This window comes from Micromonospora luteifusca (assembly GCF_016907275.1).
GTDB classification, from domain to species: Bacteria; Actinomycetota; Actinomycetes; order Mycobacteriales; family Micromonosporaceae; genus Micromonospora; species Micromonospora luteifusca.
Map to the genome: position 1 here is coordinate 1266222 of NZ_JAFBBP010000001.1, position 230686 is coordinate 1496907.

202 protein-coding genes and 3 pseudogenes (1 of these 205 running past the window's edge) are annotated in these 230686 nt (G+C 72.3%); 81 read left to right on the forward strand and 124 right to left on the reverse strand.

The genetic code is table 11. The features are described 5' to 3' along the window. Window positions 1-62, forward strand: the 3' portion of a protein-coding gene (locus JOD64_RS05280) for an NAD-dependent epimerase/dehydratase family protein (RefSeq protein ID WP_204941181.1). It extends 589 nt beyond the left edge of the window; the window shows 62 of its 651 coding nt (coding positions 590-651); the start codon falls outside the window, past its left edge; its stop codon occupies window positions 60-62. A gap of 11 nt (window positions 63-73) precedes the next feature. Here the strand turns inward: JOD64_RS05280 and JOD64_RS05285 are convergent, their stop codons facing one another. Next, window positions 74-1252 carry a trans-sulfuration enzyme family protein gene (locus JOD64_RS05285; protein WP_204941182.1) on the reverse strand — a complete coding sequence of 393 codons (1179 nt, stop codon included), beginning with the start codon at window positions 1250-1252 and terminating at the stop codon, window positions 74-76. An 83-nt stretch (window positions 1253-1335) separates the two neighbouring features. Between JOD64_RS05285 and JOD64_RS05290 the strand changes: the two genes are divergently transcribed. Together JOD64_RS05290 and JOD64_RS05295 are read left to right on the forward strand one after the other, a co-directional pair. Then, window positions 1336-1815, forward strand: a complete 480-nt coding sequence (locus JOD64_RS05290) for an Lrp/AsnC family transcriptional regulator (RefSeq protein ID WP_204941184.1) — start codon at window positions 1336-1338, stop codon at window positions 1813-1815. A 77-nt stretch (window positions 1816-1892) separates the two neighbouring features. Further along, the gene (locus JOD64_RS05295; RefSeq protein WP_307813244.1) at window positions 1893-2903 is read left to right on the forward strand and encodes an LLM class flavin-dependent oxidoreductase; all 1011 of its coding nucleotides are present in this window, start codon (window positions 1893-1895) and stop codon (window positions 2901-2903) included. A 200-nt stretch (window positions 2904-3103) separates the two neighbouring features. On the opposite strand, the gene JOD64_RS05300 is transcribed toward JOD64_RS05295, so the two are convergent. After that, a complete protein-coding gene (locus JOD64_RS05300; protein WP_204941186.1) occupies window positions 3104-5365 on the reverse strand; it encodes a rhamnogalacturonan lyase family protein in 2262 nt (753 codons plus the stop codon). 286 nt (window positions 5366-5651) lie between these two features. Here JOD64_RS05300 and JOD64_RS05305 point away from each other — a divergent pair, with 286 nt between their 5' ends. After that, a complete protein-coding gene (locus tag JOD64_RS05305; protein WP_307813245.1) occupies window positions 5652-7091 on the forward strand; it encodes a pyridoxal-dependent decarboxylase in 1440 nt (479 codons plus the stop codon). A gap of 219 nt (window positions 7092-7310) precedes the next feature. On the opposite strand, the gene JOD64_RS05310 is transcribed toward JOD64_RS05305, so the two are convergent. Next, window positions 7311-8300: a sulfite exporter TauE/SafE family protein gene (locus JOD64_RS05310; protein ID WP_307813246.1), complete on the reverse strand. Its 990-nt coding sequence runs from the start codon at window positions 8298-8300 to the stop codon at window positions 7311-7313. A gap of 201 nt (window positions 8301-8501) precedes the next feature. After that, entirely contained in the window at window positions 8502-8966 is a 465-nt protein-coding gene (locus tag JOD64_RS05315; RefSeq protein WP_204941187.1) for an RrF2 family transcriptional regulator, read from the reverse strand. A 257-nt stretch (window positions 8967-9223) separates the two neighbouring features. Between JOD64_RS05315 and JOD64_RS05320 the strand changes: the two genes are divergently transcribed. Further along, window positions 9224-9892, forward strand: coding sequence for a YceI family protein (locus JOD64_RS05320; protein WP_204941189.1), 669 nt, complete (start codon window positions 9224-9226; stop codon window positions 9890-9892). Between the two features lie 66 nt (window positions 9893-9958). On the opposite strand, the gene JOD64_RS05325 is transcribed toward JOD64_RS05320, so the two are convergent. The 4 genes from JOD64_RS05325 to JOD64_RS05340 form a co-directional block, all read right to left on the reverse strand. Then, a complete protein-coding gene (locus JOD64_RS05325) occupies window positions 9959-10843 on the reverse strand; it encodes an acyl-CoA thioesterase (RefSeq protein ID WP_204941191.1) in 885 nt (294 codons plus the stop codon). Further along, window positions 10840-12288, reverse strand: a complete 1449-nt coding sequence (gene pyk, locus JOD64_RS05330) for a pyruvate kinase (RefSeq protein ID WP_204941192.1) — start codon at window positions 12286-12288, stop codon at window positions 10840-10842. Before pyk ends, JOD64_RS05325 begins: the two co-directional genes overlap by 4 nt. Before the next feature lie 199 nt (window positions 12289-12487). Continuing rightward, window positions 12488-13870 carry an FAD-binding oxidoreductase gene (locus JOD64_RS05335; RefSeq protein WP_204941194.1) on the reverse strand — a complete coding sequence of 461 codons (1383 nt, stop codon included), beginning with the start codon at window positions 13868-13870 and terminating at the stop codon, window positions 12488-12490. Window positions 13871-14003: 133 nt separating this feature from the next. Beyond that, entirely contained in the window at window positions 14004-14369 is a 366-nt protein-coding gene (locus tag JOD64_RS05340; RefSeq protein WP_204941195.1) for a YciI family protein, read from the reverse strand. 174 nt (window positions 14370-14543) lie between these two features. Between JOD64_RS05340 and JOD64_RS05345 the strand changes: the two genes are divergently transcribed. Next, the gene (locus tag JOD64_RS05345; RefSeq protein WP_204941197.1) at window positions 14544-15416 is read left to right on the forward strand and encodes an aldo/keto reductase; all 873 of its coding nucleotides are present in this window, start codon (window positions 14544-14546) and stop codon (window positions 15414-15416) included. A 173-nt stretch (window positions 15417-15589) separates the two neighbouring features. Here JOD64_RS05345 and JOD64_RS05350 read toward each other — a convergent pair whose 3' ends face one another. After that, entirely contained in the window at window positions 15590-16375 is a 786-nt protein-coding gene (locus JOD64_RS05350; RefSeq protein ID WP_204941199.1) for an esterase/lipase family protein, read from the reverse strand. Window positions 16376-16579: 204 nt separating this feature from the next. Between JOD64_RS05350 and JOD64_RS33730 the strand changes: the two genes are divergently transcribed. After that, window positions 16580-17932 (forward strand): pentapeptide repeat-containing protein, encoded by a 1353-nt coding sequence (locus tag JOD64_RS33730; protein WP_204941200.1) that lies wholly within the window; start codon window positions 16580-16582, stop codon window positions 17930-17932. 4 nt (window positions 17933-17936) lie between these two features. Here the strand turns inward: JOD64_RS33730 and JOD64_RS05360 are convergent, their stop codons facing one another. After that, window positions 17937-18518 carry a TetR/AcrR family transcriptional regulator gene (locus JOD64_RS05360; protein WP_204945916.1) on the reverse strand — a complete coding sequence of 194 codons (582 nt, stop codon included), beginning with the start codon at window positions 18516-18518 and terminating at the stop codon, window positions 17937-17939. Between the two features lie 219 nt (window positions 18519-18737). Here JOD64_RS05360 and JOD64_RS05365 point away from each other — a divergent pair, with 219 nt between their 5' ends. Both JOD64_RS05365 and JOD64_RS05370 read left to right on the forward strand, forming a co-directional pair. Further along, window positions 18738-20204: an MFS transporter gene (locus tag JOD64_RS05365; protein ID WP_204941202.1), complete on the forward strand. Its 1467-nt coding sequence runs from the start codon at window positions 18738-18740 to the stop codon at window positions 20202-20204. A gap of 109 nt (window positions 20205-20313) precedes the next feature. Further along, complete coding sequence (locus JOD64_RS05370; protein ID WP_204941204.1) at window positions 20314-21300, forward strand: SEC-C domain-containing protein; 987 nt, start codon at window positions 20314-20316, stop codon at window positions 21298-21300. Between the two features lie 8 nt (window positions 21301-21308). Here JOD64_RS05370 and JOD64_RS05375 read toward each other — a convergent pair whose 3' ends face one another. Then, complete coding sequence (locus tag JOD64_RS05375; protein WP_204941205.1) at window positions 21309-21575, reverse strand: helix-turn-helix domain-containing protein; 267 nt, start codon at window positions 21573-21575, stop codon at window positions 21309-21311. A gap of 104 nt (window positions 21576-21679) precedes the next feature. Here JOD64_RS05375 and map point away from each other — a divergent pair, with 104 nt between their 5' ends. After that, entirely contained in the window at window positions 21680-22498 is an 819-nt protein-coding gene (map, locus tag JOD64_RS05380; RefSeq protein ID WP_204941207.1) for a type I methionyl aminopeptidase, read from the forward strand. Window positions 22499-22788: 290 nt separating this feature from the next. After that, window positions 22789-23196 carry a hypothetical protein gene (locus JOD64_RS05385; RefSeq protein WP_204941208.1) on the forward strand — a complete coding sequence of 136 codons (408 nt, stop codon included), beginning with the start codon at window positions 22789-22791 and terminating at the stop codon, window positions 23194-23196. Between the two features lie 121 nt (window positions 23197-23317). On the opposite strand, the gene JOD64_RS05390 is transcribed toward JOD64_RS05385, so the two are convergent. Then, a complete protein-coding gene (locus tag JOD64_RS05390; protein WP_204941210.1) occupies window positions 23318-23581 on the reverse strand; it encodes a DUF6244 family protein in 264 nt (87 codons plus the stop codon). A 271-nt stretch (window positions 23582-23852) separates the two neighbouring features. On the opposite strand from JOD64_RS05390, the gene JOD64_RS05395 reads away from it, so the two are divergent. Then, window positions 23853-26954 (forward strand): S8 family peptidase, encoded by a 3102-nt coding sequence (locus JOD64_RS05395; protein ID WP_307813906.1) that lies wholly within the window; start codon window positions 23853-23855, stop codon window positions 26952-26954. Between the two features lie 106 nt (window positions 26955-27060). On the opposite strand, the gene JOD64_RS05400 is transcribed toward JOD64_RS05395, so the two are convergent. Continuing rightward, on the reverse strand, window positions 27061-27711 hold the full coding sequence (locus tag JOD64_RS05400) for a hypothetical protein (protein WP_204941213.1): 651 nt from the start codon (window positions 27709-27711) through the stop codon (window positions 27061-27063). 289 nt (window positions 27712-28000) lie between these two features. On the opposite strand from JOD64_RS05400, the gene JOD64_RS05405 reads away from it, so the two are divergent. Continuing rightward, window positions 28001-28549, forward strand: coding sequence for a hypothetical protein (locus JOD64_RS05405; RefSeq protein WP_204941214.1), 549 nt, complete (start codon window positions 28001-28003; stop codon window positions 28547-28549). A gap of 52 nt (window positions 28550-28601) precedes the next feature. Here JOD64_RS05405 and JOD64_RS32845 read toward each other — a convergent pair whose 3' ends face one another. Both JOD64_RS32845 and JOD64_RS05415 read right to left on the reverse strand, forming a co-directional pair. After that, window positions 28602-29501, reverse strand: coding sequence for a hypothetical protein (locus tag JOD64_RS32845; protein WP_307813249.1), 900 nt, complete (start codon window positions 29499-29501; stop codon window positions 28602-28604). Next, the gene (locus tag JOD64_RS05415; RefSeq protein WP_204941216.1) at window positions 29498-32029 is read right to left on the reverse strand and encodes an FtsK/SpoIIIE domain-containing protein; all 2532 of its coding nucleotides are present in this window, start codon (window positions 32027-32029) and stop codon (window positions 29498-29500) included. The genes JOD64_RS32845 and JOD64_RS05415 overlap by 4 nt, the downstream gene beginning before the upstream one ends. A gap of 190 nt (window positions 32030-32219) precedes the next feature. Between JOD64_RS05415 and JOD64_RS05420 the strand changes: the two genes are divergently transcribed. Further along, entirely contained in the window at window positions 32220-33752 is a 1533-nt protein-coding gene (locus tag JOD64_RS05420) for a M1 family metallopeptidase (protein WP_204941218.1), read from the forward strand. Window positions 33753-33996: 244 nt separating this feature from the next. Here JOD64_RS05420 and JOD64_RS05425 read toward each other — a convergent pair whose 3' ends face one another. The 4 genes from JOD64_RS05425 to gltB all read right to left on the reverse strand — a co-directional run bounded on the left by JOD64_RS05425 (window position 33997) and on the right by gltB (window position 42392). Further along, window positions 33997-34512 carry a hypothetical protein gene (locus JOD64_RS05425; protein ID WP_204941220.1) on the reverse strand — a complete coding sequence of 172 codons (516 nt, stop codon included), beginning with the start codon at window positions 34510-34512 and terminating at the stop codon, window positions 33997-33999. Window positions 34513-34581: 69 nt separating this feature from the next. After that, window positions 34582-36015: an MFS transporter gene (locus JOD64_RS05430; RefSeq protein ID WP_239559421.1), complete on the reverse strand. Its 1434-nt coding sequence runs from the start codon at window positions 36013-36015 to the stop codon at window positions 34582-34584. Window positions 36016-36166: 151 nt separating this feature from the next. Next, complete coding sequence (locus JOD64_RS05435) at window positions 36167-37714, reverse strand: glutamate synthase subunit beta (RefSeq protein WP_204941221.1); 1548 nt, start codon at window positions 37712-37714, stop codon at window positions 36167-36169. Beyond that, window positions 37707-42392, reverse strand: coding sequence for a glutamate synthase large subunit (gltB, locus tag JOD64_RS05440; protein WP_204945919.1), 4686 nt, complete (start codon window positions 42390-42392; stop codon window positions 37707-37709). The genes JOD64_RS05435 and gltB overlap by 8 nt, the downstream gene beginning before the upstream one ends. Window positions 42393-42557: 165 nt before the next feature. On the opposite strand from gltB, the gene JOD64_RS05445 reads away from it, so the two are divergent. Beyond that, window positions 42558-43403 (forward strand): GNAT family N-acetyltransferase, encoded by an 846-nt coding sequence (locus JOD64_RS05445; protein ID WP_307813251.1) that lies wholly within the window; start codon window positions 42558-42560, stop codon window positions 43401-43403. A gap of 18 nt (window positions 43404-43421) precedes the next feature. On the opposite strand, the gene JOD64_RS05450 is transcribed toward JOD64_RS05445, so the two are convergent. Then, entirely contained in the window at window positions 43422-44609 is a 1188-nt protein-coding gene (locus JOD64_RS05450) for an FAD-dependent oxidoreductase (RefSeq protein WP_204941223.1), read from the reverse strand. Between the two features lie 15 nt (window positions 44610-44624). After that, a complete protein-coding gene (gene lgt, locus JOD64_RS05455; RefSeq protein WP_204941225.1) occupies window positions 44625-45809 on the reverse strand; it encodes a prolipoprotein diacylglyceryl transferase in 1185 nt (394 codons plus the stop codon). Window positions 45810-45911: 102 nt separating this feature from the next. Here lgt and JOD64_RS33420 point away from each other — a divergent pair, with 102 nt between their 5' ends. Beyond that, window positions 45912-46523 carry an NUDIX hydrolase gene (locus JOD64_RS33420; RefSeq protein WP_204941227.1) on the forward strand — a complete coding sequence of 204 codons (612 nt, stop codon included), beginning with the start codon at window positions 45912-45914 and terminating at the stop codon, window positions 46521-46523. Window positions 46524-46712: 189 nt separating this feature from the next. On the opposite strand, the gene trpA is transcribed toward JOD64_RS33420, so the two are convergent. Genes trpA through trpC form a run of 3 tightly spaced genes read right to left on the reverse strand, consistent with a single transcriptional unit; the run spans window position 46713 to window position 49598 of the window. Next, complete coding sequence (trpA, locus tag JOD64_RS05465; protein WP_204941228.1) at window positions 46713-47516, reverse strand: tryptophan synthase subunit alpha; 804 nt, start codon at window positions 47514-47516, stop codon at window positions 46713-46715. A gap of 1 nt (window position 47517) precedes the next feature. Continuing rightward, on the reverse strand, window positions 47518-48756 hold the full coding sequence (gene trpB / locus JOD64_RS05470; RefSeq protein WP_204941230.1) for a tryptophan synthase subunit beta: 1239 nt from the start codon (window positions 48754-48756) through the stop codon (window positions 47518-47520). Between the two features lie 38 nt (window positions 48757-48794). Continuing rightward, window positions 48795-49598: an indole-3-glycerol phosphate synthase TrpC gene (gene trpC / locus JOD64_RS05475; RefSeq protein ID WP_172862221.1), complete on the reverse strand. Its 804-nt coding sequence runs from the start codon at window positions 49596-49598 to the stop codon at window positions 48795-48797. A 487-nt stretch (window positions 49599-50085) separates the two neighbouring features. On the opposite strand from trpC, the gene JOD64_RS05480 reads away from it, so the two are divergent. After that, window positions 50086-50355 (forward strand): hypothetical protein, encoded by a 270-nt coding sequence (locus tag JOD64_RS05480; RefSeq protein ID WP_204941231.1) that lies wholly within the window; start codon window positions 50086-50088, stop codon window positions 50353-50355. 28 nt (window positions 50356-50383) lie between these two features. Here JOD64_RS05480 and JOD64_RS05485 read toward each other — a convergent pair whose 3' ends face one another. The 6 genes and pseudogenes from JOD64_RS05485 to JOD64_RS05505 form a co-directional block, all read right to left on the reverse strand. Then, a complete protein-coding gene (locus JOD64_RS05485) occupies window positions 50384-50968 on the reverse strand; it encodes a Trp biosynthesis-associated membrane protein (RefSeq protein WP_204941233.1) in 585 nt (194 codons plus the stop codon). A 55-nt stretch (window positions 50969-51023) separates the two neighbouring features. Beyond that, entirely contained in the window at window positions 51024-52577 is a 1554-nt protein-coding gene (locus JOD64_RS05490; protein WP_204941235.1) for an anthranilate synthase component I, read from the reverse strand. Further along, a complete protein-coding gene (gene hisI / locus JOD64_RS32860; RefSeq protein WP_307813908.1) occupies window positions 52574-53008 on the reverse strand; it encodes a phosphoribosyl-AMP cyclohydrolase in 435 nt (144 codons plus the stop codon). The genes JOD64_RS05490 and hisI overlap by 4 nt, the downstream gene beginning before the upstream one ends. Before the next feature lie 186 nt (window positions 53009-53194). Further along, window positions 53195-53875: pseudogene (locus tag JOD64_RS32865) on the reverse strand (nucleotidyltransferase domain-containing protein); the annotation flags it as partial. Between the two features lie 69 nt (window positions 53876-53944). Beyond that, the gene (locus tag JOD64_RS05500; RefSeq protein ID WP_204941238.1) at window positions 53945-54949 is read right to left on the reverse strand and encodes an aldo/keto reductase; all 1005 of its coding nucleotides are present in this window, start codon (window positions 54947-54949) and stop codon (window positions 53945-53947) included. Beyond that, on the reverse strand, window positions 54949-55335 hold the full coding sequence (locus JOD64_RS05505; RefSeq protein ID WP_204941240.1) for a MerR family transcriptional regulator: 387 nt from the start codon (window positions 55333-55335) through the stop codon (window positions 54949-54951). The genes JOD64_RS05500 and JOD64_RS05505 overlap by 1 nt, the downstream gene beginning before the upstream one ends. Before the next feature lie 111 nt (window positions 55336-55446). On the opposite strand from JOD64_RS05505, the gene JOD64_RS05510 reads away from it, so the two are divergent. Genes JOD64_RS05510 through JOD64_RS05520 form a run of 3 tightly spaced genes read left to right on the forward strand, consistent with a single transcriptional unit; the run spans window position 55447 to window position 57570 of the window. After that, window positions 55447-56190 carry an ABC transporter ATP-binding protein gene (locus JOD64_RS05510; RefSeq protein ID WP_204941242.1) on the forward strand — a complete coding sequence of 248 codons (744 nt, stop codon included), beginning with the start codon at window positions 55447-55449 and terminating at the stop codon, window positions 56188-56190. After that, window positions 56187-56942 carry an ABC transporter permease gene (locus JOD64_RS05515; protein WP_204941243.1) on the forward strand — a complete coding sequence of 252 codons (756 nt, stop codon included), beginning with the start codon at window positions 56187-56189 and terminating at the stop codon, window positions 56940-56942. Before JOD64_RS05510 ends, JOD64_RS05515 begins: the two co-directional genes overlap by 4 nt. A gap of 31 nt (window positions 56943-56973) precedes the next feature. After that, window positions 56974-57570 (forward strand): TetR/AcrR family transcriptional regulator, encoded by a 597-nt coding sequence (locus JOD64_RS05520; RefSeq protein WP_204941244.1) that lies wholly within the window; start codon window positions 56974-56976, stop codon window positions 57568-57570. Window positions 57571-57604: 34 nt separating this feature from the next. Here the strand turns inward: JOD64_RS05520 and JOD64_RS05525 are convergent, their stop codons facing one another. The 3 genes from JOD64_RS05525 to JOD64_RS05535 form a co-directional block, all read right to left on the reverse strand. Then, the gene (locus tag JOD64_RS05525; RefSeq protein ID WP_204941246.1) at window positions 57605-58354 is read right to left on the reverse strand and encodes a DUF2470 domain-containing protein; all 750 of its coding nucleotides are present in this window, start codon (window positions 58352-58354) and stop codon (window positions 57605-57607) included. Window positions 58355-58453: 99 nt separating this feature from the next. After that, on the reverse strand, window positions 58454-60238 hold the full coding sequence (locus JOD64_RS05530; RefSeq protein WP_307813252.1) for an ABC transporter ATP-binding protein: 1785 nt from the start codon (window positions 60236-60238) through the stop codon (window positions 58454-58456). Between the two features lie 127 nt (window positions 60239-60365). Next, complete coding sequence (locus JOD64_RS05535) at window positions 60366-62252, reverse strand: ABC transporter ATP-binding protein (protein ID WP_204941247.1); 1887 nt, start codon at window positions 62250-62252, stop codon at window positions 60366-60368. Window positions 62253-62425: 173 nt separating this feature from the next. Here JOD64_RS05535 and JOD64_RS05540 point away from each other — a divergent pair, with 173 nt between their 5' ends. The 3 genes from JOD64_RS05540 (at window position 62426) to JOD64_RS05550 (ending at window position 66090) form a co-directional block, all read left to right on the forward strand. Beyond that, entirely contained in the window at window positions 62426-63055 is a 630-nt protein-coding gene (locus JOD64_RS05540; protein ID WP_204941248.1) for a TIGR03085 family metal-binding protein, read from the forward strand. A gap of 197 nt (window positions 63056-63252) precedes the next feature. Further along, entirely contained in the window at window positions 63253-64125 is an 873-nt protein-coding gene (locus JOD64_RS05545; RefSeq protein WP_307813254.1) for a terpene synthase family protein, read from the forward strand. Window positions 64126-64263: 138 nt separating this feature from the next. Next, entirely contained in the window at window positions 64264-66090 is a 1827-nt protein-coding gene (locus JOD64_RS05550) for an AMP-dependent synthetase/ligase (RefSeq protein WP_204941250.1), read from the forward strand. A gap of 62 nt (window positions 66091-66152) precedes the next feature. Here the strand turns inward: JOD64_RS05550 and yczR are convergent, their stop codons facing one another. Then, window positions 66153-67610, reverse strand: coding sequence for a MocR-like transcription factor YczR (yczR, locus tag JOD64_RS05555; protein ID WP_204941251.1), 1458 nt, complete (start codon window positions 67608-67610; stop codon window positions 66153-66155). Between the two features lie 59 nt (window positions 67611-67669). On the opposite strand from yczR, the gene yczE reads away from it, so the two are divergent. Both yczE and JOD64_RS05565 read left to right on the forward strand, forming a co-directional pair. Next, window positions 67670-68347: a membrane protein YczE gene (gene yczE, locus JOD64_RS05560; protein ID WP_204941252.1), complete on the forward strand. Its 678-nt coding sequence runs from the start codon at window positions 67670-67672 to the stop codon at window positions 68345-68347. A 101-nt stretch (window positions 68348-68448) separates the two neighbouring features. Beyond that, on the forward strand, window positions 68449-68910 hold the full coding sequence (locus JOD64_RS05565; protein WP_204941253.1) for a hypothetical protein: 462 nt from the start codon (window positions 68449-68451) through the stop codon (window positions 68908-68910). A 5-nt stretch (window positions 68911-68915) separates the two neighbouring features. Here JOD64_RS05565 and hisF read toward each other — a convergent pair whose 3' ends face one another. The 12 genes from hisF to hisD all read right to left on the reverse strand — a co-directional run bounded on the left by hisF (window position 68916) and on the right by hisD (window position 77327). Next, window positions 68916-69683, reverse strand: a complete 768-nt coding sequence (hisF, locus tag JOD64_RS05570) for an imidazole glycerol phosphate synthase subunit HisF (RefSeq protein ID WP_110564057.1) — start codon at window positions 69681-69683, stop codon at window positions 68916-68918. 99 nt (window positions 69684-69782) lie between these two features. Further along, window positions 69783-70781 (reverse strand): NADP-dependent oxidoreductase, encoded by a 999-nt coding sequence (locus tag JOD64_RS05575; RefSeq protein WP_204941254.1) that lies wholly within the window; start codon window positions 70779-70781, stop codon window positions 69783-69785. Window positions 70782-70828: 47 nt separating this feature from the next. Next, on the reverse strand, window positions 70829-71260 hold the full coding sequence (locus tag JOD64_RS05580) for an organic hydroperoxide resistance protein (protein ID WP_239560043.1): 432 nt from the start codon (window positions 71258-71260) through the stop codon (window positions 70829-70831). A 5-nt stretch (window positions 71261-71265) separates the two neighbouring features. Continuing rightward, entirely contained in the window at window positions 71266-71712 is a 447-nt protein-coding gene (locus JOD64_RS05585) for a MarR family winged helix-turn-helix transcriptional regulator (RefSeq protein WP_204941256.1), read from the reverse strand. Window positions 71713-71795: 83 nt separating this feature from the next. After that, entirely contained in the window at window positions 71796-72185 is a 390-nt protein-coding gene (locus JOD64_RS05590; protein ID WP_204941257.1) for a Rid family hydrolase, read from the reverse strand. Beyond that, window positions 72182-72907, reverse strand: a complete 726-nt coding sequence (gene priA, locus JOD64_RS05595; protein ID WP_204941258.1) for a bifunctional 1-(5-phosphoribosyl)-5-((5-phosphoribosylamino)methylideneamino)imidazole-4-carboxamide isomerase/phosphoribosylanthranilate isomerase PriA — start codon at window positions 72905-72907, stop codon at window positions 72182-72184. Before priA ends, JOD64_RS05590 begins: the two co-directional genes overlap by 4 nt. A 14-nt stretch (window positions 72908-72921) precedes the next feature. Then, window positions 72922-73245: a hypothetical protein gene (locus JOD64_RS05600; protein WP_184177053.1), complete on the reverse strand. Its 324-nt coding sequence runs from the start codon at window positions 73243-73245 to the stop codon at window positions 72922-72924. 36 nt (window positions 73246-73281) lie between these two features. Beyond that, entirely contained in the window at window positions 73282-73914 is a 633-nt protein-coding gene (gene hisH / locus JOD64_RS05605; protein WP_204941259.1) for an imidazole glycerol phosphate synthase subunit HisH, read from the reverse strand. Between the two features lie 55 nt (window positions 73915-73969). Then, window positions 73970-74143, reverse strand: a complete 174-nt coding sequence (locus tag JOD64_RS05610; protein ID WP_204941260.1) for a CG2302 family histidine operon protein — start codon at window positions 74141-74143, stop codon at window positions 73970-73972. Window positions 74144-74261: 118 nt separating this feature from the next. Further along, window positions 74262-74873 (reverse strand): imidazoleglycerol-phosphate dehydratase HisB, encoded by a 612-nt coding sequence (gene hisB, locus JOD64_RS05615; RefSeq protein ID WP_204941261.1) that lies wholly within the window; start codon window positions 74871-74873, stop codon window positions 74262-74264. A 64-nt stretch (window positions 74874-74937) separates the two neighbouring features. Beyond that, a complete protein-coding gene (locus tag JOD64_RS05620) occupies window positions 74938-76008 on the reverse strand; it encodes a histidinol-phosphate transaminase (RefSeq protein WP_204941262.1) in 1071 nt (356 codons plus the stop codon). Further along, window positions 76005-77327 carry a histidinol dehydrogenase gene (hisD, locus tag JOD64_RS05625; RefSeq protein WP_204941263.1) on the reverse strand — a complete coding sequence of 441 codons (1323 nt, stop codon included), beginning with the start codon at window positions 77325-77327 and terminating at the stop codon, window positions 76005-76007. Before hisD ends, JOD64_RS05620 begins: the two co-directional genes overlap by 4 nt. A gap of 106 nt (window positions 77328-77433) precedes the next feature. Here hisD and JOD64_RS05630 point away from each other — a divergent pair, with 106 nt between their 5' ends. Next, window positions 77434-78138 carry an LON peptidase substrate-binding domain-containing protein gene (locus JOD64_RS05630; RefSeq protein ID WP_204941264.1) on the forward strand — a complete coding sequence of 235 codons (705 nt, stop codon included), beginning with the start codon at window positions 77434-77436 and terminating at the stop codon, window positions 78136-78138. Here the strand turns inward: JOD64_RS05630 and JOD64_RS05635 are convergent. From JOD64_RS05635 to mraZ, 25 genes and pseudogenes are all read right to left on the reverse strand, one after another. Then, the gene (locus JOD64_RS05635) at window positions 78053-78961 is read right to left on the reverse strand and encodes a DUF2567 domain-containing protein (protein ID WP_204941265.1); all 909 of its coding nucleotides are present in this window, start codon (window positions 78959-78961) and stop codon (window positions 78053-78055) included. The two genes, JOD64_RS05630 and JOD64_RS05635, sit on opposite strands and share 86 nt — an antisense overlap. A gap of 56 nt (window positions 78962-79017) precedes the next feature. After that, on the reverse strand, window positions 79018-80784 hold the full coding sequence (locus JOD64_RS05640; RefSeq protein ID WP_239559424.1) for a MinD/ParA family ATP-binding protein: 1767 nt from the start codon (window positions 80782-80784) through the stop codon (window positions 79018-79020). A 74-nt stretch (window positions 80785-80858) separates the two neighbouring features. Beyond that, on the reverse strand, window positions 80859-81887 hold the full coding sequence (locus JOD64_RS05645) for a hypothetical protein (RefSeq protein WP_204941266.1): 1029 nt from the start codon (window positions 81885-81887) through the stop codon (window positions 80859-80861). Between the two features lie 42 nt (window positions 81888-81929). Beyond that, window positions 81930-82874: an RluA family pseudouridine synthase gene (locus tag JOD64_RS05650; protein WP_204941267.1), complete on the reverse strand. Its 945-nt coding sequence runs from the start codon at window positions 82872-82874 to the stop codon at window positions 81930-81932. Next, on the reverse strand, window positions 82871-83485 hold the full coding sequence (lspA, locus tag JOD64_RS05655) for a signal peptidase II (RefSeq protein ID WP_204941268.1): 615 nt from the start codon (window positions 83483-83485) through the stop codon (window positions 82871-82873). The genes JOD64_RS05650 and lspA overlap by 4 nt, the downstream gene beginning before the upstream one ends. A gap of 64 nt (window positions 83486-83549) precedes the next feature. Next, window positions 83550-83969 (reverse strand): TraR/DksA family transcriptional regulator, encoded by a 420-nt coding sequence (locus tag JOD64_RS05660; RefSeq protein WP_184177075.1) that lies wholly within the window; start codon window positions 83967-83969, stop codon window positions 83550-83552. A 227-nt stretch (window positions 83970-84196) separates the two neighbouring features. Then, window positions 84197-85696 (reverse strand): potassium/proton antiporter, encoded by a 1500-nt coding sequence (locus JOD64_RS05665; RefSeq protein ID WP_204941269.1) that lies wholly within the window; start codon window positions 85694-85696, stop codon window positions 84197-84199. A 22-nt stretch (window positions 85697-85718) separates the two neighbouring features. Then, window positions 85719-86024, reverse strand: a complete 306-nt coding sequence (locus tag JOD64_RS05670; protein WP_204941270.1) for a DUF167 domain-containing protein — start codon at window positions 86022-86024, stop codon at window positions 85719-85721. Window positions 86025-86514: 490 nt separating this feature from the next. After that, a pseudogene (locus tag JOD64_RS33905) lies at window positions 86515-86880 on the reverse strand (hypothetical protein); the annotation flags it as partial. A gap of 80 nt (window positions 86881-86960) precedes the next feature. Beyond that, entirely contained in the window at window positions 86961-87764 is an 804-nt protein-coding gene (locus tag JOD64_RS05680) for a DivIVA domain-containing protein (protein ID WP_204941272.1), read from the reverse strand. Window positions 87765-87808: 44 nt separating this feature from the next. After that, entirely contained in the window at window positions 87809-88114 is a 306-nt protein-coding gene (locus JOD64_RS05685; RefSeq protein WP_030334503.1) for a YggT family protein, read from the reverse strand. A 30-nt stretch (window positions 88115-88144) separates the two neighbouring features. Continuing rightward, the gene (locus JOD64_RS05690; protein ID WP_204941273.1) at window positions 88145-88837 is read right to left on the reverse strand and encodes a cell division protein SepF; all 693 of its coding nucleotides are present in this window, start codon (window positions 88835-88837) and stop codon (window positions 88145-88147) included. A 190-nt stretch (window positions 88838-89027) separates the two neighbouring features. Continuing rightward, window positions 89028-89771, reverse strand: coding sequence for a YggS family pyridoxal phosphate-dependent enzyme (locus tag JOD64_RS05695; RefSeq protein WP_204941274.1), 744 nt, complete (start codon window positions 89769-89771; stop codon window positions 89028-89030). Window positions 89772-89780: 9 nt separating this feature from the next. Next, window positions 89781-90896, reverse strand: a complete 1116-nt coding sequence (gene ftsZ / locus JOD64_RS05700) for a cell division protein FtsZ (RefSeq protein WP_110564078.1) — start codon at window positions 90894-90896, stop codon at window positions 89781-89783. A gap of 245 nt (window positions 90897-91141) precedes the next feature. After that, window positions 91142-91960 (reverse strand): cell division protein FtsQ/DivIB, encoded by an 819-nt coding sequence (locus JOD64_RS05705; protein ID WP_204941275.1) that lies wholly within the window; start codon window positions 91958-91960, stop codon window positions 91142-91144. Further along, window positions 91957-93522, reverse strand: coding sequence for a UDP-N-acetylmuramate--L-alanine ligase (gene murC / locus JOD64_RS05710; RefSeq protein ID WP_204941276.1), 1566 nt, complete (start codon window positions 93520-93522; stop codon window positions 91957-91959). The genes JOD64_RS05705 and murC overlap by 4 nt, the downstream gene beginning before the upstream one ends. Next, window positions 93519-94625: an undecaprenyldiphospho-muramoylpentapeptide beta-N-acetylglucosaminyltransferase gene (murG, locus tag JOD64_RS05715; RefSeq protein ID WP_204941277.1), complete on the reverse strand. Its 1107-nt coding sequence runs from the start codon at window positions 94623-94625 to the stop codon at window positions 93519-93521. The genes murC and murG overlap by 4 nt, the downstream gene beginning before the upstream one ends. Further along, window positions 94625-96052, reverse strand: coding sequence for an FtsW/RodA/SpoVE family cell cycle protein (locus JOD64_RS05720; RefSeq protein ID WP_110564189.1), 1428 nt, complete (start codon window positions 96050-96052; stop codon window positions 94625-94627). Before JOD64_RS05720 ends, murG begins: the two co-directional genes overlap by 1 nt. 329 nt (window positions 96053-96381) lie before the next feature. Continuing rightward, on the reverse strand, window positions 96382-97506 hold the full coding sequence (gene mraY, locus JOD64_RS05725; protein ID WP_204941278.1) for a phospho-N-acetylmuramoyl-pentapeptide-transferase: 1125 nt from the start codon (window positions 97504-97506) through the stop codon (window positions 96382-96384). After that, on the reverse strand, window positions 97503-98900 hold the full coding sequence (locus JOD64_RS05730) for a UDP-N-acetylmuramoyl-tripeptide--D-alanyl-D-alanine ligase (protein WP_204941279.1): 1398 nt from the start codon (window positions 98898-98900) through the stop codon (window positions 97503-97505). Before JOD64_RS05730 ends, mraY begins: the two co-directional genes overlap by 4 nt. Beyond that, a complete protein-coding gene (locus JOD64_RS05735) occupies window positions 98897-100420 on the reverse strand; it encodes a UDP-N-acetylmuramoyl-L-alanyl-D-glutamate--2,6-diaminopimelate ligase (RefSeq protein ID WP_204941280.1) in 1524 nt (507 codons plus the stop codon). The genes JOD64_RS05730 and JOD64_RS05735 overlap by 4 nt, the downstream gene beginning before the upstream one ends. 91 nt (window positions 100421-100511) lie before the next feature. Next, on the reverse strand, window positions 100512-102719 hold the full coding sequence (locus JOD64_RS05740; RefSeq protein WP_204941281.1) for a peptidoglycan D,D-transpeptidase FtsI family protein: 2208 nt from the start codon (window positions 102717-102719) through the stop codon (window positions 100512-100514). A gap of 3 nt (window positions 102720-102722) precedes the next feature. Further along, window positions 102723-103331: a cell division protein FtsL gene (gene ftsL / locus JOD64_RS05745; protein ID WP_204941282.1), complete on the reverse strand. Its 609-nt coding sequence runs from the start codon at window positions 103329-103331 to the stop codon at window positions 102723-102725. Further along, a pseudogene (rsmH, locus tag JOD64_RS05750) lies at window positions 103321-104430 on the reverse strand (16S rRNA (cytosine(1402)-N(4))-methyltransferase RsmH). The gene ftsL and the pseudogene rsmH overlap by 11 nt, the downstream one beginning before the upstream one ends. A gap of 204 nt (window positions 104431-104634) precedes the next feature. Beyond that, window positions 104635-105066, reverse strand: a complete 432-nt coding sequence (mraZ, locus tag JOD64_RS05755) for a division/cell wall cluster transcriptional repressor MraZ (protein WP_124817664.1) — start codon at window positions 105064-105066, stop codon at window positions 104635-104637. A 356-nt stretch (window positions 105067-105422) separates the two neighbouring features. Between mraZ and JOD64_RS05760 the strand changes: the two genes are divergently transcribed. Genes JOD64_RS05760 through JOD64_RS05770 form a run of 3 tightly spaced genes read left to right on the forward strand, consistent with a single transcriptional unit; the run spans window position 105423 to window position 108059 of the window. Further along, the gene (locus tag JOD64_RS05760; RefSeq protein WP_204945923.1) at window positions 105423-106670 is read left to right on the forward strand and encodes a MurT ligase domain-containing protein; all 1248 of its coding nucleotides are present in this window, start codon (window positions 105423-105425) and stop codon (window positions 106668-106670) included. Then, entirely contained in the window at window positions 106660-107379 is a 720-nt protein-coding gene (locus JOD64_RS05765; protein ID WP_204941283.1) for a type 1 glutamine amidotransferase, read from the forward strand. Before JOD64_RS05760 ends, JOD64_RS05765 begins: the two co-directional genes overlap by 11 nt. After that, on the forward strand, window positions 107376-108059 hold the full coding sequence (locus JOD64_RS05770) for a TVP38/TMEM64 family protein (protein WP_204941284.1): 684 nt from the start codon (window positions 107376-107378) through the stop codon (window positions 108057-108059). Before JOD64_RS05765 ends, JOD64_RS05770 begins: the two co-directional genes overlap by 4 nt. A 250-nt stretch (window positions 108060-108309) precedes the next feature. On the opposite strand, the gene leuS is transcribed toward JOD64_RS05770, so the two are convergent. Continuing rightward, on the reverse strand, window positions 108310-111150 hold the full coding sequence (gene leuS / locus JOD64_RS05775; RefSeq protein WP_204941285.1) for a leucine--tRNA ligase: 2841 nt from the start codon (window positions 111148-111150) through the stop codon (window positions 108310-108312). A 402-nt stretch (window positions 111151-111552) separates the two neighbouring features. Here leuS and JOD64_RS05780 point away from each other — a divergent pair, with 402 nt between their 5' ends. From JOD64_RS05780 to JOD64_RS05790, 3 genes are read left to right on the forward strand one after another with little or no spacing between them, the layout of a single operon-like run. After that, window positions 111553-112605: an AAA family ATPase gene (locus JOD64_RS05780; RefSeq protein WP_204941286.1), complete on the forward strand. Its 1053-nt coding sequence runs from the start codon at window positions 111553-111555 to the stop codon at window positions 112603-112605. Window position 112606: 1 nt separating this feature from the next. Then, complete coding sequence (locus tag JOD64_RS05785) at window positions 112607-113905, forward strand: DUF58 domain-containing protein (RefSeq protein ID WP_204941287.1); 1299 nt, start codon at window positions 112607-112609, stop codon at window positions 113903-113905. 16 nt (window positions 113906-113921) lie between these two features. Then, window positions 113922-116396 carry a transglutaminase TgpA family protein gene (locus JOD64_RS05790; RefSeq protein WP_204941288.1) on the forward strand — a complete coding sequence of 825 codons (2475 nt, stop codon included), beginning with the start codon at window positions 113922-113924 and terminating at the stop codon, window positions 116394-116396. 792 nt (window positions 116397-117188) lie between these two features. Here JOD64_RS05790 and JOD64_RS05795 read toward each other — a convergent pair. The 12 genes from JOD64_RS05795 to JOD64_RS05850 form a co-directional block, all read right to left on the reverse strand. Next, window positions 117189-117587, reverse strand: a complete 399-nt coding sequence (locus JOD64_RS05795; RefSeq protein WP_110564093.1) for an SCO2097 family morphological protein — start codon at window positions 117585-117587, stop codon at window positions 117189-117191. Between the two features lie 118 nt (window positions 117588-117705). After that, on the reverse strand, window positions 117706-118965 hold the full coding sequence (locus JOD64_RS05800; RefSeq protein WP_204941289.1) for a DNA polymerase IV: 1260 nt from the start codon (window positions 118963-118965) through the stop codon (window positions 117706-117708). Window positions 118966-119027: 62 nt separating this feature from the next. Further along, on the reverse strand, window positions 119028-120194 hold the full coding sequence (locus JOD64_RS05805; RefSeq protein WP_204941290.1) for an alkaline phosphatase family protein: 1167 nt from the start codon (window positions 120192-120194) through the stop codon (window positions 119028-119030). Further along, window positions 120191-120958, reverse strand: coding sequence for a methyltransferase domain-containing protein (locus JOD64_RS05810; RefSeq protein WP_204941291.1), 768 nt, complete (start codon window positions 120956-120958; stop codon window positions 120191-120193). The genes JOD64_RS05805 and JOD64_RS05810 overlap by 4 nt, the downstream gene beginning before the upstream one ends. A gap of 4 nt (window positions 120959-120962) precedes the next feature. After that, complete coding sequence (locus tag JOD64_RS05815; protein ID WP_204941292.1) at window positions 120963-121886, reverse strand: carbohydrate ABC transporter permease; 924 nt, start codon at window positions 121884-121886, stop codon at window positions 120963-120965. Beyond that, window positions 121883-122059 (reverse strand): hypothetical protein, encoded by a 177-nt coding sequence (locus JOD64_RS05820; protein WP_204941293.1) that lies wholly within the window; start codon window positions 122057-122059, stop codon window positions 121883-121885. Before JOD64_RS05820 ends, JOD64_RS05815 begins: the two co-directional genes overlap by 4 nt. After that, complete coding sequence (locus JOD64_RS05825) at window positions 122056-123003, reverse strand: carbohydrate ABC transporter permease (RefSeq protein WP_204941294.1); 948 nt, start codon at window positions 123001-123003, stop codon at window positions 122056-122058. The genes JOD64_RS05820 and JOD64_RS05825 overlap by 4 nt, the downstream gene beginning before the upstream one ends. A 6-nt stretch (window positions 123004-123009) precedes the next feature. Beyond that, complete coding sequence (locus tag JOD64_RS05830; RefSeq protein WP_204941295.1) at window positions 123010-124362, reverse strand: extracellular solute-binding protein; 1353 nt, start codon at window positions 124360-124362, stop codon at window positions 123010-123012. 97 nt (window positions 124363-124459) lie between these two features. Beyond that, window positions 124460-127846, reverse strand: coding sequence for an error-prone DNA polymerase (locus JOD64_RS05835; protein WP_204941296.1), 3387 nt, complete (start codon window positions 127844-127846; stop codon window positions 124460-124462). A 150-nt stretch (window positions 127847-127996) separates the two neighbouring features. Next, window positions 127997-129610 carry a DNA polymerase Y family protein gene (locus JOD64_RS05840; protein WP_204941297.1) on the reverse strand — a complete coding sequence of 538 codons (1614 nt, stop codon included), beginning with the start codon at window positions 129608-129610 and terminating at the stop codon, window positions 127997-127999. Then, window positions 129607-130332 (reverse strand): DnaE2-dependent mutagenesis accessory factor ImuA', encoded by a 726-nt coding sequence (gene imuA' / locus JOD64_RS05845; protein WP_204941298.1) that lies wholly within the window; start codon window positions 130330-130332, stop codon window positions 129607-129609. Before imuA' ends, JOD64_RS05840 begins: the two co-directional genes overlap by 4 nt. Window positions 130333-130433: 101 nt before the next feature. Continuing rightward, window positions 130434-130883, reverse strand: a complete 450-nt coding sequence (locus JOD64_RS05850; protein ID WP_007463070.1) for an SAV_6107 family HEPN domain-containing protein — start codon at window positions 130881-130883, stop codon at window positions 130434-130436. 442 nt (window positions 130884-131325) lie between these two features. Here JOD64_RS05850 and JOD64_RS05855 point away from each other — a divergent pair, with 442 nt between their 5' ends. Genes JOD64_RS05855 through JOD64_RS05880 form a run of 6 tightly spaced genes read left to right on the forward strand, consistent with a single transcriptional unit; the run spans window position 131326 to window position 136633 of the window. Next, entirely contained in the window at window positions 131326-131814 is a 489-nt protein-coding gene (locus JOD64_RS05855; protein WP_110564102.1) for a YbaK/EbsC family protein, read from the forward strand. Beyond that, a complete protein-coding gene (locus JOD64_RS05860) occupies window positions 131811-132548 on the forward strand; it encodes a monooxygenase (protein WP_204941299.1) in 738 nt (245 codons plus the stop codon). The genes JOD64_RS05855 and JOD64_RS05860 overlap by 4 nt, the downstream gene beginning before the upstream one ends. Next, entirely contained in the window at window positions 132545-133096 is a 552-nt protein-coding gene (locus tag JOD64_RS05865; RefSeq protein WP_204941300.1) for a GNAT family N-acetyltransferase, read from the forward strand. The genes JOD64_RS05860 and JOD64_RS05865 overlap by 4 nt, the downstream gene beginning before the upstream one ends. Continuing rightward, window positions 133093-134010, forward strand: a complete 918-nt coding sequence (locus JOD64_RS05870) for a carotenoid biosynthesis protein (protein ID WP_204941301.1) — start codon at window positions 133093-133095, stop codon at window positions 134008-134010. Before JOD64_RS05865 ends, JOD64_RS05870 begins: the two co-directional genes overlap by 4 nt. Further along, window positions 134007-135134, forward strand: a complete 1128-nt coding sequence (locus tag JOD64_RS05875; RefSeq protein ID WP_204941302.1) for a glycosyltransferase family 2 protein — start codon at window positions 134007-134009, stop codon at window positions 135132-135134. The genes JOD64_RS05870 and JOD64_RS05875 overlap by 4 nt, the downstream gene beginning before the upstream one ends. Before the next feature lie 11 nt (window positions 135135-135145). Continuing rightward, window positions 135146-136633 carry a phytoene desaturase family protein gene (locus tag JOD64_RS05880; protein ID WP_204941303.1) on the forward strand — a complete coding sequence of 496 codons (1488 nt, stop codon included), beginning with the start codon at window positions 135146-135148 and terminating at the stop codon, window positions 136631-136633. A 40-nt stretch (window positions 136634-136673) separates the two neighbouring features. On the opposite strand, the gene JOD64_RS05885 is transcribed toward JOD64_RS05880, so the two are convergent. Both JOD64_RS05885 and metF read right to left on the reverse strand, forming a co-directional pair. After that, complete coding sequence (locus JOD64_RS05885; RefSeq protein ID WP_204941304.1) at window positions 136674-137363, reverse strand: CDP-alcohol phosphatidyltransferase family protein; 690 nt, start codon at window positions 137361-137363, stop codon at window positions 136674-136676. Window positions 137364-137410: 47 nt separating this feature from the next. After that, window positions 137411-138328 (reverse strand): methylenetetrahydrofolate reductase [NAD(P)H], encoded by a 918-nt coding sequence (gene metF, locus JOD64_RS05890; protein ID WP_204941305.1) that lies wholly within the window; start codon window positions 138326-138328, stop codon window positions 137411-137413. 250 nt (window positions 138329-138578) lie between these two features. Here metF and JOD64_RS05895 point away from each other — a divergent pair, with 250 nt between their 5' ends. After that, on the forward strand, window positions 138579-138968 hold the full coding sequence (locus JOD64_RS05895; protein ID WP_204941306.1) for a helix-turn-helix domain-containing protein: 390 nt from the start codon (window positions 138579-138581) through the stop codon (window positions 138966-138968). 9 nt (window positions 138969-138977) lie between these two features. Further along, window positions 138978-140060: a polyprenyl synthetase family protein gene (locus JOD64_RS05900; protein ID WP_204941307.1), complete on the forward strand. Its 1083-nt coding sequence runs from the start codon at window positions 138978-138980 to the stop codon at window positions 140058-140060. 167 nt (window positions 140061-140227) lie between these two features. Here JOD64_RS05900 and JOD64_RS05905 read toward each other — a convergent pair whose 3' ends face one another. Together JOD64_RS05905 and JOD64_RS05910 are read right to left on the reverse strand one after the other, a co-directional pair. Further along, entirely contained in the window at window positions 140228-140617 is a 390-nt protein-coding gene (locus JOD64_RS05905; RefSeq protein ID WP_307813257.1) for an Rv2175c family DNA-binding protein, read from the reverse strand. After that, window positions 140614-140763 carry a hypothetical protein gene (locus tag JOD64_RS05910; RefSeq protein WP_204941308.1) on the reverse strand — a complete coding sequence of 50 codons (150 nt, stop codon included), beginning with the start codon at window positions 140761-140763 and terminating at the stop codon, window positions 140614-140616. Before JOD64_RS05910 ends, JOD64_RS05905 begins: the two co-directional genes overlap by 4 nt. A 42-nt stretch (window positions 140764-140805) precedes the next feature. Between JOD64_RS05910 and pknB the strand changes: the two genes are divergently transcribed. Then, a complete protein-coding gene (gene pknB / locus JOD64_RS05915) occupies window positions 140806-142794 on the forward strand; it encodes a Stk1 family PASTA domain-containing Ser/Thr kinase (RefSeq protein WP_204941309.1) in 1989 nt (662 codons plus the stop codon). Next, the gene (locus JOD64_RS05920; protein WP_204941310.1) at window positions 142794-143666 is read left to right on the forward strand and encodes a deoxyribonuclease IV; all 873 of its coding nucleotides are present in this window, start codon (window positions 142794-142796) and stop codon (window positions 143664-143666) included. Before pknB ends, JOD64_RS05920 begins: the two co-directional genes overlap by 1 nt. 144 nt (window positions 143667-143810) lie before the next feature. Here JOD64_RS05920 and JOD64_RS05925 read toward each other — a convergent pair whose 3' ends face one another. The 4 genes from JOD64_RS05925 to JOD64_RS05940 all read right to left on the reverse strand — a co-directional run bounded on the left by JOD64_RS05925 (window position 143811) and on the right by JOD64_RS05940 (window position 148764). After that, window positions 143811-144851, reverse strand: coding sequence for a threonine aldolase family protein (locus JOD64_RS05925; protein WP_239559425.1), 1041 nt, complete (start codon window positions 144849-144851; stop codon window positions 143811-143813). Window positions 144852-144941: 90 nt separating this feature from the next. After that, entirely contained in the window at window positions 144942-146348 is a 1407-nt protein-coding gene (locus tag JOD64_RS05930; RefSeq protein ID WP_204941312.1) for a class II 3-deoxy-7-phosphoheptulonate synthase, read from the reverse strand. An 87-nt stretch (window positions 146349-146435) separates the two neighbouring features. Further along, complete coding sequence (locus JOD64_RS05935; RefSeq protein ID WP_204941313.1) at window positions 146436-146948, reverse strand: nuclear transport factor 2 family protein; 513 nt, start codon at window positions 146946-146948, stop codon at window positions 146436-146438. 181 nt (window positions 146949-147129) lie between these two features. Further along, window positions 147130-148764: a glycosyl hydrolase family 18 protein gene (locus JOD64_RS05940; RefSeq protein WP_204941314.1), complete on the reverse strand. Its 1635-nt coding sequence runs from the start codon at window positions 148762-148764 to the stop codon at window positions 147130-147132. Window positions 148765-148932: 168 nt separating this feature from the next. Between JOD64_RS05940 and JOD64_RS05945 the strand changes: the two genes are divergently transcribed. Both JOD64_RS05945 and JOD64_RS05950 read left to right on the forward strand, forming a co-directional pair. Next, entirely contained in the window at window positions 148933-149427 is a 495-nt protein-coding gene (locus tag JOD64_RS05945) for a glutathione peroxidase (protein WP_204941315.1), read from the forward strand. Window positions 149428-149725: 298 nt separating this feature from the next. After that, window positions 149726-150400 carry an NADPH-dependent F420 reductase gene (locus JOD64_RS05950; protein WP_204941316.1) on the forward strand — a complete coding sequence of 225 codons (675 nt, stop codon included), beginning with the start codon at window positions 149726-149728 and terminating at the stop codon, window positions 150398-150400. A gap of 28 nt (window positions 150401-150428) precedes the next feature. Here the strand turns inward: JOD64_RS05950 and JOD64_RS05955 are convergent, their stop codons facing one another. Beyond that, the gene (locus JOD64_RS05955; RefSeq protein ID WP_204941317.1) at window positions 150429-152030 is read right to left on the reverse strand and encodes a glycosyltransferase 87 family protein; all 1602 of its coding nucleotides are present in this window, start codon (window positions 152028-152030) and stop codon (window positions 150429-150431) included. A 137-nt stretch (window positions 152031-152167) separates the two neighbouring features. Here JOD64_RS05955 and JOD64_RS05960 point away from each other — a divergent pair, with 137 nt between their 5' ends. Then, a complete protein-coding gene (locus JOD64_RS05960) occupies window positions 152168-153037 on the forward strand; it encodes a DUF4397 domain-containing protein (protein WP_204941318.1) in 870 nt (289 codons plus the stop codon). Further along, entirely contained in the window at window positions 153007-153723 is a 717-nt protein-coding gene (locus JOD64_RS05965) for a class F sortase (RefSeq protein WP_307813258.1), read from the forward strand. The genes JOD64_RS05960 and JOD64_RS05965 overlap by 31 nt, the downstream gene beginning before the upstream one ends. A gap of 57 nt (window positions 153724-153780) precedes the next feature. Here JOD64_RS05965 and JOD64_RS05970 read toward each other — a convergent pair whose 3' ends face one another. From JOD64_RS05970 to JOD64_RS05990, 5 genes are all read right to left on the reverse strand, one after another. Continuing rightward, the gene (locus JOD64_RS05970) at window positions 153781-154131 is read right to left on the reverse strand and encodes a DUF2203 domain-containing protein (RefSeq protein WP_110564124.1); all 351 of its coding nucleotides are present in this window, start codon (window positions 154129-154131) and stop codon (window positions 153781-153783) included. 46 nt (window positions 154132-154177) lie between these two features. Further along, entirely contained in the window at window positions 154178-154996 is an 819-nt protein-coding gene (proC, locus tag JOD64_RS05975; protein WP_204941319.1) for a pyrroline-5-carboxylate reductase, read from the reverse strand. 72 nt (window positions 154997-155068) lie between these two features. Beyond that, the gene (locus JOD64_RS05980) at window positions 155069-156097 is read right to left on the reverse strand and encodes a 6-phosphofructokinase (protein ID WP_204945925.1); all 1029 of its coding nucleotides are present in this window, start codon (window positions 156095-156097) and stop codon (window positions 155069-155071) included. A 170-nt stretch (window positions 156098-156267) separates the two neighbouring features. Continuing rightward, on the reverse strand, window positions 156268-156771 hold the full coding sequence (locus tag JOD64_RS05985; RefSeq protein ID WP_204941320.1) for a pyridoxamine 5'-phosphate oxidase family protein: 504 nt from the start codon (window positions 156769-156771) through the stop codon (window positions 156268-156270). 89 nt (window positions 156772-156860) lie between these two features. Further along, window positions 156861-157364, reverse strand: coding sequence for a polyadenylate-specific 3'-exoribonuclease AS (locus tag JOD64_RS05990; RefSeq protein ID WP_110564193.1), 504 nt, complete (start codon window positions 157362-157364; stop codon window positions 156861-156863). Window positions 157365-157635: 271 nt separating this feature from the next. On the opposite strand from JOD64_RS05990, the gene JOD64_RS05995 reads away from it, so the two are divergent. Then, window positions 157636-158328 carry a Crp/Fnr family transcriptional regulator gene (locus JOD64_RS05995; protein ID WP_204941321.1) on the forward strand — a complete coding sequence of 231 codons (693 nt, stop codon included), beginning with the start codon at window positions 157636-157638 and terminating at the stop codon, window positions 158326-158328. A 195-nt stretch (window positions 158329-158523) separates the two neighbouring features. Here the strand turns inward: JOD64_RS05995 and JOD64_RS06000 are convergent, their stop codons facing one another. Next, window positions 158524-158781: a hypothetical protein gene (locus JOD64_RS06000; RefSeq protein WP_204941322.1), complete on the reverse strand. Its 258-nt coding sequence runs from the start codon at window positions 158779-158781 to the stop codon at window positions 158524-158526. A gap of 137 nt (window positions 158782-158918) precedes the next feature. Between JOD64_RS06000 and JOD64_RS06005 the strand changes: the two genes are divergently transcribed. From JOD64_RS06005 to JOD64_RS06015, 3 genes are all read left to right on the forward strand, one after another. Beyond that, on the forward strand, window positions 158919-162392 hold the full coding sequence (locus JOD64_RS06005; protein WP_204945926.1) for an ATP-binding protein: 3474 nt from the start codon (window positions 158919-158921) through the stop codon (window positions 162390-162392). Between the two features lie 289 nt (window positions 162393-162681). Next, complete coding sequence (locus JOD64_RS06010) at window positions 162682-163533, forward strand: DUF308 domain-containing protein (RefSeq protein WP_204941323.1); 852 nt, start codon at window positions 162682-162684, stop codon at window positions 163531-163533. A 158-nt stretch (window positions 163534-163691) separates the two neighbouring features. Further along, window positions 163692-165188 (forward strand): alpha,alpha-trehalose-phosphate synthase (UDP-forming), encoded by a 1497-nt coding sequence (locus JOD64_RS06015; protein WP_239559426.1) that lies wholly within the window; start codon window positions 163692-163694, stop codon window positions 165186-165188. 118 nt (window positions 165189-165306) lie between these two features. On the opposite strand, the gene JOD64_RS06020 is transcribed toward JOD64_RS06015, so the two are convergent. From JOD64_RS06020 to JOD64_RS06045, 6 genes are all read right to left on the reverse strand, one after another. Further along, window positions 165307-166101, reverse strand: coding sequence for an alpha/beta hydrolase (locus JOD64_RS06020; RefSeq protein WP_204945927.1), 795 nt, complete (start codon window positions 166099-166101; stop codon window positions 165307-165309). Between the two features lie 64 nt (window positions 166102-166165). After that, a complete protein-coding gene (locus JOD64_RS06025; protein WP_204941325.1) occupies window positions 166166-167572 on the reverse strand; it encodes a flavin-containing monooxygenase in 1407 nt (468 codons plus the stop codon). 113 nt (window positions 167573-167685) lie between these two features. Further along, the gene (locus JOD64_RS06030) at window positions 167686-168390 is read right to left on the reverse strand and encodes an endonuclease/exonuclease/phosphatase family protein (RefSeq protein ID WP_204941326.1); all 705 of its coding nucleotides are present in this window, start codon (window positions 168388-168390) and stop codon (window positions 167686-167688) included. 11 nt (window positions 168391-168401) lie between these two features. Then, window positions 168402-169349 carry an ROK family glucokinase gene (locus JOD64_RS06035; protein ID WP_204941327.1) on the reverse strand — a complete coding sequence of 316 codons (948 nt, stop codon included), beginning with the start codon at window positions 169347-169349 and terminating at the stop codon, window positions 168402-168404. A 76-nt stretch (window positions 169350-169425) separates the two neighbouring features. Next, window positions 169426-170130 carry a hypothetical protein gene (locus tag JOD64_RS06040; RefSeq protein ID WP_204941328.1) on the reverse strand — a complete coding sequence of 235 codons (705 nt, stop codon included), beginning with the start codon at window positions 170128-170130 and terminating at the stop codon, window positions 169426-169428. Window positions 170131-170161: 31 nt separating this feature from the next. After that, window positions 170162-170617: an SRPBCC family protein gene (locus JOD64_RS06045; RefSeq protein WP_204941329.1), complete on the reverse strand. Its 456-nt coding sequence runs from the start codon at window positions 170615-170617 to the stop codon at window positions 170162-170164. Between the two features lie 119 nt (window positions 170618-170736). Here JOD64_RS06045 and JOD64_RS06050 point away from each other — a divergent pair, with 119 nt between their 5' ends. From JOD64_RS06050 to JOD64_RS06080, 7 genes are all read left to right on the forward strand, one after another. Continuing rightward, window positions 170737-172551, forward strand: a complete 1815-nt coding sequence (locus JOD64_RS06050) for an AMP-dependent synthetase/ligase (RefSeq protein WP_204941330.1) — start codon at window positions 170737-170739, stop codon at window positions 172549-172551. A 14-nt stretch (window positions 172552-172565) separates the two neighbouring features. Next, a complete protein-coding gene (locus JOD64_RS06055; protein ID WP_204941331.1) occupies window positions 172566-174257 on the forward strand; it encodes a GAF domain-containing sensor histidine kinase in 1692 nt (563 codons plus the stop codon). A 7-nt stretch (window positions 174258-174264) separates the two neighbouring features. Next, on the forward strand, window positions 174265-174933 hold the full coding sequence (locus tag JOD64_RS06060) for a response regulator transcription factor (protein WP_007072219.1): 669 nt from the start codon (window positions 174265-174267) through the stop codon (window positions 174931-174933). A gap of 190 nt (window positions 174934-175123) precedes the next feature. Next, window positions 175124-175933 (forward strand): SAM-dependent methyltransferase, encoded by an 810-nt coding sequence (locus JOD64_RS06065; protein WP_204941332.1) that lies wholly within the window; start codon window positions 175124-175126, stop codon window positions 175931-175933. Between the two features lie 79 nt (window positions 175934-176012). After that, complete coding sequence (locus JOD64_RS06070; protein WP_239560097.1) at window positions 176013-177671, forward strand: putative bifunctional diguanylate cyclase/phosphodiesterase; 1659 nt, start codon at window positions 176013-176015, stop codon at window positions 177669-177671. Window positions 177672-177853: 182 nt separating this feature from the next. Then, window positions 177854-178435 (forward strand): TetR/AcrR family transcriptional regulator, encoded by a 582-nt coding sequence (locus JOD64_RS06075; RefSeq protein WP_204941334.1) that lies wholly within the window; start codon window positions 177854-177856, stop codon window positions 178433-178435. Window positions 178436-178457: 22 nt separating this feature from the next. Further along, window positions 178458-179126 (forward strand): lysophospholipid acyltransferase family protein, encoded by a 669-nt coding sequence (locus JOD64_RS06080; protein ID WP_204941335.1) that lies wholly within the window; start codon window positions 178458-178460, stop codon window positions 179124-179126. Between the two features lie 13 nt (window positions 179127-179139). Here JOD64_RS06080 and JOD64_RS06085 read toward each other — a convergent pair whose 3' ends face one another. From JOD64_RS06085 to JOD64_RS06100, 4 genes are all read right to left on the reverse strand, one after another. Then, complete coding sequence (locus JOD64_RS06085) at window positions 179140-180264, reverse strand: glycosyltransferase family 4 protein (protein WP_204941336.1); 1125 nt, start codon at window positions 180262-180264, stop codon at window positions 179140-179142. Then, complete coding sequence (locus JOD64_RS06090) at window positions 180261-181520, reverse strand: M48 family metallopeptidase (RefSeq protein ID WP_204941337.1); 1260 nt, start codon at window positions 181518-181520, stop codon at window positions 180261-180263. The genes JOD64_RS06085 and JOD64_RS06090 overlap by 4 nt, the downstream gene beginning before the upstream one ends. Window positions 181521-181712: 192 nt before the next feature. Beyond that, entirely contained in the window at window positions 181713-181931 is a 219-nt protein-coding gene (locus JOD64_RS06095) for a hypothetical protein (protein WP_204941338.1), read from the reverse strand. Between the two features lie 218 nt (window positions 181932-182149). Next, window positions 182150-183658 carry an NYN domain-containing protein gene (locus JOD64_RS06100; protein WP_204941339.1) on the reverse strand — a complete coding sequence of 503 codons (1509 nt, stop codon included), beginning with the start codon at window positions 183656-183658 and terminating at the stop codon, window positions 182150-182152. Window positions 183659-183785: 127 nt separating this feature from the next. Between JOD64_RS06100 and JOD64_RS06105 the strand changes: the two genes are divergently transcribed. The 5 genes from JOD64_RS06105 to JOD64_RS06125 all read left to right on the forward strand — a co-directional run bounded on the left by JOD64_RS06105 (window position 183786) and on the right by JOD64_RS06125 (window position 189277). Then, entirely contained in the window at window positions 183786-185540 is a 1755-nt protein-coding gene (locus tag JOD64_RS06105) for a DEDD exonuclease domain-containing protein (RefSeq protein ID WP_204941340.1), read from the forward strand. 128 nt (window positions 185541-185668) lie between these two features. After that, window positions 185669-187462 (forward strand): RelA/SpoT family protein, encoded by a 1794-nt coding sequence (locus JOD64_RS06110; RefSeq protein ID WP_204945928.1) that lies wholly within the window; start codon window positions 185669-185671, stop codon window positions 187460-187462. A gap of 53 nt (window positions 187463-187515) precedes the next feature. After that, the gene (locus tag JOD64_RS06115; protein WP_204941341.1) at window positions 187516-188058 is read left to right on the forward strand and encodes an NUDIX hydrolase; all 543 of its coding nucleotides are present in this window, start codon (window positions 187516-187518) and stop codon (window positions 188056-188058) included. Beyond that, window positions 188055-188993, forward strand: a complete 939-nt coding sequence (locus tag JOD64_RS06120) for a nucleotidyltransferase family protein (protein WP_204941342.1) — start codon at window positions 188055-188057, stop codon at window positions 188991-188993. The genes JOD64_RS06115 and JOD64_RS06120 overlap by 4 nt, the downstream gene beginning before the upstream one ends. After that, window positions 188990-189277, forward strand: a complete 288-nt coding sequence (locus tag JOD64_RS06125; RefSeq protein WP_110564145.1) for an Lrp/AsnC family transcriptional regulator — start codon at window positions 188990-188992, stop codon at window positions 189275-189277. The genes JOD64_RS06120 and JOD64_RS06125 overlap by 4 nt, the downstream gene beginning before the upstream one ends. A 61-nt stretch (window positions 189278-189338) precedes the next feature. On the opposite strand, the gene JOD64_RS06130 is transcribed toward JOD64_RS06125, so the two are convergent. The 5 genes from JOD64_RS06130 to ctaE all read right to left on the reverse strand — a co-directional run bounded on the left by JOD64_RS06130 (window position 189339) and on the right by ctaE (window position 194508). Then, window positions 189339-190028, reverse strand: coding sequence for a DUF4142 domain-containing protein (locus JOD64_RS06130; protein ID WP_204941343.1), 690 nt, complete (start codon window positions 190026-190028; stop codon window positions 189339-189341). Window positions 190029-190220: 192 nt separating this feature from the next. Continuing rightward, window positions 190221-191852, reverse strand: coding sequence for a cytochrome bc1 complex cytochrome b subunit (gene qcrB, locus JOD64_RS06135; RefSeq protein WP_204941344.1), 1632 nt, complete (start codon window positions 191850-191852; stop codon window positions 190221-190223). Further along, window positions 191849-192937, reverse strand: a complete 1089-nt coding sequence (gene qcrA / locus JOD64_RS06140; RefSeq protein ID WP_204941345.1) for a cytochrome bc1 complex Rieske iron-sulfur subunit — start codon at window positions 192935-192937, stop codon at window positions 191849-191851. Before qcrA ends, qcrB begins: the two co-directional genes overlap by 4 nt. A gap of 64 nt (window positions 192938-193001) precedes the next feature. Beyond that, window positions 193002-193838: a cytochrome bc1 complex diheme cytochrome c subunit gene (gene qcrC / locus JOD64_RS06145; protein WP_204941346.1), complete on the reverse strand. Its 837-nt coding sequence runs from the start codon at window positions 193836-193838 to the stop codon at window positions 193002-193004. Window positions 193839-193908: 70 nt separating this feature from the next. Next, window positions 193909-194508, reverse strand: coding sequence for an aa3-type cytochrome oxidase subunit III (gene ctaE, locus JOD64_RS06150; RefSeq protein ID WP_204941347.1), 600 nt, complete (start codon window positions 194506-194508; stop codon window positions 193909-193911). 108 nt (window positions 194509-194616) lie between these two features. Between ctaE and JOD64_RS06155 the strand changes: the two genes are divergently transcribed. The 4 genes from JOD64_RS06155 to JOD64_RS06170 all read left to right on the forward strand — a co-directional run bounded on the left by JOD64_RS06155 (window position 194617) and on the right by JOD64_RS06170 (window position 197921). Next, a complete protein-coding gene (locus JOD64_RS06155; protein WP_372434085.1) occupies window positions 194617-195537 on the forward strand; it encodes a cytochrome c oxidase assembly protein in 921 nt (306 codons plus the stop codon). 263 nt (window positions 195538-195800) lie between these two features. Beyond that, window positions 195801-196196 (forward strand): response regulator, encoded by a 396-nt coding sequence (locus JOD64_RS06160; protein WP_204941348.1) that lies wholly within the window; start codon window positions 195801-195803, stop codon window positions 196194-196196. Window positions 196197-196288: 92 nt separating this feature from the next. Further along, entirely contained in the window at window positions 196289-197335 is a 1047-nt protein-coding gene (trpD, locus tag JOD64_RS06165; protein ID WP_204941349.1) for an anthranilate phosphoribosyltransferase, read from the forward strand. Between the two features lie 379 nt (window positions 197336-197714). Next, window positions 197715-197921 (forward strand): hypothetical protein, encoded by a 207-nt coding sequence (locus JOD64_RS06170; protein ID WP_204941350.1) that lies wholly within the window; start codon window positions 197715-197717, stop codon window positions 197919-197921. Window positions 197922-198554: 633 nt separating this feature from the next. On the opposite strand, the gene JOD64_RS06175 is transcribed toward JOD64_RS06170, so the two are convergent. Next, a complete protein-coding gene (locus JOD64_RS06175; protein WP_204941351.1) occupies window positions 198555-198980 on the reverse strand; it encodes a cytochrome c oxidase subunit 4 in 426 nt (141 codons plus the stop codon). Between the two features lie 9 nt (window positions 198981-198989). Continuing rightward, the gene (gene ctaC, locus JOD64_RS06180; RefSeq protein WP_204941352.1) at window positions 198990-199961 is read right to left on the reverse strand and encodes an aa3-type cytochrome oxidase subunit II; all 972 of its coding nucleotides are present in this window, start codon (window positions 199959-199961) and stop codon (window positions 198990-198992) included. Between the two features lie 349 nt (window positions 199962-200310). On the opposite strand from ctaC, the gene JOD64_RS06185 reads away from it, so the two are divergent. Together JOD64_RS06185 and JOD64_RS06190 are read left to right on the forward strand one after the other, a co-directional pair. After that, window positions 200311-201462, forward strand: coding sequence for a cysteine desulfurase family protein (locus JOD64_RS06185; RefSeq protein ID WP_204941353.1), 1152 nt, complete (start codon window positions 200311-200313; stop codon window positions 201460-201462). Beyond that, entirely contained in the window at window positions 201459-201692 is a 234-nt protein-coding gene (locus JOD64_RS06190) for a sulfurtransferase TusA family protein (RefSeq protein WP_204941354.1), read from the forward strand. Before JOD64_RS06185 ends, JOD64_RS06190 begins: the two co-directional genes overlap by 4 nt. 112 nt (window positions 201693-201804) lie before the next feature. Here JOD64_RS06190 and JOD64_RS06195 read toward each other — a convergent pair whose 3' ends face one another. The 3 genes from JOD64_RS06195 to JOD64_RS06205 form a co-directional block, all read right to left on the reverse strand. Beyond that, a complete protein-coding gene (locus tag JOD64_RS06195) occupies window positions 201805-202785 on the reverse strand; it encodes a carbohydrate kinase family protein (protein ID WP_204941355.1) in 981 nt (326 codons plus the stop codon). Window positions 202786-202977: 192 nt separating this feature from the next. Further along, a complete protein-coding gene (gene erpA, locus JOD64_RS06200) occupies window positions 202978-203346 on the reverse strand; it encodes an iron-sulfur cluster insertion protein ErpA (protein ID WP_030337969.1) in 369 nt (122 codons plus the stop codon). 181 nt (window positions 203347-203527) lie between these two features. Then, window positions 203528-204667: a glycerate kinase family protein gene (locus JOD64_RS06205; RefSeq protein ID WP_204945930.1), complete on the reverse strand. Its 1140-nt coding sequence runs from the start codon at window positions 204665-204667 to the stop codon at window positions 203528-203530. Between the two features lie 68 nt (window positions 204668-204735). Between JOD64_RS06205 and nadA the strand changes: the two genes are divergently transcribed. The 6 genes from nadA to JOD64_RS06235 all read left to right on the forward strand — a co-directional run bounded on the left by nadA (window position 204736) and on the right by JOD64_RS06235 (window position 215589). Continuing rightward, window positions 204736-205935, forward strand: coding sequence for a quinolinate synthase NadA (gene nadA, locus JOD64_RS06210; protein WP_204941356.1), 1200 nt, complete (start codon window positions 204736-204738; stop codon window positions 205933-205935). 212 nt (window positions 205936-206147) lie between these two features. Beyond that, complete coding sequence (gene murA / locus JOD64_RS06215) at window positions 206148-207503, forward strand: UDP-N-acetylglucosamine 1-carboxyvinyltransferase (protein WP_030337972.1); 1356 nt, start codon at window positions 206148-206150, stop codon at window positions 207501-207503. Window positions 207504-207619: 116 nt separating this feature from the next. Further along, window positions 207620-208213, forward strand: coding sequence for a DUF3043 domain-containing protein (locus tag JOD64_RS06220; RefSeq protein ID WP_204941357.1), 594 nt, complete (start codon window positions 207620-207622; stop codon window positions 208211-208213). A gap of 240 nt (window positions 208214-208453) precedes the next feature. Next, window positions 208454-209014: a helix-turn-helix domain-containing protein gene (locus JOD64_RS06225; RefSeq protein WP_204941358.1), complete on the forward strand. Its 561-nt coding sequence runs from the start codon at window positions 208454-208456 to the stop codon at window positions 209012-209014. 384 nt (window positions 209015-209398) lie between these two features. Beyond that, complete coding sequence (locus JOD64_RS06230; RefSeq protein ID WP_239559431.1) at window positions 209399-214546, forward strand: WG repeat-containing protein; 5148 nt, start codon at window positions 209399-209401, stop codon at window positions 214544-214546. 44 nt (window positions 214547-214590) lie between these two features. Further along, window positions 214591-215589, forward strand: coding sequence for an aldo/keto reductase family protein (locus JOD64_RS06235; RefSeq protein WP_204941359.1), 999 nt, complete (start codon window positions 214591-214593; stop codon window positions 215587-215589). 104 nt (window positions 215590-215693) lie between these two features. Here JOD64_RS06235 and JOD64_RS06240 read toward each other — a convergent pair whose 3' ends face one another. Continuing rightward, a complete protein-coding gene (locus tag JOD64_RS06240) occupies window positions 215694-216491 on the reverse strand; it encodes a site-2 protease family protein (RefSeq protein ID WP_204941360.1) in 798 nt (265 codons plus the stop codon). Beyond that, on the reverse strand, window positions 216491-216691 hold the full coding sequence (locus tag JOD64_RS06245) for a hypothetical protein (RefSeq protein ID WP_204941361.1): 201 nt from the start codon (window positions 216689-216691) through the stop codon (window positions 216491-216493). Before JOD64_RS06245 ends, JOD64_RS06240 begins: the two co-directional genes overlap by 1 nt. Window positions 216692-216834: 143 nt before the next feature. Here JOD64_RS06245 and JOD64_RS06250 point away from each other — a divergent pair, with 143 nt between their 5' ends. From JOD64_RS06250 to JOD64_RS06265, 4 genes are all read left to right on the forward strand, one after another. Then, the gene (locus JOD64_RS06250) at window positions 216835-218652 is read left to right on the forward strand and encodes a serine/threonine-protein kinase (RefSeq protein WP_204941362.1); all 1818 of its coding nucleotides are present in this window, start codon (window positions 216835-216837) and stop codon (window positions 218650-218652) included. Between the two features lie 59 nt (window positions 218653-218711). Next, entirely contained in the window at window positions 218712-220625 is a 1914-nt protein-coding gene (locus tag JOD64_RS06255) for a bifunctional adenosylcobinamide kinase/adenosylcobinamide-phosphate guanylyltransferase (protein ID WP_204941363.1), read from the forward strand. Continuing rightward, window positions 220615-221388 (forward strand): adenosylcobinamide-GDP ribazoletransferase, encoded by a 774-nt coding sequence (locus tag JOD64_RS06260; RefSeq protein ID WP_204941364.1) that lies wholly within the window; start codon window positions 220615-220617, stop codon window positions 221386-221388. The genes JOD64_RS06255 and JOD64_RS06260 overlap by 11 nt, the downstream gene beginning before the upstream one ends. Before the next feature lie 72 nt (window positions 221389-221460). After that, the gene (locus JOD64_RS06265) at window positions 221461-222750 is read left to right on the forward strand and encodes a DUF2314 domain-containing protein (protein ID WP_204941365.1); all 1290 of its coding nucleotides are present in this window, start codon (window positions 221461-221463) and stop codon (window positions 222748-222750) included. 155 nt (window positions 222751-222905) lie between these two features. Here JOD64_RS06265 and gcvT read toward each other — a convergent pair whose 3' ends face one another. Further along, window positions 222906-224036, reverse strand: a complete 1131-nt coding sequence (gcvT, locus tag JOD64_RS06270) for a glycine cleavage system aminomethyltransferase GcvT (protein WP_204941366.1) — start codon at window positions 224034-224036, stop codon at window positions 222906-222908. Window positions 224037-224198: 162 nt separating this feature from the next. On the opposite strand from gcvT, the gene JOD64_RS06275 reads away from it, so the two are divergent. Then, window positions 224199-225773, forward strand: coding sequence for a leucyl aminopeptidase (locus JOD64_RS06275; protein ID WP_204941367.1), 1575 nt, complete (start codon window positions 224199-224201; stop codon window positions 225771-225773). A gap of 46 nt (window positions 225774-225819) precedes the next feature. On the opposite strand, the gene JOD64_RS06280 is transcribed toward JOD64_RS06275, so the two are convergent. Beyond that, the gene (locus JOD64_RS06280; protein WP_204941368.1) at window positions 225820-226149 is read right to left on the reverse strand and encodes a hypothetical protein; all 330 of its coding nucleotides are present in this window, start codon (window positions 226147-226149) and stop codon (window positions 225820-225822) included. Window positions 226150-226327: 178 nt separating this feature from the next. Between JOD64_RS06280 and lpdA the strand changes: the two genes are divergently transcribed. Both lpdA and sucB read left to right on the forward strand, forming a co-directional pair. After that, complete coding sequence (lpdA, locus tag JOD64_RS06285; RefSeq protein WP_204941369.1) at window positions 226328-227719, forward strand: dihydrolipoyl dehydrogenase; 1392 nt, start codon at window positions 226328-226330, stop codon at window positions 227717-227719. A 65-nt stretch (window positions 227720-227784) separates the two neighbouring features. Beyond that, entirely contained in the window at window positions 227785-229629 is a 1845-nt protein-coding gene (sucB, locus tag JOD64_RS06290) for a 2-oxoglutarate dehydrogenase, E2 component, dihydrolipoamide succinyltransferase (protein WP_204941370.1), read from the forward strand. Between the two features lie 121 nt (window positions 229630-229750). On the opposite strand, the gene JOD64_RS06295 is transcribed toward sucB, so the two are convergent. Then, complete coding sequence (locus JOD64_RS06295) at window positions 229751-230686, reverse strand: SDR family NAD(P)-dependent oxidoreductase (RefSeq protein WP_204941371.1); 936 nt, start codon at window positions 230684-230686, stop codon at window positions 229751-229753.

A 230686-nucleotide genomic window follows, 5' to 3' on the forward strand; every position in this document is an offset into this window, starting at 1 on the left:
TGCTGCGGGTGGCTCGCCAGGGTTCGCCCAGCCGGGTGCTGGGCAATCGCGAGCTGCGCTGACCGGCGTCCGGTCAGGTGAGCGTGTCGAGTGCGTGGGCGAGGTCGGCGCGCAGGTCTTCGGGGTCCTCCAGGCCGACCGAGAGTCGCAGCAGCCCGGCGGCCGGTTTCGCATCGCCGTCGACGGGTCGGTGGGTCAGCGAGGCGGGGTGCTGGATCAGGGTGTCGACGCCGCCGAGGGACACCGCGTGGGTGATGAGTTGGCAGGCGCCGGCGACGGCCGCCGCGGCGGGTGCGCCGCCGCGTACCTCGAAGGCGAGCAGGCTGCCGGGTCCGGCCATCTGGCGGCCGACCAGCGCCGCCGGGTCGTGCACCGAGGGGTGGTGCACCCGGTGTACGGCGGGGTGGTTGGCGAGCCAGCCGGCGAGCTTCTCGGCGGTGGCCTGCTGGGCGCGGACCCGCAGTGGCAATGTTTGCAGGCCGCGGTGCAGCAGGTAGCCGCCGAGCGGGTGCAGGATCGCGCCGGTGACCGCGCGGACCTGGCGTAGTCGCACGGCCCAGTCGGCGTCGCAGGCGACGACGCCGGCGAGCACGTCGCCGTGTCCGCCGATGCTCTTGGTGGCGCTGTGCAGGACGAGGGTGGCGCCATGCCGGGCGGGTTGTTGCAGTACGGGGGTGGCGACGGTGTTGTCGACCAGCAGCGGGATGTCGCCGGCTGCGGCGGCGAGGGCCGCGATGTCGACCAGGTCGAGGGTGGGGTTGGCAGGCGTCTCGACGATGACCAGTGCGGTGTCGGGGCGGATGGCGGCGGCGATCTCGTCGGGGTGCGCCCAGGTGACGGTGGTGCCGAGCAGGCCGGTGGCGAGGACGTGGTCGGTCCCACCGTAGAGCGGTCGGACGGCGACGACGTGCCGGCGGTCGTTGCGGGCGGCGGCGAGGAGGGTGGCGGTGAGGGCGGCCATTCCGCTGGCGAAGGCGACAGCCTGGGCGGTGCCTTCGAGTTCGGCGAGGGCGGTTTCGAAGCGGGCGACGGTGGGGTTCCAGAGCCGTTGGTAGACGGCCCCGCCCTCGGCGGGGAATGTGCCGCCGGTGGCGAGTTGCTCGTACGCGGCGCCGCCCTCGTCGACTGAGGGCAGTGGGTTGGTGGTGGACAGGTCGATGGGCGGTACGTGCACGCCGAGGGTGCGCAGGTCGTCGCGGCCGGCGTGTACGGCTCGGGTGTCCACCGATGTCATGCCGGTAGCGTCGAACATCTTCCGGCCAGCGGGCAATGGGTTGGCAGATGATTCTGCCGATGGGCCTGGTTTCGTTGAGGGATTCGGGCAAGGATGGCTGGATGCCCCCTGAGCCGAATGATGTGCGGCCGTTTCCGGCCCTGGACGAGGTGGACCGCGCAATCCTGACCGAGCTGGCCGCGGATGGCCGGCTGCCGAACAACGCTCTCGCCGAGCGGGTGGGCGTGGCACCGTCGACGTGCCTGACCCGTACCCGGGCGCTGCGGGAGCGTGGCGCGATCCGCGGTTTTCACGCGGAGGTGGATCCGGCCGCGCTGGGACTGCCGTTGCAGGCGTTGGTGTCGGTGCGGTTGACCGCGCACGAGCGGGCGGCGGTGGACGCGTTCCGGGCCCGGTCGGTGCGCCTGCCCGGGGTGGTCTCGGTGTTCCACGTGGCCGGTGCGGAGGATTACGTGCTGCACGTGCGGGCGGCGTCGGGCGACGCGTTGCGTGACTTCGTGCTGGATCATCTGGCGGTCGATCCGGTGGTGCAGCACACCCAGACCAGTCTGATCTTCGAGCAGGCTCGTGGGATGGGCTGAGCGGTGACAGGGGTGAATCAACCGACAGATGCCGGCCAAGCGGAACAAATCCGGTCGACAGCGGGTTGGCTGAGCGTGTGATCACCGTACCGTTGTCTGTTCTTGATCTTGCTCCGGTCGCCAAGGCCACCACTGTCGGCGCGGCCCTGGAAGCCACCACCGAGCTGGCCCGCCGCACCGAGGAGCTGGGCTACCACCGGTTCTGGGTGGCCGAGCACCACAACATGCCGGCGATCGCCAGCTCCGCCCCCGCGGTGCTGCTGGCGCACCTGGCGGCGAACACGTCGACCATCCGGCTCGGGTCGGGCGGGGTGATGCTGCCCAACCACGCGCCGCTGGTGGTGGCCGAGCAGTTCGGCACCCTGGAGGCGCTGCACCCTGGTCGGATCGACCTGGGCATCGGGCGGGCGCCGGGCACCGACCAGGTGACCGCGCTGGCGTTGCGGCGCACCATGGAGGGCCTGTCGGCGGAGGGTTTCCCCCGCGAGCTGGCGGACCTGATGAACTACTTCAGCGGGGAACGGCCGGGGCAGATCATCGCCACGCCGGGTCGCGGTGAGCAGCCCGCCGTGTGGCTGCTGGGTTCCAGCGGTTTCAGCGCCCAGCTCGCCGGTCTGCTCGGTCTGCCGTTCTCGTTCGCGCACCACTTCAGCTCGGCGAACACCCTGCCGGCGCTGGCCCTGTACCGGCAGAACTTCCGGCCGTCGCAGTGGTTGGACAAGCCGTACGCGATGGTGGCGGTCAACGCGGTGTGCGCGGACACCGACGAGCGCGCCGAGTGGTTGGCGGGGCCGAGCGCCCTGTCGTTCCTGAAGCTGCGTTCCGGCCGACCGGAGCCGCTGTCGACGCCCGACGAGGCGGCGGCGTACCCGTACTCCGAGATCGAGCGGGAGTTCGTGCTGCAGCGCCGCGACGGTCAGGCGATGGGTTCACCGGAGACGGTGCGCCGGCAGCTGACCGAGCTGGTGGAGCGCACCGGCGCGGACGAGCTGATGCTCACCACGCTCGTGTACGACGTGCAGGACCGGGTGCGGTCGTACGAGTTGATTGCCGAGCAGGTGGCGGGCGGTCTGCGCCAGCGGGCGTGAAACACGATCTTCACGTCAGCGTCACCCCGCCGACCCCGACGGAGCCTAATGTTGGTGCCGGTGGTGGTACGGCATTCCCGGTCGGGACGGGTTGGGAATGCCGCGGTGTGGCGCACCGGGCCGGAGCTGAGCGGATTCCGCGGCTGCGGCCCGGTGCCTGCCACCCTAGGCGACCCCGGTCGGGACCGCCAGGGGTCAGATCAACGTAGGTAGATGTTCGGAGTGGGCGGGTTGGCCATTCCGTCGCCGATGAAGAACCCCGGGTGTGGCGGCTGGTTGTAGGCGGTGTTCTGCCACGCGATCGCCACCCGATACTGCGGGTCGTGCATCAGGGTGTGGATCCGGGTGCTGGTCGGGGTGGGCGTGCTGTAGATGCGCAGGGCCCGACTGTCGGTGGTTCGCCAGATCACCTCCTCACGCCAGTCACCCAGGATGTCGCCCGAGAGCGCCGGCGTGGACTTGGTGCCGTTGTTCGACGCCACCGAACTGCCGGTGAGCAACCGGGTCTCGCCGCCGGTGCCGTACTTGTCGACTGCCGTGCCGTCGAGCAGCTCCCGCACCGGGTCGCCGTCCCACCAGGCGAGGAAGTTTGCCGACGACGGCTTGCGGCCGATGTTCTGCCCTCTGGTGTTGGCCAGCCCGGCGACCGCTGACGACCAGGACTCCGCACCCGGGCTGCCCGCCCAGATGTCCGCGGAGACACCCCGGCCGTTGTCGCCGGAAGCCGGCGTGGACCAGAGGATCTGACCGGTACGGGCGTCGGCGAACCAGGAGCTGGGCTTGCTGGCGTCCTCGTCGACCTTGAACACCTCCAGGCCGGCGCGACCCGGGTCGAGGTCCCCCACGTGCAGGGCGTCGCCGTGCCCGTTGCCCGTCGAGTAGAGCAGGCGGCCGTTGTCGTCGATGGTGGCGGCGCCGTAGACGATCTCCTGGCGGCCGTCACCGTCGACGTCGGCGACGGAGAGCTGGTGGTTGCCCTGACCGGCGGCGGCGCCGTTGCCGGAGGCGTTCGAGTCGAACGTCCAGCGCTTGGTCAGGGTGCCGTTGCGGAAGTCCCAGGCCGCGACCACCGCACGGGTGTAGTAGCCCCGGGCCATGATCAGCGAGGGGCGTTGCCCGTCGAGGTACGCGGTGCCGGCGAGGAACCGGTCCACCCGGTTGCCGTACGAGTCACCCCAGGACGACACGGTGCCGCGCGGCGGGTCGTAGTTGACGGTGGAGAGCACCGCGCCGGTCTGACCGTTGAACATGGTCAGGTACTCCGGGCCGGACAGCACATAGCCGCTGGAGTTGCGGTGGTCCGCCGACGACGAGCCGATGAGCTGACCGGTGCCGGAGCGGGTGCCGTCGGCGGTCTTCATGGCCACCTCGGCGCGACCGTCGCCGTCGTAGTCGTACACCTGGAACTGGGTGTAGTGGGCTCCGGCGCGGATGTTGCGGCCCAGGTCGATCCGCCACAGCCGACTGCCGGTCAGGGTGTACGCGTCGACGTAGACGTTCCCGGTGTAGCCGGACTGGGAGTTGTCCTTGGCGTTCGACGGGTCCCACTTGAGCACGATCTCGTAGCTGCCGTCGCCGTTGAGATCGCCGACGGAGGCGTCGCTGGCGCTGTAGGAGTAGCTCTCGCCGCTCGGGGTGCTCCCCCCGGCCGGCACCTGCAACGGCACGTCCAGGTAGCCCGCGCCGAACTGCAACGCCGGCGCCGACGCCGCCTGCTCGGCGCCGCCGACCACGGCCCGCACGGTGTACGCCGAGCCGGCCGCCGCCCCGCTGTCGAGGTAGCTGGTGGCGCCGGTGATCGGGCTGGCGTTGACCCTGGTGGAGCCCCGGTAGAGGTGGAACGCGACCCCGGAGGTTTCGGTGCCGAGGAGCCGCCAGGAGACCAGGTTGCCGTTGCCGGAACGGACGCTGATCAGCCCTCGGTCCAGGTTCTCCATCTGCTTCGCCCCCGACGGAGGAGGCGTGGTTGGCGGCGGGGTGGTGGTCGGTGGCGTGGTCGTCGGCGGGGTGGTCGTCGGTGGCGGGGTGGTCGGGCCGTCGGTGGACGGGGCGCCGGTGCAGGTGGTCCCGTTGAGCGCGAGGCTGGACGGCACCGGGTTGGTGCCGGTCCACGACCCGTTGAAGCCGAACGCGGCGGTGCCGTTGGTGGCGATCGTGGCGTTGTAGTCGACGTTGCGCGCCGTGACCTGGGCACCGGCCTGGGTGACAACGGCGTTCCACGCCTGGGTGACCTGCTGGCCCGCCGCGTACGACCAGGTGAGGGCCCACCCGTTGACCGGGTCGCCGAGGTTGGTGACGGTGACGTTGGCGCCGAAGCCGCCCTGCCACTGATTGGTGATCTGATAGTCGACCCGGCAGCCGACGGCGGCGGCCGAGGCGACGACCGTGCCGAGGGTGCCGGCCACGACGGCGGCGGCCGTCGTACCCGCGAGCAGGATCAGCCGATGTCTGGACGGGTGCATGGGACTGCCTCCGGGGATCCGCTGGTGATCGCCGCGGCCCACGCGCCCTGCCCGGGAAGCACAGTGGACTCGCCCCGCCACCACGGCGGCGGACGGCGATCTGATCGGGGGTGTACGCCCTGGAACTCACGGATCCGACTCACCGCGCATCGTAAGGCAAGCGTTTTCCAGGGCGCAACATCGATGGTCGTCATACTCAGCGGACGCCCGGTCTCGCCTCGGCCCGATCTGATGGTGGTGGCGCCTGGTCTTGCCTCGACGATCGATGCCTGATCAACTCGTTCGGGTGAGCGCCCCCCACATGGACCCTGCCGAGTTCCGTCGCGCCGGCCACGCCGTCGTCGACTGGATCGCCGACTACTGGACGACGCTCGAGCAACGACCGGTCGCCCCGGCCGACCCGCCGGGCACGGTGACCGCCGCCCTGCCCGCCGCGCCGCCCACCGCCGGAGGCGAACCCGTCGAGGCGGTCCTCGCCGACCTGGACTCGATCGTCCTACCCGGCCTGACCCACTGGCAGCACCCCGGCTTCTTCGGCTACTTCCCGGCCAACACCTCCGGCCCGAGCGTGCTCGGCGACCTGGTCAGCTCCGGGCTCGGCGTACAGGGCATGCTCTGGGCCACCAGCCCGGCCTGCACCGAACTGGAAACGGTGCTGATGGACTGGCTGGCCCAACTGATGGACCTGCCGCAGCGGTTCCACTCGACCGGCGCCGGCGGCGGGGTCATCCAGGACTCGGCGTCCTCGGCGACCCTGGTGGCCACCCTGGCCGCGCTGCACCGCGCCAGCGGGGGTCGCTGGCGCGACACCGGCATCGACCGGCGCTACCGCGCGTACACCTCCATCCACGGGCACTCCTCCATCGAGAAGGCCGCAAGGATCGCCGGGCTGGGTGCCGACGGGGTCCGGCCGATCCAGGTGGACCCGGACACCCAGGCACTGCTGCCGGACGCTCTACGCGCGGCGATCAAGGCCGACCTCGCCGCCGGGGACGTACCCGCCATCGTGGTGGCGACCATCGGCACCACCTCCACCACCGCCGTCGACCCGCTGCCGGAAATCGGGGCGATCTGCGCCGAGTACGGGATCTGGCTGCACGTCGACGCCGCGTACGCGGGCGCTGCCGCCGTCTGCCCCGAGCTGCGGTGGTCGCACGCCGGCCTGGAGTACGCCGACTCGTACTGCTTCGACCCCCACAAGTGGCTGCTCACCGGCTTCGACTGCGACGCGTTCTGGGTGGCCGACCGCGCCGAGCTGATCGAAGCGCTGACCGTACTGCCGGAATTCCTGCGCAACGCGGCCTCCGAGTCCGGTGCGGTGATCGACTACCGGGACTGGCAGGTGCCGCTGGGCCGGCGCTTCCGGGCCTTGAAGCTGTGGTTCGTGTTGCGCTGGTACGGCGCCGAAGGGCTGCGGGCACACATCCGCTCCGGGGTGGCGCTGGCCGGCCGGTTCGCCGAACGGGTCCGCGCCGACGACCGGTTCGAACTGGCGGCGGCACACCCCTTCTCGCTCGTCTGCTTCCGACTGCGCGCCGACGACGACGTCAACGCGGCACTGCTCGCCGGAGTGAACAGCACCGGGCGGGTGCACCTGACGCACACCCGGGTCGCCGGTCGTTACACGCTGCGACTGGCGGTTGGCTCGCCACAAACGACCGAGGTACACATCGACGAGGCCTGGGCACTGCTCGCCAACACGGCCAAAGACCTCCTCACCCCCTGACCTCCCCGCACCCCGCAGCCCGCACCCCGTCCGCGACCGCGACCGCGACCGCGACCGCGTCAAGATCCGAGCAACTTCTCCGAAGTTGCTGCCTCAGACCCGCCGGAGGCAGCAGTTTCCCTGAAGTTGCCCGGATCTTGGCGCCTCAGATGGACGCGGGCCGCCGAACGGCACGAGCGGACTCACCGGCAGGCGCGCGGGTTGGGGCCGGCGCGGGGGTCAGCGCGGGGTTGGCGTACCCGTTGCCGCCAGCTCGACCGGAGCCGCGACGGCGGGCGCCGCAGCGAGGTCGTCGGGACCGGCAAGGGAGGCAGAGGCCGAGGCGGAGGTGTTCGCGGCCTCGGCCCGGGCCCGGCGGGTACGACGCAGCGCCCGCACCGCGAGCACCAGCGCGGCCAGCCAGCCGGCGGCCAGCAGGGCGTACACGGTGGGTCGGGCCGGGCCGTCCAACTCGGCGGAGCGGATCAACGTGCGGGCGTTGGTCAGCACGATCACGCCGCCGACCGCCGCGCCGAGCAGTTGAGCGGGCACGATACGCACCAGCCAGGCGGCCAGCGGTGCGGCGATGATCCCGCCGACCAGTAGCGCGGCGACGGTGGGGAGCAGGAACCCCTCGGTGCCGAGCCCGATCAGGAAGCCGACGCTGGCCGCGCCGGCCACCACGAACTCGGCGGTGTCCACCGAGCCGATCACCTTGCGTGGCTCCAACCGGCCGGAGACCAGGAGCGCCGGAGTCGCCACCGGCCCCCACCCGCCGCCGCCGGTTGCGTCGACGAAGCCGGCGACCAGGCCCAGGGGTCCGAGGAAACGACCACGCAGCCGCCCACCGACCCGATCGGTACGCAGCGGTCGAGCGAAGCGGACCAGCAGGTACGCGCCGATCGTGAAGAGGATGCCGGCCATCCACGGCGCGGCCGACTCGGTGGAGATCGAGCTGAGCAGGGTGGCACCGGCGAAGGCGCCGATCGCGCCGGGCAGGGCGATGCGGGTCACCACCGCCCAGTCGACGTTGCCGAACCGCCAGTGCGCGACCCCGGCGGCGAGCGTGGTGCCGATCTCCGCCAGGTGCACCGAGGCCGAGGCGGCGGCCGGAGCGACCCCGGCGACCAGCAGCAGAGTGGACGAGGTCAGCCCGTACGCCATGCCGAGCGAACCGTCGATCAACTGCGCGGCGAGCCCGACCAGAGCGAGGATCAGCAGCTTGCGCACGAGCGCCCCCTGACTTTTCGATATCTCCTATCGACTTGGTCGACAATGCGCCACGGGACTGCCGGGGTCAAGCACCAGATCGGTGGATGGGACGCGCTCGTGCGGCACGCCGCAACAGAAGTCGCCGTCCGGCACGAACCACGCGAGACCGCGAAGCCACCGCGCAGCACTAACGACGCGAAGCCGCCGAGGGGCAGGCCGTCAGATCCAGGCGCGCGGGTCGGCGACCAGCTCGGTGACGCGCGGGGGCATGGTGCCCGCGGCCACGTCGGCGATGCTGACCAGGTCCAGGATCTCCCGCTCGCTCGCCCGCAACGCGATCCAGACTTCCTGGAGCGCGCGCGCCGGGCCGTGGTAGCCGAGCTGCTCCGGGCGCTGCCCGCGTACGTGGGCGAGCGGCCCGTCGATCACCCGGATCACCTCGGCGAGGGTGATCTCCTCGGCGGGGCGGGCCAACCAGTATCCGCCCTCCGGACCGCGCTGGGCGTGCACGATGCCGCCCCGGCGCAACTGGAGCAGGATGCTTTCCAGGAACTTCGGCGGGATTTCCTGGGCACGGGCGATCTGGTCGGCCGTGACCGGCCGGCCGCGCCCAGGACCACTGGCCGTCGCGGCAAGCTCAGCGGCCGCGCGGAGGGCGTAGTCGACCCGGGCGGAGAGGCGCATGCCGGCAAGGTTAGCCGCTGGTCAGTCGGCCGAGCGGCCGACCCTCGGTCGCCCGGGCACGCATCGATAAGAACTCGCGCCATTCGCGTCCGTTCCGGTCGCCGTCGAGGACCAGTGAAGTAGCTCATGAACCACCGTTTGGTGGGCGCAAAAATGCCAGCATGGAGCGTCCTTATGCTGGGCGAGGGTACGACTGTCAGACCGCTTGAGCGACGCCGGGCAGCATATTGATACACATCGGGGGGAAGGCAAACACGATGACCGATATCGCCACACGCACCTGGGATGGCATGACCATCCCGGTCGCCGGCACCTATCTTCTCGATCAGGCGCACAAGCGGATCGGTTTCCTGTCCCGGCACATGATGGTGAGCCCGGTGCGCGGCGAGTTCGCCGAGGCCACGGCACAGATCTTCGTGGCGGAGGACCCGCTGCTCTCCTCGGTGACGGCGACCATCGCGTCGGCGAGCATCACCACCGGCAGCGCCGACCGGGACACGCATCTGAAGAGTGCCGATTTCCTCGATGTGGAGCGTTACCCCACGCTCGAATATCGAAGCACCGGGATCAAGTGGCAGGGCAACGAGGACCCCATCTTCCAGTGGGCCCGTCTGCGCAGCCATCGGCTCGGTGGGCGAGGCCGGAGTCCCATTGTCCCGCCGCAGTCCGACGGCACACCCGGCCGATTCGTGCTCACCGGTGAGTTGACGGTGAAGGGAATCACGCGGGCTGTCGACCTTGAGGTGAATTTCGGTGGCGCTCGTACTGATCCGTACGGGCAGAACATCTTTGGATTCAGCGCGATGGCCGAAATCAACCGTGAGGACTACGGCCTGATCTGGAATGTCATGCTCGAGAGCGGCGGGGTGCTGGTCGGCAAGACGGTGCAGATCGAAATCGCCGGCGAGGCTATCTACCAGGCCTGACGGCGCTTCATCCCCGCCACGACGCTCCCGTTGCGGGTGCGCGCCTGGCGGGGATGATCGACCGTCTCAGGCGCCTACGCGACGCAGCAGACCTTCCTGGACGGCGCTGGCGATCTGCTGGCCGTCCGTGGTGAACATCCGGCCGGTGGCCAGCCCACGCGCACCGGACGCCGACGGGCTCAAGCAGTCGTAGAGGAACCACTCGTCGGCGCGGAACGGCCGGTGGAACCACAGGGCGTGGTCGAGGCTCGCGCCGACCAACCCGCCCGGCCCCCACACCTCCCCGTGCGCGGAGAGCACCGAGTCCAGCAGGGTGAGGTCCGACGCGTAGGTGAGCGCGCAGGCGTGCAGCAGTGGATCGTCCGGCAGTTTGCCGTCGATCCGCATCCAGACGCGCTGGTGCGGGTCGGCGGGTCGGTCGCCGGGGCGGACCCAGCCGGGCTCGCCGACGTAGCGCACGTCGATCGGGCGCGGGATCTGACCCCAGATGCCCAGCCGCTCCGGGTAACGGGAGAGCCGGTCGTTCATCGTCGGCACGTCCTGCGGCGGGGGTACGTCCAGTGGGGCCGGGGCCTGGTGGTCCAGACCCTCCTCGGCCCGCTGGAACGACGCCGACATGAAGAAGATCGGCTTACCGTGCTGGAGGGCGACGGAGCGGCGCACCGAGAAGGACCGGCCGTCGCGGATGTTCTCCACCTGGTATTCGATCGGCTCGACGGGGTCGCCGGGGCGGACGAAGTAACCGTGCAGCGAGTGCACGAACCGCTCCGGATCGACCGTGCGGCCGGCGGCGACCAGGGCCTGACCCGCTACCTGGCCGCCGTACACCCGTTGTGGGCCGACCGGGGGGCTCATCCCCCGGAAGGTCATTTCCCCGGTCGGGTCGAGGTCCAACACTTCCAGCAGCTGGTCCACCGCCGCCTGGCCGACCGCGACCCGACCGTCGCTCACTGCAGGGCCCGCGCCGACGCCGCGTCGACCAGCGAGCCGAGCTGGTGGACGCGCAGCGTGTTGGTCGAGCCGGGGGTGCCGGGCGGGCTGCCCGCCACGATCACCACGTAGTCACCGGGGTTGGCCCGGTTGAGGCCGAGCAGCGCCTGGTCGACCTGGCGGAACATGTCGTCGGTGTGCTGCACGAACGGCATCAGGAAGGTCTCCACGCCCCAGGTGAGGGCGAGCTGGTCGCGCACCTCGGGGACCGGCGTGAAGGCCAGCAGCGGCAGGTCGCAGTGCAGGCGGGACAGCCGTCGGACGGTGTCACCGGTCTGCGAGAAGGCGACGAGCGCCTTGGCGTTGATGGCCCGGGCGATCGACGAGGCGGCAACGGTGAGCGCGCCACCGTGGGTACGCGGGTCGTGCTGCAGCCGGGGCACCCCGATCGAGCCGGACTCGGTGGTCGTCACGATCTTGGCCATGGTGCTGACGGTCAGCACCGGGTACTTGCCGACGCTGGTCTCGCCGGAGAGCATCACCGCGTCCGCGCCGTCGAGCACCGCGTTGGCGACGTCGGAGGCCTCCGCCCGGGTGGGGCGGGAATTTTCGATCATGGAGTCGAGCATCTGGGTGGCCACGATGACCGGCTTGGCGTTCTCCCGGCACAACTGCACGGCGCGCTTCTGCACCAGGGGGACCTGGTCCAGCGGCATCTCGACGCCGAGGTCACCGCGGGCGACCATCACGCCGTCGAAGGCCAGCACGATGGCTTCGAGGTGCTCCACGGCCTCCGGCTTCTCGACCTTGGCCAGCACCGGCCGGAACACGTTCTCCTCGGCCATGATGCCGTGGACGAGCTTGATGTCCTCGGCCGAGCGGACGAAGGAGAGCGCGACCAGGTCGACGCCGAGGCCGAGGGAGAAGCGCAGGTCCTCGGCGTCCTTCTCCGACATGGCGGGCACGCTGACCGCCACGTTGGGCAGCGAGACGCCCTTGTTGTTGGAGACCGGGCCACCCTCGGTGACCAGGCAGCGGATGTCGTTGCCGGTGACGTCGGTGACCTCGACGGCGACCCGACCGTCGTCGATCAGCAGCCGGTCACCGGGCTTCACCTCCTGCGGCAGCTTGCGATAGGTGCAGGAGACCCGCTCCTTGGTGCCGAGAATGTCGTCACCGGTGATCACCACCGAGTCGCCGGTGCGCCACTCGTGGGGGCCGTCGGCGAACTTGCCGAGGCGGATCTTGGGGCCCTGCAGGTCGGCGAGGACCGCCACGGGCTTACCTGCCGCCTCGGACGCCTCCCGGACCAGTCGATAGACCGCCTCGTGATCGGCGTGGCTGCCGTGGCTGAAGTTGAGCCTCGCCACGTTCATGCCGGCTTCGACGAGACCCCGGATGCGCTCCGGGGACGAGGTGGCGGGACCAAGGGTGCAGACGATCTTCACACGGCGTGTCACGCCCATCAGGCTAGTCTCTCCTTCAGGTCGGACTCGGGGCCGACCCATTGCAGGCAGCGGAACATGTGTCCAACAACGCGCGGTGCGCGTCGGGCCGGCGGGCGGAACCGCACCGGGAACGTTGTGGCGACGGGCAACGGCGACCGCGCGCCGGGAATCGTACGCCTCCGTTGACGTGCGCTGTCGGGGTGCTCCCGACAGAGGCTCACCGTGGATGCCCCGACGAGGGCAGGGTGGGCACCGCGGTGAGCAGGTCACGCGGGTCGTAGTGGCGCTTCGCCCGGCGCAGCCGCGCCCAGTTCGTGCCGTAGGCGAGCCGGACCCGGTCGGTCTCCTCCGGGGCGAGCAGGTTGGGGTAACCACCGGGCAGGGCGTGCGGAGCGAGGGCCGCCGAGGGGCGCTCGGCCCACTCCCGGTGCGGCCCGGACTGGTCGCCGGGTGCCCAGACCGAGATGATCTCGGTCAGCAGGTGGTCGCGACGCAGGCCGAACGCCGTGTCGGCGAGCCGGACCCGGGTGGCCGCACCGTGGAAGTGGTGCAGGGCCAGCGCGGAGAACGGCGAGCTGACCTGCCGGGCCGCGTCGACGAGCACATCCACGGCACCGTCGGTCAGCGCGGGCAGCCAGCGGGTACGCAGCAGGTAGTGGTTGCCGTCGACCATTCCGCCGTCGAACATCCGCAGCGCGTCCGCGTACGGCATCGGGGCGATCTGGTCGACCAACGGGGTGCCCAGCGCGCGCAGCCGCTCCAGCCACGGCAACCCGACGTCCAGGTCCGGGCCGCTGTAGAACGGGCAGACGAAGACCACGGGCTCACCGGCCGGGCCGGGCAGGAAGCCGGCCATCACGGTCAGCTCGTCCGGGGCCTCTGCGATCAGCGCGCCGTAACCGCGCAGCACGGCCGGCGCCTCGGCCAGCGTGAACATGATCATGCCGGCCAGCACGGCGGGCAGCCGATGCGCACGGAAGCGCAGCTCGGTGACGATGCCGAGGTTTCCACCGCCGCCGCGGAGCGCCCAGTACAGCTCGGCGTCGTGGCGGGGGTCGGCGGTGACCCGACGGCCGCCGGCGAGGACCACCTCCGCGCCGAGCAGGTTGTCCAAGCTCAGACCGAACCGGCCACAGAGCGGGCCGTACCCGCCAGCGAGGGTGAGCCCGGCCATGCCCACGTCACCGACCACACCCGTGGGCACCACCAGGTCGTACGCGCGAGCGGCGGCGAGCAGCTCGGCCGCCGTGGCGCCGCCGCCGATGGTGACCGTGGCCGCGTCCGGGTCGACCCGGACCTCGCGCAGCCCGGTCAGGTCGAGCACCAGGCCCCCGTCGCGCAGCGCGCGGCCGGCCCAGTCGTGCCCGCCGGAACGCACCGAGAGGGCCAGGTGGCACCGGGCGGCGATGCGGACCGCGTCGGCCACCTCGTCGTCGTTCAGGCATTGGGCGACCAGTACGGGCGCGCGCCGCACCGCGCCGTTCCAGAGCCGGGTGGTGGTGACGAAACCGGGATCGCCCGGCTCGTGCAGCCGGTCGCCGAGCAGGGCGCGCAGCCGGGCGGCGGCCGTCGCGACATCACCGGTGGCGGCGGAGATCATGGCGACTCCTCGACCGGGGCCGACCCAAGGCTTCCGGGTGCGCCCCGGTGGCGGCCCTCGCTGGGCGCGACCGTAACACCGGCGCACCGCCGAGCGCCGTCGTCATCACGACAGCCACCGATGGAGCGGCAGGTCAGCTCTCGGTCTTGACCAGCGGAAACTCCAGGGACCCCGCCGGGCAGAGGAAGGTCAGCACATCCACCCGGTAGAGCCCGGCCTGCACCGCCGGGTCGGCCTCCAGCACGCTGCGGACGTCGTCGACGCTCCCGGTGCGGGCCAGCCCGAAGCCGATCGGCGGCTCCGGATTGCGGGCCGGTCCGTCGATCGACCCGGCGACCAGGACGATGCCGCTGCGCTGCAAGGCCTGCATGTGCTCGGCGTGCTCGGACTGCAACCGTTGGACGGTCTCGTCGGGCAGGACCCGTCCGGCCGCGCCGGGATAGATCACGATGCACTCGTACGTGTCGAGCGCGAAGTTGACCTGCGGCACTCCCGCCATGGGTGCTCCCTCCGCCGTCGCGCCGGCACGCGCCGGCCCCGGCCAGCGTCGCACGTACGCTCCGCCCATAGCGGGCGCTTGCGGGCAACTGGCCTTGGCGGGCAGGTGACGTGTCCACGCACACAGTCGGTCGACACGCGGTGTGACGGCCGAGTTCCGGGGGATGATCTACCCATGGCGACAAACATCAGTGAGCAGCCCGCGAAGGCGTCCGGCACGTACCGGATCGGCGGGAACGTCACCGTCAACCGTCTCGGTTACGGGGCGATGCAGATTACCGGCCCGGGTGTCTGGGGCGACCCGAAGGACCCGGCGGAGGCGGTGCGGGTGCTGCGCCGGGCCGTCGAGCTGGGCGTGACGTTCATCGACACCGCCGACTCGTACGGGCCGTTCGTCTCGGAGTTGCTGATCCGCGAGGCGCTGCACCCGTACGCCGACGATCTGGTCATCGCGACCAAGGCCGGGCTGACCCGCTCCGGCCCCGGCGACTGGCGTCCGGTGGGCCGCCCGGAGTACCTGCGGCAGCAGTGTGAGCTGAGCCTGCGCCACCTCGGCCTGGACAGCATCCCGCTGTACCAGCTGCACCGGATCGACCCGAAGGTGCCACTCGCCGATCAGCTGGGTGAGCTGGCGCTGTTGCAGCAGGAGGGCAAGATCCAGCACATCGGGCTGTCCGAGGTGAGCGTGGCGCAGATCGAGGAGTCTCGCGCGATCACCACGATCGCCTCCGTACAGAACCTCTACAACCTCGCGAACCGCAGTGCCGAGGACGTGCTGGAGTACTGCGAGCGCAACGACCTCGCGTTCATCCCGTGGTTCCCGATCGCGACCGGTGAGCTGGCCCGTCCGGGCGGCCCGCTGGACGCCATCTCCACCGCGCACGGCGCGTCGCCCGCGCAGCTCGCGCTGGCCTGGCTGCTGCGCCGTTCGCCGGTGATGCTGCCGATCCCCGGTACGTCCTCGGTGGCGCACCTGGAGGAGAACGTGGGCGCGGCCGACGTGCGGCTCACCGACGACGAGTTCGAGGCGCTGGCCAAGGCGAGCTGACGCGTCGGGTTCGGACGTCGTCGGTTCAGCCGGCGGCGTCCGAACCGGGCTCCCGGGCAGCCCGCAGCGCCTCGGTTGCCTGGGCGAGCACCGCGATGACCACCGCGTCGCTGAAGCCCGGCCGCCCCCGCCCCCACCGGCCTGGCGGATCACCGGCCGGTACTGCGGGCTGTTCAGAGCGCCAGGCAGTTGGGTCGCACCGGGCCGTCGATCAGGGCGCCGCGCACGATGGTGTACGCCGTCCCGTCGAGCACCAGGCCGAGGTGCCCGACCACCCGCAGCGGACAGTACGCCTGGATGAGGACGTTGGTGGCGCCATCGTTGACGACGGCGTTCCCGGTCGGGCGGACCAGCTCGTCCTGGAGGGTGCGGATGGTGGTGTAGCGCACCGGTCCGGGAGTGTCGTCACCGCCGTTGAGGTCGGCGAGGAACGCGGAGCCGATGGCCATCTGCTGGCAGGCCACGATGCCGGCGCAACTGCCCAGGCCGAGGAACGCCACGATGTTGGCCACGTAGGTGCCGTACTGCGGTGAGCCCAGGCTGACGTACCGGCCGACGGTGGCGGTGCCGCCGAGCCGTTTGAGGTAGTAGCGGGCGACCAGGCCGCCCTCGGAGTGTGCGACGAGGTCCACGGCGGCGGCGCCGGTGGTGGCACGGACCTGGTTGACGTAGGTGGCGAACGCGCGAGCCGAGGTGGGGATGTCACCGAGACCCAACCCGGGCAACTGGTAGACGAAGGCGCGGTAGCCGTCGGCGCGCAGGCGGCCGGCGATCGGCTCGTACGCGACGGCGACGCCGCTGAGCCCGCCGACCACGATCACCGGGTTGGCCGCCGCGGCGGCTGTCGGGGCGGCCACGACATCGGCGGGGGCCACGGGTTCGGCGGTCGCCGGAGTGGTGAACGTGAGCAGGGCGGCGGTGGCGAGGGTCAGGACGAGGGCGGTCTTTCGGAGCAGCATGGCTGCACCTCCGGAGGGAGGCACCCGGCGTACCGGGCAGGTGGGTGGGGGTATCCGGTCGACCGTGTGACGATCATGCCCGTAACAATTCAGACACGTCAATGACTTGTTACGCGCCGGTAACCCGTTGTTCCGGCGGGGGCGTAAACGGGCATACCGTCAAGGTCCATATCGGACCCGGGCGGTGGCTGGCATGCTGTGGCCGTGGCTGTCGACAAACCCGCGCACCAGCTGCGAGTGATGCCGTGGTGGCTGGTCCTGGTCGGCCTGCTGATCGCCGCGGCCCTGGGCTGGCTGGTGCTGGACCTGCTGCTCAGCGAGGCCGACCGGGCCACCCAACCGGACACCCGCGCCACTCTGCGCATCGACGCGATCCGCACCGGCCTGACCGTCGTCGCCGGCACCGGCGGAGGGCTCGCGCTGCTGCTGGCCGGGCGGCGACAGTGGATCACCGAGCGAGCGCAGCGGCACCAGGAAAGCATCGCTGCCCAGGACCAGGCACACCGGGACCGGGTGCAGTCGCACGCCGAGGCGGTGGCCGAAGCCGCGCAACGCCACCAGGATCGGCAGTCCGGCGCGGCCGAACATGACGCCGCCGAGCGTCGGCTGACCGAGCTCTACACCCGCGCGGTCGAGTTGCTCGGCAACGACAGCGCGGCGGTACGCCTCGGCGGCCTGCACGCCCTGGAACGCCTCGGTCAGGACAATCCGGGGCAGCGCCCGACGATCGCGGCGGTGCTCTGCGCGTACCTGCGGATGCCGGCGGGCGACGGCGAGCCGCGCGAGACGGAGGTCCGACGCACCGCGCAGCGCGTGCTGACCCGGCACCTGCGCGCGGACGACGCGACCTACTGGCCGGAGGTCAGGCTGGACCTGACCGGTGCTGCGCTTGTCGACTTCGACGCCGCCGGCTGCACCCTGGTCGACGCGAACTTCACGGCGGCGACGTTCACCGGCACGACCACCTTCGCGGGTGCGACGGCGCGGGGGCGTCTCCTGCTCGGGGCGGCGGTCTTCGGTGACGTGGTCTTCGACGATCTCAACGTCGAGGGGGAGATCGTGCTGGACGGCGTTCGCGTCGGCGGTTCGGCCAGCTTCGACGACGCCTCGTTCGACGACCTGTCCTGCCGGCGGTCCAGCTTCGCCGGCCCGGTTTCATTCCGTCGGGCGACCTTCGGCCAGCCGACCAGCTTCGACGCGACCCGCTTCGAGGACGCCGCCTCGTTCCGGGAGGCCGACTTTGTCGGCGCCCTGTCGATGGAGCACACCGAGTTCGCCGGGTCGGCCAGCTTCCACGCCGCCCGTTTCACGAACATGGCGCTGTTCCGCTGGACGATCTTCGGCGCGGAGGCGCTGTTCGACCACGCCCGCTTCACCGACGCCGCGAACTTCGGCCGGGCCCGGTTCCACAGCATGGCCAGCTTCCGCGACGCACAGTTCAGCCGCCCGCCGCAGGTCGACCAGGCCCGGGCGGTGGTCGATCCTGGTCACCGATGGCCGACGGGCGCCGTGGTCGAACGACTCGACGACGAGTGGCTGCTGCTGGTCGACCGCTGAGCGGTCAGCGGGTGGCGGTTGCGGGGCGCAGGCCGTCCAGGGCCACGCCGAGCACCCGGTCGCGCTGCTCGGGCGACGGGAACTGGGCCATCGTGAGACCGCTGATCAGCCGCACCACGTCGTCGAAGCCGATGTCGTCGCGGACCACGCCGGCCGCCTGGGCGCGACTCATCAACGGCTCACCGGCGGCGTAGATCTCCGTCCGGCAACTGGTGAAGATCTCGGAGTCGTGCAGCAACTGCTCGGCGAGCGCCCGCTTGGTGGCGACGTACGCGACGAACCGGTGCAGCCAGGCGACGAGGGCGTCCCACGGGGGCAGTTCGGCCAGGTCCTCGGCGGAGCGGCTCAGCGCCCGGACCTCCTCCACGTAGACGGCCTCGAACAGGTGACGACGCGTGGGGAAGTTGCGGTAGAGCGTGCCGATGCCCACCCCGGCCCGCCGGGCCACGTCCTCCAGGGAGGCGGCCGCGCCGTTCTCGGCGAACGCGTCGCGCGCCGCGGCGATCAGGGCGTCGTAGTTGCGCCGCGCGTCGGCCCGCTTGGGCCGCTGCGCGAAGACCTCGGGCACCTGCCCGGCGCTGGCCATGACGTGCGTCACCTCACCTCGGTTGCATCCGGAGGCAACCCTCCGCTAGCTTAGTGGAGGCACCCCTCCGGAATCCCCGGAGGCCTGCCTCCGGTTAGCTTACCTCGGGACCCGCCCGATCGCCGCCTGGCCATCCGATCGCCCGGACCCGACAGCAGAGCCCGTCACCGACGGCGGGCGACAAGCCTCCTTCCGTACGTAATCAGGGAGTTTTCTCTCGTGGCAGTGACCTCCCGACGCAGCTCGCGTCGGCTCACCTTCACCGTGCTCGCGGCCGGTGCCGGGTTCTTCGCGATGCTCCAGTCGCTGATCACCCCGGTGCTACCGACCATCCAGCAGGACCTGCACACCTCCCAGAACACCGTGACCTGGGTCCTGACCGCCTATCTGCTCTCCGCGTCGATCTTCACGCCGATCCTCGGTCGGGTCGGCGACATGGTGGGCAAGGAGCGGATGCTGGTCGTCTCGCTCGCCGCGCTCGCCCTCGGCTGCCTGCTGGCCGCCATCGCGCCGAACATCGGTGTCCTCATCATCGCCCGGGTCGTGCAGGGCATCGGCGGGGCGGTCTTCCCGCTGTCGTTCGGCATCATCCGCGACGAGTTCCCGGCCGCGCGGGTCTCCTCCGCCGTCGCCGCCATCTCGGCGATCGTCGCCGTCGGCGGTGGCCTGGGCATCGTGCTGGCCGGCCCGATCGTCAGCACGCTGGACTACCGCTGGCTGTTCTGGATCCCGATGGTCGTGGTCGGGCTGACCGCCGTGGCCGCCCACCTGTTCGTCCCCGAATCCCCGGTCCGCACCCCCGGTCGCATCGACTGGCGGGCCACCCTGCTGCTCTCCGGCTGGCTGGTCGCGTTGCTGCTGCCGATCAGCCAGGGCGTGGCGTGGGGCTGGACCAGCCCCCGGGTGCTCGGCCTGCTGGCGCTCGCCGTGGTGCTGCTGGTCGGCTGGCTGGTCGCCGAGGTGCGCTCGCCCAACCCGCTGATCGACATGCGGATGATGCGCCTGCCCGGCGTCTGGACCACCAACCTGGTCGCCCTGCTCTACGGCGCGTCGATGTTCTCCATGTACGCGTTCCTCCCCCAGTTCCTGCAGACCCCGACCGCCGCCGGCTACGGCTTCGGCGCCAGCATCAGCCAGGCCGGTCTGCTCATGCTGCCGATGGTGAGCGCGATGTTCGTCGCCGGCATCGTCGCCGGCCGACTCCAGGCCGTTTTCAGCGCCAAGGCGCAGCTCGCCACCGGCGCCGCGTTCAACGTGGCCGCCTCCGCGATGCTCGCCACCGCGCATGACACCCGCTGGGAGGTCGCCGTCGCCGGTGGCCTGGTCGGCCTCGGTATCGGCCTGGCCTTCGCGTCGATGGCCAACCTGATCGTCGCCAGTGTGCCCGCCAGCCAGACCGGCGTGGCGACCGGCATGAACGCCAACATCCGCACCATCGGAGGCGCGATCGGCGCCGCCGTGGTCAGCGGCGTGATCACCGCGAACCCGCAGGCCAACGGCCTGCCCCGGGAAGCCGGCTTCACGACGGGGTTTCTCGTCCTCACGGCGATCGCCCTGGCCGCCGCGCTCGCGGCCCTGGCCGTCCCGTCCGCCCGGCGGGCGTCGTCCGGTCGCCGGCCGTCCACCGCGACGATCGTCGAGTCGGAGCTAGCCGGCGAGTTCGCCACCATGCCAGCGACCCGCTGACCCACACCGGAGCCCGGGGCGGTACGCCGCCCCGGGCTCCGCCGTATCCGGCGCCCTCGGGAGTACGCTGGCCGCTTCCCCGTCCGTTCCCCGTCCTCAGGATGCGCCCATGCCCGAGTTGCTGACCGCCGACCGCATCGAGGAGATCGGCTCCCTGGGCTCCGACAGCCCGGACCCGGCCGCGTTGGTCGCCGAGTTGGTGGGCGCCGTCGACGAGGGGCGGGTCGCCGACCCCGACGACACCGGGTACGCCCTGCTGGTCGCCGCGGACATCCTGACGCAGGCGGGTGACCTGGCCGACGCGCTCGCGCTGGCCACCCGCGCCATCGCCGAACAGCCGGACGACGGCGGTCACGCCCGATCGATGCGCGGTGGTCTGCTGCTGCGCCTCGGCCGCGAGGAAGAGGGCATGGCCGAGCTGTCGGCCCTGCGCCCACTGCTGGAGACCGACCCCGACGCCACGTACCTCATCGACGACCTGGCTGGGGCCGGCCGCACCGAGACGGCGCTGGAGTGGCTGACCGCCGCGCTGGACGCGATCCTGGAACGGACCCGGACCCAGCAGCACGAGTCCGAAGACGCGCAGGACGAGGCCGCGGCCATGATCTACGGGCTGACCCAGGGGCGGCACGCCCTCCGCGAGGAGATGGGCCTGCCACACGACGAGTACGACAACCTCGCCGACCGGCTCCGCGCCGCGAGCAACCACGCGCTCGACGCGCTGGACGACGGCCCGGCGACGCTGCTGTTCTGGCCGCAGGCGGAGTTCGACGCGCTGATGACACGCTGGCCCGCCCTGAGCGGCAGCTACCCCGCCACCTGGGACGAGCACCGAGCCCAGATCGAACTCGCCCTCGTCGAGGCATCCGGGATGGGTGGCGCCGACCTGGGTGTGGTTGTCGGCTCCGTCGCCGGGCTGGCGGCCTTCGCCGAGCGGGAGGACCTCGACCCCACCGACGAGGAAACCCAGGACGAGTACGCCGATTCGCTCACCGGGCCCGACCTCAGGTCCTGGCCGCCCGGCCGCAACGACGCCTGCTGGTGCGGCTCGGGTGCCAAGTACAAGAAGTGCTGTCTACCGCGCTCGCGCGGCTGACCTCTCGCTCACGACGCTTCGCGCACCCGTACATCGGCCAGCCACACCTCGGCCAGATCGCTGAGCGCGACGCCGAGGACCGCACTGAGGCAGACCACCGTGCCGAACGCGGGTGCCGGCAGCCGCCCCACTTCGATCTTGCGGAGCGTCTCCGGCGAGATGCCGGCCGCCAGGGCCACCTCGACGAGCGGGCGGCCTCCGCGCGCGACCCGAAGCGCCGCCCCGAGACGTTGCCCCGCTGCGATCTGTGCGGGTGTGAGCGGTGGGCGAACCATGTGAGCAGGATAGATCCGCCTGCGCGGACCGGCAACGCCATCCCGATGGACGCGCCGAGCAGCGTGGTATAAATATACCGGCATCGGGAAGGGAGGGGTGGATCGTGATCGAGCTCAAGTCCCCCAAGGAGATCCAACAGATGGCCGTCACCGGCCAGTTCGTCGGCGAGCTGCTGGCGGAGCTGCGTGCGGTCGCCGCCGTCGGGGTCAACCTGATGGACATCGAGCACCACGCCCGCCGCCGGATCAAGGAGCGTGGCGCCGACTCCTGCTACTGGGACTACTCGCCGTCGTTCGGCCGCGGCCCGTTCCGCAACGTCCTGTGCCTCTCGGTCAACGACGCCGTGCTGCACGGCCTGCCGCACAACTACTCGCTGCGCGACGGTGACCTGCTGAGCATCGACATGGCGGTCGGCATCGACGGCTGGGTCGCCGACTCCGCCCTCTCCGTCATCGTCGGCACCCCCGCCCCGGAAGACCTGAAGCTGATCGAGGCCACCGAGGTCGCGCTGGCCGCCGGGATCGACGCCGCACTGCCGGGCAACCAGCTCGGCGACATCTCCGCCGCCATCGGTGAGGTCGCCCGCCGCTACGGCTACTCGGTCAACAACGAGTTCGGCGGGCACGGCATCGGCCGCACCATGCACGAGGCCCCACACGTGGCCAACGACGGCCGCTCCGGCCGGGGCATGAAGCTCAAGCCCGGCCTCACGATCGCGATCGAGCCGTGGTTCTGCCGCAGCACCGACAAGATCAAGTTCGACAAGGACGGGTGGACGATCCGGTCCGCGGACGGCTCCCGCACGGCCCACTCCGAGCACACCGTCGCGGTCACCGAGACCGGCCCCCAGGTGCTGACCCCCCGCCCCGCACATGACACCCGGCCAGCCAACCGCAGTGGACAGTCGGCTGCGACGTCCTGACCGGCGCCGTCAGGTCGTCATTCCGGAACGCCGCACGGCTCGCTTGATCCACACCACATCGCCGATGTGGCGGTGTCCGTGCGGTCGGATACCGCCACATCGCCGATCCTGAATGGATAAAGAGGCCTGGGTCTGCACGTCGATCGACGGGTCGAGATCCAGGTCCGCACGGAGCGGCTCACCGCTCGGACGCACTCCGGGGAAGAAACCGCATTCAATTGATCTCCGCAATTGTCGGAGCGGGTTATGGTGACCGCAGGTAAGCACCCACTCCGGCAAGGAGGACCGTTGTGCGCCGCATCATCACCACCATCGCACTGCTCGGCCTGTCCCTCTTCGTGGTGCTGGCGCCAACGCCAGCAAGTGCGGCAAGCAACGCCGAGGTCACGTCCGCGACCCTGGTCGCGCGCGGCGTCGCCGTGGACCTCACCATCAGCACGACCTGCCCAGACGGATTGGTCGGAAACATAGACCTGAGCCTCCGGCAGCGGTCGGGCGACCGGGTGGCGTACGGGACGGGCACGGCGCCTATCTATTGCACGGGCGAACCTCAGGTCGTGACGGGGCGGGTGTTCGCGGAGGCGGGCGGCCTGGCCTTCCACAAGGGTGTGGCGCTGGCCAACGGGAACGTCGACCTGTGCGAGCAGGAATATTGCGATTACCTGCAGTTCAACAACACGGTCCGTATCACCCGCTGACCCTGCCGGCACCCACCGGGAAAGGCGGACCCACCGTCGGGGCCCGCGATTCCCGTTCGCGCAGTTGCGGGCTTCCCGGCACTGGGCAAGCGGGCCGACTGCGGGCTGACACCACCCGTGGTCAGTTTCCCAGCGCTCGGACCTTGGCGATCGTCTCCTGGACGTGCTGCTTGGCCGGGTCCCCACCCTGGGACGCCTGCGCCAGCGCCTGACGATAGGCGTCGATCATGCCGACCAGAGCGCCAGCAGCCACGCCCTCCAGAGCCCCGGCGACGAGCGCCCGCGCCTCGGCTGCATCCTGGGCTGCCGCTGCGGTCTTGGCCTTCGCGTCGTCGAGCTTCTGCGACGCCGCCGCCAACCGCGCGATGATCTGTGCTGCGCTCACGCGCGCCCTCCCCTGATCGACCATCGCCTCCACCACCGGCGGAGACCACCTGGGAGCGTACGAGATCCGCGCTTCCCGCACGACCGCCCGCTTGCCCACTCGTCACCACGCGGGCAGTGGACGCCCGAACAGCGACGTACACGGGCACCGGTGGGCAATATTCGGACATAACCGCCAGAAGTCGATCTCCAGCATGGCATTCCGGTAACAGGGTCTATCCAGGCAGCCGTTGTTGATCTTAGATTTCGGCGACCGTCGCCAGTTGTCAATCGTGGCGGCGGCGTCGAAAGTGGAGGGCAACTACGTGCCACAAGCGAAGAAATCTCTACCCAGGCGAGTCGGGCGCGGGTCGGTCAGCATCCTGGCCACCGCCGCCCTGATTGCGGCGGGCCTGGCCGGCACCCCGGGGGCGGCCGCCGCAACGCCTGCCCCGACCGGCAACGGACCGATCGCCCGCTACCTCGTCCAACTCGATGAGCAGCCGTTGGCCACCTACGCTGGCGGCGTACCCGGGCTGGCCGCGACCAAGGCGGCCGGTGGCGGCAAGCTCAACCGGAGTTCCAGCGGCGCCAAGGCGTACCAGGAGCACCTGCGCCAAAAGCGCGGCAGTGTGCTGACCGGCGTGGGGCTGCCCGCCGACCAGGTCAAGGTCTCCTTCGACACGGCCTTCAACGGCTTCGCCGCGGATCTGACCCGTACCCAGGTGGCCCGGCTGCGCGCCACTCGCGGCGTGCGGGCCGTGTACGAGGACACCAAGGTGCACACCAGCGCCGTGCCGACGTTGAGCTACCTCGGCCTGACCGGTCGCGAAGGCGCGTGGCAGCAGCAGTTCGGCAATGTCAACCACGCCGGCGAGGGTGTCATCATCGGCGTCATCGACAGCGGATTCTGGCCGGAGAGCGCCAGCTTCGCCGCGCTGTCCACCCCGCGCCCGGACCAGGCGGTCATCGACGCGAAGTGGAAGGGCACCTGCGACGTCGGTACCGAGGCCCCGGTCACCTGCAACAACAAGGTGATCGGTGCGCGGTGGTACGGCAGCCTCGCCGACGTCTTCCCGGACGAGTACTCCTCGCCGCGTGACCGCAATGGACACGGCACCCACACCGCGAGCACCGCGGCGGGCAACCACGGCGTGCCGGCCACGGTCGCCGGCCAGTCCGTCGGCGAGATCTCCGGCGTGGCGCCGGCCGCCCGGTTGGCGATCTACAAGGCGCTCTACGACACCGGCTTCGGCACGGCGACCGGCAGTTCGGTCGACATCGTGCACGCCATCGACGACGCGGTAGCCGACGGTGTCGACGTCATCAACTACTCCGTCGGCGACGACCTGGAGAACTTCAGCGCGATCGAGCAGGCGTTCTTCAACGCCGCCTCGGCCGGCGTCTTCGTGGCCGCGGCCGGCGGAAACGCGGGCCCGGAGGCCGGCACCATCGACAACTCCACCCCCTGGGTGACCACGGTGGCCGCCAGCACCATCGACCAGCAGTACAGCCGGACGCTCACCCTCGGCAACGGTAGGACCATCACCGGCGTGGGCATCGGTTCGGCCAGCGCCGGGCCAGCGCCGCTGGTCTCCGGCAAGGCCAGCGCGGTGAACCCCGACAACACCCAGGATGCCGAACTCTGCGTGGACGGTGCACTCGACCCGGCCAAGGTCACCGGTGCGATCGTGTTGTGTCTGCGCGGGGTCACCGACCGGGTCGCGAAGAGCGCCGCGGTGGCCAGGGCAGGCGGCGTCGGGATGGTGCTCTACAACGACGGAGTGAACTCCCAGGACGCCGACACGCACTCGGTGCCGACGGTGCACATCCTGGACACCGACGCCGTGCCGATCCTCGCGTACATCGCCTCCGGCAACGCCACGGCGACGGTCTCGGCGGGCCACCTGACCTCGGTCGAAGCACCCCAGGTCGCCGGCTTCTCCTCGGCCGGGCCATCGCACTTCAACGGCGGCGATCTGCTCAAGCCGGACATCAGCGCGCCCGGTGTCGCCGTCGCGGCGGCGTTCTCCCCGGCGATCGGCGGGCAGCAGTTCGCCCTCGAATCGGGCACGTCGATGGCGTCCCCGCACATCGCGGGCATCGCCGCCCTGCTGCGCGCCCAGCACCCGGCCTGGTCACCGTCGGCCATCCGGTCGGCGCTCATGACGACGGCCGTGGACACCACGAACGAGGGCAACCCGATCAAGCTGGGTGCCGGCGACGCCACGCCGTTGAACTACGGCGCCGGCGAGGTCCGGCCGGGCGATGCGTTCGACCCGGGTCTGGTCTACGACTCCACCGAGCAGGACTGGCGGAAGTACCTGTGCGGGTTGGCCGAGAAGGGCAACCAGGTGCCGGCCGACGACTGCGACACGACCGGTGCGATCGCGACGAACCAGCTCAACTACCCATCGATCTCGATGGGCAACATGGTGGGTACGCAGACCGTGACCCGTACCGTCACCAACGTCAGCAGCAAGGCCGGCGACTACACGGCCAAGGTGCGGGCACCCCAGGGTTACACCGTCAAGGTCACTCCGGCGAAGCTGCACGTGCTGCCGGGCCGGACCGCGACCTTCCAGGTGCAGATCACCAACAAGGCCGGCGCCCTCGACACCTGGATCGACGGCTCGTTGACCTGGCGCGACAAGTCGCAGCACCACGTCACGATCCCGCTGGTCGTCCGCAACACCGGGTTGGTCGCGCCGGACGAGATCACCGGCACCGGCACCGCGGGCACCTTCGCGATGACCACGCAGGTCGGATTCCGGGGCACTCTGGCCGCGGTGTCCACCGGCCTGACCTCCGGCACCAGCACCGACACGACGCTCTATGGTGACGTGCCGCTCTGGGACTCCCGGTCGCCGGACAACCTGCCGGTGCCACTGCCGGCATCGATCTACCGGGGCACGGTGCACGTACCGTCCGGCACGGTCAACCCGCAGATCCTGGTGACCGGGCATGGCGCGCACTGCGACGAGATCGACTGGAGCGCCGATCCGCTGCCGCCGTGCGCGGAGTTCCTGATCGACGTCTTCGACAGCACCGGAAAGATCGTGGACGTCAAGTACGGCGCCAAGGACGGCGCTCGCGTGGTGCTGCCCGCCGCCGGTGACTACACCCTGGTCATCGAGCAGCTTTACACCCTCAACACGGCACCCGGTGCGGGGGCGAACACGTACACCATCACCACCCTGCTGCCCGGCGCGCCCGGCACCTCGGAGGGCAGGCTGACCATCGATCCCAAGCGACGCACCGTGCTGCCCGGGGCGACGGCGGACGTGACGCTGAACTGGTCCGGGCTTACCCCGGGCCGTCTCTACGTCGGCGTACTGGTGTTGAGCAACGGCAAGGATCCGCTCAAGACCCTGCCGATCACTGTGCGGTCCTAGCCCATCCCCCCAGCGGGCGGGCTCAAGAGCAGTGAAACTTGGAAGGGAACGGCCCTGGAGGGGTCGTTCCCTTCCAAGATCTGCGTCAGGACTCCGGGGCGGCGCTCTAAGGCGACGGCGGGCCGTTCTGCGCGCGGGTGATCAGATCGTGCAACGGCTTGGTGCCGCTGCCGACCATCACTCCGGTCACGACGGCATCGACCCAGACCGCCACCCCGTTCCAGTCGGCGCCGGCGACCGCGTGCAGAACGTAGAACCCGCCGGCGCTGGACGCCACCGTCGCCATTCCGCTCGCGAGACCCCACGCGACGATGGTGCGGTTCGCCTTCGCCCGCACGACCTTGGCCGTGGCCACGGCGATCGCCGCGCGGTCAGCCTCGGTGGGGACGTCGACTCGGCTCTGCACGTCGGTCACCGTCCGCGACAGAGTGGCCTCGGCGGCACGTCCCGGCAGCCATCGCGAGAACGGTTCCACGATCCGCTCGACCGCCGCCGCGAAGACCAACAGGGTGAGGAAGACACCCGTGGTGTCCTCGGGCTGGATCTTCGCCGCGGAGGCGCCGCTGCGCCAGATCATCCAGCCGGCGACAGCGCCAACGGCGATCAGCCCGAACCCCGCAACCACCGCGCCCGGGCTGGCCTGCTGCGACGCCCCGACGACCGACAGCCCTGACTCCTGCTCGGAGCGCGGCGTCGCCGTTCCTGCGGCAGCATCGGCGTTGACCGGCGGAACGGCAACCCCGTCCCCTACGGTCATCGACTCAACCTGGGTGGGCGTCTGTCCCTGCAATTCCTGACCAACCTTTCGACCTGCCGCTTGCGAGACGTCGAGGCGTGACGATCCAGGGCCTCGGCCTACCAAGCGGGCTGCGCACCGATTGCGCTCGGGGCGCGAGACTACGGCACCGAGGCAAACACAGTGGAGTGAGCAAGTCAGGTGGCCATGCCCGGTTCGGGGACGACGCCGAAGCGCGAGGCCTCATAGACTCCGGGCTCGGAGCGAGGGCGATGTCCACGCGGGCCGGTGACTGAGGGGGTGACGTGGCTTGACGTCTCCGCGGCCAAAGGCAACGTCGGCCGGCTATGCTCGGGCCATTGGGCTGTCCGGCGGCCTCATCGGCATTCTCGCGATCCTGCTCGTCGTCTCCGTCGCGGGCGGAGACGGGCAGAGCATTCTCAGCAGCATCCAGTCGTCCTCGTCGGCAACGCCTGCGCCCGGGCCGACCCCAGAGTCTCGGGCACAGGTCGACCGGGCCTGCATAGCGCAGACCAAGGGCGAGGAGGCGGTGGCGTTCTTCCAACGGGACATCCCTGCGGACGGGTGGGGAGACCCGGTACGCGGCACCGCCTCAACGGCCAGCGAGCCGTACGTGCTGTGGCTCTTTGACGCTGACTGCACGCCACACAAGGCGCTCGACGTGCCACCGCGCACGAGTCGCACCTTCCGGGCCCAGGTGGGCCAGGTCTGGTACTACGCCGAAGCCTCAGCGGGGCAACCCGAGGAGGGCTGCGCCTGCCGCGTCTTCAGCCCGGCGAACAGCGGCGCCGAACAGAAATTCAGCGACACCGGCCGCCTCACCTACCACCTGAATTAGGCGCCCACCGGGATCCGTGGGCGGGCACGGACGGGCGGGACACGCCTCCGGCTCAGCGCAGGCCGCGGACCAGCAGCAGGTAGGCGCAGTAGGCCATCGGCACCAGCAGGAAACAGATCAGGAACCCGAGCGGCAGATAACGCGGCGGAGCGCCTTCGACCATGGCCGGCCGGCCCCAACGGCCCAGCACCAGGTATCCACCGAAGAACGCCACCGCCGGCAGCCCTGCGCAGATCCACGCGCCGAGGGTGAACCCGTCGACCAGGCCAACCCCGGAGGCGAGCACCAGAGCCAGCATGAGCACCCCGGCTGCCGCCGCACAACCGGCGTAGATGGTGACCGCCCGAGCCAGCGGTGACCACGTCGGCAGGAGCACCGGCCGCTGGGCCAGCAGCTCCGCCTGTTGCCCGTGTCGGTCGGCCTCGTCGGCCATCCGCCGGGCCAGCTCCAGCTCCACCGCCGGGTCGACCGCCACCGCACGCTGCGCCGGCAGGGCGCCCGCCGGGCTCACCGCCGTCGGCAGCGCCAGCCGCGCCTCCCCCGCCGGCACCTGGGGGTACGCCCCGGCCCCCGACCCCCCTGGCACGCCGGCTGCGCCGGCGGGTGCCCCGTCCCCAGTTCCGGGTCCGGCAAAGGCGCCGGCAGCGGTGGCCGGGCCAGCAGCGGTGGCCGGGCTGGACCCGGACGGTGGACCGGGCCAGGTGGCCGCCTCGTCCGGACGCCCCGGGCCCGGCTCGGAAGCAGGGCCGGACGTCGGTTGGTAGAGGTCGATCGCTCGACCGAGCTGGTCCAGGCGCTGCCCCTGGGTGGTCAACCTCTGCTGCAGGTAGTCGGCGGCGGCGTGCAGGTCACGACGGCGCTCGGACTCGGCGGCGGCGTGCTGTTCGCCGGCACGGTGCTGCTCGGCGAGCTGTCGGGCCAGCGCCGCGTACTCCTCGAAGGACACTGTCACCGCTCCAAGTCCGGCTCGTGTCCGTCGCCGACGAACGGGACGATCAGCCGGGTGCGCTGGTCGTGCCGGTCGACCAGCAGCGCCCGGTCGGCGCGGGGCGTGTAGGCCAGGTCGTGCATCCCGAGGTGCAGGGCCAGCTCGCTCCCGGGCACGTTGAGCGCCACCAGGCAGGCGACGTCGTCGCGGTTCTGTGTGCCGCCGAGGTCGTCGGCGAGCCGCCGCAACCCACGCCACCAACCGAGCACGTGCACCCCCTGCCCGGGCCCCTGGCGCAGGAGTGTGCGCAGGTCGTCCAGGCCGGAGCGGAACGTGCTGGGGTCGGCGGCCCCGAGGACCGGCGCGGCGGCGTCCATGCCGAACACCACCAGGTATTCGCGACCGGCGGGCTCGGCGGCCAGCGTGGCGATGCGCTCGCGCAGCCCGGCCGCGTCGAGGCGCCGCACCGGGTGGCCGGCGGCCCGCAGGACCGTTTCGGTGTCGTCGGCGACCGGCCCGGCGGCGCTGACCAGGGAGGCCAGTTGGAACCGGGCATCACCGGGAGTGTGCTGGCGGGCCAGGCTCAGCGTCGCGGCGCGCAGCACGTCCGCGCCGGTCGGTGCGGTGCCCACCACGGCGAGGTGCCGGCCGGGGGCGGTGTCCATCAGGAACAGCGCGGTGGTGCCGTGCACGTCGACCGTTCGGCCGACCAGGGCCATCGGGCGTCGGCCACCGGGGCGCAACCCGGCGAAGGTGGGGTCGTCCTCGACCCGTGCGGCTTCGTACCCCTTGAAGACCGCCGGCGCCCGCGAGCCCGGTGGGCGGGCCTGCCACAGCTCGTGGCGCAGTGCGGCGAGGTCCGCTGCCGCGGCGTGCGCGTCGGGGAAGCGCAGCACGGTGTCGGCGCCGACCGCACCGGCGGCGGTGTTGACCACGGCCGAGCCGATCGGCAGGGCCGCGGCGGCGTCGTTGAGCTGGTCGAGCACCCCACCACCGCCGGGCAGCGCCACCCGCAACGCGAACTGCCCGAAGATCGCCTCGGCCCGCCCGTAGAGGGCCTCGATGCCGGTCATGCTCTGGCTGGCCAGCACCAGGTGGATGCCGTACGAGCGGCCCTTACGGGCCAACTCCTCCAGCAGGTCGACGGACTCGCGGGCCAGCGCGTCGTTGCCGGCGAGCAGCACCTGAAACTCGTCGATGACCGCCACGATGCGCGGCAGCGGGTTGTCGCGGGGCAAGTCGGCGAGTTTGGTGACGCCGTGTCGCTTCAGCGCGGTGGCCCGGCGTTGCGCCTCTCGGCGAAGTTCGCGCAGCACGGCGAGGCCGTACTCGCGATCGGACTCGATGCCGACGGCGCGGGCGTGCGGCAGCCACGACGGGTCCCGACCGGTGGGCACGAACTCGGTGAAGCTCACGCCCTCCTTGAAGTCGAGCAGGTAGAGCTGCAGCTCGGCCGGGGAGTAGCGAGCGGCCAGCCCGTAGAGGACGTCGAGGAGGAAGACCGTCTTGCCGGCGCCGGTGCGCCCACCGACCAGCCAGTGCGGGGTGGCGTCGTCGAACGCGAGCGTCGACGGGGTGCCGCCGGCCCGGCCGATCACCGTCCGCAGGCCGTTGCCGGCGGACTCGACCCAGCGCCGCTCGGGCAGCAGGTCGGTGAAGGGCAGCGCGTCGGCGCGGCGGGCGGCGGCGCCCAGGTGCTCGGCGAGCGCGCGTACCGAGGCGGGCGGCGGGTCGCCGTCGAGCTGGACGGGTGCGGCGAGGCCGGTGCCGTCGGCGCTGAACGGGGTGCCGGGCGGGTCGCCGACGTGCGCGTACCCCTGGTTGAGCCGGACCGCGGTGGTGCCGCCCAGCGGCGTCGCGGTCTCACCGGGCAGCCGCGACGGGTGACCGGCGAGCAGCACGCAGACGGCGGCGGCCGGGCCGGCGTGGGTGAGCGCCGCGAGCCGGGCCAACTCGCGCGGCGGTGGCGCGGCGGTGGCGACCACCACCAGCAGGTGCCGGGCGGCGGGCTGGGCGTGCTGCGCGGCGCGGGCGTGCTGCTCGGCGGCGTCCAGCAGCGCGGCCACCTCGGCCTCGCCGGTGGCCGGCGGGTCGAGCACCCCCGCGTCGAGCAGTGGGCGCAACGGGCCGAAGGTGGCGCCCACCGCGGCGGTGTCGATGCCGGCGACCCGGACCTGCCCGGGCGGTGCGGTGGCGACCAGCCGCAGCACCAGCGCCCGCAGCAGCCCGGCGACCCGCGGGTCGCGGACATCGGTGTCCAGGGCCAGGTGGTGGCCGCCGCCGAGCGGGACCAGCACCGGGAAGCCGCCGTCCGACCTGGACGCCTCGCCGATCCGCACCGCGGCCGGCTCGTCGGTCAGCGGCGTGGCGTTCGGGGTGGGAGTGGCCAGGGCGCCGCCGAGGCGGGCGAGGCGGGCCACCAACTCGTCAGCGCCGGCCGGCGCGACGGCGGCCGGTGCCGTGCCGAGCGCCTGCCGGGCGGTGTCCAGGTGTGCCCGGGCCGCCCGGTGGGAGTTGACCGCCTGCCGGTACGCCGACGCGAGCCTGCTCAACCTCTGCCCCCAACGCCAACGGCCGCCTGGTCCCAGGAACCCTAACGGACGCCGGTGGCACCCGGACAGTCCTGCGAGGACGTGTCACGCCGCGTGCGGCACCCGCAGTCGGTGGGCGCGGCGGGCGGGCGACGTTCACCGTTGTCGATTAGGTTGGCGTGGCGAACACCCGATGGAGGGAGTCCACCCCGTGCGACGAGTTCTCACGGCGGCCACCGCCGCCCTGACCCTCACCACCGCCGGCACCATGCTCGCCGGCACCCCTGGCCAGGCCGCCCCGACCGGCTGGGGCCGTCCCGTCGTCACCGCGGCGCCGCAACCCGGCGCGCCCGGCCTGGGCGACACCTACTTCCCCGACTACGGCAACGGCGGCTACGACGTCGAGCACTACGACGTCCGGCTGCGCTACGACCCGGCGACCGACCAGCTCAGCGGCACCACCACCATCCTCGCCACCGCCACCCAGGACCTCTCCGCCTTCAACCTGGACTTCCTGCTCGACGTCGAGTCGGTGCGGGTCAATGGTTGGGCGGCGAGCACCAGCACCGCGGGCGCGCACGAGCTGGTGGTCACCCCGGCCCGCACGGTGACCCGGGGCCAGCAGCTCACCATCGTGGTGCGCTACGCCGGCATCCCGTCGGAGACCCTGGTCGGCGGCTACACCGGCTGGACGCGTACCGACGACGGCGCCCTCGCCGTCAACGAGCCCGAGTCGGCGTGGTGGTGGTTCCCGAGCAACGACCACCCACTGGACAAGGCCACCTTCGACGTCTCGGTGTCGGTGCCCACCGGCGTCGAGGTGATCAGCAACGGCGTGCAGCCGAGGCCGCCGATCGCCGAGGCCGGCAACCGCACCCGGTGGATCTGGCGGACCACCTCCCCCACCGCGCCCTACCTGGCGTTCATGGCCATCGGCCAGTACGACATCGTCACCGACACCACCCCGAGCGGCCAGCCGGTGATCAACGCGTACAGCACCTCACTGGGCGAGCTCGCGCCGGCCGCGAAGGCCAGCATCGAGCGGACCGCCGAGATCGTCGACTGGGAGAGCGGGATCTTCGGCCCGTACCCGTTCGAGGCGCAGGGTGGCGTCGCCGGTCCGCTCGACGGCATCAGCTTCGCCCTGGAGACGCAGACCCGACCGGTGTACGGGCCGGGCTTCTGGCGACGCGGCGCCAACACGTACGTGGTGGCGCACGAGAACGCCCACCAGTGGTTCGGCGACTCGGTCTCGGTGGCCGAGTGGAGCAACATCTGGCTGAACGAGGGCTTCGCCTCGTACGCCGAGTGGCTCTGGTCGGAAGAGCAGGGCGAAGGCACCGCGCAGGAGGTGTTCGACTTCACCTATGCCAGCTACCCGGCCGACGACGAGTTCTGGCAGGTGCTGCCCGGTGATCCGGGTGCCAACCGGGTCTTCGACGGCGCCGTCTACGACCGGGGCGCGATGACCCTGCACCAGTTGCGGCTGGCCGTCGGCGACGACGCGTTCTTCGAGATCCTGCCGGCCTGGACGGCCGAGCACCGGTACGGCAACGGCACCATCGCGCAGTTCCAGGCACTGGCCGAACGGATCTCCGGTCTGGACCTGAACGACCTCTTCACCACCTGGTTGTTCACCGCCGGCCGACCCGACGTGGCGACCGCCGCGCGCAAGGCCGCCGCGCCGACCGAGCCGAAGTCCTGGGCCAAGATCCGCGAGTCGCACCACCTGCTGTCGCACTAGGCATCCGGTGTGGACTGGAAGGGCCCGCTGCCGCTGCGGCGGGCCCTTCCGGGTCGCCGGCGCCCACGTCTCCCCGGCATTCCGCTGTCTTGCCGGGACGCGGACCGGGGACCGACCACTTCAGTGCTTGCCTGTAGAGCTGCCCCAGATATGGGCCGCCGTCATCGCCCCATTTCTGGGGCAGCTCTACAGGCACCGTCGGGGGTGTTGTCACCCACCCGGCCGAGGGCCTGGAGAGGCCCGATCAGGAACTCACTGGGACAGCTGTCGCCGCAGCCGTGCTCGCCTCGATGGCACGGATGTGCCGGTAGGCGAACCAGAGCGGCGGGAACGCCCCGACCGCGAAGGAGAGGTCGACGAGCGTCCAGAACCAGGGGATGTCCCGGATCGGCCCGCAGATCAACGCCAGTGGGACGATGCCCACGCAGGCGATCATGCCGACCTGCACCACCCAGACGTTGCGTACCGGGTCGCGCAGCGGCCCCCAGAACGCCACCGCCAGCACCAGGTGGGCGAAGGCCAGCCAGTCGGTGCCGTAGAGCAGGAACGGATAGTCCGCGTCGGCGGTCACGAGCCCGGTGTGCACCCGCTCGATCCACTCGACCAGGGCGGGCAGTTGACCGGCGAGCGGATCCAGCGCGCTCAGTAGCCAGCGCACCTCGATCTCCAGCGGGAACGCGGTGACGCCGCTCAGGAAGAGCCCGATCAGCACAATCCACAGCCACCGGCGGGTCCGCCGTAGCCGCTCCTCGATGTCCATGACCGCAGCGTAACGATGATCTTCGTGGTGTTGGTCCCGTAGCGCGGCCGCATGGGGGTGACCGCTGTCTCAGCGGCGCGCCGCCGACCCGGCCGTGGCCAACTCCTCCAGCCGGAGTGAGCCCAACCGGACCCCGCCGGGCCCGGCGGGCGCGACGACACAGACCGCCCCGGTGGGCCGGACCATGCGGGCCGCCCTCCAGGCGAGTCGTCGTACCGGATGGCGGGGCCGCGGCACGACCAGCGTGAGGGTCGTCGCGCGGGCGCGCTGGCGGTCCAGGGCGACCGCTGCGGCGGCCGTGGCGATCGCCGCGGCGGAGCCGGCGAGCACGAGCGTCTGGCGCGGCCCGGCGTGTTCGGCGAGCCACCCGAGCAGCGGGGCGCCGACCGCGGCGGAGACCGAGCCGGTGACCGCGAGCGCGGCGAGCACCCGGCCCCGCATCGCGCCGTCGGTGTCGAGCTGGGCGCGGGTGCCGACGGTGGTGTCGATGACCACCGCGGCTGCGGCGATCGGCAGGATCACCGCGGCGAAGCTCCAGGTGCCCGGGGCGAGGCCGGCGACGATCTGCAGCCCGCTGGCGAGCAGACCCGCGACGACCAGGGTCCGGTAGTCCAGGGAACGCCGACGGGCCGCGACGATCGCACCCAGCACCGTTCCGACCGCGAACACGGTCGACAGGAAGCCGTAGCCGGAGGCGCCGGCGTCCAGCGGCCCGTCGCTCATCGCCGCCATCGTCACCTGGTAGTTGCGGCCCAGGCTGCCGAGCACGAACGACAGGGCGAGCGCGAGGAGCAGCACGGGCTGCCCGCGCAGGTAGGCGAACCCGGCCCGGACTCCGTCGTGCGCCCGACCAGCCTGTGTCGCCGCCACCGCGGGCAGAACTCCCGGACGGACGGCGAACAGCGCCACCACCACGGCGGCGAAGCTCACCGCGTTGATGCCGAACAGCAGCGCCGGTCCAACGGCGGCCACCACGACCGCACCGAGGCTCATGCCGAGGATGCGGCCGGCGGAGTTGGTGAGCGACCCGAGCGCCAGGGCGTTGCCCAGCGTCTCCCGGTCGACGAGGGTGGAGGCCCAGCGACCCATCACCGGGCCCTCGATCGCCGAGACGGCGCCGGTACCCAGGGAGATCGCGAAGATCAGCGGCAGGCCGCCGACCCCGGTCAGGGCGACCGCGGCCAACCCGGCGGCGAGTGCCGCGTGGGCCACCTGGGCGGTGATCAACAGGGGGCGCGCCGGCAGGCGGTCGGCGAGCACACCACCCCAGACGCTGAGCAGCAGCGTGGGGGCCGCCTGGAGCAGCACGGCGAAGCCCATGGACGTCGCCGAGCCGGTCTCCTTCAGGACGTACCAGTTGACCCCGAGGACCTGCATCCAGGTGCCGATGACGGAGACGAACCCGGCGAGCGCCCAGATCCGGTAGTTGCGGTGGCGCAGCGCGGCGAAGGTGGCACCCTTGGCCACGACGAACCTCCAGCGATCGATTGCATGATCATTCATGCCGATCGCGGTGCGGTTCGGCAGCCGACAAGTCTTGCGGCTTTAAACCTATTTGCCCATGTTTGTGAGCGGTCTCACCTGCGGAGACGTCCGGCCGGCGGGCAGAATGCCGCGCCGGCCGGACCTCTCCGTCGATCCGTCGGGTGCTGTCTCAGCGGGTGGCGGCGAGGGGCTGCGCGGCCGAGCCCACCGGGGCCGGCAGCGCGCCGGCACCACCGAGATACCCGTGGATGGCGGCGGCCGCCGCACGCCCCTCGGCGATGGCCCAGACGATCAGCGAGGCACCCCGGTGCATGTCACCGGCGACGAACACGCCGCCGGCGTCGGTCTGCCAGTCGTCGCGAGCGTCAACAGCACCCCGGGGGTTACGCGTCACGCCGAACTGGGCCAGCAGCGGCTGCTGCTCCGTGCCCTCGAAACCGATCGCCAGCAGCACCAGATCGGCCGGTAACTCCCGCTCGGAGCCCGGCACCACGGTGACGACCCGCTGGCCGTCGCGCTTCTCCACGGTCACCTCGGCGATCCGCACCGCCCGCACCTGTCCGGTGCCGTCGTCCACGAACTCCTGCACCGCGACGGCGAAGACCCGCTCGCCACCCTCCTCGTGCGCGGGGTAGCTGCGCAGGATCCACGGCCAGGTCGGCCACGGGTCCCGGGCCTCGTCACGTGCCTCGGGCGGCTGCGGATACAGGTCGAGCTGGTGCACGCCCGCCGCGCCCTGGCGGTGTGCGACACCGAGGCAGTCCGCCGCGGTGTCACCACCACCGATGATCACCACGTGCTTGCCGGCCGCGTCGATCGGGGTGCCGTCCGGCAGCAACGCACGCGCCGGCCGGCCCTCGCCCGTGACCGCGACGCCGGGCTGGTCGGTGGCCGCGGTGGCGACCGCGCGATTCGCCGCGACCAGGTGCGCCATCGCCTGGTGTACGCCCCGAAGCGCGCGCCCCGGGGTCTCCGGAGTGTCCCGGCCCTGCAACGCGCCGCAGGCCAGCAGCACCGCGTCGTGCTCGGCGCGCAACTGCTCGGCGGTGATGTCCACCCCGACGTTCACGCCGGTGCGGAAGCGCACCCCCTCGGCGGCGAGCTGGGCCAGCCGGCTGTCGACGTGCCGCTTCTCCAACTTGAAGTCGGGGATGCCGTACCGAAGCAGGCCACCGATCGCGTCGTCACGCTCGTACACCGTCACCGCGTGACCGGCGCGCGCCAGCTGCTGGGCGGCGGCCAGACCGGCGGGCCCGGAGCCGACGACGGCCACCGACCGGCCGGACGGCGTCGGCACCGGGCGGGCGGTGAGTCCGCGCGCCACAGCGGCGTCGGCGATCTCCACCTCGATCTGCTTGATGGTCACCGGCTGGCCGCCGGAGATGCCGAGCACGCAGGCCGCCTCGCACGGTGCGGGGCAGAGCCGGCCGGTGAACTCCGGGAAGTTGTTGGTGGCGTGCAGCGACTCCACGGCGGCATCCCAGTTGCCGGTCCGCACCAGGTCGTTCCAGTCCGGGATGCGGTTGCCCAGCGGGCAACCTGCGGTGTCGCTGTGGCAGAACGGAATGCCGCAGTCCATGCATCGCGTGGCCTGCTCACGGACCAGTTCCTCGCCGGCCGGCGGGTAGACCTCACGCCAGTCGCTGATCCGCACCGGCACCGGGCGGCGGGCCGGCAGTCGCCGGTCGTAGCGCAGGAAACCGTTCGGGTCAGGCACGTGCCACCTCCTGGGCCGCCACCCGCGGGGCGGGCGGCACCGGCACGGCTGACGGCACGCTGAGCGCGCTCATCACCGCGTCGTCGACGTCGCGGCCGGCGGCTTCGGCGGCCCGCATGATCTCCATCACCCGGCGGTAGTCGCGGGGCACCACCGCGGTGAACTCGGCCACCGCCTCCGACCAGCGCTTGAGCAGGTCCTCGGCGACCGCCGATCCGGTCTCGGCCACGTGCCGCTGGACCAGCTCGTGCAGCAACGACTGCTCCTGCTCGCCCAACGGCGCCAGGTCGACCAGCTCGGTGTTGACCCGGGCGCGGTCCAGTTGGTGCACGAACGCCGTGCCACCCGACATGCCGGCCGCGAAGTTACGGCCGGTCGCGCCGAGCACCACCACCGTGCCGCCGGTCATGTACTCGCAACCGTGGTCGCCGACGCCCTCGACCACGGCCACCGCACCGGAGTTGCGCACCGCGAACCGCTCCCCCACCCGGCCCCGCAGGAAGACCTCGCCCGCGGTGGCCCCGTACAGGATGGTGTTGCCGGCGATGATCTGATCCTCGGCCCGCTGCCCCGGCTCGGCATCGGCGTCGAGGAACGGCGCCGCGGCGTCCGGACGGACGATGAGCCGCCCACCGGAGAGGCCCTTGCCCACGTAGTCGTTGGCGTCACCGTGCAGCCGCAGGGTCACCCCACGCGGCAGGAACGCGCCGAACGACTGCCCAGCCGTGCCATGCAGCACGAACTCGATGGTGTCCTCGGGAAGGCCGGCACCGCCGAAGCGACGGGTCACCTCGCCGCCGAGCATCGCGCCGACGCTGCGGTGCTCGTTGCGCACCGCCACCTCGACCCGCACCGGCGCCCCCTCGGAGAGCGCCGGACGGGCCAGCGCGATCAACTCGTTGTCCAGTGCCTGCTCCAGGCCGTGATCCTGCGCGCGGATCCCACGGCGGGCAGCACCAGGCGGCAGCTCCGGCAGATGCAGGACAGGCGCCAGGTCCAGACCGTGCGCCTTCCAGTGCGTCACCGCCGGGGCCACGTCGAGCAGCTCGGACTGCCCGATCGCCTCCTCGATCGACCGGAAACCCAGCTCGGCGAGGTATCCCCGGACCTCCTCGGCGAGGAAGAGGAAGAAGTTCTCCACGAACTCCGGGGTGCCGGTGAAGCGCTCCCGCAGCACCGGGTTCTGGGTGGCGATGCCGACCGGGCAGGTGTCCAGATGGCAGACCCGCATCATCACGCAGCCGGCGACGATCAACGGCGCGGTCGCGAAGCCGAACTCCTCCGCGCCGAGCAGCGCGGCGATCAGCACATCCCGGCCGGTCTTGAGCTGACCGTCGACCTGCACGGTGACCCGGTCACGCAGCCTGTTGAGCAGCAGCGTCTGCTGCGCCTCGGCCAGCCCCAACTCCCACGGGGTGCCGGCGTGCTTGAGCGAGTTCATCGGAGACGCGCCCGTGCCGCCATCGTGGCCGGAGATCAGGATGACGTCCGCCTTGAGCTTCGCCACCCCGGCGGCGACGGTGCCGACGCCCACCTCGCTGACCAGCTTGACGTGCACCCGGGCAGCCGGGTTGACGCACTTCAGGTCGTGCACCAGCTGGGCGAGGTCCTCGATGGAGTAGATGTCGTGATGCGGCGGCGGCGAGATCAGACCGACGCCGGGAGTGGCGTGCCGGGTGCGGGCGATCCACGGCCAGACCTTGTTGCCGGGCAGTTGACCACCCTCGCCCGGCTTCGCGCCCTGGGCCATCTTGATCTGGAGGTCGTCCGCGTTGACCAGGTATTCACTTGTCACACCGAACCGGCCACTGGCGATCTGCTTGACCGCCGAGCGGCGAGCCGGGTCGTGCAGCCGCTCGACGTCCTCGCCACCCTCACCGGTGTTGGACTTGCCGCCGAGGCGGTTCATCGCGACGGCGAGCGTCTCGTGCGCCTCCGCGGAGATCGACCCGTACGACATGGCGCCGGTGGCGAACCGCTTGACGATCTCGGTGGCCGGCTCGACCTCCTCGATCGGCACCGCCGGGCGGACGCCGGTACGCAGGGTGAACAACCCTCGCAGCGAGCCGGCCTGCGCGGCGAGCGCGTCGACCTTCGCGGTGTACTGCCGGAAGACGTCGTACTGCCGACTGCGCGTGGCGTGCTGCAGCAGGAAGACCGTCTCCGGGTTGAACAGATGCAGCTCACCCTCGCGGCGCCACTGGTATTCGCCGCCGACCTCCAGACGGTCGGAGGCGGGGGTGCCGGCCGGGGGCCAGGCCAGCGCGTGCCGGGCGGCCACCTCGGTGTGCACGCCCGCGAGCGAGACGCCGCCGATCCGGCTGGGGGTGCCCCGGAAGTAGCGCTCGACCAGCCGGGTGTCCAGGCCGACCGCCTCGAAGACCTGCGCACCGCAGTACGAGGAGACCGTCGAGATCCCCATCTTCGACATGATCTTCAGGACGCCCTTGCCGAGCGCCTTGGCGTAGTTGTGCACGGCGGCGGCGGGGTCGACCCCGGCCAGCGTGCCGGTGGCGATCATGTCCTCCACCGACTCGAAAGCCAGGTACGGGTTGACCGCCGCCGCGCCGTAGCCGATCAGCACCGCCGCGTGGTGCACCTCGCGGCAGTCGCCGGACTCCACGATCAGCGCCGCCTGCGTACGCGTCTGCTCACGCACCAGGTGCTGGTGCACGGCGGCGGTGAGCAGCAGCGACGGGATCGGTGCCAGGTCGGCGTTGGAGTCCCGGTCGGAGAGCACCAGGATGCGGACGCCGTCCTCGATCGCCTCCGACACGTGCCGGCAGATCTCGGTCAGCCGTGCCTTGATCCCGGCGGCGCCCTCCCGGATGCGGTACAGGCCGGACACCCGGACCGCCTTGAAGCCGGGCAGGTCGCCGTCCTCGTCGATGGAGAGGATCTTCGCGAGCTCGTCGTTGTCGATCACCGGATGCGGCAGCACGATCTGCCGGCAGCTCGCCGCGCCCGGGTCGAGCAGGTTGCCCTCCGGCCCGATCGTCGACGCCAGGCTGGTCACCAGCTCCTCGCGGATGGCGTCCAGCGGCGGGTTGGTGACCTGGGCGAAGAGTTGGTGGAAGTAGTCGTAGAGCAGCCGCGGCCGGGTGGACAGCGGCGAGATCGGAGTGTCCGTGCCCATCGAACCCAGCGGCTCAGCCCCGGTACGGGCCATCGGCCCGAGCAGGATCTTCAGCTCCTCCTCCGTGTAGCCGAAGGTCTGCTGGCGGCGACGGACCGAGTCGTGCGTGTAGACGATGTGCTCGCGGGCGGGCAGGTCGCCCAGCTCGATCAGCCCGGCGTGCAGCCACTCGCCGTACGGCTGCGCGGCGGCCAACTCGGACTTGATCTCCTCGTCGTGCACGATCCGACCGGCGACGGTGTCGACCAGGAACATCTTGCCCGGCTGGAGCCGCCCCTTCGCGACCACGCGGGCCGGGTCGAGGTCGAGCACGCCCGCCTCGGAGCCGAGCACCACGAGCCCGTCGTCGGTCTGCCACCAGCGCCCCGGGCGCAGGCCGTTGCGGTCCAGCACCGCGCCGACGATGTCACCGTCGGTGAAGGCCACCGACGCCGGACCGTCCCACGGCTCCATGAGGCTGGCGTGGAAGCGGTAGAAGGCACGCTTGGCCGGCTCCATGCCGGGGTCGTTCTCCCACGCCTCGGGGATCATCATGAGCACCGCGTGCGGCAGGCTCCGCCCAGCCAGGTGCAGCAGCTCCAGAACCTCGTCGAAGTTCGCCGAGTCGGAGGCGCCGGGAGTGCAGACCGGGAAGACCCGCCGAATGTTGCCCGGCACGTTCGGCGAGCGCAGCAACGCCTCGCGGGCCTGCATCCAGTTGCGGTTGCCGCGGATCGTGTTGATCTCGCCGTTGTGGGCGATGAACCGGTACGGGTGCGCCAGCGGCCAGGACGGGAAGGTGTTGGTGGAGAAGCGGGAGTGCACCAACGCGATCGCGCTGTGCACCCGCTCGTCGCGCAGGTCCGGGTAGAAAGCCGGCAACTGGTCGGGGGTCAGCATTCCCTTGTAGACCATCGTCCGGCTGGACAGCGACGGGAAGTACGCCGGCACACCCCGCTCGGCGGTCTCGCGTTCGGCCTGCTTACGCAGGCAGAACGCCACCCGGTCCAGCTCGATGCCGCGCAACGCGGAACCGGCGGGGCCATCGGGGGAATCGGTGAGCCGGTGCGCGGCCAGGAAGACCTGTCGGACCCGGGGCATCGCCGCCAGGGCGGTCTCGCCGAGCCCGGCCGGGTCGATCGGCACGTCCCGCCAGCCGAGCACGTCGGCACCCTCGACCAGGGCGTACTTCTCGACCACCCGCCGGGCACGCGCCTCGGCGGCGTCGTCGTCCGGGAGGAAGATCAGCCCGGTGGCGTATTCGCCCGCCGCGGGAAGCGCGACGTCGGCCACCGCGCGCAGGAACGCGTCGGGCACCTGGATCATGATGCCCGCGCCGTCGCCGGTGTTCGGCTCCGCGCCCCGGGCGCCCCGATGGTCCAGTCGGCAGAGCGCGCCGAGCCCGTTGGCGACGACCGCGTGCGAACGGCGGCCGTGCAGGTCCGCTACGAACGCCACGCCGCAGGCATCGTGCTCCCGCGTCGGGTCGTAGAGGCCCTGGGCCAAGGGGTGGGAGCCGGGCGTCGGGGACGCCTGCGGGCTGTGCGGGTACGGCTGTGTCATATCCGCGTACGGCTGAGCCACCGGGCCTCCTGTCGTCACTCAGGTTGGATCATGGTGGGGACGACGTCGGCCCGTGGGTCTATTGAGTCTACGTTAGGGCCAGGCCCGCACGACCACCTGAGATTGATCACACCGTCCATAGTCTGGGACGTGTAGTCTCGCGCGGTGGATCCGCTACACAAGGACATCTTCGACCGGTTGGAACGCTTCTACGACGCGGTGCCCCGCGACGTCGCCGGTGTGGAGGAGCATGGCGGGCTGGTGTTGTTCGTCCGCGAGGGCGCCGGCTGGCCGTTCTACGCCCGCCCCCGGATCGACGCCACCGAGCCACCGTCGCTGGCCGACGTGACCTCGGTCCGCGAACGGCAGCGGAAGCTGGGCCTGCCGGAAGCCTTCGAGTGGGTGCACGAGACGACCCCCGAACTGCTGGCGGTGGCCCGCTCGGCGGGGCTGAGCGTGCTGGAGGCCCCGCTGATGGTGCTCGACCCGACGGCGCTGCCCGACCCGGCGACGCTGTCCGACGGCGCGGTGCGGGTGCTGACGGCGGACTCCCCCAGCTTCGCCGCCGACGTCGCCGCCCGGCGTGCGGTGGCCGCGGTGTCGTTCGCCGCAGCCGGCACCGCGCCCGGTGAGGCCGGCCCGGCCGAGCGGGACGCCGCCGTCACCGAACTCGAGTTGACCGCGCTCGACGAGGAGCGTGCCCGGATCGCGGACGGCCGACGAGTCTCCGCGCTGGCCGGCACGTCGACCGACGGTGCGCTGGCCAGCGGCATGGCCATGCGTGTGGGTGACGTCGCGGAGATCGCCGGAGTGGCCACGTTGCCGGCCGCCCGACGACGCGGGCTGGGCGCCGCGCTCACCGCCGCCCTCGCCCACGAGCTCCGCGCGGCCGGCACCGACCTGATCTTCCTCTCCGCGGGCAGCGAGGACATCGCCCGGGTCTACCTGCGCGTCGGGTTCCGCCGCATCGGCACCGCCTGCATCGCCGAACCCGCGGCCCTCATCGCCTGACCTCCCCCGGGACCGGGGTCAGGCTGGGGGACGCCACTGGGCCGCGGAGGCGGCGGCACTGGAGAGCAGCCGCGTGTTGATCGTGCCGAGCGCGGCGTCGCGGGCCCGCAACGCCAACCGACCCCGGGTCTGGAGCACCGCCGACATCCGCCGGGTCTGCCGGACCACGGTCGCGGCCCGGGGACGGCGCACCCGGTCGTACGCCTGAACGGCGTCGGGCAGTCGAGCCTCCCGCAGCAGGGAGGCGAGCGTGGCGGCGTCCTCGAAGGCGAGGCAGGCACCCTGCCCCAGGTGCGGCGGCATGGCGTGTGCCGCGTCGCCGAGCAGCACCACCCCGCCCGGCCCGACCGGGAAGCCGTACGCACGGGGCAGCGGACGCAGCTCGCGGACCTCCTGCTGGACCAGGTCGGCCGGGTCGGTGGCGTCGAGCAGCGCGCCGACGGGCGCGGGCCAGCCCGCGTACCAGCGGCGCAGCAGGGCGAGTTGGGTCTCCGGGGGCTCTGGGCGTGGTGCGCCGGCGGCAGTGGCGACCCAGTAGATGCCACCCCGGGTGGACCCACCCGAGGAGCCGCGGTCGCCCAGCGACGCGGCCACGAACCGGTAACCGGCACCGAGGATCTCTCCGGCCAGCGGCTGGTCGTCGGGCAGCCGGGGTGCCTGGTACCAGGGAATGACGGCCCGCCAGGCGGCGCATCCGGAGCTGACCACCCGCGACTCGGGGGCGAGTTGGCGGCGGATGCCGCTGTCCGTGCCGTCGGCGGCCACCACCAGGTCGGCCTCGATGGTGTGCCGTCCGTCGCTGACCGCCGGTCGCTCGCCCGGCTCCACCCGGACGTGGCGCACGGTCACTCCGGTACGCAGCTCGACCCGCTCACCGAGGCCGGCGATCAGCGTGTCGTGCAGGTCCTCGCGGTGCACCACCACCGGCATCCGGTCGGCCGGGATGGGTCGAGGTTGCACGAGCCAGTGCCCGTCCGGCCGACGGACCCCGCCGTCGGACAGCGGGGTGGCGATGGCAGCCAGGCCGGCGCCGAGGCCGAGGGCCTGCAACGCGCGGACGCCGTTGGGCCAGAGCACCACGGCTGTCGACTCGGGGCGGACCCGTTCGGCGCGTTCCAACAGAGTGACCTGCCAGCCGGAGCGGGCCAGCGCGCCGGCCACCGCGAGGCCACCGACCCCTGCGCCGACCACCACCGCGCTTCGCATCGGTGCCGCCCCCGCTCAGCTGTCCCGGTCGGCGGGCCGCGCGCCCGTGGCGTCGGCCCGGTCGGCGCGCGAGGCCGACGCGTCGTCCGCCGGCTCGTCGTCGGTCGACGGGCCGTCGACGGGCGCCGCGTCACCGAGCGGCTCGCCGCCGGGCCGGGAGGCCTCGTCGGTGGCCGGCTCCGGCGGAACGACACCGGTGTCCTGCCAGGCGGCGAACTGCTCCTCGCTGACCACCCGGTAGCCCTCCGGCGCGGCGGCCCGGCTGGGGGTCTCCCGCTCGGAGAGGTCGACCTGGGACAGGTCGGACGTGGGGGGCGGGGTCGGCGTCGCCGCCGCGCCGAGCGGGATCAGGTAGTCCCGAGGGCCGCGCACCCGCACGAAGTAGATCAACGCGCCGAGGAAGACCAGCGCGGCGGTCCAGACATTGAGCCGGACGCCGAGGATCTGGTTGGCCTCGTCGGTGCGCATCAGCTCGATCCAGAACCGGCCGACGGTGTAGCCCATCACGTAGAGCGCGAACGCCCGGCCGCGACCCAGCTTCAGCCGGCGGTCCACGATCAGGACCAGCGCGACAACGGCGAGGTTCCACAGCAACTCGTAGAGGAACGTCGGATGGTAGAGGCCCGGTTCGAGGATCGGCTGCCCGGCGTCGTCGCGCAGCGCGTGCCCCGGATTGTCCGGGTCCATCCGGTGGATCTCCAGGCCCCACGGCAGGGTGGTACGGCCACCGAACAGCTCGTTGTTGAACCAGTTGCCGAGCCGGCCGACCGCCTGGGCCAGCGGCAGCCCGGGGGCCAGCGCGTCCGCGACCACACCGAACGGGATACCGAGCTGCCGGGCGGCGATCCAGGCGCCGAGCGCACCACCGGCGACGGCGCCCCAGATGCCGAGACCGCCCTCCCAGATGGCGAACGCCTTCATCGGGTCGCCACCGGCGCCGAAGTATTTCTCCGGCGAGGTGATCACGTGGTAGATCCGGGCGCCGATGATGCCCGCGGGCACCGCCCAGACGGCGATGTCGAGCACCGCGCCGGGCGCGACGCCGCGCTGCCGCAGCCGGCGCTCCGTCACCCAACAGGCCAGCACGATGCCGGCGATGATGCAGAGCGCGTACGCCCGGATCGGCACGGGCCCGAGCTGCCAGACCGCGGTGCTGGGACTGGGCAGGGCCGCCTGGGGGGACAGCGAGGCGAGGGTCACGGGTGCACACGCTACCGCTGCACACCCCCGCAGCGGCACCCCGGGCGGTCGGAGGGCGCATCTCGATGACTTCTGGTTTGCGTCGCCGTAGGCTCTTTGTCCATGGGCGCGCTCACCTGGGCGGTTGCCGCGGTCGTCAGCGACGACACCGGCCGGGTGCTGCTCTGCCAGCAGGGCCGGGGTGAACGCCGCTACGCGCTGCCCGGCGGGCGGCTGCGCCCGGCCGAGAGCCCGGTGCGGGCGGCCCTGCGGGACACCCGCGCGGAGACCGGCTGGGAGATCGAACTGGTCGACCTGGTCGGCGTCTACCACCTGACCGGCCCCACGGGACAGACCCCGGCCGGACGCGCCGGGCCGCTCCCGGACGTCCTCGTGCACGTGTTCCGGGCCCGCGCCGCCGATGTCCGACCGACCACCGACCCCCTGCCGGGCTGCCGGCTGTCCTGGCACGCCCCCGCCGCGTTGCCCGAGGCGGTCACCCCGCTCACCCGGGCCGCCGTCACCGACGCGACCGCCGGCCGCTCCGGCGTGCTCCGCGACGTCCCCTGGGTGCCCGTCGCCTGCGCGCCACTGCCGGCGGCTCGCCCAGCCGAGGAAGGCCGGCCGGCAACTGACCAGGACGGGCGGCCGGAGACCGGCCAGGACGAGCGGCCGGGACCGGGGCAGCCACCGGGGCAACGCGGCGAGCCCGCGGACCCGTCCCTGCACCCCTGACCGGCCGGAAACAGTCCCGAGGTCCGCCGCGCGGTCGCGGACGCCCTCGCCGCCAGGCCACATCCGAACGAGCGGTATACCTGTGAGTCATATCTATGACTCACAGGTATACCGCTCAACAGACAGACCTGCGCCGCGCGGCCCGACCGGCGGGCCAGCACGAGCGCCGAGGGGTCGGCGCGGACGGGCTCAGCGGGTGGGGTTGCGGACGCCCTCGGCGAGTTCGGCGCTGAGGGTACGCAGCGCGGCCAGCCCCTCCGCCTCGGACGGCGCGTCGAGCAGGCACCGGATCAGCGCACTGCCGACGATCACCCCGTCGGCGTATCCGGCGACGGTGCCGGCCTGCGCACCGGTGCCCACGCCCAGACCGACACCGACGGGCAGGTCGGTGACCGCCCGGACCCGGGAGACCAACGTCGGTGCGGCGTCGGAGGTACGCGCCCGGGCGCCGGTCACACCCATGACGGCGGTCGCGTAGACGAAGCCACGGCAGTGCTCCACGGTCATCGCCAGCCGCGCGTCGGTGGACGACGGCGAGACCAGGAACGTGCGGTCCAGTCCGTGTGCGTCCGAGGCGGCCAGCCACTCGTCCGCCTCGTCGGGAATCAGGTCGGGGGTGATCAGACCGGTGCCACCGGCAGCGGCGAGGTCACGGGCGAACACGTCCACGCCGTAACGCTCGACCGGGTTCCAGTACGTCATCGTGACCACCGGAGCGCCGGTGGCCGCCACCGCCTCGATGATGCGCAGGGTGTCCGCCGTACGTACGCCCCCGGCCAACGCGATGTCACTGGCCTTCTGGATCACCGGCCCGTCCATCACCGGGTCCGAGTAGGGGATCTCCACCTCGATGACGTCGACACCCGCCTCGACCATCGCGGTCATCGCGGCGATGCTGCCCTCGACGGTCGGGAAACCGGCCGGCATGCAGCCCACCAGCAGCGCCCGTCCGTCGGCGCGGGCCTTGTCGAAGGCCACCCCGATCCGGCTCATCTCACTGCTCCTTGTCGAGGATGCCGAAGTAGTCGCCGGCGGTGTGCACGTCCTTGTCGCCCCGCCCGGAGAGGTTGACCACGATGGTCGGCTCCCGGCCCAGCTCGGCGGCGAGTTTCGGCGCCAACGTGACGGTGCCGGCGAGCGCGTGCGCGCTCTCGATCGCCGGGATGATCCCCTCAGTGCGACAGAGCAGCTCGAACGCGGCCATCGCCTCGTCGTCGGTGACCGGCAGGTAGCTCGCCCGGCCGGTGTCGTGCAACCAGGCGTGCTCGGGCCCGACGCCCGGGTAGTCCAGGCCGGCCGAGATCGAGTGCGACTCCAGGGTCTGCCCGTCGGCGTCCTGCAGCACGTACGTGCGGGTGCCGTGCAGGACACCTGCCGAACCACCGGTGATGCTCGCCGCGTGCCGGCCCGTGGCCACCCCGTCGCCGCCGGCCTCGAAGCCGTACAACCGCACGTCCCCATCGCCGACGAAGGCGTGGAAGATGCCCAGCGCGTTGGAGCCGCCGCCGACGCAGGCGGTGACCGCGTCCGGCAGCGCGCCGGTGAGGTCGAGACACTGCTGGCGGGCCTCGTCACCGATGCCCCGGACGAAGTCGCGGACCATCGCCGGGAACGGGTGCGGCCCGGCGGCGGTGCCGATCAGGTAGTGCGTCTCGTCGACGTTGGCCACCCAGTCGCGCATCGCCTCGTTCATCGCGTCCTTGAGGGTGCGCGAGCCGTTGGTGACCGGAACGACGGTGGCGCCCAGCATCCGCATCCGGGCGACGTTGAGCGCCTGCCGCTCGGTGTCGACCTGACCCATGTAGACCACACACTCCAGGTCGAACAGGGCGGCGGCGGTCGCGGTGGCCACGCCGTGCTGACCGGCGCCGGTCTCCGCGATCACCCGGGTCTTGCCCATCCGCTTGGTGAGCAGCGCCTGGCCGAGCACGTTGCGCACCTTGTGCGCGCCGGTGTGGTTGAGGTCCTCGCGCTTGAGCAGCACCCGCGCACCGACCTTCGCGGAGAACCGCCGGGCCTCGTAGAGCAGCGACGGCGTGCCCGCGTAGTCGCGCAGCAGCCCACCGAACTCGGCCCGGAAGGACTCGTCCGCCATCGCCGTACGCCACGCCCCGTCGAGCTCGTCCAGCGCGGCCACCAGGGCCTCGGGAACGAACCGACCGCCGAAACGGCCGAAGTGGCCGGCGGAGTCGGGCTGCGGGCCAGCCAGTGGGGCCAGCGCGTCGGCGCTCATCGGAAATCCTCTCGGTGGGACGTCACGCCGGCGCGGGGTCAGCGCACCGGCCGGGGCGTTGCCGGGTGGTTACCGGCGTTGACCAGCTCAGCGACCGCCTCGCGGGGGCTCTTCTGCGTGACCAGGCCCTCGCCCACGAGGACCGCGTCGGCACCCGCGGAGGCGTACCGGATCAGGTCGTGCGGACCGCGGACGCCAGACTCGGCGATCTTGACCACGCTGCTGGGCAGGCCGGGCGCGATCCGCTCGAACACCGACCGGTCGACCTCCAGGGTACGCAGGTCACGGGCGTTGACCCCGATCACCTGGGCGCCAGCCTCCAGAGCGCGGTCGGCCTCTTCCTCGTCGTGCACCTCGACCAGCGCGGTCATGCCGAGCGACTCGATCCGCTCCAGCAGGCCCATCAGAACGTTCTGCTCGAGCGCGGCGACGATCAGCAGGACCAGGTCGGCGCCGTGCGCGCGCGCCTCGTGCACCTGGTAGCTGGAGACCACGAAGTCCTTGCGCAGCACCGGCACGGTGACCGCGGCCCGGACGGCCGCCAGGTCGTCCAGTGAGCCGCCGAACCAGCGCCCCTCGGTCAGCACACTGATCGCCCGCGCCCCACCGGCCGCGTAGTCGACCGCCAGGTCGGCCGGATCGGCGATCTCGGCCAGCCGGCCCTTGGACGGCGACGAGCGCTTCACCTCGGCGATCACGGCCACGCCGGGCTTGCGCAGCGCCGCGTACGCGTCCAGCGGCGGCGGCGCCGCCGCCGCCAGTTCACGGATCCGCTCCAGCGGAACCTGCTCCTGGCGTCGGGCGACGTCTTCACGTACGCCAGCCAGAATCTCGTCGAGCACGCTTACGGACGCTGCCTGACCGGCCTCGTCCCCCTCCGCGTGCGCATGCTCAGCAGTCACCAACGGACTCCCCTCTCCGGGCGTCATGGGCCGATGCTAGGGGCAGCCGACCGACGCCGGATGCCGGGGGTATGGCGCTGCTCACGAAAAGGCCTGCGGCATAATGGCCGACCTGCCGTGAACGGCATGTCACGCAGCGCCACCTCCCGTATCGACCGCTGTCACGCGGAACGGAGCCTGGCGGCCACGGTCGGACCGGGCCGATCCATCGATCATGCCACCAGTTCCTGGGCGGCGCCCGCCGACAACGGCGTCGATCGATGTTGTGACCAAGCTCAAGGCCGAACGGACGGGCCCTGGTCATGGCCGAGGCGGGACAGTTGACCGGGCGGTCACGACGGCGAAACGTCAGCCAGTCAGCATCGTCCTCGGGCAGACTCGATGACGCGCCTGCCCCGACCGTCGCAACTCCTCGTGCGAGGTGACCATGAGCATTTCCGAGCCGCAACCGACCATCGGGCTGACGACCATCTCACGGACGGTGGCGTCGCTCGCCGTCGGGGTGGTGCACACCCTGGAGCGGGCCGTGGTGGGCGAGGCACGGATGCGGACCGCGCGCGGCAACGCCTGGGAGGCGGTCTGCGCCGACCGGGCCCGCGCCGACCAGCGCGCCGAGCTGAACCGCCTGGTGGCCGAACTGGCCGCCGCCCGCGCCGCCAGTCACCGACCGGAGCGGGACCGGGAGCCAGTCGGCTGACACTCCGCCGGCCACACCGGCCGTCGCGTCAGTCGGCCGTCGGGTCCTCACCCCGATCCAGCGCGTTCCACGCCTCGGTGGTCCGCCGCCCGGCCATCGGCGCTGACGGTCCCTCCGGGCCGGCCGACGCCGCCTCCGGAGCGGTCCGCGCCGGCCGCTCGTACCGTGCGCCCATCGCCGGCCAGCCGCCGCCGCGCAGCGCGGTCCAGAAACCGCCCGCGGCGGCCAGCAGACCGCCGAGCAGGCAGAGCGCCGGCCACTGCCGGCTCACCAAGCCGTCGACGTCGGCGACCAGCCCGTAACCGCCACCGGCCGCCACGGCCAACGCGAGCACGCCGAGCAGCACACCGAGCACCCGCCGCAGCACTCCACGGGTAGCCAACACCGCGCCACCGCCCGCCAACGTCACCAGGGCCAACGCCGGCAGCCAGGGCAGCAACCCGGCACCGCTGCGGGTCTCACGCACCGGTGGCAGCGGCGCCGGACGCAACGTCAACTCGACCGACCAGTTCCGCGTCGCAGCCCACAGCGCCAGGCCCGCACCGGCCAGGCAGAGCAGGACGGCGTACGTCAACTCCCGCCGCCCCCCGGCGGACCGCTCCCTCGCGCTCACCGATTCCGCCTTTCGTTCGCGACTGCGGGGCTCCGCTGCGCTGCACTCCTCGCGCTCACCGGGCCGGACGCAATGTCTCGGCGGCGGCGATCGCCGCCAGCACGGCCGCGGCCTTGTTCCGCGTCTCCTGGTCCTCGGCGGCCGGGTCGGAGTCGGCGACCACCCCCGCCCCGGCCTGCACGTAGGCGCGGCCGTCGCGGATGAGCGCGGTCCGGATGGCGATCGCCATGTCCAGGTCGCCGCCAAAGCCGAAGTAGCCGACCGTGCCGCCGTAGAGACCGCGGCGCACCGGTTCCAGCTCCTCGATGATCTCCATGGCGCGCACCTTCGGCGCGCCGGACAGCGTGCCGGCCGGGAAGGTCGCGGCGAGCGCGTCGAACGCGGACTGGTCGTCACGCAGGGTGCCGGTGACGGTGGAGACGATGTGCATGACGTGGCTGTACCGCTCGATGGTGGCGAACTCGGGCACCTCCACGCTGCCGGGCTGACAGACCCGGCCCAGGTCGTTGCGGCCCAGGTCGACCAGCATCACGTGCTCGGCCCGTTCCTTCGGGTCGGCGAGCAGCTCCGCGGCGAGCGCGGCGTCGGCGGCGGGGGTGCCGCCCCGGGGCCGGGTGCCGGCGATCGGGTGCAGCAGCGCCCGGCGCCGCCCGTCCGCGCCGCCGGTGACCTTCAGGTGCGCCTCCGGAGAGGAGCCGACGATGTCGAACCCGTCGAAGCGCAGCAGGTACATGTACGGGCTGGGGTTGCTGGTACGCAGCACCCGGTAGATGTCCAGCGGGTCGGCATGCGTCGGCCGCTCGAACCGTTGGGACAGCACGATCTGGAAGCACTCGCCGGCCCGGATGGCCTCCTTGGCCGCCTCCACCGCCTTCGGGTAGCCGCCGTCGGGCGTACGGCAGAACACCTCCCCGGCTGGCGGACGCTCGACCGTGGAGATCATCGGCGGGATGGGCCGGGACAGTGCGGTGGTCATCGCGTCCAGCCGGCCCACGGCGTGGTGGTACGCGGCGGCGACCTGCGGAGCGCGGTCCGGGGCGTCCAGCGGCGGCAGCACCGCGTTGGCGACCAGGATCGCCGAGCCGTCGTAGTGGTCGAGCACCACCAGGTCGGTGGCGAGCATCATGCCCAGCTCGGGTACGCCCAGGTCGTCCTCGGTCAGCTCGGGCAGCCGCTCGAAGCGGCGGACCAGGTCGTACCCGAGGTAGCCGACCATGCCCCCGGTCAGCGGCGGCAGACCGTCGGACGGGTCCCCGACCGGGCCGGCGAGCGCCGCCACCGTCTCCCGCAGCACCCGCACCGGGTCGCCCTCGGTGGGCAGCCCGGCCGGCGGCTGGCCCAGCCAGCTCGCCACGCCGTCCCGCTCGATGAGGGTGGCGCTGCTGCGTACGCCGATGAACGAGTACCGCGACCAGGCCATGCCGGCCGAACCGACGCCCTGCTCGGCCGATTCCAGCAGGAACGTGCCCGGTCCACCGGCCAGCTTCCGGTAGACCCCGACCGGGGTCTCCGCGTCGGCCAGCAGCCGCCGGGTGACCGGCACCACCCGCCAGTCGGCGGCCAACTCGGTGAAGGTGGCCAGGTCGGGGCTGACGGTGCCGTCAGTCATGGGCGTGCCTCCGGGGCGGTGACGGGCAGGTCGGTGAAGAAGCAGGTCCGGTGCCCGGTGTGGCAGGCGGCGCCGACCTGGTCCACGCTCACCAGCAGCGCGTCGCCGTCGCAGTCCAGCGCGACCGAGCGGACGTACTGGTGGTGCCCGGAGGTGGCGCCCTTGACCCAGTATTCGCGGCGGCTGCGCGACCAGTAGGTGGCGCGGCCGGTGGTGAGGGTGCGGTGCAGCGCCTCGTCGTCCATCCACGCGACCATCAGCACCTCGCCGGAGTCGTGCGCCCGGACCACGGCGGCGACCAGACCGTCGGCGGTGCGGCGCAGCTGGGCCGCGATGGCCGGGTCGAGCCGGGACGGGCGGGCCGGGACGGGCGCCACCGGGTCGCTCGGGTCGCTGGGGGCGCCGGTCACCGGCGCGTCAGGTACGGGCACAGTGACCAATTGTCCCGCACGCGGCGCGGGCACCGGCGACCGCTCCCGCCGGGGCCGCTGCGCGAGCCCGACGGGCCGTGCCAGCTGGGCCACGTAGCGATCCAGCCGGCCGTCGACCAGGGCGGCGGCCAGGTCCGTGCCGGCCGTCTCGGCGATCTCCTCGGCGTACGGCCGGATCAACGGCAGGGTGCCGGCGACCAGCCGTACCGCGGCGGCCCAGAGTTGGCCGGTGGCCCCGGGGCGCAGCCCGAGGCAGAGCAGCATGTCCGCCCGGTAGCCGGGCGGGGCCACCGGCAGTTCCAGGGCCGCCGCGAAGGCCGCCCGGCGGGAGTGGACCCGCACCGACGGGTTGGCCGGGCGCAGCACCGATGGGCAGAGTCGAGCCAGGTCGGCCACGGCGAGCCGAACCCCGAGGCGGTCGCTGGCGGCCCGGGCGGAGGCGGCCTTACCCAGCGTGGCGATCAGCTCCTCGAGTCGGGGCGGCTCGGCGGGCTGGCAGAGCACCGGCAGGTCGATCCGGGGCCGCCAGTGCGGGTCGGCCCAGAGCAGCCGCGCCGGCGCGGTGACCGGCAGCCCGAACGCCCAGTCGGCCGGTTCGCCGAGTCGGTGCACCCAGGAGCGGACGTCGCGGGCGGCCACCGAGACGTGGGTGACCCGACCTGCGGATTCGGCCAGGTACGCCCGCCGCGCGGCGTACGGGGCGCCACCGACCAGCACGTCGAGGTCGACATCGCTGTGCGCGGTGGCCGCGCGGCGGGCGTGACTACCGCGCAGCAGGATGCCGACAACCTGCCGCTCGGCGGTCTGCCGCAACCGCGCGGCCCAATCCTCAAGAAAACCGCTATCCGGTAACGGAGCGTGACCCACCGAGCCATCGTGCCGTACGTCCGATCGGCGCGCAATGCCCGTTGCCGGACCTGGTGTCCGGTCCGGAGGCTACTGCCCGACGGTTCTCATTGCTGCCGCCGGGTACCTTTCGCCGGCCGCGGCGCCGGGCGGCAGGGCAGCGCTGAGTCGGGCCAGTTGCTCCGCGCTCAGGTGCAGGTCGACAGCGGCGGCGTTCTCCTCCAGCCAGCGCACCCGCTTGGTGCCCGGGATCGGCAGGATGTCCTCGCCCTGGGCGAGCAGCCAGGCCAGCGCGATCTGCGCCGGGCTGGCACCCAGCTCGGCGGCGACCGCCCGCACCTGGTCGACCAACGCCAGGTTCGCTTCCAGGTTGTCCTCGGCGAAGCGCGGCGCGCCCCGGCGCCAGTCGTCGGCCGCCAACTGTTCGCGGCTCGTGATCGCCCCGGTGAGCAGCCCACGGCCGACCGGCGAGTACGCCACCAGCGCCACCCCCAGCTCCCGGCAGGTGGCCAGCATCTCGCCCTCGACGTCCCGGCTGAACAACGAGTACTCCAACTGCACGGCGGTGATCGGGTGCACCGCGTGCGCGGCGCGCAGGGTCGCCGGGCTGACCTCGGACAGGCCGATCAACCGCACCTTGCCGGCACGGACCAGCTCGGCCATCGCCCCGACGGTCTCCTCGATCGGGGTGTCGGGATTACGACGATGCAGGTAGTAGAGGTCGATGGTGTCCACACCGAGCCGGCGCAGCGACGCGTCGCACGCGTCAAGGGCCCAGGCGGCGCTGCTGTCCACGTAGGCGCCGGGGGTGCCGGTGGTGCCGTAGCCTTCGCCGGCCACCCGGTTGCCGAACTTCGTGGCCAGGAAGACCTCGTCACGCCGGGCCCGCACCACCGGCCCGAGCAGCTCCTCGTTGGCGCCGCGACCGTACATGTCGGCGGTGTCCAGGTGGTTGACGCCCAGGTCGAGTGCGCGGTGCAGGGTGCGGGTCGACTCGGCGTCGTCGCCACTGCCGTAGGCGAAGCTCATCCCCATGCAGCCGAGCCCGATCGCTGAGACGTCCGGCCCGGTGGTGCCCATCCGACGACGGATCATCACTTCTCCTCCTCGGCGCGACGGTAGGCGTCGATCTTGTAGTTGAGCACGCTGAGGTCTTCCTCCAGCTCGGCCATCCGGCTCAGTACCCGGGCTCGGTGCGCCTCGAACAGCGCCCGCCGGGCACCGAGGGTGCGGTCGCCCTGCCGGGCCAGCTCGGCGTAGCGACGCATGTCGCGCACCGGCATCCCGGTGCGGCGCAGCCTGGTGAGCAGGAGCAGCCAGTTGACATCTCCGGCGGTGTACCGCCGACGCCCGACGGCGTCCCGGCCGACCGGCGCGACCAGCCCTTCCTGCTCGTACCACCGCAGCGTGTAGGTGGTGAGGCCGACACGTTCGGCGGCCTCGCCGACGGTAAGGGTCATGTCTTTGGTGCTGACGTTCACGCTGTCAAGGCTTCCAGTTCGAGTGCGCTCGAAGTCAACCCATTGTGTACACGCGGGTATCTCATCTAGCGTTGAGTTCAACAGTTGATGAGTTTCTTGGGGAGGTGCGTGATGGACGACGCGATAGCCGTCCGTGACCTGGTCGTCGACCGGGGTGGGCGGCGGGTGCTGGACGGCATCAGCTGCCGCGTCCCGCGCGGCGCCGTCACGGGGCTGCTCGGCCCCAGCGGCAGCGGGAAGACCACATTCATGCGCGCGGTGGTCGGGGTGCAGGTGGTCAGAGACGGCACGGTCACCGTGCTCGGTCAGCCGGCGGGCACCCCCGCGCTGCGGCACCGGGTGGGCTACCTGACCCAGGCGCCGAGCGTCTACGCCGACCTGACGGTCCGGGAAAATGCCCGCTACTTCGCGGCCCTGTACGGGCGGGGGCGGGTCGAGGCCGACCGGGCGATCAGCGATGTCGGGCTGGCCGAGGCCGCCGGCCAACTGGTCGCGACCCTCTCCGGCGGTCAACGCAGCCGGGCCTCGCTGGCCTGCGCGCTGGTCGGAGAGCCGGAGCTGGTCATCCTCGACGAGCCGACCGTCGGTCAGGACCCGGTGCTGCGGGCGGACCTGTGGGCCCGTTTCCACGCGATGGCCGCCGCCGGCACCACCCTGCTGGTGTCCAGCCACGTCATGGACGAGGCGGCCCGCTGCGACCGGCTTCTGCTGATCCGCCAGGGGCGGTTGATCGCCGACGACAGCCCGGCCGCGGTCCGCGCCGCCGCCGGTGTGGACGACCTCGACGAGGCTTTCCTCCGCCTCATCCGGGCGGGCGAGACGCGTCGCGCGACGACCGGACAGGAGGCGTCGTGAACCCGCGGATCCTGACGGCCACCACCGGCCGCATCCTGCGCCAACTCCGGCACGACCGACGGACCATCGCGTTGCTCGTGGTCGTGCCGGCCGCCCTGCTCACCCTTGTCTATTTCATGTACGTCGACCAGCCGACCCCACCCGGGCAGCCGACGACGTTCGACCGGATCGCCCTGGTGATGCTGGGCATCTTCCCCTTCGTGATCATGTTTCTGGTGACCAGCATCGCCATGCTCCGGGAACGCACCTCCGGCACCCTGGAGCGGCTGCTCACCACGCCGCTGGGCAAGCTCGACCTGCTCTTCGGGTACGGCATCGCGTTCGGGCTGGCCGCCGCCGTGCAGGCCGCGGTCGCCGCCGGCGTGGCCTACTGGGTCTTCGATCTGGACACCGCCGGCAGCATCGGGCTGGTGATCGGGATCGCCGTCATCGACGCCGTGCTCGGCGTCGCCCTCGGGCTGCTCTGCAGCGCCTTCGCCCGCACCGAGTTCCAGGCAGTACAGTTCCTGCCGGTCGTGGTGGTCCCCCAACTGCTGCTCTGCGGGCTGTTCGTGGCCCGCGATCAGATGGCCGGTTGGCTCCAGGCGCTCAGTGACGCCTTCCCCCTGTCGTACGCCATCGAGGCGTTGCAGGAGGTCGGCGCCCACGCCGAGCCGGCCGGCAGGATGTGGCGGGACGTGGCGGTGGTGCTCGGCGCGGTGGTGTTGGCGCTGGTGCTCGCGGCGGCCACCCTGCGCCGCCGCAGCGGCTGACAACCAAAGGGTGGACGAACGAAGGGCGGCGATGACGCGGCGGACCGGCCGGCGACCCGGCAACCCCGGCACCCGGGAGGCGATACTCGACGCGGCGCGGACGGCGTTCGCCGAGCGTGGCTTCGACGCGGCCTCGATCCGCGCCATCGCCGGCACGGCGGAGGTCGATCCGGCGCTGGTGCACCACTATTTCGGCAGCAAGGACCAGCTCTTCCTGGCCGCGATGAACTTTCCCGTCGACCCCGGTCAGCTGGTGCCGAAGGTGCTCGCCGGTGACCTGGACGGTGTCGGCGAGCGCATGGTGCGCATCTTCCTCGGCGTCTGGGACTCCCCGGCCGGCAGTGCCGGGGTGGCACTGCTGCGCTCGGCGGTGAGCAACGAGTGGACCGCGCGACTGCTGCGAGAATTCATCACCACTCAGGTGCTGCGTCGGGTGCTCGAACAGCTCGACGTCGATCCGGCCCAGCTGCCGCTGCGGGGTTCCCTGGTGGCCACCCAGATGATCGGCCTGGCCATGATGCGGCACGTGGTGCGCCTTGAGCCGGTCGCCTCGGCGGACCCGGAGACCCTGGCCGCCGCGATCGGTCCCACGATCCAGCGGTACCTCACCGGTCCGCTACCCACCTAGGCCAACCCGGGCAGGCGGTCAGCGTGGCGGGCGGTCAGCGTGGCGGGCGGGCGCCGGCCGGGAGTCGTAGCGGCGGCAGCAGTCGCGGCAGTTCGGCCGGGTCGGCGATCGGGCCGGGGAACGCCAACCGGATCCGACGTCGGGCGCCGGGTCGGCCGAGGACGACCACGAGCCCGTAGCGGTCGATGCGCACCACTCGGGGCGGCCCGTCGGGGGTCTGCTCGGTCAGGCCGAGTTGCCGGCGCAGGTACTCGGTCACCTGGGCGCCGTCGCGCTCGGCGAGGTCGGCGAGCAGGCGCGCTTCGACCGGGTGTACCGGGTCCGGCTCCGCCTCGGCGTACTCCCCCGGGTCGACCCGGTGCACGGCGCCGGCCCGCTCCCAGCGGACCTCGACCACCTCGAAGCGGAACAGCCGGAACCGGGTGCCCAGGTCGAGCAGGTCGCCGGTCGGCTCCACCGCGGCGAAGTCGACCGCCGCATGGCGGGCCTCGTCGCCGTGCAGTTCGCCCGCCCAGCCGGAGACCCAGGCTCGGCCCAGGCCGGGTGCTCCGGCGGCGGGTGGCAGGTCGAGCACGTCGAGCACCACCGCGACGTCGCTGCCCCCGGCGACCGGCTGCAGCGCGGCGGCCAGGTGGCTGGCCACCGGCACCAGCAGCAGCACCCGCCCGTCCGGGTCGGTCACGTGCCGGGCGTGGTGGGGGCCCGGCCGGTGAGCAAGGTGGACGAGGCCGGGCAGGCGGCCGGCGACGAGGGTACGAACGATCTCGGCGGGGTTGGGCCGCATGGGCGCGACCTCCTTCAAAGGTTAGGCTTACCTAACCCGGAGCCTAGAGCACCCGGCCACCGGCGTCCACCGCACCCGCACAACCGGAATGCCACCACGTCATCGTGTCTGCTCCAGCCAGGAGGCGTAGAGCAGGCCGTAGACCGAGTCGGCATCGCGGACCAGCTCATCGTGCGGGCCGCGCTGCACCACCCGACCCCGGTCCACCACGATCACCTCGTCGGCGGCCTGCGCCGTGGAGAGCCGGTGTGCGATCGCGAGGGTGGTCCGACCCCTGGTGACCGCGTCCAGGGTGCGTTGCAACCGCACCTCGGTCGCCGGGTCCACCGCGCTGGTCGCCTCGTCCAGCACCAGCAGGTCCGGATCGGCCACGTACGCCCGGGCCAGCGCCACGAGCTGCCGCTCACCCACGCTGAGCGCCTCGCCGCGCTCGCCGACGGGTGTGTCCAGACCCGCCGGCAAACCCTCCAGCCAGTCCGACAGGCCCAACTCGGTGAAGGCCGCGCTCAGCTGCTCGTCGGTCAGCTCCGGCCGGGCGAACCGGACGTTGTCCCCCACCGTCGCGTCGAAGAGGAACCCGTCCTGCGGCACCATCACCACCCGGGAGCGCAGCGAGTCGAACCGGACCTCCGCCAACGGCACCCCGGACAACAGCACCGCCCCGGCCGACGGGTCCATCAGACGCGTCAGCAACTTGGCGAAGGTGGTCTTTCCGCTGCCGGTCTCACCGACCACCGCCACCCGGCTCTTCGCGGGGATCTCCAGGTCGATGTCGTGCAGCACCGGCGGGCCACCCGGGTAGGCGAACCGCACACCGGCGAACCGGACGTCCAACGGCCCGTCCGGCAGCTTGCGCCCCTGCTCCCCCGGGTCGGCCACGTCGGGGGCGACGTCCAACACGTCCAGCACCCGACGCCAACCGGCGATCGCGTTCTGCGCCTCGTTGAGCACCTCGGTGGCGATCTGCACCGGCTGGATGAAGAGCGTCACCAGGAACAGGAACGCGGTCAGCTGGCCGATCGACAGCGTGCCGTCCACCCCCAGCGTCACCCCGAGCACCACCACACCGGCCAGGGCCAACCCGGCGGCCAACTCGCCGACCGAGCTGCCCACGATGCTGATCCGGATCGCGCGCTGCTGCGCCACACGTTGCCCGTCGATGGCCTCGTCCAGCCGCCGCGCCGTGCGCCCCGCGATCCCGTAGGCCCGGATCACCGGCGCGCCCACCACGCTCTCGCCGATCGTGCCGAGCAGCGCGCCGGTGCGCTGGCGCACCGTCGCGTACGCCGTGCCGAGACGGCGTTGCAACTGCCGGATGACGAACACCGCCGGCAGGAACGCGGCCAACACCACGAGGGTCAACTGCCAGGAGTACGCGAGCATGACGGCGGTGGTGACCACCAACTGACCGAGGTTCACCAGCAGGATCACCCCGCCCCACTGGAGGAACTGGGTGATCTGGTCGACGTCGCTGGTGACCCGCGAGACCAGCGAGCCACGCCGCTCCGACTGCTGGTGCAACATCGACAGGTCGTGCACGTGCCGGAACGCCCGCGTCCGCACGTTGGCCAGCGCCGTCTCGCTGACCGTGAACAGCCGGCGCATCATCAGGTAGCCGCAGATCGTCGTGATCGTCAAAATCAGTGCGGTGATCGCCACCACCGACCAGACCACATCCAGATTCAGGCCACCGACGATGCCCCGGTCGATGCCCTGCTGCACGGCGACCGGCACGGCCACCCGACCGACCATGTAGACCAACGCCAGGGCCAGGGTGCCAGCCAGGCCCGTCCGCAGCTCCGGCGAGAGCGCCAGACCGCGGCGCAGGGTCTGCCAGGTCGTCTCCAGCTTCTCATCGATCTCAGGCGACTTCTCACCGGTCACAGACGTACTCAACGGGCTGGCCTTTCGTTCGCGACTGCGGGGCTCCGCTGCGCTGCACTCCTCGCACTCACCGGTGCCGGCCTTTCGTTCGCGACTGCGGGGCTCCGCTGCGCTGCACTCCTCGCACTCACCGGTCCACCTCGATTTCCAGGCCGGACGGCAGCGGCGCGACCTCATCGCCGTACGCGCTTTCCTGCGCGCGGTCGACCTCAGCCTGCTCGTAGGCGGTGACCAGGTCGACGTAGCCGGGCACGGTGGCCAACAACTCGCTGTGCGTACCCCGGGCGATTACCCGCCCCTGCTCCACGTAGATGACCTCGTCGGCGAGCGCGATGGTGGCCCGGCGGTACGCCACCACCAGGATCGACGCGGCCGGCACCCCCGGCTCGGCCGTCGACGACCGCAGCCCGGCCAGGATGGCGGCCTCCACCCTCGGGTCGACCGCGCTGGTCGCGTCGTCGAGCACCAGCAGGCGCGGTCGGCCGGCCAGCGCGCGGGCCAGGGTGAGCCGCTGCCGCTGCCCACCGGAGAGCGAGGTGCCCCGCTCGCCGACCATGGTGTCCAAACCGTCGGGCAGCGCGGCGACGAACCCGTCCGCCTCGGCCAGCCGCAGCGCCGCCCAGACGGCCTCGTCGTCGATACCCGCGCGGTCGAGGGAGATGTTGGCGCGGACCGTGTCGTCGAAGACGAACGGCACCTGGGCGACCAGGGCCACCGTGCCGGCCAGCGACGCGGCGGTCAACTCGCGCACGTCCACCCCGTCCAGGGAGACGGTGCCGGAGTCCGGGTCGACGAGGCGGACCGCCAACGAGGCGATTGTCGACTTGCCGGCGCCGGTGGGCCCGACCAGTGCGACCGTCCGGCCGGACGGAACGGTGAAGCCGACCTCGCCGAGCACCTGCGCACCGGGCTGGTGCGCCTCGGCGGGTGGGTAGGAGAAGTGCACGTCGCTGAAGGTGAGGGTGGCCGGGCCGAGCGTGCTGGCCGGGTCGAGGACGCGTTGCCCGTACGGCATCTCGCCGGTCGCGTCGAGCACCCGGCGGACCCGGTCCCAGCCAGCGACGCTGCGCGGCAGCTCGGCCAGGACCCACCCGATGGCCCGCACCGGAAAGGCCAGCACGGTGAAGAGGAAGGCCACGCTGACCAGCTCGGTCACGCTGATCGCACCCTGGCGGAGCCGGAACGCCCCCACCACCAGTACGGCGAGGGTGCCGATGCTGGGCAGCGTCTCCAGCAGTGGGTCGAAGACGCCGCGCAGCCGGCCGACCGCGATCAACGAGTCGCGTAGCTCGCCGGCCCGGCCCGCGAACCGGGCGGTCTCCTGGGCCTCGCGGCCCATCGTCTTGACCACCAGGGCGCCGTCGAAGCTCTCGTGGGCGATCCCGCTGACCTCGGCGCGCAGGCGCTGCGCCCGGGCCTGCCGGGGCGCCATCCGGCGGGAGTAGACCACGTTGAGCGCGAACAGCGCCGGGAAGACCGCGAGACCGACCAGGGCGAGCGCCCAGTCGGTGGCGAAGAGCGAGACGATCGCGCCGACCAACATCACCAGCGTGCCGACGGCGAAGGGCAGCGGCGCAATGGGGTACCAGGCCGCCTCGACGTCGGAGTTGGCGTTGGACAACAGGGTGCCGGTGGAGTTGCGGTGGTGCCAGGACAGTGGCAGCTCCAGATAGCGGCGGGTGACCCGGCGGCGGTAGGAGGCCTGGAGGCGGTACTGCATGTAGCCGGCACCGAGGCGACGGCCGATGATGCCTGCCACCCGCAACACGCTGATCCCGAACAGCGCGGCCGCGGCCAGCGCCAGCGTCCCGGTGCCCACCTCTCGGCGGGAGATGGCCGGGAGCGCCACCTCACCGATGACCGTCCCGACGACCCGCGCGCTGACGATGATCATCCCGCCGAAGAGCACGCTGCCGACGACCGCGACCGCGAAGATCCGTGGCTGCTCGCGGATTGCCTGCCGCAGGACTCCCAGCCCTCGGCTGAGCACGTCCCGACTTGTCTTGCTAGCCACGCTTTCCCCCGCCGTAAGCCACAATTATCTCCCTCATCCTTACCGGTCGGGGCCAGCAGTGCCGACCCGGACCGGATATGTCGACCATCACGTACCGGACGGCGACGAGCGGCGGGCGCCGATCCGGCGGCCGGTGTCGCGCGCCGACCGGCGACCGGGCCTACGATCGGGCCATGCCGCGGTACGCCCGAGCCGAGCGCGAGGCGCTGGCCGATCTCCTGCTGGCCCTCGGGCCGGAAGCACCGACGATCAACGAGGGCTGGGCGACCCGTGATCTCGCCGCGCACCTGGTGCTGCGGGAGCGCCGCCCGGACGCGGCCGGCGGGATCGTGCTGCCGCCGCTGCGTGGCTACGCCGAACGGGTCCGTCGTGAACTCGCCGCGCGTCCCTACCCGGAGTTGGTGGCCCAGGTACGACGGCCGCCGCTGTGGAGCCCGGTCAGCAACCCGGTAACCGACGAGTTGGCCAACACGATGGAGTTCTTCATCCACCACGAGGACGTGCGGCGGGCCGGCTCCGGGTGGCAACCGCGCGACCTGCCCGCCGGGCTGCAGCGCGCACTCTGGAAGCGTGCCGCCCCGATGGCTCGGCTGGCACTGCGCCGCTTTCCGGCGGATCTCTACGTGCAGGCGCCCGGTCACGGCGAGATATCCGTCGGTCGCGGCGGCGAAATGCTGCGGCTGGTCGGCCCCCCGGCCGAGCTGGTGCTGTTCCTCTCCGGTCGCCAACGGGTGGCCCGGGTCCAACTGGACGGTCCGACGGAGGCAGCACGTCGATTACGCACCGCCAGCCTGGGAATGTGACCCTCTGCGCTTAAACGGTCACGACTTCGGTGTGGGGTGCCCCACACCCAGCGAGATGCGCTGATGTCTTCTCCCGTACGCTTCACCGCGCCGCTCTGGGCCGGGTGACGCGAGTGGGGGCAATTATGCGAACTTTCGCGATTTCGGCACTGCGGGAGCCACCGTTTCCGGCGGGGCGCCACAAGGCCACGGACCGAGTGGCGAGCGAGAGTGTCGAGTGGGCGCACGCCTCCGGTCTGATCGATTCCGGCCACCGGGCTCATCGACTCCGGCGGGCGGATGCTGCCGGCCTGGCCGGACGGGCCTGCCCGGACGGACCAGAGGACGGGCTGCGGCTGCTCACCGACCTGATCTCCTGGCTCTTCGTGATGGACGACGCCTGCGACGAGGACGACCTCGGCGCGGATCCGGCCCGGCTGGCGTCGACCATCGGGGGCCTGCTCGACGTGCTGGACCGGTGCGGCGAGCCGGGCGGTGCACCGGGCGCCGGCCCACTCGGCGCCGCGTTGCACGACCTGTGTCGCCGAACCCGGGCCCACGGCCGACCGGGACAACTGCTGCGGTTCGTCAGCCAGGTGCGGGCGTACCTGCTGGCACTGCTCTGGGAGGCGACCAACCGGGAGCGCCGGCGGGTCCCCGAGGTCGCGGAGTACGTGCAGATGCGGCGGCACACCGGCGGCGTACGCCCGTGCCTCACCCTGACCGACCTGGCGTCGGCGCGACCACCCGGGTCGGCCCAGCACGCCGATCCGGCGCTGGTCGCCCTGGATCTGCTGGCGGTGGACCTGGTCTGCTGGTGCAACGACCTCTTCTCCTACGGCAAGGAGAGCGAGGTGGACCCGGACGCGCACAACCTGGTGACGGTGATCGCCCGAAACAGCGGCGCGGACGAGGCGACCGCGCTGCGGGCTGCGGCGAACCGGTTCAACCAGGGGCTGGCGGCGTACCTCGAGGTGGAGCAGACGCTGCTGGCCGGTGGGGACGACGGGATACGCCACGCGCTGGCCGCACGGCGAAACTGGGTGCGGGCCACCTACGACTGGTCACTGGTGGCTGCCCGGTACGCCTGATTCGGCCGTACCGGTCGGCGGGGCGGGGTGGCCGGACGATCACCGGGGCTAGCCGACGCACCGCGCCAGGCAATACTCTTCGGTAACCACCATGACGTGACGACCGTCACGCCACCACCCCCGAAGGCGGCTACAGCGATGGCTCTCGATGTACCGTACCGTTCCATCCCGGACATGTTCCTCAAGCGTGTGGCGGCCACCCCCGACCGGTTTGCGTTTGCGTCCCCGACCCCCGACGACTCGGGGCCCGTCTGGCTGACCTGGGATCAGGTCGGCCAGCGCGCCAAGGCGGTCGCCGCCGGCCTGCACGGCCTGGGCGTCGGCCAGGAGGACCCGGTAGCGATCCTCGCCAACACCCGGCTGGACTGGGTGATCGCCGACCTCGGCATCATGTGCGCCGGCGGGGCGACCACCACCGTCTACCCGACCACCGAGCCGGCGGACGCGACGTACATCATCGCCGACTCCGGGTCGAAGGTGCTCTTCGCGGAGAACCCGGCCCAGGCGGCGAAGATCGGCGGCGCGGACCTGCCCGCGCTGACTCACGTGGTGCTCATCGACGGTGCCGTCGACCCCGCCGCCGCGATCCCGCAGCTGACGCTCGCCGAGCTGGAGGAACGGGGCACCCGCGCACTGGCCGCCGAACCGGATCTGATCGACATGCTCGTGGCCGGCATCGCCCCGGACCACCTGGCCACCCTGATCTACACCTCCGGCACCACCGGCCGACCCAAGGGCGTCGAGCTGCTGCACGGCGGCTGGTGCTGGGAGGCCGTGGCGCAGGCCGACGTCGGGCTGCTGCGCGACGACGACCTGCAGTACCTGTGGCTGCCGCTGGCCCACTCGTTCGGCAAGACCCTGCTCTGCGGCGCCATCCACGTCGGCCTGCCCACCTACGTCGACGGGCGGGTGGACAAGCTGGTCGACCTGCTCTCGGTCATCCGTCCGACGCTGATGTGCGGCGCTCCTCGGGTCTTCGAGAAGGTCTACAACAAGGCGGTGACCACCGCGCAGGGCGCCGGCGGCGCGAAGGCGAAGATCTTCGGCTGGGCCGTTGGCGTCGGCAAGGAGAAGGTCACCCTGGAGCAGGCCGGCAAGCCGGTGCCGGCCGGGCTGAAGCTGCGCTACGGGCTGGCCGAGAAGCTGGTGTTCAGCAAGCTCCAGGCCCGCCTGGGTGGCCGGATGCGGGTGCTGGTGTCCGGCGCTGCGCCGCTCAGCCCGGAGATCGCCACCTTCTTCGCCGCGGCGAACCTGCCGATCTCCGAGGGTTACGGCCTGACCGAGACCAGCGCCGGCAACTTCGTCAACCCGCCGGCGGGGCTGCGAATCGGCACGGTGGGTCGCGCCATGGGTGACCTGGAGTGCCGGATCGACACCGACGGGGAGATCCTGGTGCGTGGTCGACCGGTGATGCGCGGCTACCACAACCTGCCGGAGGAGACCGCCGCCGCGTTCACCGACGAGGGCTTCTTCCGTACCGGTGACATCGGCACCCTCGACGAGCAGGGCTACCTCCGGATCACGGACCGTAAGAAGGACCTGGTCAAGACCTCGGGCGGCAAGTACATCGCGCCGTCGCACATCGAGGGGATGTTCAAGGCCATCTGTCCGTACACCTCGCAGGCGGTCGTCGTGGGTCAGGCCCGCAACTTCTGCACGATGCTGGTCACGCTGGACCCGGACGCGGTCCGGGGCTGGGTCGCCGGCGGCCCGCTGGAGGGTCGCAGTTACACCGAGATCGTCACCTCGCCGGAGGCTCAGACGATGGTCGAGGAGTACGTCGCCCAGCTCAACGCGAAGCTCAACCGCTGGGAGACGATCAAGAAGGTGGCCATCCTGCCGCGCGACCTGACGATCGAGGACGGCGAGATCACCCCGTCGTTGAAGATCAAGCGACGTGGTGTGGAGAGCAACTTCGCGGCCGAGATCGACAAGATGTACGCCGGCACCCTCGCCGAGCTCTGATCCAGCGCCGGTGGCGCCGTGCCCGCTCGGGTGCGGCGCCACCGGCGTTTTCGTCGTGCGGCTCAGGCGATGACGGCCGGCTCGCGCCACCGCTGAGGCCCGGCCCGGTCCAGGTCGTAGCGGACCGCCGCGATCCGCCCGACGGCCTCCACCAGGTCCGCGGCCGGCAGGGTGAAGGGCAGCCGCAGGAAGCGCTCCAGGGTGCCGTCCAGGCCGAACCGGGGACCGGGCGCCAGTCGTACGCCGACCTCCTCGCTGGCCCGGGCCAGCGCACTGGAGACCGGCCCGTCCAACTCGGCCCAGAGCGTCACGCCACCGCGTGGCACGGTGACCCGCCAGTCCGGCAGCCGGTGCGCCAGTGCGCCGAGCAGCGCGTCACGCTGGGCGGCCAACTGGACTCGTCGGTCGGCGACGATGGCGTCGGCGTCGGCGAGCAGGTGCACCGCGACCAGTTGGTCCAGCACCGGGCTGGCCATGTCCACCCCGACCCGAACGGCGGCCAGCCGCTGCACCTGCGGCGCGGAGGCACGCACCCAGCCGATCCGCAGGCCACCCCAGTAGGGCTTGCTCATCCCGCCGATGCTGATCACGCGGCTGTGTCGGTCGTAGACAGCCACCGGGGGCGGCAGTTCCGTGCCGTCCAACGCGAGGTCCACGAAGGACTCGTCGATGATCAGGTCGGTACCGACCGCGTGGGCGGCGGCCACCACGCGCTCGCGTAGAACGGCGGGCATCAGGTGCCCGGTCGGGTTCTGGAACTCGGGGATGAGGTAGGCCAGCTTGGGCCGGGTCTGCCGCAGGCTCGCCAGCAGCAGGTCGGGCTCCCAGCCGCCGGCGTCGGTGGCCAGGCCATGGGTGGTGATCCGGGCTCTCCGGCCGGCCAGCGCGGCGAGCGCGTTGGGGTAGGTCGGGGACTCGACCAGGACGTTGCCGCCAGGGGCCAGAGCGAGTCGCAGCACCAGGTCCAGTGCGTGCTGGGTGCCGCTGGTGACCATGATCTGGTCGGCCGAGGTGGGCAACCCCCGAGCGGTGTACGCGTCGGCCACCGCCTCGCGCAGCTCGATGATGCCGGTCGGGTGGTAGCCGGCCCCGCCCAGGTAGCGGGGCAGGTCCTCGGCAGCCGCACGGGCGGCCGTCAGGAGTTGCGGCGGGGCGGCCAGCGCGGCGACGCCGAGGTCGAGCATCTCCCGGTCGTCCAGCGGGGTCCACAGGCCGGTGCTGGCCACCCGGTGGTTGCCGGGCAGCATCGTCCAACTGCCGGCGCCTCGGCGGCTGGCCAGGTGCCCGGTCTCGCGCAGGTGCCGGTACGCGGCGGTCACCGTGGTCCGGCTGATCCGCAGCGCCTCGGCCAGTTCTCGTTCGGCGGGAAGGCGGACGCCCAGCGGTAGCCGTCCGTCGGCGAGCAGGCCGCGCACGGTGGTGGCCAGGGCGACGTAGTCGGGGCTGCGCCGGCGACCCGGCAGGGCGTGCCACTGACCGAGCAGACGGGCCAATTGGACGCCACGCACCTGACCAGTCATGGCCACTCCTCGAATATTGGCTTCTTCCTCCGCGATGATTGGCACCTAGAGTGGCATGCATGGCACTGATTGGCAATCTGCGGCATCGGCCGGTTCGGCGATTGGTCCAGCTCTACCTCGGGCTCACCCTCTACGGCGTCAGCATGGCCCTCATGATCCGCTCGGACCTTGGCCTCGACCCGTGGGACGTGTTCCACCAGGGGTTGTCCGAGCGGACCGACCTCTCCTTCGGCACCGTCACCATCGCCGTGGGCGCGCTGGTGCTGCTGCTCTGGATCCCGCTACGGCAGCGGCCGGGCCTCGGCACGGTCAGCAACGTGGTGGTAATTGGCCTGGTCGTGGACGCCACTCTGACCGTGTTGCCCACCGGTGGCCCGCTCGGCGTCCAGATCGCGCTGCTGATCACCGGGATCGTCGCCAACGGCGCCGCCACCGGCCTCTATCTCGGTGCCCGACTGGGGCCCGGCCCCCGAGACGGGCTGATGACCGGTTTCGTCGCCCGCCGGCCGGGCCGGTCGGTCCGACTGGTGCGCACCGTCATCGAGGTCACCGTCCTGGCGCTCGGCTGGCTGCTCGGCGGCACCGTCGGCGTGGGCACCGTCGCCTATGCGCTGGCCATCGGCCCGTTGGCCCAGTTCTTCATCCCGCTGTTCGCCGTGCCCGACAGCGCCGCACCCGCGCCCGTACCGGGCACCGCCGGTCCGGGCACCGCCGCACCGCCCGCTCCCGCCGGCTGAGCCTCACCGACCGTCCGCGAACCGGTACGCCGTGGTGGTACAAGATGCCGGATGGGAGGGTGGGTGTTCCCTTCCGCGACGCGCGCCGTCATCATCTCTGCATGGGGGAGAACGGTTGGCGCTGGACGGACGCCTGGATCTTCGTTTCGTTGGTCATCGCGAGCGGGGCAGGGCGGCACCGTCGGTCGGCGACAAGTCGGCGGCCGGAGGGCGTCCGCCTGACCGACGTGCTCTCCACCGCCGATCACCTCAACCACACGATTCCGCAGCGGCACGAGGTGGAGGCCGCGGTCCAGCGGCTGGTCGGCGCCGGGTTGGTCAGCGTCGCCGACGGCTGGTTCCGGATCACCGCCGAGGGTGAGCAGCTCTGGCGTACCCGCCCGCGCGCGGGTGTGGCGACAATGGTGGACACCGTGCAGGGCGTGCTGACCCGCCGGCACGCACCCGGCAGCGCCGACTGGAGCCTGGACGAGGCCGACCACGCGGCGGCCGTCCAGGAATATGCCGTCCGCTCGATCCCCACGCCCCGCCGGTCACCGGAGGGGCATCCCGGCGGGCACTGACCGGGTCAGCGCACCGGGTGGCCGCTGTGCCGCAGCGCGTCCTTGACCTCGGCCACGGTCAGCTCGCCGAAGTGGAAGACACTGGCGGCGAGCACCGCGTCCGCGCCCGCGCCGATCGCGGGCGGGAAGTGGGCCACCTCGCCAGCTCCCCCGCTGGCCACCACCGGCACGTCCACGACCGCTCGCACCGCGGCGATCAGCTCCAGGTCGAAGCCTGCCTTGGTGCCGTCGGCGTCCATCGAGTTGAGCAGGATCTCCCCCGCTCCCAACTCGGCGCCCCGGCGCGCCCACTGGACCGCGTCGATCCCGGTGCCGCGCCGACCGCCGTGCGTGGTGACCTCGAAGCCACTGGGCGTGCCGCCGTCGGGCGCCCGGCGCACGTCGAGGGAGAGCACGAGCACCTGCCGGCCGAACCGGTCGGCGATCTCCGCGATCAGCTCCGGCCGGGCGATCGCGGCAGTGTTCACGCCGACCTTGTCCGCCCCGGCGCGCAGCAGCGTGTCGACGTCGGCGACCTGCCGGACCCCGCCACCGACGGTCAGTGGGATGAACACCGACTCGGCCGTGCGGCGCACTACGTCGAGCATGGTGCCGCGGTCACTCGAGGACGCGGTGACGTCGAGGAAGGTCAGCTCGTCCGCCCCGGCCCGGTCGTACGCGGCGGCCAACTCCACGGGGTCGCCGGCATCGCGTAGGTCGAGGAAGTTGACCCCCTTGACCACCCGCCCGGCGTCCACGTCCAGACAGGGGATCACCCGTACCGCCACCGTCATGCCATCAGCCTATCCCTCCGTACGGCGACGGTGGCCGACCCGTCGGGCCGGCCACCGTGGGTGCCGTTGGTGCGGTGTCTTGCCGGAAGGGGCCCTTCCTCAGACCCGGACGAGCATCTTGCCGAGGTTCTCGCCACGCAGCAGGCCCAGGAACGCGGCCGGGGCGTTCTCGATGCCGTCCACGATCGTCTCGTCGTAGGACAGCGTGCCGTCGCGCAGCCAGCCCGCGACGTCGCGCACGAACGCCGCCCGCACGTCGTTGTGGTCGTTGACCAGGAAGCCGCGCAGGGTGAGCCGTTTGCCGATGACCAGCGCCAGGTTGCGCGGGGCGGCCGGCGGCTCGGTGGCGTTGTACTGCGCGATCATGCCGCAGATGGCGACCCGGCCGTGCAGGTTCATGGCCGAGATCGCCGCCTCCAGGTGATCGCCGCCGACGTTGTCGAAGTAGACGTCGACGCCGTCCGGAGCGGCCGCCCGCAGCGAGTCGCGGACCGACCCGTCGTGGTAGTCGAAGGCGGCGTCGAAGCCCAACGCCCGCAACCGCTCGACCTTGGCCGCCGAGCCGGCGCTGCCGACCACCCGACCGGCACCCTTGAGCTTGGCGATCTGGCCGACCAGGCTGCCCACCGAGCCGGCCGCGGCGGAGACGAAGACCGTCTCGCCGGGCTTCATCGCGGCCACCTCCAACAGCCCGGCGTACGCGGTCAGGCCGGGCATGCCCAGCACGCTCAGGTACGCGCTGACCGGGGCGAGCGTCGGGTCGACCGGACGAGCGGCGGTCGCGTCGAGCAGCGCGTACTCCCGCCAGCCCAGCCCGTGCAGGACGGTGTCGCCGACGGCGATGTCCGCCGCCTCGCTGGCCACCACCTCGCCGATCGCGGCACCGTCGAGCGGCGCGTCGAGCGCGTACGGCGCCACGTACGACTTGACGTCGTTCATCCGCCCGCGCATGTACGGGTCGACGGACAGGTACTGGTTGCGGACCACGATCTGGCCCGGTCCGGGGGTCGGGACGTCCGTCTCGACGAGCCGGAAGTTGTCCTCGGTGGGCCAGCCCGCAGGGCGGCTGGCCAGGTGGATCTCACGGTTGCTGGTCACGGGGGTGGTCGTCCTCTCGTCCGCGGTCGGGGCCTGGTTCCGCGACGTCACGCGGGCAGGGTCTCGCGGACGGTCAGCGTGACGTCGATGTTGCCGCGGGTGGCGTTCGAGTACGGGCAGACCTGGTGGGCCTGCTCGACGAGCTGCTCGGCCGCGTCGCGGGGCACGGCGGGCAGGTCGACCACGAGTTGCACGGTGAGCCCGAACCCGCCGCTGCCGTTCGGGCCGATGCCCACCTCGGCGCCGACGACCGAGCCGGTCACGTCGGCCTTGGCCCGACGGGCCACCAGTCGCAGCGCGCCGTGGAAGCAGGCCGCGTAGCCGGCGGCGAAGAGCTGCTCGGGGTTGGCGGCGCCGCCGGCGCCACCCATCTCCTTCGGCACGGCCAGGTCGAGGGTGAACGTGCCGTCGGAGGTCTCGACGTGGCCGTCGCGGCCGTCGCCGCTGGCGGTCGCGGACGCGGTGTAGAGCACCTGCATGATGGTCACTGCTCCTTCTGTCGGTGGATGGTGTCGGTGACCCGGGTGAGGGTGTCGCGCAGCGCGACCAGCTCGGTGAGGCCGAGTCCGGTGGCCCGGGCGATCTGCAGCGGGACCTCGTCCACCTGCTGCCGCAGCGCCCGGCCCTGTTCGGTGAGGCCCACCTCGACCCGCCGCTCGTCGCGGGCCGACCGCCGCCGGGCCACCAGGCCCGCCCCCTCCAGCCGCTTGAGCAGCGGGGAGAGCGTGCCGGAGTCCAGCCGCAGCTCGGCACCCAGCTCGGACACCGTGGGGGCGGCCTCGGGGCGTTCCCAGAGCACCAGCAGCACCAGGTACTGCGGGTAGGTCAGCCCGAACTCGTCGAGGATCGGCCGGTAGACGTCGGTCAGTGCGCGCGACGCGGCGTAGAGCGCGAAGCACACCTGCCGGCGCAGTACCAGGTCATCGGTCACCACTGAACCATAGCCCACAATTAGATTGTGCACAACTTATCTGGCCGTGGTCCGGCCCTGACGGCGGCCACGCCGGGCCCACCTCAGCGATCGCCGAGGTACGCCTCCACCTCCACCTCGACCAGGTGCTCCGGGTCCAGCAGACCGGCGACCACCACCATCGTCGCCGCCGGCCGGACCGCGCCGAAGACCGCATTGTGCGCCCGACCCACCTCGTCGGCGTGCAGCCGGTCGGTCACGTACATCCTGGTCCGGACCACGTCGCCCGGCTCGGCACCCACCTCGGCGAGCGCGGCCAACGCGATCCGCAACGCCTGCGCGGTCTGCGCGGCGGCGTCACCGACATGCGCCACCCGCCCGTCCACCGTGGCCGTGCAACCAGCCGTCCAGGCCCGTTCACCGGCCCGCACCACCCGGGAGTAGCCGTACCGCTGCTCCCACGGACCGCCCGAGCCGAGCCGAGTGATCGTCACGCCTCTGCCAGGGTGCGCAGCGCCTCGGCCACCGTGAAGGCACCCGCGTAGAGCGCCTTGCCGGCGATGACACCCTCCACCCCGGCCGACTCCAGGGTCGCCAACGCCCGCAGGTCGTCCAGCGTGGACACCCCACCGGAGGCGATCACCGGTCGGTCGGTGCGGGCACACACCTCACGCAGCAGGTCCAGGTTCGGCCCGCGCATCGTGCCGTCCTTGGTGATGTCGGTGACCACATACCGACTCGCGCCCGCCTTGTCCAGCCGCTCCAGCACCTCGTACAGGTCGCCGCCGTCACGGGTCCAGCCACGCGCCGAGAGGATGTGACCCCGCACGTCCAACCCGATCGCGACCCGGTCGCCATACTCCCCGACCACCCGGTCACACCAGACCGGGTCCTCCAGCGCCGCGGTGCCGATGTTCACCCGGGCCGCCCCGGTGCCCAGCGCCGCGCGCAGCGACTCGTCGTCACGGATACCGCCGGACAGCTCCACCTTCACGTCCAACTGGCGCACCACCTCGGCAAGCAGGTGCGCGTTGGTGCCCCGACCGAACGCCGCGTCCAGGTCGACCAGGTGGATCCACTCGGCGCCGTCCTGCTGCCAGGCCAGCGCGGAGTCCAACGGGTCACCGTAGATGCTCTCGCTTCCGACGGCGCCCTGCACGAGCCGAACGGCCCGGCCGTCGGCGACATCCACGGCGGGTAACAGGGTGAGGCTCAACGTCTTCTCCTCGATCAGGTACGACGGTCCAGGGCGATCACGACGATCGCCGGCAGTACGAGCAGCAACAGCACAATCAGCGCGATACGCAACGCCAGGTTGTCGACGAACGTCCAGATCAAAATCAGTGCCGCACCGGTGAGCAGCACGATCGCGGCCCGCTCACCCCGGGTGTGCCGGGCCAGCCGCCCGGAACGGCCCCGCCGCAACCGCGGAGTCAACCGACGGACCACCGCGCGGCGGCGCTGCCGGCGAGCCACCTGACGCTGCCGAACCGCCCGTTCCCGGGCCTGCTCCGCCTCCCGCTCGGCCCGCCGACGGGCACGTTCCCGGCTCACCGCGACGCCCCTCGGCCGGGCACCGGGCGACGACGCTCAATCACCGGTGGGCAGCGTGGCGAGCCAGTTGCGCAGCAGCGCGGCACCGGTGTCGGCGGACTTCTCGGGATGGAACTGCGCCGCCGAGAGCGAACCGCGCTCCACCGCGGCGACGAAATCCGTGTCGTGGTGGGCGGTGGTCACCGTGGCACCGGCAGCGGACAGCCCCGCCGGGTCGCCCATCGCGTACGAGTGGACGAAGTAGAACCGGCTCTGCTCGGACAGCCCGGCGAAGAGCACCGACTCCCGGGGCGCCCGGACCGTGTTCCAGCCCATGTGCGGCAAACGGGTGGCGGCCAGCCGGGTCACCCCGCCGGGCAACAGCCCGAGCCCCTTGGTCACCACACCGTGCTCGTCACCGTGCTCGAAGAGCACCTGCATGCCCACGCAGATCCCGAGCACCGGCCGGCCGGCAGCCACCCGCTCGGCGATCACCGGGCCGGCGCCGAGCGCCTCGATCCCGGCCATGCAGGCGGCATACGCGCCCACCCCCGGCACCACCAGGCCATCGGCGGCAGCCGCGGCCGCCAGGTCGTCGGTCACCCGTACGTCCGCGCCGGCGGCGGCGAGCGCCCGCTCCGCCGAACGCAGGTTTCCCGAGCCGTAGTCGAGCACCACCACGGCGCTCATCAGGCGCCGCCTTCCGTTCGCGACCGCAGGGCTCCGCCGCGCCGCACCCTCGCGCTCACGCGTTCTCCCCCGGCAACAGCCAGAGCACTCCGCCGACCGTGGCGAGTACCGCGAGCAGCGCGGTGATGACGATCGCGCCCTTCGGCGCGCCCTGGCGGTACAGCGACCAGGCGCCGCCCACCAGCACCCCGGCCAGGATCAGCATCAACGTCGGCAACGCGGCACCCATTAGAGCCACCTTCCATTCGCGACTGCGGGGCTCCGCTTCGCTGCACTCCTCGCGCTCATCAGAGCGCACCTTCCATTCGCGACTGCGGGGCTCCGCTTCGCTGCACTCCTCGCGCTCATCAGAGCGCACCCTTCGTGCTGGGGATGGCCCCGGCCGCCCGCGGATCGATCGCGGTGGCCTCGCGCAACGCCCTGGAGACGGCCTTGAACTGCGCCTCCACCACGTGGTGTGCGTCCGGGTGACCGCCCGGCCGGGCCGCCCGCAGCACGTCGACGTGCAGCGTGACCCGGGCCGCCTGACCGAAGGACTCCCAGATGTGCCGGGTCATGCTGGTCGCGTAGACCGGCCCGATGTAAGGGGCCAGCACCGGCTCGTCGTGCACCACGTACGGCCGACCGGACAGGTCCACCGCCGCCCGGACCAACACCTCGTCCATCGGTACGGTCGCCGAACCGTACCGCCGGATGCCGGCCTTGTCGCCCAGCGCCTGGTCGAATGCGGCACCCAGGGCGAGCGCGGTGTCCTCGATGGTGTGGTGCGCGTCGATCTCCAGGTCACCCACGGTGCGCACGGTCAGGTCGTAGCCGCCGTGCCGGGCGATCTGGTGCAGCATGTGGTCGTAGAAGCCGACGCCGGTGCTGATCTCGGCGGTGCCGGTGCCGTCGAGGTCGATCTCGACGAGGACCTTGGTCTCCTTGGTGATCCGTTCCACCCGGGCGGTCCGGCTCATTGCTGTGCAACCTTTCGTTCACGACTGCGGGGCTCGCAGGACCGGCGCACTCCTCGCGCTCCCACTACACAGTCTCCATTGCGGAAAGGAAGGCGTCGGTCTCGGCGGCGGTGCCGGCGGTCACGCGCAACCAGCCGGGCAGGCCGACGTCGCGGACCAGCACCCCCTGCGCCAGCAGTGCCTGCCAGACGGTGGTCTGGTCGCCGCCCACCTCGAAGAGCACGAAATTGGCGTCACTGTCGGCAACCCGCAACCCACGCTCGCGCAACGTCGCCACGATCCGGTCCCGCTGCGCCATGATCGCGCTGACCGTACCGAGGAGGGCGTCGCGGTGGGTCACCGCCGCGCGCGCCGCGGCCTGGGTCAGTGCGGAGAGATGATACGGCAGTCGGACGAGCTGCACCGCCTGCACCACCGCCGGGTCGGCGGCCAGGTAACCCAGCCGCCCGCCGGCGAAGCCGAAGGCCTTACTCATCGTCCGGGTGACCACCAGCCGCGGGTGACCGGGCAACACCGCGAGCGCGCTGACCGTCCCGGGTCGGGCGAACTCGGCGTACGCCTCGTCGACGACCACCATGCCGGGCGCGACGTCGAGCACCGCGGCGATCACCGCCGGATCCAGTGCCGTGCCGGTGGGGTTGTTCGGCGAGCACAGAAAGACCACGTCGGGTCGGTGCTCGCGGACCTGGGCGACCGCCTCCTCGACGGTCAGCCCGAAGTCGACGCCGCGCCGCGCGGGCACCCACCGGGTGCCGGTGCCGAGGGCCAGCAGCGGGTGCATCGAGTACGCCGGAACGAAGCCGAGCGCGCTGCGCCCCGGCCCGCCGAACGCCTGCAACAACTGCTGCTGGATCTCGTTGGAGCCGTTGGCCGCCCACACCTGCTCGACGGTGAGCCCGTGCCCGAGATATTCGGCCAGGTCGGCGCGGAGCGCCACCGCGTCCCGGTCCGGATAGCGGTTCAGCTCGCGCAGCTCGGCCGCGAGCGCCTTGGCGATCGCCTCGACCACCGGCTCCGGCACCGGGTGGGAATTCTCGTTGGTGTTGAGCCGCACCGGCACGTCCAGCTGCGGCGCCCCGTACGGCGACAGCCCTCGCAGGTCGTCGCGGATCGGCAGGTCCGCCAGGCCGCTCACGCCGACGCGCCTGGAAAGCGAGCCTGGACCGCCTGGCCGTGCGCGGGCAGGTCCTCCACCCCGGCCAGGGTGACCACGTGCGGGGCCACCTCGCGCAGTGCCGCCTCGGTGTACTCGATCAGGTGCACACCGCGCAGGAAGGACTGCACGGACAGGCCGGAGGAGTGCCGGGAGCAGCCGCCGGTGGGCAGCACGTGGTTGGACCCGGCGCAGTAGTCGCCCAGTGACACCGGCGACCAGGCGCCCACGAAGATCGCCCCGGCGTTGCGTACCCGCATCGCCCACTCCCGGGCGTCGGCCGTCTGGATCTCCAGGTGCTCGGCCGCGTACGCGTCGACCACCCGCAGCCCCGCCTCAAGATCGTCGACCAGGACCACGCCGCTCTGCTCGCCGGTCAACGCCGTGGTGACCCGCTCGGCGTGCTTGGTCGCCGGCACCTGCCGGGCCAACTCCCGCTCGACCGACTCGACCAGCGCCAGCGACGGGGTGACCAGCACGCTCGCGGCGAGCGGGTCGTGCTCGGCCTGACTGATCAGGTCGGCGGCGACGTGCGCCGGATCAGCCGTGTCGTCGGCCAGGATGGCGATCTCGGTCGGGCCGGCCTCGGCGTCGATGCCGACCACACCGCGCAGCAGTCGCTTGGCGGCGGTGACCCAGATGTTGCCGGGGCCGGTGATCAGGTCGACGGGGTCGCACCGCAGCGCGCCCGTCGGGTCCACGGCCGCGCCGTAGGCCAGCATCGCCACCGCCTGGGCCCCGCCCACGGCGTACACCTCGTCGACGCCGAGCAGCGCGCACGCGGCGAGCACCCGGGCGTCCGGCAGGCCACCGTTGTCCTTCTGCGGCGGGCTGACCACCACCAGCGAGCGCACCCCGGCGGCCTGCGCGGGCACGACGTTCATCACCACGGTCGACGGGTACATCGCCAGGCCGCCGGGCACGTAGAGGCCGACCCGGTCGACCGGCAACCACCGCTCGGTGACGGTGCCACCGGGCACCACCTGCGTGGTGTGGTCGGTGCGCCGCTGGTCCGCGTGCACCCGACGGGCCCGGGTGATCGACTCCAGCAGCGCGGCGCGCACAGCCGGGTCGAGCACCCCCTCGGCCTCGGCGATCGCCTCGACCGGCACCCGCAGGATCTCCGGGGAGATGCCGTCGAACCGCTCACTGGCCTCCCGGATCGCCGGGTACCCATGCTCGCGGACCGCCTCCACCAGAGGCCGGATTCGCTCGACGGCGACCGACACGTCGAGCTGGGCACGGGGCAGCAGGCGGCGCGGGTCACCGAGACCGTTGCGCAGGTCGATCCGATTCAGCACCCTTGCGAGTCTAGGCGGCCGGGCCGCAGCACGTCCGAGCCGCCCGTCCGGCGAGACGGTGAGCCGGGCCACGCCCCCGGGGGCGAGATTGGTTAGGCTCGACCATGTGACCGCACGGCTGCCGGTTTTCCCGCTCGCAACGGTGCTCTTCCCGGGTTTGGTGCTGCCGCTGCACATCTTCGAGGAGCGCTACCGGGCGCTGGTCCGGCACCTGGTCGGCCTGCCCGAGGGTGCTCCGCGTGAGTTCGGCGTGGTGGCCATCCAGGCCGGCTGGGAGGTCGCTCCCGCCGGTCCCGGCGCCCGCGCGACGCCGAGCGCCGGCGAGGTCACCCTGCACGAGGTGGGCTGCACCGCCGAGCTGCGCCAGGTGACCGAGCTGGCCGATGGCGGCTTCGACATCGTCACGGTGGGCCGGCGCCGTTTCCGGATCACCGAGGTCGACGACAGCGCCATGCCCTATCTGACCGCGGACGTCGAGTGGCTGCCCGACCCGGCCGGGCCGGACGAGGTGGCCGAGTTGCTGGCCGCCCGGGTGATCGCGGTGTTCCGGCAGTACCTCGGCCTGATCCGCTCCGACCCGGAGGAGATCTCCGAGCAACTGCCGGAGGACCCGACCGTGCTCTCCCACCTGGTGGCGGCGACCGCGGCGCTCACTGTCGACGACCGGCAGCGGCTGCTGGCGATCGACGACACCGCCGCCCGGCTCCGCGCCGAGCTGCGGCTGCTCAACCGCGAGGCGGCTCTGCTGCGTCAGGTCCGGGCGGTTCCGGTGCCGCTGACGGAGCTGGCGTCCCCGCCGACACCCAACTGAGCCCCGCTGGGTCGGGCTCCGGTCGCAGTCCGGGCCACCGCGACCACCCAGCCAGCAGCGTGTACATGATCGCCGCGCCGAACGCTGGCAACAGCAGGTTGCCGTGCGGCACCGGCAGCACACCGAGCAGCCAGTCGACCCCACCGGCCCGCAGGTCGGCGGGTTTGGTGAAGGCCTGTCCGGCCGGGGCGGTGGCCAGCAGCCGGTCGAAGGTGCCCAGGCCGACCCGCCGCCCCACCTGCCAGGCCACCGGCGCGGCGACCAACGCGCCGAGCACCGCGGCGAGCAGCCCCACGGGACCGCGCCGCCGCCGCAGCACCACCCACAGGGCGAGCGCCACAAGCAGCCCGAAGGCGAGCCCGAGCAGGCTGAACCAGCCGTCGGCGGCGATCGGCTGCTCCGGTTGCGGCTCGGCGTAGATCGCCCCCTCGACGGTCTTGAGCACCGGAGTGTCCGGCGCGAGCGCGGCCCAGAGCAGCCCGAACGGCACACCCAGCACCGCCAGCGCGAGCACGGCACCCAGCACCGTCGCCACGGTCCGCAGCGGACGGCGCGGCTCGTCGAAGCTCAGCTCCAGCGAGCTCTGGTACGCCGTCGAAGGGGCGAAGCCACCCGGGCTCTCGGCCGGGTTCTCGGCCGGGTTCTCGGCCGACTGCTCGCCGCGCGACGACTGCTCGGCGGCCGGCGACTGTTCGGCAGCTGGCGACTGCTCGCCGCGCGACGACTGGTCGGCAGCCGGCGATGTCGCGCCCGAGGCTCGGGGCGGCGCGGGTTCGTCAGGCTCGTCGACGGGCCGCTCACGGTCGGGGTTGTCCGGGCTCACCCGATGATCCTCTCAGGCCCGGTGCCGGGCCGGGGCGCCGGTGGCGGCAGACCAGCTCACCGGGCGAACGGCTCCACCATCATCGCCGCCGCACGCAACCACGCGTCCCGGGTCTCCGGTTGGAGCTGGTGGTACTCGATCGACGAACCCGTCTCCAGCGCCGGGTCGTACGGCACCACGGCCACCCCACGGGTACGGGTGGCGAAGTGCCGCTCCAGGTCGTCCTGCAGGGTCGAGCGACCCGGGGTCGGGCAGGAGATGAGGGTGATCGCGTTGTCCGCCAACTCGCCCATGCCCTCCTCGTGCAGCAGGTCGAGCATCCAGTCGGCGCTGAACGCCGCGTCCTCACGGGGCACGGTGGTCACCACCAACTGGTCCGCGGCCTGCATCACCGTGCGCCAGTTGGGGCTCTCCACGTTGTTGCCGGTGTCCACGCAGACCACGTCGTGGGTGCGCCGCAGCAGCTCCAGCACCCGTCGGACGGTGAACTGGTCCAGTCGCTGGGCGAAGCGCGGGCTCTCCTCGCCGGCCAGCACGTCGTACGAGCCGTCGGAGGCGTGCCGCAGGTAGTCGTCGAGCCGACCCAGCAGCGTCGAGTCCTCCAGGATCTCGATCTGGGCCAGGTCGGTGATCAGGTGACGGATCGTCCGGGCGTGCCGGGCGCTGCCGGCCCGCAGCCCGAGGGTGCCGCGCAGCTCGTTGTCGTCCCAGGCCAGCACGCCCTGCCCGCGCACGCTGCCGACCGTGGCCGCGGCGAGCACGGTGGCGGTGGTCTTGTGCACCCCTCCCTTGGGGTTGGCGAAGGCGAACACCCGGGGCGTGCCCAGGTCCCGCCGGAGCACCCCGTTGGCCCGCTCCTGCTCCGGGTCGACGGCCTGCGGGCGCCACTCGACCTGGGTCGGGTAGGCACGTTCGGCGATCGCCGAGCCGACCGCCGGGGCGGGTGGCGGCGCGACCGGCGGGGCGGGTGGGGGTGCGACCGGCGGGGCAGGTGGGGGTGCGACAGGTGGGGACGGCGGCGCGACCGGAGCGGGTGCCGGATAACCGGTCTCGGGCTGGTACCCGGTCTCCAGCAGCGCGTACCGCGACTCCACCGCCGGGTCGCCCTGCCGGTAGCCGTTGTCCAACAAGGCGTAGCGCGACTGGACCGGCTCGGAGCCGCGCGCCGGCGGCTCGGGCTCGGCCCGGTACGTCGGCTCCGGCTGGTAACCCGGCTCAGCCCGATAACCCGGCTCAGCCCGATAACCCGGCTCAGCCCGATAACCCGGCTCAGCCCGATAACCCGGCTCAGCCCGGTAGCCCGGCTCCGCGCGGTAGCCCGGCTCAGCCCGATAACCCGGCTCGGCCTGGTAGCCAGGCTCAGCCCGATAGTCCGGCTCAATGCGGTAGCCCGGCTCAGCCCGATAACCCGGCTCAGCTCGGTAGCCAGGCTCAGCCCGATAGCCCGGCTCAGCCTGATGACCCGGCTCAGTGCGGTAGGCCGGCTCCGAGCGGTAGTCCGGCTCGGCCCGGTACCCCGGCTCCGCCCGGTAGGCGGGGTCGACACGGTAGGTCGCCTCGGCCCGGTAAGCGGGCTCCGCGCCGTACGACAGCTCGGCCGGATGTCCGATGGCGGATGCCCGTCCCGCGTACCCGTTGGGGGCCGCGCGGCGCGGCAGCGGGTCCGGCGGCGTCTCGTCGGCGTGCCGGTCCGGCTCGGCCGGCTCCGCGCCGCGACCGCCCAGCCGGGCACGGTCCAGCAACGCACGCCACCGCGGCGCTGGTTCGGCCGGCCGGCCCCAGCCGGTCTCACTGCCCTCCACGGCCCGCCCTCCCAGCGCCATCGATCTCCGTCTGACAGGCTACGAACCAAACCCTATTCGGACCACACCTCAGAACGCACACCAGCCGACGCAGATCACGACGACGTGGGCGTCGGCAGCTCGGTGGCGGTGGCGTCCGGCGAGGTGGCGACGCTCGGCGGCACCGACTCGGTCGGTGCCGGCGCCGAGGGTTCGGGTGACGGAATCGTCACGACCGGTGCGGGTTCCGACGATTCGCCCATCGACGCCGAGGGCGCCGACGTGCTCGGTGCCGGCTCCGACCGCTCGCCCGGGGTGGTCTCCGGGCTCGGCCCGCTGTCGGCCGGGGGGCGCACCACGTCGTGCTGCTCGGGCAGTGGTGGCGTGAAGACCGTGCGGTCCAGCCGGTACACCTCGGGGGCGGGGTCGACCGCCCGCACGTCCGGCCGGGCGGCGACGCCGCGCAGCACCACCGGCGTCGCGCGTACCACCGCCGCGTAGACGCAGGCGCATCCGGTGCGGTACGCCGCGGCCTCGGCGGCCGCCACGTCGGCACCGCTGGCGTAGCGGGCACGCAACTCCCGCTCGCCCACACCCGCGCCGTCGACCGCGGCGGCCCTGGCCCGGTAGTCGGCCGCTTCGGTCTCCTTGCGGGCCGCCACCTCGTCCATCCCGGCGACCACGTCGTCCGGCACCCGCAACGCGGGAATCTTGACGATCTCGGTCTGCCGCCCCGGCAGCGGAACCCGCCCGAAGACGGTCGAGAGCGGAACGTCGCCGAGCACCGTCGCCAGACGCTGCGGCGGCAGGTACGCGACGAGCGTGACCAGCGCGTAGGTCCCGTCCTCGGCGGCCGGGGCCGATGCGGGCAGCGCGGCCAGGTCGGCGGCGGCGGACCGCAGGTAGCCGGGCACGGAGTCGCCGTCGGAGACTCCGACCCGGGTCACCTCGCCCACCGTCCGGTCGCCGACCGGGGTGTCGTCGACGGCCCAGACCGCGGTGCCCAGCACCGCCGCCGCGGAGAGCACGGCTGCCCAGGTGAGCACCCCGGACCGCGCCGACCGGTCGCCCAGCCGGGCCACGGCCCGGGTCAGCGGCGGCAGCAGCTGTTGGTCCAGCTGCCGCAGCAGTTTGCCGGCGCGCACGGGCGGGATCCCCTCGTCGGATCGGTGTCGGGCGGTCGCCGCTCAGTCACGCAAGATCTGTAGCGCACGTTCCAGATCGTCAGGGTAGTCGCTGACGAAGCGGACCTCGTCCCCCGTTCGGGGGTGCAGGAAGCTCAGTTCGCGGGCGTGCAACCACTGTCGGGACAGGCCGAGACGGGCCGACAGGGTGGGGTCGGCACCGTAGGTGAGGTCGCCCACGCACGGGTGCCGCATGGTGGAGAAGTGCACCCGGATCTGGTGGGTCCGACCGGTCTCCAGTCGGACGTCGACCAGGCTGGCCGCCGGGAACGCCTCAAGGGTGTCGTAGTGGGTGATGCTCGGCTTGCCGCCGGACACCACCGCCCAGCGGTAGTCGTGGGTGGGGTGCCGGTCGATCGGCGCGTCGACCGTGCCGCGCAGCGGGTCCAGGTGACCCTGCACCACCGCGTGGTAGCCCTTGTCCACCTCGCGGTACTTGAAGGCCCGCTTCAACGCCGTGTACGCGTGTTCGCTCTTGGCCACCGCCATGATGCCGGTGGTGCCCACGTCGAGCCGGTGCACCACGCCCTGCCGCTCGGCCGCACCGCTGGTGGAGATGCGGTGCCCGATCGCGGCGAGGGCGCCGATCACCGTCGGGCCGGTCCAGCCGGGGCTGGGGTGCGCGGCGACGCCCACCGGTTTGTCGACCACCACGATGTCGTCGTCGGCGTAGACGACCCGCAGGCCGGGCACCGCCTGCGGCACGATGGTCGGCGGCGCGACCGGGGCGGGCAACGTGACGTCCAGCCAGGAGCCGGCCTTGACCTTGTGCGAGTTGGGCCGGGCGGTGCCGTCGACCAGCGCGTCCCCGGCATCGACCAGGGCCGCGGCGGCGGTGCGGGAGAGCCCGAACAGCCGTGCCACCGCCTGGTCCAGTCGCATGCCGTCGAGGCCGTCCGGAACCGGAAGGGAACGGTGGTCGCCGCCAGCGGCGAACGCGGAGGTCATGCCCGCTCCCGCTGGTCGGTGGCCTGCGCTGCGTTCGTCTCGAGCGGGTCGCCGTCGCGGCCGGCCCGCCGGCCGTCCCGCTGGCGGCCGGTCAACTCCAACAGCACGGCCAGCAGCACACCGCAGACCAGCGAACTGTCGGCCAGGTTGAACACCGGCCAGACCTGGCCGTACGGGTCGAAGAGGCTGATCATGTCGACCACGTGCCCGTGGAAGGGTGCGGGTGCTCGGAAGATCCGGTCGACGAGGTTGCCGAGCGCGCCACCCAACACCAGGCCGAGGGAGATCGCCCACGGCAGCGAGCGCAGTCGCAGGGCCATCCAGATGATCCAGCCGACCACACCGATGGTGATCAGCGGGAAGACCCAGGTGTGGTCCGCGCCGATGCTCCAGGCGGCACCGCTGTTGCGGGTCAGACTCAGGTAGACGAACCCGCCGAGCAGCCGGACCGGCTCCCGGTCGGTCAGCGCGGCCAGCGCGAGGTGCTTGGTGACCAGGTCGGCCAGCAGGGCCACCAGGGCGACTCCGGCCAGAATCACAACGGCCCGAGGCCGGCGTGTGCCGCCACCCGGGTCGGTGCGGCCGGGTTCGGCGGACGGTACTGCGGTCATGCGCTCCCCATCGACAGTCTCGGCGGTGATCGCTCACCGTCTCATCGCCGCCGGGGAACGGACCTCAGCGCCGCTCCTCCAGCTGCTTGCACGTCACACACTGGGTGGCCGACGGGAAGGCGGCGAGGCGCTCGACCGGGATCGGATTGCCGCACCGCTCGCACCAGCCGTAACCACCCTCGTCGAGACGCTCCAGAGCGCGCTCGACCTGTGTGATCCGTTCCAGAATGCTGTTGGCGAGAGAGATCTCCTGCTCCCGCTCGAGCGTCTTCGTGCCCGTGTCGGCCTGGTCGTCCCCGGCCGAGTCGGTCAGCCGATCGCGCTGCAGCTCGGTGATCTCACTCAGCGTCTGATCGTACTCGGCGCGAAGCTCGTCCCGTCGCGCCGCCAGCGCCGCCCGGATCTTCTCGGTCTCCGCGGTGCTGCGGGTGGCCTTCGCCGCCGGCTTGCGCCCGGCGGTCCTGGTGTCGGCTGGCTTCGCCATAGGTCGCTCCCTCGGCCGGGGAGCCGCGTGGTCCGCGGCGCCTGGTCAGGGGGCGCCAACCACGGCGTCCCCTATATGTACGAAAAGGGGCGCACGGCGACGATGGCCGCGCACTCCGGAGGTTGGCAAGAATACGGAACGTACAGGCGTCCGACAACGTGCCGCACCGTCGCACCGCTTAACCGCCCCTAGCCCTGCCTAACTGGGGCAAAGGGAACGCTAGCAGATCAACCGACTGCCTCATCCCCGTACTCGCCAAACCATCGGGCCAGCCGACCTCGCCGGCTGACCGCCCGCAGCCGCCGTTCAGCGGCGTCCCGCACCCCGGCGGTCGCCACGATCAGCAGGCTGTCTCCAGTCTTCAGCCGGGTGTCCGGTCCGGGCACGAAACCCACCCCGTCGCGCAGCACCAGCGTTACCGACGCGCCGACTGGAAGCCGCAACTCGTCGACGTGCACACCCGCCAACCGCGAGCCCGGCGGCACCTCCAACTGGAGCAGATCCGCCCGCATCCGCTCCAGCGGCGCGGTCTCCACATGGATCTCGGCCGCCTCGGCCGGCGCGGTCACCCCCAACCAACGCGCGAACGGCCCCAGCGCCCCGGCCTGCACCAGCGTGAAGATCACTACCAGCACGAAGACCACGTCGAAGAGACGCTCCGCACCGGGCACCCGTTCGGAGAGCGGAATGGTGGCCAGCACGATCGGCACCGCCCCGCGCAGCCCCGCCCAGGACAGGAACGCCTGTTCGCGGAGGCCGACGCGGAACGGCAGCGCCGAGACGGCCACCGACAACGGCCGGGCCAGCAGCACCAGGGCCAACCCTGCTACCACCGCGGGCAGCACGGCCGCGTCCAGCCGACCCGGCGAGGCCAGCAACCCGAGCAGCACGAACAGCCCGATCTGGGCGAGCCACGCGAGCCCGTCCGCGAAACCGAGGATCGCCTGCCGGTGTGACAACCGGGCGTTGCCCAGCAGCACCCCGGCCACGTAGACGGCGAGGAACCCCGAGGCGTGCAGCACCGCCCCGGCGGCGTACGCCAGCACGGTGATGCCCACCGCCGCGATCGGGTAGAGCCCGGCCGAGGGCAACGCGGCCCGGCGCAGCGCCCAGGTGCCGGCGACGCCGGCGCCCACGCCCACCGCCGCACCCACACCCAGCTCGTAACAGACCAGCCCGACCTCGTACCACCACGGGTGCGCCCAGCCCTCATGGGACAGCAGCACCACCAGCAGCACCGCCGGGGCGTCGTTCATGCCCGACTCGGCCTCCAGGGTCGCCACCAGCCGGGGCGGCAGCCGCAGCCGGCGCAGGGTCGCAAAGACGGCCGCCGCGTCGGTGGACGAGAGCACCGCGCCGTAGAGCAGCGCCAACCGCCAGTCCAACCCCAACAACAGGTGTACGGCGACGCCGACCACCACGATGCTGACGATCACGCCGACCGTGGAGAGCGCGGAGGCCAGCCCGAGCACCGGACGCAGGGTGGTCCACCGGGCGGTCAGGCCACCCTCCGCGATGATCACGATCAGCGCGCAGAAGCCGAGGGCCCGGGTCAGCTCGACGTCGTCGAAGCGGATACCCAGCCCACCCTCGCCGATCGCCACGCCCAGCGCCAGGTAGACGAGGAGGCTGGGCACGCCGAGCCGGGTGGAGAGGCGCACCGCGCCGACGGCGACCAGCAGCACGGCCGCACCGAGCAGCAGCGCGATATCCAATCCGGGCGTCACAGCAGCCTGGCCTGGGCGTTCCTCACTCGGCGGATCCGTCGCGCAGTCGGCGCAGCACCTCGGACAGGTCCGGGCTGGGCCGATCGACGAGGAAGAGCTTGTCCCGACTGGCCGCGCCGGTACGCAGCGACACCGCCGACCGCCGGATGCCCAGCGCAGCCGCGAGGGCCCGGCGGGCCGCCTCGGTCGCCCGACCGTCGACGGCCGGGTCGTGCACCGCGATCACCAGGGCGGGCCCGTGCGGACCATCGAAGCGGCCACCCACCCGGTCCCGAGACGCCCCGGGCTTCACCCGTACCGCCACGGTGAGCGTGTCCTGCGTGGGCACCGGTGCCGCTTCAGATCGGCCGGGCGTCGGCGAGCAGGGCGGTGGCCGGCGCACAGTCCGCACACGGAGTGAAACCGAGTTCGGCGGCCTCGGCGACCGGCAGCGACTCGGGCACCCGGCCAACGAGATGTGGGCAGCTGGCGAGGTGGTAGCGAGGGCGACCGTCGATCACCTCGACGACATCGGGGAGTCGTGCCACCCGGGCCGCCTCGGCGGGGGTGACCAACTGCTCGGCCGGCTCGTCGGTTGGCGAAACACCGTGCTGCGGGGCGTCGTCGGTCGACGCCGCGGGCGGCGGAGCCGGGCTGACGGGAGAGGACGCGTCGGCGGCGGGAGCCACGAAGGGCGCCCCCTGGTCGAACGGCGGCGCGTCGTCGACACGTGGGTCGAACGGCGGCGCGTCGTCGACACGAGGGTCGAACGGCGGCGGCTCGTCGACGCCCGGGTCGAACGGCGGCGGCTCGTCGACGCCCGGGTCGAACACGGGCGCATCGTCGACGGGTGCCGCACGGTCGACCGGCGACACGGGTGGTTGCCGCCACCCGGTGCCGCCGGTACCAACCGTCGTGGGCACGTGCTGGACCGGCACTTCCGGCTCGACCAGCGGCGGCCCGTACGCGACATCCGGCGGGGCCTGGCTGGCCGTGCGGGGTGCGTCGGGGTGCCGCCGGCCGGTCCGGCCGGGACCCGCCGTAGCGCGGTTGGTGGCTGCCTGGCGGGCGCCCACCACCAACGCCACGGCAGCCAGCAGACTGGCCGCGATGGAGATGATCAGCATGAAGCTGGAGCCACCGGCCAGGCCGAGCACCAGTAGCACCACCGCGACGAGGATGAGCAACAGACTTGCGACTATCACGGCTCACCCCCGCCGCGTCGTACCGTCCAGGCTAGGCCGGCGACCGTCACCATTGGCGGAGAGCGATCGCCGGCCGGTGCTCAGCGTCCGGATTCGAGGGCGCCGGAACGCCCGCCGCCGCCGTACGAACCGGCGAGGCCCGCTGCGGCCAGCCCGTTGCCGCCGGCGACCCGGCCTGCCTCGGAGCGGGTCATCTCGGCTTCGAGGCCCTGGCCGCGACCGTCGAGGTCACGCAACTGGCTCTCGAGGTACGCCTTGAGCCGGGTGCGGTACTCGCGCTCGAACTGCTTGAGCTCCTCGATGTGCTTCTGCAGAGCCGTGCGCTTGGCGTCCAGGCCGCCCATGGCCTCCTGGTGCCGCTGGCGAGCGTCCCGCTCGAGGGCGTCGGCCTTCGCGCGAGCCTCGCGGGTCACCTCCTCGGCCTTACCGCGGGCCTCGGACAGCAGCTGGTCGGCCTCGCGACGGGCGTCGGACACGTGGTCGTCGGCGGTGCGCTGGGCCATCATCAGCACGCGCAGGGCCTGCTGCTCGCCGTCACCGGTGACCGCGGGGCCGCCGGTTGCGCGGACCTGCTCCAGCTCGGCCTGCATCGCGCGGGCAGCCTGCTCGGCCGCCGACTTGTCGCGCTGCACCCGGTCCAGTTGGGCCTTGACGTCGTTGAGCTCCGCCGCGAGTCGGGCGTCGCCGCCGGGGCCTGCGGGGGCGCCGCCACGGCCGCCGCGCTCCACCTGGGCGCGCAGCTCGTTGTTCTCCTCGATGAGACGGGCGAGCTCGCGCTCAACCTCGTCCAGGAAAGCGTCGACCTCCTCCTCGTCATACCCCCGCTTGCCGATCGGCGGCTTTTTGAAGGCGACGTTGTGGACGTCGGCCGGGGTCAGCGGCATCGAAACTCCTCGGGTCAGTTGCGGCCGCGAAAGCGCGTCGGTCATCAGGCAGATGCCCTGATCGACGGCCCTAACACGAACTCCATCAGCACGAACAGGATAACCAGGAGCACAAGGGAGGCCAGGTCGATGCTCACGGTACCAATTCGCAGCGGAGGGATCACACGCCTCAACGCGTTGAGAGGGGGATCAGTGACGCTCCACACGGATTCCAATCCTGCCGATGCGCCACGCCCCGGTTGCCAGCGACGGCCGTACTGCAGGACGGCGCTCAACACGAACCGGGACAGAAGCAGAAGCAGGAAGACATAAAGGATCAGGTACAGCACTTGCAGTAAGATCGACAACACGGTCAGCGACGTCCCTCGGGTCGGGCGGGGTCAACTCAGACTGAAAAAGCCGCCCTCAGCGATCTTGGCCTTGTCCTCAGCGGTGACCTGGACGTTGGCCGGTGAGAGCAGGAACACCCGATTGGTCACGCGCTCGATCGTACCGCGCAGGCCGAACGCCAGACCGGCGGCGAAGTCCACCAGACGGCGGGCATCGGCCTCATCCATTTCGGTGAGATTGATGATCACTGGGACGCCGTCGCGGAAGTGCTCGCCGATGGTGCGCGCTTCCCGGTAGGTGGTCGGGTGCAGCGTGGTGATCTGGTAGCGCTGCTCCTCCTCGGGCAACGCCCGCTCCCGCGACGTGACCTGCGGCGCGAGCGCCAGGTTGTCACGGGTGTGGTAGGTCAGCGCGCCGGAGGTCTCGCCAGCCGACGACCGGGTGATCGATCGAACGCTGGACCGCTCGGCCCGCTCCGGACGCTCGCCGTCACCACGCTCGGACTCGCTCAGCCGCCCGCTCGCCCGCTCGGAGAGTCGACCCCGCTCACTGGCGCGTGGCCGGGGAGCCGGCGGCTCCTCGGTGTCGTCCTCATCCTCGTCGGTGAACTCCTCGGCGTACCGGCTCTGCCGGTACCGCGAGTCGCGGTAGCCACCCTTGTCGTAGCCACCGTCGTCGTAGGCCCGCTCGTCGTCCTCTTCGACCAGACCGAGCCAGACCCCCGCCTTGCGCAGTGCACCCATCCCGCGCCCTTCCGTCCGCCGTGCGGCACGCGCCCCCGTGCCATGTCGCCCGTCGCGAGTGGACAACCATGCCCATCGGACCAGAACGGCAATCCCCCGGCACGCGATTCGCGTCGCGCGCCACGACCCCCGACTAGGAGACGCCGCCCCTGAAACAACACTGATGTAATTTGCATGTCTCGCGGTCAGGCTACCGCAGCGTGGGACGCATTCCGAGCAACGCGCTACCGACGCGGACATGTGTCGCGCCGTATCGGATCGCGATTTCGAAATCTCCGCTCATTCCCGCGGACAACGCGGTGGCTCCCGGATGGACCGCCCGAAACGCGCCGGCAACCTCCGCGAGTCGGGCGAAGGCCCGGTCCGGCTCCCAACCCAGCGGAGCCACCGCCATCAGACCGACCAGACGCAGCCCTGACCCCTCGGCCACCGCCTCGGCCACCGGCTCCAGGCCGGCACCCGGATCGGCCGAACCGGGCAGCGCGCCGCCCCGGGCCGCGTCGCCGTCCAGGCTCACCTGGACCATGGCGTCGAGCGGCGACTCCCGGTCGGCGGCCGCGGAGGCCAACGCCCGGGCCAGCCGGACACTGTCGACGGAGTGCACCGCGTCGGCGTAGCGGACCACCGAGCGGGCCTTGTTGCGCTGCAACTGACCGATGAAGTGCCACCGGGGACGCACCCCGGCCGCAGCGACCTCGGCGGCCTTACCGGCTGCCTCCTGGTCGCGGTTCTCCCCCATGTCGGTCACCCCGAGCCCGGCCAGCGCCAACACGTCGCTGGCCGGGTAGGTCTTCGTCACCGCGATCATCGTGACCTCGGCGCGGTCCCGGCCGACCTCCGCGCAGGCGTCGGCGATCCGGGTCCGGATGTGGGCCAGGCCGGCCGCGAGTTCGGCGCGCCGGTCCGGTCGTACCGTTGCTGAGCTGTCGGTCATCGGCGGTGCTCAGGACCCGTTCTTGAGGAAGTCGGGAACGTCCACGTCGTCGAAGAGCACGCGGCGCGGCGACTGGGCCGGAGCCGGGTTGGTGGCCGGTGCCGGCACCGGCGTGCTCTGCGGCGCCGGTTGGTTGGTGTTGGTCTTGCGGGTCGGCTCAGCCGCCTTGTAGGCGGGAGTGCCGCCGTCGAAGCCCGCCGCGATGACCGTCACCCGCACCTCGTCACCGAGCGCGTCGTCGATGACGGCGCCGAAGATGATGTTGGCATCCGGGTGGGCGGCGTCGGTGACCAGCTGGGCCGCGTCGTTGATCTCGAACAGGCCCAGGTCCGACCCACCGGCGATGGAGAGCAGCACACCACGCGCGCCGTCCATGCTCTGCTCCAGCAGCGGGCTGGAGATGGCCGCCTCGGCCGCCTCGACCGCGCGGTTCTCCCCGCGGGCGCTGCCGATGCCCATCAACGCGCTGCCGGCACCGCTCATCACGCTCTTGACGTCGGCGAAGTCCAGGTTGATCAGACCCGGGGTGGTGATCAGGTCGGTGATGCCCTGCACACCCGAGAGCAGCACCTGGTCGGCCGTGCGGAACGCGTCCATCATGCTGATGTTGCGGTCACCCAGGGCCAGCAGCCGGTCGTTCGGGATCACGATCAGCGTGTCGCACTGGTTGCGGAGTTCGTCTATCCCCGTCTCGGCCTGCACCTGGCGGCGCTTGCCCTCGAAGGAGAACGGCCGGGTCACCACGCCGATGGTCAGCGCGCCGAGCTTACGGGCGATGTTGGCCACCACCGGCGCGCCACCGGTGCCGGTGCCGCCGCCCTCACCACACGTCACGAAGACCATGTCGGCGCCCTTGAGCACCTCCTCGATCTCGTCGCGGTGGTCCTCGGCGGCGTTCTTGCCGACGTCGGGGTTGGCGCCGGCGCCCAGGCCCCGGGTCAACTCACGGCCGACGTCGAGCTTGACGTCGGCGTCACTCATCAGCAGCGCCTGGGCATCGGTGTTGATCGCGATGAACTCGACGCCCTTGAGCCCAACCTCGATCATCCGGTTGACGGCGTTCACGCCGCCGCCCCCGATGCCGACGACCTTGATGACCGCCAGGTAGTTGTGCGGAGGTGTCATCTCCGGTCCTTTCCTTCGAGATTGGCTTCGGCCGACCGGGTACGGCGTGGCCAGACCAGCGGCCGACGACATCTGTCACCAGCGACGATCAGAGGTGAACCCTCACCCTCTACTAGAGGCTTACAGTTATGTCAACCACTGATCCTCTTCGGGGCAACGTAAGCGCCACCGCGCGATGAGCCAAGGACCCGACCGGCGTGTCGCCGACCCGAGCGCGACGGGTCACCTCCGCGCGCGCTCCCCGGTCAGCGAAAGGTCACCACATCCGGCGCGCTCACGTCGATCCGGGCGGCGTCCTCGTCGAGCAGTGCGGTGGCCACCCGGGCCTTGTCCGGCCCCCGGGTCGCGTCGCCCCAGACCACCGTCCGGTCGCCCCGCAACCGCAGGCTGATCCGGGCCAACCCCTCCACGTTCACGTCCACGAGCTCCGCGCGCAGCTCCGGGGTCAGGGCGACGAGGACCTCCAGCCCGGCCCGGGTGCCCGGGTCGTCCGCGGCCGGGCGAGCCACCGTCACCTGCGGCAGCTCGGCGGGGCGTCGGTCCACCGTCCGGAACGCCACCCCACTCCGGTCGATTAGGGCGAACGTCTCCCCCTGCGGCACCGCGGCCACCGGGGTCCGCTCGGTCACCCGCACCACCAGCGTGCCGGGCCAGTCCCGGGACACCGTGGCCCGCTCCACCGCCGGCAGCGCACCGACCCGGTGAGCGGCGGCGGCGAGGTCCACCCGGGCCAGCGGCACTCCGTCCGGCACCCCGACCGCGTCGTGCACCTGCACCGGGGTGACCAGGCCGGCACCCTCCACCCGCACCTCCCGGACCCCGAACAGCCCGGTGCCGAGCAGCGTCCAGGCGACCAGCCCGGCCAGCGCGAGCACCCCGGCGGCCACCGCCCAGGGCAGCGCCGCACGCATGCGACGCTGCCGGGCACGGGCCATGAACCGGCGGGTCGAGGGCGGTACCGCGTCACGGCCCGCCCGGACCAACTGCCAACGCCGGGCCGGACCACGACGGGGGGCGCCACCGTCGGCGGCGCTGGTCCGCCCTCGGGCCGGGCCGGGACTCATCCGGCCATGGGCGCCGTGCCACCGGGCGCGGCGGTGCCACCGAGGGCCGCACCGTCGCCCCCGGCCGTGGTCCCACCCGGCACCGGATCACCGATCGCCGGGGCGGTGGCCACCGGGTCGACGGTCGCGGTCGGAGCGGGGCCGGCGGTCCGCGCACCCAGCGCGGCCAACAGTTCGTCGCCCATCAGCGAGATCGGCGGGGCGCCCATGGTGACCACCACGTCGCCCGAGCGGGCGCGACGGGCCACCTCGACCGGTGCCGCCTCCCACGAGTCGACGAAGACCTTCTGCTCGGCGGGCAGATCCACCGCCGCGATCAGCGCCGCCGAGCCCTCGCCGGGCTGACGCAACTCACCCGGCCCGAAGACCTCCAACAGCACCACCTCGTCGGCGATGGCCAACGCCTCGGCGATCTCCGCCTGGTTGTCGCGGGTGCGGTACAGCCGGTACGGCTGGAAGACGACGATCAGCCGGCCGTCCCCGGCGACCTCGCGCAGCGTCTGCATCGCCAACGTCATCGAGGTCGGGTGGTACGCGTACTCGTCGTAGACCAGCACGCCGTCCACGACACCCTTGCGCTCGAAGCGCCGTCGCACTCCGGGGAAGACCGCCAGCGCGGCCTCTGCCGCCTCCAGCGGCAGTTCCAACAGGTACGCGGCCAGCACCGCGGCGGCGCTGTTCAGCCCCATGTGCCGCCCCGGCACCGGCAGCCGGAACTCGCCCAGCGAGCGGCCGTCGATCGCGGCCAGGTAGCGCACCCCCCGTGCGGAGGAGACGATCTCGGTCAACCGAAGGTCGGCGTCGGCCGCCTCGCCGTAGGTGAACACCTGCCGCCCCTCGGCGCGCAGGCTCTCCGCCAAACGCCGACCGCCCGGGTCGTCGGCGCAGGTGATGATGAACCCGTCCGGGTCGGTGAGGCGGGCGAACTCCACGAACGCCGCCTCCAGCGTCGCGTAGTCGCCGTAGGTGTTCAGGTGGTCCGCCTCGACGTTGGTGATGATCGAGACGTACGGGCGGTAGATGAGGAACGAGCGGTCACTCTCGTCCGCCTCGACCACGAAGTGCTCGCCGGTGCCGTGGTGGGCGCCCGAGCCGACCTCGGAGATCTCCCCGCCGATCACGAAGGACGGGTCCACACCGGCCTGCTGGAGCACCATCGTCACCATCGAGGTGGTGGTGGTCTTGCCGTGCGTGCCGGCGACCGCCACCGCCCGGCGGCCGGTCATCGCCGCGGCGAGCGCCTCCGAGCGGTGCAGCACCCGCAGCCCGCGCCGACGCGCCTCGACCAACTCCAGGTGGTCCTGCGGAATGGCCGAGGAGTAGACGACGGTGTCCACGCCGTCGAGGTTGGTCACCTCGTGGCTGAGGTGGATGGTGCCGCCGAGCGCCCGCAGGCCGGCCAGCGACGGCCACTCCCGCAGGTCGCTGCCGGAGACCCGGATGCCACGGGTGAGCAGCAGCCGGGCCACGCCGAGCATGCCCACCCCACCCACTCCGATCAGGTGGACGGCGCCCAGGTCCTCGGCGGTGAGCGTGCCGGCCGGGGTGAACTGCGCGGTCATCGGGCCACCGCCTCGATGACGAAGGACCGCAGCGCCTCGTCACCGTCGCGCCGCCCGTACGCTGCCGCGGCGGCGCCCATCGCGTACAACCGCTGCGGGTCACGGATGAGCGGAATGACGGTGCGCTCCAGCCAGTCCGGAGTGAGCTCCGCGTCGTCGACGAGCAGCCCTCCCCCGGCCTCCACCACGGGCAGCGCGTTGCGCCTCTGCTCCTGGTTGCTGTGCGGGTACGGCACGTAGATCGTGGGCAGCCCGATCGCGGCCACCTCGGCGACGGTCATCGCCCCGCCCCGGGCCAGCATCAGGTCGGCGGCGGCGTAGCCCAACTCCATCTCGGACAGGTACGGCAGCGTCACGTACGGCACCGGCAGGTCGGTGGGGATCGGCACCGGCTCGTTGCGGGCGCCCATCACGTGCAGCACCTGCACGCCGTTGCGGGCCAGCTCCTTGGCCGCCCCGGAGACCGCCAGGTTGATCGAGCGGGCGCCCGACGAACCGCCGGAGACGAAGAGCACCGGCAGGTCGGGGCGGAGCCCGAAGTGGGCGCGGGCGGCGTTACGCAGCGCGTACCGGTCCAGCCCGGCGATGGTGCGGCGCAGAGGCACCCCGACGATGGTGGCATCGCGCAGCGACTCGGCCTGGCTCGGCTGGTGCGGGAAGCCGACGGCGATGTTCTTGGTGAACTTCATGCCCAGCCGGTTGGCCACGCCCGGTGGCACGTTCACCTCGTGGATCACCATGGGCAGCTCCCGGCGCCAGGCGGCCAGGTAGGCCGGCACCGAGACGTACCCGCCGAAGCCGACGACCACGTCGGCCTTCACCTCGTCGATCACCTTGCCGGCGGCGCGGGCCGCGGTCCACATCCGGCCCGGGGTACGAACCAGGTTCATGTTGACCGACCGGGGCAGCTGGTACGCCGGGATCTGCCGCAGCTCGTAGCCGTGCGGCGGAATCAGGTCGTTCTCCATACCGCGTGGTGTGCCAAGGCAGGTGATCCGGACGCCCGGGTCGTGTCGGCGCAGGCAGTCGGCGAAGGCGAGCAGCGGGTAGACGTGCCCACCGGTGCCACCTCCCGCGAGCACCACCGAACGCAGCGGACCCATCAGCGTCTCCTCTCGCTCGCCGTACCCCCGCGGCTCCGGTCCTGTCGGACCCCGCGCGGCGCGGCCTGGTCGTCGTGGCGCCGCTCGCGGGACCGGGGCACGGACCCTCGGCCGGCGGGCGGCGTCGCCGGTCGGCGGCGCCGGCCGGGAAGCGGCGGCAACGGGGCCCAGAGTAGTCGGACCCACCGGGCCGGCGGACGGGCATGCAGTGCTCTGGCCGCATCGGGTTCGGCGCGGGCGAAAGATGCCAGCATCCCGATGCCGGCCAACGTCACCACCAGGGCACTTCCGCCGTCGGAGATGAACGGCAGCGGCAGGCCGGTGATCGGCAGCAGCCCGACCACCCCACCGATGTTGATCACAGCCTGGCTGACCAGCCAGGTCGTCACCGCGGCGGCGGCGAGCCGACGGAACGGGTCGTCGACCCGCCGGGCGATCCGCAACCCGGTGTACGCGAGGACCGCGAACAGGCTGAGGATGACGACACACCCGATCACGCCCAGCTCCTCGGCGATGATCGCGAAGATGAAGTCGTTGTGCGCCTCGGGCAGCCAGTCCCACTTCAGGCTGCCCTTGCCCAGCCCCACGCCGAACCAGCCGCCGTGCTCGATGGCCAGCCGACCCTGGTAGACCTGGTAGCACGGGTCCCCGCACTTGTCCGGCGGCGGCGCGTTGAGAAAGAGCGTCAGTCGCGCCAGGCGGTAGTTGTCCGCGCCCTTCTCGCCGGAACCGGCACCCAGCGAGGCCACCGCGATGAGCAGGCCGACACCGAGCAGTCCGACCACCGTCAGGGCGCCGAAGACCCGCATCCGCACACCGGCGGCCCAGAGCAGGCCGACCACCAGGGCCAGCAGGCAGAGCATGGTGCCCACGTCGTTGTAACCGACCAGGACGAAGAGCAGGCCCATCACCGGGAAGAGCGGGGTGGCCAGCTCCCGCCACCAGCCCAGCGCGGCGCCCTTGCGGGCGATCACGTGCGCGCCCCACAGCACCAGCGCGAACTTGGCCAGCTCGGAGGGCTGCACCTGGATCCCGCCGATGAACAGCCAGAGCAGTCGTGCCTCGATCGGGCCGATCCGGGCGGAGTCCTGGTCGGTCAGCCGGGCGTAGGCGAGCAGCAGGTTGAGCACCAGCAGCAGCGCGATCGAGGTGAACAGCAGCGGCCGGCCCAGCGATCGGTAGGTGCTGGCGGGCAGTCGCTGGCAGGCCCAGAACACCACGATGCCGATCACCGCGAAGATGGCCTGCTTGGTCACCGAGGCCGAGGCGTTGCCGTCCTCGGCGTAGTCCTTCACGCTGGTCGCCGAGAAGACCATGGTCAGCCCGATCAGCAGCAGCAGGCCGGCGCAGGACAGCAGCAGATAGTAGGAGGCCAGCGGCCGGTCCAGTAGGCCGCGCAACGCGGCGAGCCCGCTGGCCGCGTCCATCCCGCGCAGCGGCACGGAGGGTGCCGGTTCCGCCTCCCGCGGTGCCGCACCCGGCTCGGGGCCGCGCACGTCGTCCGGGGGCGCGCTGGCCTCCGCGGTACGCGCCGCGCCCGGTGACCGTCGCGGTCGACCGGCTGTCCTGTCGTCGGTGCCTGGATCCTCCCCCACCCCGACATCATCACCGCTAGCCGCGCCCGGCGGGCCCACAACGCCACCCCGGGCGTGTCGAGGCCCCCTCCTCCCGCCGACCTTGCACTTTCGGCCCCGACGGAAGCCACAGATAGGGGCATTCCGGGGGCCGAAAGTGCAAGATCGCGGAGAGCGGGGGGTCAGGTCATGTTGGCGAGGAACTCGCTGTAGAACAGGCCCAGGGCGATGGCCACGCCGATGCCGGCGATGATCCAGAAACGCACCACGATGTTGACTTCGCTCCAGCCGGCCAACTCGAAGTGGTGTTGCAGGGGCGACATTCGGAACACCCGTTTACCGGTGGTCTTGAAGGAGATGATCTGGATCACCACGGACATCGTGATGATCACGAAGAGCCCACCGATGATCGGCAGCAGCAGGATGGTGCGGGTGGACATCGCCATGCCGGCGATCAGGCCGCCCAGCCCCAGCGCCCCGGTGTCGCCCATGAAGATCCGCGCCGGGGACGTGTTCCACCAGAGGAAGCCCACACAGGCCCCGGCCGCCGCCCCGGCTATCAGCGCGATCTCCAACGGATCCCGGACGGCGTAGCAGTACGGCTGCTTGTAGCTCGGGTCGGCGCACCAGTGCCGGTACTGCCAGAACGCGATCAACGCGTACGCGGCGAGCACCATCACCGAGGCACCGGTGGCCAGACCGTCCAGGCCGTCGGTGAGGTTGACACCGTTCGTCGCAGCCATCACCACGAAGATGAAGATGATCACCGCGCCGACCTTGCTGACCTGCAGGGCGTCGATGTCCCGGATGAAGCTCAGCGTGGTGCTGCCCACCGTCTCGGTGTTGGTCGCCCTGCCCGTCGCGTCGGTCATCGTGCTCGGGAAGTAGAGGGCGACCACGCCGAAGACCGCGCCGACCAGGATCTGACCGAGCAGCTTGCCGCGCTTGTTCAGACCGGCGCTGTTGCGCTTGCGCACCTTGAGGAAGTCGTCGATGAAGCCGACCGCGCCGGAGAAGACCATCAGCCCCAGCAGGACCAGCGCGGTGATGGTCGGCTCGACCTGGGCGATCTGCAGGTCCGGCAGGGTGGTCAGGGCCAGGTGCCCGGCCACGTACGCGATCACCGTGGCCAGGATGAAGACCACGCCACCCATCGTGGGCGTGCCCTTCTTGCCCTGGTGCATGGCGGGGCCGTCGGACCGGATCGGCTGACCGGCCTTCAGCCGGGTGAACACCTTGATCGCGATCGGGGTGCAGAAGAGCGAGACGAGGAAGGCCACCCCGATGGCGACGATGACCGCCCTCATCGGGTCGGCTCCCCGTCGGCGTCGGCGCGCAGGGCGTCGGCCACCTCCCAGGTCCGATACCGGGAGCCCTTGACCAGGACGACGTCACCCGGTCGTAGTTCGCCCCGCAGCACCTCGACGGCCGCCGCCTGATCGGTGAGCAACACCGACTCTCCTCCCCAGTTCGCTACCGCTGTCGCGCCTTCGTGGATCGGCGCGGCCGGCTCGCCCACCACGAGCAGCCGGTCGACACCCAGCTCGGCCACGAGCTGGCCGACCTCGGCATGGCCGTCGTACTCGAACGGGCCCAGCTCGGCCATGTATCCGAGCACCGCGACGGTACGCCGTCCCTGACCGATGCTGGCCAGCGCCCGCACCGCGACCGCCATCGAGGCCGGGTTGGCGTTGTACGAGTCGTCGATGACGGTCACCCCGTCCGGACGGTCGAAGACGTCCATCCGACGGGTCGAGACCAGCCCCAGCTCGCCGAGGGCCGCGGCCAGGTCGGCCAGCGGCATGCCCAGCTCCCGGGCCACCGCCGCCGCGGCGAGCGTGTTCCCGACCTGGTGCCGACCGGTCAGCCCGAGCCGCACCGAAACGCGGCCCTCCGGGGTGACCAGGGTGTACGACGGGTGCCCCCGCTCGTCCAGCGTGACGTCCTCGGCGCGCACGTCGGCGTCCGGGGCCTCGCCGTAACGGACCACCCGGGCCCCGGTGCGGCTCGCCATCGCGTCCACCCGGGGGTCGTCGGCGTTCAGCACCGCCAGCCCGTCCGACGGCAGGGCCTCGACCAGCTCGCCCTTGGCCAGGGCGATGTTGTCCTGCGAGCCGAACTCGCCGATGTGGGACGTGCCGACGTTGAGCACCACGGAGATCCGGGGCGGCACCAACTCGCAGAGGTACCGCACGTGCCCGATCCCGCGCGCGCCCTTCTCCATCACCAGGTAACGGGTGTCCGGTCCGGCCTGCAGCGCGGTGTACGGGTGCCCCAGCTCGTTGTTGAACGAGCCGGGCGGCGCCACCGTGGCTCCGAGCCGGGTGGTGAGCTGACCGATCAGGTCCTTCGTGGTGGTCTTGCCGGACGAACCGGTCACGCCGATCACGGTCAGCTCGGGCAGCCGGTCCACCGCCGCGCGGGCCAGCCGGCCCATCGCGGTCAGAGCGTCGTCGACAAGCACCATCGGCACCCCGGGCACCTCGCGGGTGCCGAGCACCGCCACCGCCCCAGCCTGGATCGCCGTCGCCGCGTAGTCGTGCCCGTCGACCTTCTCGCCCGGGAAGGCCACGAAGAGCGAACCGGGCACCACCTTGCGCGAGTCGAACTCCACCGAGCCGGTGACGCCGGCGGCCGGGTCGGCGCCCACCAGCCGCCCGTCGACCGCGGCGGCCACCTCGGCCAGGCTCAGCGCGATCACCGCTGACCCGCCGGGTCGGAGAAGCGGGCCCGCAGCGCGTCGGCCAGCTCGACATTGTCGTCGAACGGAAACACCTCGCCCGCCACCTCCTGGCCCCGCTCGTGCCCCTTGCCGAGCAGCGCGATCACGTCGCCCGGCTCGGCCAGCCGCACCGCCTCGTCGATCGCGGCCCGCCGGCCCGCCACCTCGATGATCCGGGCGGCCGTCGCGGCCGCGTACGCCCCGGCGAGCACCTCGGCGCGGATCTCCGCCGGGTCCTCGGTCCGCGGGTTGTCGTCGGTCACCAGCACCACGTCGGCTCCCTCCGCAGCGGCGGCGCCCATCACCGGGCGCTTACCCCGGTCCCGGTCACCGCCGGCACCGATCACACAGATCAACCGGCCGACGCTCAGCTCGCGCAGCGCGGCCAGCGCGGCCACGATCGCGTCCGACTTGTGCGCGTAGTCGACGACCCCGCGCACCGGCCCGACCGAGTCGACCAGTTCCAGCCGGCCGGGCACACCACCGCAGGCGGCCACACCGTCGGCGGCGGTCGCCGGGTCGACCCCGGCACCGACCAGCACGGCGATGGCCAACAGCGCGTTGGCCACGTTGTGCCGGCCGGGCAGCGCCACCCCGGCGGACAGCACCACACCGTTCGGGCCGTGCGCGGTGAACCGCTGGGCGTACCCCTCGCCGCCCACGCCGTCGGCCCACCAGGTCGCGCCCTGGTCGCCTGCGGCCGAGTAGGTGACCGTCGCGGGCTTGTGCAGCGGCTTCAACGCCGGGTCGTCGGCGTTGAGCACCTCGACCGCGCAGCGCCCGTCGAAGAGCTGGGCCTTCGCGGCGAAGTAGTCGTCGCGGTCGGCGTGGAAGTCCAGGTGGTCGGAGCCGAAGTTGGTGTAACCCCCGACGGCGAACCGGACACCGCCCACCCGACCCATCGCCAGGGCGTGGCTGGAAACCTCCATGACCACGGCGGTGACGCCACGCTCGCGGGCGGTGGCCAGCATGGCGTGCAGGTCGGTCGCCTCGGGGGTGGTGCGCACGCTGTCGATCACCAGATCACCGAGCCGCGTCTCCACCGTGCCGATCAGTCCGGTGGTGTGGCCAGCGGCCCGCAACCCGGACTCGACCAGGTACGCCGTGGAGGTCTTTCCGGCGGTGCCGGTCACCCCGATCACGGTGAGACCCTCGGTCGGGTCGCCGTAGACGGCCGAGGCCAGCTCGCCGAGCACGGCACGCGGGTCGGGCACCACCAGGACGGGCAGGCCGCTCCCCGCCGCGAGCTGCGCACCCGCCGGGTCGGTCAGCAGGGCCACGGCACCCGCCTCGGCGGCGCCGGCGGCGAACTCCGCGCCGTGCCGACGGGCACCGGGCAGCGCCGCGTAGAGGTCTCCGGGGTGGACCTCGCGACTGGCGTGGGTGGTCCCGGTGACGACCACCGTGGCGGCGTCCGCCGGGAGGTCGACGGCGAGTCGGACGGCGAGGTCACCGAGCCGGACTCCGGTCACGGTACGTGGACGTGGATTGCCGGGCACGGCGTCAGACCCTACCCGGTCGTCCGGTCCCGGCCGTACAGCCGCCCCGGTGGTTCGTCGGCACTCACCGATGATGTCCCGCCGTCGCTGCTCAGCGCGGATAGACCACGAACTTGGGTGCGGAACCGCCGGTGGACGGCGGCACGCGATAGTGACGCAGGGTGAACTGCATCATGTCGCGGAACGCCGTGTTGGCGACCGCCGCGCCCCCACCGCCGGGCGCGTACGCGAAGACCGCGATCACGTACCGGGGGTTCTCGGCGGGAGCCATGCCGATGAAGGAGGACACCTTGTCGGTGTCAATCTTGCCGTTGACCACCCGCGAGCCGGTGCCGGTCTTGCCGGCGACCCGGTAGCCCGGGACCGCGGCGGTCACGCCGGTCGCGTGGTCGACCGTGGTGACCGCCTCCAGCATGGTGCGCAGGGCTGCCGCGTTCTGCGGGCTGAGCACCGACCGGGTGATCGGAGCCGGCGCGGGCGTGCGCTTGCCGTCCGGGCTGATCACCTCCTTGATGAGGTGCGGCTGCACGTACGTGCCGTTGTTGGCGATGGCGGCGTACGCGGCGGCCATCTGCAGCGGTGTGGCGTCGACGCTGTGCCCGATCGGCACCGACCCGTGCGACGATCCGCTCCACTCGTCGGCCGGCAGCAGTCGCCCGCTGGCCTCCCCCGGCATCCCCTCGCCGGTCGGCTTGCCCAGCCCGAACCGCTTCTGGTAATCGATCAACCGGTCCTTGCCGAGCTTCTCGGCGATGGTGATGGTGCCGACGTTCGACGAGTAGGCGAGCATCCCGGGGATGCTCATCCGTTTGCCGTCGGCCGGATGCGTGTCGGAGAACCAGGTGTCACCCATCTTGATGTTGTTGGCGATGGGCAGCGTGGTGTCCGGGGTGATCACCCCCTCCTGCAGGGCCGCGCCGTAGGTGATCGCCTTGTGCACCGAGCCGGGGTCGACGACGAAACTGGTCGCCGCGTCCTCGCGGGCGACCGGGTCGCTCGGCAGCGGCTTCGCCGCGCTGTAGGTGGGATTGCTGGCCTGGGCCAGGACCGCACCGGAGGGAATCTCGATGATCACGGCCGCGCCGGTGCCGCCGCGCAGCTTGGCCATGCCCTCGCTGAGGATCTGCTGCGTCCGGAACTGCAGGTCACGATCGATGGTGAGGGCCAGCGAGCTGCCCGGCTTGGCGGGTGTGGTCCGGCTGTAGCCACCCGGGATCGCCGCGTCGAGGTCACGGCGGCCGGCCTCGTACACCCGCTTGCCGTCCTGCCCGGCGAGCACGTCGTCGTAGCGGGCCTCCAGCCCTTCCAGCCCGGCCATGTCCTGACTGGTGAAGCCGATCAGGTTGGCCGCCAGGTCACCGCCGGGCACGTCGCGGCGTTCGTCGCGGTGCACCCCGATCCCGGGCAGCTCCAGCGCCTGCACCTGCTTGGCGGTCGAGATCTCCACCCCCCGGGCCAGGTACACGAATCGGGACGCGTTGCCGCTCTCCAGCTTGCGGGGCTTGAGCAGCTCGGCGAGCTTCGACGCCGGGATGGCGAGCAGCGGTGAGAGCGCCTTGGCGGTGCCGGCCTGGTCCTTGACCTCGGTGGGGTCGGCGAACACGTAGCGCGCCTCGACGCTGCGGGCCAGCGGCGCGCCGGTGCTGTCGTAGATCGCTCCCCGCGGCGCGGGTAACTCGACCGTGCGGGTGCGGGCGGCGGTGCCGCCGCCGGCGTACGCCGGGGTGTCGACCGCCTGGAGGAAGATCAGCCGAATTCCGATGGTGGCGAACAGTGTCAGGGCGAGCGCGGTACCCAGCCGCAGCCGCAGCCGCGAGTCGGCCAGCTTCGGCGGGCGCGGTGGCTTGCGGGACGGCCGCCGGGCCGCCGGGCGGTCGGTGCGCCGAGGTGCGCGCGGCGTGGTCCGGCGACGCGGCGGCGGCTCGTCGACGCCCGGCCCACGGGGGGTACGCGGCGCGACGGTGCGCACCACGCCGCCACGTCCAGCGGCCGGGGCGTCGCGCCGACCGGCCCGGGCGGCGGCCCGACCGCCGTCGAGCACCTGCAACGCCGGCCGAAACGGGTCACCGGACCGGGTGCTGCGCGGCGTACGCCGTTGCTCGGCGCCCACACTGCGGGGTGGGGTGCCGCGCTCCTCGCGGACGGTCCGGCCCCTCGGCGTGTACGCCCGAGCGCCGGAGATGCCCCCGATGCCCGACTCGCCGTTGCGCGGCTCGCCGTCGGTGGGGCCTGCCTCACGTGAAGAACCGCGCCGGGCCCCTTTGGGGTCCCGGCGCGGCTCGTCCGACCTTGGTGCCACCGGTCAGCCTCCCGCACCCTGACTGGTCACCGACGGCTGGCCGCTCGCCGGCTGCGGCACGCCCAGAGGCAGCTTGCCGTCCGGCAGCCGGACGAAGCCCGGCTCGCCGGCGTCCACCAGACCCAGCCGCCGCGCCTCGGCGGTCAGGTTGCCCGGCGCCTCGCGGTCGGCGATCTGCTTGTCGAGCTGCTGCTTCTCCACGTCCAGTCGAGCCTGCTGCTGCTGCAGCCGCTCCAGCCGGAACGCGTTCTCATTGATCTTGGTGTTGACCGCCAGGATGCCGAGCACCCCACCAACCACCAGCACCACGATCAGTGCCGCGAACGGCGCGCGCGGCACCGACACCGGCGGCGGCGGCGCCACCCGCAGCCGCGGCGGGCGGGCGCTGGCGGCGCTGCCGGCCTTCTCGACCGGCCGCAGCGCGGCGGCGCCCTGGGTCGGGAACTCGCGCGCCCCCCGGGCGCGAGTCTCCCCCTGCCGGTTCACTCGATCGATGCGTGGCGTACCGTTTCCGAGGCGCGGAGCCCGCTCCGCCGCGGTCCGGCCCCCCGACCGCGGTGCGCGCTGCCCGCCGCCGGTGACGTCCCGGCGGTCGCGCTTGTCAATGTTCATGTCCCTCCCCCTCAACATCCGTCCCTCTGCCGTCCCGGCGCCCCTGACCCCCCACGGATCAGGCGGACCCGGTGCCCGGTTGGTGCATTCCCTTCACCCGTCGGCGAGACCGTTCGCGGTCGGTCCGCCCAAGCTCTGTCGCATTCGGGTCGAGCCGTTCCGCTGCCCGCAGCCGCACCGATGCGGCGCGCGGGTTCGCGGCGACCTCCGCTTCCCCGGGCAGTTCCGCGCCCCGGCTGAGCAGCCGGAACGTCGGACCCGACCCGGGAAGCTCGACCGGGAGGTCGATCGGGCCCTTGTTGCGGACCCGATCCGCGAGCGCCACCTTGGTGAGCCTGTCCTCCAGCGAGTGGTAGGACAGGACCACCATGCGACCGCCCACGGTCAGTGCGTCGAGTGCGGACGGCAACGCTGTCTCCAGCGCTGCCAGCTCTCTGTTTACCTCGATCCGTAAAGCCTGAAACGTTCTCTTTGCCGGGTGTCCACCCGTTCGTCGGGCTGGTGCCGGAATCGAGTCCCGAACCAGCTCCGCCAACAGGGCCGACGAGGTGATCCGGGCACGTTCCCGCTCCCGGATGATCGCCGAGGCGATCCGGCCGGCGAACTTCTCCTCGCCGTAGACCCGCAGCACCCGGGCCAGGTCCGGATGCGCGTAGGTGTTGACCACCTCTTCGGCGGTCACCCCCCGGGTCTGGTCCATCCGCATGTCCAGTGGAGCGTCCTGGGCGTACGCGAACCCGCGGTCGGGCGCGTCCAACTGCAACGACGAGACACCCAGGTCGAACAGGATCCCGTCGATGCCCGGATAGCCCAGCCGCTCCAACACGTCGGGCAGTTCGTCGTAGACGGCGTGCTCCAGGTGCACCCGATCGGCGAACCGGGCCAGCCGGACCCGCGCGTGAGCGAGTGCCTCGGTGTCCCGGTCGAGCCCGATCAGGACCGTCTCCGGGTGCGCCTCGAGCACCGCCTCCGCGTGCCCGGCCAGGCCCAGCGTCGCGTCGACGTGGACCGTACGGCCGCCTCGACCCAGCGCGGGGGCCAGCAGCTCAAGACACCGCTCGAGCAGCACCGGCACGTGCGTGCCGCGCAACTCCCCCATGTTGACCCCCACTGGTTGAAACGTCCGTTCTCCTCGTGCGCCTGTCGTCGGACGGCGCTGCCGTCGTACCGCCAGATCCCCATCCGCTCCCGCCGGACACCGGATCGTCGCCCGATGACTGGATCGTGCGCCTGGCACCGGGGAAGTGATGCCAGGAACTCGAAAGCGGCTGGAGATCTCGCAGTACGTCGGGCGCCGTTCGCCCTACAGACCGCCGGGCAGCACCCCCTCCTCGATGTCGGCGAAGTCGTCTTCGCTGTCGGCGAGGTAGGTCTCCCAGGCGACCTTGTCCCAGATCTCCACCCGCGTGCTCGCGCCGATCACCACCAACTCGCGGTCCAGCGCGGCGTACGCCCGCAGGTGGGCGGGAATGGTCACCCGGCCCTGCTTGTCTGGAACCTCGTCGTGCGCGCTGGCGAAGAAGACCCGGCTGTAGGCCCGGGCCGCCTTGTGCGTCATCGGCTGCGCGCGCAACTGCTCCGCGATTCGCTGGAACTCAGGGGTCGGGAAGACGTAGAGGCAGCGCTCCTGCCCTTTGGTGACCACGACACCCCCCGCCAGCTCATCCCGAAACTTGGCCGGAAGGATCAACCGGCCCTTTTCGTCCAGGCGTGGAGTGTGGGTGCCGAGGAACATCGGCCCTTACCCCCTCGCCCCTGAGCGGCGTTCGCGGCGCCGCTGACCCCCCGGGCCGGTGAGCCCTCCCGGCCTCACCATTGGTCCCCACTCTACTCCACTTCCCTCCACCTGCAACCAGAATCGCCCGCGTGGCGTGCCCGATGGGAGGGCAAAAGCGCACGTCACAAGGGGTGGAGTGGAGTGGAGGGGCACGGCGCCCCTCCGGCGTGGTCCGCTTTCCGACATAGATCGACTCCGTCCGGCCGACGCCCACCTGGCCGCCCGCGCGGCCACCACGGCCGAACGGTTCACCGTCGGCGGCGATCTGGTGAGGCGGGCGGTCCGGTAACCTCGCTCGCGTGACGGACGCGAAAATGCCCCTACGGGCCAAGGTGGCCAGCTCCGTGTCACGGACCGCCGCGGCGCTCTCCCGGGCGGCCGGCCGTGGCGACGGTTCGGTGATCGGCGGGTGGATCGGCCTGAAGATCGACCCCGACCTGCTGGCCCACCTGTCGGCCGGGCGTGCGATCGCGCTCGTCTCCGGCACCAACGGCAAGACCACCACCACCCGGTTGACCTCCGCCGCGGTCGGCGTACTCGGCCGGGTCGCTACCAACTCGTTCGGCGCCAACATGCCCAGTGGGCACACGTCGGCGCTGGCCAAGGCCGGCAGCACCCCGTACGCGGTGCTGGAGGTCGACGAGCACTACCTGGCCCAGGTGCTGGAGGCGACCGAGCCGCACGTGGTCGCGCTGCTCAACCTCTCCCGCGACCAGCTCGACCGCGCCAAGGAGGTCGCCATGATGGCGCAGCTCTGGCGCGCGGCGCTGGTCCGGCACACCGACGTACGGGTGGTGGCCAACGCCGACGACCCGCTGGTGGTGTGGGCGGCCACCCCGCCGGGCGACCCCGCCCGGGGCATCCACCCGCCGCACGTGACGTGGTTCAGTGCCGGCCAGCGCTGGCACGACGACTCCTGGGTCTGCCCCGAGTGCGGCTCCACCATCCAGCGCTCCGGCGAGCAGTGGTGGTGCACCGGCTGCCCGCTGCGCCGACCGGAGCCGCACTGGGTCGTCGAGGACGAGGGCGTGCTCGACCCCACCGGCGCCTGGCACAAGGTCTCCCTCCAACTACCCGGCAAGGTCAACCTCGGCAACGCGGCGACCGCGCTGGCGGTGGCCGCCGAGTTCGGCGTCCGCCCGGTCGACGCGGTGTCCCGCCTCGGCATCGTCACCTCGGTGGCCGGCCGCTACGCGCAGGTCGACAAGGACGGGCGCAACATCCGGCTGCTGCTGGCCAAGAACCCGGCCAGTTGGCTGGAGGCGTTCGACATGGCCGACGACGCGCCTACCCTGCTCTCCATCAACGCGCGCGACCCCGACGGCCTGGACACCTCCTGGCTCTACGACGTCGACTTCGCCCCGCTCCGTGGCCGGCAGGTGTTGATCACCGGCGACCGGGCATACGACCTGGCGGTTCGGCTGGACGTCAACGACGTGCCGTTCCAGCACGTCCGCACGTTCGCCGACGCGCTCCGGTCGGTCCCGCCCGGGCGGTTGGAGGTCATCGCGAACTACACCGCGTTCCAGGACATCCGAGCGGAGTTGGACCGTGTCATCTGAGAGTCTGCGCATCGTCTGGATCTACCCCGACCTGCTCTCCACCTACGGAGACCGGGGCAACGCCCTGATCCTCGCCCGTCGGGCCCGCCAACGCGGCATGCCGGTCGAGGTCCTGGAGGTCCGCTCCGACCAGCAACTGCCGGCGACCGCCGACATCTACCTGGTCGGCGGCGGCGAGGACGGCCCGCAGGCGCTGGGCGCCCAGCGCCTGCTCGCCGACGGCGGTCTGCACCGGGCGGTCGCTCAGGGTTCCGTGGTGTTCGGCGTCTGCGCCGGCTACCAACTGCTCGGCACCTCCTTCTTCGCCAAGGGCGTGCAGTGCCGTGGTCTGGAGCTGCTCGACCTGCAGTCCGACCGGGGCGAGAGCCGGGCCGTCGGCGAGCTGGCCGGCGAGATCGACCCCCGGCTGGGCCTGCCCCCGCTGACCGGTTTCGAGAACCACGGCGGGCGCACCCACCTCGGCCCGGAGGTCTCCCCGCTGGCCCGGGTCACCGCCGGGGTGGGCAACGACGGTGCCACCGAGGGCGCGTGGCGCGGCAAGCTGCTCGGCACCTACTCGCACGGCCCGGCGCTGGCCCGCAACCCGGCCCTGGCCGACCTGCTGCTGCGCTGGGCCACCGGAGCACACCAGCTCCCGCCGCTGGACGACACCTGGTCGGACCGGCTCCGCAACGAGCGCCGCTCCTCAGTGGTCGCCGCCCGGGCATGATCCGTGCCGTCCGGCGGCTGCTCCGGCAGCCGCCGGCCGCCCGGTTCGCCCTGCTCGTGCTGCTGATCGGCGGCTGTGGGCTGCTGCTGCTCCTGGTGCCCCGGCCGGATCCGGAGCAGCTGCCGCTGCTGGCCGACCGGCTGGGTGACCTCGCCCCGGTGGCCGCGATCCTCGGCGGCGCGCTGCTGCTGGTCGCGCTGGTCCCCCGGACCTTCATCACACTCGCCGCCGGTGCGATCTTCGGCCCGTTGGAGGGTGCCGCGTACGCTCTCGGCGCCGCGCTGGTGGCCGCGGCGATCGGGTTCACGGTCGGCCGGCTGCTCGGCCGGGAGTTCGTCGCCGTTCGGGTCCGTGGTCGCCTGGCCCGCCTCGACGGCTGGTTCGCCCGGCAGAGCGTGGTCGGTGTGATCACCGTCCGGCTGCTGCCGATCGCCGGCTTCGGGTTGGTCAGCTACGGCTACGGCACGACCGGAGCCCGGGTGCTGCCGTTCCTGGCCGGCAGTGTCATCGCGTCCGCGCCGACCGCCTTCGGCTACGCGGCGATCGGCGCGGCCGTCAGCTCACCCGGCCACGTCAACTGGTACGCCGCCGCACCGTCCAGCCTCGGTCTGATCGCCAGCCTGGTGCTCGTACACAAGTGGTGGCGCGCCGAACGCCGCCGCCGCTCCATGCTGGTCTGACGTAGGCGCAGCAACCACAACTGGCTGCTCAACCACCTCCGCACCCTGGTGGCGGTGTCGACCGCCTGAGTCGCTGCCGCACCTCCGAGTCGGTGTGCGGCGGCCGGCGGAGGATGCGCCGGAGAGGGTTATGACTCAGAGGTATAAATATGCCTCTGAGTCATAACCCTCAACGCGGTGTCCGCCTCCGTGGACGTCACGATGCGTATCGGTCGCGCCGGACCGCCCGCTGCCCAGACCGACAGGGGCGTCAGGCGACGACCGAGACCATCCGGCCCTTGACCACGATGACCTTGCGCGGTTCCTTGCCGTTCAGGGTCGCCGCCACCGCGTCCAGGGCCGCCGCGCGGACGGTCTCCTCCGCGGCGTCGGCGGGAACCTCGATGCGGCCACGGACCTTCCCGTTGACCTGCACCGGATAGGTCACCGTGTCGGCTACCAGCAGCGCCGGGTCGGCGGTCGGAAAGTCCGCGTACGTCAGCGAGGTGTCGTGGCCCAGCTTGCGCCACAGCTCCTCGGCCAGGTGCGGGGCGAACGGCGCCACCATCAGCACCAGCGGTTCGGCCACCTCACGGGGCGTGGCCGACAGCTGGGTCAACCCGTTGGTCAGCTCGATCAGCTTGGCGATCGCAGTGTTGAACCGGATGCCGTCCATGTCGCCACGGACTCCGTCGATGACCTTGTGCAGCAACCGGCGGGTCGCCTCGTCGGCCGGGTCCTCGGTGACCCGCAGCGCGCCGGTCTGCTCGTCGACGACGGCCCGCCAGACCCGCTGCAGGAAGCGGTACGAACCGACCACCGCCCGGGTCTCCCAGGGGCGGGACACCTCCAGCGGGCCCATCGACATCTCGTACACCCGGAAGGTGTCCGCACCGTAGGCGGCGCACATGTCGTCGGGGGTCACCACGTTCTTCAGCGACTTGCCCATCTTGCCGTACTCACGGTTGACCGTCAGGTCGCCCAGGTAGTAAGCGCCGTCGCGCTCCGTGACCTCCTCGGCCTGCACGTAGCTGCCGCGCGAGTCGGTGTACGCGTACGCCTGGATCATGCCCTGGTTGAACAGCTTGCGGAACGGCTCGAACGACGACACGTGCCCCAGGTCGAACAGCACCTTGTGCCAGAAGCGCGCGTACAGCAGGTGCAGTACGGCGTGCTCGGCGCCGCCGACGTACAGGTCGGTGCCCCCACAGTCGCCGTCGCCGCGCGGACCCATCCAGTAGCGCTCGTTCTCGGCGTCGACGAACCGCGCGCTGTTGGTCGGGTCCAGATAGCGCAGCTCGTACCAGCACGAGCCGGCCCACTGCGGCATCACGTTGGTCTCCCGGGTGTAGCGCTTCGGCCCGTCACCCAGGTCCAGCTCGACCTCGACCCAGTCGCGTCGCCGGGACAGCGGCGTCTCCGGGTTGCTGTTCGCGTCGTCGGCGTCGAACGTCTTCGGGGAGAAGTCGTCCACCTCCGGCAGCTCGACCGGCAGCATCTCCTCCGGCAGGGCGATCGCCGCGCCGGTCTCGTCGTAGACGATCGGGAACGGCTCACCCCAGTAGCGCTGGCGCGAGAACAGCCAGTCACGCAGCCGGTAGGTCACCGCGCCGGTGCCGTGCCCGTTCGCCTCCAGCCAGGCGATGATCGCGGCCTTGGCGTCGGCGACCCCCAGGCCGTTCAGGTCCAGGCCGCGCTCGGGTGCGGCGCTGTTGATCGCCGGGCCGTCCCCGGTGTACGCCTTACCGTCGAAGCCCTCCGCGGGCTGCACGGTACGCACGATGGGCAGCTCGAAGACCTCGGCGAACGCCCAGTCCCGTTCGTCCTGGGCCGGCACCGCCATGATCGCGCCGGTGCCGTAACCGGCCAGCACGTAGTCGGCGATGAAGATCGGGATCTGCCCGCCGGTGACCGGGTTGGTGGCGTACGCGCCGATGAAGACGCCGGTCTTCTCCTTGGTGTCGGACTGCCGCTCGACGTCGGTCTTGGCCGCCGCCGCCTTGCGGTACGCCTCGACGGCCTCCCGGGGGCTGGTGTGTCCGCCGGTCCAGGTGTCCCTCGTCCCGTCCGGCCACGCGGCCGGCACCAGCGCGTCGACCAGTTCGTGCTCGGGCGCCAGCACCATGTAGGTGGCGCCGAAGACGGTGTCCGGTCGGGTCGTGAACACCCGCACCGGCTCCGTCGCGGTGGGGAAGTCGACGTGGGCGCCGGTGGAGCGGCCGATCCAGTTGCGCTGCATCAGCTTGATCGGCTCGGGCCAGTCCAGGCTGTCCAGATCGTCCAGCAGCCGATCGCCGTACGCGGTGATCCGCATCTTCCACTGCTTCAGGTTGCGCTTGAAGACCGGGAAGTTGCCCCGGTCGGAGCGACCGTCGGCGGTGACCTCCTCGTTGGCCAGCACGGTGCCCAGCCCGGGGCACCAGTTCACCGGGGCCTGCGAGACGTACGCCAGGCGGTGGTCGTCGACGACTTCGCGGCGCTCGGCGACGCTCAGCTCGGCCCAGGCGCGGCCGTCCGGGGTGGGTCGGTTACCGCCCTCGAACTCGGCGATCAGCTCGGCGATCGGGCGGGCTCGCCCCGCGTCGCGGTCGTACCAGGAGTTGAAGATCTGCAGGAAGATCCACTGGGTCCAGCGGTAGAAGTCGGTGTCGATGGTGGCCACCGAACGGCGCTCGTCGTGCGCCAGCCCCAGCCGGCGCAGCTGCGCCTTGTACCGCTCGATGTTCGCCACCGTCGTGGTCCTCGGGTGGGTGCCGGTCTGCACCGCGTACTGCTCGGCGGGCAGTCCGAACGCGTCGAAGCCCATCGCGTGCAGCACGTTACGGCCGGCCATCCGCTGGTAGCGGGCGTAGCAGTCGGTGCCGATGTAGCCCAGCGGGTGACCGACATGCAGGCCGGCACCGGACGGGTACGGGAACATGTCCAGCACGTACAGCTTCTCCGCGCCGGCGCGGGGGTGGGTCGGGTCGGCCAGCGGGCCGGTCGGGTTCGGTGCGTGGAAGGTGCCCTCGCGCGCCCAGGTGTCCTGCCAACGGATCTCGATCTCGTCGGCCAGGGCCGCGTTGTACCGGAACGGGGGAATGTCGCCCGCCGGTGCGGCTGCCTCACTCATCGTCTCTCCTCGCTTCGCTTCGCTTCGTCTCGGCGCCACCGGGCCGGACCGGCGGCGGGCACAAAAATGCCCCTCGCACAGGAGGGGCCGCCGTGCTGTCGCGCGTTCAGCGCATCAGCACGGCCCGATAAGAAGCAGGAAGACTCCGGCCATGTTCGGCAGTGTACCCCGCCGACGGTTCGGCCGGCGGTGCCCCGGGCCGGGCCGGGGCGGGTCCCCCGACGCGGCGAATATCGGGGCGTAACCGACGGACTACCTGCGGGGGTCGGCGATAACGACAAACATGGTTAGCCTGAGAGGCTAGTGAGAATCCTGCGGCAAAAGAGGCTCGACGTCGCGAACCCAACGGCGGGTCCAGGTGCTCTCTAGAGAGCTGCAGTGACGGCGACGAGGAGGAGGCCCGTGACACAACAGACCTGGGACGAGGTGGGCGGTCTATTGCCGCACGACGAGTTCCGCGCCGCCAGCGAGGCCATCGTGGCCAACATCGAGCAGGTCATCGAGGGTAAGACCGCCACCGTGCGGCTCGCCCTGGCCGTGCTGCTCGCCGAGGGTCACCTCCTGATCGAAGACGTCCCGGGTGTCGGCAAGACCAAGCTGGCCAAGGCCCTCGCGCGGTCCATCGACTGCACGGTACGCCGGATCCAGTTCACCCCCGACCTGCTGCCCAGCGACGTCACCGGGGTCAGCGTCTACAACCAGGAGACGCACGACTTCGAGTTCCGCCCCGGGGCCGTGTTCGCCAACCTGGTCGTCGGCGACGAGATCAACCGGGCCTCCCCAAAGACCCAGTCGGCGTTGCTGGAGTGCATGGAGGAACGGCAGGTCACCGTCGACGGTGTCACCTACCAACTCCAGACCCCGTTCATGGTCATCGCCACCCAGAACCCGATCGAGATGGAGGGGACCTACCCGCTGCCCGAGGCGCAGCGCGACCGGTTCACCGCCCGCATCGCGATGGGTTACCCGGACTCCAACGCGGAGCTGGCCATGCTCGACGGGCACGGCGGCACCGACCCGCTGAACGAGCTGCGCGCGGTCTCCGACGCGGCCATCGTCCGGCAACTCATCGCCACCGTCCGCCAGGTCCATGTGGCGGACGCGGTCAAGCAGTATGCGATCGACCTGGTCACCGCCACCCGGGAAGCCCCGGACCTGCGGCTCGGCGCCTCCCCCCGGGCGACCCTGCAGCTGCTGCGCACCGCCCGGGCGGTCGCCGCCCTGGAGGGCCGCGACTACGTCCTCCCCGACGATCTGCAGGCACTCGCGGTGCCGGTGCTCGCGCACCGGATCATCCCGACCGCCGACGCGCAGCTCGCCCGGCGCACCACCGACGCGATCGTCTCCGAGTTGGTGCACCGTCTGCCGCTGCCACACGACCGGCAGCGCAACCAGTACGACACCCGGCCCGCTTCCGGCAACGGCCGCGCGCCCTACGAGCCCCGGAGGCCATGACGTGCGTGCCGGGCTGCGCGGGCTGACCACCCGCGGGCGCTCCTTCCTCGCCGCGGCGGTCGCGGCAGCGATCTCGGCCGGCATCCTCGGCGAGAAGGACCTGCTCCGGGTGGCCGTGCTGCTGGCCGTCCTGCCGTTGCTGGCCGCGACCTACGTCGGGCGCAGCCGCTACAAACTGGCCTGCAACCGTTCACTGGACCCGCACCGGGTCCCGGTCGGCGCCAACTCCCGCGTGGTTCTGCGCCTGCAGAATCTCTCCCGGCTGCCGACCGGCACGCTCCTTCTGGAGGACCGGCTGCCCTACGCGCTGGGCAGCCGACCCCGCGTGGTGTTGGAGCGGCTCGGCGCGCACCAGGCCAGCTCGGTGGCGTACACCGTGCGGGCCGACGTGCGGGGCCGCTACGACGTGGGCCCGCTGGTGGTCCGGATGACCGACCCGTTCGGCCTCTGCGAGCTCACCCGGTCCTTCCCGAGCACCGACCACCTGACGGTCATCCCGCAGGTCACTCCGCTGCCGTCGGTCCGGCTCCCCGGGGAGTACGCGGGCAGCGGCGACAGCCGGGCCCGCTCGGTGGCGGTCCACGGCGAGGACGACGCGGCGACCCGGGAGTACCGGCGCGGCGACGACCTTCGCCGGGTGCACTGGAAGTCGACCGCGCGTACCGGCGAGCTGATGGTGCGCCGCGAGGAGCAGCCGTGGGAGAGCCGGGCCACGGTCGTCCTGGACACCCGGGCGTACGGCCACCGCGGCGAGGGGCCGACGGCCAGTTTCGAGTGGGCCGTCTCCGCCGCCGCGAGCGTCGCCGTCCACCTACGGCAGTCCGGCTACAAGTTGCGCCTGGTCACCGGCTCGGGGGCCGATGTGGACGCATCGGAGGCCGGCGGTGACGGTGCGCTGCTCGACCACCTCGCGGAGGTCCGCCTGGATCAGCGCACCGAAGTGACCAGCCTCGTGCAGCGGGTCCGCCAGCGCGCCGACGGTGGGCTGATCATCGGGCTGTTCGGCACGGTGAGCGTGGCCGAGGCCGAGGTGCTGGCCGGGCTGCGGGGAAACGGCGCCACCTGCATCGGGTTCCTGCTCAACAGCTCCACCTGGCTCAGCCTGCCGGAGAAGGCCCGGGCCGAGGCCGAGCACGCCCACGGCGCCGCCGTCCTCGCCATGCTGCAGAGCGGCTGGCGCGTGGTCGGCGTCGACCACGGCGCCCGACTGCCGGCGCTGTGGCCGCAGGCAGGCCGGGGCTCCCAGGGCTTCGCCCTGCGCGCCGCGCTGGCCGAGACGGTCGCCGGCGGCGTGCGATGAACGGAAGGTTCGCCTCATGATCGCCAGTCGGAACATCGGCGTGGTGGCAGCCGCGGCCACGGTGTTGGCCGCCGCCCCGCTGTCGGCCATCTTCCAGAGCTGGACGTGGCTGATCGAGTCCGTCATCGCGGTCGCCGTGGTCGCCGGGGTGGCCGCGTTGACCAGGCTCGCCCGGGCACCGCTGTGGGGTCAGGTGCTGGGCATGCTGGCCGGCCTGGTCCTCGCCCTGACCTGGTTGTTCCCCAGCGGCGAGGAGTTGGTCGCCGTCCTGCCCACACCCGGCACGTTCGCGCACTTCGCCAACCTGCTCGCCGACTCCGCACAGGACATGCGCTCGTACGGGGTCGAGGTCCCGGACACCGACCCGCTGCTGTTCATCGCCGTGCTCGGCGTCGGCGCGGTCGCCGTCCTGGTGGACGTACTGGCCGTGGGGCTGCGCCGGCCCGCGCTGGCGGGGCTGCCGATGCTCGCCATCTACTCGGTGCCGGTCGCCGTCTACGTGGACAGCGTCCCCGCGACGCCGTTCGTGGTGGGCGCCGCCGGTTACCTCTGGCTGCTGGTCACCGACAACGTCGACCGGGTGCGCAGGTTCGGGCGCCGGTTCACCGGTGACGGTCGCGACATCGACGTGTGGGAGGCCTCGCCGCTGGCGTCGGCCGGCCGTCGGCTCGCGGTCGTCGGGGTGGTGCTGGCGGTGGCGCTGCCGTTGGCGGTGCCCGGCATGACCGGCGGGCTCCTCGACACCCTCAGTCGTGGGCCGGGCAACGGCAACGGCAACGGCAACGGCTCGGGCGGCTCGTCGGGCCGGATCGACCTGTTCGCCTCGCTCGCCGGCCAGCTCAATCAGTCCCAGGTGTCCGACCTGGTCAAGGTGACCACGTCCGAGCCCAACCCGTTCTACCTGCGGTACGCGGTCGCCGACGAGTTGCGCCCTGCCGGTTTCCAGGCGCGCAACCCGAGCGGCCGGCCAACCAACCGGGATCTGCCCAACCCGGCCGACCGGGCTGGCCCCGGCGTGCAGCAGACCACCTACCGGGCGACCGTCGAGGTCACCAAGAGCCTGAGCATGTCGCTGATGCCGGTGTACGCCGAGCCGGTACGCACCGAGGACCTCAACAGCAACTGGCTCTACGACACCAACCAACAGGTCGTCTTCTCCAACCGGGAAAACTCCCGGGGCCGCAAGTACTCCTTCGACTACGTCCGCTCGACGTACACTCCCGCGGCGCTGCGAGCCGCGCTTCCGCTGCCGGCCGACCACCCGGTACGCCGGCAGTTGACCGCCACCCCTGGGCCGGTGCCTGAGGTGGAGGATCTGGTCAAGGGGTTGATCCAGAACAAGAGCACCGACTACGACCGCGTGTTGGCGATCTACCAGCACTTCTCGGCGGACAACGGGTTCAGCTACCGACTCAGCACCGCGAGCGGCAGCAGCGGGCAGGACATCGTCAACTTCCTGACCAACAAGGTCGGCTACTGCCAGCAGTACGCGGCGGCGATGGCCTGGTTGGTCCGCTCGGCCGGCATCCCAGCGCGGGTGGCGTTCGGGTTCACCAACGGCAGCAATCGCGACGGTGACACCTTCACGCTGACCAACCTCAACCTGCACGCCTGGACCGAGGTCTACTTCAACGGGGTCGGCTGGGTGCCGTTCGACGCCACGCCGGCGTACGGGGTGCCCGGGTCCACCCGATCGGCCTGGGCTCCGGACACTGACGCGCCGGAGCCGTCCGCCCCGGGCGCTGGCGTCTCGGACACCCCGGCGGGCACCGACTCCTCGGCTGGTCCGGCCGGGCCCGACAACGCCGACCGGGACCTCGACGACGGGCTTTCCCTGGTCGGTACGACGCCAGCCGAGCAGCCCCCGGTCTGGCCCTGGTGGACGGCGGGCCTACTGGCCCTACTGGTACTGCTGGCGATCCCCGCCCTGCGCCGGCTGGCCCTGCGCCGTAGACGGGGTGCCCAGGCGGCGAACGCCGCGGTGGCCTCTGCGACCGTCGACGACGGCGCCGAGCCGGGGACGCGCGTGGTGGTGGTCGGCGCGGACGCCAACGCGGCACGCGCGGACGCGCACGCCGCCTGGGCGGAACTCCTCGACACAATGGTGGACTTCAAGATCCCGGTCGATCTGACCGAGACACCTCGGGCGACCGCCGACCGGCTTGTCCGGGAGACCCTCAGCGACGACACCGCCGCGATCGGGTCGGCGCAGCTGCTCGGTCGGGCGGAGGAGCGGGCCCGCTACGCGCGGGACCCGCTGACCGGTGAGCGGTTACTGCCGGCGCTACGCGCGGTCCGTGGGGCGCTCGCCGCACGGGCCGACCGGCGCACCCGCCTGTTCGCCGCCGTGCTCCCGCCGTCGGTGCTACTGCGGTGGAGGACCGGCATGGCGGACACGTCCGGCCGAATGGTGGCGCTGACCGGGCGAGCCCGGTACCGGCTGCTGCGCTGGAACCCCCGACGGCTGATGGCCGACCGGGCCGCCCGCTGACCCACGCTCGTCCAAGTCCAAGTCCAGGTCCAGGTCCAGGTCCAGGTCCGGGGCGGTGGTCCACCGACCGCCGCCCCGCCCGGGCGCCACCACCCGCTCCGCCCGGAGCACCAACACCCGCCCCGCCCGCCGTCGCCGGCCCGCCGGTCCCCGCCCTCGCCGCTCCCCGCCGGCCCCCACCCTCGCCGGTCTCCGCCGGTCCCACCTTCGCCGGTCCCCGCCATCCCTGGTCCCTGCCCACCAGCGCCTCGATCAATTGATGGTGGCGGCCGAGCTGGGCGCGGCCTGCACGCGGGGTGGTCGAGGTGGCCGTGATCGTCACCAGGTCGCCGATGTAGCGGTTTCCCGCAGCCCGGATACCCCCACATCGCCGACCTGGTGTCGATCATCGTGGCGGAGGGTGGGCGGGGCGCGGCGGTCGGATGCGGCATGGCCTGCGTGGCGGTCGAGCTAGGCGCGGCCTGCACGCGCGCGGCGCAGCGCTAAAGCCAAGCGTGATCGTCACCAGATCGCCGATGTGGGGGTGTCCCGCGGCCCGGTTACCCCAATATCGCCGACCTGGTGTCGATCATGGTGGCGGAGGGTGGGCGGGGCGTAGCCGGCGGCGCGTAGCCGGCAGGGCCTAGCGGGCGGGGCGTGGACGACGCGCCACAGCCGCGCAGCGGCATACGCACACACGCTCGGCGACGCTTGTCAGCGGGAGAGGGCGCGCGGAATCGACGGCGGTCGCCGGGGGCTCGCCCGGCGACCCACTCGTCGCGGCGTACGGCCCGCCTCAGCGGCGGGACTGGCTCAGCGGTGCCCCTCCGGGCGCTGCCGCCACCTGTCCTCCATGCGGTCCAGGATCGACGACCGGCGACCGGATCGGCCACCGCGCGGACGGCGACGACTCGTCGTGCCGCCCACCACGTGCAGGTCGGGCGACTGCGCCCGTCGGTGCGACTGCACCGCGTACGCGGCCGACGCCAGCATGACGACGAAGCCCGCCACCGCCAACGGTGGAGTCTTGATCACCGCGCCGTAGACCAGTAGAGCCAAGCCAGCGATGATCACGCCGGCTGCGACGAGCAGGCGACGCCGCGCATGGAAGCGCGGATCGCTGGCGCGCACGGCCGAGGCGAATTTGGGGTCCTCGGCAAGCGACCGCTCGATCTGCTCGAACAGCCGCTGCTCGTGCTCCGAGAGCGGCACGGCACTCCTCCCCGGTCACGCGTTGGTCGGGCCCATTCGGGCCGACAGACCGTGGCAGCCAACCGGCTGCTTACCCGCAAGTCTACGAGGGGGGTCGCGCGTCGGAAAGCGGGACGACCTATGGGCGGGGTGGATTTTCCTTTCGACGGGTATCACGGTCGCCCATCAGACTGGCCGGACCTATGACGGACCGCCCGAAACGGGCAGCAGCGGCGTCCGCGGCAGCTTCCGCTTCGCGCCAGCCACGCTCGGGTGCGCCGAGGGTGAGCTGCCGAGGTGCGCCCGCTGCCGGCGCGAGCCCTTCCACCCGAACACCAACGAGTCGGATCCGCTCGCTCGGGTCGAGTGCGGTGTAGAGCGCCCAGGCCGTGTCGAACATCTCGCGCGCGGTGTCGGTGGGCACGTCCAGGGTGCGGGAGCGGCTGACGGTGCGGAAGTCGGCCAACCGCACCTTGAGTGCGACGGTGCGCCCGACCTGGCCGGAACCCCGCAACCGGACGCCGACCTTCGCGCTGAGCGCGAGCAACGCGCGGCGGATCTCCAGCGGGTCGGCCACGTCGACGTCGAAGGTCACCTCGGCGCCGATCGACTTGTCGACGTGCTCAGAGCTGACCCGGCGCGGGTCCCGTCCCCAGGCCAACTCGTGCAGGTGCGTCGCCGAGGCGGCACCGACCGCTCGGCGGAGCATGCTCACCGGCGCTTCGGCGAGATCACCGACGGTGGCCAGGCCGAGCCGGCGCAGCGCCTCGGCGGCGCGCTCCCCCACCCCCCACAGCGCATCCACCGGCAGTGGGTGCAGGAAGTCGAGCACCTGCCCCGGGGGCACCACCAGCAGGCCGTCCGGCTTGGCCCGGGTGGAGCCCAGCTTGGCCACGAACTTGCTCGGCGCCACCCCGACCGAGCAGGTCAGCTCCTGCTCGTCGGCGACCCGGCGGCGGATCAGCCGGGCGATGGTGGCCGGGGAGCCGAAGAGTCGGCGGGCGCCGGCGACGTCGAGGAACGCCTCGTCGAGGGAGAGCGGCTCGACCAGCGGGGTGACGTCCCGGAAGATCTGCATGACCGCCCGGGAGGCGGCCGTGTAGGCGGTGAACTCCGGTGGCAGGAAGACCGCGTGCGGGCAGCGGGCCCGGGCCTGACTGGTCGGCATCGCACTGCGCACGCCGTAACGGCGGGCCTCGTAGCTGGCCGAGCTGACCACCCCGCGCGGCCCGACCCCGCCGACGATGACCGGCCGGCCGCGCAACTCGGGTCGGCGGCGCACCTCGACGGCGGCGAAGAAGGCGTCCATGTCGACGTGCAGGATCGGGCTGTCGGAGTCGTCGGCGTCCGGCCCGAAGCGCGGATCGTCGCCCCGGGGCAACGACTGACTGCGGCCCATCCCGGCAGGTTAACCCGCAGGTACGACATCACCACCCGTCGGCCGGCCGGACCCTGCCCCGGTCAGCCGCGCACGACCAGCAGCGGCACGGTCAGCTCGGCGGCGGTGTCCGACCCGTGGTACGCCACCAACTTCGACGCCATCGGCCGCTCGGTGCGACTGGCCATGACCGCGTACGTGTCGTTGCAGGTCACCACCACGTCGCCGATCCGCGCCAGGTGCTCCTCGGGCACCGGCCCGAACCAGCCGGTGGCCACCATCTCGTCGCGGGTCCGTACCCGTGCCGCGGCACCCAGCACCTCCGACCAGGCGGCCAGTACGTCGTCGACCGCGCCCGGCTCGGTGTGCAGGTAGCGCACCCGGGCCTCGCCGGCCACCAGCCGCAACCCGGCCCGCAGCCGCGGATCGGTGTCCAGGTCGAATCGGTGCGCGGCGGGCACGTCGAGCTGCCCGTGGTCGGCGGTCACCAGCAGTGCCGCGTCCGGCGGCAGCCCGTCGACCAACCGGGCGAGCATGGCATCCACCTCGGTGGCGGCGACCCGCCAGGGTGCTGAGTCGACGCCGCTGAGATGGCCGTGCCGGTCCAGGTCGGCGTGGTAGCCGGAGACCAGGGTCGGGCCCGGGCCGGCGGCCAGCGCGGCCAGTATGGCGGCGGCCACCGCGTCGCCACCGGCGGCGCCCCGGAAGTCGCCGCCCCGGTTGGCGGCGAGGGTCAGCCCACTGCCGCCGAACTCCGGCCGGCTCACCACGGTCACCGTCACACCGGCGGCGCGGGCCCGTTCCAACTGGGTGGGCACCGGTTGCCAGTGCAGCGGTGACGGGTCGGCGGCCCAGTCGGTGTGGGTGAGCACCCGGTCGGTGCCGGGCACCCGCACGGTGAAGCCGAGCACCCCGTGCGCGCCGGGCGCGACGCCGGTGCCCAACGACACCAGGCTGGTCGGGGTGGTGGACGGGAAACCGGCGATGAGCGGTCGGGCCACGGTCGCGGCGAGCCCGGCGAGGGTCGGCGCGTACGGGGCGGCGGTCGGCAGCTGGTACCAGCCGAGCCCGTCGACCAGCAGCACGGCGATCCGGCGTACCCCGGCCAACGCGGGGACGAGCCCGAGTGGGTCGGCCGAACCGGGCACGCCCAGCACGGCGAGCGCGCTGGGCAGCACGTCGGCGAGACGGCCGCCGCCGTGGTGCGGCCCGAGGACCGCCAGCGGCGCCACAGGTGGCGAGTCGCTCATGCCGGCCGGCGGGCGAAGAGGTGCAGTTGGGCGGCCAGGTCCCGGTACGGCGGTTGGGCGGCCAGCGCGCGTTCCAACTCGACCAGGGCGGCGGACTGCCCATCGGCGACCGCGGCCGGCAGCAGGTCGGCCAGCACGCGTACCCCGTGGATCTCCTCGACCACCAGCCCGGCGGCGCTGAGCAGCGCGGCGGCGCCGGGGGCGTCGTAGCGCCGGCGCAGCGTGTCGCGCGGCCCGGCGGTGCCGGCCGGATCGGCGGCCAACGTGGCCGCGACGTCCAGGTGCCCGTTCATCGCGCGGCCCAGTACGGCGGCGGCCCGGCCGGCCACCAGCACACTGGCCGCGCCGCCGGGACGCAGCGCGGTGGCCAGCGCGGCCACCACCGGCGTCGGGTCGTCGACCACCTCCAGGACGGCGTGGCAGAGCACCAGGTCGACGCCGGCCGGCTCGACCAGCCCGGCGAGGGCGTCACCGTCGCCCTGCACGGCGGCGATCCGGTCGGCCACCCCGGCCTCGGCGGCCCGGCGGGTGAGCGCGGCGAGCGCGTCGGGGCTGGCGTCGACCACGGTGACCCGGTGACCGGCGCGGGCCAGCGGAACGGCGAAACCGCCGGTGCCGCCGCCCACGTCCAGCACGGTGAGCTCGGCGTCGCCGCGCCGGTCCAGCTCGGCGCGGAGCACCGACCAGATCACGGCGGTGCGGGGTGTCAGCGGCGGCTCGGCGAACCGGCCTCGGGTCTGCTCCACCCGGTCGAGCCTAGTCACCCGGTCAGCCCTTGCGGCCGGTGGTGGCGATGCCCTCGACGAAGTGCCGCTGTGCCAGGAAGAACAGAATGATCATCGGGATGGTGGCCAGCACGCTGCCGGCGAGCACGATCTCCCACTGCTGCTCACCGCCGTAACCGAAGCGGTCCAACACCACCTTCAGGCCGCGTGGCAGGGTGTACAGCTGCTCGTTGCGCAGGTAGATGAGCGGCTTGAGCAGGTCCGTCCAGCTGGCCTTGAACTCGAAAACGAACGCGACCAGCAGCGCCGGCCGGATCAGCGGAAAGGCCAGCTTCCAGAACAGCTGCGGGTAGCTCGCCCCGTCCATCCGTGCGGCCTCGAAGTATTCCCTGGGCAGCGAGAGCAGGAACTGCCGCAGCAGAAAGATGTAGAAGGCCGAGCCGAACAGGTTGCCAGCCCAGAGTGGCACCTGGGTGTCGGTCAACCCCAGGTTCGACCAGATCAGGTACGTCGGGATCATGGTGACCGCGAACGGCAGCATCATGGTCGCCAGCACCAGCCCGAAGAGCAGGTTTCGGCCGGGGAACCGGAAGTAGGCGAAGCCGAACGCCACCCAGGCGCTGGAGAGGGTCACCGCGGCGGCGGCTGCCACCCCGACCAGCACGCTGTTGCCGAACCAGGTCAGCAGCGGCACCGCCCGCCACGCCTCGGCGTAGTTCTCCGGGGCGAACGGGGTGGGCAGGAAGCCGGGGGCGAAGACGTACTCGCGGGGGCGTAACGAGGCGCTGATCAGCCAGACGAACGGCAGCATGAAGAGCACAGCGGCGCCGACCAGCGCCGCCACGAACAGCACCCGATGCCAGATCGGCCGGCGGGCCGGCTCGGCGGGCGGGCGGCGCGCCGCCGACCGGCCCGGCCGGAGGCCGGGTACCGGTGCGGCGGCGCCACGTTCGACGGCGGTCGTCACGACTCGTCCCCAGCTGCCGGATCCTCCTCCGCCCGGGACCGTCGGGCGTTGGCCACCGGACCATCGGTGATCTGGTATTCGCGCGGCTCAAGGTGCTGCTCGGGCACCCAGCCGTCGGTCAGTCGGGTCCGTCGCGCGTTGGCCACGCCGTTGTGGCCCATCATGCCCGTCACTTGTCTTCTCCCTCGTAGTACACGAACCGGTTGCTGAGTTTTACCTGCACCAGAGTGATCACCAAAATAATCACGAAGAGCAACCAGGCCATCGCCGAGGCGAACCCCATGTGCAGGAACTGGAACGCCTCCTGGAACAGGTGGATGACGTAGAAACTGGCCGCGTCGCTGTTGAACGTGTTCTGGGTCTCCCGGTTACCGAAGTACATGGTGTAGACCTCGGTGAACATCTGCAGCGACGCGATCGTGTTGACGATCAACGTGAAGAACAGCGCGCCCGAGATCATCGGCAGGGTGACCGAACGGAACCGGGCCCAGGGGCCGGCGCCGTCGATGGCCGCCGCCTCGTACAGGTCGCGGGGCACGTTCTGCAACGCGGCCAGGTAGATGATCACAGTCGAGCCGAGACTCCACAGGCTCATCAGGATGATGCCGGGCATCACCCAGTGCGGGTCGGTGGTCCAACTCGGACCCGCGATCCCGACCAGGCCGAGGGCGCGGTTGATCAGGCCGTCCTGGGTGTTGAGCAGCAGCAGGAACAGGATCCCGACCGCCACCGCCGGGGTCATCACCGGCAGGTAGAAGACCGTCCGGAAGAAGCCCTGCAACCGGCCGACCCGCTTGAGCAGCAGCGCCAGCCCCAGCGAGATGAGCATCACCAGCGGGACGTGCAGCGCCGTGTAGTAGACCGTGTTGCCGAGGCTGCGGGCCACCGCCGGATCGCTCATCAGCTCCCGGTAGTTGTCCAACCCGGTGTACTCCGGTGGGTTGATCACGTCGTACTCGGTGAAGCTCAACCAGAGGCTGGCGAGCATCGGCCCGACGTAGAAGATCAGAAACCCGATGATCCAGGGCGCCAGGAAGAGGTACGCCCAGCGGGCCTCCCGCCGGGCCAGCGGCGTACGGTGCCGCCGGCCCGGGACGGGAGGGGTGACGGTGGCCATCGTGGACTACTTCGCGGCCTTGTCGAGTGCCGCGGTGGCCTCCCGCTGGGCTCGCTGCAACGCCTGCGCCGGTTGTTCCTGGCCGGCGAGCACCCGGTTCACCGCGTCGTAGTACGCCTTGTCGAACTCGGCACCGGCCGGCGAGGCGGGCAGCGCGAACGCGGCGTCCTGCACCGAACGGATGGTCGCCACCGCGTCGTCGAAACGCTTGTTGCCGGTCGGCTGGTACAGCTCGTCGAAGATCTTCTTGTCGGCTTCCGCGTTGGCGGTGTAGACGCCGGTGAACGGCTGGCCGGCGGCCTTGCGGGCATCGACCCGGGCCTTCGCGGCGGCCAGCCAGGTGTCGGTGGCGGTCATCTTCTTGACGAACGCGCACGCGGCGTCCGGGTTCTTCGCACCCTTGGTGATCACCCAGGCCTGCCCGGCGGACTGGGTCAGCGGCTTGCCCTGCCGGTCCACGAACGGCTTGACCACCAGTTCGGCGGTCGGGGAGTTCTTGGCGGCCTGGTTGAGGAACCACTCCTCCATGGGCCACGCCACGATCTGGTTCTTCGACAGCGGGTTCTGGGCGCCGAAGAAGTCGAAGGCGTCCCGGAACGACTTGAAAGCGCCCCAGCCACCCTGCTGCTTGATCAGGTTGACCCCGGTGGTCAACGCCTCGATCACCTTGGGGTCGTCCAGCTTGGCGGTGCGACCGTCGGCGGAGAGCATGTCGACGCCGTTGGCCTTGGCCCACATCGGCAGGAACTCGGGGATCTTCGGGTCGATGCCGATCCGGTCGAGTCGACCACCGGAGACCGAGGCCAGCTTGGCGTTGAGCGCGGGCAACGCGGCCCAGTCGGCCAGGTTGACCTGGTCTGCGGTCAGTCCGGCCTTCTTGAGCAGCCCCTCGTTGAGGTAGACCACCCGGACGGTGGAGAACTCCGGGATGCCGTAGACGGTGCCGTCCAGAGTGACCTGCTCGCGGGCGGCGGGCCGGTACTGCCCCAGGTCGATGTCCTGCTTGTCGACGCACTGGGTCAGCGGCTGGATGGCGCCCCGCTTGGCGTACGTGCCGATCAGCTTGCGGTCCAGGTAGACCAGGTCCGGTGGGTTGCCCGAGGCGACCGCGGAGAGGAACTGCTGCTCGTCGAAGGCGCCCTCGGTGACCTTCAGCTCGACGTCCGGGTGGTCCCGCTTGAACGCCTCGACCCGGGTGGTGGCGATCTCGTCGGAGAAGCCGAAACCCATGGTGCTGAGCGCGCCCTTGGTGGCAGTGCCGCCGCCGCCCGCGTCACTGCCGCCGCCGACGCCCCCGCAGCCGCTGATCGCCAGAGTGAGCGCCCCGGCGAACACCGTCGCCCGCAGTATCCGTGACATGTGTCCCTCCCGAGTTCACGCCGGCCACGCCGCCCGCGTGACCTGCACTTCTCCTCATTGCGCGAATCTCAAACGTGAGGCCTTGGTAACTGGAAGGTCACCGAAAGTCACGAGAGGCGGGACTGACCGGTGGCTCGATGGCGTCCAGCCGGTCGGCGACCAGGTTGGTCACCCCCTCGTGGCGCTGCAACCGCCCGCGGACCACCAGCGCGGCGCTGGTCCGGGCCACCCGCCGGTAGCGCTGCCACAGCCCCGGCGAACAGGTGACGTTGAGCATCCCCGTCTCGTCCTCCAGGTTGAGGAAGGTGACCCCGCCCGCGGTCGCCGGGCGTTGCCGGTGGGTGACGATGCCGCCGACCCGGATGCGTTGCCCCGGTTCCACCCGGCCGAGCCGGGCGATCGGCACCGCGCCGAGCACGTCGAGCTGTCCCCGGATGAACCGGGCCGGATGGCTCTCCGGCGACAACCCGGTGGCCCACACGTCGGCGACCAGCCGGTCCACCGCCTCCATCCCGGGCAGCGTGGGCGCCGCCGCGCCGGTCACCGTGCCGGGCAGTCGGCCCGGCCGGTCCTGGGCAGCCGCGCCGGCGGCCCACAGCGCCTGTCGCCGGGTCAGCCCGAAACAGGCGAAGGCGTCCGCGGTGGCCAACGCCTCCAACTGCGCGGAGGTGAGACCGACCCGCCGGGCCAGATCAGGCATGTCCCGGTACGGCCCATCGGCGGCCCGTTCGGCCTCGATGCGCTCGGCCACGTCGGCGCCGAGGGTCCGTACGCCGGACAGGCCGAGCCGGACGACCGGGCCGCCCAGCCCCCAGGCGTGCGGTGGCTCCCCCGGCCCGCTGCCCCACCGGGTGTCCGGGGTGGACTCCAGCACCGCCTTCGTCCCGCTGGCGTTGATGTCCGGACGACGGACCTCCACCCCGTGCCGGCGGGCGTCGTCGACCAGGGTCTGCGGCGAGTAGAAACCCATCGGCTGGGCGTTGAGCAGTGCGGCCAGGAACGGCGCCGGGTGATAGCGCTTGAGCCAGGAGCTGGCGTAGACCAGGTAGGCGAAGCTCATCGCGTGGCTCTCCGGAAAGCCGTAGCTGGCGAACGCGGTGAGCTTGCGGTAGACGTCGTCGGCCAGTTCACCGGTGATGCCCCGCTCGGCCATCCCGGCGTAGAGCCGTTCGGCGATACGGGTCATCCGCTCGACCGACCGTTTGGCGCCCATCGCCCGGCGCAGTTGGTCGGCCTCGGCGGCGTCGAAGCCGGCCAGGTCGATGGCGAGCTGCATCAACTGCTCCTGGAACAGCGGCACACCCAGCGTCTTCTCCAGGGCGTTGCGCATCAGCGGGTGCGCGAAGGTCACCGGCTCCTGCCCGTTCTTGCGCCGGATGAACGGGTGCACCGAACCGCCCTGGATCGGGCCGGGGCGGATCAGCGCCACCTCGACCACCAGGTCGTAGAACTCGCGGGGCTTGAGCCGGGGCAGGGTGGCCATCTGGGCGCGGCTCTCCACCTGGAACACCCCGACCGAGTCGGCCCGGCAGAGCATGTCGTAGACCTCCGGGTCGTCCAGGGTCATGTCACCGAGGTCGAGCCGGGACCCGATCATGTCGTAGCCGTAGTGCAGGGCGGAGAGCATGCCGAGGCCGAGCAGGTCGAACTTGACCAGGCCCACCGCGGCACAGTCGTCCTTGTCCCACTGGAGCACGCTGCGCCCGGGCATCCGCCCCCACTCCACCGGGCAGACCTCGATCACCGGCCGGTCGCAGATCACCATGCCGCCGGAGTGGATGCCCAGGTGTCGCGGGAACGTCTGCAACTCGTTGGCGTACTCCACCACCTGCTCCGGGATGTTCTCGACGTCGACCGTGGCGACCGAGCCCCACCTGTCGATCTGCTTGCTCCAGGCGTCCTGCTGCCCCGGCGAGTAGCCGAACGCCTTGGCCACGTCCCGCACCGCCGAGCGGGGCCGGTAGGAGATGACGTTGGCGACCTGGGCGGCGTGCTCCCGGCCGTAGCGGGTGTAGACGTGCTGGATCACCTCCTCCCGGCGGTCGGACTCGATGTCCACGTCGATGTCGGGTGGGCCGTCCCGCTCCGGGGCGAGGAACCGCTCGAAGAGCAGCCGATGCCGGACCGCGTCCACATTGGTGATCCGCAACGCGTAGCAGACCGCCGAGTTGGCCGCCGAACCTCGGCCCTGGCAGTAGATGTCCTGGTCACGGCAGAACGTGACGATGTCGTAGACCACCAGGAAGTAACCGGGGAAGCCCAGCTCCTCGATCATGTTCAGCTCGTGGTCGAGTTGCGCGTACGCCGCCGGGTGCGCCTGCGGCGGCCCGTAGCGCTCCCGCGCGCCGTCGGCGGTCAACTTGCGCAGCCAGCTCATCTCGGTGTGCCCCGGCGGCACCGGATACGCCGGCAGCTGCGGCGCGACCAGTTGCAGGTCGAAGGCCAACTCGGCGCCGAACTCCGCGGCCCGAGCCACCGCACCTGGGTACGCGGCGAACCGGGCCGCCATCTCCGCACCGCTGCGCAGGTGGGCGGTGGCCGCCGCGGGCAGCCAGCCGTCGATCTCGTCCAGGCTGCGTCGAGCCCGCACGGCGGCGACGGTGGTGGCCAGCCGACGCCGGCCCGGGCTGGCGTAGTGCACGTTGTTGCTGGCCACCGTCGGGAGCCCGGCCTCGGCGGCCAGCTCGGCGAGCGCGTCGTTGCGATCGGCGTCGACAGGATGACCGTGGTCGGTCAGCTCCACCGCCACCGTCTCCGCACCGAAGAGCGCGGTCAGCCGGTCCAACTCGCGGGCTGCCGCGTCCACCCCCTCGGTGAGCAATGCCCCCGGCACGTGCCCCTTGCGGCAGCCGGTCAGCACCAGCACATGGTCGCGCAGTTCTTCGGCGACCTCCTCCAGCTCCCCGTAGACCGGGCGGCCCTTCTCCCCGCCGCGCAGCTGGGCGCGGGCGATGGTGGTGGCCAGCCGGGCGTACCCCTCATGGCCGTGCGCGAGCACCAGCAGGTGCGCACCGTGCGGGTCGGGCTCGCCGTTCTGCGGGCCGGGCAGGCCGAGGGACAGCTCCGCGCCGAAGATGGTCGGCAGGCCCAACGTACGAGCCGCCTCGGCGAAACGGACCACCCCGTAGAAGCCGTCGTGGTCGGTGACGGCGAGCGCGGTGAGCCCCAGCCGGGCCGCCTCCTCGGCCAACTCCTCCGGGTGGCTGGCGCCGTCGAGGAAGCTGAAGTTGGTGTGGGCGTGCAGCTCCGCGTAGGGCACCACGCCGTCGGGGCGGGTCAGCTCCGGTGGCTGGTACTGCTCACGCCGGCGGCTCCAGGCCGGGGAGTCCCCACCGTCGGCGTCCACGGCGAGCGGGTCCACCACGTGCAGGTGCCGCTCCTCGCGCGACCGCCCGCCGCCCGACCTGCCGGAGCCGCCATCGGCCCGCCCGGAGAGCACCCGCTCCAGCTCCGACCAGGGCATCTTCGGGTTGTGGAAACTCATCGCGCCGCCCGCACGGGTGGCCGGATCCCGACGCCCGGAGCCGCCGACGAGAGGGCCGGTGAGCGATATACCTGAGAGTCATGAATATGCCTGACAGTCATATCGCTCGTCAGGGCATCCGCCTCCGACCTGGGGAGCAAGAGCACCGTCTCAGTCATAGATCGCCTCCACCAACCACTGCCCGGCCTCGACGGCCAGCAGCAGGGCGGCGCCGTCGGCCAGGCTGACCTGGAACCGGGCCCGGCGGCGGGCCTCGACCGGCGCCCACCACCGCTCGTCCACCGGCCACGGGCCGGCCCAGCCCACGATCTCAGCCGGCTGGCCGGTGCCGACCACCAGCCGGGCCGGTGGGGCGCTCACCGCCAACCGCGCGCTGATCACCACCGGCTCACCGGCGGCGTCGTGCACCGTCGCCGCGAGCGGGCTGGGCAGCACCACCGCCGGCGCGGGCGCCGGCAGCCGGCCCGGCCACGGCGGAGCCCCGCCTCCACCCCGGCCGGCGGCCGGGTCGGCGCCGGCATCGGCCGGCGGGCCAGGACGGGCGGGGACGCGTTCGTCGCCCCACGGCACCAGTCGCACCTGGTCGGCCGGGGAGCGCCCACCGCCGAGCACCGCGGTGACCACCGCTTCCGGGCCGAGGATGCCCTGCACACGGCTCAACGCCCGGTGCGCCCGTTCCCGCTCCTCGCCGGTCTCCCCCCACAGGCCGGCTTGCAGACCGGCCTGGGCGATCACCCCGTCCGGGATCAGTCGCAGCCGGATGATGCCGGACGTCGGTCGAGCCGGGCGGGCACCGGTGCGGCCATTGCTGCCGGAGAGCCAGCCATCGAGCTGCCAGCGCACCCGGTCGGCGATGGCCCCGGCAGTGAGCAGGCCATCGTGCCGCCAGACCCGGTGCAGCTCCTGGCCGTGCTCGGTGACCGCCTCGATGCCGAGCCGGGTGCAGGCCAGCCCGTGCCCGGCCAGCCGCTCGTGCAACTGCTCAGCCAGCGCCCGGGCCACGAACGCCGCCGCGTCGACCCGGTCGATCGGCTCGTCGTGCTCGGCGGTCACCGTCAGATCGGCCGGTGGCTGCCGGACGGCGAGTGGGCGGTGGTCCCGCCCGGCGGCCAGCCGATGGGCCAGCGCACCGTCGAAGCCGAACCGGGCCAGCACGTCGCCAGCCGGCAACGCGGCGAAGTCGCCGAGGGTACGCACCCCCAGCCGGCGCAGCAGGTCGGCCAACGCCGACCGGCCGAGCGCCTCGACCGGCAACCCGGCCAGAAACTCCGGCGTCCCGCCCGGTGCCACCACCCGGCCCCCACGAGCGGCCAACCCGGCCGCGAACACCCCGTCAGCGATGCCGACCTGGCTCTCCACCAGGCACGACTGGGCGACGTGCTCGATGATCCGCTCGGCGGCCGCCTCCTCGCCGCCGAGGTAACGGCTCGGCCCCCGGGCGGCCACCGCGCAGGCGCCCGGACGGACCACCTCCACGCCGGCGACCAACTCCTCCACCGCAGCGACCACCGGCTCGAACGCCCGGGCGTCCCGGCCCGGGTCATACTCCACGACGGTGAGCTGCGGGCATCGCCCCTGCGCCTCCCGCTTGCGCAGCCCTCGGCGCACCCCCTCGGCGCGGGCCCGCTCGGAGCAGGCGACCACCCGGTTGGCGTGCAGCACGGCGACCGGGCCGGTTGCCGGCACCCCGTCGACGATCTCGGCGGCGAGCACCGGCCAGTCCGGGCACCACAGCAGCAGAGTCCGTGCCGGCGAACCGGTCACCCCCGACCGACCAGGGAAAGCGACGCGGCCGGTCGGCCCACGGTCGACGGCACCGAACGGGGAATCACCCGGGTCAGCTCGTCACCCGGGAGCCAGACCTTGATCTCCTTGGGTCGAGCAGCCGCCCCGCGCCCGCGCGCCGAGACGGTGACCTCCCGGCGGCGCAGCCGCCCCCGGCCCTGCCCGAGCCCCTCCCAAACTCCACGAACCACCTGCAGTGTCACGTCCGCACCGTCCCACCGGCCGTACGGAACGAGCACGCTGCCACGCTGCCGGGCCCGGGCGGCCAACCGGGTGGCGACCGAGGCGGAGACCGCGGCCGGCACGGTGGTGACCACGACGTCCACCCCGTCGATCAGCGCGGCGACCACGGTGGCCCACTCCGGGCCGGGATTCGGCACCAGGGCCAACCGGTCCAGGGCGATGCCCAGCTCGGCGGCCGCGCCCGCACCGAACGTCGGCACACCGACCACGGCACACCACGAGCCGGCCCGGGACGCCTCCGCGAGCAGGGCCAGCATCAGCGAGGTGCCACCGCTGCGCCGGGGCTGGCCGGCAGCGACCGCGATGGTGCTCCCCCGGCGCAGACCCCGGTTGGGCAGCAGACCGGTCAGCTCGGGCGCCACCGGCAGCACCCGGTGGCCGCCGACCGGGTCGGGTGCGCTCGCCGGGCGCACCAGATCGGCCAGTGCGGCGGAACCGACCACCATGCGGCCCGCCATTGGACCAACCCCCCGTCGTTGCTGTGAATCAGATAAGGACCGACACGCCGTGCCACCGGCCGCCCGGCTCCCCCCGCGGGGCGGTCGGTGGCACGGCGGGATCAGGCGGCGAGGCCGTCCAGGGCCGGCTGGTGGGCCACGCCGAGCGCGGTCTCCACCACCGTGACGAACTGTTCGGCGGCGCGGAGCAGATCGTCGGCCTCCCGGGCGCTGACCACCCGGGGGATGCCGGCCTCCGCAGCGGCACGCTTACTCGCCCCGGCGGCGAAGAACCGAGACCACTCGTCGAGCTCCGGAGCGACGGCGCAGAGGAGGACCCAGACGCTGGTGATCCGGTTGCGCCGACTCGGCGCGGGCCGGGCACGGGCGGCGAGCAGCGCAGCCGCCGCGCGCAGCGCCGCCAGGTGGGCAGCCGCGTAGCGCAGGCCGTCAGGCCGGGTCTGGCCGGCCTCGACCAGCCCGCGCCGGGCCAACGTGAGGAGCTGGGCGGGGGTGCGGTGCGGCAGCACATGCGCCGGCACCGTCGGTGCCTGAGCCGGGTTGGTCGGCATGGATGTCTCCTCCACGTGGCCGGGGCATCGCCTCGGCGCGCTGGTGCCGCCGATGAGATGCCGAGGTCGGGTGGTGCGGAGGAAGACGCACCGGGTGTGGCCGGCCGGGTGTGGATGCTTCCCCACACCACACCCGGCCGGCGTACCGGCGGGTGCGTCGCCCGCCGCCCGGGGGTCGTGGGCGGCGAGCGACGCTCCTGCCTGTCGGGACCAGGCTCGCGACTGCCCGGAAACCCAGGTGCGGCCCGCGGAGCCACACCGCCCGGAGCTGGCGCCGCGAAACGCCGCGCTCCGGCTGGTTGGAACGGGCGTTCGAGGCAATCGAACACTCGTTCTAACTGCTGCTGACAGTACACCTCCCCTCCGACGAAAATGCAACGTGTGACGCGCGGGGCCTGCCGGCCGGGTGAACCGCCACCGGCGGACCGGGAAGAATGGCGACATGCAGCCACACCCGAACGTACGGGCGGTGCAGGACGCGCTCACCGCCGCCGGCACGCTCGACGGCGCCGGTGAGCCCAGCACCGTCCGCCTGCTACCCGACGCGGTGCACACCGCCGCCGCAGCCGCCGAGGCGCTCGGCGTCGAGGTCGGCCAGATCGCCAACTCACTGATCTTCGACGCGGACGACGCGCCGCTGCTCGTGCTCACCTCCGGCGCGCACCGCGTCGACACCGCCGGCCTGGCGGCGTCGATCGGTGTCACCCGGCTGCGCCGCGCCACCCCGGAGTTCGTCCGGGCCCACACCGGACAGCCGATCGGCGGGGTCGCCCCGCTCGGGCACCCGCACCCACTGCGCACCCTGGTGGACACGGCGCTGGCGGCGTACCCCGAGATCTGGGCCGCGGGTGGCGTACCGCAGGCGGTCTTCCCGACCACCTACGCCGAGCTGCTGCGGGTCACCGCCGGCAGCCCGGCCGAGGTGGCGTGAGCGCGGCTCCGGAGCTGGTCACCCTGCACGTGTGGCGGACCTCCCGCGGCACTCTGCCCCGGGCGCTGACCCGGATGGCGGTGGACCCGCGCCGGCTGCGGGCCCTCCCGGGCGTCCGATTCGGCAAGTTGCTGGGCACCGGGACCGGCACCGGCTTCGGGCCGGGCGATGCCGACCTGACCCGGTGGGCGGCGCTGACCGTCTGGGACTCCCCCGCCGCGGCGGCCGACTTCGACGACTCATCGGTCGGGCGGGCCTGGGCACGCATCGCCCGCGCCCAGGCCCGGGTCGACCTGCGTCCACTGACCAGCCGGGGCGAGTGGTCCGGCCAGCGGCCGTTCGGCGAGCCCTCGGGCGGCCGGGTCACCAGCCCGGTGCTGGCGCTGACCCGGGCCCGGTTGCGGGTCCGTCGGGCGACCACCTTCTGGCGGGCGGTCCCCCCGGTGGCCGCCGCCCTACGCGACGCGCCCGGCCTGCTGGCCCGGTTCGGGGTCGGGGAGGCGCCACTGGGTTGGCAGGGCACGGTGAGCGTGTGGCGCGACCCTACGGACCTGGTGGCGTTCGCGTACCGTCACCCGGAGCACCGGGCGGCGATCATGCGAACCCCCACCGCGGGTTGGTACGCCGAGGAGCTGTTCGCCCGGTTCGAGGTACGCGACGTGATCGGCGACCGGACGGTGCTCGGATGGGCCACCGACGGCGGCCCGGCAACGGTGAAGGGTGGACGGGCATGAGGTTGGTGCGCTGGACGCCGGACGATCTCGTCCGGCGGCTGGACGACGTGGTGGCCGTCTACGGCGAGGCGATGGGATACCGCACCGACCTGCTGGAGGCCCGGCGCGGCTACATCGCCACCCACGTCCGCCGACCGGGTTTCCGGGCGGTCGCCAGCCTGACCAGCGAGGGTCACCTCGCCGGCTTCGGCTACGGCTACCTGGGCGCCTCCGGGCAGTGGTGGCACGACCAGGTGCACCGGGCGCTGGACGCCCCGACCCGTACGCGCTGGCTCACCCACTGCTTCGAGGTGGTCGAGCTGCACGTCCGGCCACCGGCTCAGGGACACGGCCTGGGCAGCGGCCAACTGCGCGCACTGCTCGGCATGGCCGAGGGCGACACCACGCTGCTGTCCACCCCGGAGGCCGACGAGCAGACCTCGCGGGCCTGGCGGTTGTACCGGCGCTTCGGCTTCGTCGACGTGCTGCGCAACTTCCACTTCCCCGGCGACGAGCGACCGTTCGGCGTACTCGGTCGGGACCTGCCGGTCGAGCCACCGGCGTCATGACCCGGCGGATCTCCTGGACGCTGCTCGCCGTCCTGGTGCTCGCCCAGATCTGCTACCCGCTCACCACCGGCGCCACCAGGGCCGGGCTCACCGTGGCCACCGTCGTCCTCGGTTGGCTGCTCTCGGTCGGCCACGCGCTGCTCAGTCGGGGCCCGCGAGTTGCGGCGGCGCTGGTCGCGGTGGCCACCGGCGGCGGGTTCGCGATCGAGGCGATCGGGGTGGCCACCGGTGTGCCGTTCGGCAGCTACGACTACTCCGGCGAGTTGGGCCCCAAGCTCGCCGGAGTGCCACTGATCATTCCGCTGGCCTGGACCTGGATGGCCTGGCCGGCCTGGCTGGCGGCGGTCCGGCTGACCAGCGGCAGCGCATCGCGGGCCAGCAGCAGCGGCGCGACGGCCGGCGGCAGCGGCTGGTCGACCGGCGGCGCATCATGGACCGGCCGCGGCGGAGCGACGGCCGGCCGGTGGGTGGGGAGGATCGCGCTGGCCACGGTGGGGCTGGCCGCCTGGGACCTCTTCCTCGATCCACAGATGGTGGCTGAGGGCTACTGGGTCTGGCGGGACGCCACCCCGGCGTTGCCCGGCCTGCCCGGCATCCCGGTCAGCAACTACCTGGGTTGGCTGCTCTTCGCGGTGCTGATGATGAGCGCGCTGCGCCCGTTGGCCGGGCCGGCCGCCGGGCACACCGATCGGCGAGACCACCCGATGGTCGCGCTCTACCTGTGGACGTACTTCTCCAGCATCCTGGCCCACGCCGTCTTCCTCGACCTGCCCGCCTCGGCCCTCTGGGGCGCCGCCGGCATGTCGGTGACCGCCGTGCCGCTGGCGGTGACCCTGCTGCGTGCCCACCGGGGCCGTGCCTCCGTCCTCGACGACCACCAGCCGCACCGCCCCGGCGTCGACGCGACCCGATGACCGTCCTGTTCGCCCTGCTGATCGCCGTCGCCGCGTTGACCGGGCACACCTGGTTCAACGCCGCCGGGTGGCTGCGCCGACCCACCGACCGACCCGGCCAGGTCGATGAACCGGTCGCGGTGCTGCTGCCGCTGCGCGACGAGGCCGCCCGCGTCACCGGATGCCTGCGTGCCCTGCTCGCCCAGCGTGGCGTGCCCGCGTTGAGCGTCGTGGTCCTCGACGACGGGTCGACCGACGGCACCGCCGACGTGGTCCGCGCGGTGGTCGGCGACGACCCGCGGGTCACGCTGCTCACCGGGGTCGCCCCGCCGCCGGGCTGGCTGGGCAAGCCGCACGCCTGCTGGCAGTTGGCCACCCGGGCCGACCCGGACGCCACCGCGCTGGTCTTCGTCGACGCCGACGTGGTGCTCGCCCCGCACGCGGTCGCGGCGGCCGTCACCGAACTGCGCGCCGCCCGCGTGACGCTGCTGTCGCCGTACCCCCGGATCGTGGTGGCGACGGCGGCCGACCGGCTGGTGCAGCCGCTGCTGCAGTGGCTCTGGTTGACGTTCCTGCCGCTGCGCGCGATGGAACGCTCGCCGCGGCCGTCGCTGGCCGCGGCGGGCGGGCAGTTCCTGGTGCTGGACCGGGCCGGCTACACCGCCGCCGGCGGGCACGCCGTGGTCGCCGACAAGATCCTGGAGGACGTCGAGCTGGCCCGGGCGGTCAAGCGGGCCGGTGGGCGGATCGCCCTGGCCGACGGTTCCCGGCTGGCCACCTGCCGGATGTACGACGACTGGCCGCAACTGCGCGACGGCTACTCAAAGTCGCTCTGGGCGTCGTTCGGGCACCCGGGCGCCGCCGCGGCCGTGGTGGCGTCGCTGCTGCTGCTCTACACCGCCCCGCCGCTGATCGCGCTGGTGGGTGTGGTGGCCGGCGCGCCGGGGGTGGCCACCGTGGGCCTGGCCGGCTACCTGCTCGGGGTGGCTGGGCGGGTGCTCACCGCACGGGCGACCGGGGGCCGGTGGTGGCCCGACGCGCTCGTACACCCCGTGTCGGTCGTGGTCCTCGGTTGGCTGACCCTGCGGTCGTACCATCTGCGAAAGCGACGCCGCCTGACCTGGCGGGGCCGCCCGGTCAGCTAGGAGGGCGCGGCATGGCGCGGATCGTGGTCGTCGGCGCCGGGGTGGGTGGCCTCGCCACCGCCGCCCGGCTGGCCGCCACCGGGCACCAGGTGACCGTCTTCGAGCGCGCCGACACGGTCGGCGGCAAGCTCGGGCGGTACGCGCACGACACGCCGGCCGGGTCGTTCCACTTCGACACCGGGCCGAGCCTGCTAACCCTGCCCGAGGTCTTCCAGGACCTGTTCGAGGCGACCGGGGCGAAGCTCGACGAGTACCTGGACCTGGTCCCGTTGGACCCGATCGTCCGGCATGTCTTCCCCGGCGGCGGGCCGACTCTGGACTCGTGCGCCGACCCGGTGGAGTTCGCCACCCGGATCGGGGCCGCCTTCGGTGACCGGGCGGCGGCCGACTGGCAGCGGCTGTGGCGGCGGGCCGAACGGGTGTGGCGCGCCTCCGAGCGGGACATCCTGCGCCGTACCGTCGACTCCCCCCGCGACCTCGCGTCGCTGGCCTGGCGGGTCGGTGACCTGGCCGCCATCGCCCCGGGCCGCACGCTGCGCGGGTTGGGTCGCCGACACCTGTCCGACCCGCGGCTGCGGATGCTGCTGGACCGGTACGCCACCTACACCGGCGCCGACCCGCGGCGGGCGCCGGCGGCGCTGGTCGCGGTCCCGTACGCCGAGCTGACCTTCGGCGGCTGGTATCTGCGCGGCGGGTTGGGCACGCTCGCCGACGCGCTGCTGACCCGCTGCCTGGACCTCGGCGTGGTCGTGCAGACCGACGCCACGGTGACCCGGATCGACGCGACCGGCGGTCGAGTGCACGGGGTACGCCTCGCCGGTGTCACCGCGCCGGTGCCCGCCGACGTGGTGGTGGCCAACACCGACGCGCTCACCGTCTACCGTGACCTGTTGCCGCACCCGCGTCGGCTGGCCGGGCTGACCGACCGCAGCCTCGCCGGTTTCGTGCTGCTGCTCGGCGTCTCCGGCAGCACCGGCCTGGCCCATCACAACGTCTTCTTCCCCGACGACTACGACGCGGAGTTCGACGCGGTCTTCGGCGCCCCCGGGCGAGGCATGCGGGCCCGGCCGGCAGCCGACCCGACGGTGTTCGTCACCGTGGCCGACGACCCGATGGTCCGCCCGGCCGGACATGAGGCGTGGTTCGTGCTGGTCAACGCACCCCGCCACGGCATCGCGGCGGGGGCGGTCGACTGGCGACGCCCGGGGCTGGCCGACGCGTACGCCGACCGGATCCTGGACGTGCTGGCGCGGCGCGGTGTGGACGTGCGTGACCGGCTGTTGTTCCGCGAGATCCGCACCCCGGCCGACCTGGACGCGGCGACCGGCGCACCCGGTGGCTCGATCTACGGCACCGCCGGTGGGTTGCTCCGCCCCGCCAACCGGGGCCCGGTGCACGGGCTGTGGCTGGTGGGCGGCTCCACCCACCCGGGCGGCGGGCTGCCGATGGTGACTCTCTCCGCGCAGATCGTCGCCGACGAGATCGGCCCCGCCTGGTAGGCACGGACGCTCAGCCGGCGTCGAACAGGGGCACGGACGCTCAGCCGGCGTCGAGCAGGGCCCGCCGGATGCTGGAGAGCAGTTGCCCCAGGCCGAACCCGGCCAGCAGCACCCACACCGCGGTCGCCATGGTGATGGTGCCGGCGGCCAGGTCCGGCTCGATCAGCCCCGCCAACCCGGCGACCAGCAGGCCGACCAGCGCCACCGAGACCCGGGTGGGACGTTCGCCCACGGTCACCGCGCCGATGTCGCGCATGCCGGCGGCGACCGCCCGGGCTCGGACGTACTCGTGCAACCAGGACAGCGCGCCACCCGCGACGACCAGCGCGCCCGGCGCGCCCACCAGCCAGAACGCCAGCAACCACGCCACCTCACCGAGCCGGTCGGCGACCGAGTCGTAGACGTAGCCGAGCCGGGTGGTGCGGCCGGTGGCGACCGCCACCGCACCGTCCACGCTGTCCGCCACGGCGGCGAGCAGCACGAACAACGCGCCGAGGAACGGCCCGTCCCCAGGCCGGGTCACCAGCAACGGTACGCAGAAGCAGAGCAGCACCCCGACCACGGTGACCGCGGTGGGGCTGACCCGCAGCCGGCCCAGCACATACCCGACGTGGTACGCGAGCCGCAGCCAGGCGCGCACCACCGGCGCCGCGACCCGAGGGTCGAACCCACCGTGCAATCGCGCCCACGCCGTGGCGTACTGGTCCCAGTTCAGCTGTGTGCCCACCACGGATCAACCGTCGTGCCGGGCATCAGGTATCGCCGCGGGCTCAGCGTTCACAACCGTGCGCCGGCCTTCAGGTTCTGCCAGACCTCGCGGGTCGCGGTGGACCGGTTGAGGGTGATGAAGTGGATTCCCGGCACACCCTCGTCGAGCAGTCGGCGACACATCTCGCTGGCCTGCTCGATGCCGAGCCGGCGGACGGCCTCCGGGTCGTCGGCGACGCGTTCGAAGCGGGCCGCCAGCACCGGCGGGAAGGGCGCACCGGACAGCTGCTCGGACCGTTCGATGGTGCCGATCTGGGTCACCGGCATCACCCCGGCCAGGATCGGGGTGTCGCAGCCGGCGGCCGCCACCCGGTCACGCAGGCGCAGGTAGTCGTCGGCCTCGAAGAACATCTGCGTGATCGCGAACTCCGCACCGGCACGGCACTTGCGGACGAACCTGGCGGTGTCACTGGCCACGTCGGGCGAGCGGGGATGCTTGTACGGGAAGGCCGCCACGCCGACGCTGAAATCGCCGGCGTCGCGAACCAGCCGGACCAGGTCCTCGGCATAGTCCACGCCCTCGGGGTGGCGGATCCACTCACCGCCCGGGTTGCCCGGCGGGTCGCCGCGGACGGCCAGCACGTTGCGCACCCCCACCCCGGCGAGCCGGCCGATCACATGCCGCAGCTCGGCGACGGAGTGGTTGACCGCGGTCAGGTGGGCCATCGGCAGCAGGGTGGTGTCGGTGGCGATCCGCTCGGTCACCGCCACGGTGGTGTCCCGGGTCGAGCCGCCAGCGCCGTACGTGATCGACACGAACGACGGGCGCAACGACTCCAACTCGCGGATGGTCTGCCAGAGCAGCCGCTCCCCCACCTCGGTCTTGGGCGGGAAGAACTCGAACGAGAAGGTCGGCTGGCGCTCACGGATGAGCTCCCCGATCGCCGGCTGCGGATTGGGGAGTACCGAGGGAAGACCGAGCGCCACGACCCGACTCTAGCGGGCGACGCCACCACGACCCAGGAGCTTCCCACCCCGGCGGCCGGTACCGACCCGCGCGCCCGGGTCCGGCGGGCGGAAGGCGTCGTACCCCCGGGGTAGGAATGGGTGGCGTGGGAGGGGCGGCGGGGGCGGCCCCGGGGTCCCGCGTGGGGGTCAGCAACCGCGCGGTGACGCCGGTCCCGTCCGATTGGGCGGGGTGGGTCGTCACCGACACCGACGCCCGCCTGGAGGACCCATGACCTCGCCCGCATCGCCACGCCCAGCGCAGCTCGGGCCGCTGCTGGCCCGGCGCCGGCTGGCCCGTGGCTGGAGTCAGCAGCGCACCGCCGCCGAGTTGTGTGCCGCCGCCGGGGTGCCGACGCTGAGTCGGCACGAGGTGTCCCGGTGGGAGCGACAGCGTCGTGTGCCCGGTGGGTTCTGGCTCGGCTGGCTCGCCGTCGTTCTGGACGTGCCGCTGGTGGCGCTCGCCGAGGCTGCCGCGGCGACCCGTCGCGCCGGCTCGACGCGAGCCACCGGGCCGGGCCGCACCGCGGTGGTCGGCACGCGACCGGCCGGGCGAACCGGTCCCGGCCGCACCGGCGGGACTACGCGTGGCGGTGAAGCGCGGTCCGCGGCGACCCGCTAGCGTCGGAGCGTGACCCACGCTGCTCCGGTATCCCCCGTCGACCGCGCCGGCCTCCGGCAGCGGGTCGACAAGGCCCTCACCGAGTTCCTGGCCGGCCAACGGGCCCGGCTCGCTGCCGTGGACGAGGCCTTGGTCCCGGTGGCCGAGACGATCGAGGCTTTCGTGCTCGGCGGCGGCAAGCGGCTGCGTCCGGCATTCGCGTACTGGGGGTTCCGGGGCGCGGGTGGGCTGGACGGCGACCAGGTGCTGACCGCCCTGGCCGCGCTGGAGTTCGTGCAGGCCAGTGCCCTGATCCACGACGACCTGATGGACCGCTCGGACACCCGCCGCGGCGAGCCCGCGGTGCACCGGCGGTTCGCCGCCCGGCACCGGGAGGCCGGCTGGGGCGGTGACCCGGACGGTTTCGGCGACGCCGCCGCCCTCCTGCTCGGCGACCTCTGCCTGGTCTGGTCCGACGAGCTGCTGCACTCCGCGGGGCTGGACCTGTGGTCGTTGGCCCGCGCCCGGCCGGTCTTCGACGAGATGCGCACCGAGGTCACCGTCGGGCAGTACCTCGACGTGCTGACGCAGGCCACCGGGGACACCTCGGTGGAACGAGCCAGCAAGGTCGCCCGGTACAAGTCCGCGAAGTACACCGTCGAGCGTCCGATGCTGCTCGGCGCCGCGCTGGCCGACGCGACGGCCGACGTGCAGGCGGCCTACTCGGCGTACGGGCTGCCGCTGGGCGAGGCGTTCCAGCTCCGCGACGACGTGCTGGGTGTCTTCGGTGACCCGGCGCTGACCGGCAAGCCGGCCGGGGACGACCTGCGCGAGGGCAAGCGCACCTACCTGGTGGCGGCGGCCGTGGAGACCACCGACGACGCGGGCCGCGAGCTGCTGCTCAGCCGGCTCGGCGATCCGGAGCTGGACGAGCAGGGGGTCGCCCGGCTGCGCGAGCTGATCTCCGCGAGCGGGGCGTTGGCCCGCACCGAGCAGCGGATCGTCACGCTCACCGACGCCGCCCTGGCGGCACTGACCGCTGTCGACCTGGACACCGAAGCCCGCCAAGCCCTGGTAGACCTCGCCATAGCCGCAACCCGCCGAGCCGACTAACCCCCGGCCCCCCGCCCCCCGCCCCCCGCCCCCCGGCGTCGATCATGAGGTTATTGCCACGACACGCCGAGCGTGCTGGCAATAACCTCATGATCGACGGGGACGGGGACGGGGCCGGGCCGGGCCGGGCGGGGCGGGGTCCGGGGCGGGGCGGGGCGGGGCGGGGGTTAGAAGCCCAGGGCTTGGGCTCGGCGTTTCACTTCGCGGGCCTGGTCGCCCGAGAGGGCGGCGGCTGGAGTGGCGCCGGGGAGGGTGTCGTCCGGCTCGTACAGCCAGCGCAGGGCGGCCTCGTCGTCGTAGCCGTTGTCGGTGAGCAGGTTGAGCACGCCGGGCAGGTGCTTGAGCACGGTCTGGTTGGCGACCAGGTCCGCCGGGATTCGGCGGACGCCGTCGCGGCGGACCGCCAGCAACTCCCGGTCACGGATCATCTGGTGCACCTTGCTGATCGACACGTCGAGGCGCTCGGCGACGTCGGGCAGGGTCAGCCAGCCGGCCGGGTCGGCGGGTCCGGCGAGCTCCAGGCCGGGCACGGCCTGGTCGGGTACGGGTTCGGTCACCCGACCACCCTGCCACGTCGCCACCGCGACGGGCCACCGGCACCCCGGACGACCGAGCCGAGGACACTCTCGTGACCGCCGCTGACCAGCGGAGGAAGGGCAGGAAGCGCGGCGGGACGGACCAGTTCGGCGGCCGGCTGTAGCATCCTGTTCATCCTTCACCCTCTGGACACATAGACTCCCTGCCGATGGACACACAGGTCGCCGACACGTTGCTGGGCTCGCTGATCGACGGGCGCTACCGCATTCGCGGTCGCGTGGCCCGTGGTGGCATGGCGACCGTGTACACCGCCACCGACGAACGCCTCGAGCGCACCGTCGCTGTCAAGATCATTCATCCGACCCAGGCATCCGAAGCTCGGGCCCGGATCGCCAACTTCGTGGCCCGGTTCACCGACGAGGCGAAGACCATCGCCCGGCTGACCCACCCGAACGTGGTGGCGGTCTACGACCAGGGCACCCACGCCGGTCTGCCATACCTGGTGATGGAGTACGTCCGCGGCCGCACCCTGCGTGACGTGCTGGCCGAACGCCGCCGGCTCAACCCGGACGAGGCGCTGGCCATCGCCGAGCAGATGCTCGCCGCGATCGCCGCCGCGCACCGGGCCGGTCTCGTCCATCGCGACGTCAAGCCGGAGAACGTCCTGGTCGCCGAGGCGCCCACCGGCGGTGTCACCAATCTGGTCGACAGCGTCGTCAAGGTGGCCGACTTCGGGCTGGCCCGGGCGGTCGAGGCGAGCGCCGACGAGGAGCAGGGCAACCAACTGATGGCCACCGTGGCGTACGTCGCCCCGGAGCTGGTCACCGAGGGCCGTGCCGATCCGCGCACCGACGTCTACTCCGCCGGCATCGTGCTGTTCGAGATGCTCACCGGCCGCGTGCCGTACGACGCGGACCGCCCGGTGGACGTCGCCTGGCAGCACGTCGACCGGGACGTGCCGGCACCCTCGACGCTGGTCCCCGGCCTGCCGCCGGTCCTCGACGACCTGGTGCAGCGGGCCACGCGGCGCGATCCCGGCGCGCGGCCCGCCGACGCCAGCGCCCTGCTGGTCGAGGTGCAGGTTGCCCGGGATCGCCTGGGCGACGCCAACACCCGTACCGCCGTGCTCCGCCCGGTGACCGACGACACGTCGCTCTCCCAGCCGACCATGATGGTCGCGACGGTCCGCCCGACCGACCGCCCGGCCTGGGCGCGGCTGCCCGAGGGCGGTGGCAGCCAGGGGGCTGGTCGACGTCGGGCCGCCCCGGAGCCGGCGGAGGGCCTGGGGGCCCGGCTCGCCGCGCTGCGTACCACGGTGTTGAACAATCCGCGCGGCCGGCTGGCCGTCGCGGCCGTGGTGGTGGTGCTGGGTCTGGTGGCCGCCGTCGGGGGTTGGTGGTTCGGTGCCGGCCGTTACACGACTGCTCCGCAGCTGGTGAGCCTGAGCAAGGCCGAGGCGCAGGCGCAGGCCGATCGCGCCGGGCTCATCCTGAAGTACGGTGAGCCGCGTTTCGACGAGACCGCCCCGAAGGACAGCGTGGTGGGGCAGAGCCCGACGTCCACCAGCAAGATCGTCAAGGGTGGCACGATCACCCTGACCCTCTCGCTCGGCCCCGAGCGTTTCCCCGTGCCGGACGTGATCGGCAAGGAGTTCGAGCTTGCCGAGGCGGACCTGACCAACGTGAAGCTGGTGGTGGCCAAGGGAACCGCCCGCTACGACGACAGCCTGCCGGCCGGAGTCGTGGTGGACAGCTCCCCCAAGGTCGGCGCCGAGGTCAAACCGGGCGCGAAGATCACCCTCATCCTGAGCAAGGGCCGGGCACCCGTGACGGTGCCGAACCTGGTCGGCAAGAACCTGAACGACGCCAGGACCACCCTGGCCCAGCTCAACCTGGTACTGGTGGAGACCTACAAGGATTCCGACAAGCCCAAGGACGAGGTCCTCGGTCAGAGTCCCGCCGACGGTGCCGGTGTGGAAAAGGGCACCCAGGTCAAGCTGGACGTCAGCAAGGGCCCGCCGTTCGTCGTCGTGCCCCGGGTGATCGACCTACCCTGCCCCCAAGCCAAGCAGGTGCTGGAGAGCCAGGGCTTCCCGGTGACGGTCGCGGTCAACCCGAACGCCGTGGCCCGGATCCAGCTCCCGGGCGAGAATTCGCAGGTGCCGCCGGGCACCCAGGTCGTCATCACGTGCTTCTGATGCCGACGGTCCACGCGCGGCCGGTGGGCACGCACACTCCGACCTCCGGTGGGCTGGCCAAGGCCGCCCTGCCGTACGCCGACACGACCGGCGCCCAGGTGGTGCAGGTCTACGTCTCCAACTCCCGGGGCTGGGCGCTGCCCGCTGGCGACCCCGAACAGGACGCCCTGTTCCGCGACGGCTGCGCCGAGCGGGGCATTCCGGCGTTCATCCACGCCGCGCTGCTGGTCAACCTCGGGTCGCCCACCCCGGCGACCGTCGAGAAGTCGACCCAGACGCTGGCGCACGCGCTTCGTCGGGGCGTGGCGATCGGCGCTCAGGCGGTGGTGTTCCATGCGGGCAGTTCGGTGGACGAGGGGTACGCCGAGACGGCGATGCGCCAGGTCCGCCGGGAGTTGCTGCCGCTGCTGGACTGGGCCGCCGACGCCGGCGGGCCGATGTTGCTGGTCGAGCCGAGCGCGGGCGGAGGCCGGTCACTCGCCTCCCGCGTGGAGCAGCTCGGGCCCTACCTGGACGCGGTGGACCGCCACCCCATGCTCGGGGTCTGCTTCGACACCTGCCATGCGTGGGCTGCAGGCCACGACCTGGCCGCCGAGGGCGGTATGACGGCGACCCTGGACACCCTGGTGGCCACGGTGGGTGCGGATCGGCTGCGGCTGATCCACGCCAACGACTCGAAGGATCTGTGCGGCTCGACCCGGGACCGGCACGAGAACATCGGCAAGGGCACCATCGGTGAGCCCGCCTTCGCCGAACTGATGGCCCACCCGGCCACCGCGGGCGTCCCGATCGTCGTGGAAACCCCAAGCGAGAAGCACGTAGGCCACACCGCCGACATAACCACCCTCACCCGCCTGTCCCAACCCTCCTAACCCACGCTCCACTCCCGGCCCCCTCCCCCTGATGATCAAGAAGTTTGCGTCATCCCACGACTGGAATCTGACGCAAATCTCTTGATCACCGGCGGGGGCGGGGGCCGGGGGCGGAAGGCCGGGGTTGGGGTTTGGGGGGTGGAGTTAGGCTGCGGCGAGGATGCGGGGTAGGGCTGCGACGGCGCGGTCGATGTCCGCGTCGCTGAGGCCCAGGTGGGTGACCAGGCGGGCGCTCCGAGGGCCGAGCACCGAGATCAGCACGCCCTCCTCCCGCGCGGCGGCGGCCAGGGCACGCGCGTCCAGGGCGTGCTTCGTGAGGTCCAGCGCGACCAGGTTGGTGCGGACCACGGTGGCGAGCACACCGAACGGCGCGACCGCCTCGGCGAGCCGGGCCGCCCGGGCGTGGTCATCGGCCAGCCGGTCGACGTGGTGCGCGAGCGCGTACCGGCCGGCGGCGGCGAGGATGCCGGCCTGGCGCATGCCACCGCCCATCCGCTTACGGATCATCCGGGCTCGTTCGATCTTCTCCGCGCTACCCACCACCAGCGAGCCGACCGGCGCGCCGAGGCCCTTGGAGAGGCACACCGACATCGTGTCGAAGAGCCGGCCGTACTCGATCAGGGGCACCCCGTCGGCAACGTGCGCGTGCCAGATTCGAGCGCCGTCACAGTGCAGCGCGACGCCCGCCTCGTCGGCGACCCCGCGCAGATCCCGCAGGGTCGCCAGCGGAATCACCCCGCCACCGCCGCGATTGTGGGTCTGCTCGACGGCGATCGCGCGGGTCGGGACGGCGAAGTAGCCGTCCGGACGGATCATCGCAGCCACCGCCTCCGGGTCGATGTCCGCGCCGACCGCAGGCCAGGTCCGCGAGGAAATCCCGCCGTACGCGGCAGCGGCGCCGATCTCGTACGTGACCACATGCGCGTCGGCGTCGCAGAGCAACTCGTCGCCGGGCGACACCAGTAGTTGCAGGGCGATCTGGTTCGCCATCGACCCGCTCGGGGCGAACAGCGCCGCCTCGTGCCCGAACAGCGCGGCGACCTCGGCCTCCAGCGCGTTGACGGTCGGGTCCTCGCCGTACACGTCGTCACCGACCTCGGCGGAGGCCATCGCCTCCCGCATCTCGGCGGTAGGTCGGGTCACCGTGTCGGACCGCAGGTCCACGAACAGGTCAGTCACAATCATCCTTTCGGCTGCCGACTGCGGGGCTCGCAAGCTCACTCCTCGCGTCAGCCATGGTCATCCTTTCGGCTGCCGACTGCGGGGCTCGCAAAGTCAGCCACGGAGCATCTCGGCTACCAGGAAGGCCAGCTCCAACGACTGCTGGGTGTTGAGTCGCGGGTCGCAGGCGGTTTCGTACCGGTCGGGCAGGTCGAGATCCTCGATGCCCTGGGCGCCGCCGAGGCACTCGGTGACGTCCTCACCGGTCAATTCGACATGCAGGCCACCGGGGTGGGTGTCCAACCCTCGGTGTACCTCGAAGTAGCCGAGCACCTCGTCGACGATGCGGTCGAAGTGCCGGGTCTTGTAGCCGTTGGACGACTCGTGCGTGTTGCCGTGCATCGGGTCGCACTGCCAGACCACCTTGGCGCCGGCGGCGGTGACCTTGGCGACGATCGGCGGCAGGGCGTCGCGCACCCGGTGGTTGCCCATCCGGCTGATCAGGGTGAGCCGGCCGGGGATGTTGTCCGGGTTGAGCTTCTCGCACAGCTCGATCGCCTCGTCCGGGGAGGTGGTCGGGCCGAGCTTGACGCCGATCGGGTTGGCGATCCGGGAGATGAAGTCGACGTGCGCCCCGCTGATCTGCCGGGTGCGCTCGCCGATCCAGAGGAAGTGCCCGGAGAGCCCGTACGCCCGACGGTCGGAGACCCGGGTGAGTGCCCGGTCGTACTCCAGGGCGAGTGCCTCATGCGAGCAGTAGAGGGTGACGGTACGCAGCGCCTCGTCGTCGGTCATTCCGCAGGCCCGGATGAAGGCCAACGCCCGGTCGATCTCCCGGGCGATCGCCTCGTAGCGCTCCCCGGCGGGGGAGTTCTTCACGAAGCCCTTGTTCCAGTCGTGCACGGCGTGCAGGTCGGCGAGCCCTCCGGCGAGGTACGCCCGGAGCATGTTCATCGCCGCCGCCGAGTTGGCGTACGCCCGGATCATGCGTTGTGGGTCGGCGATCCGGGCGGCCGGGTCGGCCTCCAGCGAATTGATCATGTCCCCGCGGTAGGCGGGCAGGCCCCGTGCGTCGGTGGGCAGCGAGCGGGGCTTGGTGTACTGCCCGGCGACCCGGGCGACCTTGACCACCGGCAGCGACGCACCGTAGGTGAGCACGATCGCCATCTGCAGCAGGGTGCGGGCGTTGGCCAGCAGGTGACTCTCGGTGTTGTCGGCGAACGTCTCGGCGCAGTCACCGCCCTGGAGCAGGAACGCCTTGCCCTCGCAGACCAGGGCGAGCTTCTGCCGGAGCTGGTCCACCTCGTAGGGCGCGACGACCGACGGCACGGTGTCGAGGACCTTGCAGACCTCGGCGACGGCGGCCGGGTCGGACCACGGCGGAACCTGCTCGCGGGGCAGCTCCCGCCATCGGTCCAGGCCGAGCGCGGCGTCCTCGGCGGAGTCGACGGTCGGTCGGCTGGTCTGCAGGCCCGGGCTGCCCACCGCGGGATGGCTCAGCTGATGCCACTCATGGCGCATGACAGAAAGCGTACGGCGACGGTCGGGGTGCCCGGGAGGCGAGGGTAACGGTTCCGGCAGGTGGGAGATCAATCCGCCGGGCGCTGGTCAGGACGCGGGAGAGGGAACCACGCCGGTCGGCGTCGGGTTGGCGGCTGGGCCGCCCGGCGCCTCCCCGGCGATGCACCAGTCGCTTCCGTCGCGGGTGACGGTGAACACCAGCGGCCGGGCGACGGTGCGCTTGCCGGCGCTGACCGAGACCGAGACGCTGACCTCCTGCCCGAGCGGACCGGACCGGACGTCGGTGATGGCCGCCTCAGGCACCTGGAAGTGATCGGCGAAGTCGCCGTTGGGGCCGGTGGCGCCCAGGTCGAAGCCGTCGTGCAGAAGAGCGCAGAGCTGGCTGCGGCCAGCGGCGACGTCCTTGGCGGCCATCGCGTCGAGGTACGCCTGCACGCGCTCGCGGGAGCGGGCGGCGGCCTCCTCGGCGGGGGCTCGCGCGGGCTTGGCGGCCGGTTCGTCCTTGGCACCGCCACCGCCGATCCCGCAGCCGACCAGGGCGACCGGCAGCAGCACCAGCCCTGCGGCCGTTGCCGCCAGCTTGCGGTGGGTCGGGTGCATGACCACCTCCGTCGACGGTGAGATCGAGACCTGCCGAGCCGGGAGTCTGCCACATCGAGCTGGCCCGACCCAACGACGGCGGCCCGGCCGACGCTGGGCGTCGACCGGGCCGGGGTGTCACGGGCGGGGAGGGGCGGTGCGTGCCCCTCCCCGCCGTGTGGGTGGTGCGTCGGCCTTCGGCTCAGCCGAGACCGCCCTTGATGGCGCCAATGAGCTCGCCGTTGCCGGTGTCACCGGAGAGCTCCCAGAAGAACGCGCCACCGAGGCCCTGGTTCTTCGCGTACTGCATCTTGCCGTTGATGGTCGACGGGGTGTCGTAGCTCCACCAGTTGCTGCCGCACTTGGCGTACGCGGTGCCGGCGACCGTGCCGGTGGTCGGGCAGGTGTTCTTGAGGACCTTGTAGTCCTCGATGCCCGCCTCGTAGGTGCCCGGTGCCGCGCCGGTGGCGCTTCCACCCGGGGCGGCCTGGGTGACCCCGGTCCAGCCCCGGCCGTAGAAGCCGATGCCGAGCAGCAGTTTGTTGGCCGGGACGCCCTTGCTCTTGAGCTTCTGGATCGCCGCGTCGGAGTTGAAGCCCTGCTGCGGGATGCCGGTGTACGAGGTGAGCGGGGAGTGCGGTGCCGTCGGACCCTGGGCGGCGAAGGCCCCGAAGTAGTCGTAGGTCATCGGCATCAGCCAGTTGAGGTTGCCGATGGCGCCGGCATAGTCGGTGGCGTCGATCTTGCCGCCGTTGCTGCCGTCCGCGGTGATCGCGGCGGTGACCAGGGCGTTGGAGCCGAACCTCGACCGCAGCGCGCTGATCACGTTCTTGAACGCGTTCGGACCGCTGGTGTCACAGGTCAGGCCGCAGGCGTTGGGGTACTCCCAGTCGACGTCGATGCCGTCGAAGACGTCGGCCCAGCGCGGGTCCTCGACGAGGTTGTAGCAGCTCTCGGCGAAGGCGGCCGGGTTCTGCGCGGCCTGGGTGAAGCCGCCGGACCAGGTCCAACCGCCGAACGACCAGATCACCTTGAGGTGCGGGTTCATCTGCTTGAGCTTGCGCAGCTGGTTGAAGCTGCCACGCAGCGGCTGGTCCCACGTGTCGGCGACGCCGTCCACGCTGTCCGCCGCCGTGTACGCCTTCTCGTAGTCGGCGTAGCTGTCACCGATGGCACAGCGGCCACCGGTGGTGTTGCCGAAGGCGTACAGGATGTGGGTCAGCTTGGCGGCGGAGCCGCTGGTCTGGATGTTCTTGACGTGGTAGTTGCGTCCGTAGACGCCCCACTCGGCGAAGTAGCCGACGACCTTCTTGCCACCTGGGTTCGGCGGGTTGGTGGTCGGCGGTGCCGTGGTGGGCGGGGTGGTGGTGGGCGGCGTCGTGGTCGGTGGGGTGGTGGTCGGCGGCGGGGTCGTGGTCGGCGGGCTGGTGGGGGTGCCGCCGCCGCAGGGTGCGCCGTTGACGGTGCAGTTCAGCGGGGCCTTGAAGGCGCCGGTGCCGTTGTAACCCCAGTTGAACGAGGCACCCGGGGCGAGGCCGCCGGCCCAGCTCTTCTTGACCGCGACGTAGTGGTTGCCGCTGCTGGTCACGTCGGCGTCCCAGGCGCTGCTGATGGTGGTGCCCGACGGCAGGTCGAACTCGATGCGCCAGGTGTTGACGGTGGCACTGGACCCGTTGGTGACGGTCACCTTCGTCTCGTGACCGGTCCCCCAGTCCTGTGCCCTGGTGAACGTGGTGGTGACACTGCCGGCGCCGAACGCGGTGGTCATCGGCACCGCTGCGACGGTCACGGCGACCACGGCACCGGCCCAGAGGGCCCGGCGGAGCGATCTTTTCATGAGGCGTCTCCCGAACTGTTAGGAAACTTTCCAAAAGAGATGGTGAGACGGTACTCACGGCGTTATCACTTAGTCAAGATGTGCATGTTTCGATTTCTCCTGGTGCGTGGAGTGCCCCTGCTCCGCCCGTCCCCGGGGCCCCGCCCGCCGGGCGCGTAGCCTCGGACCATGACCGTCTTCGACATCCCGATCGACGCCCTCAACGGCGGCCCCGCCAACCTGGCCCGCTACCGCGGGAAGGCGCTCCTGGTCGTCAACGTGGCCTCCCGCTGCGGCCTCACCCCGCAGTACGCCGGCCTCCAGACGCTCGCGGACTCCTACGCCGACCGCGGCCTGGTGGTGCTGGGCGTGCCCTGCAACCAGTTCGCCGGGCAGGAGCCGGGCAGCGCCGCCGAGATCAGTGACTTCTGCCAGGTCAACTATGGGGTTACCTTCCCGCTGACCGAGAAGGTCGACGTCAACGGTCCGGACCGGCACCCGCTCTACGCCGCACTCGTGGACACCCCGGACGCCGACGGGCACACCGGGGACGTCCGGTGGAACTTCGAGAAGTTCCTGGTCGCCCCGGACGGCAGCGTCGCGGCCCGCTTCGCCCCAACGGTCGAGCCCGACGCCAACGACCTGCGCGCCGCGATCGAGAAGGCCCTACCGACCCCCGCCTGACTCGCCCCGGGCAAGCGCCGCCCACCCCGCCCCGGGCCGCCTTGATCACGCTTGAATTGTTCGTCACCTGAGAGTGGCATGTCCCCGGAGAGCCGACTGGCGACCAGCGTGAGCAGTACGTTGTGCAGGACGGGCTCTCGGCGCAGCCAGGCGCCCGCCGTGGTGGCGAAGGTTGCGAGATCCTCGACGAGACAGCGCATGCCCGGCAGTCTGCGCAGCCGGTCGGCATCCCGGCAAGCGGAATAACCCACCACCCTAGTCGGGAATGCGTCGCGGGTGGACGGAGTTGGGAACCAACATGACAACTGTGGGACTGATCGGCAGCGGCAACATCGGCGGCACGGTGGCCCGGCTGGCGGTGGACGCCGGCTACGAGGTGGTGCTGAGCAACTCACGTGGGCCGGAGACGCTGAAGGATCTCGCCGACGAGTTGGGCAAGCACGCCAGCGCCGGCACCGTCCAGGACGCGGCGCAGGTGGGTGACCTGGTGGTGGTCAGCGTGCCGCTGAAGGCCTACCGGGCGGTGCCCGTGGAGCCGCTGGCCGGCAAGGTCGTCATCGACACCAACAACTACTACCCACAGCGCGACGGGGCCTTCCCGGAGCTGGACGCCGGCGAGATCACCAGCAGCGAGCTGCTCCAGCAGCACCTGCCGGAGGCCCGGGTGGTCAAGGTGTTCAACAACATCTACTTCAAGCACCTGGCCGCGCTACCGCGGCCGTCCGGAGCGGCAGACCGCAGCGCTCTCGCGATCGCCGGCGACGACGCCGCCGCGAAGGCCGAGGTGACGGCGTTCCTCGACCGAATCGGCTACGACGCGGTCGACGCCGGGTCGCTGGCCGAGGGGTGGCGCTACCAGCCGGACACCCCGGCGTACGGCGTGCTTTACTCCGCCGACCCGACGGACTGGGCGCACCCGGCCCAGGGCGGCGCCGAGAAGCTGCGCGCCGCCCTGGCCGCCGCGACCCGCTGAGCAACGCCGCCGCCCTCCCCGCGATCCCCTATCGGGTGGTGGTGCGGAGGGCGGCGGCGAGTTCGTCGTCGTAGCTGGCGATCGGCTGGCCGTCCGAGGCGTACGCGACGAGCCGCCCCTTGGCCATGGTCGCCGAACGGAACGAGAACGTCAGCGTCCCCGGGTACGCGTCGAGCAGCGGGACGGCCCGAGGTGCCCCGCCCGGGGCGGAGAAGTATTCCAGCCTCGCCACCTGCGGGGAGACCACGCCGTTGACCCGGACCTTGGTCTTCTCGGCTCGGGTGCCGAAGGTGACCGGCGCGTCGGTGCCGTAGGCGGCGCACTCGACCGGGCCACGGCAGACGAAGAAGTATCGCGGGTTGGCCACGTCGTCGAGGGCGTACGCCTTGAAGGTCGGGTCCGCTCCGGCGGGCAGCGGCTGCACGGCGAAGAAGGCGACCGCCACCGTGGCCGTGACGCCCACCCGCAGCCAGCCCCTCCCGGCCGCCGGCCGCCGGTTCGTGCGAGCGGCGGCGACCGCGACACCGCCGAAGCCGGCCAGACACAGCAGGCACACCCCGACGGCGCGGGCGTTCTCGAAGAGGAACTGCACGCCGGGCCGCATCGACACCGGGCTGAGGACCGCGCCCAACGAGACGACCATGGCGGCGAGCAGCGCCGCGCCAGCCGCCCGCTGGGTGACGCCGGACGCGCCGATCAGCAGCATCGCCGCGAGCACCGGCCACACCTGGTGGTGGGTCCAGGACACCGGGGACGCGGCGACGGTGGCGCAGCCGACCAGCACGGCCGCGTGTCCCGGGCGACCCTCCGACGTCAGGTGCCGGGCCCGCAGCAGGGCCGCCGCGCAGATGAGTGCCACCAGACCCGCCCAGAGCAGTGGCAGCGCCGACTCGTCGACGCCGACGCGCAGCAGCATCCCGTGCACGGACTGGTTGCCCAGCGAGGCCAGGTTGCCGATCCGCGAGGTCTGCCGCACCGCCTCGCTCCAGTAGGTCCAACTCTCACCCGGCAACACGATCGCGGCGAGAGTCGCGCAGGCCACGAACGTCGCCACCGCCCGACCGGCATCGCGGTAGCGGCCGGTGGCGAGGAAGTAGACCACGAACAGCAGTGGGGTCAGCTTGATCGCCGCGGCGACCCCGACCAGCACCCCGCGCAGCCGGGGTGGGACGACGCCCATGCCGTCCAGCAGGGCCATCAGCACGATGAAGATGCTGACCTGGCCAAAGCGCAGGTTGCTCTGCACCGGCGCGGAGAGCATCAGCACGGTGGCCGCCACCGCCACGACGAGCGGCCGCCGGGACTGCCGGGTGGTCAGCGCGACACCGACGGCCCCGGCGATGGCGACGACGGCCGCGCAGGTCGCGACCAGCCAGATCCCCTGCAGTACGCCCTCGCTCACGGCGGTGATCGGCCCCAGCACGAGGGCGGCGAACGGCGGGTAGGTGAACGGCCCGCCGTTGTCGGCCGCGTATTCGTACAGCGGCCGACCGTTGTGCAGGTCGGACAGCGCGCCGTAGTAGATGTGCAGGTCGGAGAGGCGATCCGGGCGCCTGAGAACGAGCACACAGGACACCAGTGCGACGACGACGAAGGCCGCCCACACCAGCGCCACCCGGCGATCCCGCATCGACCGAGAATAAAACAGCACGCCGGTCGATGTCGGCCCGCAAAAACATCCTTTCGGCAACTTGCGCTGGAGTCCCGTAAACGGGACCCTGTTCTCTGGGTTGCCGCCCGCTCACCGAACGTGCTTCCGGAGGCGACATGCAGACGCTCCGTACCGTGCCCCGCCGGCTGCTGGCCGGCTCCGGCGCGCTCCTACTCAGCACCGCCCTCGCCGCCACCGGCACCCCCGTGCCGGCCAGCGCCGCGACCAGCGTGGACACCATCGGATACGTCCGGCTCGCCCACCTCTCCCCGGACACTCCGGCCGTCGACGTCTACCTGACCGCGCCGGACGCCGCGAAGCCCAAGGTCTTCCCCGGGGTCGGCTACGGCGTGGTCTCCGACTACTTCGAGCTGGCACCCGGCCGGTACGCGGTGGCGATGCGCGAGGCCGGCGCCCCGGAGAGCGGTCCCCCGGTGCTGACCACCGAGGTCGCGGTGACCAGCGGTGACGCCTTCACGGTGGCCGGTGTCGGCCGGCACGCGGACCTGGGGTTGCGGGTGCTCAACGATGACCTCAGCGCGCCCGCGCAGGGCCACGCCAAGGTGCGGGTCGTGCAGGCTTCCGTGCGCACCCCCGTGCTGGACGTGGCCGCCGCCGACGGCCCGACGATCGCCAACGGCGTGCAGTTCGCGACCACGACCGAATACCAGCAGGTCGAGCAGGGCAGTTTCCGGCTGCGGCTGACGGGCGCTGGCGGGCCGAGTGCCGACGCCGAGGTGCGGCTCACCGGCGGCGCGGTCTACTCGCTGCTGGTGCTCGACGCGAAACAGGGCGGGCTCACCGCTGAACTGCGCCGCGACGCGAAGGGCGGCACGGTCGTCCCCGCCGGCGGGGTGGACACCGGCGCTGGCGGCACCGCCGGGGCCGGGCTCGGCGCGTACCCCCTGGTGGCCGGCGGGTTGGCCGCGACAGCCGTCGCGGTGACCCTGCTGCTGTGGCGTCGGCGGCGGCGCACCACCTGGTGACCAACGGGCCCGACGCGTCGATCCGGCGGCACCGCGACCGGCGGGTGCCGCTGGGCGCGCTGATCGCGGCCGGCGCGGCGGTCTGCCTGGCCGCCGGCACCGGGGTCGGGCTGGCCACCAGCGGCTCGGCGCCCGGGTCGGCGCCGCCGATGGCGAGCTGGCACCCCGGCTGCACCGACGACTGCCCGTCGGTGGCTGCGGCGTCCGTGCCGCAGGGTCCACCCACCCGGGTACGCGTACCCCGCATCGCTGTCGACTCCGCGCTCACCGTGTTGGGCCTGGACCGCGCCGGTGCGCTGATCCCGCCGAGTGACTTCGACGCCGCAGGCTGGTACGGCGGCGGCCCGGCACCCGGCGACACCGGTCCGGCCGTGCTCGCCGGGCACCTGGACTCCCGGCGCGGCCCGGCGGTGTTCGCCCGGCTCGGTGAGCTGCGCCCCGGTGATCGGGTGGAGGTGTGGCGCGGCGGGCAGCGGCTGTCCTTCCGGGTGACCGGGTCGGTGCGTGTCCGCAAGGATCGCTTTCCCACCGAAGCGGTCTACGGGCCGACGCCGGGTCCGGAGTTACGCCTGGTCACCTGCGGGGGCGACTTCGACCGGCGCAGCGGGCACTACCGGGACAACGTGGTGGTCTTCGCGGTGACCGAGGCCGCCGGCCCGACGCTGCCGGACTCCGCCGCGGGTTAGGCCACCGGTCGGCAGCTCAGGTGCGGCGTCAGAGCGGGCGATAGCCCAGGCGCCGCGTCAGAGCGGCCGACGGCCGGCGAAGCCGCACTCGGCCCGGTGGTACCAGCGCACGTCGGAGTCGCCCTCCAGCCAGCACCAGAGCACGGCGCGGCCGGCCCGCTCGCCGGGGAAGTCGAGCAGCACCGGGGCGATGCCCTTGACCTGGATGTCGTGCTGGTGCAGCTCGTCGACGACGGCGTGCAGCCGGGCCTCCAGGCCCTTCACCTCAGCCAGCCCGCCGAGCGCGCTCACGCCGTGGTCGGCCAGGTCGGCGCGCAGCTCGGCCAGGTCGGCCCGGACCCGGATCAACTCGTCGACGCGCGGTTGCAGGGTGGCCACCAGGTGCCGGGCCTGGGCGAGTGTGAACACGGGGCCAGTATGCGGCACACCCAGCCCCGCGACGCGCCCGCAACGGTCAGTCGGCCTGGGCCGCCAGCTCCCGGGCGCGGTCCCGGGCAGCCTCCAGCGCGGCGAGCAGCGCCGCTCGTACGCCGTGCTTCTCCAGCTCACGGATCGCGGAGATGGTGGTGCCGGCCGGCGAGGTGACTGCCTCGCGCAGCTTGACCGGGTGCTCGCCGGAGTCGCGCAGCATCACCGCGGAACCGATCGCGGTCTGCACGATCAGCTCGTGCGCCACCTGCCGGGGCAGCCCGAGCAGGATCCCCGCGTCGATCATGGCCTCGACGAGCAGGTAGAAGTAGGCCGGGCCGGAGCCGGAGAGCGCGGTGACCGCGTCCTGTTGCGATTCCGGCACCCGGATCGTCTGCCCGAGCGGCTTGAACATCTCCTCGGCCAACGCCAGGTGGGTCCCGGTGGCGTACGCGCCCGCCGAGATCGCTGTCATCGCCTCGTCCACCAGCGCCGGGGTGTTGGTCATCACCCGGACCACCGGGGTGCCCTCGGGCAGCCTGCGGTTGAAGAAGCTGGTGGGCAGACCGGCGCAGAGCGAGATGACGAGCTTGTCCGCCGGCACCTTGGGGCCGATCTCGTCGAGCAGAGCGGCGGCGTCCTGCGGCTTCACCGAAACCGCGAGCACCGCCGCCTCGTCCACCGCCGTCAGGTTGTCGACGACCCGTACGCCGTAGCGGGCGGTCAACTCCTCGGCGCGAGCCGGACGGCGGGCGGTGGCCACCAGCCGGTCCACCGGCCATCCCGAGCGCAGCAGCCCGGAGAGCATCAGCTCACCGATCTTGCCCGCACCGATCACCGCGACCGTGTGCACCCCGGCTGACATCTCGGCCCGTACCTCCTCGCGTGGGGTGGCGGCGCGGCGGACCCGCAGGCCCGCCGCGCCGCCGACCGTCGATCAGCTGCCGAAGAAGACCTCGGCCTCGGCGTACCGCTCCAGCGGAACGGTCTTCAGCTCGCGGGTGGCCTCGGCCAGCGGCACCCGGACGATGTCCGTGCTCTGCATCGCGACCATCTTGCCCCAGTCACCCTCGTTGACCGCGTCGATGGCCTGCAGGCCCAGGCGGGTGGCGAGCACCCGGTCGAAGGCGGTCGGAGTGCCACCGCGCTGGATGTGGCCCAGCACCACGGTGCGGGCCTCCTTGCCGGTCTTGGCCTCCAGCTGCTCGGCGAGCCACTGGCCGATGCCGCCGAGGCGGACGTGGCCGAACGAGTCCAGCTCCTGGTTGGCGAGGACCATCTGGCCGTCCAGCGGCTGGGCGCCCTCGGCGACCACCACGATCGGGGCGTACTGGTGCTGGAAGCGCTTCTCGACGTAGCCGGCCACCTGGTCGACGTCGAACTGCCGCTCGGGCAGCAGGATCACGTTGGCACCGCCGGCCAGGCCTGCGTGCAGGGCGATCCAGCCGGCGTGCCGGCCCATGACCTCGACGACCAGGGTGCGGTGGTGGCTCTCCGCAGTGGTGTGCAGGCGGTCGATGGCCTCCATCGCGATGTTGACCGCGGTGTCGAAGCCGAAGGTGTAGTCGGTGGCGCCGAGGTCGTTGTCGATCGTCTTCGGCACGCCGACCACGTGCACGCCCAGCTCGTAGAGCTTGGTGGCCACGCCGAGGGTGTCCTCGCCGCCGATCGCGATCAGCGCGTCCACGCCCTGCTCGGCGAGGTTGTCCTTGATCCGCTCGACGCCGTTCTCGATCTTGAACGGGTTGGTACGGGACGAGCCGAGGATGGTGCCGCCACGGGGCAGGATGCCGCGGACGTCAGCGATGCCCAGGGGCCGGGACAGGCCCTCCAGCGGGCCCTTCCAACCATCCCGGAAGCCCACGAACTCGTGACCGTAAGTGGCGACGCCCTTGCGGACCACCGCCCGGATGACCGCGTTGAGACCGGGGCAGTCGCCGCCGCCGGTGAGCACGCCGATACGCATGATCCGCTCATCCTCCTGGAGCATCAGGTAAAGCCCGATATGCCCCAGGGTATGTGTCAGGTCAGACCATCGGCGCCGTTGCCGGCCCGGGGCGGGCCGTCACTGCGCACTGTAGTCGGCCCGCCGGTACGGCGACAGCGCGCCCCGGGGCGAGGGCCTTCAATCGCCGCTCAAAAGGTCACCTGATGGCTCTCGCCGACCTCGGGCGGCTGGCCGGTGGCCGCCGCCTTCGCGTAGCCGAGCAGGTTGACCACGGTGCTACTCGGCGAGTCCCAGTACTCGGCGGAGCTGGCGTGCACCTTGATCAACGTGAGGCCGGGGGTGTCCAGCCCATCGGGAAACCACGCCTTGAGCAGCGGGTTCCACAGCCGCTCGGCGCGGGCCCGATCGAACCCCTCGGTGGCGGTGCCGGAGATCGACACCCAGGCGTGGTGCTTCTGGTCGGAGAAGGCGACGTTGACCTCCGGATTCACCCGGAGCTGGCGAACCTTGGCCGAGTCGGCGTAGGCGAAGAACCACAGGTCGCCGTCGAACTCGGCCTCCTGGAGCCCCATCGGCCTGCTCACCTGCCGCCCGTCCAGAGCAATCGTGGTGAGCATGCAGATCCGCGCGGCCCGGGCCAGCTCGGTCACCCGGGCGCGGGCCTCGGCGGCGCTGGTCGGCTGGTTGCTCATGGCACACTCCCTCGGCTCGGCTGGTCGAACCGATGCCCGGGACAGAACCGGTCAAACCTACAACGGCACGACCGCCACTCAGCGGGTCGTCATCGCCCGCCGGCTGTCATCGCCCGCCAGCGGGCCAGATTGTGCCGGGCGTCGACCAGCGCGTCGTGCCGGGCCGCGTCCGCATCCGGCAGAGAAGGCCGACCACGGTCGTCCCAGAGCTGCCGCAGCTCCTTGGTGTAGCGGGGAATCTCCCGGGGCAGCGCCGGCATCGCACCCCAGAGCTGAGCGAGCACCACGTGGTCGTACGCGGCGAACCAGGCCCACAGCTCCAACTGCTCCCCCGGCCGGTCCCGGATCGGCTCGACCAGGAAGTCGTACAGGTCGTCACGGATGCGCTCGCGTGACCGCCAGGCCCGGTCCGCCGGGGAGGGCAGCTTGTCCAGCACGTTGCGCCGGACCCAGGGCACGGCGCGGGAATCGTCGAACTCGGTGGAGACCGCGTAGAACTCGCGGCCGTACTCGTCGACGACACCGATCGAGACGAGGTCGACGGTGGTGCCGTCCTCGATGAACTCGCAGTCGTAGAAGTAGCGGTAGACCATTCCGGCCATCCTCGCCCACCGCCACACGGCCGTGCCCGGCGGGGCCCGCCCCGACGCTGACGGCGGGCCCGTTCGGCACCGGAAATAACGGTGGACAGCAGCTCGCGACAGTCACGGAAGTGCTTCGAGGGGTGTACAGCAAGCGACCGGACCGTCATGATCTGATGTGTACCGCTACCGGACGCCGAATCGGTGTCAGTTCACCTTGTCAGGGCCATCAGGTTCACCCGGTGAGCGAGTTTGTGGTCCATGACCGGGGAGGGGTTGGGCCGTGGAGATGCGCCTGCCGGAGCCGGGTGACGCGCTCACAGGTGTCGAGATGTTCGCCGGCTTGGAGCCCGAGGTGCGGCAGCGCGTCATCGCCGCCGCCGTCCCGCGCACCTACCGCAAAGGCCAGCTGCTCTTCGTGGAGAACGACCCCGGTGAGTCGCTGATCGTGCTGCGCCGCGGCGCGGTGGCCGTCTTTCGCACCGCACCCACCGGCGAGCGGGCCGTGCTGTCGGTGATCCGACCACCGGACGTGCTCGGCGAGGTCTCCCTGCTCGACGCATCCACCCGGTCCGCCTCGGCCGAGGCCATCGAGGACTGCGCGGCGCTCGCGCTCTCGCGGGGCGCGTTCATGGAGCTGGTGCACTCCAACCCCCGCATCCTGGACGCGGTGATGCGCTCGCTGGGCGGGCTGATCCGCCGACTCACCGAGCAGAACGCCGACCACGTCTTCCTCGACCTGCCCGGTCGGGTGGCCAAGACGCTGGTCCGGTTGGCCGGCGAAAGCCAGGCACCGATGATCACGATCGAGCTCAACCAGAGCCAGCTGGCCGAAATGGCCGGTGGTTCCCGACAGAGCGTCAACCAGGCGATCGGCTCGTTCGCCAGCCGTGGTTGGCTGCGTACCGAAGGTCGCCGGATCGTGGTGACCGACGTGGCCGCGCTGCGTCGCCGCGCCGGCATGAACGAGCGCTGACCAGCGCGAGGTCAGCGGTTGCCCACCAACAGCTGGGTGTTGTCGAGATCCGTCACGACGACGGGCATTCCACAGTGACCGACCGAGGACGCCACCAGCGACGGCAGAGCCGGCGGCTGCGGACACGGGCACGACTGGCACCGACCAACGGGTGAGGCCGGCAGACCCGTGGGCCCGCCGGCCTCATCCGGCCGATCAGTTGTCCGTGTCGTCGGCCGGCGGCGCGCCCGGCCCCGGACCGATCTTGTTCGGATCGGTCGGCTTACCGGACGTGGGCGTGCTCGACGAGGTGGTCGTGGTCTCCCCCGACCCGCCCGACTGGCCTTCCGGCTCTTCCACCATGCCCTGCTCCTCAAGTTCGGCGAGAGTGACCGCATCGACGTCGATCGTGTCGCCCGGGGCCCACCGCGTACCACCCGGATCGGTCCACGAGGCGGACAGTCGTACCTGCACGGCACTCTCCCTGACATGAAACTTCCTGATAGGGAACACTAACGCCGACCGATCGATGGCGTTGCCCGCCCGCACGTCGGGTAGCCGACTGGCCGGGGTGGCCGCGATACTGACCCCTCTCGCCCACGGAGCTGAACATCGACCTCAGATGTGGACACTGCGCCCGCGCGGCTGGTCCGGACGACCGCTTCTGCGGCGGGTGTGGCCAGCCGCTCGCGGTCACGTGCGCGCACTGCGGGCACCCCAACAGCACCGAGGTCAATTTCTGCACCAGCTGCGGTCAACCGCTGCGGGAGCACGTCGTCGTGGTGCAGGAGGACCGGCGCCAGGTCAGCGTGCTCTTCGTCGACATCGTCGACTTCACCAGGTACGCGGAACGGGCCGACCCGGAACAGGCCCACAGCCTGCAGCAGACCTACTTCGCCACCGTGCGACGGATCGTGCACCAGTACGGCGGGGTGGTCGAGAAGTACATCGGGGACGCGGCGATGGCGTTGTTCGGCGCGCCGGTGGCCACCGACAACGACGCGCTGCGGTGCGTCCGCGCCGGCCTGGAGCTTCAACGCAGCCTGGCCCACCAGCCCAACGGCACGCAGCCGCCGCTCGGCTTCCGGGTCGGCATCGCGACCGGCGAGGCCCTGGTCGACCTCTCGGCCACCCGCGACGGCGGGCAGGCCTTCGTCACCGGCGACGTGGTCAACACGGCGTCCCGGTTGCAGGCGTTCGCCCCGGCGGGCGGCGTCGTCGTCGACGAGAGCACCTGGTCGGCCACCCGCCACGAGATGGAGTACGCCGACCAACCACCGGTCACGCTGCGCGGCCGCTCCGCGGTGAGCCGGATCTGGCTGGCCGTGCGGGTCCGGCCGCACCGGGACCCGCACACCGCCGAGCTGACGCCGATGGTGGACCGGGAGCACGAGCGTGGTCTGCTGGTCAACGCGCTGCACCGGACGGTGACCGAGCGGACGTCCCAGTTGGTGACGGTGTTCGGCCCAGCCGGTGTGGGCAAGAGTCGGCTGCTTCGTGAGCTCGCGCGGCACGCCGCAAGCCTGCCCGGACCGCCGGTCACCTGGCTGGTCGGGCAGTGCCCGCCGTTCGGCGAGAACGTCACCTGGGCCGCCTTGGCGGACATCGTGAAGAGTTGGGTGGGCGTGCCCGAGGTCGACGACCCGGCCGCCCTGCGCGAGCGGCTGCGGGCCCGCCTGGGGCAGCTCGCCGACCCGCACGCGATCCGGCTGGCCGAGGCGCTCGGGCCGCTGATCGGCGTACCGGGCGAGCGACTCACCCCCGGCGAGACCGAAGCCTCCTGGCGGCGGTTCCTGCTCGCCCTGGCCGCCACCGGTCCGACCGTGCTGGCCTTCGAGGACATGCACTGGGCGGACCAGTCGATGCTCGCCTTCGTCGAGCAGTTGGGCGCGACGGCGCGTGGCGTGCCGCTGCTGGTCGTCGCGACCGCCCGCCCGGAGCTGCGGGAACGACACCCGTCGTGGACCGCGACGATCAGCGGCGCGATGTCCATCTCGGTGCCGCCGATGCACGACGCCGACATCGACACGCTCTACTCGCTGTTGCTCGGACAGTCCACACTGCCCACGACCGCGCGTACGCCGCTGATCGAGTTCGCCGACGGCAACCCGCTCTACGCCCAGGAGTACGCCCGGATGCTGCTCGACGGCGGCCTGCTCGACGCGGTGCGCTCGGCCGCCCGCCTCGACCCCGACGGTGGCGGGGAGATGCCCCGGACGGTGCAGGCGGTCATCGCCAACCGGCTCGACCTGCTCGACCCGGCCGACCGGGCGGTGCTCCAGGCCGCCGCGGTGGTCGGCGTGCAGTTCTGGGCCGCGCCGGTGGCGACGGCGCTGGGGCGGCCGGTGGAGTGGGTGGAGCGTGCGCTGGACCGGCTGCAACGGCGCGACCTGGTGTACGAGCAGGGCACGTCGACGATGCCCGGCCAGTCCGAGTACCGGTTCCGGCACATCCTGGTGCGCGACGTCTGCTACCAGCGGCTACCGAGGGCCGAGCGGGTCCTCCGGCACCAGCGCACCGCCGACTGGATGGCGCAGCTCACCGACGGCCGACAACACGACCTGGCCGAGGTGCTCGCCAACCATCGCTGGGCCGCACACGAGATCGCCCGGACCGTCGGGCTGGACACGGCCCCCTACGCCCCGCCCGCGCGGGCCGCGCTGCACCGGGCGGCCCGCCGGGCGTACGAGCTGCACGCGTTGGACACGGCCGCCGCGCTGGTCGGCCGGGCGCTGGCCCTCGACGTCGGGCCGGACCCGGCGCTGGAGCTGTTCGAGGCGGAGTTGGCGTTCTACCGCGACGGCGACGCGTTCCTGGTCGCCGGTGGCACGGACACCCTCAGCCGGCTGGCCGAGCGGCTCACAACCGGTGGTGACCGGACGGGTGCGGCGCGGGCCTGGACACTGCTCGCCACCGCGGCGTGGAGTCGGGCCGACCGTTCCGCGACCCTGCACTGCCTGGACCAGGCGATCGGCATCTACAGCGAGTTGCCGGACAGCCAGGAGAAGGCGGGTGCCCTGCTGGAGCTGGCCCGCGTGCACATGCTGAACGCGGAGACCGACCCGGCGTGCGCCGCGGCCCGGGCCGCGGAGATCCTCGCCGAGAGGCTCCAGCTGCGCGAGGTGCGGGCCAACGCCCGGATCACCCTGGCGGTCGCGCGTTACCTGGCCGGCTCCGACTCGGCGTACCCGGAGCTGGTCGAGGTGACCGAGCACTGCAGGGTGGAGCGCCTGACCAGTCGACGCCGGGCGGTGCAGAACCTGGCCTGGGCGTTGCAGGAGGAGGGCGACCTGGCCGGCTCGGCTCGGCTGGTCGACGAGCAGCTCACCCTCGATCTGGGCGGCGAGCACAGCCTGGCGACCAGCTTCGCCGACCAGTGGGCGCGGGCGTACTACGCGGGTGACTGGACGGCCGCGCTGGCGATGGCAGCGGAGTCGACCCGTCGGCCGACCGCGGAGTGGGACCTGCACATCGTGGCGGTCTCCGGCTGGATGCGCGGGCTGGCCGGAGCGGAGTCGGGCAGGGCTGCGGGACCGGGCGGGGCGGGTGCGGATCTGGTCGAGCAGGCGCTGGTGGCGGCCCGCCGCAGCGGGTTCCATCGGGTGCTGCGCTCCACCCTGGCGCACGCCGCGCTGTGCCGGGCCGTGCAGGGCCGCCGGGACGAGGCGATGGAGCTGCTGACCGAGTTGGACGAGGACTGGCGACGGACCCGGATGATCCCGTTCGCGGAGTGGGTGCCGGCCGTCGGGCACGTCGCCGGGGTACTCGGGGCCGACGCCGCCCGGCTGGTCCGGGAGTTGCTCGACCGGGCACCCCGGATGACCCCGTGGGCCCGCGCCGCCCGCCAGGTCGCCGACGCCACGCTGGCCCGGCACGGCGGGGACGCTGCCACCGCCGCAGGCCTGCTGAGGTCCGCGTCAGCGAGTTACGCCCAGATGGCCGATGTGACCGACGAGATCATCACGACGGCGTTGGCGGTCGGCCCGCTCGCCGAGATCGACCCACCCGCCGCCGCCACGGCCCGTGCCCGCCTGCACGACTTCGCCACCCGACACCACGCTCCCACCCTGCTCCACCTGCCCTGAGGGCCGCACCCGTCGGGGCGGTCCCCCGATCGCTGGCAGTGGAGCAGGGCGGCGCTCGGCGTGTCGGGTCACCCAGGCGCCAACGATCATCGAGATCGCACTTGTTGCGCAAGAAGGGACAAAGAACACCTGCCGCGACCTGCGGCGGTGGCCCTGACTTTGGAAGACGCGACACAACGCACTCCCGGAACCATGCCCTGACGTGTCACGATTCAGGGCACGGCGTGCGGACGGACGTCGAGGAGCCAGGGGCGGTCGCGTCGCGAGGCGCGTTAAGGGGGATGTCCGGGTGTCAGCGGGTGGGGCCCGCCGGGGACGGCGGGACAACGGGCTCGACGCGAACGAGTACGCCGTCGTCGGCGACGTCGATCCGCGCGTCGGCGAGCACCTGCTCGACGTGCTGGCCGCCGGCGGGATCGCCGCCTACCTGCAGCCCTCCGCCGACCTCAACCCGGTCACCCGCACCACCACCGTTCCGGCCAGGCCGGTCGACCGGCTCTACGTCGACCGCTCGCACCTGACCACCGCACGCGACTACCTGACCCAACTCGCCGACGAGACCACTCCGGAGCAGCCGCCGGCCCGTGACGAACCGGACATCGACGCCGAGTGGGCGCGGATCGTCGCCGGCTTCCACACCTCCTCCGCTACCGGTGAGCACCCGTGGCCGGCCTCGGAGGACGTGGACGAGCGGGACACCCAGGACGAGCCGTCCGCCGGCCCGCTGGCCCGCTCCGGGACCGATGAGCCCGGTCCGACCGCCACCGATGTCCGCCGGCTACCGTCCGCGACCGACATCTCCGGGATCTCCGTCGGGCGCGGCGCCCGGCCGGACGAGCCGTCGCTGCTGGACGGGCTGGACACCTTCGGCGCCGACCTGCCCGACGACGAGGACGACGAGGGTTACCACCCGCCGCCACCGCCGCCGCTGCCGCGGATCAGCAAGTACGCGGTGGTCGGCGTGCTCGGCGTGGTCGTCGGGTTCGTGCTGTTCCTCTTCCCATGGTTGGTCCCGGTGGACCGCTCGGCGGTCACCCTGTTCGGGTTCACCGGCATCCTGGCCGGTTTCGTCACGCTGATCTGGCGGCTGCGCCCCGGCGACGAGGACGAGGACGACCCGGACAACGGCGCCGTCGTCTGACCCTGGCTCGTATCTCGGGACAGCGCCGACCCGCCGAGGGCGTAACAGTGGTGTAACTTACTGTCAGTAGGAATACCGCCGTACGTCACTCCCTCCGCTGACTGACCGGTTTTTCCTTGTTCGCGGCGGTCAGCCCTCAGCTGATCGGAATGCCCGAGATGCGACAGAGTTCCCTCGTGGTGGTGGCCAACCGCCTCCCCATCGACGACAGCCAGGCGCCCGACGGGGCCTGCGAATGGCGACGCAGCCCGGGTGGGCTGGTCAGCGCGTTGCACCCACTCCTACGGCACACCCCGGCAACCTGGGTCGGCTGGGCCGGCGGCACCGGGCCCGCCCCCGCACTGCCGGACGTGGACGGCGTCCGGATGCACACCGTCGCGCTCAGCCCCGATGACCTGCGAGACCACTACGAGGGGTTCGCCAACGCCACCCTCTGGCCGCTCTACCACGACGCCGTCGAGCAGCCACAGCATCACCGTCGGTGGTGGGAGGCGTACCAGCGGGTCAACCAGCGCTTCGCCGAGGCGACCGCCGAGGTGACCGAGCAGGGCGGGATGGTCTGGGTGCAGGATTACCACCTGCAACTCGTCCCCGGCCAACTCCGGGCGCTGCGCCCGGACCTGCGCATCGGGTTCTTCCTGCACGTGCCGTTTCCACCGCCGGAGCTCTTCATGCAGCTGCCGCGCCGGGCCGAACTGCTGCGCGGGATGCTCGGTGCCGACCTGGTCGGCTTCCAGCGCGTGCAGGCAGCGCACAACTTCGCCCAACTGGTGACCAGGGTGCTGGAGCTGCCGGCCACCGACCGGCGGATCGGCATCGACGACCGGGTCGTCCGCATCGGCGCGTTCCCCGTCTCCATCGACACCGCCGAAATGAGCGCGCTCGCCGCCCGCCCGGACGTGGCCGCCCGCGCCCGCCGACTACGACAGGACCTCGGCGACCCCCGGCAGGTCATCCTCAGCGTCGACCGGATGGACTACACCAAGGGCATCGAGCAGCGCCTCAAGGCGTACAGCGAGCTGCTCGCCAGCGGTGACGTCAAGGTCCGCGACACGGTGCTGGTGCAGGTCGCGATGCCGAGCCGGGAACGCGTCGGTCAGTACCAGATCCTCCGTGAGCGGATCGAGCGTGAGGTGGGCCGGATCAACGGCGAGTTCGGCCGGGTCGGCGAACCGGCGATCCACTACCTGACCCAGCCCTTCGACCGCGCCGAGTTGGCCGCGCTCTACCGGGTCGCCGACGTGATGGCGGTGACCCCGTTGCGCGACGGGATGAACCTGGTCGCCAAGGAGTACGTCGCCGCCCGGGTGGACGACAACGGCGCTCTGCTGCTCAGCGAGTTCGCCGGCACCGCCGCCGAACTGTCCCAGGCGTACCTGGTCAACCCGCACGACCTGGAAGGGCTCAAGCAGGGCATCTGCGCGGCGCTGCGGGCCAGCCCCGACGACATCACGCAGCGGATGCGGGCCATGCGTGCCCACCTGAGCCAGCACGACATCCGGGCCTGGGCCCGCTCCTACCTCCGCGCACTGGACGAACGCGGCGCCCTGGTCGGCCATCCGACCAGCGCCAACGCCACCCCCGACGACGCCGCCCGGGTGCCCCGACCCGTAACCCCGACCGCCGCACAGGCCGCCCGCCAGACCAGCGGCTGACCGGGCCACCCGCCAGACTGACGGCGCGGACCTTGACCGGCGTGGGGCCCGCCCGGTTGCCCTGACCGGCGTGACGCCGGCTCGGTTGCCCTGACCGGCGTGACGCCGGCTCGGTTGCTCAGTGCGCTGCGGGTTCCTTCTCCAGCCAGTCCAGGATCGCGTCGATCGGCTCCGCCCAACGGGCGTCCAGCATCACGTCGTGGCCCATTCCGGGGAAGAGCAGCGGCGCCGAACCGTACCGGCGGGCCACCCGAGTCAACGTCGACGCGGGCACCACCCGGTCATCGGGGCTGCCCAGCACCAGCACCGGCGGTGTGCCCACGGCCGGCTCGGCCTCCGGCTCGCCCAGCAGCGCCCACTGCGCCCGCCGGCCCGCCCGACCAAGCCGTCCGACGTACCGCCGGGCCTCCTCGTCGGGCAACTCACGACTGAACAACTGCCCACGGTTGAGCCGCAACGGCCCACCGAACACCGCCGGCAACGTGCCCGCCGGGTTGCGGCGCAACGCCGCCCCCAGCACTCCCCAACCGCCGAAGACCGGCGCCACCAGCACCGCAGCCCGCGCCGGGTAGCGGGCCAACGCGTGCGCCACCACCAGAGCCCCGGCACCGTGCCCCACCAGCACCGCCTGGCGCGGCAGGCCCGCGGCCACCTGGACCACATCGTGCGCGTACGCCCGCAGCGTCGCCTCCGGCGCCGGCTCACTGCCACCGTGCCCGCGCAGGCTCACCGCGTACGCCGGGAAGCCCCGCGACGCCGCATGACCCAACCAGTGCTCGGCGAACGCCCACGCACCGTGCCCGAAACCGGGAACGAAGAGCAGCGGCGGTCGCCCCTCCTCCAACTGGGGAATGGCGCTGAGCACCTCCCGCCGGGCCGGCCGGACCGGACGGGACCACTCCCGGCCCCGCATGATCCGCAGCTCACTCCTCGCGCTCACCGGTCAGCCTTTCGTTCGCGACGCTCCGGTCGGCAACTCACTTGCCCTCCAGGTCGTGCAGGGCCCGCTGGACGGCGCGCAGGTAGTCGGCGTGACCGACCTCGAACCAGTGTCGGCTGCTCTCCTTGACCTGCCCGGAGTAGCGCTCCCCGGCCCGTTCACGCACCCGCCGCGCGAACGCCGCAGCCCGCTCCGGTCGGTCGCGGCGGGCCTGCAGCAGACGAGCGAAGAGCACCGTCTGCCAGTGCGAGAGCGTGAACAACCCGGAGTCCGGCTGCACCAGGCCGGCGACCGCCAGCGTCGGATGGCCCGGGGTGAACGCGTTGAGCCACAACGTGGGTCGGCCCGCCCCCGCACTGTCACCGAACACCGACGCGTCGAGGAACTCGAAACGCGGCAGGTAGCCGGTGGCGAAGATGACCACCTCGGGGTCGATCTCACGACCGTCGGACAGCTCCACTGCGTACGGGTGGAACCGGGCGATGTCGGGCACCGGGCCGATCCCACCGTGGCCCACGTAGTAGACGAGCTGACTGTTGGCGATCGGGTGCGTCTCGTACACCCGGTGGTCGGGCTTGGGCAGTCCGAAGCGGGTCAGGTCGCCGACGGTCAACCGCAGCGTCCAGTGGTAGAGCCACTGCCGCACCCGCAGCGGCACGCGCATCGCCAACAGGCTGTCATTCACCTGGTCGGCGGGGCGGCCGAGCACGTACTTCGGCGCGTACCAGTAGCCGCGCCGGGTGGAGTGCCAGCAGTGCGCCGCCTGCTGGGCGGCCTCGACGGCGATGTCGCAGCCGGTGTTGCCCGCACCGACCACCAGCACCCGCTTGCCGCGCAGCTGCGCCGGGTCCTTGTAGGACGAGGCGTGCATGATCTCGCCGCGGAACTGTTCGAGGCCCTCGTAGCGGGGCAGCTTCGGCGACCAGTTGTGCCCGTTGGCGATCACCACGGCCGCGTACCGGGAGGTGCGCTCCGGACCGTAGCCGCCGGTCGAGCGGGTGGTCACGTCCCACCGTTCCCCCTCGGCGGGCTCGACCCGGACCACCTCGGTGCCGAACCAGATGTGCGAGCGCAGGTCGAAATGGTCGGCGTACCCCTCGAAGTACGACAGCAGTTGGCTGTGGTGCGGGTAGTCCGGCCAGGAGTCCGGCATCGGGAAGTCGGGAAACTGGGTGAACGGCTTCGACGAGATCAGGTGGGTGCTGGCGTACACCGGGCTGCGGTCGTGTCGCCAGTTCCAGGCGCCGCCGACGCCCGTCTCCCGCTCGTAGCAGTCGACGCCGAACCCGTGCTCGCGCAGATTCTTGATGGCCGTCAGGCCGCTGGCCCCGGCCCCGATGACGCAGACCGTGTCGCCGCGGTCGGAGACCGGGGGGCCGTCGCTGCCCAGCCCGGACGAGGTCGCCTCCGGGTCGGGCCGGCCGTGGTCGGTGGAGGTGGACACCGGGACATCTCCTTTTGTGCGGCACGCGTGCCGGTCGCCGCGAAATCCTCTCCACAACGGGGCCGGATGTCCAGTCCTGACGCGGACAAATCGACGGTCGGGCCGGGTTGAGGTCAGCCGGTGGTGGGCAGCAGCAGGTCGACGAGGACCGGGAAGTGGTCGCTGGCCCGGCGGGTCTGCGCGGTGTCCACCACGTCGTAGTCGACCACGGTGATCCGCGGGTCGACGAAGAGCGCGTCGATGCGCCGGCGCGGGTCGGCGCAGGAGTAGGTGAGCCGGTCCGCCCGGTCGGCCGCCACCGCGGCGTCGGTCAACCCGCGGGACACGGTTGCCCACGCGGGCCCGTCCGGACCCTCGTTGAGGTCCGCCCCGGCCAGCACCGGGCTGGTCGCCGCGTCCAGCCCGCGCTTGAACTCGGCGGCCTGCGCCGGACGCTCGGTCGGGTCGGTGGACAGGTGCGAGCCGGCGAGGGTGAACCGGGCGTCGCCCACCCGGCAGTCGGCGTACGCGGCGCCGCGCAGGTGCCGGCCGGGGGTCAGCGGGAAGCGTTGGCATCGGGTGCCCCGCACCTGAACCCGCAGGCTGGTCAGCAGCAGGTTGCCCAGCGCGGGCAACCCGCCGGCGGCCACCACCAGGCCGAACGACTCTGCCAACGTGGCGGACTTCTGCCGCCACCGGAACCGGCGCGGCCCCTCCTGGACGATCACCACGTCCGGCGTCGCGGCCCGCACCACCGCCGCCAGCGCGGCGGTGTCGTCACGCTGACCGTGGATGTTGTACGACACCACGCGCAGCGGCACGCCCGCACCCTGGCCCATCCCGGACCGCTTCAGATCCTGCGGGCCAGGTCGGCGGCGCCGATCACCCCGGCGCTGTTGCCCAGCTCGGCCGGGAGCACCTGGGCCACCGGCAGGCGACCGCGCTGGGCGAGCGCGTCGAGGTACGAGCGGCGCGTCGGGCCCAGCAGCAGGTCGCCGGCGTCGATCACACCGCCGCCGACGACCAGGGTCTGCGGGTCGAGGATCTGCGCCATGTCGGCGAGGCTGGTGCCCAGCCACCGGCCGATCTGTGCGAACGCCTCGGCGGAGACCGGGTCGCCACCCTGCGCGGCGGCGGTCACCATCGGGCCGGTGATCGCTTCGGCCTCCCCGCCGGCCAGGGCCAGCAGCGCGGTGGCCCGGTTGGGCTCCTGCCGGGCGCCGGCTCGGGCGAAGCGCACGAGGGCGCTGCCGCTGGCGTACTGCTCGATGCAGCCCAGCCGCCCGCAGCCACACTGGTGCCCGTCCGGCACGGCCAGCATGTGGCCCAGCTCCGCGGCGATGCCGTGGGCGCCCCGCATCAACTCGCCGCCGAGGACGATCCCGCCGCCCACGCCGGTGCCGATGGTGAACATGATCATGGAATCGTCGGCGTCGCGGGCGGCGCCGTAGCGGAACTCGGCCCAGGCGGCCACGTTTGCGTCGTTCTCCACGATCACCGGCAGGCCGACAGCCTTGCTGACGTAGTCCCGCAGCGGTTCGTCCCGCCAGGCCAGGTTGGGGGCGAAGAGCACGGTCGAGCGGCTGGCGTCGATCCAGCCGGCCGCGCCGATGCCGACGGCCTCGATCGTCCGCCCGGCGGCCAGCTCGCCGACCAGCTCGATGATGACGTCGCGGGTCTTGCCGACGTCATCGGCGGGGGTGTCCCGTCGGGTCTGCACGAGGACTTCGCCGGTGTCGTCCACGACACCGCCGGCCACCTTCGTGCCACCGACGTCGACTCCGATGGTCAGCGTCACCGCTGCCGCTCCCCTCTGCTGTGCTGTCCGGCCCGCGTTCCGGCCACATGCCGGTCCGGGTCGGTATGTCCCGCGCTCAGGCGCCGTCGCCCGGTGCTTGCGCACCGGTGTCGTCCGGCACCCGCGAGGCGGGCACCGCGGGACGAGTGGTCGGTGCCGGCACGGTCGCCGGCCCGGCGTCGTCGACGGGTGGTGCGGCGGCCGGGGCGAGTGGGTCCGCCGTCCGGGTGGCGACCGACCAGACATCCCGCTCCGGCGCCGGCTGAGAATCATGCCCGGTACGGGTGGCATCGCGCCACACGTGGTCGTCGCCGACTGCGGTGGACGGGTCGCTCGGGGCTGGCTGCGGGAGCACGTCGTCGGTGCTCGCGGCGGGCGCCGACGATGGCGGGACGTTCGACTCGGCTGCCGGCTCGGATGGGCTCGTCGCGGGCGGCTCCACCGGGGAGAACGCGCGGAGCAGGCTGGCGACGCCTGCCGCGAGGTCACCGGCGCCGGTCGCGAGGCGTTCGGCGAATTCGGGACTAGGGTCGCGTAACGCGGCGATGCCACGACAGACCGGGCAGACGCAGCATTCGGCCGAACCGGTGGCGAAAGCACCGCCGGCGCCGGGGCGCCCGTCCGGGCCCGCACTGTGACCGAGGACACCGGCGAGCACCCCGCCCAACGAGCTGAATGCGCCACTGGCCGAGCCCGCGGAGGCCAGTCGCGCCCCTGCGAGCAGGGTGGCGACCAGCCGCTCCGCCTCTTCCCGGGCTGAACCCGGATCCGTTCCGCCCACCGTCGGCTCCTCTACCGTGCCACCGGACACGTCACTGCGCCGCACCGGTTGCTTCTACCCGGCGCTTGAGCTGCTTCAACGCGGTGTCCATGATCATCTTCTCGGCCTTGCGCCGAAACATCCCGAGCATCCCCACCGACAGGTCGACCTCCAGCGTGTAGGTCACCGTGGTGCTGCCATCCGGGTTACCCACCAGGTCGTACGAACCACGCTGGCTCTTCTGCATCTTCGAGGGGGCGACCAGGTGCCACTCGATCCGGGACAGGTCCTCGGCGTACTCGTAGGCGAGCACGTAGTCGTCGGCCATCACCCCGGCGTCGATCGTGAAGTGCACCTGACTGGCGTAGCCGTCCTCGTACTCCTCGACGACCTCGGCCTGACGCACGGCGTCGGTCCACTCCGGGTAGCGCGCGAAGTCGCAAATGACCGCCGTCACCTGATCCGGTGCGGCGCCGATGATGATCGACTGGGTGGAGGAGTCCGCCATGGGGGGAGGCTACCCGCATCCTGCCTGACCCACCGGGACCGCCCGCCGGGTAGGTTTCGACACAACCGACGCCCACGGTGGCCGCCGGCCCCCGCCAGTGCGAGCACGAAGGAGTGCAGGTGCGCGAGTTCTCCGTCCCGCCGATCGTCACCGTTGGCGATGCGGCCAACCTCACCGATCCGGTCTGGGACAACGCCGAGGTCGCGCCCGACGCCGTCCAGTTCGCCCGCCCCACCCCCGGCGCCGGCGGCACCACCACCGCCTGGACGGAGGTGACCTGCCTGCAGTTCCGTGACGAGGTGGCCGCCGTCGCCCGCGGGCTGATCGCCGCCGGCATCGAACCGGGCGTCCGGGTCGGGCTGATGAGTCGCACCCGCTACGAGTGGACGCTGCTGGACTACGCCATCTGGACCGTCGGCGCGGTCACCGTGCCGATCTACGAGACGTCCAGCGCCGAGCAGGCCGCGTGGATCCTCGAGGACTCCAACGCGGTCGCCGTCGTGGTGGAGACCGACGCGCACGCCGCCCTGGTCGCCGGCGTCCGGCACCGGCTGCCCGAGCTGGGCCAGGTCTGGCAGATCGACCTCGGCGCGGTCGACGAGCTGGTCGCGACCGGCGCCACGGTCGAGCTGGCCGAGGTCGAGCGTCGGCGCAAGGCGGTCCGCGCCCACGACCTGGCCACGATCATCTACACCAGTGGCACCACCGGCCGACCCAAGGGCTGCGTGCTCACCCACCGCAACATGTACACCGACATCGCCAACGCGGTGCCGGTGCTGCCGAACCTGTTCAACGCCGGCGCGTCCACTCTGCTGTTCCTCCCGCTGGCACACGGCTTCGCCCGGCTGATCCAGATCGGCCTCGTGCAGGCACGGGCCACCATGGCGCACTGCGCCGACACCAAGAACCTGGTCGCCGAGCTGCAGGCGTTCCGGCCGACCTTCGTGCTCTCCGTACCCCGGGTGTTCGAGAAGGTCTACAACGCGGCCAAGCAGAAGGCCGAGGCCGACGGCAAGGGCGGCATCTTCGCCCGCGCCGAGCAGGTCGCCATCGCGTACAGCGAGGCTCTGGAGACCCCCGGCGGGCCCGGCCTGGCGCTGCGCGCCCAGCACGTGGTCTTCGACCGGCTGGTCTACGGCAAGCTGCGCGCCGCGCTCGGCGGGCGGTGCCGGGACGCCATCTCCGGCGGCGCGCCGCTCGGCGCTCGGCTCGGTCACTTCTTCCGGGGCATCGGCGTGACGATCCTGGAGGGCTACGGCCTGACCGAGACCTCGCCCGCCGCCGCGGCGAACCTGCCCACCGGCACCCGGATCGGCACCGTCGGTCGTCCGCTGCCCGGCGTGACGATACGGATCGACGACGACGGCGAGATCCTGATCTCCGGCGACCTGGTCTTCCAGGGGTACTGGCGCAACGAGACGGCGACCGCCGAGGCGCTCAGCAGCGACGGCTGGTTCCGGACCGGCGACCTGGGCCAGCTCGACTCCGACGGCTACCTGAGCATCACCGGGCGCAAGAAGGAACTGATCGTCACCGCCAGCGGTAAGAACGTCGCCCCGGCGGTGCTGGAGGACCTGGTCCGGGCGCACCCGTTGATCAGCCAGTGCGTCGTAGTCGGCGACCAGAAGCCGTTCATCGCGGCGCTGGTCACCCTCGACGAGGAGGCGCTGCCGGCCTGGCTGGAGAGTGCCGGGTTGCCCGCCGACACCTCGGTCGAGCAACTACGCGAGCACGAGGCCCTGCGCAAGGAGATCCAGGCCGCGATCGACACCGCGAACCAGGCGGTCTCCAAGGCCGAGGCCATCAAGGTGTTCCGGGTCCTGCCCCGCGACTTCACCGAGTCGACCGGCGAGCTGACCCCGTCGCTCAAGGTCAAGCGTCAGGTCGTCCACAAGACGTACGCGGCGGAGATCGCCGATATCTACCGAGGCTGACTACCATCCGTCACGTGCCCGCATCCACAGCCACCGCACCGCACCCGCATCCCCTCGCCGCGGCCGCCCGCCTGGTGATGCTGGCGCTGATCGCCATCCTGACCCTGTTCGCCACCCGCGACGTCGCCCAGCTGTGGTGGATCGCGCTGTTGGCGGTGGCCGGGCTCCCGTCGCTGCTGGCCCCGCAGCACCGGCTGATCGCGCCGCTGAGTCGGGTCGCCGAGGTGGTGGTGCTGGGCCTGGCCGCGAGCCAGGTGGCCGCGGTGGCGTCGATCGGCGGCACGGTCGGCGGGCTCGGCGCCTCGGCGGTGCTGCCCTACCTGGCCGTCCCGGTGACCGTCACCGCGCTGCGCCGCCGCTTCCGTGAGGGCGCCGCCCTGCTCGCGGTCGCCGCCGCCACCCTGCTGGTCAGCGGCGCGCTGACCGAGGTCGGCGGACGGCTCCAGCTCGGCCAGGCGGGTTACCTCGCGGTCTGCGCGCAGTGGCTGATCCTGGCGGCCCTGGGCCTCTACGCCGCAGGCACGCTGCACCGGGTGATGGCGGTCCGCGGTGAGGGCAAACCCCAGCCGTACGCCGAGGCCACCCGGCTGCTGACCCAGCTGCGTACGGTGGCCCGGCAGCTGCCCGGGGCCACCCTGGACCCGGGCGGCATCTCCGAGCACCTGCTCGAGGAGCTGCGCACGGTGGCCCGGGCGGACCGGGGCGCGGTGCTGTCCGCCAGTGGCGGCGGTCGGCTCGTGGTGCTCGCCCAGGCCGGTGTCGACCGGGTGGACTGGGAGACGACGCTGGACGCGGACTCGGCGATCGCCGACGCCTGGGCCAGTCAGCAGGCACAGACCGCCGCGCGTTCGCAGTCCCGTTCGCACCGGGGCGCCGAGGTGTCCGCGCTGATCGTTCCGCTGGTCGCCGGGGTGCGCACGGTGGGGCTGGTGGTGCTGGAGGCGGACGTCGCGCACGCGTACCCACCGCCGGTGGTGTCCCGGGTGACCGCCCTGACCCGGCCGGCCGCACTGCGGCTGGAGGCGGCGCTGCTCTTCGACGAGGTGCGCTCGCTGGCCACCAACGAGGAGCGGCAGCGGCTGGCCCGGGAGATCCACGACGGGGTGGCACAGGAACTGGTGATGGTCGGCTACGGCATCGACAACGCCATGGCCACCGTCTTCGACGACGCCGACGAGACCGCCGAGGCCCTGCGTACACTGCGCGGCGAGGTGACCCGGGTGATCCAGGAGCTGCGGCTGAGCCTCTTCGAGCTGCGCAGTGAGGTGGACCGGCAGGGCGGGCTGGCGGCGGCGATCGCCGAGTACGCGCGCACCGTCGGTGCGTCCGGTGGGCTGCGGGTGCACCTCTCGCTGGACGAGTCCACGGCCCGGCTGCCGGCTGCCACCGAGGCCGAGTTGCTGCGCATCGCGCAGGAGGCGGTGACCAACGCGCGCAAGCACGCCGGAGCCTCGAATCTGTGGGTCACGTGCGAGGTCGACCCCCCGTACGCGCAAATAGAAGTGTCGGATGACGGTCAGGGGATGGCTGACCAGCGCCCCGACGGACGGTACGGTCTTGCGATCATGGCCGAGAGGGCGGAACGTATCCGGGGCCGGTTGGAGATCAGGCCACGGCAACCCAGCGGCACAACCGTGGCGGTGGTTGTTGGCACCTCGTCCCGCCGAGATAACGTGCGCGACAGCGCAGCACCAGAAGGGGAGTAACCCGAGGATGACCACAAGTCCGACACCGGCCACCCGCACCAAGGTCCTCCTTGTTGATGATCACGACCTGATTCGTAAGGGGCTGCGACACGCCTTCGAGCGCGACCGCCAGTTCGAGGTCGTCGGTGAGGCCGCCACGGCGGCAGAGGGCGTACGCCAGGCCGGCGCACTGCAGCCGGACGTGGTGATCATGGATCTGCGGCTGCCCGACGGCAGCGGCCTGGAGGCCACCCGCGCGCTGCGCAAGTCCAGCGCGTCGATGGGCATCGTGGTGCTGACCATGTACGCCGGCGACGACCAGCTCTTCGGCGCTCTGGAGGCCGGCGCGAGTGCCTTCGTGCCGAAGACCGCCCCGGCCGACGAGGTGGTGGCCGCCGCACGGCACGCCGCCTCCTCCCCCAGCGCGTTCACCGCCGCCGACCTGGCCGAGGCGATGAAGCGCCGGCTCGCCCCGTCCGGCCCGCAGTTGTCCCCCCGGGAGGGGCAGGTGCTGCGGCTGCTCGCCGACGGGATGAGCGTGGCGGGTATCGCCAAGCAGCTGTTCGTCAGCGAGTCCACGGCCAAGACCCACATCTCCAAGCTCTACGAGAAGCTCGGGGCGGCCAACCGGGCTCAGGCTCTGATGACCGCGCTGCGGCTCGGCCTGCTCGAGGCACCGGACGCGCCGAAGTTCTGAGCTGACCCCGCTCGTCGAGCGGGACATCACCACCGACGGTCCGCGCCGGCTTCCACTCCGGCGCGGACCGTCGCGCATCGACCGACGTCGGCGGGTAACCTTCCGGCGGGCTATGGTCTGGCGTGCGTGGCGGGTGCACAATACCCGCGCGGGCGACGTCGCCCGCCTCGCGGACTCGAGGGGTTAACGCATGCAGCGGCCGGACTGGGCACCCGACACCATCGACATCGAGCGCCCGAGTGTCGCGCGGATGTACGACTACTACCTCGGGGGCTCGCACAACTTCGCCGCCGACCGGGCTGCGGCGCAGGCGATGGTCGCGGCGGTGCCCGAGGCGCCGCTGATGGCGCAGGCCAACCGGGCGTTCCTGCGCCGGGCCGTGCACCACCTCGCCGAGGCCGGGATCCGGCAGTTCCTGGACATCGGCTCGGGCATTCCGACCGTCGGCAACGTGCACGAGATCGCCCAGCGGCTCGACCCGCAGTCACGGGTGGTCTATGTGGACGTCGACCCGGTGGCCGTGGCGCACAGCCGTGAGATCCTCGCCGGCAACGACCGGGCGGTGGTGGTGCAGGAGGACCTGCGGCACCCGGAGGCGATCCTGGCCCATCCCGACGTCCGCAAGCTGCTCGACCTGAGCCAGCCGGTGGCCGTGATGGTCGTGGCCGTCCTGCACTTCGTCTCCGACGACGACCGACCGGCGGAGCTGCTGCGGGTGCTGCGTGAGGCGTTGGCCCCCGGCAGCTACCTGGTGCTGTCGCAGGCCAGCGATGACGGGCGCAGCGATGACGAACGCGCCGAGGCGGAGCGGGTCTACCGGCGGACGGACAACCCTTTGTGGGTGCGCAGCCGCGCCGAGCTGACTGCGCTCTTCGACGGGTTCGAGCTGCTCGACCCCGGGGTGGTCTGGGTGCCCCAGTGGCGACCGGACTCTCCGGAGAGCGCGGAGGACGCCGAGCGCGCGGTCTTCATGGGCGGCGTCGGGCGACTCGGTGACTGAGCCGCCCGGGGCGAGCTCTCGCCCGGGCACGTTCGCCCGTGCCTGGGCGAAGGCGGTCTCCGGCACCAGCTACCTGCCGATGACCCAGGCGCAGCTGGAGTCCCTGCTGGACCGGCTCACCGGGCAACTGGCCGGCGCGTTGCTGACGGAGCCGTTCGACCTGCGTGCCGGGCACCGGGTCGGTGCCGAGCTGGTCGCCGCGCACATCGCCTCCGCGGAGGGGCTGGGTCGTACCGTCGAGGTCATCCAGCTCCGGTTGGTGCGCGACCTGGGTCTGGTGGCCGAGGACGTCGAGGACCGGATGGCCCGGCTGCTGGCGGCCGTGGCGACCGGCTACGCCCGCGCACTGCGCGACCGGACGCTCGACGAGCAGGAGTCGATCCGCCGGGCCGCGATGAGGGCCCGGACGCAGGCCGAGCGGGCGCTGCGCGCCAGCGAGGCCCGGTTCCGGCATCAGGCCACCCACGACCCGCTCACCGGTCTGCCCAACCGGACACTGTTCACCGAGCGGCTCACCGCCGCGCTCAACGAACCCGGCCGTGGAGCGCAGCGGGTCGGGGTGTGCTTCCTGGACCTGGACCGCTTCAAGGTCGTCAACGACACCCTGGGTCACCAGGTCGGCGATCGACTGCTGGTCACGGTGGCCGAACGGCTGTGCCGGGCCATGGGTGAGCACCTGGTGGCCCGACTCGGCGGGGACGAGTTCGTCATCCTGGTGGACCGCACCGGGGGCACCGACGACATGGTGACGGTGGCCGAGACGGCGCTGGCCGCGGTACGCACACCGGCGCTGGTCGACGGGCACGAGTTGCAGATTTCGGCGAGCATCGGCATCGTCGAACGCCAGGTGGCGGGAGCCAACCCCGGTGACCTGATGCGGGCCGCGGACAGCACCCTGCACTGGGCCAAGTCCGCCGGCGGGTCGCGCTGGGCGCTCTACGACGCCGAACGCAACCAACGCGAACTGGCCCGGTACGCGCTCTCCGCCGCCATCCCCGCCGCGTTGGAGCGGGGCGAGTTCTACCTCGACTACCAGCCGCTGACCTCACTGCGCGACGGCAGCCTGGTCGGCGTCGAGGCGCTGGTCCGTTGGCGCCACCCGGAGCTGGGGGTGCTGCGTCCGGACAGCTTCATCGGGTTGGCCGAGGAGACCGGCCTGATCGTCCAGCTGGGCGGGTGGGTGCTGGCCGAGGCCTGCCGCGAGGCGGAGGCGTGGTCGGCCGGTGGCGTCACCGCACCGTTCGTCAGCGTCAACCTGGCGGTACGGCAGGTGCACCGGCCCGGGTTGGTGCAGGAGGTCAGCGCGCTCCTGCGGCAGACCGGCCTGCCGCCGGAACGGCTCCAACTGGAGATCACCGAGAGCACGATGATGAGCAGCGCCGAGGAGCCGGTACGCGCCCTGCGGGTGCTGGCCGACCTCGGTGTGCGGATCGCCATCGACGACTTCGGCACCGGCTACAGCAATCTGGCGTACCTACGGGACCTGCCGGTGACCGAGCTGAAGGTCGCCGGGGAGTTCGTTGCCGGCCTGCGGTCGCCTTCGGTCGGCCGCACCGACGAGCGGATCCTCGCCTCACTGGTCTCGCTGGCGCACGCGCTGGACCTGACGGTCACCGCTGAGGGGGTGGAGACCGCCGGGCAGGCCGAGAGGCTGCGGGCGATCGGCTGCGACGCCGCTCAGGGCTGGCATTTCGGCCGCCCGGCCCCTGCCGACCGGATCCTGGCCCGCATCCGCTGAGCGCGCGGCCGGGTGACCAGTGCCCCGACAGTCGGTATACCTCAGAGTCATTTTCATGACACAGAGGTATATCGATCGGTGTGGCGAGGCCGCCCCGATGCGTCGACTGCGTCGACGCTCCGCGTCACCCTGCCGGCGCCAGGGAGTAGACAGCGTCTACGCCTGCCTGGTAGACACTGTCTATGAGCGACGAGGGTGGCGTGCGCGACCGGCTGGTGGCCGCCGGAGTCGACCTGGTGCTGAGCGAGGGCCAGGCGGCGGTGTCGCTACGGGAGATCGCCCGCCGCGCCGGGGTCTCACACGGCGCCCCGCGCCGCTACTTCCCCACCCACGTCGACCTGCTCTCCGCCATCGCCAGGGAGGGCTTCGACGACCTCACCGCCCGCGTCGAGCAGACGCTGCGCGACGTCGACCCGGACCCGCGTACCCGATTGGTCGCGCTGGCCCGGACGTACCTGGACTTCGCGGCGACCCACCGCGGCATGTTCGAGCTGATGTTCCGGCACGACCTGCTGGACAGCGGCCGGCTGCGGCTACGCGAGACGAGCCTGCCGCTGTTCGCCGTCCTGGCCGACCTGGTCGCCCAGGTCCGCCGGCCGACCGACGCACCCGCACCGGTGCTCGCCGGCGTGCTCTGGGCCAACCTGCACGGCATCGCCCAACTCTGGGCCTGGGGCAGCCTGCCCCTGGCCACCGGCGCACTCGACGACGAGGCCCTGCTGCGCGCCGCGCTCGACGCCCATCTCGGCCCGACGCTCGACTGAACCGCCCGCCCCCGGAGGACCTGTGCCCCTGCTGTACGACCTCATGAAGCTGACCGTCGGCACCACGCTGCGGCTGGCCTGGCGACCGCGCGTCGAAGGACTGGAGCACCTACCCCGACACGGTGGCGCGATCCTCGCCGGTAATCACCTCTCCGTCGCCGACGAACTGTTCCTGGCCAGCGCGACCCCTCGGCACGTCACCTTCTGGGCCAAGGCCGAGTACTTCACCGGCCGTGGCCCGGGCGGCTGGCTCAACCGGCGGATCGTCGCCGGCATGGGCGCCATCCGAGTCGACCGCGCCGACGGCCGGGCCGCGCTGCGCGCCCTCGACGCCGCCGTGCCGGTGCTGCGCGCCGGCGGTCTGGTCGCCGTCTACCCGGAGGGCACCCGCTCCCCGGACGGGCGGCTCTACCGGGGCCGCGTCGGAATGACCCGGCTGGCCCGCGACGCCGGGGTGCCGATCATCCCGGTCGGCGTGCTCGGCACCGCCGAGGTGCTGCCGGTCGACGCGCGGCTGCCCCGCCGACACCCGGTCACCCTGCGATTCGGCCCACCGATCCCGGTCGCCGAGCGCATCGAGGGGCCCCGCGACATCCGGAAGGTCACCGACGAGGTGATGGCGGCGATCCAGAAGCTCACCGGCCAGGAGTACGTGCCGCGCTACGCGCCACCCCGAGGGAGCACCGGCTGAGCGCGGGTGCCGATCAACCGGCGAGCAGCGCCGCCATCCGTTCCGCCTGCGCCTCCCAGCGCCACTCGCGCTCCACCCACGCCCGACCGGCGGCGCCCAGTTGGCGGGCCAGATCCCGGTCGGCGAGCAGCCGGGCGACCCGGTCGGCGAGCTGGGCGATGTCCCGCCCGCTTACGACGTAGCCGGTCTCCCCCTCGCGGACCGCGTCCGGGGCGCCCCCGGAGTCACCGGCCACCACCGGCAGGCCGGTCGCGGACGCCTCCAGGTAGACGATGCCGAGCCCCTCCACGTCGAGGCCCCGGTTGCGGGTGCGGCACGGCATCGCGTAGACGTCGCCGGCCGCGTAGTGCGCCGGCAACTCCGCCGACGGGACCGAGCCGGTGAACACGACGTCCCGCTCCACACCGGTCTGCCGGGCCAGCTTCTCCAGGGTCGCCCGGTACGGCCCGCCGCCGACGATCAACAGCGCCGCGTCGGGCACCCGCCGGCGGATCTCCGGAAGCGCCCGGATCAGCATGTCCTGACCCTTGCGCGGCACCAGCCGGGACACACAGACCACCACCGGCCGGTCGGTCAGACCGAGCCGGGCCCGGACCTGCTCACCGTCCACGGTCGGGTGGTAGGTGTCCACGTCGACCCCGGGCGCGAGCCGGCGCAACTCGGTCACCCCGCCCAGCACGCGGGCCAGCCGGCTACGGGTGTACTCGCCGAGGTAGGTGGTGACGTCCACGCCCCGACCGATACGCCGCAGCGCCGGCCGGGCGGCCGGCAGCGCCGCCCAACCAACCTCGTGGCCGTGGGTCAGCGCCACCACCCGGCGTACGCCGGCCCGCCGACGCAGACCGGCGGCGAGCAGCCCCAACGGAGCCGCCGCGCCGAACCACACCGTGTCGCAGTCGTACGCGCGAGCCAACCGCGCCGCCCGGCGGGCGATCAACGGGGTGGGCAACAGCACCTTGGTGCGCTCCCGGATCACCTCGAACGGCTGGTCGGCGTCGAACTTCGCGGCCCCGCGCCAACTCGACGCGTAGACGACCACCGAGCCAGCTGGTTGACGCACCGCGAGGTTGTGCACGAAGGACTGAATGCCGCCCGGGCGGGGCGGAAAATCGTTGGTGATCAGCAGCGTGCGGGTCATCGGCCGGCCTCCCGGGCGTACGCGCGGGCGGCGGCCATCCGCTCGACGGTGGACGGGTGCGAGGCCGAGTAGAGGTATTCCCAGCGCGGCGGGTCGGGGTCGCCGAGGTTGACCGAGCCGAGCCGGCGCTGCATCGACTCGAAGGCCTCCGGGTCACGGGTCAGCGCGAGCGCGTGCGCGTCGGCCCGCGCCTCCACCCGTCGCGACATCAGCGCCTGCACCGGTGCGGCGACCAACCCGGCCACCGTGACGAGGGCCAGCAGCAACGGGAAGGCGCGGGGTTGGGCGACCGCGTCGACGCCGGCCAGCCGCAGCAGCGGCCCCCACGAGCCGAGCAGGTAGAGCGCCACCACGGCCGCCGCGGCACCCAGTGCCCCGGTCAGCGTGCCGACCGTCACGTCGGAGTCCTTCGCGTGCCCCAACTCGTGCGCCACCACCGCGGTCACCTCCGCTGGAGTCGCCTCGCGCAGCAGCGTGTCGTAGACGACCACCCGGCGGGTCGGTCCGAGACCGGAGACGTACGCGTTGACCGCCTTGGTGCGGCGGGAGGCATCGGCGACCAGCACGTCGCGCACCGGCACCCCGTCGCGGGCGGCCATGCTCATCAGCTCGGTGCGCAGCGGGCCCTGCTCCATCGGGGTGAACTTGTTGAAGACCGGCTCCACCAGCACCGGCAGCACGAACGACAGCAGGATCACCAGCAGAGCCGCACCGGCCGCGCCGAACGCCCACCACCAGCGCGGCGCGAACCGGATGACCGCGTAGAAGCCGAACAGCGCCACCGCGCCGATCACCGCACTGACCGCGTACGACTTGAGCAGGTCGACCGCCCAGCCGCTCCAACCGTTGGTGCTCAGCCCGTAGCGGGTGAGCACGCTCTGGCGCCAGGCGGCGAACGGGAGTGTCACCAGGTCGGCGACGAGCACCACGGCCAGCCCGCCGAGCACCGCCTGGGCGGCCCAGTGCCCCCCGAACGGCCGGCTCACCAGCTCGACCAGGCGACTGCCCAGCGGGGTCAACCCGAGCGCGAGGGCGACCAGCAGCCCCACGGCCAGCGCGGCGTATCCGCCGGGGCGCAGCGCCGCCCGGAACTCCCGCCCCTTGGCCACCTGCTCGGCCGGCAGGTCCCGCAGCGCGGCGAGCTGGTCGGCGCGCGGGGCTGGCGGTCGGTGCCACGGAATGAACAGCGCGGCGATCACGACCAACACGACGGTCAACCCGGCCAGGGTCAGCAGGGCCCAGCCACGCGGAGTCACCGGAAACCCGCCGTCGTCGTCGACGGGCGGGCGTCACCGCAGCACCCGATGGGCCGGCCGTCGTCGCGTCGTACCCCGCTCATCTGGCCGCTCCTCCCGCCGTGAGCGCCCATCCTATGGCCCCCGGTGGCCCGCTCCGGGCGCGGTGTCGTGCTCCGGTGACCCCCAGGCCCGGAGGCGCGGGCGCCCGGCTCAGGCGACCCGTCCCCGAGCGCGATGTCGGGCGTCGCTGTGCCGACCGGGTGCGGCCAGCAGCTCGACGTCGCAGCCGGCCCGGGCGAGCACCTCGATCGCCTGGACCTCGGCGGCGACCAGCCCGGCCGCCGGGGACGTCTCGTCGAACAGGGCACTCACCAGACAGTCGGAACAGCCGTCATCCCGCCTCGCGCACCCGCCGCAGTCGATGAGCATCACGCCTCCTGATCGGCTCGCGACGCACGGTCGGCACGCTGTCGTCGCCGCCCGAGCACCGTCGGTCACATCGACGCTAACCACCGGGTACGACAGAAACCGCGCCCGACCGGCCGTTTGAGGGCGAGATCCACTCCAGGTCAGCGATATCGGGGTATCCCGACCAGCCGGACACCCCGACATCGCCGATCAGGTGTCGATCACAGCCCGCTGTGCCCTCAGGAACGGGCGAGCCGCCGCAGCAGCGAGTCGGCGCCCAGCGGGTACGCCCCGTGCCGGCGTACCCCGTCGGCGACCTCACGGTCGGACGACACCACCACCACCGGGCGACCCGACGGCTCGGCGCGGACCAGCCGCCGGATCAGCTCGTCAGCGGTCTCGCCCTTGCGGGAGAAGAGCACCCGGACGCCGCGCGGCGCGGGTGGCAGCCCGTGCATCCGCTCGGCGCCGTCGAACACGACGGTGACCTCGTCGCCGGTCTGCGCGGCGATCCCACCCAGCCCGGTGATCAGGCGTTTACGCTGCTGCTCCAGGGACATGTCGCCGAAGCCGCGCTTGGTGACGTTGTAGCCGTCCACCACCAGGTGCGCCCTAGGCAGGGCGAGCAGTTGGTCCAGTCGGGCCGGGTCGTCGGTGTCGCGGGCACGTGCGGCCGGGCTGGCCGGGGCGGTGCCCGGCTGCTCGGCGAACGCGTCGGCGACGAAATCGGCGGGGAGTTTGTCGACCGGGTCGAGCGCCAGCTCCCGGCGCAGCCCGACAGCGGCCTGGCCGATGGTCTCCAGCAGCAGCCAGAGCCGGGCGTCGTCGACCGAGCGGGCCTCCTTGGCGCTGGCCCGGGCCACGCCGGCGGCGGACTCGGCCTCGGCCAGCCGGGCGCGGGCACGGCGTAGTTCGGCGTCCACGTCGGCGCTGGCACGCGCGGCCCGGCCGCGCTCGGTGGCCAGCAGCTCGGTCGCCTTGCGCTCGCGGGCCTGTGTCTCCCGCAGGGTGCGGGTGACCTGCCGGAACTCCTCGCGGAGCTGACCCAACTCCTCGCGGACGCGGGCCAGCTCGTCACGCAGCTTCTCGGCCTCGACCCGGGCCACGGCGCGATCGTGCTCGGCGCGGGTGGCCCGCTGCTCAGCTTCCCGGACCAGCTCGGCGACGACCGCGCTGTCCGCCTCGGCACGCACGGCGGCGCCGCTGGCGTCGATCAGCTCCCGCCAGCCGCGCGGCCGGGCCAGGTAGGCCAACGCGGCGACCTCGACCGGGTCGGCGGCGGCGGGCGCGGTGCCCTCGACGACGGCAGCGCCGAGGTCACCGGCGTCGGTCAGGATCCGGGCGGTGACCCGCTGCCGGAACAGCGGGTCGGCGGTGAGCTGGGCGGCGATGGCGGGAGCACCGAGCCGGGCCCGCCGGTTGGGGGCGAACTTGGCCACTCGGCGCAACGGCACCGGCACCTCGTCGGCGGGCAGGGTGGGCAGCACCGCGGCGGTCAGCGTCACGATCCGCTGCCGGACCGGCTCGGGCAGCGTCGGCTCCGGCTCGGGCAGCGTCGGCTCCGGCTCGGGCAGCGTCGGCTCCGGCAGCGTTGCCTCCGGCTCGACAGCTGGATCGTCGCCCGGTGCCGGGTCGGATGCGCCTGATGTCTCGCTGACTACGTTGTCGTCCGGGTTGCCCGCAGCACCGTCGAGCGCGACCAGGTCCTCCTGCGGGAGGTGGTCGTCATACGGCTCGGTGAGGGGCATGTGGCAAGTCTCCCACCGCGACCGGGCCCACCGCCCGGTGAGTGAGCCGATCTCTCATCCTAGCCCCATGGTGACGGATGGGACGGCTGCGACGGGAGTGTCGGACCGGCGCGCTAGCGTGCCGCCGATGGCACAGGCGGAGTACGTCCAGGAGTCACTGGCCGGTCTCGACCCGGCGGTGGGCGGGGTGGATCCGGCGCTGCCGCTCTACGCGACCACCTTCGTGGTGGTCGACCTGGAGACCACCGGCGGCGCGCCGGACGGCGGCGGCATCACCGAGATCGGCGCGGTCAAGGTGCGCGGTGGCGAGCAGTTGGGCGTGTTGGCCACCCTGGTCAACCCGGGGCAGCCGATCCCGCCGTTCATCACCGTGCTCACCGGCATCACCCAGGCGATGCTCGTGCCGGCGCCGCCGATCGAGCAGGTGCTGCCGAGTTTCCTGGAGTTCATCGCCGACGCGGTGCTGGTGGCCCACAACGCCCCGTACGACGTGGGCTTCCTCAAGGCCGCCTGCGCGAAGCACGGCTACCGCTGGCCCAACCCCCGCGTGCTCGACACGGCGGCGCTGGCCCGCCGGGTGCTGACCCGCGACGAGGTGCCCAACCGCAAGCTGGGCACCCTCGCCGCCTACTTCCGCACCGCCACCCAGCCCAACCACCGGGCGCTGGACGACGCGAAAGCCACCGTCGACGTCCTGCACGGGCTGATCGGTCGGCTCGGCGGGCACCGGGTGGACACGGTCGGCGACGCCATCGAGTTCGCCCGGGCGGTCACCCCGACGCAGCGTCGCAAACGACACCTGGCCGAAGGGCTGCCCAAGGTCCCCGGCGTCTACATCTTCCGGGCCGCCGACGACCGCCCGCTCTACGTGGGCACCTCGGTCGACATCGCCACCCGGGTGCGCAGCTACTTCACCGCCGGCGAGAAGCGTGCCCGGATCTCCGAGATGCTGGGCGCGGCCGAACGGGTCGAGGCGGTGGAGTGCGCCCACTCGTTGGAGGCGGAGGTCCGCGAGCTGCGTCTGATCGCCGCGCACGCCCCGCCGTACAACCGCCGGTCGAAATACCCGGAGCGGATGGTCTGGCTCAAGCTCACCGACGGTCCCTATCCCCGGCTCTCGATCGTCCGCGACCTCTCCCCCACCGACACCGCCTACCTCGGGCCGTTCACGTCCCGGCGGGCCGCGGAGTTGGCCGCCGCCGGTTTCCACGACGCCGTGCCGCTGCGCCAGTGCACACACCGGCTCTCGCTGCGCACCGTCACGCCGGCCTGCGCGCTGGCCGAGCTGGGTCGCTGCCCGGCACCCTGCGAGCACAAGATCACCCCCGAGGAGTACGACGACAGGGCGGTCGCCCCCTTCCGCACGGCCACGGCCAGCGACCCACAGCCGGTGGTGGACGCGCTGCTCGCCCGGATCGAGGTGCTCTCGGTCGACCAGCGCTACGAGGAGGCCGCGGTGATGCGGTCCCGGCTGGCCGCGGTGCTGCGGGCCACCGTGCGGATGCAGCGGCTGGCCGCGCTGACCGGCATCGTCGAGCTGGCCGCGGCACGGCCGGCCGCCCGGGGTGGCTGGGAGTTGGCGCTGGTGCGGCACGGTCGGCTGGCCGGCGCCGGCGTGTCCCCGCCGGGCGTTCACCCGCGGCCCACGCTGACCGCCATCCGGGCCACTGCCGAGACGGTGTCTGGCGGGCACGGCCCGGTGCCGGCGGCCACCGCCGAGGAGTCCGAGCGAATCCTGTCCTGGTTGGAACGACCGGAGACCCGACTGGTCGAGATGTCCTCCGGTTGGTCCTCCCCGGTGGGTGGCGCGGGGCGGTTCCGTGACCTGCTGGCGAAGGCCGAGAGCGGCGCGTCCCACCAACTCTCGACCGAACGCTCATGACCAACTGACCGATCGGACTACGTCGACTCGCTTAGGCTGTTAGAGAAGTGCAGTCCTGCCCGATTAGTGGGCCTGCTCCCCGCCGCCGGTCTTCGGCGATGCGGAGCCGGGGTGAGGAGGTGTCCCTCGTGGACGTCGACGCCGGACACGGCGCCGCCCTGGGGGGCGCCCTTCCGACACAGCCAGGTGAGCTGCCGCTCGCGCGCCGGCTGCGGTCCTTGCTCAGCTGGCCGACCACCGACTCCGACCCGGTCACCCAACTGGTTCGCACCCACCGGGGCATCCACGCCGGCACCGACCCCGCGGTGCTGCGACGTGCGTACACGATCGCGGAGAACATGCACCGCGGGCAGTTCCGCAAGAGCGGGGAGCCGTACATCACCCACCCCCTCGCGGTGGCGCAGATCTGCGCGGAGCTGGGGATGGACACCACCACCCTGGTCGCGGCGCTGCTGCACGACACCGTGGAGGACACCCGCTACACCCTCCAGGCGCTCTCCGAGGACTTCGGCGGCGAGGTGGCCCACCTGGTCGACGGGGTGACCAAGTTCGACAAGGCGTTCTACGGCAAGGCCGCCGAAGCGGAGACGATCCGCAAGATGATCGTGGCGGCCGCGAAGGACGTCCGGGTGCTGATCATCAAACTGGCCGACCGGCTGCACAACATGCGGACCCTCGGGGTGCGCTCCGCGTCATCGCGGGAACGGATCGCCCGCAAGACGCAGGAGGTGCTGGTCCCGCTCTGCGACCGGCTGGGCATCCAGACCCTCAAGCGTGAGCTGGACGACGTGGTGCTGCTGCACCTGCAGCCCGACGAGCACGCCCGGCTGGCCCGGCACGTGCACGACCGGCCGGGTTGGGACACGTACCTCAACTCGGTGGTCACCCGGGCCCGGGCCGCCCTGAAGCGCAGCCGGGTCGACGCCGAGGTGAGCCCGCGTCCCCGGCACCTCTACTCGATCTGGAAGGACACCATCGCCGGCGGCCACACCGCCCCGTACGACCTGCCCCGCATCGTGGTGGTGGTCGACGGCCCGGCCACCGACTGTTACGCCGCACTTGGCGCGATCCACGGCACCTGGCGACCGGTGCCCGGCCGTTTCAAGGACTTCATCGCCTCACCGAAGAACAACCTCTACCGCTCGTTGCACACCAGCATCTGCGGCCCACAGGACCGCACGGTGGAGGTGCTGATCCGCACCGAGGAGATGCACCGCTCGGCCGAGTACGGCATCGCCGCCGGCTTCCGTTTCCCCCGTTCGGCGAGCAGCAGCGCCGCAGCCCGCGCCGAGCAGTTGGACTGGCTGCGCCGGGTGCTCGACTGGGAGCCGGACGCCGCCGACCCGGCGCAGTTCCTCGAGTCACTGCGCTGCGACCTCGCCGAGGGCCAGATCCAGGTCTTCGCCGACGGACGGCAGGTCGTGCTGCCGGCCGGCGCCACGCCGGTCGACGTCGCGTACGAGTTGGGCACCGAACGGGGCGACCACTGTCTCGCCGCGCGAATCAACGGTCGACTGGCCCCGCTGAGTTCGGAGCTGGACGAGGGCGACGTGGTGGAGATCTTCACCGAGAACGAGGGCGACAACGGCTTCGAGGCCGGTGTGGCGTCGCGCGGCCCTCGCCGGGAGTGGCTGACCTTCGTCAAGTCGCCGCACGCGCAGATGCAGATCAACCGGTGGTTCGCCGAGCACACCGAGCCGGGCATCACGATCAGTGACAAGGTCCGCCTCGGTCGGGCCACCATCGGGCTCGCCCTGCGTCAGCACAACCGAGGCCTCGCCAGTGACCTGCCGCTGCTGCGCCTCTCCGAGGAGTTGGGCTATCCCGACCTGGAGACCCTGCTGGTCGCGGTCTTCGACCGGGTGATCGAGCCAGACACCGTGGTACGCCAGCTCATCGACCTGGTCGACCATCGACAGTGAGCCGGCCGGCCCCAGCTCGTCCGAAGGACATTCGTGACCACTAACCTGGGGTCATGATCCCCCGCTCCCGCGCCACCGGTCGGGCCCTGTTCTACCAGGCCTTCTATCGCCTGCCGCTGCCGGTGCGTCGGCGCCTGGTTCGGCTGGCCGTGCCCAAGTACATCGTCGGGGCGGTCACTCTGGTCCGCGACTCCGAGGCGACTGGCGCGGGTCGGTTGCTGATGCTGCGCCAGCCACCCGGCAAGGGCTGGTCACTCCCCGCCGGCCTGCTGGACCGCGGCGAGGCCCCGGTGGTCGGCGCGGCCCGCGAGCTGTTCGAGGAATCCGGCATCCGGCTCCCCCCGTCCCGGCTGCGTCCGGCGGTGCCGAACGCGATCGTGCACGCCAAGGGCTGGGTGGACACGGTCTTCGAGACGGAGGTGCCGGCGTCCACCACCGAGCTGACGGTCGACGGCGCGGAGGTCTTCGAGGCCGCGTGGCACCCCCTGGACGACCTACCGAAGCTGACCTGGCCGACCGCCCGACTGCTCGCCTACTACGACATCGGGCCGCTGGCTGGGCAGTTCCCGCCACCGGTCCCCGACGACATGCCATGACCGGCATGGTTGGCGGGCCGGCGGAGCTGTGCGCGGTGGTGCTCGCCGCCGGCGAGGGCACCAGGTTGCGCCCGCTCACCGAACGGGTGCCCAAGGCGCTCTGCCCGGTGGGCAACGTGCCACTGCTGGACCGGGCGTTGGCCCGGCTGGCGGGGCTGGGCCTGGCCGGTCCCGCCCGGGTCGCGGTGAACGCCTGCTACCTCGGCGACCAGGTGGTCGCGCACGTGGGCGACCGCGCACACCTGTCCGTCGAGCCAGGCGACCCGCTGGGCACCGCGGGCGGGGTGGCCAACCTGCGGGACTGGATCGACGGGCGGCCGGTGCTGGTGGGCAACGCCGACGCGTACCTCGCCGACCCGGCGGCGCCCCCGGGCCCGGACGTGGCCGCCCTGCTCGACGGGTGGGACGGGCACACCGTACGCCTGCTCGGCCAGCCCGCCGCGGACCCGGCGGCACCGGGCACCTTCTCCGGGCACTGCTTCACCGGCTTCTCCCTGCTGCCCTGGCGGTTCGTCCGCGATCTGCGGGTCGTCCAGTCCGACCTGGTCCACGCCGTGTGGCGCCCGGCGGAGTCGGTGGGTGCCCTGGAGGTGGTGGCCTACCCGGGCACCTTCTACGACACCGGCACCCCGGCCGACTACCTGGCGGCCAACCTGCACGCCGCGGCCGGCGGCACCCTCGTCGACCCGTCCGCCTCGGTGACCGGCCGCTGTGTGGAGTCGGTGGTCGGCGCGGGCGCCCGGGTGCACGGCGATGTGGAGCGCGCCGTGGTCTGGCCGGGCGCGACGGTGCACGAGGGCGAGCGGTTGCGCGACGCGATCCGGGCCGGCGACAACCTGACCGTGCCGGTCACCTGTCCACCACCCTCGGCCTCGACCGGGCGGAAAACATCTAGCATGGGCGACGACGCCGACGAACGGAGAAATGTCCCGTGATCACCGCTATCGTGCTGATCGACTGCGCCACCGACGCGATCCCCGAGGTTGCGGAGACCCTGGCCAACCTTTCCGGCGTCAGTGAGGTCTACTCGGTGGCCGGGCACGTCGACCTCATCGCCATCGTCCGGGTCCGCGAGTTCGACCAGATCGCCCAGGTCATCGCCGGCAGCATCTCCAAGGTGCCGGGTGTGCTCAACACCGAGTCGCACATCGCGTTCCGGGCGTACTCCCAGCACGACCTGGAGGAGGCGTTCGCGATCGGCCTTTCCAGCGCCGACTGACCCACGCACGCACGGCGGCCGGTCCACCGCGCGGGTGGACCGGCCGTCTGCTGTCGCTACGTCAGCTCTCGCTGGGAGCCGGCGTTTCGGTGGTGCCGCCACCCGGAGCCGGAGCCTCGGTGCCGGTGCCACCCGGAGCAGGCGACTCGGTGCCGCCACCCGGAGCCGGCGACTCAGTGCCGGTGCCACCCGGGCTGGGCGTACCGCTGGCGCTGGTCTGCGGAACCGGGATGCCCAGCTTGTTGGCGAGCTGCACCAGCTCGTCGTAGTGGGCCTGCAGCGTCGGCAGCGCGGTCTGCGCCAGCTGGACCACCGACTGCTCGGAGCCCTGCGAGATCTCCGTCTGGGTGGCCTGGATGGCCTGGACGTGGCCAGCCAGCTCACTGGTCACCCAGAGCCGGTCGAACTCCGCACCACTGGCGTTGTTCAGCTTGTCGATGACCGCCTGCTGATCGGCGCTCGGCTCGTTCGGCAGCTCCACCCCGAGCTGGGACGCGGTCTGCTGCACCGTCTGGTCCAGCTGGGTGTGGTCGGTCTTCAGCATCGCGCCCAGGTCCTTGACCCCCTGGTCCTGACCCTTCTGCTGGGCCAGGTCACCGGCGGTGATTTCGAACAGGTTGACCTGGTGTACCGCCTGCAGGTACTGGGTGTCCTGCGTCGACGGCTGTGCCGCGGCCTGCGCGGCCGCAGCCGGCGCGACCCCGACCAGTACCAGCGCGGCCAACAGGCCGAGGCGTTTGATACCCAACATGCTTCCCCCCCTTGAGACGTTGGACCGCACGCTTACCCGACTCACCGGGGTTATTCCTGCGATCGCCTGTCGCGCGGGGTCGACCGGTCCCGCCGTGGCAGTCCGACTCCGCCTCGGATGGGCGGTGGGTGCGAATACGACGTGGCGCCCGCCGGAATCCGGCGGGCGCCACGTAACGGTGCGTTCAGGCGGTCAGCGGCGGCTCTCGCCGCTGCCGATCTCCTCGCGCTCGGGGCGGGCCTCGACCGGCGGGTGCCCAGGCGAGACCGGCGCCTCGACCGGCTTCTCGATCGGGTAGAAGAAGCCCCGGATGGCCGGGCCGAGGGCCCCCAGCCGGTTCATCTTCTTCGGCACGACCCAGCCGACGTATTCCAGCTCGCCGTGACCGTCCGCGTGCCCGTTCGACGCGCTGAGCGGCTGGTGCACCTCGACGAACCGGCCGTCCGGCATGCGCCGGATGATGCCGGTCTCCACGCCGTGCGCGAGCACCTCCCGGTCGTGCTGCTGCAGACCCAGGCAGAGCCGGTGCGTGACGTAGTACGCGATCGGCGGGACCACCAGCAGACCGATCCGGCCGGCCCAGGTCATCGCGTTCAAGCTGATCTGGAACTTGTCGGCGATCACGTCGTTGGCGCCGGAGAGCGTCAGCACGATGTAGAAAGCGACGGCCATGGCGCCGACCGCGGTGCGGGCCGGAACATCGCGGGGCCGCTGGAGCAGGTTGTGGCTCTTGCGGTCCTTGAGGTGCCGGGCTTCCAGGAACGGGTACATCGTCGACAGGCCCACCAGGATGCCGGGCAGCACGACCGTCGGCCAGAACAGCGGCGGAATGACGTACCCGTCACCGAGCGGAATGTTGATTTCCCAGGCCGGCATGAGTCGGGTCGACCCGTCGAGGAACATGACGTACCAGTCGGGCTGGCTGGCGGCGGAGACCACCCACGCCTCGTACGGGCCGAACAGCCAGATCGGGTTGATCTGCAACAGACCGCCCATCAGCGCGATGACGCCGAAGACGACCATGAAGAAGCCGCCCTGCTTCAACGCGTACCGCGGGAACATCCGCTCGCCGACCACGTTGTTGTTGGTCCGGCCGGGGCCGGGCCACTGGGTGTGCTTCTGCTTGAAGACCAGGCCCAGGTGGACGCTGATCAGGGCGACCAGTAGAGCCGGGATGAGCAGCACGTGGGCGATGAACATCCGGCTGATGATCATCGTGCCGGGGAACTCGCCACCGAAGATCGACGAGGTGACCCAGGACCCGATCACCGGGATGGACAGCATGATCGCCGAAGCGATCCGCAGGCCGGTGCCGGACAGGCCGTCGTCCGGCAGGCCGTACCCGGTGAAGCCGGCCAGGAAGCCGACCCAGAACAGCAGCGAACCGATGATCCAGTTGGTCTCGCGCGGCTTGCGGAAGGCACCGGTGAAGAAGACCCGCAGCATGTGCACGACGATCGCGGCCATGAACAGCAGCGCAGCCCAGTGGTGCATCTGCCGCATCACCAGACCACCCCGGACGTCGAACGAGATGTCCAGGCTGGAGGCGTACGCGGCGGACATCGGCGTGCCCTGCAACGGCGCGTAGCTGCCGTCGTAGACCACCTCGGTCATCGCCGGCTCGTAGAACAGGGTCAGGAACACACCGGTCAGCAGCAGCACGACGAACGAGAACAACGCGATCTCGCCGAGCAGGAAGGACCAGTGGTCCGGGAAGACCTTGTTCAGCAGCTTGCGCAGCGGGGTGGCCACCGCGAAGCGGTCGTCCACTCCCACCGCGGCCTTGCCCGGCGTCGCCGCAAGGTCAAACTTTCGACGCTTCATGGCCGCTCCCAGAAATCAGGCCCGACGGTCTCGGTGTAGTCGGACTTCGCCACGAAGAAGCCCTCGGAGTCCACCTCGATCGGCAGCTGCGGCAACCGCCGGCTGGCGGGGCCGAAGACGGGCCGGGCGTTGTCGGTGATCAGGAACTGGGACTGGTGGCACGGGCAGAGCAGCCGGTTGGTCTGCTGCTCGAACAGGCTGGCGGGGCACCCGGCGTGGGTGCAGACCTTGGAGAACGCCGCGTAGTTGCCCCACATGTAGTCGCCGTGGCCGATCCGTTCGTTGGCCCGGCGCGACTCCTGCGCGTCGCTGTCCCGAAGGTGGATCAGCAGCGTCGGCGAGTCGGCGTGCCTGTTGCTCACGCCGTGGTCGATGCCGGGGAAAACGGTCAGCTGCCCACCGGTGCTGATGTCCGCAGGGCGGACCGGCCGGCCGTCCTCGCGGACGAGGCGGATCGGCTGACCGCCCTCGGCCGTGGCGAACCCGGTCGTGAACATCTGGTTGTTCTTGTGCGGCTGGGAGATCAGACCGCCGACCAGCGGCGCCGCGAGGACGGCGCCGACCGGTGCCAGACCGGCCAGCAGCGAGATGCCCAGCAGCGGCCGACGCTTCACACCCAGCTCGTCCGCCATGTACAGCATGGTCTCGCCGGTGATGGTGCGACCTTCGGAATCCACCTGGCCCTCGTGCCGGTCCTGGATCGAGACCTCCTTGGGCAGCAACTTCTTGCCCCAGGTGAGGATGCCGAAGCCGACGGCGAGCAGCGCGATGCCGAGGCTGGCGCCCAGCAGCGGGGTATACCACTTGTCGCCGCCACGGCCCGGCTCGTACTGCCACGGCCACCAGATGTAGACGGCCAGGAAGACGGTCGCGGCCAGGCCGGTGATCAGGAAGAGCCCGGCGACCACGCGGGTCAGACGACGCTCCGCCTTGGTGCCGGGCAGCACCTGCGGCTCGTAGTGGACGATTTCGATGTCGTCCCGCCGAGCGCCCTCACGAACGATGTCGAACCGGGTCAGCTTGGGGTCGTTCACGTCGAGCGGCTCCCGGCCCTGCGGGGCCTGGTGCTCGGTGTGGGTGCTCATGCCGTCACCTCGCTACGGGTGGTGCCGAGCGGCACCACAGCACTGATTCGAATGATCCGCTCGGTCACGACTTGCCCGCAATCCACAGGCTGGCGAAGACGAGCGCCACGATGCCGATCAGGAAGATCGCCATGCCCTCGGTGGACGGGCCGTACCGCCCGAGGTTGAACCCACCCGGGTCCTGGTCGTGCTTCAGCGTCTCCTGGATGTAGGCGATGATGTCGGCCTTCTGCTCCGGCCGAAGCTGGTTGTCGCCGAACACCGGCATGTTCTGCGGGCCGCTCAACATCGCCGCGTAGATCTGGCGGTCGGTCGCGGGGTGCAGGCTCGGGGCGAACTTGCCCGAGGAGAGCGCACCGCCGCCGCCACCGAACGCGTGGCACTGCGAGCAGTTGATCCGGAACAGCTCACCGCCGGCCGCGACGTTGCCGTCCTCGCGGAGTTCGTCGCCGTCCGGCACGACCGGGCCGCCGCCGAGCTCCTGGATGTACTGGGCGAGCTGACGGGTCTGCTCATCGGTGAAGACCGGGGGCTTGCGGTGCGCCTGGGCCTCCTGGCGGGCCAGCGGCATCCGCCCGGAGCTGACCTGGAACTCGACCGAGGCCGCGCCGACGCCGACCAGGCTCGGCCCGCGACCCTCGACACCCTGGGCGTTGCGGCCGTGACAGGTCACGCAGCTCACGTCGAACAGCGCCTTGCCCTCGGCGGCGGCGCCGGTCAGCTGCGGGTTGTCCTGCGCCTGGGCACCCGGGGCAAAGACGGTGTAGGCGCCGCCGGCGAGCATCAGCGCGGCGATCAGCCGGACCGCGGCGCCCAGCCGGCGGCGGCCCCTGCTGCGCGCGGCGGGCCGCTCGCGCAACCGCGCGAGCAGACCGCGTCGGCGGTCGTTGTCAGAAGTCATGAGCGGTGTCCTTAACCGGTTGGACCTGTCTCAGGGGACGGAGCAGCAGCGCGGAATGTGACGCGCAAGATCACTGAAGCCAGTAGATCATGGCGTACAGCCCGATCCACACGACGTCGACGAAGTGCCAGTAGTACGACACGACGATCGCCGAGGTCGCCTGCGCCGGGGTGAACCGGCCCATGGTCGTACGGACCATGAAGATGATGAAGGCGATCAGACCGCCGGTCACGTGCAGGCCGTGGAAGCCAGTGGTCAGGTAGAACACCGACCCGTACCCGTCTCCGTTGATCTTGACGCCGTCGGCGACCAGGTGGCGGTACTCGTTCAGCTGGCCGAGCACGAAGATCAGGCCCATCACGAAGGTGACGGTGAACCAGCGCCGCAGCGCGTGCACGTCACCCTTCTCCGCCGCGAAGACGCCGAGCTGGCACGTCACGGAGGACAGCACCAGGATCACGGTGAAGGTGGTCGCGTAGGGGATGTTCAGCGATTCGGTGTGCTTCTCCCATTGCTCCGGCGCAGCCGCGCGGATGGAGAAGTACATCGCGAACAACGCCGCGAAGAACATGAGTTCGCTTGAGAGCCACACGATCGTCCCGACGCTGACCATGTTCGGTCGGGTCAGAGAATGGATCCGGCTCTTGTCAATGGCTGGGGCCGCAGTCACGCCGTCATTATTGCCCCTGACCGGGGCCCGCGATCAGCGGGGTGGCAAACCTGCGCCTTCCGTGGCCCGAGCGTCGGGGTCCGGTTCGCCTGGCCTAGCCTGAAAAGCGTGCTACACGTCGATCCGATCTTCGCCGCCACCTCGGCCCCACCGCCCTTCACCATCAGCGCGGTGCTGACCGAGACCCGCCTGGACAGCTGGCTGGCCCTGGGCCTGGTGCTCGCCGCCGGCCTGTACCTGTACGGGGTATACCGGCTGCGCCTGCGTGGGGACCGCTGGCCGATCGCCCGTACCGTGTTCTTCCTCGGCCCCGGCCTGGGCGGAATCGCGCTGGTCACGGTCAGCGGGCTGCACGCCTACGACACCGCCATGCTGTCCGTGCACATGATCCAGCACATGGTGCTGTCCATGGTGGCGCCGATCTTCCTCGCGCTGGGCGCGCCGATGACCCTGGCCCTGCGGACCCTACCGGTCAGGCCACGCAAGCGCCTGCTGGCGATCGTGCACAGCCGCGTCGCCCGGGTCTACAGCTTCCCGCTGGTGGCGTTCGCCATCTTCGTGGTCAACCCGTTCGCCCTGTACTTCAGCGACCTGTACCGCTTCACCCTCGAACACGCCTGGGCGCACGAGCTGGTGCACGCGCACTTCATCATGACCGGCTGCGTGTTCTTCTGGCCGCTGCTCGGGCTCGACCCGCTGCCCGGCCGCTGGCCGTACCCGGCGCGTGCGCTGCTGATGCTGCTCTCCGTGCCGTTCCACACCGTGCTCGGCCTCACCATCATGCAGAGCACCACGCTCTTCGGCGGCGACTGGTACCCGTCGCTCAACCTGAGCTGGGCCGACCCCTGGGACGACCAGATGGTCGCCGGCGGCATCCTCTGGGCCGGTGGTGAGTTCGTCAGTGTGACCATGCTCGCGGTGCTGGTGGTCCAGTGGGTCAAACAGTCCGAGCGGGAGGCCCGCCGGGTCGACCGCGAGCTCGACCGCCAGGAGGCCCGCGAGCGCGCCGCCGACGCCACGAGCGCCTGAGCTGCCCGGACGGTACGCCCCAGCGGACCGCGCCGGGCGGGATGTCGGCTACGTCACGCCGACCGGTACGATCCACGGGCAGCTACGAGGTGGGAGCCAGTCCAGCCAATGAGTGAGCGCGGCGAACGAATCATCAGGCGCGGTGCGATGGTGCCTCATGACGGCACTGCTCACAGTCCGGCTCCCGGCCGAGGCCATCTTGAGGCTATGGGATATCACGAAACGGCCGGTACCCGGACCGTTCGGCGAAGCGGAGTGCCGGCATGAGCGATCGTCTTTGCACCGTCCTGCTCTACAGCGACGACCCGCAGGTCCGTGATCGGATGCGGATGGCCGTCGGCACTCGGCCCGCGCCCGGGCTGCAGATCGAGTTCGTCGACGCGTCGACCTACGCGGAGACCATCCGGCTGGTCGACGACTACGAGATCGACCTGCTGCTGCTCGACGGCGAGGCGAGCCCGGGCGGCGGCATCGGCATCGCCCGGCAGATCAAGGACGACCGGGACGACGCTCCCCCGACCTGCCTGGTGATCGCCCGCGCCGCCGACCGATGGCTCGCCGCGTACGCCGAGGTCGACGCGACGCTGATGCACCCGCTCGACCCGGTGACCACCGGCGGCACGGTGGCCGAGTTGCTGCGGACGCACGCACCCGCCTGACGTCCCCAAGCTCTCCGGCACCGTCACGGCGCCGGGTCTCCTCGGCGCCGATTCCAGCCCACCCGCACTTCGCACGCTTCGGGAGGCCCGCCATGGGCGATCGGACCTGGCCGCACCTGCTCAACTCGCTGCTGCGCGGCGAGGAGCTGCCCACCGCCGACACCGCCTGGGCGATGGGCGAGATCATGTCCGGCTCGGCGGGCGCGGCGCAGGTCGCCGGCTTCGCGGTGGCGCTGCGCGCCAAGGGCGAGACGCCGGCCGAGTTGGCTGGGCTGGTCGAGACGATGTTGAGCCGGGCGGTCCCGGTCGAGCTCTCCGACGAGCTGCGCTCCACCGCGCTGGACGTGGTGGGCACCGGCGGTGACCTCGCCCACACGGTCAACATCTCCACCATGGCCGCCCTGGTCGTGGCGGGCACCGGCGTCCGGGTGGTCAAGCACGGCAACCGGGCCGCGTCGTCCTCCTGCGGCACGGCCGACCTGTTGGAGTTCCTCGGCGTCCCGCTCGACCTCGACCCGGACGCGATCGTCCGCTGCGTCACGGAGGCCGGCATCGGGTTCTGCTTCGCGGCCCGCTTCCACCCGGGGATGCGGCACACCGGCCCGGTTCGACGGGAGCTGGGCGTGCCCACCGTCTTCAACTTCCTCGGCCCGCTGACCAACCCCGCCCGGCCCCGCGCAGGTGCCGTCGGGTGCTTCGACCTGCGGATGGCCCCGGTGATGGCTGACGTGTTCGCCGCCCGCGGTGACTCCGTCCTGGTGATGCGCGGCGAAGACGGGCTCGACGAGTTCACCACCGCCGCACCGACCCGGGTCTGGGCGGCACAGGGCGGCACCGTACGCGAGGCCGTGCTGGACGCGACAGCCCTGGGGATACCCCGGTCCACCCTCGCGGACCTGCGGGGCGGTGACGCCACGTACAACGCCGGCGTGGCCCGTCGCCTGCTGGCCGGCGAGACCGGCCCGATCCGGGACGCGGTGCTGGTCAACGCCGCCGCGGCGCTCGCCACCCAGGGCCCGCTCGACGGCGACCTGACCGAGGCGCTGCGCGCCGGCCTGGACCGCGCGGCCGAGTCGATCGACTCCGGCGCGGCCGCCGCGACCCTCGACCGCTGGATCGAGACCGCCACCACCGTCTGATCCGCCGCCCTCTGAGCCGCCGCCCGCTGAACCGCCGCCCTCTGAGCCGCCGCCCTCTGAGCCGCGCGTCCAACCCGCCGCTCCCGCCGGGTCTGGCAGCGGCGTGGGCGTGCGTTCCGGGGTGTGATCGACTCAGGGTCCTTGAACCCGTGGTGTCGCCGAGCCGCCCGGACACCCGACGGCGGTGATGTCGACTGGATCATGCAGCGTGACCTGCGGATCGGATGCCGACGAGCCTGCCGTCGGACCGCCGGGCCAGCGGTGGGCGGGGATTTGTCGGACCCGCGTGGAAAACTGCAGCCGAGTAGTTCTCCGTTCCGGTTGTGCGCTGCTGTCGCACCCGCGGGCGGGTCCACCTGACATGAGAAGGAGACGCCCCGTGTCGCACCGCGAGCTCTACTGTGACGTCTGCGAGGGCGTGGCACCGTTCGAGGTGCCGCCCTGCGTCGACGGCCACGGCACCGATTGTCCCGAGCTGATCTGCACCGGCTGCGGCGCCGCCGTGGTGATCGCCACGTTCGCCTACCCCGTCACCCGACTGGCCGAGCGCCGACGCCGCCAGCCCGCCCGTCGCCACGCCGCCTGAGACCCTTCCGCCAAGCTCAGGCCCGTTCCACCCGGTCCCGGTTCCGAGCGGCCCTGCCTCCGACCGGCGCTGCTCCCGAACGGCTTTGCCTTCGTCCGGCCCGCTCGGCCCGGCCCGGTCCGAAACCACTCCCCCGTCCGGCATCACTCCGCGCCGGGCCGGCCACGTTCAGCCCTCGCCTCGGCCGCGCAGCGTCTCGATCGACTCCATATCGCCGACGTTGTGCCATCCCGCCACGTTTTTACCCCCACATCGGCGATATGGAGTCGATCACTCGAGCGCCAGCGCGGCGGCCCGTACTGTCGCGCTCCGTTGGGCGCCGTCGGCGCCTCAGCGGAGGCGCTCGGCCGAGGCACGACGACCGCACGCTCGGCCGAGGCACGACGACTGCACGGCCGGCCGGGACACGGCGACCGCACGGCCGGCCGGGACACGGCGACCGCACGGCCGGCCGGGACACGGCGACCGCACGGCCGGGGCACGACGACGGCACGGCCGGCCGGGGCACGACGACGGCACGGCCGGCTGGGACACGACGACGGCACGGCCGGCTGGGGGAAACTCGAAGGCCCGCTCCCCTGGGGGAACGGGCCTTCGTGGCGTACGGGTCGGTCGCGGCGGCGACCGGGTGGGTCAGTGCTCGGCGGTGCGCCGGGTGCCGGTGTAGTACTCGAACAGCAGCCCGCAGGCGGAGAAGACGACCGCCAACAGGCCGGCGCCGATCAGCCAGTACTGCCAGAACACCATGCCGAGCGCGGCAATCGCGGCGGCCAGTGCCAGGCCGAACGGCCAGTAGCTGCCCGGGCTGAAGAAGCCGACCTCGCCAGCACCGTCAGCGATCTCGGCGTCCGCGCGGTCTTCCGGTCGCAGGTCGATCCGGCGGGAGACGAACCAGAAGAAGCCACCGCACATCGAGCAGAGCAGGAAGGACAGCAGCAGGGCTATGGTTCCCACCCACTCGACACCGCCGGACGCGCCGTGCGTCCAGGTGCCGTAGAGGATGGTGGCACCAAGAAGGAACCCGGCGATGACCAGGAAGATACGCCACTCGGTCTTCATGCGGCTGCCTCAGCTTCCCGTGCGGGCCGGAACGTCGTCCGGGTTGAAGTTGTCCTGCGTCCGCCGGGTGTCGAACGGCTGCGTCGTCTCCGCGTACGGCTGCTCACCGATCTCGGTCAGCGCCTCCTGGGTCGACTTGCCGCCCTGCTTGGCAGCCAGGAACTGGTCGTACTTCTCCGGCGAGACGACCCGCAGCTCGAAGTTCATGAACGCGTGGTAGCTACCGCACAGCTCGGCGCAGCGCCCGACGTAGGCACCCTCGGCGTCCAGGCTGGAAACCTCGAACACGTTGCGGATCTTGCCCGGCATGACGTCCCGCTTGAACAGCAGCTCCGGCACCCAGAACGAGTGGATGACGTCGCGGCTGGTCTCCTCGAAACGGATGGACCGGTTGGTCGGAAGCACCAGCACCGGGATGACTTCACTGGTGCCGAGCGTCGACGCGGTGGTGCGGGCCTCGGTGCCCTGGCCGTCGCGGTAGTTGAACTGCCAGTTCCACTTGAAGGCGACGATCTCGACCGTGACGTCCGGGTTCTTCGACAACTTGTCGACGTCGGTCTGCACGATCGCCGTGTAGTAGAAGAGCACGGAGACGATCAGGATCGGCGCGATGGTGTAGAGGAACTCCATCGGCATGTTGTAGCGGGTCTGCACCGGCAGCGCGTTGCCACGCTTGCGGTAGCGCACGACGCACCAGAAGATCAGGCCCCACACGAAGACGCCGACGGCGAGCGCGGCGATGCAGGAGGCGATCCACAGGTCGTACATCCGCTTGGACTCCGCCGAGATGCCGCCCTGCGGCCAACCGAAGCCGTCAAACGTCTGACCGACATCACAGCCCGTGAGCAGGACCAGCAGCGCCACGCCACCGAGACCGAGCCCGGCCAACCGACCAGCACCACGCCCCCGGCGTCCACCGACCCCTGGCGAAGCGCTGTGCCGTACGGCCGACGGCCGTACCTCCGAACTCCTTGCGACCACCTGGTCCTGCCTCCCTAGCGCGCCGCGGTGCGTCCTTCGTCAGCACCGGCGGCAAAGGCGTCACCGACGGTCGCAGATTACTCGACCATGACGGACTCGACCGTGGTGGGGTCACTGTCCGCCCCCATCGGGGGGATCCTGGGCATACCGCCGCGATAGCGTGTGGATCTGTGAGCGCGAGGAGTGAGCCGGCGTTGCGAGCCCCGCAGCCGCGAACAAAAGGCGGCACCGTGAACGCGAGGAGTGAGCCGGCGTTGCGAGCCCCGCAGCCGCGAACAAAAGGCGGCACCGTGAACGCGAGGAGCGAGCCGGGGTTACGAGCCCCGCAGTCGCGAACGAAGGCGGATCTGTGAGCGCATCCCCGGTCTACCTGGACGCGGCTACTGCCGCGCCGATGCATCCGGTCGCACGGCAGGCGTTGTTGGCCGCCTTCGACGATGGCTGGGCCGACCCGGGCAAGCTCTACACCCAGGCCCGCCGGGCGCGGCAACTGCTCGACGCCGCCCGCGAGGCCACCGCGCTGACGCTCGGCGTCCGTGCCGACGAGGTGTCCTTCACTCCCAGCGGTACGACCGCAGCCCACGGCGCGGTGCTCGGCGGGCTGACGGGGCGGCATCGGGTCGGGTCGACGCTTGTGCACTCGGCGATCGAGCACTCGGCGGTGTTGCACGCCGCGGAGCGGCACGTGGCTGCGGGCGGGACCGCGGTCGGGGTGCCGGTCGACCGGTTGGGCCGACTGGACCTGGCCGCGTGGTCGGCCGCTGTGCGGGCGCCCGGGGTCGCGCTGGCCGCGCTGATCACCGCCAGTCACGAGGTGGGCACCGTGCAACCGGTCGCCGAGGCGGCCGCCGCCTGTGCCGAGGTGGGGGTGCCGCTCTACGTGGACGCCGCGCAGTCGGTCGGCCGGGTGCCCGTGCCGACCGGCTGGTCGGTGCTCACCGCGAGCGCCCACAAGTGGGGCGGCCCGCCCGGGGTGGGGGTGCTGGCGGTCCGTAAGGGCACCCGCTGGGAGTCACCGTGGCCGGCCGACGAGCGGGAGGGTGGGCGTACCCCCGGGGTGGTGAATCTGCCGGCGGTGGTGGCGGCGGCGGCGAGCCTGCGGGCGGCGGCGGCCGACGCCGCGGCGGAGGCGACCCGGCTGGCCCCGCTGGTGGACCGGATCCGGGCGCGGGTCGCGGCGGAGGTGCCCGACGTGGAGGTGGTCGGCGACCCGGTGCTCCGGCTCCCCCACCTGGTGACTTTCTCGTGCCTGTACGTCGACGGTGAGGCGCTGCTGCACGCTCTGGACCGGCGGGGCTTCGCCGTGTCGTCCGGCTCGTCGTGCACCTCGTCCACGTTGCGTCCGTCACACGTGTTGGAGGCGATGGGGGTGCTCTCGCATGGCAACGTGCGGGTCAGCCTGCATCGGGAGACGACCGAGGCGGACGTCGAGCGGTTCCTCACCGAACTGCCCGGGATCGTCGCCGAGTTGCGCGCCGAGGCTGGGGTGGTGGGGCTGTGACGATGCCGGACGAGGTGATCGACTGCCGGGGGCAGCGCTGCCCGCTGCCCGTGATCGCGGCGGCCCGGCGGCTGCCGCAGGTGCCGGTGGGCACGGTGGTCCGGGTGCTCGCCGACGACCCGGCGGCGGCGGTCGACATTCCCGCCTGGTGCCGGATGCGCGGTCAGGAGTTTCTCGGGTCGGTCAACGGCCCGGAAGGCCCCGCCTACGACGTCCGCCGCTCACACTGACCCCACCCCGCCCCATCCTCGGCGATCTTGCACTTTCTGCGGTGACAAACACGCACGAAAAGCCGCGAATCGGCGGCACAATGTGCAAGATCGCCGAGAATGGGAGTGGGAGCTACGCCGGGAGGAGGTGGGGGCGGATCTCGTCGGCCGCGGTGTCGCCGTAGGACTCGGCCATCCGCTTGACGAACAGGTCGCGCCGGACGTCGTACTCCTGGGTCCCGACGGTCTCCAGGACCAGCGTGGCCAGCAGCGAGCCGACCTGGGCGGCCCGTTCCAGGCCGAGCCCCCAGGAGAGCGCGGTGAAGAAGCCGGCCCGGAATCCGTCGCCCACACCGGTCGGATCGACCGCCCGGATCTCCCGCGCGATCGGCACGTGGATCGGGTCGATGCCACGCCCGGCGATCTCCACACCGTGCTTGCCCAACGTGGTGACCCGCACCTTGACCAGGTCCAGCAGTTGGTCGTCGCTCAGCTGCGCCTTGCTCTGCAGCAGCGACTTCTCGTAGTCGTTGGTCATCAGGTACTCGGCGCCTTCGATCAGCGCCACCACGTCCTCGCCGGGCATCCGGGCGAGTTGCTGGGAGGGGTCGGCCGCGAAGGCGTACCCACGGGTGCGGCACTCGGCCGAGTGCCGCAGCATCGCCTCGGGGTCGTTGGCACCGACCAGCACCAGGTCGAGCCCGCCGAGCCGGTCGGCGACCGGGGCGAGCTCGATGTTGCGCGCCTCACTCATCGCGCCCGCGTAGAACGACGCGATCTGGCACATGTCCGTGTCGGTGGTGCAGACGAACCGGGCGGTGTGCGCCACCTCACTGATGTGCACCGAGTCGCAGTCCACGCCGTGGCGCTCCAGCCAGGAGCGGTAGTCGGCGAAGTCCGCTCCCACCGCGCCGAGCAGCACCGGGCGCAGCCCGAGCTGGCCCATGCCGAAGGAGATGTTCGCCGCCACGCCGCCGCGACGGAGCACCAGGTCATCCACCAGGAAGGAGAGGGACACCTTGTGCAGCTGATCGGCGATGAGCTGGTCGGCGAAGCGACCGGGGAAGCTCATCAGGTGATCGGTGGCGATCGAGCCGGTGACGGCGATCTTCATGTCAACCCTCGGGGTCGGGAGCAGGGCGCGATCAGCCTACCGGCCGGACGACCCGACACCGACCGGTCGGTCGGTCATCGGCAACCGGCCCGGCACCGCCGCTTCTCCGACCGTTCCCAACGGGTACGACTTCACACCGCTACGACAGCGGGGCCGTCCCGAAGGACGGCCCCGTCTGTGCTGGTGTGTGACTCAGTTGAACGAGTCACCGCAGGCGCACGAGCTGCCCGCGTTGGGGTTGTCGATGGTGAAGCCCTGGGCGTCGATCCGGTCGGCGAAGTCGATCGTCGCGCCGGAAAGGTACGGGGCGCTCATCCGGTCGACAACGACCTCGACACCACCGAAGTCGGTGACGACGTCACCGTCGAGTGAACGCTCGTCGAAGAAGAGCTGGTACCGCAGGCCGGAGCAGCCGCCTGGCTGCACGGCGACGCGGAGCCGCAGGTCGTCGCGGCCCTCCTGCTCGATCAGGGCCTTGACCTTCTGCGCTGCGACGTCGGTGAGGACGACGGAAGTAGGGGCCTGGGCCTCGGTCGACTCGGTCTGCGCTGGCGTGGTCACGTGGAAGTCTCCCTGCGCGGTTTGGGTCCGGACGCACTGGCCAACGCCGCGCGCCGTCCAGTGATTCCCGGTTGTGGTCCTTTGCCGATGGTACGCCGCCCCGGCCGGGCTCACCCGCGTGGCGTAACCCCCGCCGCAGGTCGATCCGCTCCTGAGCGGGCCGGCGCAGTGGTCGGGGCGTTCAGCGGCTCCACTGCCGGGCCAGCCGGGCACCCAACTCGCGGAGGCCCTCCGCGGGTCGGCTCAGGGCGGCGTCGAGCCCGCCGCTCTCCTCGCCGCCGAAGTGCTCGACCAGGCTGTACGCGTCGGTCACCCCGGCCGAGGCGGCCTCCCGTCGGCCGGTGCTCACCTGACCGGCCACCACCACGCAGGGCACCCCCCGGTCCCGGGCGGCGCCGGCCACTCCGGCGACCACCTTGCCGCGCAGCGACTGGTGGTCGAACGAACCCTCACCGGTGATCACCAGGTCGGCGGTGTCCAGCGCGGCGTCCAGTCGGGTGGCCCGGGTGACGAGGCCGATTCCCGACTCGCAGCCGCCGCCCAGGGCGAGGATGGCCGCGCCGATGCCACCGGCAGCCCCACCTCCGGGCAACATGCCGAGCCCCTCCGGGCAGCCCGCCAGATCCCGTTCCAGCACCGCCGCGAAACGCTCCAGCGCGGCGTCGAGCAGCAGCACGTCGGCACGGTCGGCGCCCTTCTGCGGACCGAACACGTTGCTCGCGCCGTGCAGGCCGAGCAGCGGGTTGTCCACGTCGGTGGCCGCGACGAGCCAGACGCCCCGCAACCGGGGTACGCCGTCCAACGCGTCGACCGCGGCGAGCGCCGCCCCGCCGTACGGCAGCGCGGCGCCGCCCGGGTCGAGCGGGGTCACGCCCAGCGCGGCGAGCATTCCGGCGCCGGCGTCGTTGGTGCCGGAACCGCCCAGCCCGATCACCACCGTCCGGGCGCCGCTCTCCACCGCGGCGGCCACCAACAGACCCAGCCCGTACGAGGTGGTGGTCTTCGGGTCGCGTTCGGCCACGGAGAGCAGGTGCAGGCCGCACGCCTGGGCGCTCTCCAGGTAGGCGGTCGAGCCGTCGGCGGTGAGCAGGATCTCACCGGCTGCCGGACGGCCCAACGGGTCGACCGTCGACACCGGCACCCGCCGGCCGCCGAGGGCCTCGGCGAGCACCTCGACGAAGCCCGGCCCACCGTCGGCGAGCGGCCGGATCAGCAGGTCGTCCCCGTTGGTGACGGTGCGCCAGCCGGCGGCCACCGCGGCGGCCACCTCCGGTGCGGGCAGGGTGCCGGCGAACTTGTCCGGGCAGAGCAGCACGCGCATGCCGAGCAGTGTGGCAGCCCACACCGAGGGAAGCTGCGTCGCGCTCGCGCTGTGGGACCATGGGTCACGTGACTTCGACCTGGGTGGAACCCTCCAACACGGCGACGGCTCTGCTGCTGCTCGGCCGGGGCAGCGACCCCGACACCGAGCGTGGCGTCGAGTGTCCGGGCGACCTGCCGGCGCCCAGCGATCCGGATCTGGTGGCCCGAGCCACGGCCGCCAAGGCCAAGCTGGGAAGCAAGGTCTTCGTGCTGGGGCACCACTACCAGCGCGACGAGGTGATCCAGTTCGCTGACGTGACCGGCGACTCGTTCAAGCTGGCCCGGGAGGCCGCGGCCCGCCCGGACGCGGAGTACATCGTCTTCTGCGGTGTGCACTTCATGGCCGAGAGCGCCGACATCCTCACCACCGACTCCCAGCGGGTGATCCTGCCGGACCTCGCGGCGGGCTGCTCGATGGCGGACATGGCGGTCCTGGGCCAGGTCGAGGCCGCCTGGGACACCCTGACCGAGCTGGGCATCGCCGGCGAGACCGTCCCGGTGACGTACATGAACTCCTCGGCCGACATCAAGGGCTTCGTCGGCCGTAACGGCGGCGTGGTCTGCACCTCGTCCAACGCCAAGCGCGCCCTGGACTGGGCGTTCGAGCAGGGGTCGAAGGTGCTCTTCCTGCCCGACCAGCACCTGGGCCGCAACACGGCGGTGCTGGAGATGGGCCTGTCGTTGGACGACTGCGTGCTCTACGACCCGCACAAGCCCGGTGGCGGGCTCACACCGGAGCAGCTACGCGACGCCAAGATGATCCTCTGGCGGGGGCACTGCTCGGTGCACGGCCGGTTCACCCTCGAGAGCGTCAACGACGTACGGGAGCGGGTGCCCGGGGTCAACGTGCTGGTCCACCCGGAGTGCCGGCACGAGGTGGTCACCGCCGCCGACTACGTCGGCTCCACCGAATACATCATCAAGGCGGTCGAGGCGGCTCCGGCCGGTTCGGCGTGGGCGCTCGGCACCGAGCTGAACCTGGTCCGCCGGCTCGCGCTGGCACACCCGGACAAGCAGATCATGTTCCTGGACAAGGCCGTCTGCTACTGCTCGACGATGAACCGGATCGATCTGCCGCACCTGGTCTGGGCTCTTGAGGAGCTGGTCGCGGGCCGGGTCGTCAATCAGATCACCGTGGACGCCGACACCGCGCACCACGCCCGGGTCGCGCTGGACCAGATGCTCGCCCTGCCGGGCGCGGACACCCCGGCGCCGACCGCGTCCTGATCACGATCCGTAGTGCTCTTGGTACGCAAAAGCGCCGGATCACCGATTAATGCCACACACGCCGATGTGACCGAGTCCTTTTTCGTCACCGAGGGCTATGCTGCCGGAGCGACGACACACGCGGGCCGTTTCAACTTGGCCGCATTCGGGGTAGCGACAACGTTCAGGCTCCCCCCCAACAACACGGCAGCACCGACGCGCTGGAGGTTGCGTTGACCGACGACGTCCTGGTCGTACACGGAGGCACTCCGCTTGAAGGGCGGATCCGCGTGCGCGGCGCGAAGAACCTGGTTTCGAAGGCGATGGTCGCCGCGCTACTCGGCGACAGCCCGAGCCGACTGTTCGACGTGCCGAAGATCCGCGACGTCGAGGTGGTCCGGGGTCTGCTCGGCCTGCACGGCGTCAAGGTCACCGACGGCACCGAGGACGGCGAGCTCGTCTTCGACCCGGCGAACGTGGAGAGCGCCAGCACCGATCAGATCAACGTGCACGCCGGTTCCAGCCGGATCCCGATCCTGTTCTGCGGCCCGCTGCTGCACCGGCTCGGGCACGCGTTCATCCCGGATCTGGGCGGCTGCCACATCGGCCCGCGCCCGATCGACTTCCACCTGCAGGCGCTGCGGGAGTTCGGCGCCACGGTCGACAAGCGGCCGGAGGGTCTGCACCTGTCCGCGCCGAACGGGCTGCACGGCACCAAGTTCGCCCTGCCGTACCCGAGCGTCGGCGCCACCGAGCAGGTGCTGCTGACCGCGGTGATGGCCGAGGGCGTCACCGAGCTGCGCAACGCCGCGGTGGAGCCGGAGATCATCGACCTGATCTGCATCCTGCAGAAGATGGGCGCGATCATCAAGGTCCACACCGACCGGGTGATCGAGATTCAGGGCGTGCCGAAGCTGCACGGCTACACCCACCGGCCGATCCCGGACCGGATCGAGGCGGCGAGCTGGGCGGCCGCCGCCCTGGCGACCCGTGGTCACGTCGAGGTGCTCGGCGCACAGCAGGCCGACATGATGACCTTCCTGAACATCTTCCGCTCGGTCGGCGGCGAGTACGAGGTCACCGACGCGCGCGCGCCGAAGCTGGGCGACCCGGGCCAGGAGGGCGGCATCCGCTTCTGGCACCCGGGCGGCGAGCTGAACGCGGTGGCGCTGGAGACCGACGTGCACCCCGGTTTCATGACCGACTGGCAGCAGCCGCTGGTCGTGGCGCTCACTCAGGCCCGCGGCCTGTCGATCGTCCACGAGACGGTCTACGAGCAGCGGCTGGGCTACACCGAGGCGCTCAACTCGATGGGCGCCAACATCCAGGTCTACCGGGACTGCCTCGGCGGCACCCCGTGCCGCTTCGGCCGGCGCAACTTCAAGCACTCGGCCGTGATCGCCGGGCCGAGCAAGCTGCACGCCGCCGACCTGGTCATCCCGGACCTGCGGGCCGGGTTCAGCCACCTGATCGCGGCGCTCGCGGCCGAGGGCACCTCCCGGGTGTACGGCGTCGACCTGATCAACCGGGGCTACGAGGACTTCGAGGCGAAGCTCGCCGACCTGGGCGCGCACGCCGAGCGTCCGTAACGTGCAACACCTTCCGTCCGCTACGACAGCTCCAATTCGACGCGTCGAGACCTGGAGCCGTCGGCCCGGTGCACCGCGATGTGCACCGGGCGCGGACCGTTGGCTACCCTTGCCGCGTGCCGTCGCTCTTTCGCCGCAAATCCACTGACCTCGTCGACGAGGCCGTCTCCTCGGTGACCCCCGAGGAGACCGCCGAGCGTTCCCGGGGTTACACCCCGGCCAAGGGTCGGGAGACGCCGAAGCGGCCGACCGTCGGCCGCCGCCCGGCCGGCCCCAGCCGCCCCCTCACCAAGGAGGAGGAGCGGGAGCGCCGTCGTCAACTGCGCACCGAGGCCGCGTCGGAGTTCCGCCGCGAGGGCGGCCCCCGCGACCGTGGCCCGGAGCGGCTGCTGGCCCGCAACGTCGTCGACTCCCGTCGTACCGTCGGCACCTGGTTCTTCGGCGGGGCGTTGATCGTGCTGATCGGGTCGAACGCGGCCATGCCGCCGCTGGTCCGGTTGATCTCCAACGTGCTCTGGGGCGCGCTGGCCCTGGGCGTGGTCGTCGACTCGGTGCTGATCTGCCGCAAGATCAGCAAGCTGGTCCGGGAGCGCTTCCCGAAGTCCGACCAGCGGATGGGCTCGCTCTTCCTCTACGCGGTCATGCGGTCGATCACGTTCCGGCGGATGCGCGCCCCCGCCCCCCAGGTCAAGCTCGGCGACAAGGTCTGACCCGACGCCGGTCGGACGGGGCGCGATTCCCCCCACGTACCCGCCAAGATCCGCACAACTTCCCCGAAGTTGTGCGGATCTTGCTTTGGGTGGGCTGCAGCGTTCGACACCGTCCGCGAGGGCAAGCACGCCGTGCGGCATCCGGGCGTCCGCTGTTCGTTGTACCGTGCGCTTGGTTCATCATGCTGAACAGGCTGATGCTGTTCGTCGCAACGAACGCTGATCCGATGGAGCGAACGCATGCCTCCGGAACCTGCCGCCCCGCTGGCCACGATCGCCGCCGCCCTGCGCCGGGAGCGGGAGCGGGTCGGCGTTTCGCTGACCGAACTCGCCCGCCGGGCGGGGGTGGCGAAGTCCACGCTCTCCCAACTGGAGTCGGGCACCGGCAATCCGAGCGTGGAGACGCTCTGGGCGTTGGGCGAGGCACTCGGCGTGCCGTTCAGCCGGCTGGTGGAGCCGCACCACGAGGGCGTACGGGTGATCCGGGCAGGGGACGGGCCTCGGGTCCGCTCCGAGCACGCCGACTTCACCGGGACGCTGCTCAGTGCCGGGGCGACACACCTGCGCCGGGACGTCTACCTGATCGAGTTGGAACCGGGCGCGGTCCGAGCCGCCGACGGGCACGCCCCGCGCAGCGTCGAACACGTGGTGGTCGCCGCGGGCCGACTGCGGGTCGGCCCGGAGGCGGCCTCGGTCGAGTTGGCCCCCGGCGACTACGCCACGTTCCCCGGTGACGCCCCGCACCGCTACGAGGCGCTCACTCCCGGCACGTTCGCCGTCCTCATCCTGGAGCATCCCTGACCGAGGGCGACGTTCAGCCCGAGCCGGGCCGTCGCCGAATGCGGTATGGTCGAAGACCAGATTGGGTTATAAGACCAAATGTCCGAAACCATTGGGATAACGTTTGCACCCGTGGGCGGCGCCACAGTGGCGGTGAGCGAGCCCACGCCGTTACCCTCCATCCGCAGCCACGGCCTGCCGGTGCAGGCGACCTGACCGGCACGCGAGGCCCCAGCGCGACAATTTGCAACGAGGTGACAACGCCGTGAGCGAGCGGACGCGAGCCGGCCACCGGGGCGTGGCAGGCGGCGACCGGACGCCCGGCGGTCACCCGGCGCCGGCTGCGAGACGCTCACCTCCAGCGGGAATCGGCCGAGTGGCCGGGTGTGGCGACGGGCCCCGCCGATGAGCGGCCGCTACACCGACCCGTGGCCGGACCCGAACGAGCCGTCCTGGGTGGTCGAACCGACCACCGAATGGCACCCCCAGTTCCCCGGCCAGCGCTACCCCGGCGACATCGGCATGCCCCACCAGCCGCCGCCGCGTGGCCGGGCGACCGTGACCGGCCGGGCCGAGGTGCCGCCGCTCGCGCCCACCCGCCCGGACGGCACCTACCTCGGCCGGTCCTGGGCCGACGAACCACCGGCAGAGCCGGCACCCCACAGCCGATCCTGGGTGGACGACGAGCCGGGCGAGACACCGACCTACGGCCGACCCAGGTCCGACGAGCGCCCGACCGACGCGTCCAGCCTCGGCCGGCCCGACGGCGCAGACTCCCGCCACTACGACCACGAGCCGTACCGCCGGCCCCTACCCGAACCGCCCCGCCGCGACGACCGCCGCTCCCCCGAGTCGGACCGGCGTACCGCCTGGTCCGACCGACGCCCCGCCGACGAGCGAGGACCGGCGCGCGAGGCCGCCTGGCACCGGGACCAACCCACTTCCGAGCGGTACGACAGCCGCCGCCCGCGACAGGAGCCGACCGAGTGGGACCGGGGCCACCCGGGCACTCGACCGGTCTCCCCCGCACCCCGGTCCGATTCCGGCCGGGTGCCGGAGCCGGACGATGCGCCGCGTCGGCGCGGCACGCAGGAACGACCGGCCGCCGGTTACGAGCGGCACCCCGGCGACGGGTACGGCGTACGACCCACCCGGGACCACGACGGCCGGATGACCGACGACCGGGTCTCCGACGCCGCCGACCCGTGGGCGCCCGTGGACGGCGGCACGCGGTACCGCGCCGACGGGTACCCGGACCGGGCCGCCGACGACGTCCGCCGCCCGGAACGGCGCTACCGCCCGGACGAGGGGGCCGGAGCGGCACCGCCCCCCAACGGTGGACGACGGCACCGGCCCGAGCCGGAGATGCCCGAACAACCCCGCCGCGACGACGAGCGGCGCCGGCCCGACCCCGACCCGCACCGGCAACAGCCCCGCGAGAGCGCGGCCCGCGCCGAGGCGTACCCGGACCGGCGTCCCCGCGAGGAGGTCCGGCCGGACGCGTACCGCGAAGACGGACGTCGCGAGAACGTGTACCGCGAGGATCGGCCTCGCGACAACGGGCACCGTGAGGATCGGCCGCAGCCCGGCCAACGGCCGGACGGAGGCCTGCCCTGGCCGCCACCGGGTCCGCTGCGCCCGGACCGCAGCCGCGAGTCGGACCGCCGCACCGAACCGCACCGCACCGCGGACCCACACCGCATCCCGGAGCCCCACCGCACGCCGGACCCGCACCGCACGCCGGACCCGCACCGCAGCGCCGAGCCGGTTGTCCCGCCGCGCCCGGCTGCCCGGCCCGAGCGACCAGCGGCCACCCCGTCCCGGTACGAGGACCGACCCGTGCGCCCAGCCGCGACGGCACCGCCGGCACCGGTCTCGGCCGGCCGCGCTGTGCCGGTCCCGCCGGTTGCCCCGGAGCGACCGGTCCCGCCGGCGCCCGTCTCCCCCGCCGCACCCGGCCGAGATCGACCGGTGTCATCGGTGCCCGTCTCCCCCGCCGCGCCCAGCCGAGACCGACCGGTGTCATCGGTGCCCGTCTCCCCCGCCGCACCCAGCCGAGACCGACCGGTGTCGGCCGCTCCGGTATCCCCTGCCGCCGACGTACCCATCTCGGGTCCACCTGCCGCACGCCTTCGGCTGGAGTACCTGCCCGCGCCAGTGGACCCGCCGATCGCCGACGAGCGCTCGGATGTCCCGTCGGCTGGGCACAGGACACCAACCGAAGCGGCACCGGCTGCCGGGGCGCACCCCACCCCACCACCGCGCTACCCCGGCCCGGACAACGGGGACCGCCCGGTGGACCATCGGCGCGGCGGGGATCCGACCCCAGACCGCCACCGGGTCGGCGGCACGCCGGGTACCACCGCGCCGAGCGACCATCGCCCGGCCCCGCCGGAGCGCCCGTTCCCGTCGGACCGACCGGCCCCGTCGGACCGACCGCAAACCTCGGACCGACCGCACGCCCCCGAACGACCGTTCGCGCCGCAGCGCCCGCACTCGTCGGAGCCGGCGGACCCGACGGCCGCGGCACGCCCGGCGGTCGCGCCGCCGCCAACCTGGCAGGTCCCGGACCCGACATCTGCGGCCCCAACGTCTGCGGCCCCGGCCCCTGCGGCCCCAACGTCTGTGGCCCCAACGTCTGCGGCTCCGACGTCTGCGGCTCCGACGTCTGCGGCTCCGGCGTCTGCGGCTCCGGAGCCTTTGGTCGAGGACGCCGGGGTGGCGCTTCCGCTGGCCCCTGGGACACCGCGCCGCTACGTACCGCCGCCGCCCTCGGAGGGGCCGGTCGCCCCCGTTCGGGCGTCGGAGGAGGTCCCGGGCACCCGTGGGCCGGACGCGTGGTTCAGCCCCGCTCAGCCGGCCGAGACCGACCAGGGCGAGCCTGCGACGGACCGGCAGTCGGCCGACTTCACCGACGACGAGTCGACGGCGGGCGACCCCGGCCTCTCCACCTCGCCGACCACTGTGGACACGGATCCGTCGACATCGACCGTCAACGTCCATCGCGACCTGGTCGACGAACCCACCGACGGGTCGGCACCGACCGACGCCCCCGCGCCGCTTGCTCGCCCGACCTCCAGCGCCCCCAGCGCCTGGGCGGACGACCCGGTCGACGATGCACCGGCAACCGTCGAGCCAGGATCGGTGGAGGGCGACCGGCCCATCTCCGGCGTGCCTGCCATCGCGCTACCGCACCACCGGGCCGAAGCCGCCGCCGAGGCCGCGCACCAGCCGGCCGCCGCTCGTCCGGTCGGAGACGACGCCGAGCCGATTGAGCACGACCCGACCGACGACGCCGAGCCGCACAACCGGCCGCCGGACGCGGAGGACATCCCGGCCACCGCAGGGCCGACGGACGACGCCGAGCCGCACAACCGGCCGCTGGACGCGGAGGACATCCCGGCCACCGCAGGGCTGACGGACGACGCCGAGCCGCACGACCGACCGTCGGATGTGGAGCGCGATCCGAGCACCGCAGGGCCGACGGACGACTGGCAAGCCGACGACTGGCCGATCGACGCCGGGCCGCCAGCCCAACCCGTGACGTCTGACGACGACACGTACCCTCCCGTCGCGGCAGCACCCGTGTCGGCCCCGCCGGTGTCCGACAACCCCGCACCGAGGGTCCCGGCACCGGCCGCCGCGCCCATCTCCGCGCCGCCAGCGCCCCCGCTGCCGGCCGCCGCAGAACCCATCTCCGCGCCGCCCACGCTGCAGGCCGCCGCAGAACCCATTTCCGCGCCACCCGCGTCGGCACAGCCAGCCTCCGTGGCACCCGTGTCCGCGCCACCGTCCGCCGCTGCCCCTGTGTCCGCCCCGCCGACCACACCGGTACCCGAGTTCGCAGCACCCGTGTCCGCAGCACCTGTCTCCGCCGCACCTGTCTCCGCGCCTCCCGCACCGGCAGAGCCGGCCGCCGTGGCACCCGTGTCCGCGCCGCCCATCTCCACGCCGCCTGCGGCCGCGCCACCGCCCCCCGTAGCACCCGTCTCCGCACCGCCGACGCCCCCCGTACCCGTGTCGTCGGCAGCGCCCGTGTCCGCGCCACCCATCTCCACGCCACCCACGTCGGCCACGCCGACATCCACACCACCCGCATCGGCCATGCCCACATCGGCGCCACCCGCGTCGGCCATGCCGACGTCCGCGCCACCCGCGTCGACCGTTCCCGGCCCGAGGACCGGCTCGGGCGGCGAGACCGTGCCCGTCTCCGCACCACCCGGCGACGCTCCGCCGACGACAGCCCGACCGTCACTGGCCGACCCGGGTGATCCGGAGCAGGTCCTCGCGGCGTACCGCTGGCGACTGGACCCGGTCACCCTGCGCGAGGAACTGACGGAGCCGGACGACCTGCGGGCCATCCGGCGGCGGCTGACCGAGAAGCTGGGCTCGGCGATCGACAACCGCGCCCGGGCCCGGCTGCTCAGCCTGCGGGCAGTGACCTCGAGGATCCTCGGCGACCTGGACGACGCGCTGGCCGATGGTCGGCTCGCCCTCACCTACGCCGAGGCCACCGGTGAGCTGCGCCGGACCGCGCTAGCCCAGGCCCGGCTGGCCCACGTGCTGCGCTGGCGCGGCAGCTTCGCCGAGGCGGACCAACTCTTCGCACAGGCCAACTCGGTCGAACTGCCGGACCGGTTGCGGGCCGCACTCCACGAGCACGCCGGGCGGTCGTGTTACGACCAGGGACGACTCATGGAGGCCTGCCAGCACTTCGAGCAGGCGCTGGATCTGCGTGGTGCGGGCGACGCCGAGCTGCTGGACCGAATCCGGGTGGCTCTCGACGCGGTCACGGCCCGAGCTGCGACGGACGGCTTCGGGCCGTACCGCCGGGGTCGGGACGAGGTGCTCGACCGTGACCGGCCCCCGCTGCCGGAGCGGGACGGGCCGCTGTGGGGTTACACCAGCCAGGACGACGACCTGGTCATCCCCGCCCGGTACGCCGAGGCGCAGCCGTTCCACGACGGGTTGGCCTGGGTCCGCCGGCCGGACACCGACCGGTGGTCGCTGATCAACCTGCTCGGTACGACGGTGATCCCGCCGTCCTTCCGGGCGGCGCACCCCTTCAGCGACGGCTTGGCCTGGGTGGTCGGCGAGGGCGGCTGGACGGCGATCGACGCGACCGGCGCGGTGCACGTCGCACCCAACTTCGCGGAGGTACGACCGTTCCGCCGCGGGCTGGCGGCCGTTCGGCGCGAGGGGTGGGGGGCGGTCGATCGGACCGGCCGGATCGTCGTGCCGACCCGCTACCACGGGTTCGTCACCGAGTTGGCCGACGGCCAGCAGGTCGACGGTTTCACCGACGAGGGACTCGCCGTGGTCGACGTGGCTGGCCGGCGGGGCGTGGTGGACCGCACCGGCGCGGTGCTGGTCCCGCCGACGCACGCGATGCTGGCCATCCACCCGGTGGCGTTCCTGGTCGCGAGCGGTACCGGGCGGTGGGGTGCCCTGGACCGGCGCGGCGCGGCGCTGATCGACCTGGTGCACCGGGATCGCGCCGAGGTGCTGACGGAGATCGATCGACTACTCACCGATGCGAACCCCGTGCTGTAAGTGATCGGTCGACGATGGTGATCCACTAGAGCTAGGGTCGGTACATGGAATTCCGACACCTGGGCCGCTCCGGCCTGATGGTCAGCGAGATCTCGTACGGCAACTGGATCACCCACGGTTCGCAGGTCGAGGAGGACGCCGCGTTCGCGTGCGTCCGGGCCGCCCTCGACGCGGGGATCACCACCTTCGACACCGCCGACGTGTACGCCGGCACCCGGGCCGAGGACGTGCTCGGCCGGGCGTTGCAGAACGAGCGCCGCGAAGGCCTGGAGATCTTCACCAAGGTCTACTGGCCGACCGGGCCGGGCCGAAACGACCGGGGCCTGTCCCGCAAGCACATCATGGAGTCGATCAACGGCTCGCTGCGGCGGCTGCGCACCGACTACGTGGACCTCTACCAGGCTCACCGCTACGACACCAGCACCCCGCTGGAAGAGACGATGGAGGCATTCGCCGACGTCGTCCACTCCGGAAAGGCGCACTACATCGGCGTCTCCGAGTGGACCGCCGCGCAGCTGCGCGCCGCCCACCCGCTCGCCCGTGAGCTGCACATCCCGCTGGTCTCCAACCAGCCGCAGTACTCGATGCTGTGGCGGGTCATCGAGGCTGAGGTCGTGCCGGCCAGCGAGGAGCTGGGCATCGGGCAGATCGTCTGGTCGCCGATGGCACAGGGCGTGCTCTCCGGCAAGTACCTGCCGGGGCAGCCGCCGCCGGCCGGTTCCCGGGCCACCGACGAGAAGTCGGGTGCGAACTTCATCTCCCGGTTCATGAACGACGACGTGCTCACCCGGGTTCAGCAGCTCAAGCCCCTCGCTGAGCAGGCCGGGCTCAGCATGGCCCAGCTCGCCGTGGCGTGGGTCCTGCAGAACCCGAACGTCTCGTCGGCGATCATCGGCGCGTCCCGCCCCGAGCAGGTGCACGACAACGTGAAGGCGGCCGGCGTGAAGCTCGACGCCGCGTTGCTCAAGGCGATCGACGACATCGTCGAGCCGGTCACCGAGCGGGACCCGGCGAAGACCGAGTCCCCCGCGCAGCGTCCCTGACGCCAGTCCGGCCCGGTCGGCGCGAATCTCTCGCGCCGGCCGGACCGGGTTCGGTCAGCTCCGCCCGTCGCCGGGCAAGGTCAGCTCCGCCCGTCGCCGTTCGGTCAGCTCTGCCAGAAGCGGATCAGGTCGAGGCCGGTGGCGTAGAGCCACGAGGGCAGACCGAGCAGGTCACCCACCGCGAAGACCGCGTCGAAGAACCAGCCGCCGATGCGCGGGTTCCACAGCAGCGCGAAGAGCAGCAGGAAACCGTACGGGGCGAACAGGTCGTACATCTTGCGCCACTGCGGGTTGAGCCACGGTTGGATCATGTTGCCGCCGTCCAGGCCGGGCACCGGCAGCAGGTTCAGGAAGCTGGCGGTGAGCTGTAGGAAGGCGAGCAGCGCCACCCCGGCCCAGAACTCCAACGGGCCACCCGACTCAATGCCGATCCGCAGTGCCGCCACCAGCACCAGCGTGAACAGCACGTTGGTCGCCGGGCCGGCGAGGCTGACCAGGGTGTGCCGTAGTCGGCCCGGGATGGCGTGCCGGTCCACCCAGACCGCACCGCCGGGCAGACCGATGCCGCCGAGCAGCACCACCACCACCGGCAGCACGATCGACAGCAGCGGGTGGGTGTACTTCAACGGGTTGAGCGTCAGGTAGCCGCGGTGGGCGATGTCCCGGTCTCCGGCCCGGTAGGCGACCACCGCGTGGGCGTACTCGTGCAGGCAGAGCGAGACCAACCAGCCGGACACCACGAACAGGAACACGTTGAACCGGACGCTGCCGTAACCGTTCCAGGTCAGCACCCCACTGACCACGAAGAGAGCGACCAGGCCGAGGAAGACCGGGCTGGGCCGGAACGCCGCCTTCGGTACGCCGAGAACCAGCCCGTCGGCCCCCGGCCGGTCGTAGGCCATCACTCGGCCGTGGGCAGCAGGCTCATCCGGTACTCCACCCGGTCGTCCTCAACGAGCGCGACCGAGGTGACGCCGGACGCCGCGAGCTCCCGCCAGGTCTGACCGATCCAGGATTCGGCGTCGGCCTGGCTGCCGAACGACTCCGCCGGTCCCTCGACCGTCTGGCCGTTCGTGCCCTCGTACCGCCAGCTCCACGCCATGCCGCGTCTCCCCTCGCCGCTGAAGTCCCCGTGGGACGAACCCTCGCCAGCGTAGTCGGCCCGGCGCGCAACGGCCGCTCGCTCGCCCCCGCGGGGTCCATGGGTGGATCAATCCCGTTGGCGGCGGCCGGTACGGTGACCCGGTGCTGACTCGGGGAGTGCTGCTCGGTGACCGGTACCGGCTGAGCGAGCGGGTGGCGACAGGTGGGATGGGCGCGGTCTGGCGCGGCACGGACGTGCTGCTGGAACGCGAGGTCGCCGTGAAGGTGCTGCTGCCGTCGCTGGTCGCCGACCAGGAATTCACCGCCCGGTTCCGGGCCGAAGCGCGGATGCTGGCCGCGCTGCGGCATCCTGGCGTGGTCGCGGTGCACGACGTCGGGCAGGCCGTGCTCGCCGACGGCGGCCAGGTCGACTACCTGGTGATGGAGTACGTCGAGGGTGAGCCGTTGTCCGCACGGGTGCGCGCGGCGGGGCGGCTGGATCCGGCCACCACCATGTCGGTGCTGGCACAGGCTGCGGACGCGCTGCACACCGCCCACCTCGCCGGCATCGTGCACCGGGACGTAAAGCCGGGCAACCTGCTGGTCAAGGCGGACGGCAGCGTGGTGCTCGTGGACTTCGGCATCGCCCGTTCCCGCAGCATGGCCGGGCTGACCGCCGCGAACATGGTGCTCGGCACCGCCTCGTACATGTCCCCCGAGCAGGCCACCGGACAGTCGGTCTCGGCCGCCACCGACGTCTACGCGCTCGGCGCAGTGGCGTACTTCTGCCTCGCCGGGCAGCCGCCCTTCCACGGCGACAACCCGCTCGCGGTGGCGCTCCGGCACGCACAGGAGCCGCCGCCGGCGCTGCCGCCGGGCACCCCACCGGCGGTCGCCGCGGTGGTCGCCCGCGCGCTGGAGAAGCGTCCGGCGGACCGGTTCGGCAGCGCCGCCGACATGGCCGCTGCCGCCGCCGATGCCCGCGACTCGACCCTGGCGAGCATCCCGGTCTCCGCCCGCCCACCGTGGGCTCTGGCCGCACCCACCCCCGGGACGCCCTCGGCCCTTCCGGCCACCCCGCCCGTCCCGACCCCCACGCCGCCCGTCCCGACCCCCACGCCGGCCGCGCCGGCGCCCTCGGCCGGGCCGACGCCGACCGGGCGACCCGCGCCGATCGGGGCCGCCGCCGTGGGCACGCCGCCAGGCTTCGCGGCCGCACCGGTGACCGGGTCGGGGTCGACCCGGGAGGACGTGTTCCGGGAGAGGTCGTCCGGCCGGCGCCGGCAACTGCTGATCGTGGCCGGCGCGGTCGCTCTCGTGGCGCTGATCGCCGTGGCCGTGGTGGCTCTGCGGCCCGGTGGGGAGCCGGGTGGGACGGAGCGTCCGCCGGCGCTCGCCGGCGGATCGGCGGCGGTCCCGGACGACGTCGCGCTCGACGACGGGGGTGCGAGCACTTCGGGCCCCCCGCCCAGCGGCACCCCGAGCGCCAGCCGCACCGCGACCCCCGCGCCGACCGGCTCCAGCGTGCGGACCGACGCGCCGACGACCGCCCCCGACCCGCCCACCACGACGCCGGGCAGCACCCCCACCGGGAAGGCCAGCAGCCGACCGACGCCCACCGGCAGCGCGGCGGGCCGGCCCAACCCGTACACGGCGGCGCAGGCGTGCGGCAGCGGCTACCAGGTGATCGACTCGGCGACGCTGACCGGCAGCGACGGCCACCGCAAGGGCCGGGTCTTCCTGATGTACCACCCGGGCACCGGCGGCAACTGCGTGGTCACCCTCAAGGACACCGCGGTCGGCGCGAAGACTGCGGCTTCGGCGTACCTGGAGGTGCAGGGTCGGGCCCGTAGCACCGACAGCGGGTTCTTCGACTACTACGCGGGGCCGGTGCGGGCCAGCGCCGCCGGGACGTGCGTGAAGTGGGGCGGTGCCACCGGCGGGGTCAGTTACGGCAGTGGGTTCGAACACTGCGACTGAACGACGGCGAGCACCGGGCCGGCAGGCAGTGGGAGCACCGGCGGCCTTAAGGTACGGGCATGTCCGTAGACGGGTGGAACACGGTCCTGGTGCTCGGCGGGACCCGGTCCGGCAAGTCCGAGTTCGCCGAGTCCCTGGTCACCGACGCGCCGGTGGTCCGCTACCTCGCCACCGCGCCTGAGGGCGACCCGGAGGACACCGAGTGGGCGACCCGGTTGGCGACGCACCGCGCCCGACGGCCGGGCAGCTGGACCACCGAGGAGACCGCCGCGGAGCCACGCCGGCTGGCCGACGTGCTCGCGTCCGCCGAGCCCAACGAGACGCTGCTCGTCGACGACCTGGGTGGCTGGGTGACGGTGCTTCTCGACCCGGACCACCAGCCCGCCGACGACGTGGCGACGATCACGGAACTGGCCGAGGCGGTCCGCACCTGCTCGGCGCGGGTGGTGCTGGTGAGCCCCGAGGTGGGGCTGTCGCTGGTGCCGACCACCCCGCTGGGCCGGGCGTTCACCGACGCGCTGGGCGCGGCCAACCGCGCGGTCGCCGACGCCTGCGACGCGGTGGCGCTGGTCGTCGCCGGCCAGCCGGTCTGGCTGAAGCCGGTCGCCACCACGACCGTGCCAGCCGCTCCCGCTCCCGCGACCGCGACCGCGACCGCATCGGTCGTGGCGAGCGGGGCCGACGCCGAGCCCACCCCCGAGGTGCAGCTGCCCGACGTGCTGACCCACACGCCTCCGGTAGTCCCGAACCAGGAGCCCGGAAACCCCTGGGCGGCACCGACCATGGCGCTGCCGGTGGTGGCCACCGGGTTGGTCATCCAGCCGGGCATGGAGTTGCCGATGCCCGACGAGTACGCGGGCCCGCAGGCGGTGGACCGACTGGCCACGCTGGACGTACCGGGGGCCGGTCTGGGTGTGCTGGACCGGGTCGTCGGTTTCGCCGCCGCCACCCAGGGCACCTCGACCCCGCAGGCCTGGGGTTCGGTGCGGGTGTTGCTGCTGCACGGCGACCATGCCGGCGGGGCGTCGGCCGGCACCGTTGCCGGTGAGTCTGCGCGCCGGGCCGCACAGGCCCGCGCAGGCCGGGGCGCGTTGGCGCGGCTGGCCGCCGAGAGCGGCGCCAGCCTGCAGGTGGTGGACACTCCGGCCGCCGCTCCGATGGAGGAACAGCCGGCGCTCTCACCCGATCAGGTGGAGTCCGCGCTGCGTTACGGCTGGAGGCTGGCCGAGCAGGCCGCCGACGCGGGCGTACAACTGCTGGTGCTGGGGGCGTGCGGAGCCGGCACCGAGGCCGCGGCCGCGGCGGTGCTCGCGGCGACCGCCGGCGCGGAGCCGCCGGCCGTGCTGGGCCGGGTGATCACCGATTCGGGCGAGATCGACGACGCGGCGTGGATGATCCGCTGCGCGGCGGTACGCGACGCCCTGCACCGCACCCGCCGCTCGTCGCGCGGCGCCAAGGAAATCCTGGCCGAGTTGGGCGGCGGCGACGTGGCGGTGGCCACCGGCGTGCTGCTCGGCGCGACCGCCCGCCGGCTGCCGGTGCTGCTCGACGGGCCGGTCGGGGTGGCCGCCGGCATGGTCAGCCGCGACCTGGCCGGGCAGGCCCGGCACTGGTGCCTGCTCGCCGACCACGGCGGGCACCCGGCGGTACGGCTCGCCGCCGACGTGCTCGGTCTCACCCCGCTGCTCGACCTGCGGCTGGATCTCGGCGAGGGCGCGAACGCGCTGGTCGCGCTCCCGCTGCTGCGCTCGGTGCTGGCGCTGGCCGCCGCTCTGCCGGTCCACCCGTCGCTGGGCGGTGACGAGTCGCTCGGCGGTGTCGAGGAGCCGGGCCCGGCCCCCGACGAACCGGAGCCCGACTTGACCGAGCCAGACTTCACCGAGCCCGACTTCGCCGAGCCGGAGCCGGAGGGCCCGGGCCCGGCCAGCACCGGGGCGGACGAGCAGCCGGCGTCGGGCTGGCGTGCCGGCTGAGTCGCGGTTCCTCGCGGGAACCCGGCTGGCCCTCACCACGTTCACCACGCTGCCGGTGCGGGCCGGACGAATCGACCGCCCCGTCGCCGGCACCGCGATGGCTCTCGCCCCGGTGGTTGGCGCGCTGCTCGGTGCCCTGCTGGCCGGCGTGCTGCTGCTGACCGGCGCGTTCGCTCCCCCGTTGGTGGCCGCGGGTGTGACGGTTGGCGCCGCGGCGCTGTTCACCCGCGGGCTGCACCTGGACGGGCTGGCCGACACCGTGGACGCGCTCGGCTCGTACCGGCGGGGGGCGGCCGCGCTGGAGATCATGAAGAAGCCGGACGTCGGCCCGTTCGGGGTGGTCGCCCTGGTGGTCGTACTCCTGGTGCAGGCGGCGGCGCTCGCCGACCTGGCGGGGCGGTCCTGGCCGGCGTGTCTCGCGGCGGTGGCCGCGGCGACCGCCGCCGGGCGGTTCGGCGTCACGGTGGCCTGTCGGCGGGGTGTGCCGGCGGCCCGGCCGGACGGGCTCGGCGCGCTCGTGGCCGGCACGGTCGGCCCGGTGGCACTGGCCGTCGGCGCGGTCGCCGTCGCGCTGCTGGCGGTGCCCGCGGTGCCGGGCCGCCCATGGCAGGGGCCGCTGGCCGTCGCGGTCGCGCTCGCCGTCGCGGTCGGTCTGCTGACCCACGTGGTACGACGGCTGGGCGGGATGACCGGGGACGTCCTCGGCGCGACCGTCGAGGTGGTCACCACGCTGGTCTACCTGGGTCTGGTGCTGTCCGGCTGAACCGGGCGCGGCGGGCCGGGTAGCGTTCGGCTCGACAGACAGCACCGGCGTCGGCCACCGGGGGATCCCAGAATGCTCATCACGGACGACTTCCTGCCCGTACCGGTGCCGGAGTCGCTCAGCGCGACCTACCTGGTGCCGATGGCGGGGCTACCGAAGGTCAGCGCGAAGACCGCGGTGGCGGCGCTGACCGGCCGGCTGGCCGAGCCGGTGCACGGCCTGGCCCGGCAGATGCTGGACAGCCCGCTGATGAGCGTCGACACCCGGCCCATCGCCGACTTCCCCGAGTTGCCGCCGGACCTGCTCACCGCGTTCGGCGCCACCGAGGAGCAACTGGCCCGGCTCGCCGCGGCGACCCACCTGGTGGTCGTGCAGGCCGAATACCGGCCCGGCTGGCCGCCCGCGCACGAGTGGGCGGCCCGCGCGGTCGCCGCTGCTGTGGCGGAGTCCGTCGACAGCGACGTGGTGGACGTCTTCGGCCTGCAGTTCCTCGACCCGGCGACCGCACTGCGCTCACTCCCCGACGAGCAGGGCCGAATCCGGCTGGTCGACTGGGTGCTGGTGCCGTACTCGTCGGACACCGAAGGGCTGTGGTTCACCACCAAGGGGCTGCGCCGCTTCGGGCTGCTCGAGTTGCAGACCCAGGGGGTTCCCGACCACCTCACCCGAGCCTGGGGTGCGGTGATGACCGGAGCGGCACGCCGGCTGCTGCGGGACTGGACCGACGGGCTCACCGGCGAGGAGGTGCCGGCGTTCGTGCAGCTGCCGGTGCTGGCCACGGTCACCGGGCACGACATCGCGGTGGCGTACGGCAACCCGGAACAGCACGGCGCGACCGCCCCGGTGCTGCTGCGCCTGGAACTGGACCCGGCGACCGACCCGGAGGCCGACTCGTTCCTCAGCCTGCGACCGCCCGCCGGACACCGGGGGCCGGACGGGCGCTACTACGCGGCAGCCTGCGCGACCCTGTTCTCCGGGATCCAACCGGACGTGCGCTACGCCCGCTCGGGTGACGCGATGAGCCGGGCGGTCGCCACCGCCCGGGCGGCCCTGGGTGACGCGCGGGCCCGGTTCGTCGCGGGCCAACTCCCGGCGGAGTCGCAGCTGGTGGTCAAGTACGGCCTGCCCGGCGACGACGGCCCGGAGTACGTCTGGGCGGGCGTCACCTCGTGGGAGGCCGCGGAGCGGATCGTCGGTGTGAGCGCCAGCGACGCCGCCACCGACCCGAGCGTCCGGATCGGCGCTCCGGTGGTGGTGGAGGCGACCGACGTAGTCGACTGGGCGGTCCTGGACGCCACCGGCGTCATAGAGGGCGGCTGGACCCAAGCAGTCCTAGACTCCGGCGAACCCCCAACCCCCTAGCCCCCCACCCCCACTCCCCCTGCCCCGCCCACCCGGCCCTGCCCCGCCCCACGGCGTTGATCATGAGGTTATTGCCACCGCCGTCGGCGTGTCGTGGCAATAACCTCATGATCAACAGAGCGGGGGCGGGGGCGGGGGCGGGAGCCCGGAGGGGGTTACTTCACTGAGGGGTTTACGAAGGGGGGTTTGGTTAGGGTCAGGGGGGCTCGGCGGCCGCGGATGTCGACCTCGACCTCGTCGCCTTCGGACAGGTTGGCGTCGGTGTTCAGGAGGGCCAGCGCTATGCCCTGCTTGCGGGTTGGGGAGAAGGTGCCGCTGGTCACCTCGCCAACCTGGGTGTCACCGACGTGCAGGGTCATCCCGGGCCGCGGAATGGCCCGGTCTACGGCCACCAGGCCGCGCAGCGTACGCCGGGGGCCGGCGGCCTTCTCGGCGAGCAGCGCGGCACGGCCCCAGAAGGCCGGCTTGTCCCAACCGACCGCCCAGCCGGAGCGGGCCTGCACCGGGGTGATCTCCAGGGAGAGGTCCTGCCCGTGCAGCGGGTAGCCCATCTCGGTACGCAGCGTGTCCCGGGCGGCCAGGCCGCACGCCCGCAGGTCGAACGCCTCCCCGGCGGCGAAGAGCGCGTCCCAGACGGTCACCGCGTGCTCCGCCGGCACCACCAGTTCGTAACCCAGCTCGCCGGTGTAGCCGGTACGGCAGACGGTCAGCTCCACCCCGGCCAGGTTCGCCGCGGAGAAGCTCATGTAGCCGTGCTCCGTGGGCAGGTCGAGAGCGGCCAGCAACTCGGCCGAGCGGGGGCCCTGCACGGCCAGCACGGCGTACGCCTCGTGCTCGTCGGTCACGGTGACCTGCGCGGGCGCCGCGGCGCGCAACCGACGCACCACCTCGCCGGTGTTCGCCGCGTTCGGGATGAGGAAGACGTGGTCGTCGGCGTACAGGTAGGCGATGATGTCGTCGACCACACCGCCGGTGGCGTCGTCACAGCAGAGCGTGTACTGCGCCCGGCCCGGACCGATCCGGCCCAGGTCGTTGCTGAGGCAGGCGTTGACGAAGTCGGCCGCGTCGGGGCCGCTCACCCGGGCCTTGCCCAGGTGCGACACGTCGAAGACCCCGACCGCGGTACGCACCGCGGTGTGCTCCTTGAGCACCCCGCCGCCGGCGTACTCCAGCGGCATCTCCCAACCCCCGAAGGGGGCGAACTTGGCGCCGGCGGCGATGTGCCGCTCGTGCAGCGGGGAACGGCGCAGCCGGGTCGCGGCGGCGTCGAAGGTCACGTCGGTCATGGGTGGCAACTTACCGGGGGCAACGTCGCTGGTTAGCATCGGCGGGAGCCCGCTGGCGCTGTCGGCGGGACAGCCATCACGTCCGGCGGGTACGTTCCGCCGGAGACCTTCACCGCTGGTACGCGACCCCGCGACCGGCCCGGCCCGCCCGGAGTAGCTTCAGTGACATCACCCCGCACCACCAACCTGAGCCTGGTCGACACCGACCCGGCCGAGCTCGCCGTCGACGCGATCGTGATCGGCGTGCACAGCCAGCCCGGAGAGCAGGGCGCCACCAGCGGCCTCGCCGGCACCCTGCTGCTCGCCAGCGGCGCGGAGAGCATCGCCGCCGCCTTCGACGGCAAGCTGACCGAGACGCTGGCGCTGCTCGGCGCGACCGGTGGGCCGGGTGAGGTCATCAAGCTGGCCACGCTGGGCACGGTGACCGCCCCGCTGGTGGCCGCAGTCGGGCTCGGCCCGGAGCCGTCGGGTGCCGCCCCGGCGCCGGAGACGCTGCGTCGGGCCGCGGGTTCGGCGATCCGGGCTCTGGCCGGTGCGTCCAAGGTCGCGCTGGCCCTGCCGCTGCCCGACGACTCGGACGCGTCGGCTGAGCTGCGCGCGGTCGCCGAGGGCGCGCTGCTCGGCGGGTACCGGTTCGCCGGCTACAAGACCCGCCCCCAGCCGACCCGGCGGGAGCCGGTGGCCGAGGTGCTCGTCGCGGTGCCGGACGCCGGAGACGCGGGTGCCCAGGCGGAGGTCGTCCGGGCACAGGTGGTGGCGGATGCGGTCCGGCTCACCCGGGACTGGGTGAACACCGCACCGAACGAGCTGCGTCCGCCGTCGTTCGCCGACGCGGTCGCCGACGCCGCCCGTGCCGCGGGCCTCGGCGTCGAGGTGCTGGACGAGGCGGCGCTGGCCGCCGGTGGGTACGGCGGCATCGTCGCGGTCGGCCAGGGCTCGGAGGCCCCGCCCCGGCTGGTGAAGCTCACCTACACGCCGGAGGGCGGCGGTAACGGCAAGCGGGTCGCGCTGGTCGGCAAGGGGATCACCTTCGACACCGGCGGCATCTCGATCAAGCCCGCGCAGGGCATGTGGGAGATGAAGTCCGACATGGGGGGCGCGGCTGCGGTGGGCGCGGCCATGCTCGCGATCGCCGCTTTGAAGCCGACGGTGGCGGTCAGCGCCTACCTGCCGATGGCGGAGAACATGCCGTCGGGCACCAGTTACCGGCCGGGTGACGTGATCACCATGTTCAACGGCAAGCGGGTCGAGGTGCTCAACACCGACGCCGAGGGCCGGATGGTCCTGGGCGACGCCATCGCCCGCGCCTGTGCGGACGGCACCGACTACCTGTTCGAGACCTCGACCCTGACCGGCGGCCAGGTGGTCGCGCTGGGTAAGCGGGTCGCTGGTGTGATGGGCACTCCGGAGCTGTGCGAGCGGGTCCAGGTGGCCGGCGACGCGGTCGGCGAGCCCGCCTGGCCGATGCCGCTGCCGGAGGACGTGCGTAAGGGCATGGAGTCCGATGTGGCGGACATCTCGCAGGTCAACGCCGGGATGGACCGGGCCGGTCACATGCTGCAGGGCGGGGTGTTCCTGCGCGAGTTCGTGACCGACGACGTGGCGTGGGCGCACATCGACATCGCGGGGCCGAGTTACCACTCCGGCGAACCGACCGGTTACTGGACCAAGGGCGGCACCGGCGTGCCGGTCCGCACGCTGGTGCAGCTCGTCGAGGACGTCGCGGCCAACGGCTGACGGAAGTAGGCGGAGGGGCCCCGGTTCAGGGGCCCCTCCGCGCGTCTCAGCTCCGCTCGGGTCGACGCTTGCGGCGCTCGTTGAAGTCGCGCATCCGCTGCGGGTAGCCCATCAGCCGGACGTCGTACACCGGGATGCCCATCCGGTACGCGAAGCGTCGGGCACCGTCCGGGCCGTCGATGCGGCGGCGGGTCCACTCTCCGTCGTCGGCGATCAGGATGACCGTGGTCTCCGTCACCGTCGTCCGGGGCTCGATGTACGCCTCGACCCCGCGCCGGCTCCGAATGAAGTTCTCCAGATGGTCCAGGTCGCCCCGATCGGCGGCACGGTCATGGCTCGGCACAGTCGCCTGTTTGCGGCGCCGGAACAACCCCACCGGACCTCTCCCCCACGTTCCGTCATCGACAACGGTGCCAAGGGTACGTGTCGATGACGTGTCGTTGGGCACCTCGGTACGCACCCTGTGCCCGGTGGTGACAAGATGACCGAGGTGGGGTGTGTCTGTGTTACACCTCTGTGACCCCCGATGCAGCGACGCGACCTGGGAGTTGGACGTGAGCGAGCCGAACGAAGCGACCTTCGACATTGTCATTCTCGGAGGTGGCAGCGGCGGCTACGCGACCGCGCTGCGCGCCGTCCAGTTGGGCCTGAAGGTCGCGCTGGTCGAGAAGGGCAAACTCGGCGGCACCTGCCTGCACAACGGCTGCATCCCGACGAAGGCGCTGCTGCACGCGGCCGAGATCGCCGACCAGGCCCGCGAGTCGGAGCAGTTCGGTGTGAAGGCCGAGCTGATCGGCATCGACATGGCCGGGGTCAACTCGTACAAGGACGGCGTGATCGCCCGCCTCTACAAGGGCCTGCAGGGCATGCTGAAGGGCAACAAGGCGATCACCATCGTCGAGGGCCACGGCAAGCTGGTCGGCAAGAACGTGGTCGAGGTCGACGGCAAGCGCTACACCGGCCGCAACGTGGTCCTGGCCTCCGGCTCGTACGCCAAGAGCCTGCCGGGCCTGGAGGTCGACGGCGAGCGGATCATCACCAGTGACCACGCGCTCACGATGGACCGGGTGCCGTCGTCGGTGATCGTGCTCGGTGGCGGCGTGATCGGCGTCGAGTTCGCCAGCGTGTGGAAGTCCTTCGGTGTGGACGTGACGATCGTCGAGGCGCTGCCCCGACTGGTCGCCGCCGAGGACGAGGAGTCGTCCAAGGCGTTGGAGCGGGCGTTCCGCAAGCGGAAGATCAACTTCAAGGTCGGCAAGCCGTTCGAGAAGGTCGAGAAGACCGAGAGCGGCGTCAAGCTGACCATCTCCGGCGGCGAGACCGTCGAGGCCGAGCTGCTGCTGGTCGCCGTGGGTCGCGGCCCGAACACCGCCAACCTCGGGTACGAGGAGCAGGGCGTCAAGATGGACCGCGGCTACGTGCTGACCGACGAGCGGCTGCGCACCAGCGTGCCGAACGTCTACGCGGTTGGCGACATCGTGCCCGGCCTCCAGCTCGCGCACCGGGGCTTCCAGCAGGGCATCTTCGTGGCCGAGGAGATCGCCGGGCAGACCCCCGCCGTGATCGACGAGGTCGGCATCCCGCGCGTCACCTACTGCGACCCGGAGTTGGCGTCGGTGGGTCTCACCGAAGCCAAGGCCAAGGAGCAGTACGGCGCCGACAAGGTCAAGACGTACAACTACAACCTGGGTGGCAACGGCAAGAGCCAGATCCTCAAGACCACCGGCTTCGTGAAGCTGGTCCGGGTCGAGGACGGCCCGGTGGTCGGCGTACACATGATCGGCGCCCGGGTGGGTGAGCTGATCGGTGAGGCGCAGCTCATCTACAACTGGGAGGCCTACCCGGCCGAGGTCGCCCAGCTCGTGCACGCCCACCCGACCCAGAACGAGGCCCTGGGCGAGGCGCACCTGGCCCTCGCCGGCAAGCCGCTGCACGCACACGCCTGATCATCCAACCGCGGCGTCCGGCGACGGGCGAAGATCCCACCAGGGGAATGAAGGAGTCTCAGAAAATGCCGGTATCGGTCACCATGCCCCGGCTCGGCGAGAGCGTCACCGAGGGCACCGTCACTCGCTGGCTCAAGCAGGAGGGCGACACGGTCGAGGTCGACGAGCCCCTGCTCGAGGTCTCGACCGACAAGGTCGACACCGAGATCCCGTCGCCCGCGGCGGGCGTGCTGAGCCGGATCGTGGTCGGCGAGGACGAGACCGCCGAGGTCGGCAGCGAGCTGGCCGTCATCGCCGGTGAGGGCGAGTCGACCGGCGGCGGCGAGGCCGCCCCGCAGGAGCAGCAGCAGGCGCCGGCCGCGGTCGAGCCGGTCAGCGAGCCGACCGCCGCCGCCGAGGGCACCGCCGACGAGGTGGCGCAGGACGAGGCGCCGGCTCCGGCCGCCGCGCCGTCGGGCGAGGGCACCGCGGTGAAGATGCCGGCCCTGGGTGAGAGCGTCACCGAGGGTACGGTCACGCGCTGGCTCAAGCAGGTCGGCGAGACCATCGAGGTGGACGAGCCGCTGCTGGAGGTCTCCACCGACAAGGTGGACACCGAGATCCCGTCGCCGGTCGCCGGCACCGTGCTGGAGATCAAGGTCGCCGAGGACGAGACCGCCGCGGTCGGCGCCGACCTGGCCATCATCGGCGTTGCCGGTGCGGCCCCCGCGCAGGCGAAGCCCGAGCCGAAGCCCGAGCCGAAGGCGGAGGCCGCGCCGGCGCCAAAGGCCGAGCCGAAGGCGGAAGCCGCGCCGAAGCCGAAGGTGCAGGAGCCGACGCCGGGCCTGTCGTACAACGAGCCGGACGCGGAGACCGAGAGCTCGGCGCAGCCGGCGAAGACCGAGCAGGCTTCGCAGCCGGCCGCGGCGGCGCCGACGCCGCCGCGCCCGTCCGCCCCCGCGCAGGGTGGTGGTGAGGAGGCCGCCGGCTACGTCACCCCACTGGTGCGCAAGCTCGCCAGTGAGCACGGTGTCGACCTGTCCTCGGTCAACGGCACCGGTGTGGGTGGCCGGATCCGCAAGCAGGACGTCCTCGACGCGGCCGAGAAGGCGAAGGCCGCCAAGGCCGCTCCCGCCGCCGCGCAGCCGGCCGCCGCACCGTCGGCGGCCCCGGCCAAGCCGGCCGCGAAGCCGCAGCCGAGCAGCAAGCGGGGCACCACCGAGAAGCTGCCGCGCATCCGGGCCACCATCGCCAAGCGGATGCAGCAGTCGCTGCACGAGACGGCCCAGCTCACCACGGTGGTCGAGGTCGACGTCACCAAGGTCGCCAAGCTGCGGGTGAAGGCCAAGGACTCGTTCCAGGCCAAGCACGGCGTGAAGCTGTCCTTCCTGCCGTTCTTCGCACTCGCCGCCATCGAGGCGCTCCAGACCCACCCGATCATCCAGGCCAGCATGGACCTGGACGGCGGCACGATCACCTACCCGGCCGCCGAGCACCTCGGCATCGCCGTGGACACCGAGCGCGGGCTGCTCGTGCCGGTGATCCACAACGCCGGTGAGCTCAACATGGGCGGCATCGCCAAGCGGATCGCCGACCTGGCCGAGCGCACCCGGGCCAACAAGATCACCCCGGACGAGATGGCCGGGGCGACCTTCACGTTGACCAACACGGGCAGCCGGGGCGCCCTCTTCGACACCCCGATCGTGCCGTCGCCGCAGTCGGCGATGCTCGGCACGGGTGCCGTGGTGAAGCGTCCGGTCGTGGTGAACGACCCGGAGCTGGGCGAGGTCATCGCGGTCCGGTCGATGGTCTACCTGGCCATGTCCTACGACCACCGGCTGATCGACGGCGCCGACGCCGCTCGCTTCCTGACCGCGGTCAAGGAGCGGCTGGAGGCCGGCAACTTCGAGTCGGAGCTGGGCCTGGCCTGATCCCGCACCAACGCCGAAGGGCGCCCCGGTCGTCGACCGGGGCGCCCTTCCGTTTGCGACCTCAGCCCATCGTTTGCGACCTCAGCCCATCGTTTGCGACCTCAGCCCATCGTTTGCGGCCTCAGCCCTTCAGCAGGGCGGTCGAGACCTGCCAGAGCCGCTCGGCGGCCTCCGGGTCCAGCGCGTAGTCCGCGACGCCGGTCCGCCCGCCGGGCTGGGCGGGGGCGGCCTCCTGGCAGTCCTCGAAGTAGCGCCCACCCACACCGTCGAGCAACGGCGACGCGGCAACCAGCACCGAGGTGGCGGCACCCTGCTCGACGGTCTTCCAGGCTGCCGCGTTGCCCGCGCGGAGCCGGTTGAGCTCCTCCTCGCTGACGTAGCGCTGCAGGTTGGTCTGGATCGCGCCGGGCATCAGCGAGTTGGACAGGATGCCGTCGTCGCCCCAGCGGCGGCTCGCCTCCACGGCGAAGAGCACGTTGGCCGTCTTCGACTGCCCGTACGCCTGCCACGGCTCGTACTCCCGACGCTCGTACTGAATGTCGTCGAAGACCACCGGTGAGCGTAGGTGGGCGGCGGAGCTGACCGAGACGATCCGGGCCCCGCCACTGGCGGCGAGCGCCGGTCGCAGCCCGGTGGCGAGCGCGAAGTGCCCCAGGTGGTTGGTGGCGAACTGCATCTCCCAGCCCTGCGGGGTGCGCATCTCCGGCGCGGCCATGATCCCGGCGTTGTTGACCAGGATGTGCAGCGGGCCGTCCCAGTTGGCCACGAAGTCGGCGACCGAATTCTGGTCGGCGAGGTCCAGCGGGGCGACCATGACCCGGTCGTTGCCGGTGGTGCCGGTGATGTCGTTGGCGGCCTTCTGGCCGGCGTCGGTGTTACGGACGGCCAGGGTGACCTCCGCACCGGCGCTGGCCAGGGCACGGGCGGTTTCCACGCCGATGCCGGACGACCCGCCGGTGACGATCGCCCGCCGCCCGACGAGGTCCACGCCCCGGATCACGTCCATGGCCGTGGAGTTGTGGGCGAACGAAGTGGTGATCGGCTTGCTCGTCGTCAT

What these genes read in the sequence shown, in the direction of transcription:
- JOD64_RS05285 (WP_204941182.1), bottom strand. Translation starts at nt 1,252, where the DNA reads ATGTTCGACGCTACCGGCATGACATCGGTGGACACCCGAGCCGTACAC.
- JOD64_RS05290 (WP_204941184.1), top strand. Translation starts at nt 1,336, where the DNA reads ATGCCCCCTGAGCCGAATGATGTGCGGCCGTTTCCGGCCCTGGACGAG.
- JOD64_RS05300 (WP_204941186.1), bottom strand. Translation starts at nt 5,365, where the DNA reads ATGCACCCGTCCAGACATCGGCTGATCCTGCTCGCGGGTACGACGGCC.
- JOD64_RS05315 (WP_204941187.1), bottom strand. Translation starts at nt 8,966, where the DNA reads ATGCGCCTCTCCGCCCGGGTCGACTACGCCCTCCGCGCGGCCGCTGAG.
- JOD64_RS05320 (WP_204941189.1), top strand. Translation starts at nt 9,224, where the DNA reads ATGACCGATATCGCCACACGCACCTGGGATGGCATGACCATCCCGGTC.
- pyk (WP_204941192.1), bottom strand. Translation starts at nt 12,288, where the DNA reads ATGGGCGTGACACGCCGTGTGAAGATCGTCTGCACCCTTGGTCCCGCC.
- JOD64_RS05335 (WP_204941194.1), bottom strand. Translation starts at nt 13,870, where the DNA reads ATGATCTCCGCCGCCACCGGTGATGTCGCGACGGCCGCCGCCCGGCTG.
- JOD64_RS05340 (WP_204941195.1), bottom strand. Translation starts at nt 14,369, where the DNA reads ATGGCGGGAGTGCCGCAGGTCAACTTCGCGCTCGACACGTACGAGTGC.
- JOD64_RS05345 (WP_204941197.1), top strand. Translation starts at nt 14,544, where the DNA reads ATGGCGACAAACATCAGTGAGCAGCCCGCGAAGGCGTCCGGCACGTAC.
- JOD64_RS05350 (WP_204941199.1), bottom strand. Translation starts at nt 16,375, where the DNA reads ATGCTGCTCCGAAAGACCGCCCTCGTCCTGACCCTCGCCACCGCCGCC.
- JOD64_RS05360 (WP_204945916.1), bottom strand. Translation starts at nt 18,518, where the DNA reads ATGGCCAGCGCCGGGCAGGTGCCCGAGGTCTTCGCGCAGCGGCCCAAG.
- JOD64_RS05370 (WP_204941204.1), top strand. Translation starts at nt 20,314, where the DNA reads ATGCCCGAGTTGCTGACCGCCGACCGCATCGAGGAGATCGGCTCCCTG.
- JOD64_RS05375 (WP_204941205.1), bottom strand. Translation starts at nt 21,575, where the DNA reads ATGGTTCGCCCACCGCTCACACCCGCACAGATCGCAGCGGGGCAACGT.
- JOD64_RS05400 (WP_204941213.1), bottom strand. Translation starts at nt 27,711, where the DNA reads ATGACCGTAGGGGACGGGGTTGCCGTTCCGCCGGTCAACGCCGATGCT.
- JOD64_RS05425 (WP_204941220.1), bottom strand. Translation starts at nt 34,512, where the DNA reads ATGGACATCGAGGAGCGGCTACGGCGGACCCGCCGGTGGCTGTGGATT.
- JOD64_RS05430 (WP_239559421.1), bottom strand. Translation starts at nt 36,015, where the DNA reads ATGAATGATCATGCAATCGATCGCTGGAGGTTCGTCGTGGCCAAGGGT.
- gltB (WP_204945919.1), bottom strand. Translation starts at nt 42,392, where the DNA reads ATGACACAGCCGTACCCGCACAGCCCGCAGGCGTCCCCGACGCCCGGC.
- JOD64_RS05450 (WP_204941223.1), bottom strand. Translation starts at nt 44,609, where the DNA reads ATGCGAAGCGCGGTGGTGGTCGGCGCAGGGGTCGGTGGCCTCGCGGTG.
- JOD64_RS33420 (WP_204941227.1), top strand. Translation starts at nt 45,912, where the DNA reads ATGGGCGCGCTCACCTGGGCGGTTGCCGCGGTCGTCAGCGACGACACC.
- trpA (WP_204941228.1), bottom strand. Translation starts at nt 47,516, where the DNA reads ATGAGCCGGATCGGGGTGGCCTTCGACAAGGCCCGCGCCGACGGACGG.
- trpB (WP_204941230.1), bottom strand. Translation starts at nt 48,756, where the DNA reads ATGAGCGCCGACGCGCTGGCCCCACTGGCTGGCCCGCAGCCCGACTCC.
- JOD64_RS05480 (WP_204941231.1), top strand. Translation starts at nt 50,086, where the DNA reads ATGAGCATTTCCGAGCCGCAACCGACCATCGGGCTGACGACCATCTCA.
- JOD64_RS05490 (WP_204941235.1), bottom strand. Translation starts at nt 52,577, where the DNA reads ATGACTGACGGCACCGTCAGCCCCGACCTGGCCACCTTCACCGAGTTG.
- JOD64_RS05500 (WP_204941238.1), bottom strand. Translation starts at nt 54,949, where the DNA reads ATGATCCGTCGTCGGATGGGCACCACCGGGCCGGACGTCTCAGCGATC.
- JOD64_RS05510 (WP_204941242.1), top strand. Translation starts at nt 55,447, where the DNA reads ATGGACGACGCGATAGCCGTCCGTGACCTGGTCGTCGACCGGGGTGGG.
- JOD64_RS05520 (WP_204941244.1), top strand. Translation starts at nt 56,974, where the DNA reads ATGACGCGGCGGACCGGCCGGCGACCCGGCAACCCCGGCACCCGGGAG.
- JOD64_RS05525 (WP_204941246.1), bottom strand. Translation starts at nt 58,354, where the DNA reads ATGCGGCCCAACCCCGCCGAGATCGTTCGTACCCTCGTCGCCGGCCGC.
- JOD64_RS05540 (WP_204941248.1), top strand. Translation starts at nt 62,426, where the DNA reads ATGCCGCGGTACGCCCGAGCCGAGCGCGAGGCGCTGGCCGATCTCCTG.
- JOD64_RS05550 (WP_204941250.1), top strand. Translation starts at nt 64,264, where the DNA reads ATGGCTCTCGATGTACCGTACCGTTCCATCCCGGACATGTTCCTCAAG.
- yczR (WP_204941251.1), bottom strand. Translation starts at nt 67,610, where the DNA reads ATGACTGGTCAGGTGCGTGGCGTCCAATTGGCCCGTCTGCTCGGTCAG.
- yczE (WP_204941252.1), top strand. Translation starts at nt 67,670, where the DNA reads ATGGCACTGATTGGCAATCTGCGGCATCGGCCGGTTCGGCGATTGGTC.
- JOD64_RS05565 (WP_204941253.1), top strand. Translation starts at nt 68,449, where the DNA reads ATGGGGGAGAACGGTTGGCGCTGGACGGACGCCTGGATCTTCGTTTCG.
- hisF (WP_110564057.1), bottom strand. Translation starts at nt 69,683, where the DNA reads ATGACGGTGGCGGTACGGGTGATCCCCTGTCTGGACGTGGACGCCGGG.
- JOD64_RS05580 (WP_239560043.1), bottom strand. Translation starts at nt 71,260, where the DNA reads ATGCAGGTGCTCTACACCGCGTCCGCGACCGCCAGCGGCGACGGCCGC.
- hisH (WP_204941259.1), bottom strand. Translation starts at nt 73,914, where the DNA reads ATGAGCGCCGTGGTGGTGCTCGACTACGGCTCGGGAAACCTGCGTTCG.
- JOD64_RS05610 (WP_204941260.1), bottom strand. Translation starts at nt 74,143, where the DNA reads ATGGGTGCCGCGTTGCCGACGTTGATGCTGATCCTGGCCGGGGTGCTG.
- hisB (WP_204941261.1), bottom strand. Translation starts at nt 74,873, where the DNA reads ATGAGCCGGACCGCCCGGGTGGAACGGATCACCAAGGAGACCAAGGTC.
- JOD64_RS05640 (WP_239559424.1), bottom strand. Translation starts at nt 80,784, where the DNA reads ATGGCGCTGGGAGGGCGGGCCGTGGAGGGCAGTGAGACCGGCTGGGGC.
- JOD64_RS05650 (WP_204941267.1), bottom strand. Translation starts at nt 82,874, where the DNA reads ATGACCTCCGCGTTCGCCGCTGGCGGCGACCACCGTTCCCTTCCGGTT.
- lspA (WP_204941268.1), bottom strand. Translation starts at nt 83,485, where the DNA reads ATGACCGCAGTACCGTCCGCCGAACCCGGCCGCACCGACCCGGGTGGC.
- JOD64_RS05660 (WP_184177075.1), bottom strand. Translation starts at nt 83,969, where the DNA reads ATGGCGAAGCCAGCCGACACCAGGACCGCCGGGCGCAAGCCGGCGGCG.
- JOD64_RS05680 (WP_204941272.1), bottom strand. Translation starts at nt 87,764, where the DNA reads ATGCCGCTGACCCCGGCCGACGTCCACAACGTCGCCTTCAAAAAGCCG.
- JOD64_RS05690 (WP_204941273.1), bottom strand. Translation starts at nt 88,837, where the DNA reads ATGGGTGCACTGCGCAAGGCGGGGGTCTGGCTCGGTCTGGTCGAAGAG.
- JOD64_RS05695 (WP_204941274.1), bottom strand. Translation starts at nt 89,771, where the DNA reads ATGACCGACAGCTCAGCAACGGTACGACCGGACCGGCGCGCCGAACTC.
- ftsZ (WP_110564078.1), bottom strand. Translation starts at nt 90,896, where the DNA reads ATGACACCTCCGCACAACTACCTGGCGGTCATCAAGGTCGTCGGCATC.
- JOD64_RS05705 (WP_204941275.1), bottom strand. Translation starts at nt 91,960, where the DNA reads ATGAGTCCCGGCCCGGCCCGAGGGCGGACCAGCGCCGCCGACGGTGGC.
- murC (WP_204941276.1), bottom strand. Translation starts at nt 93,522, where the DNA reads ATGACCGCGCAGTTCACCCCGGCCGGCACGCTCACCGCCGAGGACCTG.
- murG (WP_204941277.1), bottom strand. Translation starts at nt 94,625, where the DNA reads ATGGGTCCGCTGCGTTCGGTGGTGCTCGCGGGAGGTGGCACCGGTGGG.
- JOD64_RS05720 (WP_110564189.1), bottom strand. Translation starts at nt 96,052, where the DNA reads ATGGACGCGGCCAGCGGGCTCGCCGCGTTGCGCGGCCTACTGGACCGG.
- mraY (WP_204941278.1), bottom strand. Translation starts at nt 97,506, where the DNA reads ATGAGGGCGGTCATCGTCGCCATCGGGGTGGCCTTCCTCGTCTCGCTC.
- ftsL (WP_204941282.1), bottom strand. Translation starts at nt 103,331, where the DNA reads ATGAACATTGACAAGCGCGACCGCCGGGACGTCACCGGCGGCGGGCAG.
- mraZ (WP_124817664.1), bottom strand. Translation starts at nt 105,066, where the DNA reads ATGTTCCTCGGCACCCACACTCCACGCCTGGACGAAAAGGGCCGGTTG.
- JOD64_RS05760 (WP_204945923.1), top strand. Translation starts at nt 105,423, where the DNA reads ATGCCCCTACGGGCCAAGGTGGCCAGCTCCGTGTCACGGACCGCCGCG.
- JOD64_RS05770 (WP_204941284.1), top strand. Translation starts at nt 107,376, where the DNA reads ATGATCCGTGCCGTCCGGCGGCTGCTCCGGCAGCCGCCGGCCGCCCGG.
- leuS (WP_204941285.1), bottom strand. Translation starts at nt 111,150, where the DNA reads ATGAGTGAGGCAGCCGCACCGGCGGGCGACATTCCCCCGTTCCGGTAC.
- JOD64_RS05790 (WP_204941288.1), top strand. Translation starts at nt 113,922, where the DNA reads ATGATCGCCAGTCGGAACATCGGCGTGGTGGCAGCCGCGGCCACGGTG.
- JOD64_RS05800 (WP_204941289.1), bottom strand. Translation starts at nt 118,965, where the DNA reads ATGGGCCGCAGTCAGTCGTTGCCCCGGGGCGACGATCCGCGCTTCGGG.
- JOD64_RS05805 (WP_204941290.1), bottom strand. Translation starts at nt 120,194, where the DNA reads ATGAGCGACTCGCCACCTGTGGCGCCGCTGGCGGTCCTCGGGCCGCAC.
- JOD64_RS05825 (WP_204941294.1), bottom strand. Translation starts at nt 123,003, where the DNA reads ATGGCCACCGTCACCCCTCCCGTCCCGGGCCGGCGGCACCGTACGCCG.
- JOD64_RS05830 (WP_204941295.1), bottom strand. Translation starts at nt 124,362, where the DNA reads ATGTCACGGATACTGCGGGCGACGGTGTTCGCCGGGGCGCTCACTCTG.
- JOD64_RS05835 (WP_204941296.1), bottom strand. Translation starts at nt 127,846, where the DNA reads ATGAGTTTCCACAACCCGAAGATGCCCTGGTCGGAGCTGGAGCGGGTG.
- imuA' (WP_204941298.1), bottom strand. Translation starts at nt 130,332, where the DNA reads ATGGCGGGCCGCATGGTGGTCGGTTCCGCCGCACTGGCCGATCTGGTG.
- JOD64_RS05850 (WP_007463070.1), bottom strand. Translation starts at nt 130,883, where the DNA reads ATGCCGACCAACCCGGCTCAGGCACCGACGGTGCCGGCGCATGTGCTG.
- JOD64_RS05855 (WP_110564102.1), top strand. Translation starts at nt 131,326, where the DNA reads ATGCAGCCACACCCGAACGTACGGGCGGTGCAGGACGCGCTCACCGCC.
- JOD64_RS05865 (WP_204941300.1), top strand. Translation starts at nt 132,545, where the DNA reads ATGAGGTTGGTGCGCTGGACGCCGGACGATCTCGTCCGGCGGCTGGAC.
- JOD64_RS05870 (WP_204941301.1), top strand. Translation starts at nt 133,093, where the DNA reads ATGACCCGGCGGATCTCCTGGACGCTGCTCGCCGTCCTGGTGCTCGCC.
- JOD64_RS05875 (WP_204941302.1), top strand. Translation starts at nt 134,007, where the DNA reads ATGACCGTCCTGTTCGCCCTGCTGATCGCCGTCGCCGCGTTGACCGGG.
- JOD64_RS05880 (WP_204941303.1), top strand. Translation starts at nt 135,146, where the DNA reads ATGGCGCGGATCGTGGTCGTCGGCGCCGGGGTGGGTGGCCTCGCCACC.
- JOD64_RS05895 (WP_204941306.1), top strand. Translation starts at nt 138,579, where the DNA reads ATGACCTCGCCCGCATCGCCACGCCCAGCGCAGCTCGGGCCGCTGCTG.
- JOD64_RS05910 (WP_204941308.1), bottom strand. Translation starts at nt 140,763, where the DNA reads ATGCTACAGCCGGCCGCCGAACTGGTCCGTCCCGCCGCGCTTCCTGCC.
- pknB (WP_204941309.1), top strand. Translation starts at nt 140,806, where the DNA reads ATGGACACACAGGTCGCCGACACGTTGCTGGGCTCGCTGATCGACGGG.
- JOD64_RS05920 (WP_204941310.1), top strand. Translation starts at nt 142,794, where the DNA reads ATGCCGACGGTCCACGCGCGGCCGGTGGGCACGCACACTCCGACCTCC.
- JOD64_RS05925 (WP_239559425.1), bottom strand. Translation starts at nt 144,851, where the DNA reads ATGATTGTGACTGACCTGTTCGTGGACCTGCGGTCCGACACGGTGACC.
- JOD64_RS05930 (WP_204941312.1), bottom strand. Translation starts at nt 146,348, where the DNA reads ATGCGCCATGAGTGGCATCAGCTGAGCCATCCCGCGGTGGGCAGCCCG.
- JOD64_RS05935 (WP_204941313.1), bottom strand. Translation starts at nt 146,948, where the DNA reads ATGCACCCGACCCACCGCAAGCTGGCGGCAACGGCCGCAGGGCTGGTG.
- JOD64_RS05940 (WP_204941314.1), bottom strand. Translation starts at nt 148,764, where the DNA reads ATGAAAAGATCGCTCCGCCGGGCCCTCTGGGCCGGTGCCGTGGTCGCC.
- JOD64_RS05945 (WP_204941315.1), top strand. Translation starts at nt 148,933, where the DNA reads ATGACCGTCTTCGACATCCCGATCGACGCCCTCAACGGCGGCCCCGCC.
- JOD64_RS05950 (WP_204941316.1), top strand. Translation starts at nt 149,726, where the DNA reads ATGACAACTGTGGGACTGATCGGCAGCGGCAACATCGGCGGCACGGTG.
- JOD64_RS05955 (WP_204941317.1), bottom strand. Translation starts at nt 152,030, where the DNA reads ATGCGGGATCGCCGGGTGGCGCTGGTGTGGGCGGCCTTCGTCGTCGTC.
- JOD64_RS05960 (WP_204941318.1), top strand. Translation starts at nt 152,168, where the DNA reads ATGCAGACGCTCCGTACCGTGCCCCGCCGGCTGCTGGCCGGCTCCGGC.
- proC (WP_204941319.1), bottom strand. Translation starts at nt 154,996, where the DNA reads ATGTCAGCCGGGGTGCACACGGTCGCGGTGATCGGTGCGGGCAAGATC.
- JOD64_RS05980 (WP_204945925.1), bottom strand. Translation starts at nt 156,097, where the DNA reads ATGCGTATCGGCGTGCTCACCGGCGGCGGCGACTGCCCCGGTCTCAAC.
- JOD64_RS05985 (WP_204941320.1), bottom strand. Translation starts at nt 156,771, where the DNA reads ATGAGCAACCAGCCGACCAGCGCCGCCGAGGCCCGCGCCCGGGTGACC.
- JOD64_RS05990 (WP_110564193.1), bottom strand. Translation starts at nt 157,364, where the DNA reads ATGGTCTACCGCTACTTCTACGACTGCGAGTTCATCGAGGACGGCACC.
- JOD64_RS06015 (WP_239559426.1), top strand. Translation starts at nt 163,692, where the DNA reads ATGCGACAGAGTTCCCTCGTGGTGGTGGCCAACCGCCTCCCCATCGAC.
- JOD64_RS06020 (WP_204945927.1), bottom strand. Translation starts at nt 166,101, where the DNA reads ATGCGGGGCCGGGAGTGGTCCCGTCCGGTCCGGCCGGCCCGGCGGGAG.
- JOD64_RS06030 (WP_204941326.1), bottom strand. Translation starts at nt 168,390, where the DNA reads ATGGGCCAGGGTGCGGGCGTGCCGCTGCGCGTGGTGTCGTACAACATC.
- JOD64_RS06045 (WP_204941329.1), bottom strand. Translation starts at nt 170,617, where the DNA reads ATGGCGGACTCCTCCACCCAGTCGATCATCATCGGCGCCGCACCGGAT.
- JOD64_RS06060 (WP_007072219.1), top strand. Translation starts at nt 174,265, where the DNA reads ATGACCACAAGTCCGACACCGGCCACCCGCACCAAGGTCCTCCTTGTT.
- JOD64_RS06065 (WP_204941332.1), top strand. Translation starts at nt 175,124, where the DNA reads ATGCAGCGGCCGGACTGGGCACCCGACACCATCGACATCGAGCGCCCG.
- JOD64_RS06070 (WP_239560097.1), top strand. Translation starts at nt 176,013, where the DNA reads ATGACCCAGGCGCAGCTGGAGTCCCTGCTGGACCGGCTCACCGGGCAA.
- JOD64_RS06075 (WP_204941334.1), top strand. Translation starts at nt 177,854, where the DNA reads ATGAGCGACGAGGGTGGCGTGCGCGACCGGCTGGTGGCCGCCGGAGTC.
- JOD64_RS06085 (WP_204941336.1), bottom strand. Translation starts at nt 180,264, where the DNA reads ATGACCCGCACGCTGCTGATCACCAACGATTTTCCGCCCCGCCCGGGC.
- JOD64_RS06095 (WP_204941338.1), bottom strand. Translation starts at nt 181,931, where the DNA reads ATGCTCATCGACTGCGGCGGGTGCGCGAGGCGGGATGACGGCTGTTCC.
- JOD64_RS06100 (WP_204941339.1), bottom strand. Translation starts at nt 183,658, where the DNA reads ATGCCCCTCACCGAGCCGTATGACGACCACCTCCCGCAGGAGGACCTG.
- JOD64_RS06105 (WP_204941340.1), top strand. Translation starts at nt 183,786, where the DNA reads ATGGCACAGGCGGAGTACGTCCAGGAGTCACTGGCCGGTCTCGACCCG.
- JOD64_RS06115 (WP_204941341.1), top strand. Translation starts at nt 187,516, where the DNA reads ATGATCCCCCGCTCCCGCGCCACCGGTCGGGCCCTGTTCTACCAGGCC.
- JOD64_RS06120 (WP_204941342.1), top strand. Translation starts at nt 188,055, where the DNA reads ATGACCGGCATGGTTGGCGGGCCGGCGGAGCTGTGCGCGGTGGTGCTC.
- JOD64_RS06130 (WP_204941343.1), bottom strand. Translation starts at nt 190,028, where the DNA reads ATGTTGGGTATCAAACGCCTCGGCCTGTTGGCCGCGCTGGTACTGGTC.
- qcrB (WP_204941344.1), bottom strand. Translation starts at nt 191,852, where the DNA reads ATGAAGCGTCGAAAGTTTGACCTTGCGGCGACGCCGGGCAAGGCCGCG.
- qcrA (WP_204941345.1), bottom strand. Translation starts at nt 192,937, where the DNA reads ATGAGCACCCACACCGAGCACCAGGCCCCGCAGGGCCGGGAGCCGCTC.
- qcrC (WP_204941346.1), bottom strand. Translation starts at nt 193,838, where the DNA reads ATGACTTCTGACAACGACCGCCGACGCGGTCTGCTCGCGCGGTTGCGC.
- JOD64_RS06160 (WP_204941348.1), top strand. Translation starts at nt 195,801, where the DNA reads ATGAGCGATCGTCTTTGCACCGTCCTGCTCTACAGCGACGACCCGCAG.
- trpD (WP_204941349.1), top strand. Translation starts at nt 196,289, where the DNA reads ATGGGCGATCGGACCTGGCCGCACCTGCTCAACTCGCTGCTGCGCGGC.
- JOD64_RS06175 (WP_204941351.1), bottom strand. Translation starts at nt 198,980, where the DNA reads ATGAAGACCGAGTGGCGTATCTTCCTGGTCATCGCCGGGTTCCTTCTT.
- JOD64_RS06195 (WP_204941355.1), bottom strand. Translation starts at nt 202,785, where the DNA reads ATGAAGATCGCCGTCACCGGCTCGATCGCCACCGATCACCTGATGAGC.
- JOD64_RS06205 (WP_204945930.1), bottom strand. Translation starts at nt 204,667, where the DNA reads ATGCGCGTGCTGCTCTGCCCGGACAAGTTCGCCGGCACCCTGCCCGCA.
- JOD64_RS06225 (WP_204941358.1), top strand. Translation starts at nt 208,454, where the DNA reads ATGCCTCCGGAACCTGCCGCCCCGCTGGCCACGATCGCCGCCGCCCTG.
- JOD64_RS06230 (WP_239559431.1), top strand. Translation starts at nt 209,399, where the DNA reads ATGAGCGGCCGCTACACCGACCCGTGGCCGGACCCGAACGAGCCGTCC.
- JOD64_RS06235 (WP_204941359.1), top strand. Translation starts at nt 214,591, where the DNA reads ATGGAATTCCGACACCTGGGCCGCTCCGGCCTGATGGTCAGCGAGATC.
- JOD64_RS06240 (WP_204941360.1), bottom strand. Translation starts at nt 216,491, where the DNA reads ATGGCCTACGACCGGCCGGGGGCCGACGGGCTGGTTCTCGGCGTACCG.
- JOD64_RS06245 (WP_204941361.1), bottom strand. Translation starts at nt 216,691, where the DNA reads ATGGCGTGGAGCTGGCGGTACGAGGGCACGAACGGCCAGACGGTCGAG.
- JOD64_RS06255 (WP_204941363.1), top strand. Translation starts at nt 218,712, where the DNA reads ATGTCCGTAGACGGGTGGAACACGGTCCTGGTGCTCGGCGGGACCCGG.
- JOD64_RS06265 (WP_204941365.1), top strand. Translation starts at nt 221,461, where the DNA reads ATGCTCATCACGGACGACTTCCTGCCCGTACCGGTGCCGGAGTCGCTC.
- gcvT (WP_204941366.1), bottom strand. Translation starts at nt 224,036, where the DNA reads ATGACCGACGTGACCTTCGACGCCGCCGCGACCCGGCTGCGCCGTTCC.
- sucB (WP_204941370.1), top strand. Translation starts at nt 227,785, where the DNA reads ATGCCGGTATCGGTCACCATGCCCCGGCTCGGCGAGAGCGTCACCGAG.
- JOD64_RS06295 (WP_204941371.1), bottom strand. Translation starts at nt 230,686, where the DNA reads ATGACGACGAGCAAGCCGATCACCACTTCGTTCGCCCACAACTCCACG.